Raw genomic sequence first — 201987 nt, 5'->3', positions numbered from 1 at the left:
CGTCACCCTCGACGCCCGCCGCCGCGACAGCGCCAAAAGCGCCCTCATCACCCTCGTCGAACACGCCCTCCTCGCCCGACTCCGGTGACCGCGGGCGCCGAGCCTGCGGGAAGCGCGCGAGCACCTGTGGCCCGTCGGACTCCACGCGGAGTCCGACGGGCCACGGGCGTTCCCGGGAGCGGCTACTCGGTGGGCTCCAGGCCCGCCCTGACCAGGCCGTAGGTGTACGCGTCCTCCAGCGCCAGCCAGGAGGCGGCGATCACGTTGTCGGCCACACCCACCGTCGACCAGGTGGTGGTGCCGTCGGTGGACTCGATCAGCACCCGGGTCTTGGACCCGGTGCCGTGCTGCCCCTCCAGGATGCGGACCTTGTAGTCCACCAGCTCGAAGCCGGCCAGCGGCGGGTAGATGCCCTCCAGGGCCGCGCGCAGCGCCTGGTCCAGCGCGTCGACCGGGCCGTTGCCCTCGCCGGTGGCGATCCGGCGCTCGCCCTTGGCCCACAGCTTGACGGTGGCCTCGTTGCCCGCGAAGCCCTTCGGGCCCTGCTCGCTGATGGTCCGCCAGGACTCCAGGGTGTAGAAGCGGTCCCGGCTGCCGCGCACCTCGTCGCGCAGCAGCAGCTCGAAGGAGGCGTCGGCGGACTCGTAGGTGTAGCCGAGGTTCTCCTGCTCCTTCACCTTGGCCACCACCCGGCCGGCCAGGTCCCGGTCGCTGGAGAGGTCGTAGCCGAGTTCCTTGCCCTTGAGCTCGACGGAGGCCCGGCCGGCCATGTCGGAGACCAGCATCCGCATGGTGTTGCCGACCCGCTCGGGGTCGATGTGCTGGTACAGGTCGGGGTCGACCTTGATCGCGGAGGCGTGCAGGCCCGCCTTGTGGGCGAAGGCCGAGAAGCCGACGTACGGCTGGTGGGTGGCGGGGGTCAGGTTGACCAGCTCGGCGATCGCGTGCGAGATCCGGGTCATCTCGGCCAGCCGGCCCGCGGGCAGCACCCGGCGGTCGTACTTGATCTCCAGCGCGCCGACCACCGGGAACAGGTTGGCGTTGCCGACCCGCTCGCCGTAGCCGTTGGCGGTGCACTGGACGTGGGTCGCGCCGGCGTCCACCGCGGCCAGGGTGTTGGCCACGGCGCAGCCGGTGTCGTCCTGGGCGTGGATGCCGAGCCTGGCACCCGTCCTGGCGAGCACGTCGGCGACGATCTCCCGGACGCCGCCCGGCAGCATCCCGCCGTTGGTGTCGCAGAGCACCACCACGTCCGCCCCGGCCTCGTGCGCGGCACGGACCACCGCCACGGCGTACTCGGGGTTCGCCCGGTACCCGTCGAAGAAGTGCTCGCAGTCGATGAACACCCGCCGCCCCTGGGCGCGCAGGAACGCGACGCTGTCCCTGACCATCTCCAGGTTCTCGTCCAGGGTGGTGCGCAGCGCCAGCTCCACGTGCCGGTCGTGCGCCTTGGCCACCAGGGTGATCACGGGCGCGCCGGAGGCGACCAGCGCGGCCAGCTGCGGGTCCTCCGCGGCCTTGCCGCCGGCCCTGCGGGTGGCGCCGAAGGCGACCAGCCGGGCGTGCTCCAGCTCCAGCTCGGCGGCGGCGCGGGCGAAGAACTCGGTGTCGCGCGGGTTGGCCCCGGGCCAGCCGCCCTCGATGAAGCCGACCCCGAACTCGTCCAGGTGCCGGGCGATGGCCAGCTTGTCCGCCACCGTCAGGTTGATGCCCTCCCGCTGTGCTCCGTCGCGCAGCGTGGTGTCGAAGACGTGGAAACTGTCGTCGGTACGGGTGACCTCGGTCATGACCCCTGGTTCTCCGTTTCGGGGAGGTTGGTACTGCTCTGCCGGATGTCGTCCCGGCTCCACTGTCCAGGATCCCGCGCGCGGTCCCGGTGTCCCCGGGCCCCTTGTGGGGGCCCTCGGCCGGTCCGGGGGAGGTGCTCGATGGGGCGGTGCCCAAAAAGCAAAAGACCCCTCGCGGGTGCGAGAGGTCTGCGCGCGGGTCTGGACGCTCGTGGTCGCTCCGCATCGGGTCCTGCGGGAGCGGTCACTGCGGACCGGCGCGCCTGCTGCTAATAATCATCGACAGCGTGGACACGCTCGCAGTCTGGCACAGCTTCCGGGATCCGGCCCGCCCCGTCTCGCGATGCGAAACGGGGCAGGCCGGGCGGGGTGCCGACTCAGACGATCTTGTGCAGCCAGCGGTGGGTGTCCGGGGTCTGGCCGCCCTGGATCGACAGCAGCGCCCGGCGCAGCTCCATGGTGACCGGGCCGGGCTCGCCGGCGCCGACGGTCCAGTCGGCGGCGGCGGACTTCACCGAGCCGACCGGGGTGATGACGGCGGCGGTGCCGCAGGCGAAGACCTCGGTGAGGGTGCCGTCGGCGTTGGCCTGCTGCCACTCGTCGGTGGAGATCCTCCGCTCCTCGACGGCGTAGCCGAGGTCGGAGGCGAGCTGGAGCAGCGAGTCACGGGTGATGCCGGGCAGCAGGGCGCCGGACAGCTCCGGGGTGACGATCCTGGCGTCCTTGCCCTCGCCGAAGACGAAGTACAGGTTCATCCCGCCCATCTCCTCGACCCACCGGTGCTCGGCGGCGTCGAGCCAGACCACCTGGTCGCAGCCCTTCTCGGCGGCCTGGGCCTGGGCGACCAGCGAGGCGGCGTAGTTGCCGGCGCACTTGGCGGCGCCGGTGCCGCCGGGCGCGGCCCGGACGTACTCCTTGGAGAGCCAGACCGAGACCGGCTTGATGCCGCCCTGGAAGTAGGCGCCGGCCGGCGAGGCGATGATCATGAACAGGTAGGAGTTCGCCGGGCGGACGCCCAGGCCGACCTCGGTGGCGAACATGAACGGGCGCAGGTAGAGGCTCTGCTCCGGCTCGTTCGGGACCCACTCCTGCTCCTGGCGGACCAGCAGCTCGACGGCCTCGACGAAGGTCTCCACCGGCAGCTCCGGCATCGCCAGGCGGCGGGCCGAGGCCTGGAAGCGGGCGGCGTTGGCCTCCGGACGGAAGGTGGCGATGGAGCCGTCGGCCTGGCGGTAGGCCTTCAGACCCTCGAAGATCGCCTGACCGTAGTGCAGGGTCATGTTCGCCGGGTCGATCTCCAGCGGCGCGTACGGCGCCAGCTGGGCGTCGTGCCAGCCCACGCCCTCGGTCCAGCGGATGGTGACCATGTGGTCGGTGAAGACCCGGCCGAAGCCGGGGTTGGCCAGCCGGGCCTCGCGCTCCGCTGCGGGCAGCGGGTGGGCGGAAGGCTTGAGGTCGAACGTGATGGGCGCCTGGGTGGCCGTGCTCATGGCTGTTTCCTTCACCGTGGGGTTGGTCCGGGCCGCCACCGCCTGCGGATACTTTCGGCAAAGATCACCGAAACGGACGCAGAACGGCACGGCCCACTGTCGATACTCGCATCCAGAGGGCCGTGCCGAACAGCTGCCCGCCCTGTTTCAGGGCGGCACGCTGCGGATATGCGGTCCGGCCCGCCGGGCCGGAACCTTGTCGGATCCGGCCCGCTAGCCGGAACCCCGCTCTCGGATCCGGCCCGCTAGCCGGAACCCCGCTCTCGGATCCGGCCCGCTAGCCGGAACCCCGCTCTCGGATCCGGCCCGCTAGCCGGATACTCGGGCGACGAGCGCGTCGCCGACCTGCGAGGTGCTGCGGGCGCCGGAGCGCTCGGTCAGGTCCGCGGCGACGGCGGCCTCGACCTTGGCGGCCTCGGCGGCGAAGCCGAGGTGCTCCAGCAGCATCGCGACCGACAGCACGGTGGCGGTCGGGTCGGCCTTGCCCTGGCCCGCGATGTCCGGCGCCGAACCGTGCACCGGCTCGAACATGGACGGGAACTCGCCGCTCGGGTTGATGTTGCCGCTCGCGGCCAGGCCGATCCCGCCGGTGACGGCGGCGGCCAGGTCGGTCAGGATGTCGCCGAAGAGGTTGTCGGTGACGATGACGTCGAACCGCTCCGGCTGGGTGACGAAGAAGATGGTCGCCGCGTCCACGTGCAGGTAGTCGGTGGTGACCTCGGGGAACTCCGCGCCGACCTCGGCGAAGATCCGCGTCCACAGGTGCCCGGCGTGCACCAGCACGTTGTTCTTGTGCACCAGGGTGAGCTTCTTGCGCGGCCGCGCCTGCGCCCGGCGGTAGGCGTCGCGCACCACGCGCTCGATGCCGTACGCGGTGTTCAGGCTGACCTCGGTGGCCACCTCCTGCGGCGTCCCGGTGCGCAGCGTGCCGCCGTTGCCGACGTACGGGCCCTCGGTGCCCTCGCGGACGACCACGAAGTCGATCTCCGGCTGACCGCCCAGCGGGGACTGCACGCCGGGGAAGAGCCGGCCGGGACGCAGGTTGATGTGGTGGTCGAAGGCGAACCGCAGCTTGAGCAGCAGCCCCCGCTCCAGCACGCCGGACGGCACGCTCGGGTCGCCGATGGCGCCCAGCAGGATCGCGTCGTGGGACTTCAGCTCCGCCAGCACGTCGTCCGGGAGGGTCTCGCCGGTCCGGTGGTAGCGCCGGGCCCCGAGGTCGTACTCGGTGGTCTCCAGCTTCACGTCGGAGGGAAGCGCGACACCCAGGACCTTGAGGCCTTCGGCCACGACTTCCTGGCCGATGCCGTCACCGGGAACAACTGCGAGACGAATGGTGCGAGACATGCTCGGACCCTACTCCGCCGTCCCAGGTACTGACACCACGCGTCCACGATCCGGACGTTCAGGTCAGGTCGATCTCGATGTCGAAGGGCTGATCGACCTTCAGTTGCTTGTGGTGGATCCCGGTCGGGACGTACCGCTTGGAGGCCGGTTCAAGCTCGAACGTGTAAACCACGGGACGGCCCTCGTTGCACTCGACGCGCCAGAAGTGGCGAATGCCGGCAGCCGCGTACTTACGCGGTTTGATCTCCCGGTCACGCTCGCGGGACTCCTCGGAGACCACCTCGACCGCCAGAAGAACGTGCTCGGCGGAGAAGCCCGTCTGGCGATAGCCGGTGTCGGAGTCCTCGTGGACCACCAGCAGATCGGGCTCCGGTCGATTCCGGCGGTCGAGCGTGACCGTCATCTCGGGCCGCACCTCCCAGCCCTCCGGAACCGCGGCCTCCAGCCCTCGCTCCAGCACTCGCTTCGCTCGCACGTGGAACTTTGTCTGTGGACTCACGAAGATCAGGCTCCCGTCGAGCAGTTCGGTGTGCGGCGGGAGATCAGGCAGCCGGTCGAGATCCTCTGCGGTGTAGCCACCAGCAGGAGGCCGAATCCAGTCGGGGTACGGCGCGATGCTCATGGTTCCTCCCATACGGGGATTCCGGCGGCCGTTCCAGGCTACTCGGCGAAACCGTCCCTGGAACCAGTCTTTCGAGGGAGCGCGCCGGGGACGGTGGGGCGCCCCCGGCGCGGCGGTCACGGCAGGTCGAGCACCTGGGCCCGCCGGCCGGCCGGGTTGAGGTGGTACAGCAGCAGGAGCCGCGTGGGGTCGCCCTCCGCCCGGCGCGCGGCGAGGACGGCGCCGGGGCCCGCCGGGGCCATCACGGCGGCCGGGCCGGTGAGGCCGGACCGCGCGGTGAGCGCCGGGTGCAGGACGTCCAGGGGGACGGACGGGCGGGTGCCGTCCAGCCCGATGGCGGAGAGGGCCTCGGCCACGTCCGGTGTGCCGCCCCCGGTGTAGCCGGTCCACACGCCGTAGTGGACGGTGCTGTGCCCGGGCGTGATGCCGGGCAGGGCGCTCAGCCGGACGGGCAGCAGCAGGACGTCGCTGTCCAGCAGCCCGGTGTCGGTGTCGCCCCGGCGGGCGTTGAGCGGCTGGACGTCGAGTTCGGCCCCGGTGCGGGCGTCCAGGGCGCGGGAGACCAGGACGTCGCCGCCGCGCTGCCGGTCGGCCTTGAGGATGACGTCGGTGCTGCCGTCGCCGTCGGTGTCCAGCGCCACCCGCACCCCGTACAGTCCCACCGGCGTCACCGCGGGCTCCCACAACTGCGCTCCCACGTACAGCAGTTCGGAGTCGACGGCGGCGCCCGCCGCGCGCAGGTCGGCGGACCGCTCGCCTGGGTGCTCGACGCAGGTCTCCTCCTCCGCCTGGTCCGTCCCCTCCCCCGCGTCCGCGGGCCGGATGCCCGCGCCCGGCCGGGCCGCCGCGCCGCTGCCGGCGGCCTGGCAGTCGGGCCGGCGGGGCCCCTCGCCGCCGAGCGCGAGGGCGCTGACCAGCCCGGACTGTTCGCCCGGCGCGGCGCGGCCGCCGAGGGCGACCAGGGTGCCGTCCCTGGCGGTGCGGACGGTGGCCGCCGCCGTGAGGTCGCCGGTCGGGCGCGGGGCGGCCAGCACCGGGATCCGCAGCTGCGGCGGCCCGTCGTCCCCGACCGGCGTGAGCAGCACCCGGCCGGAGAGTTCGCCCCGGTAGCTGCGGGCCCGGCCGCCCTGCACGGTGTCGATGGTCGGGTCGGGCACGCGCCCCAGCTCCCCCGGGACGGACAGCGTCACCCGCACCCGCGCGGTGCCGCCCGCCGGGACGTCCACCCGGGCCGGGGCCACCCGGTAGGAGGCGCCGGGCAGTTCGGTGGCCGCCGCGTACGAGGTGCGGTAGCCCAGCGGCGTTCCCGAGGTGTTGCGCACCTCGATCTCCCGGGTCGACGCGGTCGGCCCGCCCACCTCGACCGGTCCGAAGGAGACCCCGACGCCGCCCTCCACCGCGCCCTCCCCCGCCGCGTAGGCGACGGCGGGCGTGCGGACCGCCCGGTCCACCCGGACCCGTCCGGCCCCGGTGCGCTCGGGCCCGTAGACCGGCCCGCCGTGGTCGTCGTCGAGGTAGGTGTCCACGGTGGTGTTCATCAGCGCGGCCTTGACCTGCTCGACCGTCCAGTCCGGGTGCGCGGCGCGGACCAGCGCGGCGAGCCCGGCCACGTGCGGGGTGGCCATCGAGGTGCCGCTCTCGCGCTGGCCGCCGGAGCCGCTGCCGACCAGAGTGGACCAGATGCTCTCGCCGGGGGCCGCCAGGTCGGGCTTGACCACGCCGGGCACGCCGATGCCGCGCGAGGTGAAGTCGGTCAGGGTGTCGGCCCTGGCCGGCTGGTCCTGCGGGACGGAGCCGTGCAGCGTGTTGCCGGGCGCGGCGAGCCGCACCCGCACCGGCCCGGCGGCCGAGGCCTGCCGCAGCCGCTCGCCGTCGGCGCGCGCCAGCAGGACGGCCGGGACGCGGTCGTTGCCGGCGATCTCGGCGAGGTGGTCGGAGTCCGCGGCGTACAGCGCGCCGATCGCGCCCGCGTCGGCGGCGTGGTCGGCGCGCGGTCCGGAGTTGCAGGCCCGGTCGGCCTCCCGGGTGCGCCAGGTGAGCAGCGCGATCCGTCCGGCCAGCCGCCGTCTGTCGGCCTCGCTGAAGTCGGCGCAGCCGTCGGACTGGTCTGCGGGCAGGGCGAGTTCGCCGCTGACGTCGGCGGTGGACCAGCCCTGGTAGCGCTCGCTCCAGTGCGCCGGGACGACCCCGGCCTGCGCGGCGGGGGCGAGCACGGTGATGCCGTCCACGTCGGCGTGTCCGTGCACCGAGGCGGCGACGGTGATCGCCCGGGCGGCGGTGCCCGGGCTGCCGCCGATGCCGTACACGTCGCCGTCGTTGCCGGCCGCCGCGACCACGACGGTGCCCAGTTCGGCGAGCCGGTCGACGGCCAGGGCGTCGGTGTCGTCGGTGCTGCCGAAGCGGCTGCCGAGCGAGAGGTTGACGACGTCCAGCCGGTCGCTCAGGTCGCCGTCCCCGTTCGGGTCTGCGGCCAGGTCGAGCGCCTCGGTGACCCGGTCGGTGGAGCCGTCGCAGCCGAACACCCGGATCGCGTACAGCTGGGCGCCCGGGGCGGTGCCGGGGCCGATCCGGAAGGCGGCCGGGTCCAGCCCCGGCCCGTACGGACCGGTGTACGGCCGGCCGTCGGCGGTGACGCCGTACCCGGCCGCGGTGCCGGCCACGTGGGTGCCGTGCCCGTTGCGCACGCAGTCGATCGGGTTGTCGCTGGGGTGCGGCACCGGCTGGTGGTGCGGGGAGGCCGGATCGGGGTCGTAGTCGTCGCCGACCAGGTCCTTGCCGCCGACCACCTTGGCGTTGGGGAACAGCGCGGGCGGCGCCGGCCTGCCGCGCTCGACCGAGCGGAACGCCTCCTCGGTGCCCGGGCCGCCGAAGTCGGCGTGGGTGTAGTCGATGCCGCTGTCGACGATCCCGATCCGGGTGCCCCGGCCGGTCCCGGTGGCCGGGTCGCCGGCCCAGACCCGCGGGGCGCCGGTCAGCGGGACGGAGTGGGCGTTGTCGCGCCGCTTGGCGACGATCGGGTGGACGGCCAGGACGCCGGGCAGCGCCCGCAGCGCGGGCAGCCGGTCGGCGGGCGCGTCGACCGCGAGGCCGGTGAGCACGGTCCGGGTGCGGTAGAGCTCCCGGGCGGCGGGGGCCGCGCGGTGGACGGCCCCGGCGAGCCGGTCGAGCGCGTCCCCGGCCGAGGAGCGCTGGGCCGCGCCGGCCCGGGCGGCCTCCCGGTGGACGGCCTCCGGGGAGCGCTGGGCCCGCCGGGCCCCGTCGGCGGCGCGCCGCCAGGCCGGACCGGCCGCCTCGGTGGTGAGTTCGAGCAGGACGGAGGCCGTTCGGCCGGCCCCCGGAGGTCCGGCGGACGGTGGGCCCGCGGACGGTGGGCCCGCGGACGGTGGGCCGCCCGCCGCCGGGGTGGCGGCGAGGACGGCGCTCCCGGCCAGCAGGGCCAGGGTGAGGCCGATCCGGGCGGCGGGTCGGCGGACGGGTGGCAGACGCACTGGGCCCTCTCCCCCGGCAGGGGGACTGATCCGCACTCCGTGTCGCTGACGCCCGCCCGTGCGGACGTCGATCACCCCTCCCGGAGGCCCCAAATTAGGATGATCGCGCCGACGGGGACGAGCAACTTCCCTCGGATGGAACGGGGTTGCACTCTACTGGGTGACGGCCGGCCACCCCGTACGGCCCATTCGACCGATGAACGCCAGCGTCGCCCCGACGATGGGAGCCGGGCGCTCAGTGGCCGGTCACGCCGCCGTTGTCCCGACGGTCCAGCGAGCGCTGGAGGGCGGCGGCCGCGAAGGGGTTCCGCTCGGCGGCCCGGCGGCGGCGCGGGGCGCGGACGGCGGTGGCGGCGGGGGTGGACGTGGCGTGGCGGTCGGCGGCGGTCGGCGACATACCGGGCTCCTCGGAAGCGGCGCTGCGCGAGCAGCGCGAGGGGGAGGGAGGTGCCGCGCGCAGCGCCCCGGGACGGGCGCCGACGGGCGGCGGAGGGTACGCGCGGAGCAGGGATCGCCTGCTCGGAGGGCGCACGCGCACACGGGCCGCGAGCCCTGGCTACAGGGGCGGCACACCGTATGGCCCTTCCACGGTACGACCCCGTCCCGGCCGTGTCTGCACGAATACTTGGATTTCCTACTATCTGAGACGGGCGTCACCCGGGGGAACGCAGCGAGGCCCGGACCACCGTGCGAACGGTGGTCCGGGCCCCGGAGGAGCGTGCGAACTCAGCCCAGGTCGACCGAGCGCGCGAAGCGGGCGCCGATCTCGGCGGCGATGGCCGAGAGCACCTCCTGCGGGATCTCGGTGTCCACGGTGATGGAGGCCAGCGCGTCGCCGCCGTCGCGGGCGACCTGCATGCCGGCGATGTTGATGCCCGCGTCGCCGAGGTGGCGGCCGAGCACGCCGACCACACCGGGGCGGTCCTCGTACTTGAAGAAGGCCATGTGGTCGGTGAGCGCGACGTCCACGTCGAAGGCGTCCACGCCGACGATCTTCTGGGTCTGCTTGGGGCCGGCCAGCGTGCCGGAGATGGCGATCTCCCCGCCGCCCGAGAGCGTGCCGCGGACGGTGATCACGTTGCGGTGCTCGGCGCTCTCGCTGGAGGTGGTCAGACGGACCTCCACGCCGCGCTCCTGGGCGAACAGCGGGGCGTTGACGTAGGACACCGTCTCCGCCACGACGTCCTCGAACACGCCCTTCAGCGCGGACAGTTCGAGCACCTTCACGTCGTGCTGGGTGATCTCGCCGCGGACCTCGACGTCGAGGCGGACGGCCACCTCGCCGGCCAGCGCGGTGAAGATCCGGCCGAGCTTCTCGGCGAGCGGCAGGCCCGGGCGGACGTCCTCGGCGATCACGCCGCCCTGGACGTTCACCGCGTCCGGCACCAGCTCGCCGGCCAGCGCCAGGCGCACCGACCTGGCGACCGCGATGCCGGCCTTCTCCTGCGCCTCGTCGGTGGAGGCGCCCAGGTGCGGGGTGGCGACCACGTTGTCGAAGGCGAACAGCGGGGAGTCGGTGCACGGCTCCTTGGCGTACACGTCCAGGCCCGCGCCGGCCACCCGGCCCTCGCGCAGGGCGCTGGCGAGCGCCTCCTCGTCCACGATGCCGCCACGGGCGGCGTTCACGATGCGGACGGTCGGCTTGACCTTGTGCAGCGCCTCGTCGCCGATCAGGCCGATGGTCTCCGGGGTCTTCGGGAGGTGGACGGTGATGAAGTCCGAGACCTCCAGCAGCTCCTCCAGCGAGACCAGCTTGACGCCCATCTGCGCGGCGCGGGCGGCCTGGATGTAGGGGTCGTACGCGACGATCTTCATCCCGAACGCGGACATCCGCTGCGCGACCAGGACGCCGATCCGGCCGAGGCCGACCACGCCGAGGGTCTTCTCGCTCAGCTCGACGCCGGTGTACTTGTTGCGCTTCCACTCGCCCTGCTTGAGCGCGGCGTTGGCCGGCGCGATGTTGCGGGCGACGGAGACCAGCAGGCCGCAGGCCAGCTCGGCGGCGGTCACGATGTTGGAGGTCGGCGCGTTGACGACCATCACGCCGGCCTTGGTGGCGGCGGCGACGTCCACGTTGTCCAGGCCGACGCCGGCCCGGGCGACCACCTTGAGCTTGCGGGCGGCGGCCAGCGCCTCCGCGTCGACCTTGGTGGCGGAGCGGATCAGGATCGCGTCGACGTCGGCGATCGCGGTGAGCAGCTCGGTGCGGTCGGCGCCGTTGCAGTGGCGGATCTCGAAGTCGGGGCCGAGGGCGTCGACGGTGGCGGGCGAAAGCTCTTCGGCGATCAGTACGACGCCGGTCTTCGCAGTGGTCACAGTGCTCACGACAGTGGGTCCTTAACTGTCCGGTCCCCCCGGGCACGTAGGTGGCGTGGAGGGCGGGGGAAGGTGGCATGCCGCGTGAGTAGACGCACGACGCTGTGGGCCTGACGCGCACTCGGAGTGTATCGACGGGGTGGGTAGCGGGCTGCTCCCGTCCGGCGAAATCACCCGGACGAGAGCAGCCTACTTGTACAAGGACGTAACAAAACCGGGGCCGGGAAAACGGCCCGGAGGAGGTCAGGCGTTCTCGTTGACCCAGCTCATCAGCGAGCGCAGCTTCTTGCCGGTGGTCTCCAGCAGGTGGTCCTCGTCGGCCTTCTTGTACTCGTTGTACTTGGGCAGACCCGCCTTGTACTCGGCGATCCAGGTGTTGGCGAAGGTGCCGTCCTGGATCTCGGTGAGGACCTTCTTCATCTCGGCCTTGGTGGCGTCGGTGATGATCCGCGGGCCGGTGACGTAGTCGCCCCACTCGGCGGTCTCGGAGACCGACCAGCGCATCTTCTCCAGGCCGCCCTCGTACATCAGGTCGACGATGAGCTTCAGCTCGTGCAGGCACTCGAAGTAGGCGATCTCCGGCTGGTAGCCGGCCTCGACCAGGGTCTCGAACCCGGCCTTCACCAGGGCGGCGGTGCCACCGCAGAGGACGGCCTGCTCACCGAACAGGTCGGTCTCGGTCTCCTCGGTGAAGGTGGTCTTGATGACGCCGGCCTTGGTGGCGCCCAGGCCCTTGGCGTACGACAGCGCCAGGTCGAAGGCCTTGCCCGAGGCGTCCTGCTCGACCGCGACGATCGCGGGGACGCCGCGGCCCTCCTCGTACTGGCGGCGGACCAGGTGGCCCGGGCCCTTCGGGGCGACCATGCAGACGTCGACGTCCGCCGGGGGCTTGATGAAGCCGAAGCGGATGTTCAGGCCGTGACCGAAGAACAGGGCGTCGCCGGCCTTCAGGTGCGGGGCGATGTCGGCCTCGTAGACGTCGGCCTGGATCGGGTCCGGGACCAGGATCATGATGACGTCGGCCTCGGCCGCGGCCTCGGCCGGGGTGACGACGCGCAGGCCGGCCTCCTCCGCCTTGGCACGGGAGGTGGACTCGGGCTTCAGGCCGACCCGGACGTCGGCGCCGGAGTCGCGCAGCGACAGCGCGTGGGCGTGGCCCTGGCTGCCGTAGCCGATGACCGCGACCTTGCGGCCCTGGATGATGGACAGGTCGGCGTCGTCTTCGTAGAACAGCTCGGCCACGGGGGTACTTCTCCTTGCGTGATGGATGCCGGGTACGCGGTGTTCACCGTATGCGCACGCGACGTGGTGTGGGGTCTTTGCTTGAAAGGTGCCGCGCGCCCTTGAAAGGCGGTGGCGGGCGAGACGCGCGCTGTTTACGCGCTGCGGTCCAGGGCGCGCAGCGAGCGGTCCGTGATGGAACGCGCGCCGCGGCCGATGGCGACCAGGCCGGACTGGACCAACTCCTTGATGCCGTAAGGCTCCAGCATCCGGAGCATGGCCTCCAGCTTGTCCGAACTGCCGGTGGCCTCGATGGTCACCGCTTCCGGCGACACGTCGACGGTCTTGGCACGGAACAGCTGGACGATCTCGACGATCTGCGACCGGGTCTCGTTGTCGGCGCGGACCTTCACCAGGACCAGTTCCCGCTGGATCGCAGCGGACTGGTCGAGTTCGACGATCTTTATCACGTTCACGAGCTTGTTGAGCTGCTTGGTGACCTGTTCCAGCGGGAGGTCCTCGACGTTGACCACGATCGTCATCCGGGACACGTCCGGGTGCTCGGTCGAGCCGACGGCGAGGGAGTCGATGTTGAAGCCCCGACGGGAGAACAGCGCGGCGATGCGGGCGAGCGCGCCGGGCTTGTTCTCGACCAGGACGGAGAGGGTGTGCTTGGCCATGGGATTCCTCAGTCGCTCAGGAGGGGTCCGGCGTAGCCGGTCCCGAGAAGGGCGGTGGCGGGCGACGGGTGGGTAGCAGGGGGCGTCAGTCGAGGTCGTCGCCGAAGTCGGGGCGCACGCCCTTGGCGAACTGGATCTCGTCGTTGCTGGTGCCGGCCGCGACCATCGGCCAGACCATGGCGTCCTGGTGGACGATGAAGTCGATGACGACCGGGCGGTCGTTGATCTCCATCGCCTGCCGGATGACCGCGTCCAGGTCCTCGGGGCGCTCGCAGCGCAGGCCCACGCAGCCCATCGCCTCGGACAGCAGGACGAAGTCGGGGATCCTGGTGCCCTGGGCCGGCGGCTCGATGCCGTCGTGGCCGGGGCCGGAGTGCAGCACGGTGTTGGAGTAGCGCTGGTTGTAGAACAGCGTCTGCCACTGCCGGACCATGCCGAGCGAGCCGTTGTTGATGACCGCGACCTTGATCGGGATGTCGTTCAGGGCGCAGGTGGCCAGCTCCTGGTTGGTCATCTGGAAGCAGCCGTCGCCGTCGATCGCCCAGACCGCGCTCTCCGGGCGGCCGGCCTTGGCGCCCATCGCCGCGGGGACGGCGTAGCCCATCGTCCCGGCGCCGCCCGAGTTGAGCCAGGTGCCCGGCTTCTCGAAGCCGATGAACTGCGAGCTCCACATCTGGTGCTGGCCCACCCCGGCGGCGTAGATCGCCTCGGGGCCGACCAGCCGGCCGATCCGCTCGATGACCTGCTGCGGCGAGAGCTGCCCGTCCGGGGCCGGCTCGTAGCCGAGCGGGTAGGTCTTCTTCCACTCGTCGAGCCGCTCCCACCACTCGGTGTAGTCGCCCTTGTGGCCGGCGTCGAACTCGGCCTGGACGGCGACGATCAGGTCGGCGAGGACCTCCCGGGCGTCGCCGACGATCGGCACGTCCGCCGGGCGGTTCTTGCCGATCTCGGCCGGGTCGATGTCGGCGTGGACGACCTTGGCGTTGGGGGCGAAGCTGTCCAGCTTGCCGGTGACCCGGTCGTCGAAGCGGGCGCCGAGGGTGAACAGCAGGTCGGACTTCTGGAGCGCGGTGACGGCCGGGACGGAGCCGTGCATGCCCGGCATGCCCAGGTGCTGCGGGTGGCTGTCCGGGAAGGCGCCGAGCGCCATCAGGGTGGTGACCACGGGGGCGCCGGTCAGCTCGGCGAGGATCCGCAGCTCGGCCGTGGCCTGCGCCTTGATCACCCCGCCGCCGACGTACAGCACCGGGCGCTTGGCGCCGACCAGCAGCTTCGCGGCCTCGCGGATCTGCTTGGCGTGCGGCTTGGTCACCGGGCGGTAGCCGGGCAGCGCGGTCTCGACCGGCCAGCGGAAGGTGGTGGTGGCCTGGAGCGCGTCCTTGGCGATGTCGACCAGGACCGGGCCCGGGCGGCCGGTGGAGGCGATGTGGAAGGCCTCGGCGATCACCCGGGGGATCTCGGCCGGGTCGGTGACCAGGTAGTTGTGCTTGGTGATCGGCATCGTGATGCCGCAGATGTCCGCCTCCTGGAAGGCGTCGGTGCCGATCGCCTTGGAGGAGACCTGGCCGGTGATCGCGACGACCGGCACCGAGTCCATGTACGCGTCGGCGATCGGGGTGACCAGGTTGGTCGCGCCCGGGCCCGAGGTCGCCATGCAGACCCCGACCCGGCCGGTGGCCTGGGCGTAGCCGGTGGCGGCGTGACCGGCGCCCTGCTCGTGCCGGACCAGGATGTGGCGCACCTTGACGGAGTCCATCAGCGGGTCGTACGCGGGAAGGATGGCGCCGCCCGGGATGCCGAACACGGTGTCCGCGCCCACGGCCTCCAGGGAGCGGATGAGCGACTGGGCGCCGGTCATGGTCTCGACGACGTGCTGGGGAGCGGGAGCGTTCGCGGCCGGGTTGTCCCCGCGGCGGGGGGATGCGGCGTGCTCGGTCATCTGCCTGTCTCTTCTCGGGTTTTGCCGACTCGGTGCTGCGGGCCCCGGTGCTGCGAGGGAGGGGTCCCGGTCCGGGTCGATCGCCGGCTCTGCCTCGATCGTCCCGCTCTGGTCCGGTACGTCGGACGTGCTCGGGCGGCCGAGGCCAGGGGTCTTGCGGAGGTGGAACAGCGTCAGTGCAACAAAAAACCCCTCGTGCCCAAGGGCATGCGAGGGGTGGCGCGTCGGTCTGTCACGAGCAGGGCGTTCGAGCCCACTCAGCCGACGCGCCCGCCAAGTACGAGAATTCGGGTGCGCATGGCAACGACCTTCCTCCCGTGCGGGGCGGCATGTCAAGCAGGTGGGATGACCGTCTCGCCATGCGGACCGCCGGACGGGCCGGTGGCGGCACGGCGTTCGGGCAGGTCAGGACCGCCGTGGTGATGTGCGCCACGTCCCGGCGTGGCGTCCGTCCTGGCACCCGCCCGGCCACCCGCCCGGGTGTCGGCGGCGGCGGCCGGGTACGGGCGCCGGGCGGAGAGCGGGCCCGGCGGCGTGGGCAGCGGATAGCTCCGGCGGGCCAGCGCCCGGCGCAGCCGGGGCTCGTCCAGCGGCGGGGCGAAGGCCGAGCCCTGGGCCTGCCCGCAGCCCAGGTCCTGGAGCGCGGCGACCTGCCGGGGCAGGTCCACGCCCTCCGCGGCGGTGGCCATGCCGAGGTCGCGGCCGAGCCGCAGCGCGTGCCCGGCGAGGGTACGGCTGAGCGGGGACTCGCCGAGGTCCTGGACGAGCGTGCGGTCCAGCTTGAGCCCGTCCAGCGGCAGCCGGGCGAGCGCGCCGAGCGAACCGCCGCCGGCGCCGTACCCGGCCAGCCAGGTGGAGACGCCGAGGCCGCGCAGGGCGGAGAGCCGGCGGCCGAGTTCGTCGGCGAGCGAGTCCGGGCCCATCCTGGCCACCTCGATCACCAGCTCGTCGGCGGGCAGTCCGCTGTCGCGCAGCGCCGCGGCCACCGTCTCGTACAGGCCGGGCGAGCAGAGCCGTTCGACGGAGAGCCGGACGGCCACCGGGACGGGCTCCGGCGCGACGCGGCCCCTGCCCGGCAGGCCGCGCCGCTCGGCGGCCGCGGTGACCGCCTCCAGGACCAGCCAGCGGGAGAACCGGGTGGCCGCGTCGCCGTGCTCGGTCGAGCGCAGGAACTCGGCCGGGGTGAGCAGCAGGCCGCCCAGCGAGCGCCAGCGGGCCTGTGCCTCGACGCCGGTCACCGTGCCGCTGGAGAGGTCGACCACGGGCTGGTGGAGCAGCGTGAAGCCGCCCTCCCGGACGGCCAGCCGCAGCCGTTCCTCCAGCTCGGTGCGGCGCTCCAGGTCGGCCCGCATCGCGGGGGCGTAGAGCACCACCCGGCCCTTGCCCTCGGACTTGGCCCGGTACATCGCGAGGTCGGCGTTGCGCATCAGCTCGTCGGCGGCGGCTCTGGGGTCGGCGGCCGCGCCGCGCTCGGGGGTGCCGAAGGCGATGCCGATGCTGGCGGCGACACCGAGTTCGGCGCCGCCGATCCAGTACGGGTCGGAGAGCGCGAGCCGCAGCCGCTCGGCCAGCTCCTGGACCTGGAGGCGGCCCAGCGGGCCGCAGACCAGGGCGGCGAACTCGTCGCCGCCGAACCGGGCGACGGTGTCCCCGCAGCGGACGGCGTTCTGGAGCCTGCGGGCGGCCTGCACCAGCAGCTCGTCGCCGACCTGGTGCCCCGCGGTGTCGTTGACCGCCTTGAAGCCGTCCAGGTCGATGAAGAGCACGGCGATCCCGGCGCCCGTGTCGCCCAGCTGGCCACGGGCGCCGAGGGCGGCTCTCAGTCGCTGGGTGAACAGCGCCCGGTTGGGCAGGTCGGTGAGCGGGTCGTGGAAGGCGTTGTGCTGCAACTGGGCCTGGAGCATGACGCGTTCGGTGACGTCCCGGCTGTTGAGCAGCAGGCCGTCGCGGTGCCGGCTGATCGTGGACTCGACGTGCAGCCACTCCCCGGAGCCGGAGCTGATCCGGCACTCGACCCGGGTGGAGAGCTCGGCGTTGCCGGGGCCGCGGTGGGTGGTGAGCCGGACCCTGGCGACGTAGCGGCGGACCTCGGAGAGCACCCGGCCGACGTCCTCGGGGTGGACCAGGTCCAGCAGGTTGCCGCCGACCAGCTCCTCCGGGTCCCGCCCGTAGACGCCGAGCGCGGCCGGGGAGACGTACGAGAGCACGCCGTTGGCGCCGGCGATCATGATGACGTCGCTGGAGCCCTGCACCAGGGAGCGGAAGTGCGCCTCCTTGTGGGCGAGTTCCTGGGCCAGCGACAGGTTGTCGAGCAGCATCACGCCCTGCCGGAGGATCAGCGCCAGCCCGACGGTGCAGGCGGCGGCCGCCACCACCCGGTCCAACTCCCGCCCGCCGAGGGCGTTGTAGAGGATGCCGGCGGTACAGACCGCGGCGGCGGCGTACGGGGTGAGCGCGCTGAAGGTGGTGGCCACCCGGCGGCGCGGCAGGCCGCCGGCCGAGGGGTGCTCGCGCAGCGGGCGGCGCCGGCGCGGCGACCACGGCGCCCAGGCCAGCAGCAGACTGCCGGAGAACCAGCCGGCGTCCAGGAGTTCGCCCGAGTGGTAGCTGCTGCGCAGCTCAGGGGAGGTGAACAGGGCGTCGCAGGTGACGGTGACGGCGAGCGCCAGCATCGCGGTGTGCACCGCGGCCCGGTTGCCGTCCCGGCCCCCGAAACGCAGTCCCACCACCAGGCTGACCAGCAGGATGTCCAGCACCGGGTAGGCCAGGTTGAGGGCCAGCCGCAGCGGGGAGCCGTCCTCGCCGGCCGCGATCCGGCCGAGCGCCAGGCTCCAGCTCAGGGTGAACAGCGAGCCGGCGATCAGCCAGCCGTCGAGCAGCAGGCAGAGCCAGCCGGCCGCCGTGCGCGGGTGCTTGGCGAGCACCAGGACGCCGGTGATGGCGAGCGGGGCGAACAGCAGGAAGGCGTACTCGGCGAGCGAGTCCTTGGGCAGCGGGGTGCGTTCGACCAGCTCGTACCAGCCCCAGGTGCCGTTGCCGAAGGCCACCATGAACGAGGAGAGGCCGAACAGCAGCCAGGCAGGGCGGGCGTGCCCGGCGGCCGTGCAGCCGTACACCAGGCACGAAAGCGCGGCCGCCAGGGCCGCCGCGGCCAGGCCGAAGTCGCCCATGAAGACGGACAGTTGGTGCGATCCCCAGCCGGCCGCGGCGCCGCTGGCGTAGGCCAGGCAGAGCACGCCCAGGACGAGGCCGGGCAGCGTGCGGCTCTCCCGGAACAGCCACAGCGGGCAGCGACGGGCCGGCGCGGGCACGTCGGCGGCGGACGTGTCGGTGTGCGGTGCGTCCGGCCGTCCGGTTCCGGGCAGCACCGTTTCGGTGGAGCTCACTCGGCCTCTCCCCCTCCGGCCCGGGGCCTCGCGCCCCGGCCACGGGCCACCGGCCGCGCACCTCTCGGCCGTGCGCGGTGGCCTGGCGCCCCGTCAGGGCGGTGGCCCAGGGGGTGGGCGGCCTTCCGACCGCCACACCGTACCGATGCTCCCAAAATGGACCCTACACCAATTCCGTCACTCAATGACACGCACACTCAACTTAGAGTAATGGCGAAAGGGTGGGGAAATGCCCCTGATTCCTACGGATAGGCCCGGTTGGCGGCGGCGCGCGGGCGGGGGCTCACGCGGCGCGCACGGGAGCATGAGGCGGCGCCCGAACACCGGTTCCAGGACGGACGAACGGCGGTGCCGGGCAGGCGCGACGACGATGCGGAGCGACGGTGCCGGGCAGGCGAAACGGCGGGCCCGGACCGGTCGAAGCCGGTCCGGGCCCGTGGCGGGGCGTGTCTCAGCGGCCGGAGGGGGCCAGGTCGTCCGGGAACAGCCGCAGCCGGTGCGCCAGCGCGGCCGCCTCGCCCCGGCCGCCGACGGCGAGCTTGCCGAGGATGTTGGAGACGTGCACGCTCGCGGTCTTCGGAGAGATGTACAGTTCCCCGGCGATCTGCCGGTTGGTCCAGCCGCGCGCGAGCAGCCGGAGCACGTCGCGCTCACGGGGAGTGAGGTTGAAGGAGTCCCCGGCGCTCTGGACCGGTACCGCGGCGGCCGTCCGCCCGGCCGGGGCGAGGCTCAGCCCGGCCCGTTCGGCCAGGGCGGCGATCTGCCCGCCGAGCAGCCGGTCGTCCCGGACGGCCGCCAGTTCGGCCGCCTCGCGCAGCAGTTCGGCGCCGGCCTCGCGCCGCCCGGCCTGCACCGCGGCCTCACCGGCCCGCAGCAGGGCGAGCGCGAGCGGGTACGGCAGGCCGGTCGGCCGCAGTGTCTCGACCGCGGCGGCCCAGCCCTCCGGGGTGTCCGCACCCTCGGCGCGCGCCAGTTCGGCCTCCAGCAGCCGGGCCCAGCCGTGGTGCAGCGGCGCCCTCGGCCGCAGTTCGGCGGCGGCCGCGGCGATCGCCGCCAGCGCCCCCGCCCGGCCCGCCTCGGCCTGCGGCAGGCCCCGGCTGTCCGCCTCCACCGCGGCGGCCTCGGCCAGCAGCGGGTAGACGTCGGACTCGTTGCCGCTGCGCCCCTCCTCGGCGAGCGCGGCGAGCAGCTCGGCCCTGGCCTCCAGCGGCCGGCCGCCGAGCGCCGCGAGCCGCACCGCCAGCCGGCTGATCGGCACGCTGTGCTGGACCTGGCCGACCCGGTTGGCCGCCCTGGCCTGCGCCAGCATGGTCGCCGCGACGGGCAGGTCGCCCTTCAGCAGGGCGAGTTCGCCGCGCATCCGGTCCAGGAACTCGGCGTGGGTGCCGGTCAGGCTGGTCAGCTCGCAGGCGGCGAGCACCTCGGCGGCCTCCCCCACCCGCCCGAGGTCGGTCAGCGCCTCGACCAGGTTGCCGGTCAGGATGGTGCCGATGTTGCGCAGCAGGCCCTTGCCGTCGGCGAAGTCCAGGCCCTCCCTGCTCAGGGCGACGGCCTCCTCTGACCGGCCCAGCCCGCGCTGCATGCTGGCCAGGTTGTTGATGCCGCGCAGCAGCAGGTCGGGCACGCCCAGCAGGCGGGCCCGCTCGACCGCGCCGGCGAGTTCGGCCAGCCCGCCCTCGGCGTCGCCCTGCAACTCGTAGCGCAGGCTGCCGAGGGTCATCCTGGCGTGCACCTCGACCGAGTGGGCGCCGACCTCCTGGGCGGTCCTGATCGCCCGCTCGGCCAGCCCGACGTGCTCGGGGCCCGGCTTCTTGAGCATGGCGGACCCGGCGCCGAGGGCGAACACCTCGGCCTGCACGGCGGACGGCGCCAGGTGCTCCACCAGCCGGTGCGCGTGGGCGATCTCCTCGTCGTCCCCGGAGCGGCGCAGACTGCCCAGCATCCGGGCCCGGTTGATCCGGAACCAGGCCGCCCGCACCGGGTGTTCGGCTTCGTCGACCAGCCGGATGCCGCGCTTGGCCAGGCTCAGGCCGCGCTCGCGGTCGCCGCTGCGCCGGGCCGCGACCACCGCCTCGGCCAGCACGTCGACCAGCTGGATCCGGCCGCGGTCCTCGTCCGCGCCACTGTGGTCGCAGGAGCCCGGCGGGTAGGTCTCGGCCCAGTCGTACGGGCGCAGGGTGTGCGCCAGCACCTCCTCGGAGACCAGGTCCCACAGCTCCAGGGCCCGTTCCAGCATGCCGAGTTGCTCGGCGAAGGCGTTGCGGCGGCGGGCCGCGCGGGCGGCGTCCAGGGCGGTCGGCAGGGCGCGGGCCGGATCGTGCGCGTGGTACCAGTAGTTGGCCAGCCTGGCGGGCAGCGCGTCACCGGGGACGAGCTGCGGCTGGGCCTCCACGGCGAGTGCGAACTTGCGGTTGATCCGGTGCCGTTCGCCGGGCAGCAGGTCGTCCGAGACCGCCTCGCGGACCAGCGCGTGCCGGAACCGGTAGCCCTCGCCCTCACTGTCCGGGCGCAGGATGTTGGCGCCGACGGCCACCCGCAGGGCCTCGATCAGCGCCTCCTCGTCGTCGTCCAGGACGGCGGCCAGCAGGGCGTGCTCGACGTGCGAGCCGCCCTCGGCGGCGATCCGCACCACCCGCTGGGCGTCCTCGGCCAGGCCCTCGACCCGTACCAGCAGGATGTCCCGCAGCGAGTCGGTCAGCCCGGCGCCGCAGCCGTCCTCGAAGGCGGTGGCCAGCTCCTCGACGAAGAACGGGTTCCCCTCCGAGCGGCGGTGGATGCGGTCCACCAGCTGGCGGTCGGGGGCGGTGGTGCCGAGGATGCCGGCCAGCTGGGCCGCGACCTCGCGACGGTCGAACCGGGCGAGCTCCAGTCGCTGGACGGTGCGCAGCCGCTCCAGCTCGGCCAGGAAGGGGCGCAGCGGGTGCCGGCGGTGCAGGTCGTCGGTGCGGTAGGTGGCGACCAGCAGCACCCGGGAGCGGTGCAGGGTGCGCACCAGGAAGGCGAGCAGCTCGCGGGTGGAACGGTCGGACCAGTGCAGGTCCTCGACGGCGAGGACGAGGGTACGGTCCGCGCCGAGCCGTTCGAACAGCCTCGCGGTGTGCTCGAACAGCCGGGCCCGGCTGTACTCGTCGTTGGGTTCGCCGTCCACCTCGCCGAACTCGGAGAGCAGCAGGGCGAGATGACCCTCGCTGCCGGCCGCGGCGGCCTCCAGTTCGGCGCCCAGCGAGCGGTGCAGCCTGCGCAGCGCGGTGGCCAGCGGCGCGTACGGGAGCCCCTCGGCGCCGACCTCCAGGCAGCCGCCGAGCGAGGTGACCGCGCCCCGGGCGGCGGCGCGCTCCAGGAACTCCTCCAGCAACCGGGTCTTGCCGACGCCCGCCTCGCCGCCGATCAGGACGGCCTGCGGGCTGCCGGTGCCCGCGCGGCGCAGCGCGTCGGTCAGCTCGGTGATCTCGTTGCCACGGCCGACGAAGACGGGGCTGACCGATGTGTGCTGCATGGAGGCGAGCATGCCATAGCCGGTGGGGACCGGCCGAGGGGTTATCTCCCAGCGCGAACGGGGTGCGGGGCCCGAACGCCCGGAGGGGGAGACGCTCACTCGCAGCGTCTCCCCCTCCGGGACTCCGTCGGCACCGTCCGGATGCCGGACCGTCAGCATTCGGGCTGACGCACGGGGCGCCGCTGGAAGCGGGTGGCCACCGGACGCTGCCGCAGCCGGCTCGCCTCCTTGGCCTCGCGCACCAGGCGCTCGTGCTCGGCGCGGGCCACGAGCTCGTGGGCCTGTTGCTGGAAGGTCTGGTACTCGATCATCTCTGCTCCCCCTGCGGGTCTCACTGCGTTTCGCCGTCCTGCTGACGAGTAAGAGCTTCCTCCGCCAGTGGGGGGTGCCGCATCGGGAGCGTGCCGCATCTTCCGGGGCCCGGAGGCCTTAGATCGGGGGCAGATCGGGCGCGGGAGAAGGTTTAAGGCCCGACCTCACCCCATTACAGAGGTGAGACCGGGCCTTAGGCCTTACTTAGAGGGCCTTAGATGGCTTAGATGCCTTAGGAAGACAGGGTTGACAGCCTGAGGAGCATCTCAGTCGGAGGCGCCCAGCTTTCCGGGCTGTGCCTACTGTCCTTCCACGGCAAGCCGCTCCGGGCTGTGCCTACTGTCCTTCCACGGCAAGCCGCTCCAGGCTGTGCCTACTGTCCTTCCACGGCAAGCCGCTCCAGGCTGTGCCTACTGTCCTTCCACGGCAAGCCGCTCCAGGATCAGATCCTTCACCCGGGCCGCGTCGGCCTGGCCGCGGGTGGCCTTCATGACCGCGCCGACCAGCGCGCCCACCGCGGCGACCTTGCCGTCGCGGATCTTGGCGGCGATCGCCTCGTTCTCGGCGATGGCCTGGTCGACGGCGGCGCCCAGCGCGGAGTCGTCCGAGACCACGGCCAGGCCGCGCTTCCCGACGATCTCGTCCGGCTCGCCCTCGCCGGCCAGCACGCCCTCGATGACCTGGCGGGCCAGCTTGTCGTTCAGCTTGCCCTCGGCGACCAGCGCGGCGACCCGGGCGACCTGCGCCGGGGTGATCGGCTGCTCGCTCAGCTCGGTGCCGGTCTCGTTGGCGCGGCGGGCCAGCTCGCCCATCCACCACTTGCGGGCCTGGTCGGCGGGGGCGCCGGCCGCGATGGTCTCCTGGATCGACTCCACCGCACCGGCGTTGAGCACCGACTGCATGTCCTTGTCGGACAGGCCCCACTCGGCCTGGAGCCGGGCGCGGCGCACCCGCGGCAGCTCGGGCAGGGCGGCGCGCAGCTCCTCGACCCACTCCCGGGCGGGGGCCACCGGCACCAGGTCCGGCTCGGGGAAGTAGCGGTAGTCCTCGGCGTTGTCCTTGATCCGGCCCGAGGTGGTGCTGCCGTCCTCCTCGTGGAAGTGACGGGTCTCCTGGATGATCGTGCCGCCGTCGGTGAGCACCGTGGCGTGCCGCTGGATCTCGAACCGGGCGGCCCGCTCCACGCTGCGCAGCGAGTTGACGTTCTTGGTCTCCGAGCGGGTGCCGAAGGTCTCGGTGCCGTTCGGGCGCAGCGACAGGTTGACGTCGCAGCGCATCTGGCCCTTGTCCATCCGGGCCTCGGAGACGCCCAGCGCCTTGATCAGCTCGCGCAGTTCGGCGACGTACGCCTTGGCGACCTCGGGGGCGCGCTCGCCAGCCCCCTCGATCGGCTTGGTGACGATCTCGATCAGCGGGATGCCGGCCCGGTTGTAGTCGAGCAGCGAGTGGGTGGCGCCGTGGATGCGGCCGGTGGCCCCGCCGACGTGGCTGGACTTGCCGGTGTCCTCCTCCATGTGGGCGCGCTCGATCTCCACCCGGAAGGTCGTGCCGTCCTCCAGCTGCACGTCGAGGTAGCCGTTGAAGGCGATCGGCTCGTCGTACTGCGAGGTCTGGAAGTTCTTGGGCATGTCCGGGTAGAAGTAGTTCTTCCGCGCGAACCGGCACCACTCGGCGATCTCGCAGTTCAGCGCGAGGCCGATCTTGACGGCCGACTCCACGCCGGTCGCGTTGACCACCGGCAGCGAGCCCGGCAGGCCCAGACAGGTCGGGCAGGTCTGGCTGTTCGGCTCGGCGCCCAGCTCGGTCGAGCAGCCGCAGAACATCTTGGTCTTGGTACCCAGCTCGACGTGGACCTCAAGGCCCATCACCGGGTCGTAGGAGGCCAGTGCGTCGTCGTAGGACACCAGATTCATGGTGCTCACAGGAATCCCTTCGTCTTCAGTGCGTCTTCGGTGTCCACACGCCATCGTTGGTACGACGGCAGCTGGGAGAGAAGCTCAAGGCCGATGTGTTTGGGCGGACGTCCTTGTTCTTCCCCGTGGGCACGGCGGGCCCGGGCCGTCAGCCCGGGCCCGCCACGGCTGCTAGCCCAGCAGCACGTCGTCGGAGCCCAGGTGACGCAGCTCGCGCACCAGCAGGGCGGTGCCGGTGACCAGCGCGGCCGCGCCGACCAGCGCGTTGACCAGCTTGAGGGTGTCGCTCTCCGCGCGGGCCTTGCGGACGTCCTTGGCGATGGAGATCGCGCCGAACGCGCTGGTGCCGATGGACAGCCACAGGCCGGGCTTCGAGTGCTTCCACCCCTTGAGCGAAGCGGACTGGGACTTCGCCTTCTCGATCTTGCTCACAGTGCCGGTGCCTCCTCCAGCAGGGTGTGCCCCCACTTGTCGTTGAGTGCGGCCTCGACGGCGCCGCCCACGCGGTACAGGCGGTCGTCCGCCATCGCGGGTGCGATGATCTGGAGGCCGACCGGGAGATTGTCCTCCGGGGCCAGGCCGACCGGCAGCGACATGGCCGCGTTGCCCGCCAGGTTCGACGGAATCGTGCACAGGTCTGCCAGGTACATCGCCATCGGGTCGTCGGCGCGCTCGCCGATCGGGAAGGCGGTGGTCGGCGTGGTCGGCGAGACCAGCACGTCCACGCCCGCGAAGGCGGCGTCGAAGTCGCGCGAGATGAGCGTGCGGACCTTCTGGGCCGAGCCGTAGTAGGCGTCGTAGTAGCCCGAGGACAGGGCGTAGGTGCCCAGGATGATGCGGCGCTTCACCTCGGGGCCGAAGCCGGCCTCGCGGGTCAGGGCGGTGACCTCCTCGGCCGAGCGGGTGCCGTCGTCGCCGACCCGCAGGCCGTAGCGCATGGCGTCGAAGCGGGCCAGGTTGGAGGAGCACTCGCTGGGCGCGATCAGGTAGTACGCCGGCAGCGCCAGGGTGAAGGACGGGCAGGAGACCTCGACGACCTCGGCGCCCAGCTCGCGCAGCAGCTCCACCGACTCGTCGAAGCGCTGCATCACGCCGGCCTGGTAGCCCTCGCCGGCGAACTCCTTGACGACGCCGATCCGCATGCCGCGGACGTCGCGCATCCTCGCGGCCTCGACCACGGCCGGGACGGGCGCGTCGATCGAGGTGGAGTCCAGCGGGTCGTGCCCGGCGATGGCCTCGTGCAGCAGCGCCGCGTCCAGCACGGTGCGGGCGCACGGGCCGCCCTGGTCGAGCGAGGACGAGAACGCCACCAGGCCGTAGCGGGACACCGAGCCGTAGGTCGGCTTGACGCCGACGGTGCCGGTGACGGCGCCGGGCTGGCGGATCGAGCCGCCGGTGTCGGTGCCGATCGCCAGCGGGGCCTCGAAGGCGGCCAGCGCGGCGGCCGAACCGCCGCCGGAGCCGCCGGGGATGCGGGACAGGTCCCACGGGTTGCCGGTCACGCCGTACGCGGAGTTCTCGGTGGAGGAGCCCATCGCGAACTCGTCCATGTTGGTCTTGCCGAGGATGACCACGCCGGCGTCCTTGAGACGGCCGGTCAGCGTGGCGTCGTACGGCGGGATCCAGCCTTCGAGCATCTTCGAGCCGCAGGTGGTCGGGATGCCCTTGGTGGTGAAGACGTCCTTGAGCGCGAGCGGGACGCCGGCCAGAGGGCCCAGCTCCTCGCCCTTGGCGCGCTTCTCGTCGACGGCCCTGGCCGCGGCCAGCGCGCCCTCGGTGTCGACGTGCAGGAAGGCGTTGACCTTCTTGTCGACCGCGTCGATGCGGTCCAGGTGGGCCTGCGCGACCTCGACGGCGGACACCTCGCCCTTGGCGATGGCACCCGCGGTCTCGGCAGCCGTCCACTTGATGATCGGCGTGGGGATCAGCTCGGTCATTTCGGTCAGTCCTCCCCGAGAATCTGCGGCACACGGAATCGCTGCTCCTCGGCGGCGGGGGCGCCGGACAGCGCCTGCTCCGGGGTGAGCGACGGCCGTACCTCGTCCGCGCGCATGACGTTGGTCAGCGGCAGCGGGTGGGAGGTCGGCGGGACGTCCTGTCCGGCGACCTCGGAAACGCGGGCGACCGCGCCGATGATCACGTCGAGCTGCTCGGCGAAGTGGTCCAGCTCTTCGGGCTTCAGCTCAAGACGCGACAGCCGGGCGAGGTGGGCGACCTCCTCGCGCGTGATGCCAGGCATGCAGCGATCCTCAGGGTGAGTTCTGGTGAGGCCCGGCGGTGCCTTGCGGACGGTGCCGGGCCCGGGTCGGAGCAGCCGGGTTCGACGCTCCGTCCTCGTGGTCTTTGGACCCCATCCTATGGGGCCGGGACCGGCCACCGGCCAACGCGTGAACCGAGGCGCCCGTCACCGCCCCGTCACCACCCCGTCACCGCCCCGGCGCGACGTCCTGCGGGTGCCCCCGGCCGCGCCGTCCGCCGGGTTCCGCCGCGGCCTGGTGCAGCCGCGGTCTGGTGCTACTGCGGCCTGGTGCGGGCCCAGCCCTGCGGATTGATCTCCATGTGGGCGGCCTGCGCCACCTGGGCCACCGGCGCCACCGGCGGCAGCGTGGGCGGGATGACCGGCGGCCGGCACGGCGGGAGCGTCGGCGGCAGCACCGGCAGCACCGGCGGCCTGACGGGCTGGGCGATCGGCCTGGTGCCCTGGGCCGGCTGGAAGCCGGCGTGCAGCTGGGGCGGTACGCCGAGCCGCTCCACCGGCGGGGCGCCGGTGCGGTGCACCCGCAGCCAGGCGGTGGCCTGCTCGGCCGGCAGCGCCGCCGACACCAGCCAGCCCTGGACGGCGTCCACGCCCATGCAGTGCAGCCGCTCCCAGGTCTCGTCGTCCTCGACGCCCTCGGCGACCACGGTCAGGCCCAGCGAGTGGGCGAGCTCCACCGAGCAGCGGACCACCGCCGCGTCGTGGTCGTCGGCGACCATCCGGGAGACGAAGGAGCGGTCGATCTTCAGCTCGCCGACCGGCAGGCTGCGCAGCCGCACCAGCGAGGAGTGCCCGGTGCCGAAGTCGTCCAGGGACATCCCGACGCCGTAGCCGCGCAGTTCGGCCAGGGTGTCGGCGGCCCGCCGGGAGTCGTCCAGCAGCAGCCGCTCGGTGATCTCCAGCTGGAGCGCGTGGGCGGGCACCTGGTGGCGCACGAGGTGCCCGGCCACCCGCTGGGCGAAGCCGGGGTTGAGCACGTCGCGCGGCGAGACGTTGACCGCGACCTGCACCTGGAGGCCCTGTTCGCGCCAGTACGCGAGCTGGCCGACGGCCGCCTCCAGCACGTAGTCGGTGAGCCGGGGCATCAGGCCGCTGGACTCGGCGAGCCCGACGAACTCGTCCGGCGAGACCTTCCCCTGCCCTGGCCGCTCCCAGCGCAGCAGCGCCTCCAGGCCGACCACCCGGCCGTCGAAGGCCACCTTCGGCTGGTAGTGCAGCTGCACCTCGCCGGCCTCCAGCGCCCGGCGCAGGTCCCCCAGCAGACCGATCCGGTACGGGGTGTCGGCGTCCTGGGTCTCGTCGTACTGGGCCACGCCGCTGCATCCGCGCTGGGCGTGGCCCATCGCGACGTCGGCCCGGCGCAGCAGCGACTCGGCGTCCTGGGCGTGCTGCGGGTAGACGCAGACGCCGCCGCTGGCCTCCAGGACGAGCAGCAGTCCGTCCAGCCGGATCGGGGCGGCGAGTTCGGCGATCAGCGCCTTGGCGACCCGTTCCAGGCTGTCCGGGCAGTTGATGCCGGGCAGCAGGACGGCGAACTCGTCGCCGCCCATCCTGGCCACCATCGGACGGCCGCGGCGGTAGTGCCTGGGCAGGCCGGCGAAGACGTCGTCGATGGACTCCCGGGTGGCGCTGCCGGCCGGACCGCCGGAGCGCAGTGCCCGGTGCAGCCGGCGGGCGATGTGAACCAGCAGCCGGTCGCCGGCCGTATGACCGAGTGTGTCGTTGAGCGACCGGAAGCGGTCGAGATCGAGCAGGATGAGACCGACGCTGTAGCCCTGTTCACACTCCGCGATCGCCTCCTGGGCGGCCAGCAGCAGGGCCTGACGGTTGGGCAGGTCCGTCAGGGGATCGGTCAGCTGGTCGCGGGCGCGGTCCCGGGCGATCCGCCAGGCCGCCACCAGCACCGCCAGGGGCACGGCGAACAGCGGCAGCAACTCGGGTTCGTACCGGTAGACCAGGACGGCCAGCGGGATGAGCGGCGCGGCTCCGGCCAGCAGCACGCCGAGCAGCAGGACCGCCCCCGCCACCCCCTGCGGCGGGCGTGTGGGCGCACCGCCGGTCGTACGATCCATAAGCCCTGTCCTCCGTCGGGCCCGCCCCGTCAGGCCGCCTTACGGTGAGGCACCGTGCCGGTACCGACAGCTGCCGGGCATGGAGCGACCCCGCGGAACACCGGCCCAGCCGGTGCCCCCACCCCTGCTGACACTCTGTTGCGCTCCAGGGTATGCCGGGGTCCACCCGGTGGGCAGACTTTCGGACAACCGGAAACGCGCCACCGCGCCCGGGTGTCGCACAGTGACACAATGCCCGCTTTCACAGGGCGGCACCCGATGACGCTGCATCAGGACGATAACAACACCGATCCGGTCACCGGCCGCCCGGGTCAGTCCTCGACGGGCTCCTTCTTCGCCTCCTCCGCCCCCTCCGGCTCCGGAAGTCCCAGGTGGGCACGGGCGGCGGCCGGCCCGTCGGCGAGCAGCACGGCGAACCCGGCGTCGTCCAGGACCGGCAGGCCGAGCTGAACGGCCTTGTCATACTTGGACCCTGGATTGTCACCGGCGACCACAAAATCGGTCTTCTTCGAAACCGAACCGGTCACCTTCGCTCCGCGCGAGGTCAGCGCCTCCTTGGCGCCGTCCCGGGTGTGGCCGGCCAGGGTGCCGGTCACCACGACGGTCAGGCCCTCCAGCGGACGGTCCGCCTCCTCCTCGTCCGCGAACTCCTCGGTGAAGCGGACGCCGGCGGTGCGCCACTTCTCCAGGATGTCGCGGTGCCACTCCTCCTGGTACCACTCGACCACGGACCGGGCGATGATCGGCCCGACCCCCTCGACGGCGGCCAGCTCCTCCTCGGTGGCCGAGAAGATCCGGTCCAGGTCTCGGAACTCCCGGGCCAGCTCCTGCGCGGCGACCGGCCCCACGTGCCGGATCGAGAGCCCGTTGAGGAAGCGCCAGAGCGGACGCTCCTTGACCTTCTCCAGGTTCTCCAGCAGGAGACCGGCCGTCTTCTTGGGCTCGCCCTTCTGGTTGGCGAAGAAGGTGGCCTTCTTCTCCTTGCCGGTCCGGTCGTCCAGCTTCGGCATGCCCGTCTTCTGGTCGCGCACCAGCACCTGGATCGGCAGCAGCTGCTCCATGGTCAGCCCGAAGATGTCGCCCTCGTCCTTCACCGGCGCCTCGGCCGGCTCCAGCGGCTGGGTCAGCGCGGTGGCCGCGACGTAGCCGAGGCCGTCGATGTCCAGCGAGGAGCGGCCGCCCAGGAAGGCGATCCGCTCCCGGATCTGGGCCGGGCAGAACTGGGCGTTGGGGCATCGCAGATCGATGTCGCCCTCGGACATCGGACGCAGCTCGGCCCCGCACTCGTGGCAGTGCGAGGGCATCACGAACTCCTGCTCGGTGCCGTCCCGCAGGTCCTCCACCGGCCCGAGGATCTCCGGGATCACGTCACCGGCCTTGCGCAGCACGATCGTGTCGCCGAGCAGCACGCCCTTCGCCTTGACGATCTCCTGGTTGTGCAGCGTCGCGTACTGCACCATCGAACCGGCGACCTTGACCGGCTCGGCCAGCACCGCGAACGGGGTCGCCCGGCCGGTGCGCCCGATGCCGACCCGGATCTGCGCCAGCCTGCCGGTGACCTCCTCCGGCGGGTACTTCCAGGCGATCGCCCAGCGCGGGGACTTGGAGGTGGATCCGAGCCGGCCCTGGAGGGCGATCTCGTCCACCTTGACCACGACGCCGTCGATCTCGTGCTCGACCGAGTGCCGCTGCTCGCCGAACTGCCGGATGAACTCCCGCACCTCGTCGAGGGTCCCGACCACCCTGTTGTGCCGGGCGGTCGGCAGGCCCCACGCGCGCAGCAGGTCGTAGGCGTGCGACTGGCAGTCGATCTCGAACCCCGTCCGGGCGCCGATGCCGTGCACCACCATGTGCAGCGGACGGGAGGCGGTGACGTGCGGGTCCTTCTGGCGCAGCGAACCGGCGGCGGCGTTGCGGGGGTTGGCGAACAGCTTGAGGAGGGCCTGCGGGCGCTTGCCCTCCTCGGCGCGCGCCTCGTTCTCCGCCCTGCGGCGCTCGTTCTCGGCCGCGAGCGAGGCGTTCAGCTCCTCGAAGGCCTCGGTCGGGAGGAACACCTCACCGCGGATCTCCACCAGCTCGGGGATGTCCTCGCCCTTGAGGCGGTGCGGGATCTCCTTGATGGTGCGGACGTTGGCGGTGATGTCCTCGCCGACCCGGCCGGTGCCCCGGGTCGCGGCGAGCACCAGCTCGCCGCGCTCGTAGGTGAGGTTGACGGCCAGGCCGTCCACCTTGAGCTCGCACAGGTAGTGGTAGTCGATGCCGTCCAGCTCGCGGGCGACCCGCTCGGCCCAGGCGGCGAGTTCCTCGTCGTCCATCGCGTTGTCGAGGCTGAGCAGCCGCTCCCGGTGCTCGACCTTGGTGAAGCCCTCCGCGACGTCGCCGCCGACCTTCTGCGTCGGCGAGTCCGGGGTGACCAGGGCCGGGTGCTCGGCCTCGATCACCTCCAGCTCCCGCATCAGGGCGTCGAACTCGGCGTCGCTGACGATCGGGGCGTCCTGCTCGTAGTACCGGGCGCGGTGGTCGGTGATCTCCTGTGCCAGCTCGGCGTGCCGCCTGCGCACCTCCGCCGGGACGTCCTCCCAGCCCTCGACAGCCGTCACCGCAAGCCCTCCTACGTTCTCATTCCGGGTTGTCCACCAGGCTCTGTGCCGCCCGCGACGCGAGCGACAGCGCCTTGCGCGCGTACGCCGGGGAGGCCCCGGACAGCCCGCAGGTCGGCGTCACCAGCACGCGGCGGCCCAGCAGCTCCGGGGCGAACCCGAGCCTGCGCCACAGGGTCCTGACACCCTGGACACTACCGGCAGGGTCGGACACTGCCTGGTCAGTGGCGGGAACGACACCAGCGAGGATCGCCGTGCCCGCCTCCACGGCCTCGCCCAGGTCGTCGTCCTGGCGCTCGGTGAGGAGGGAGAAGTCGAGGGAGATCCCGGCGACTCCGGCGCGGCGCAGCAGCGGGACCGGGACGTCCGGGGCACAGCTGTGCACCACCACGGGCACGTCGAGGCTCCGGATCACCTCCCGCAGCACCTCCTCGGCGACCTGCCGGTCGACGGCGCGCAGCCGCTGGAAGCCGCTGGCGGTCTTCACCGACCCGGACAGGACGGCGGGCAGCGAGGGCTCGTCCAGCTGGAGGACGAGCTGCGCGCCCGGCACCCGCCCGCGGACGTCCGCGAGGTGGCGGCGCAAGCCCTCGGTGAGCGAGCCCGCGATGTCGCGGCAGGCCCCGTGGTCGGACAGCGCCTTCTCGCCGTGCTTCAGCTCGACGTTCGCCGCCAGCGTCCAGGGGCCGACGGCCTGGAGCTTGAGCGCGCCCTGGTAGCCCTGGGTGAACTCCTCCAGCGCGTCCAGGTCCTCGCCGAGCCAGGAGTGGGCCCGCCGGGTGTCCCGGCCGGGAAGGTCGGCGAACCGCCAGCCGCTGGGCTCGGTCTGCGCGAACAGCTCGACCAGGAGGCCGGCGCCGCGCCCGATCATGTCGGCGCCGGGCCCGCGCGCGGGCAGCTCGGGCAGGAACGGCAGGTGCTCCAGCGCGCCGGTGGCGGTCTTGGCCGCCTCCCGGGCGTCGGTGCCGGGCAGCGAGCCGACGCCGGTGGCGGCGCCGCGCAGGTCGGGGAAGGGATGTGGGGTGCTCACCCGCCCGAGCCTACTCAGCCGGGCGGGGCCCGCTCACGCCGACGGCCCCGGTACCGGGCGCGGGGCTCGGTACCGGGGCCGTTCGTTCGCCGGCGGGATCAGTACGCCTGGTAGCCGGACAGGTCGACGATCAGGTGCAGCGGAGCGCCGCTCGCGTTGTAGAACGAGACCTTGCCGTCCTTGATCGGGACGACCACCTGGTTGGGGATGGTCTCGCCGGGCAGGAAGTTCAGGTTCGAGGCGTTCGGCGCCGCGCCGCCGTGCGGATACACGGTGAGGTGGCCCTCGGTGCCCGGCTCGGTGACCGTCACGTTGAGGGTCAGCGCCGTGGCGCCGGGGACCTCGAACGGGACGTCCAGCGTGCCCCACGCCGGGACGGTGCCCGCGGGGCGGGTGCCCGACTCCCAGTAGGTGTCCTGGCGGGTGTCGAGGACCCGGTACGGACCGGCCGGGCGGTAGCTGAGCTTGCCGTCGGTGGCGTAGTAGCCGGCGAGGTCGGCGATCACGTGCACGGTGCCGCCGGAGGCGTTGTGGAACGACACCTTGCCGTCCTTCACCGGCACCGTCACCAGGTTCGGGATCGTCCGCCCCGCCGTCCAGTTGAGGTTGGAGGCGCTCGGCAGCGCGTCACCGTGCGGGTAGACGGTGAGGTGGCCCTCCTGCTTCGGGTCGGTCACCGTCACGTTCATCGTCACCGCGGTGACACCGGACGCCGGGACGCCCGCGGCACCGCTCACCGGGAGGTCGACGGTGCCCCAGGCGGGCACGGCCTGGGCGGCCGGGACGCCGATCGGCGCGCGGGTGTCCAGCAGCCGGGTCGGGCCCTGGGGGTGGAACAGCGAACCCTTGGGGCTGAAGTAGCCCTCCAGGTCGGCGATCACGTGGGTGGTGCCGCCGGAGGCGTTGTAGAACGACACCTTGCCGTCCTTCACCGGCACCGTCACCAGGTTCGGAATCGTCCGCCCGGCGGTCCAGTTGAGGTTGGAGGCGGTCGGTGCCTCGTCACCGTGCGGGTACACGGTGAGGTGCCCGTCCTGCTGCGGGTCGGTCACCGTCACGTTCAGCGTCACGGCCGTCACGCCCTCCGCCGGAACGCCGGCGACGCCCGTCACCGGGAGGTCGACGGTGCCGAACGCCGGGACGGCCCGCGCCGTCGGCACGCCGATCGGCGCGCGGGTGTCCAGCAGCCGGGTCGGACCGGCCGGGGTGAACGCGCTGCCGGTGTCGAGGTCCTCGTAGGCGCCGCGGTCGCGGATGCCGCTGCCGGTACCGGTGTTGGCGATCGTCGGGTTGTCGACCGGGGCCCAGGCGCCGCGGTCGGACGGCAGCATGCCGGGGGCGTTCTCGTCGGCCGAGTCGATCCGGTGGTCGACGGGCGCGTCCGGGCCCTTCTGCACCCAGGTCGAGGCGACGAAGTCGTGCGTCCCCTGGCCGGTGGCCCCGGTGAACGCGGCCTGGGTGGTGTACGGCGTGCCGGCCCACTTGTAGGCCGCGGCACCGCTGCTCGGGTCGATCAGGTTGTAGTCGGCCTTGGTGCCCGCGACGGCGTTCGCCCCGACGGTGATCCCGGTGGCGGTGGCCGGGTCGGCGCAGGCCGAGTTCTGGTTCTTCGCGGTGTTCACCACGTTGTTCTCGACCACGGCGCCGGTCGAGGTGCCGTCCAGCACGATCCCGGCGAAGCAGGAGGAGGTGACACTGTTGCTCACCACGACGGTGTTCGGGGCGTCCTTGACCAGGATGCCGGTCATCTCCGGCACGTAGTTGGCCTGGACCTGGTTGGTGGTCACCACCGTGCCGGTGGAGCCGCCGTCCACGGTGATCGCCGGACCCTGCACGTAGCCGAAAGCGCCGCGGCCGAAGAGGACCTTGTCCGAACCGTTGGTGATCCGGATGCCGTTGCCGCCCGAGACGTCGATGTTGTCGAACGACACGTCGTGGGCGCCGTCGACCAGCACCGTCGGCTTCTGGAAGGCGGAGTTGACGATGAGGTTCTCGAAGCGGAGGTAGCCGGCGCCCTTGACCACGAGGCCGTTGACCGGCTTGTTCCAGTCGCCGATCCTCGCGCCGCCGCCCGGGGAGAACTCCTCCTTCCTGGCACGGAAGGTGATCGGCGCCTCGGCCGTGCCCGACCGGGTGAAGGTCAGGTTCTCGGCGTAGACGCCGTCGGCGATCTCGACCGTCTGTCCCGGCTGGACGACGGCCGCCGCAGCGCCGATCGTGCAGAACGGCGCCGGCTGGGCGCCGCTGCCGCTGTCGGTGCAGTTCGCACCCGCGGCGTTGTTGACGTGGAGCGTGCCGCCCGCCGCGGCCGCGACACCCGCGCCGACGGCCGGCAGGCCGACCGCCCCGAGCAGCGTCGCACCGACAGCGAGAGCTGTGCGGAATCTGGAAATGGGAGCCCCCTGGCACTCTGAAGCGCCGATGGCGCTTTCTGCCCCTCCTGTGTCCGAAAGTGATCGACTGGAGGGCGGAGCGGATCATTCCACAACCGAATGGGCTGCGACAACGTCTTTCCGCAGGTCAACGGACCGCATGCGAACGGCCCCCGGGTCCGAGCGCGGGGCTCGGACACGGGGGCCGGTTGCCATGGGAGCCGGGCCGGGCGGGACCACGACCCCGCGGCGAACGCGTGGGAAGTCGGCCGGGCCGACGTCCCGTGCGGCGCGCTACCGTCCGGGGCGGACGGTGATGTCGGTGATCTCCGCGTCCCGGGAGGCGTCGAGGGCGGCGAGGACGGCCTTGGCGACGGACTCGGGCTCGATCCAGCGGTCCGCGTCGTACTCCTTGCCCTCCTGCTGGTGCACCTTGACCTGCATCGCGGTGGCGGTCCGGCCGGGGTAGACCGAGGTGACCCGGACCCCGTTGGCGTGCTCCTCGACGCGCAGCGAGTCGGCGAGCGCCTTGAGGCCGTGCTTGCTGGCCGCGTACGCCGACCACTCGGCGTCGGCGCGCAGGCCGGCACCGGAGTTGACGAAGACGACGTGCCCCTTGGCGAGCCGCAGGGACGGCAGCAGCAGCCGGGTCAGCTCGGCGGGGGCGACGAGGTTGACGTTGAGCGTCTCCTGCCAGGCCTTGGGCGTCAGGTCGCCGACCGGGCCGAGCTCGACCACGCCCGCGACGTGCAGCAGCGAGTCCAGCCGGACGGGCAGCTGCTGGTGGCCGAAGGCCCAGGACAGCTTGCCCGGGTCGCCGAGGTCGCCGGCCAGCGTCTTCGCCCCGGGGAAGCGCTCGCGCAGCTCGGCGGCCCGACGGGCGTCGCGGGCCAGCAGCCAGAGCTCTTCCCCGCGCTCGGCGAGCTTCTCGGTGAGGACGGCGCCGATGCCGGAGCCGGCGCCGGTGATCAGATGTGCAGCCATGGTTCCGATCCTCTCAGGCCTTGAGCTGGGCGAACACCTCGGCGGGCGTCTGCGCGAAGGTGATCAGCTCGGCGAGCGGGCGGGGCAGGAAGCCCTCGGCGTCCATCCGCTCCATCTGGGTCCGCAGGCCCGAGTAGAAGCCCTCGGTGTCCAGCACGACCACCGGCTTGTCGAACATCCCGTGCTTCTTGAGCTCCAGCACCTCGGTGACCTCGTCCAGGGTGCCCAGCCCGCCGACCAGGACGACGATCGCGTCCGCCCGCGAGGCCAGCTCCCGCTTGCGCTCCGGGAGGTCGGCCGTCCAGACGAGTTCGTCGGCGCCGACGTACGCCTTGTGCCTCAGCATCTCGACCATCACACCGACCAGTCGGCCGCCGGCCGCCTTCACCTCGTCCGCGAGGAGCCCCATCAGCCCGGCGTTCGAGCCGCCCCACACCAGGGTGTGCCCGCCCTCCCCCAGGAGCCGGGCGAACTCCGCGGCGGGGGCGGAGTAGCGGTCGTCGAGCGAGTACGCGGAGCAGAAGACAGAGATGTTCATAATGTCGTCTGGTCTATCACGCGCCCGGCCACCCGCTCACCGGAATTGCCCCGGGCGGGCTCCTGGGACGGATCGCCGGACGCCGGCCAGTGCTTCGGCGGGCCCGCGAACGTCCTGCCGCTCAGGCGGTGACGGCCGGACGCTCCGTGCTCGCGATGGTCGCCGAACCGACGACGCGGGTGCCGTCGTACACCACCACGGCCTGGCCGGGGGCGATGCCCCGCACCGGGGTGTCGAGCCGCACCCGCAGCTCGCCCTCGACCACCGAGGCGTGCACCGGCACCTCCTCGCCGTGGGCCCGCAGCTGGGCCGTGTAGCGGCCGTCGGCCAGCGGCTCGGTGCCGCACCAGCGCGGGCGGATGGCGGTCAGCCCGGTGACGTCCAGGCCCTCGACCGGGCCGACGGTCACGGTGTTGTTCACCGGGGAGATGTCCAGCACGTACCGCGGCTTCCCGTCGGCCGCCGGGCGGCCGATCCGCAGGCCCTTGCGCTGGCCGATGGTGAAGCCGTACGCGCCGTCGTGCTCGCCGAGCTTGGTGCCGTCGGCGTCGAGGATGTCGCCGGTCGCGGTGCCGAGGTGCTTGGCCAGGAAGCCCTGGGTGTCGCCGTCGGCGATGAAGCAGATGTCGTGGCTGTCGGGCTTCTTGGCGACGGCCAGGCCGCGGCGCTCGGCCTCCGCCCGGATCTCCTCCTTGGTGGTGTCACCGAGCGGGAAGAGCGAGTGGGCGAGCTGGTCCGCGTCCAGCACACCGAGCACGTACGACTGGTCCTTCGCCGCGTCGACCGCCCGGTGCAACTGGCGGTCCCCGGACGGCAGGTCGACGATCCGGGCGTAGTGGCCGGTGCAGACGGCGTCGAAGCCCAGCGCGACCGCCTTGTCCAGCAGCGCCGCGAACTTGATCTTCTCGTTGCAGCGCAGGCAGGGGTTGGGCGTGCGCCCGGCCGCGTACTCGGCGACGAAGTCGTCGATCACGTCCTCGCGGAAGCGCTCGGCGAGGTCCCAGACGTAGAAGGGGATGCCGATCACGTCGGCCGCGCGCCACGCGTCCCGGGAGTCCTCGATCGTGCAGCAGCCGCGCGCGCCGGTCCGGAAGGACTGCGGGTTGGCCGACAGCGCCAGGTGGACGCCGGTCACCTCGTGCCCCGCCTCGACGGCGCGGGCGGCGGCGACGGCGGAGTCGACTCCGCCGGACATCGCCGCGAGCACGCGCAGACGGCCGGTGGACGGAGTGGTCGGGGCACCCGGGAAGTCAGTCATGGTGGGTACAAGCCTACGGGGCCGCCGGACATGCCCACCCACGCGAGGGACTACCGGCGCACGGAGGCCAGTCCCGCGTTCCTGGCCCGCTCGACGACCGGCCCGATGGCCTTCGCCAGCTCCGTGACGTCCTCCCGCACCGAGGTGTGCCCGAGCGAGAACCGCAGCGAGGCGCGCGCCAGCAGCGGGTCGACGCCCATCGCGAGCAGCACGTGGCTGGGCTGCGGCACCCCCGCGGAGCAGGCCGAACCCGTCGAGCACTCGATGCCCTGGGCGTCCAGCAGCATCAGCAGCGCGTCGCCCTCGCACCCGGGGAAGGAGAAGTGCGCGTTGGCGGGCAGCCGGCCCTCGGCCGCCGGGTCGCCGTTGTACACCGCGTCCGGGACGGCGGCCAGGACGGAGGCCACCAGCTCGTCCCGCAGCGTGCCCAGCGTGACGGCGTGCTCGGCCCGGCGCTCCACCGCGAGCGCCGCGGCGGCCGCGAAGCCGGCCGCACCGGGGGCGTCGAGGGTGCCGGAGCGCACGTCGCGCTCCTGCCCGCCGCCGTGCAGCAGCGGTACGGGCGCGGCACCCCGGGAGAGCAGCAGCGCGCCGATGCCGAACGGGCCGCCGATCTTGTGCCCGGTGACGGTGAGCGCGGTGAGGCCGGATTCCGCGAAGGAGACCTGGACCTGGCCGAGGGCCTGCACCGCGTCGGCGTGCACGGGGATGCCGTACTCGGCGGCCACCGCGGTCAGTTCGTGCACCGGCTGGACGGTGCCGACCTCGTTGTTGGCCCACATCACGGTGACCAGCGCGACCGACGCCGGATCGCGCTCGATCGCCGCGCGCAGCTCCGCGGGGTGCACCCGGCCCAGCGGGTCCACCGGCAGGTACTCGACCTCGGCGCCCTCGTGCTCGGAGAGCCAGTGCACCGCGTCCAGCACCGCGTGGTGCTCGACCGGGCTGCACAGCACCCTGGTCCTGGCCGGGTCGGCGTCCCTGCGGGCCCAGTACAGGCCCTTGACCGCCAGGTTGTCGGATTCGGTGCCGCCGCCGGTGAGCACGATCTCGCTCGGACGGGCACCCAGGGAATCGGCGAGCGACTCCCGGGACTCCTCGACCACCCGGCGGGCCCGTCGGCCGGCCGCGTGCAGGGCCGAGGCGTTGCCGACCACCCCCAGGTGCGCCGTCATCGCGGCGATCGCCTCGGGCAGCATCGGCGTGGTCGCCGCATGGTCCAGGTATGGCATAACCATCCGATTGTAGAGCGCGGCGCCGGGCACTCCTCCAGGGCTGCGCACTGATCCGGCCACCTGCCGCCCGCACCGGCCCGGCGCACCGCTGCCGCCCGTCCGACGCGTCACGGTGCCCTCCCGGTGCACCACGGCCGGACGGCCGCGTCCGGCACTGGTTTGTACCACTGAGCCACCCAGCGGTTAGCCTGACGCCACCAGTCAGCCGGATCCACGGGAAAACGCCATGTCGCAGTCGGTCGACCGCGCGCTGACCCTGCTCGACGCACTCGGCGACGCGCCGCTCTCGCTGGAGCAGGCCGCCAGCAGCCTCGGGGTGCACAAGTCCACCGCCCTGCGGCTGCTGCGCACCCTGGAGGAGCACGGCTTCGCCCGCCGCCAGCCCGACCTGCGCTACCGGATCGGCGGCCGGGTGCTCTCGCTGGCCCACCGCGCGCTGGAGGACTTCGACGTCCGGCAGGTCGCCGCGCCGTACCTGGCCGCGCTCAACGCCCGCTGCGGCTACACCGTCCGGCTCGCCGTGCTGCACGACGGCGAGGTGCTCTACCTGGACGAGGTGGCCGGTCCCGCGGGAGCCGAACCGTCCCGGATCGGCCGCCGGGCCCCGGTGACGGGTACGGCGGTCGGCCGGGTGCTGCTCGCCGGGCTGCCCGCGGACGGCGCCCTCACCGAGGAGCTGTCGGACCAGCTGTCGGACGAGCTGGCGGCGGTGCGCCGCCGGGGCTGGGCGGCGGAGTCCGCCGAGCACCGGGAGCCGGTGACCTGCGTGGCCGCGCCGGTGGCGGGCAGCGGCGGACGGGCGGTGGCGGCCTGCGCGCTGAGCGCCCCGGCCGGCCTGGTGCCGCCGGCCGAGCTGGCCCGGATGGTGCCGGAACTGCTCTGCACCGCCGAGGCGATCTCGCTCGCGTACGGCGGCTCGCCTACTCCTCGCTGGTGCGAGAACCGTTGCGGTGCCAGGCCCGCGGCGCGCGCCAGCCGTACTTCAGCGCGAGCATCCGCAGCACGAACGCGGTGAGCGCGGCGGCGGTGCCGGTCACACCGGTGAGCCGGTCGACCGCGATCAGCAGCGCGACCATGGTGGCGCCGACCAGGGCCGGGACGGCGTAGATCTCCCGGTCCCAGCGCAGCAGCGAGGGGATCTCCCCGGCCAGCACGTCGCGGATCACACCACCGCCGGCCGCGGTGACCATGCCGAGCGCGATCGCGGCGACCGCGCCGAGCCCGAAGTCGTGCGCCTTGGCGGTGCCGGTGACGCAGAACAGCCCGAGCCCGAGCGCGTCCAGGGTCTGCACCGCCCGGTTGATCCGCTCGACCTCCGGATGCAGGAAGAACACCACCAGCGCGGCACCCAGCGGGGTCACGAAGTACCCGAGGTTGGTGAACGCGGCGACCGGCGTCGCGCCGATCACCAGGTCGCGCATCACCCCGCCGCCGAGCGCGGTGACCTCCGCCAGCACACAGATCCCGAAGATGTCCATGTTCTTGCGGACGGCGAGCAGACCCCCGGAGAGGGCGAAGACGAAGATGCCGACGAGGTCCAGCGACTGCTGCACGTCGGTCGGGAAGAGCTGGGATGTCACCGTCCATGTGTACCCGATGCGCAGACTTGTCCGGTGAACGGTCACGGTCGGGATACGGACGTCCGTCTTGGGCCCGAACGGACAATCCCCCCCGGTGCGGCCGAACGTATTCCGCTAGCCTCCGCCCTGTGAAGCTCGTGAAGCCCAGGCCGACACCGAGGTCGACGCCGATGCCCAAGCCCCCCTCCTCCGCCAGGCTCGGCTGGCTGGACGCCCTACGCGGCATCGCCGCCCTCGCCGTCGCCATGCACCACTTCGGGCTGCTCGACAAGATCCCGCACGGGGCGAAGGTGCCGCAGTACCTGGACCTCGGATTCTTCGGCGTGATGCTGTTCTTCCTGGTCAGCGGGTACATCATCCCGGCCTCGCTGGAACGGCGCGGCGATGTGCGGGCGTTCTGGGCCGGCCGGTTCTTCCGCATCTACCCCGCGGTGATCGTCGCGGTGGTGGTGAGCCTGCTGGTGCTGCCGCGCAGCAACCAGATCATCCAGGGCTGGAGCTTCGACCACCCCGCCCTGTCGCTCGGCGCCAACGGCCTGCTGCTCCAGGACCTGCTCGGGGTGCCCGGCACACTCGGCGTGATGTGGTCGCTCGCCTACGAGATGGTGTTCTACTACTTCGTCTCGGCCCTCTTCGTGCGGGGCTGGCACCGGCACAGCGCGCCGATCACGATCGGCTTCGCGTCCGTCGCCCTGGTGCTCGGCGCCTGGCTGCCGGTCAGCGCCCTCTCGGTGGACCTGACGGCGACCAGGCACCTGGTGGCCGCCACCGGGATCGTGGTGCTGATGGCGCTGGCCTGCATCGCCACCGCCCGCCCCGACCTGGTCCGCTGGGGCGCGACGCTGCTCGGCGGCCTGGGCCTGGCCCTGGCCGTACTCAACACCCGCACCACCGGCTTCGAGACCATGCTGATCTTCGCGACCATGTTCGCCGGCACGGTGCTGTACCGGCTGGAGCACGGCCAGATCGACAAGGTCCCGGCCCTGCTCTGCTGCGCCTTCGTCGTGGTGGCCGGCGTCTCGGTCGGCTACCTGTACAACCGCGACACCGCGCTGTGGCACACCTGGACGCCCTCGTGGCAGTCCTTCTCGTACGCCTACCTGGCCGCCTGGGCGCTGTTCGGGGGCGCCATGCTGCTGCGCCACCGCCGCTTCCCGCGCTGGCTCAGCGGGCTCGGCACGATCAGCTTCTCGGTCTACCTGCTGCACGGCCCGCTGATGTACTTCATCGGGTGGAAGCTCCAGAGCTACCCGCCGATCGTCGGCCACAAGGGGCAGGCCGTCCTCACCGCCGGCTACCTCGCGGCACTCGTCGTGTTCGGCTACCTCTCGTACCGGCTGGTCGAGATCCCGTTCCAGAACCTCGGCCGCAAGGCGGTCAAGGCACTGAACCGCCGCTTCCCGGCCGCCCCACTGCACACCGGACCGGCCGCCGAGCAGGCCCCGGGCCCGCGTGAGCCGGAGCGTGAGCCGGAGCCGGCCGCCGGCGCCTGACACCCGGACACGGAAGAGGCCGCCCGCCCCGGAATCCCGGGGTGGGCGGCCTCTCTCGTACGAGCCCCGGCGGTCAGGACGCGGCAGCGCCGGCCGGCGCGTTTTCCGGACTGCGTCAGTCGTTCCCCTCGCTCCGCTCGGGACTGCGCTAGTCGTTCCCCTCGCTCCGCTCGGGGAAGTGACAAGCCACCTGGTGCCCCGACTCCAGCGCCACCAGCGGCGGCTCCTGGCTCGCGCACACGTCCTGCGCCTTCCAGCACCGGGTGCGGAAGCGGCAGCCGCTGGGCGGGTTGATCGGCGAGGGGACGTCGCCCTTGAGCAGGATGCGCTCGCGGCCCCCGCTGTGGCGCCGGCGCGGGTCGGGGACGGGCACCGCGGACATCAGCGCGTTGGTGTACGGGTGCATCGGGCTGCGGTAGAGCGCGTCCCGGTCGGCGATCTCCACGATCTTGCCGAGGTACATCACCGCGACCCGGTCCGAGACGTGCCGGACCACCGAGAGGTCGTGCGCGATGATCAGGTAGGTCAGCCCGAGTTCCCGCTGGAGGTCGTCCAGCAGGTTGACCACCTGCGCCTGGATCGAGACGTCCAGCGCGGAGACCGGCTCGTCCGCGACGATCATCTTCGGCTTGAGCGCGAGCGCGCGGGCGATGCCGATGCGCTGGCGCTGGCCGCCGGAGAACTCGTGCGGGTAGCGGTTGTAGTGCTCGGGGCTGAGTCCGCACAGTTCCAGCAGTTCCTGGACGGCCTTCTTGAGGCCGCCCGCGGGCACCGCGTTCTGGAGCCTGAACGGCGCGCCGACGATGGTGCCGACGGTGTGCCGGGGGTTCAGCGAGGAGTACGGGTCCTGGAAGATCATCTGGATGTCGCGGCGCAGCGGCCGCATCGCCCCGACGCTCAGGTGGGTGATGTCGGTGCCCTCGAACTCGATGGCCCCGCCGGTGGGTTCGTCGAGCCGGGTGACCAGTCGGCCCATGGTCGACTTGCCGCAGCCGGACTCGCCCACGACGCCCAGCGTCTCGCCGGCGTTGACCGTGAAGTCGATGCCGTCGACGGCCCGCACCGCGCTGGTCTGGCGGCGCAGCAGCCCGCTGCGGATCGGGAAGTGCCGGGTCAGGCCGGTCACCTTCAGCAGCGGTTCGCGGCCGGGGGCGGGTGCCGGCGACGGGGTCCCGGTCGTCTGAGTGTCCGTCATCGGTTCTCTCCAGAAAGGTGGTACGAGGCCGGGCTCACAGCCGGGGCGCGATCTCTTCGGCGAAGATGCGGTGCCGTTCGCCGGCCGCCAGGTGGCAGGCCGCGAAGTGCCCGGGCGCGGCCTCGGCCAGCACCGGGACCTCGCCCGTGGAGCGCCCCTCGGTGAGGGCGGCGTACGGGCAGCGCGGGTGGAAGGCGCAGCCGGACGGCACGTTGATCAGGCTGGGCGGGGTGCCCCTGACCGGCACCAGCCGGTCCTGGAGTTCCCGGTCCAGTCGCGGCATCGAGCCCAGCAGGCCCCAGGTGTACGGGTGTTCGGGCGCGTCGAAGAGGGTCTCGGCCGGTCCGCGCTCGATGCACTTGCCGCCGTACATGACCAGGATGTCGTCGGCCAGCTCGGCGACCACCCCGAGGTCGTGGGTGATGATGATGACGGCGGAGCCGAACTCCTGCTGGAGGTCGCGGATGAGGTCCAGGATCTGCGCCTGGACGGTGACGTCCAGGGCGGTGGTGGGCTCGTCGGCGATCAGCAGCGAGGGGTCGTTGACCAGCGCCATGGCGATCATCGCGCGCTGGCGCATGCCGCCGGAGAACTGGTGCGGGAAGTCGTCCACGCGGCGGTCGGGCTGCGGGATGCCGACCCGGTCGAGCATCTCGACCGCCCTGGCCCTGGCCTGCTTCTTGGAGGCCTGGGGGTGGTGCACCCGGTACGCCTCGACGATCTGCTGCCCCACCGTGTAGTACGGGTGCATCGCGGTCAGCGGGTCCTGGAAGATCATCGCCAGTTCCCGGCCGCGCAGCCGGCGCACCCGGTCCGGGCCGGCCGCGATCAGGTCCTCGCCGTTCAGCCGGATCTCGCCGCTGATCCGGGCCCGCTTGGAGCGGTGCAGGCCCATGATGCCCAGCGAGGTGACGGACTTGCCGGAGCCGGACTCGCCGACGATGCCGAGGGTGCGTCCCTTGTGCAGGTCGAAGCTGACCCCGTCCACCGAGCGGACCAGGCCGTCGTCGGTGTCGAAGTGGATCCGCAGGTCCCGGACCGAGAGGAAGGGGTCGCCGGGCGGGGTCTGCGCGGCGTCCGCCGTGGTCTTCTTGAGCTCGGTCACGAGAGCCTCACGCGGGGGTCGACGAGGGCGTACAGGAGGTCGACCACGAGGTTGCAGGCGACGATGAAGAAGGCGGCGAGCAGGGTGACGCCGAGGATCTTGGGCAGGTCGTTGTCGGAGATCGCCTGGACGGCGAACTGGCCGACGCCCTGGAGCGAGAAGACCTGCTCGGTGATCAGCGCGCCGCCGAGCAGCAGCCCGAGGTCCATGCCGAAGATGGTGACGATCGGGGTGAGCGCGGCGCGCAGCCCGTGCCGGGTGACGACCTTGCTCTCGGCCAGGCCCTTGGCCCGGGCGGTGCGGATGTAGTCCTCGCTCATGGTCTCCAGCATTCCGGCGCGGGTGAGCCGGGCGTAGAGCGCGGAGTAGAGGAAGGCCAGCGAGATCCAGGGCAGGATCAGGTTGCGGGCCCACATCAGCGGGTTCTCGGTGAAGTCGACGTAGTGCAGGTTGTCCAGGATCGGCCACTCGTAGCTGAACACCGTGAGCAGCAGCGCGCCGGTGAAGAAGACCGGCAGCGAGACGCCGGCGAGCGCGACGCCCATGGAGAGCCGGTCGAAGATCGAGCGCGGCTTGAGGGCGGAGACGACGCCGGTGGCGACGCCGGAGACCAGCCAGAGCACGGCCGCGCCGGCGGCGAGCGACATGGTGGTCGGGATGCGCTTGGTCAGCTCGGGCCAGACCTCCAGGTGGTTCTTGAAGGAGTAGCCGAAGCAGGGCACGTGGCAGGTGGCCGGTTCGGGCCCGAAGTTGTACTCGGCGCCGCTGACCAGTCCCTTGAGGAAGTTCCAGTACTGGGAGTACAGCGGCTGGTCGAGGCCGAGGTTCTTCTTGACCGCGGCGATCGCGTCGGGTGAGGGGTTCTTCCCGATGTACTGGGCGGCCAGTTGGTCGGCCGTCTCTCCGGCGAGGCGCGGGAGCAGGAAGAAGATCGCGAAGGTGACAGCGCTGACGACCAGCAGCAGTATCGCCGCCGCGATGATCCTGCGGATGATGTAGGCAAACACAGTTGGGCGGCTCCGGCGGCCCGCCGCCGTCCGGGGTCTACCGGACGGCGGCGGGCGCCGCTGCCTTCACCTGCCTTCAGGGATGCGGAGCCAGGCTCTTACTTGGTGGTGCCGATGTTCAGGTAGTCGTACTCACCCGAGAACGCCGAGGTGGAGACCATGTTGGTGGCGTTGTCCGGGCGGTACAGGAAGACCTTGAAGTAGGTCAGCGGGACGTAGACCGCCTGGTCCATGACCTTCTTGTCGATCTCGCTGTAGATCTTCTCGCGGGCCGTCTTGTCCGGGTTGATCGCGGCGTCGTCGATCAGCTTGTTGACCGCCGGGTCGTCCAGCTGGGCGAGGTTGTTGTTGCCGGACGGCTTGATCGTGCGGCCGTCGACGATCTGCTGGAGGAAGCCGTAGCCGGTCGGCCAGTCGGCGCCCCACTGCATCATCATCAGGCCGATGTTGTGCTCGGCGGCGAACTGCGGCGAGCCGGCGCTGTCCTGGAGGTACTTGCCCTGCGGGTACTGCTGGATCTCGGCGTTGATGCCGACCTTCTTCAGCGCGGCCTGGATCGAGGTGGCCGCGGCGACCTCGGTGGCGCGCTCGGTGCGGGCCGAGAGGACGGTGTTGATGCCGCCCTCCTTGCCGCAGGCCTTCAGGGCCTGCTTGGCCTTGGCCTCGTCGCCCTTGTTGTCCTTGGTCTCGTACGTGTTGAAGTCCTGGTGGCCCGCGATGTCCGGCGGGAGCACCGTGTTGGCGATCTGGCCGCGGATCGGGCCGCCGACCGCGGTCTGCACCGAGACCTTGTCGATCGCGTACTGGACGGCCTTGCGGCACTCGACGTTGTCGAACGGCGCGAGCTTGGAGTTGATCGCCATGTAGACCAGGCGGCCGCCGTAGGCGTTGTCGGTGCTGGCCTTCAGCTTCGGGTTCTGCAGGATCTGCGCCTGGGTCTGCGGGTCGACGCCGCCGCCCACCAGGTCGACCTGGGCGTTGCCGGCCAGCAGGTCCTTGTCGATGGTGGCCTGGTCGATGTTGAACTTGAGCAGGAGCTTGTCCGCGAGCTGCTTGCGGATCGGGTCGGTGCTCGGGTCCCAGTTGGTGTTCGGCACCAGGACGGCCTGCTTGCCGTCCTCGTAGGACTCGAACTTGTAGGAGCCCGAGGACGCGATGTGCTTCACGTACTCCGAGCCGCTGTCCTTGGCCTGCGGGACCGGCGCGGTCTGCGGGGCGCTGACCAGGTAGTCGAAGTCGGCGAAGGGGTGCTTCAGGTGGAAGACGACCGTGGTCTCGTCGGGCGTCTCGATCGAGTTGAGGCCGCCCTCCTTGTCCTTGTACGGGCCGGCGTACGGCGTGGCGTTGTCCACCAGCAGGTCGTGGAAGTAGACCGGGCCGTTGGAGTTCACGTCCAGCGCGTAGTTCGAGCGCTCGACGGCGTACTTGACGTCCTTCGAGCTGATCGGGGTGCCGTCGTCGTACTTCAGGCCCTTGCGCAGCTTGTACGTCCAGGTCAGGCCGTCGGCGCTGGGCTGGCCCATCGACTCGGCGAGGTCGGGGACGAGCTTGTTGCCCTCCTCGCCCGGCGCCGGGTTGAAGGTGGTCAGCGGACGGGCGTACAGGCGCGAGAAGTTGTAGATGTACGCGTAGTACGTGTTGCCCGGGTCGAGCGAGTCCGGGGTGCCCTTCATCTCGAAGGTCACCGTCCCGCCCTTCTTGTCCGAGGCGTTGACGACGCCCTTGGTGGCGGCGTTGGCGCCGGAGCCGCCCGCGGCGTCACCGGAGGCCGAGGAGGACCCTCCGCTCTTCGACGAACTGGTGCAGCCGGTCACGACCAGGACCACGGCAGCGGCCGCGGCGGTCAGGGCGACGGTACGGGACCTACGCATGGGTGAGATCAACCCCTAGAGGATGTGGAGGCGATGGAGGGAGCTTTGACGTCAGGTCATGTGACGTGCAGTCAGCATGACGCCGGATCAGGGAGCCGTGAAGTCAGTTGTTCTTGGGGTCGAGGGCGTCGCGCAGCCCGTCGCCGAGCAGGTTGAAGGCGAGCACGGTGACGAAGATCGCCAGGCCGGGGACCACCATGTACTGGGGGTCCACCTGGTAGTACCGGATCGCGTCCTGGAGCATCCCGCCCCAGGAGGCCTGCGGCGGCTGGATGCCGACTCCGAGGAAGCTCAGCCCGGCCTCGAAGAGGATGTTGGTCGGGATCAGCAGGGTCGAGTAGACCAGGATCGGACCGACCAGGTTGGGCAGCAGTTCCTTGAACAGGATGAACGGGCCGCGCGCCCCCAGGCTGCGGGCCGCGTGGACGAACTCCCGTTCGCGCAGCGACAGCGTCTGGCCGCGCACGATCCGGCCCATGTAGGGCCAGTTGAAGAAGCCGATCACGAAGATCAGCACCAGCATGTGCAGCGGAAGGCCGTGCAGGCCGAACGCCCCGCCCTGGAGCGAGGTCGAGATCGCGATCGCGAAGAGCAGCAGCGGGAACGCGAGGAAGACGTCCATCACCCGGCTGATCAGGGTGTCCACCCAGCCGCCGTAGTAGCCGGCCATGATGCCGAGCACGGTGCCGATGGTGTTGGAGAGCAGGGTCGCGCCGAAGGCGACCAGCAGGGAGACCCAGGAACCCTCGATGACGCGGGTGAGCAGGTCACGGCCCTGGAGCGGGTCGACGCCGAGCGGGTGGTCCCAGCTCATGCCACCCCAGTCGCCGAGCGGCAGACCGCCGAGGTCGGCGTCCAGCAGGTCCTGGTTGAGGGCGTCCGGGTTGAGCCCGAACAGCGACTCGATCGGCTTGGCCAGCACGGCGAGCGCGATCAGGAGGATCACCACGACACCGCCGGCGACGGCGGCCTTGTCCCGCTTGAAGCGGGTCCAGGCGATCTGGCCGAGGGAGCGGCCCTCGATCTTCTTGGCCGGGCTCGTGGCGGAGGAGGTCTCCGGATCGTTCCCGGCGGTGGTCACGGATGCGGTCATGGTCAGTTGGTCCCCTCGCCGACGGTGGCCGGCCCCACGGGTGCCGGTCGCCGGCTTCGGCGGTGCGGCTGCGGACGTGCGGAGGTGCTTGGCAGGAGCGGGTGTTGACGGCAGTGCGTCGTGCACAGGCACTGCCACCACGCGGGATGGGCGTCGCGCGGACTGGCTGTCGGCGTCCGCGCTCACCTTTGTGGGGTTCCAGTACACGCGGTGCGTTGCGCAGAACTCTCTGCCATCCGAACTGGCTTGCGCCAGCCCTGACAACCGACAGATGCCCAACTGTGATCTGCGTACATGCACCTCCCCGATCTTCGGCATATACCTCTTCACATGGCTGTAACTGCCATGTCAAGATGATCGGGTCACACTTCCGGAAATTCGTCCGGAAAGCATCGAAGCCGACTTGACGGACAATCAAGTCGGCTTCGGGGAATGGGTTTTGGGAATCAGCGCCCGGGGTATCCGGGCCACGGCCGCTGCGGGTGCTGCGGTGACTGCTGCTGCCAGCCCTGCGCCGGCGGCTGGGTGCCGTAGCCGTAACCGGGCACCGACTGCCCGGGGTAGGGCGGCGGGGGCACCGGCGGGTACGGGCCGGTCGGCGGGCGTCCCGCCTCCCGGTCGAAGAACGGCCGCGCGTTGGCGCGCATCCACAGCGCCACCGGGTCGTACTCGTCCGACATCGCCACCGTGGACACCGCGAGCCCCTCCGGGGCCACCGCGATCGCGCGCTGCATCAGCGCCCGCACCGCCTCCACCGCCGGCGGCGAACTCTCGTACAGGTCCAGGCCGATGGCCAGGTACGGCTCCCCCACCGCGGGCTGCACCCAGGCCCGGCGCAGCGCCCGTACCGCTCGCACCTCGCCGGCCTGCCGCTCCAGCAGCGCGAAGAAGGGCTGGGCGTTCAGCTGCGGCTCGCTGAGCTTCAACGGCCCGGCCGGCAGCCGGTCCAGGCCCGCGGCGACGCGTCTGAGGTCCGCCCAGGGCACCCCGACGCCACCGCCGGGCGCGTGCGGGTTGAGCCACAGACCCCAGCGGGTGCGGTACAGCGAGGCGGCGATCTCCCGGCCGGAGATGACCTCGTGGGCCCGCGCCCAGCCGGAGGAGGTCAGCTGCTCGGGCGAGGTGACGGCCGGCGCGTAGCCGTGGCCGCTGATCTCCATGTTCCCGTACTGCGCGTCCGGGCTGCCCGGGGTGCCGTGCCACAGCAGCATCCAGACCTTGCCGTCCGCCAGGGCGTGCAGCAGCCGCTCGTACGCGTCGTAGCGCTCCGGCGCGACGTCGCGCAGGGCGCGCTCCAGCGCGCCCGGGTCAGCTCCCGGGTGCCCGGCCGGTGCCTGGCCCCAGGGCCCCGGCACACCGCCCGCTCCCGCTCCCGCACTCATGCGCCCACCTCGCCGCGCCTCTTTCCCTCAACCCGCCGGCCCGTCGGCCGTCTGCACGCACCCTATGGCGCGGCACCGGCCACCGCCACGGCGACGTGCCTTGATCCGGACCCCGCTCACACCCGCGCGTAGAAAGGCATCACCCGGGTGAGCAGCCACTCGACCACCGGGTCGTCGGCGAGGTCGAGCAGTACGAGGTGGACGCCGCCGGGCAGCGGCGCGGTTCCCAGCGCTCGGCCGAGCGCGTCGTTCACCGCGGCCGGATCGGCCGGCGCCGCCGGGTCCAGCTGGACGCCCACGAACATCACGGTCGGCTCGCCCTCGACGCTGGCCAGCGCCCTGCGCGCGGTCAACACTCCGGGCAGGGCCGACAGTTCGCCGCGGCAGGCGGCCAGGAAGTGCTCCGGGTCCTCGCCCGGCACCGGCTCGCGCAGCGCCACCCGCCCGCCGGTCGGCTCCGCGGCGTCGCCGGCGGCCTCCCAGCGGTCCTCGCGCGGACCGCGGCGCAGCTCGGCGACCCCCTGCGGCGGCACCGGGATGCCCACCGCCGCGTCCGGGTTCACCGCGATGCCCAGGCCCAGCGGCAGCCCGCGGGCGAACTCCCACACCGGCGCGATCGCGAAGGCCATTCCCGGCGCCTGCTGGAGGAACACCTCCTGCGAGGAGAACACCGGCACGTACGGGTCGCCGCCCAGCTCGACGGTCGGCAGGTCCAGCGACTGCCCCTGCGGGTCGGCCCCGGCCGGCAGCGGCACCCACACCTGGCTGCGGGCCAGCACCTCGATCACCCGGGGCGTCGCGCCCGGGTCGCCCAGGGCCGCGGTCAGCACCTGCTCCAGCTCGTTGGCCGGCCAGGAGCCGCCCGACGGCGCCTCCTCCGGTCCGCCCCACCCCTGCTGCTGCTCCACCGGGTACCCCATGCGCCGCCGATTCCGCCCTCTGCCGGTCGGCCGCCCTCTGCTGCGCCGACGCGCAGCAGTCTAGGGCCCCCGGCCCGATCGCCTTGGGGCTCGTGTTCGGTACCGGGTGATGTGACCGGGTCCCCTCTCCCCTCGTCGTCCCGGACGTGCCATGATGTGCGCGTCCGACGGCATGCGCCGCGGGCCCCCACAACTCCATACCGGCCGCTCGAACCCGCGCGGGAGAGCCCGGAGTGCCGATCAGGCACAGCCGGCGCCGAAGGAGCAAGTCCTCCCCGGAATCTCTCAGGCACCCCTACCGCACGGGTTAGGCACATCTGGAAAGCGGCGCCCGGCCCTGTCGTGCGCCCACCCACGGTGCAAGCCGCCATGCTGTCCCCCAAGCTGGAACCAGCCCGACGCTGGAACGGCTGCGGGCAGGTGGGCGGTGAAGCTCTCAGGTTCGACGACAGATGGGGAGACCCACGCCGCCGCATGCCCGCGCGCGGGGTCGGCCCCCGAGCGGGTCCGTTCCGGCGCGCGCACCCCTGAGTGCCCCGACCGAGGAGTTCCTGGCCATGTCGTCCCCCCGCCTGACCGCGCTCGACACGCTGCACCGCGCCCTCGGCGCGACCATGACCGACTTCGCCGGCTGGGACATGCCGCTGCGCTACGGCAGCGAGCGCGAGGAGCACCTCGCCGTCCGCACCAAGGCCGGCCTGTTCGACCTCTCGCACATGGGCGAGATCACCGTCACCGGCCCGCAGGCCGGCGAGATGCTGGACCACGCGCTGGTCGGCTTCGTCTCCGCGCTGGGTGTGCTGCGCGCCCGCTACACCATGATCTGTGCCGAGGACGGCGGCATCCTGGACGACCTGATCGTCTACCGCCTGCGCGAGGACGCCTTCCTGGTGGTCGCCAACGCCTCCAACGCCCAGCTGGTCCTCGACGAGCTGATCGCCCGTGCCAAGGGCTTCGACGCCGTCGTCACCGACGACCGCGACACCTACGCGCTGATCGCCGTCCAGGGCCCCGAGGCCACCGGCATCCTGGCGGAGACCACCGACGCCGACCTGCCCGGCCTGAAGTACTACGCGATCCTCCCGGCCCTGGTGGCCGGCCGCGAGGTGCTGCTCGCCCGCACCGGCTACACCGGCGAGGACGGCTTCGAGATCTTCTGCCACCCGGTCGACGCCGAGCCGGTCTGGCAGGCGCTGACCGCCGCCGGCGAGGGCCGCGGCCTGGTCCCGTGCGGCCTGTCCTGCCGCGACACGCTGCGCCTGGAGGCCGGCATGCCGCTGTACGGGCACGAGCTGTCCACCGACCTCACCCCGTTCGACGCCGGTCTGGGCCGGGTCGTGCGCTTCGACAAGACCACCAACGAGGGCGCCTTCGTCGGCCGCAAGGCGCTGGAGCAGGCCGCCGCCGCGGCCGAGACCAACCCGCCGAAGGTGCTGGTCGGCCTGGTGTCCGAGGGCAAGCGGGTGCCGCGCGCCGAGTACACCGTGGTCTCCACCGAGGGCGAGCCGATCGGCCGGATCACCTCGGGCGCGCCGTCCCCGACCCTGGGGCAGCCGATCGCGATGGCCTACGTCGACGCCGCCCACGCCACCCCCGGCAGCACCGTCGCGGTGGACGTGCGCGGCAAGCACGAGCCGGTCCAGGTCGTGGCGCTGCCGTTCTACAAGCGCGCCCGCTGAGGCCCTCGGGCCCGTTTTCCCCCCGTACCCGCACGTCGCAGCCGTCCGAGTGACGGCCCGCTTCGCCGTGCCCGCTTCCCATCCTGGAGAATGACGCCATGAGCAACCCCCAGCACCTGCAGTACACCAAGGAGCACGAGTGGCTGACCGCCGCGGACGCGGACGGTGTCTCGACCATCGGCATCACCGAGCACGCCGCCACCGCCCTCGGTGACATCGTCTACGTGCAGCTGCCCGAGGTCGGCTCCACCGTGACCGCCGGTGAGACCTGCGGCGAGCTGGAGTCCACCAAGTCGGTCAGCGACCTGTTCTCCCCGGTGACCGGCGAGGTCACCGAGATCAACGAGGACGTCGTCGCCGACCCGGCCGCCGTGAACGCCGACCCGTTCGGGGCCGCCTGGCTGTTCAAGGTGCGCGTCGAGGCCACCGACGCGCTGCTCGGCTCGGACGAGTACGACGCGCTCATCAACCCCCAGGGCTGAGCCCCCTGACAGGGGCGGTCGCGCGGCGGCCGCCCCGCCCGGCCCCTTTCCCTCCTCCTCCCGGGAAGACCACCACCATGACGGTTCTGAACCAGTCCCTGCACGCCCTCGACCCGGAGATCGCCGCCGCGGTCGACGCCGAGCTGCACCGCCAGCAGACCACCCTGGAGATGATCGCCTCCGAGAACTTCGCCCCGGTGGCGGTCATGGAGGCCCAGGGCTCGGTGCTCACCAACAAGTACGCGGAGGGCTACCCCGGCCGCCGCTACTACGGTGGCTGCGAGCACGTCGACGTGGTCGAGCAGATCGCGATCGACCGCATCAAGGCCCTGTTCGGCGCCGAGCACGCCAACGTCCAGCCGCACTCCGGCGCGCAGGCCAACGCCGCCGCGATGTTCGCGCTGATCCAGCCGGGCGACACCATCCTGGGCCTGTCCCTGGCCCACGGCGGTCACCTGACCCACGGCATGAAGATCAACTTCTCCGGCAAGCTCTACAACGTGGCCGCGTACCACGTGGACGAGAAGACCGGCCAGGTCGACATGGCCGAGGTCGAGCGCCTCGCCAAGGAGCACCAGCCGAAGCTGATCATCGCCGGCTGGTCCGCCTACCCGCGCCAGCTGGACTTCGCCGCGTTCCGCCGGGTCGCCGACGAGGTCGGCGCGCTGCTCATGGTGGACATGGCGCACTTCGCCGGCCTGGTGGCCGCCGGGCTGCACCCCAACCCGGTGCCCTACGCGGACGTGGTCACCACCACCACCCACAAGACCCTGGGCGGCCCGCGCGGCGGCGTCATCCTGTCCAAGGCCGAGTACGCCAAGAAGATCAACTCCGCGGTCTTCCCCGGCCAGCAGGGCGGCCCGCTGGAGCACGTCATCGCCGGCAAGGCCGTCGCCTTCAAGGTCGCGGCCTCGGAGGAGTTCAAGGAGCGCCAGCAGCGCACCCTGGACGGCGCCCGCATCCTCGCCGAGCGCCTGCTCCAGGCCGACGTGGCCGAGGCCGGCGCGTCCGTGCTGTCCGGCGGCACCGACGTCCACCTGGTCCTGGTCGACCTGCGCAACAGCGAGCTCGACGGCCAGCAGGCCGAGGACCGGCTGCACGAGGTCGGCATCACCGTCAACCGCAACGCCATCCCGAACGACCCGCGTCCGCCGATGGTCACCTCCGGCCTGCGCATCGGCACCCCGGCGCTGGCCACCCGCGGCTTCCAGGCCGAGGACTTCCGCGAGGTCGCCGACATCATCGCCGAGGCGCTCAAGCCCGCCTTCGACGAGACCGTCGCCGACGCGCTGAAGGCCCGGGTCACCGCCCTCGCCGCGAAGTACCCGCTGTACCCGAACCTCTGATCACTCCGGTGACCGTTCGGGAGGGGTGATCGGCCTCACCCCGCCGGCGTACCTCGGACCCCGGGGCACCGCGCACACTGGACAGTGCGTGCGGTGCCCCGTCCCGTGTCCGCCTCCCCTGCCTGCAAGTCCTTCCACGAGACCAGACAAGGACGTCCCCCGTGGCCATCAGCGTCTTCGACCTCTTCTCCATCGGCATCGGCCCGTCGAGCTCCCACACCGTGGGTCCGATGCGTGCCGCCCGGATGTTCGCCCGCCGACTGCGCTCCGAAGGCCTGCTGGACGGGGTGACGGCCGTCCGCGCCGAGCTGTACGGCTCGCTCGGCGCCACCGGCCACGGCCACGGCACCCCGAAGGCCGTCCTGCTGGGCCTGGAGGGCAACTCGCCCCGTACCGTCGACGTCGACCGGGCCGACAAGGACGTCGAGCGGATCACCGCCGAGAAGCGGCTCAGCCTGCTCGGCGAGCACACCATCGACTTCGACCCGGACAGCCAGCTGGTCCTGCACCGCCGCCGCTCGCTTCCGTACCACGCCAACGGCATGACCCTGTGGGCGTACGCGGCGGACGGCTCGGCCCTGCTGGAGAAGACCTACTACTCGGTCGGCGGCGGCTTCGTGGTGGACGAGGACGCGATCGGCGCGGACCGGGTCAAGCCCGACGACACCGCGCTGAAGTACCCCTTCCGCACCGGTGACGAGCTGCTGCGGCTCAGCCGGGAGACCGGGCTGTCGATCTCCGGCCTGATGCTGGAGAACGAGAAGGCCTGGCGCAGCGAGGAGGAGATCCGCACCGGGCTGCTGGAGATCTGGTCCGTGATGCAGGAGTGCGTGCGGGCCGGCATGACCCGCGAGGGCATCCTGCCGGGCGGCCTCAAGGTCCGCCGCCGGGCGGCGGCCGCGGCCCGGGCGCTGCGCGCCGAGGGGATCGGCCCCGCCAACGCGATGGAGTGGGTGACGCTCTACGCGATGGCGGTCAACGAGGAGAACGCCTCCGGCCGCCGGGTGGTCACCGCGCCGACCAACGGCGCCGCCGGGATCATCCCGGCCACCCTGCACTACTACCTGAACTTCATCCCGGGCGCCGACGACGACGGCATCGTCCGCTTCCTGCTCGCGGCCGGCGCCATCGGCATGCTGTTCAAGGAGAACGCCTCCATCTCCGGCGCCGAGGTCGGCTGCCAGGGCGAGGTCGGCTCCGCCTGCTCGATGGCCGCGGGCGGCCTCGCCGAGGTCCTCGGCGGCAGCCCCGAGCAGGTCGAGAACGCCGCCGAGATCGGCATCGAGCACAACCTCGGCCTCACCTGCGACCCGGTCGGCGGCCTGGTCCAGATCCCCTGCATCGAGCGCAACGGCATGGCCTCGGTGAAGGCCGTCACCGCGGCCCGGATGGCGCTGCGCGGCGACGGGCGGCACCACGTCTCGCTGGACAAGGCGATCAAGACGATGAAGGAGACCGGGGCCGACATGAAGATCAAGTACAAGGAGACCTCGCGCGGCGGCCTCGCCGTGAACGTCATCGAGTGCTGATCGCCTGATCCGGGTGCCGACCGCCTGATCGAGCGCGGACCTCCTGACGGCCGGACGGCCCCCGGGCGGAGTTCCCCTCCGCCCGGGGGCCGTCGCGTTGCCCCGGATCCTCCCCGGGCGCTCCCCGGATCACCGCGCCGTGCCCGCCTCCGCGGGTGCGGCGGCCTTCGCCGGCTCCAGGGGCTCCTCCCGCCGCGGGCGGGCCAGGCAGGCCACCGCGGTGGCCACGGCCGCCAGCAGCACACCGCCGGCCACCGCCCCGTGCAGGCCCGCCGTCACCGCCGTGCCGACGGCCTCCCGGACGGTGCCGGGCAGCCCGGTCAGGGCGGCCGGGGTCAGGCCGCCACCGCCGGTGAGCCGGGCCGCCTCGTCGGAGCCCAGCCGGGCGGCGAGCGAACCGGTGAGCCGGGCCGTGTAGACCGCGCCGAGGGCGGCCATGCCGAGCGAGCCGCCGATGCCGCGCAGCAGGGTGACCACGCCCATCGCGGCGCCCATGTCCCGGGGCGGGACGGCGCCCATCGAGGTCAGCATGGTGCTCTGCAGCACCAGGCCGAGGCCGACCCCGGCGACGGTGGTGAGGGCGGAGGCGAGGGCGGTCGGGGTGTCGGCGCGCAGGAGCAGCAGCAGCGCGGAGCCGGCCAGGGCCAGCCCCCCGCCCAGCAGCGGGTAGCGCCGCTCGCCGCCCGGCCGGCCCATCAGCCGGGCCGTCACCAGCTGGGCGCCCAGCATGCCGAGCATCAGCGGCAGCAGGAGCAGGCCGCCGGCGGTGGGCGAGGCGCCCCGGGCCAGCTGGAGGTACTGCGGCAGGTAGCCGACCAGGGCGATCATCAGCGCGCCGGCCAGGAAGCCGAGCACCTGGGCGACGGTGAAGTCGCGGTTGCGGAACAGCGCGGGCGGGATCAGCGGCCCGGGGGCGCGCAGCTCGGTCCGGGCGAACCAGCCGAGCGCGGCCACCGCCACCGCCGCCGTCCCGAGGATCCACGGGGAGGTCCAGGCGTACGCGGTGCCGCCCCAGCTGCCCACCAGGGTCAGCGCGGTGATGCCGGTAGTCAGCAGGGCGACCCCGGCCCAGTCGAAGGGCGCCCGCACCCGTTCCGTCCGCAGCCGCACCCCCGTGCCGACCGCGAGCAGTGCCAGCAGGCCCACCGGCACGTTGACGTAGAACGCCCAGCGCCAGCTGAGCCGGTCGGTGAGGAGGCCGCCGAGCAGCGGCCCGCCGATGATGGCGATCGGCATCAGCACGCCGATCACCGACTGCACCCGCCCCCGGTCGGACGCGGGGACGAGCACCCCGATCACCGAGAGGGCGCCGACCATCAGCCCGCCCGCGCCGACCCCCTGCACCGCCCGGAAGGCGATCAACTCCCCCATGTCCTGGGCCAGTCCGGACAGCATCGAGCCGGCCAGGAAGAGCACCACCGCCCACTGGTAGGCGCCCTTGCGCCCGTACAGGTCGCCGAGCCGGCCCCAGAGCGGGGTGGCGGCGGCGGAGGTCAGCAGGTAGGCGGTGACCGCCCAGGAGAGGTGCTCCAGTCCGCCGAGGTCCCCGACGACGGTCGGCAGCGCGGTGCCGATGATCTGCCCGTCGAGGGCCGCCAGGAAGATGCCGAGCATCAGGCCGATCACGCCGAGCAGCGGCGGCCTGGGCCTGTCCTCGACCGGCTCCGCGGCCATGTGCGTTCCCCCTCCGTCCCCCTCCACCGGGCTCAGGCCGCGAACGGGCGGGCCTGCCGGGCGTCCCGCAGCGCCCGGGCCCACCAGGTGAGCTGGTCGAGCATGGTCTTCGCGGCGGCGTCCGCGGCCGGGTCGGTCGCCCTTCCGTCGGCGTCGAAGCACTGCGCGGCGCCGTGGAAGCTGACCGTGTTGCGGATCGTGGCGGCGTTCAGCTCGGCCATCACCACCCGGAGCTGCTCGACCGCCCGCAGGCCCCCGGACAGGCCGCCGTACGAGACGAAGCCGACCGGCTTGCCGTGCCACTGCCGGTTGTGCCAGTCGATGGCGTTCTTGAGCGGGGCCGGGAAGCTGTGGTTGTACTCGGGCGTGACGATCACGAAGGCGTCGGCCGCCTCCAGCCGGGGCGACACGGCGGCCAGCAACTCGGCGTCGCCCGGCGGCAGTTCACCGCCGAAGGACGGGAAGGTGGTGGGCAGCGGGGTCTCCACCAGGTCGATCCGGTCGGCGGTCAGACCGCCGTGGGCTTCGAGGTGGCCGAGCAGCCAGTCGGTGACGACCGGGCCGAAGCGGCCCTCGCGGGTGCTGCCGACGAGGACGGCGACCTTCAGGCCCTGCTCCGCGCTCTGCTCCGCGCTCTGCTCCGCGGGCTTCTGCTCCGTGGACATGGGGATCCCCCTCCGGGATGACTGCTGTGTACGGCGTATCCGTCGTGGATACAACGTACACAGCGACGCGTACGCCGTCCACTGCCGATACGCCGTACACCGTGAGTGCTACGGTGAGAGCGTCCCCGGCCGGAAGGAGCCCGCCCGATGCCCGCCCAGCAGGCCCCCAGTGGCGCCAGCGACAAACCCCAGGTCTCGCTCTGGGAGCGCCTGGAGCGCCCGGCCCCCGCGCCGCGCACCACCCTGACCCCGCACCGGATCGCCGAGGCCGCGGTCGCCATCGCCGACGCCGAGGGCCTGGACGCCGTCACCATGCGCCGGCTGGCCACCGCCCTCGGCGTCGCCCCGATGGCCGCCTACCGGTACGTCTCCGGCAAGGACGAACTCATCGAGCTGATGGTCGACTTCGTGTACGGCCAACTCCCGCTGGACGCCCCCGCGGAGGGCTGGCGGGACGCCATGCGCGCCCTGGCCGTCCACCTGCGCGCCATGCACCTGGCCCACCCGTGGACCGTCCGGGCGGCCACCCCGTTCGCACTCAGCCCCCACCAGCTCGCCGTCCCCGAGCGCGCCTTCGCCGCCCTGGCGGGCCACGGCCTGGACGCCGACACCACGATGGCGGTGTTCCGCACCGTCACCGGCTACGTCCACGGCTCGGTCACCGCCGAGGTCACCCTGGACGCCCTGCGCCGCGAGCGCGGCTGGTCCGACGGCGACCAGACCAGGGCCGGCCTCGCCCCCCGGATGAGCTGGCTGATGGGCACCGGCCGCTACCCCGGCTACCAGCGCTACCTCCAGGAGGCCACCCGCAAGGACGACCCCGACTGGCAGTTCGAGACCGGCCTCGACTGCGTCCTGGCCGGCATCGCCGCCCACTTCGGCCTCTGACCGGCCCGGCCCAACGCGGCCTTCGCGGCCGACGGGGCGCTCTACATCTCCCCCGACATGGTCATCGAGCACCCGAGCGGCTGTTACAGCGCTCCCGTCTACCCGCTCGTCCCGCGGAACCAGAGCGATGGGTACGCCCTCGTGTACGACGGCCGGAACTGCACCGGCCACGTGATCGCGGTGGTCCCTCCCGGTGAGCAGACGACCCAGGAGTTCGGCTCCAGCGTCTTCGTCAAGTAGCCGCAGCAGCGAGCCAACCGATCACCCCCGCACGGGACGTCGGCCCGGCCGACGTCCCGTGCGGGCTGTGCGACTACCGCTTTCCGGGGAGGGCGAGGAAAGCCAATCCCCCGGCCAGGACGGCGAGTCCGCACCAGGAGACGGCGGGCAGGCGCTCGCCGAGGGCGGCCACGCCGAGGACCGCCGCGACGGCGGGCTCGGCGAGGGTCAGCGTGGTGGCCGTCTGGGCGGTGGTGTGCCGCAGGCCTCGGCCGAACAGCCAGTACGCGAGGAAGGTGGTGATCACCGCGAGGTGCAGGACGACTCCCGCCCCGCGCGCCGAGGCCAGCCACCCCAGGTCACCGGCGAGCAGCACCGGCAGGACGATCAGCGCACCGCCGCCGAACATCGCCCCCATCACCCCGCCCGAGGGGTGCCCGTGCGAGATCAGCCGTCCGCCGATCAGCGAGTACACGGCGTACGAGAGCCCGGAGAGCGCCGCCAGCAGCACGCCCAGCGGGTCCACCGCCCCACCGCCACCGGCGAGTTCGGGGCCCAGCACCAGGAGCACGCAGCCGAGCACGGCGAGCGCCGTGGCCCCGGCCCACCGCCCGCCGGGCCGCCCCTGCCGGGCGAGCCACCCGAGCAGCCCGGTGAACACCGGCGCGCTGCCGAGCGCGATCACGGTGGCCACCGCCACCCCGGTCCGGCTCACCGCCGGGTAGAAGGTCAGCGGGTACCCGGCCACCGCGACCGCGCCGGCCGCGAGCAGCCACCGCTCGCGCGGCCCGCAGGCCCGGGGCAGCGCCGGGGCCGATCGGTCGGTGAGGAACAGCAGCAGCCCGCCGAGCACCAGCCCTGCGGCCCCGATCCCGGCCGCCGGGGCGCCCCCGGGCGCCAGCGAACTGGCCGTCCCGGTGGTGCCCCAGAGCACGGCGGCGATCAGGATCGGCACCGCGCCGCCGCGCGGACGGGCGCGCCGGGGAGTCGCGGACAGGGAGCGGGCAGGTGAGGACAAACGATTCGGCACAGTCGTGAACTTCCGTCGTCGAAGACCGTCAGAGGGGGTTTCGAGAACGGGCGCACGCCATCAGCCCTCGGCGGCCCTCATCGGGCCGAGCCGGGGTCGCAGGGGATCAAGCCACCGGAGCGCGCGCCCGATCAGGCGCTGAGCGGTGGCAGCACGACGTGCCAGTACAGGTTCACGGGTCGATGGTACCGACTGGCCGGCGTGAGAAGTCGGCCGGTCCGACTTCTCACGCGGCCACCCCGGAGCGGTAGTCGGGGCACAGGCGCCCCACCGGTCTCCGGGGCGTTGTCCAGCCCCGCCCGGGGGCGCGTTGTCTCTCGCGCACAACGACTGGTGGCCCGATGAGCGGCTTCCGGTCGTAGCGGATCGTCCATTGGTCCCTACGCTGAGTGTCGGCCCATCGGCTCACCGAAAGGACCCGCTCATGCGCCGCTCCCGTCTCGTGCTGCCCCTGGCCCTGACCACCGTGGTCGCCTCCGCCCTGGTCGCCGCCGACGTCGTGCGCGACGGGCCGATCCCGTCCGTCAGCCTGCCGGTGCTCCGTGACCCGCAGGCCCAGCAGCTGCTCCACCACATGACGGACCCGGTGCAGGACTGGGTGGAGTCCGGGGACCCGGCGGCGGCCGGCTACGCCGGGACCGTGATCGACGCGTCGAACCAGCACGCCGACATCTACTGGAAGGGCGAGGCCCCGGCCAGGGTCAGGGCCCTGCTCGACGCGAACGCCGGCCCCGGCTACACCGTCGACGTCCACCGGAGCCCGCACTCCCGCGCGGAGATGCGCGCCGCGATCGACCGGTTCACCGCCGCCGTCGCCCGCGACGCGTGGACGTCGATCGGCCCGCAGGAGGACGGCGCCGCCATCACGATCACGTACGCGCAGGCGAAGGCGGCGCGGCTGACCGGCGGCGACACGACCCAGCAGGCGTACTCCTCACGGGCCGCCGAGATCGCCGGAATGCCGGTGACGGCCGGCGTAGAGGGAACGCCGGTGGCGCTGTCCGGCAGCCGGCACTCCGACGGCGCGCCGTACTACGCGGGCGCCGAGGTGAACACCGCGAAGGCGTCGTTCTGCTCGACGGCGTTCAGCGGCTGGAAGGGCGGCGCGAAGGTGGTGCTGACCGCCGCGCACTGCGGCGGCGGCCGGTACTACAACGGCACCGGCAGCTACATCGGCGACCTGTCCGCGACCGGCGACGGCCTGGACGTCGGCACGATCGCGGTCAACGGCAACGGCGGCGGCCGGTTCTACGACGGCCCCTGGTCGGACGGCGGCGGCTCGTCCCGGCACACCTACGGGATCGGGCGGAACAACGTCGGGGACCTCGTCTGCCTCAGCGGCGCCCAGTCGGGGTGGAAGTGCGACGTGCAGATCAAGAGGGTCGACGTGGAGACGACGAACGACGCGGGCACGAAGATCAAGCCGGTGGACGTCGTGGAGTCGAAGGGCGGCGACCGGCGGGCGATCGCCGCGAAGGGCGACAGCGGCGGCCCGGCCGTGGCGAACCCGTCCGGCGCGAACGGCGACATGGAGGCCCGCGGCGTGATCGTGGCCGCCCGGTCCGAGGTCGGCTGCCCGGCCGGTTCGACGGCGCACACGACGACCTGCTACTCGCAGGTGATGTACGTGCCGATGACCCCGGTGGTGAACAAGCTGGGCTTCTCGCTCTCCTGACCAGGGCCGGCGGACGGGCCGGCCTCGTGCTCACCCCCTGACTCAGCCGGTTGCTCCGCCCCGACGCGCAGCCGACCGCCGGTGCGAGAAGTCGGCCGGGCCGACTTCTCGCGCGGCGTCAGTCGGTCTTGCGGACGGGGCCGAGGCGGGGCCGGCCGCTCATGACGCCCGCGAGGCCGCGCCTTCGCCGGCTCGGCTGCGGGCGGTGGCGCGGCCGTCCACACCGTTCGGCCGGAGGATCCGGGACCAGTCACCGCGCGCCCGGGTTCAGGCCTCCGATCGGCCAGCGCGGGCCGGTGTCCTGGTCGCCCTGCCACGCCCACTGGGAGTCGGAGGTGACGGTGACGCCGTAGTCGTAGAGTTCGGGGCGGCCGAGTTCCTCCCACTGGGACCAGGCGGCCACCAGTTCGTCGCCGATGCGGCGCGGACCGCCCTGCGACAACGAGGGCCCGCCATCCCCGTCCTGACGGATCTCGGCCCACGAACGGTCTCCGTCGTGGACCACGGTGGCCGGCCCGCCCTCGCTCCGGTCGGTGAACAGCACGGCGTCCGGGACGGCGACGCGCAGCGCGAACCTGAGGTGCCAGTCCTCCAGGCCCGCCGGGTCGCGGTCCAGCGGCCGGCAGGCCTCGGGTTCGGCGCCGCCACGCACCTGCGCGTACGCGGCGGGCCCACTGCTCGGCTGGGCCGGACCGTGCCGGTCGCCCATGAACTGGGCCAGGCCGTGGACCCAGCCGTGCGCCGCGCCGTCGTCGGCGACGGTGAGGGCGACGTATCCGAGTCGTCCCCAGGGGTAGACGATCCGTCCACCCGGGCGCACCGCCTCCACCCAGGACCACGGGACGATCTCGACGGCGTAGGTGGCGTGGAGCCGGTCGACCCGGCCGCCACCGGGCAACCCGCCGCCGGTGCCGTCGCCCGCCCCCGCCTCGACGTCGAGTCCGGCGTCCGCGAGCCTGGCCCGGGCGAACGCGGCCAGGTGCTCGTCCACCTCGGTGGTGACCACCAGGCCAGGCCCGGCCCGCCAGGCGGCCAGCGCCGCTGACCAGCCCTGGCCGGTGCCGACGTCCCACACCCGGTGCCCCGGCTCCACCCTGAGGCTGTCCAGCATGTCCGACACCACGGAGGGCGCGGACAGCGACGACGACGGGAGGCCGCCGGTGAGCTGGGTGACGGCCGGCGCGTCGACGCCGGAGTACAGCTCGGCGGCCCACCCGCCCGGGTCGTCCTCCCGGTCGACCGGCACGTAGGCCCAACCGTCCCACCTCCACAACCGGTCCGGCGCGAACCGGTCGCGCGGCAGCGCGCCGAAGGCCTCGCGCAGCCACGGCGAGTCCTCCGGCCACGCCCCGCGCCGCTCCATCTCCACGTGCAGGCCTGCCCGGTACCCGGTCAGGCTCCCGTCGTCGCTCGGCATCACTTCTTGTGCTTGCCGTCGCTCGGCGGCGGCGGGGTGACCTTCCCATCGGCGTTGTTCGGCGGGGGAGTCCCCTGGCTCGGGTCCTGCGGCGGCTTCGAGTGTTCTCCCATGCTGCCCCTCCTGATGATGAGACGGACACAACCGGTTGCCATCCTGGCGCCGCACCGCATCCGAGTCGACCGGCGTGCGGAAGCGGGCCGGGGGCGCATGCGCGAGAAGTCTGCGGGGTCGACTTCTCGCGCAGGTCGCAGGTGAGCCCTGCGATTCGGTGGTGGCAGGATGCGGGGATGTCGACGAATCGGCCGTGGGCGGGACTTCACGGCGACCTGCTGGCGGCGAAGGCATCGGTGTACGACCCGAGCGGCTTCAGCTGCTCACAGCCCGTGCCCGAACCGGAGAGTGCCGAGTACGTGGCTCACGGGTTCACGCTCGACCGGCTCTCGGTGCGGTTCCGCGTGGCCAAGACGACTCCGACGAAGGCCGGCCAGTTCGTCACCTTCTGGCTGCGGTCCGACGAGGGGCCGATCCGGCCCTTCGACACGAGCGACGGGGTCGACCTCTTCGTCGTCAGCAGTCGCGACGGCGACCGCGTCGGCCAGTTCGTGTTCCCGCGGGACGTGCTGTGCGAGCGCGGCATCGTGTCCCGGAACCGCACCGGCGGGAAGCGGGCGTTCCGCGTCTACCCGCCCTGGGTGACCACCACCAGTCGCCAGGCCCGCGGCACCCAGGCGTGGCAGGTGGAGTACTTCCTGCACCTCGGAGAGGGCGGGCCGGTCGACCTCGCGCGGGCCCGGGCCCTCTACCACCCGTAGGCCCGGGTTCACCGTCAGGCCCACGTGACCGCCCCACCCGGCGGGGCCCGGCGCGAGAAGTCGGCGGGGTCGACTTCTCGCGCACGGGGTGGGGCGGCGGTGTGGGGCGGCGGGGCGGGGTCAGTCGTGGGGGTTGGCCGGGGTGGGGAGGGCGAGTTCGCACCAGACGGTCTTGCCGACGTAGCCCTCGCCCCGGAGGTGGGCGCCCCAGGAGGTGGCGAGGGCGGCGACGAGTTCGAGGCCCCGGCCGGACTCGTCGTCGGGGGTGGTGCGGCGGATCCTCGGGAGGTCGGTGTTCCCGTCGGACACCTCGATGCGGAGAAGGGAGTCGGTGGGGAGGACGACGCGCACGCCGATCATCCGGTCACGCTGGGAGCGGGCGTGACGGCAGGCGTTGGTGACGAGTTCGCTGAGGAGGATCAGGCCGGTCTCGGCGGAGTCGATCGGCACCTCCCACTCGAAGACCTGCCGGATGAAGCGGACGCGGGCGCGGCCGGCGCTGCGGGGGAGGCGGGGGAACATCCACTCGACGAGGTCGACGGGCTGAGTGAGCATCAGAGTCCTTGGGGGGGGTGTACGGGGGCTTCACTCGTGAGGGCTGAGTTCGGCCATTTCACCCTTCAAGGGTCGACAGCCGGGCATAGCCTCAGCAGTAACGCCATTTGTACAGCGAGAGCTTGAACCGCCCTGCGACCAGGGCAGGGAGGGGCGCAAGGCCGTGAGCCTGCCGAAGGAAAACCCGATGTCGTGGAAGTACTGCGGCGATCAGCTCAAGCGGTGGCGCACCCTCGCGGGCGTGACCCGGGAGCAGTTGGCCACGGAATCCCACTACGACATCGAGAGCGTGCGGTCGATGGAGGCGGGGAGGAGAAGGCCGTCGCTCAAGTTGCTTCAGGCGGCCGACGAACTGTGCGACGCGAAGGGCCTACTGGTGGGGGCGACCAACTTCCTGGCACCGGAGAAGTTCGCGTCCTATTCGAGGGGCTATGCGGACGCCGAGGTCGAGGCCATCGCGATCCACTCATACGAAGCCTTGTTCATCCCCGGGCTGCTTCAGACCGAGGAGTACGCCAGAGAGCTGATCAGCCACTCGTACCCGCCGCTGGACGACGAGACCGTCGAGGCTCGGGTGGCCAGTCGCATGGAGAGGCAGGAGAAGCTGCGTCGCTCGCCCACCGTGTTCTTCGGTTTCGTCATCTACGAGGCCGCGTTCCGAGCGCTCGTCGGCAGTGAAGGCGTCATGAAGCGGCAGCTGGAACGCCTACTTGAGGTCGGCGAACTGCGGAACGTCACCATCCAGGTGCTGCCGGTCGACCGGGTGGCCCATGTCGCATTGGAGGGACCAATGGTGATCCTGGAGACGCCAGAGCACGATCAACTCGGCTACGTGGAAGGGCAGTACGCGGGATTCCTGTCCGCCGACATCGAGAAGGTGAGCATCCTCGTGCAACGCCATGGCATGATCCGCTCGCAGGCCCTCAGTATTGAGGAGTCGGAGGCACTCATCAGAACAATGGTGGAGCAGCTATGAAGTGGTTCAAGTCCAGCTACAGCGACACCCAGGGCGGCAACTGCGTCGAGGTCGCCGCCTCCTGGACCAAGTCCAGCTACAGCAACCACGAAGGTGACGAGTGCGTCGAGGTCGCCTCCTCCGCCTCCACCGTCCACGTCCGCGACTCTAAGGACAAGGCCGGCCCGACCCTCGCCTTCTCCCCCGAGGCCTGGTCGACCTTCGTCTCCTTCGCCTCCGAAGCTCAAGTGCCACGGGCCGAGTGACCCTTTAACGGAATGGGCGGGTAAGAACCTTCCAACCACCCCCGCGCGCAGCACATATGACTTATCGTCACGACTACACCACAGCCGGTTCCCCCGTGTAGCGTGCGCACCAACGAAACAACCCCCGACCGGTGCTCCAACACCGAACGGGGGTCTGACCGGCACGATCGAAACGGACCTCGATCCTGTGGCTACCCACGACAATACCGCCATGGCCGCGCCCGGATACGGCAAGCAGTCCGCCCCGGAGCAACTCCCCCGCTCCGCCACAGACTTCGCCCACCTCCCGGCCCGCGAGGCCTACCTCGCCTCGCTCATCGACCACCTCCCCGACGGCGCCGCCATGGACGTCAAGACCCTCGCCGTCCTCCAGCCCCACTACGGGCAGATGGCCTGCCGCACCGCCCTCACCAGGCTCTCCACCGCAGGCCACCTGCGCCGCGTCCGCGAACGCCTCAGCTCCACCGACTGCCGCTGGGTGTTCCACACCTACTTCTCCCGCACCCCCCGCCCCGACGCCTGGTGGGCCGGCTTCCTCGCCACCGGCGAGGCGTCAACGCCGGCCGCCCCCGATCCCCCCGACGTGCGAACGCGCAACCGCACCTCCCCCGTCTCGGCCGCCTACGCCGCCCTCGCCGGCCTCGGCCTCGCCGACCCCCGCCTCGCCCTCTCCGCCGCCGACTGCGCCGCGCTCGAACCGCTCGCCGCCGAGTGGCTGGCCCGGGGCACCACCCCGGCCCTCTTCACCGCCGCCCTCACCGCGGGCCTGCCCCGGGACGGCGTCCACAGCCCGGCGGCCTTCACCCGCCGCCGCCTGATCGACAAGCTGCCCCCGGAACGCCCGCAGCCCCAGCAGCAGCCACAGCCCGCCCGCATCCTCGAATGCACGGCCTGCCGCACCCCCTGCCGCCCCCACGCCCTCCTCGGCGGCCTCTGCCGCACCTGCCACGGCGGCACCCCCACGGACCCGCCGCCCCACCGCCCCGACCGCCTCTCCCCCACCGCCGTCCACGCCCACGCCGCCCGCGCCCGGGGCGCGCTGAGCCGCGACGCGTCACGGACGGGCGCCGGACGAACGTGACCGGGGGCCCGCGAAGGTCCGCACCGCCTCCATGCCGACACCCGGCACTCCCACTGCGTGACCATTCGGCGAGCACAGGGTGAGCAGCGCCATCGCGATCATGAATATTCACAGGCAATGGCGTTAACCTATGCAAATTCCAAAGGTGAACTAGGTAACACGCCTTGCATTCGAAGTCATCTGGTTTGCCCACATGCTGAGATCCATGCGATAGTCAAGGCAGCCCAACGGCGGGCGACACCGCACGCCGCCCTGGGCCGATGACTTCGGCGGGCCCGACCTGGCACTGCCGACGCCCATCGCGCGGCACGCACCCCCTTGGCCGGCGCGATGACTTGCAGGGGCCCCCATCCGCCGGACCACGGCGAATCCGGGGGCCCCGCGTGTTTCCCGGACCCTGCGTGTTTCCCGGGGCCCCGCCGCCCGGGAGCCCTCAGCCCCGCTCGCGCACCTTCAGCTCGAACCAGACGCCCTTGCCCCGCGGCAGCAGGTTCGCGCCCCAGCGGTCGGCGAGGTCGTCGACGATCCTCAGCCCCCGCCCGCGCTCGTTCACCGGCCTGGCCTCGGCGAGGATCATGCAGGGCAGGGCCCGGGAGGAGTCGCGGACCTCGATCCGCAGCCAGCCGGGCTTGCGGCTCACGTGCAGGCCGATGGTGCGCCCGGCCGCGTGCCGCACCGCGTTGGCCACCAGCTCGCCGGTGAGCAGTTCGCCGACCTCCAGGTGCTGGTGGAGCTCCCAGGACTCCAGGACGGAGAGCACCAGCCGGCGGGCCACCGGGCCCGACTCCGGCCGGGACGGCAGCCGCACCTCGTTCGGCGCGGACTGGTCGCAGAGTCTGCCGGAGTACATCTCCTCCAGTTCCTCGGAGGTGAGCCGCTCCAGCGCCGGGAGCCCTTCCCGTACATCGAGGAAGGACACCTCGGCGGCCACCGCACCGGCCCCGGATACCGACGACTGATCTGCTTCGCCCCAACCCGCCATGCGGACCATCATTGCGGAACGCAAGCGGCCGCGTACGGACAATGAGCAAACGATCTCTCCGCGTCGGCATATGCCGGAAGCAAGAAGGGGCCGACCGGGCCGACTTTCGTCAATCCCGGTTGACCCCACCGCCCGTCAGCCGCCGGCTACCAGGTGCTCCACGGCACGTTCCAGCCGCTCAGTCCGTTCGCCGGGTCGAGCGTCTCCTTCTTCGTCGAGTTCTTCACCACCATGACGTCCCCGACCAGCGAGCCGTCGTAGAACCTGCCCATCGTGGTGGCGTCCCCACCGCCCTTGACGTCCTTCAGGCCCACGCAGCCGTGGCTGACGTTGTCCTCACCGAAGGCGTCGCTCCAGTAGTTGCCGTGCACGTACGTCCCGGACTCGGTGAGCCGCATCGAGTGCGGCACCTGGAGGTCGTACGGCGAACCGGTCATCCCCGGCATCGTGCTGGACTGCATCCGCACCACGCCCTCCTTGGACATGACCACCATCGTGCCGTTCCAGGTGGGGTGTTCCGGCGAGCCCGAGGTGATGTCGATCTCGTTCGTCTGTTCACCCTGTACGACCGTCATCTTGTGCGCCGCGGCGTCAACCGTCGAAATCTGGGACCGCCCGATCGTGAAGGGCTCGTCCCGGTCCCCGCCGTACACCCCCGGGGCGATCTCGACGCTCTTGAGCCGGTAGTGCACGACCACCTTCGTCCCGGGCTTCCAGTACTGCTCCGGGCGGAAGTCCAGCCGCCGGTCGTCGAACCAGTGGCCCTTCACCACGGTGCCGTTGTCGGTCTCGAAGGTGATGCCCCTGGCGACCTCCGCCCGGTTCCCGACGTCCTTGCTGAAGTTCACCGAGACGATCATGCCGACGCCGTACGTGGCGCCGTTGTCCACGTTGTCGGCGGCCTTGGCGAGCGCCGTCGGGGTCAGCGTGGTGAAGCTGCTGTCCGCCGTGGCGACCGCGCCGGCGGCGTCCGCGGCCATCGCGCTGACCTGGTAGGCGGTGCCCACCTCCAGGCCGGCCGACGGCGTCCAGCTGAGGCCGTCGGCGGCGATGGTGCCGGGGACCTCCTTGCCCGTCCGGTCGCTCACCTTGACGGTGGTGAGCCGGCCCCCGCTCGCGCCCACCTTGAGCGCGTTCGGCGCCACGTCCACCGAACCGGCCGCGGGCTCGATGCTCACCGCCGCCGTGGAGACCTTCGGCACCGAACTCGTGGGCGCCGCCGCGGGCTTGGCGGTGGCCGCCGCACCCGCCCCGAGGTCCGCCCTGACCGCGCTGCCGCCCCCGCCGTTCCCGCCGCCCCCGCCACAGGCGGCCGTCAGCACCATCGCCCCGCCGACCAGGCCGGCCGCCACCACTGTGCGTATCGATCTCAACGCCGATTCCCTTCCTCAGAAAACCCGAGAAACTCCCCGTGGACCCGACGGACCCGAGCGGTACACGCACCCGGCCACCGGAAAGGTTGCGCCATGACCGGGGTTCGCCGCCCCGGAAACCGCGGCGGCCCGACCCCAACGGGTGAGGACCGGGCCGCACGACGGAAGAATCACCGGAGGCCCCGGAGCACCCGGGCCGGCCTCCGGACAGGGCCTACCAGCCGGCCCAGTCCACGTTCCAGCCGCCGAGCCCGTTGGAGGGCGAGACGGTCTTCTCCTTGGTGTTCACGACCTTGATGACGTCACCGACCATCGAGTCGTTGAAGAACTTGCCCGCGACGGAGGAGTCGCTGCCGCCCTTCAGGTCCTGCATCGACACGCAGCCGTGGCTCGCGTTCGTCTTGCCGAACGGGCTGGCCCAGTAGTTGCCGTGCACGAAGGTGCCGGAGGTGGTCAGCCGCATCGCGTGCGGGACGTCCTTGATGTCGTACTCGCCGCCGAGACCGACGGTCTGCGAGTTCATCCGGGTGACCTTCTCCTTGGACATGACGACCATCGTCCCGCCCCAGGACGGCGTCGCGTCCGCGCCCAGGGTGACCGGCACGGTGGTGCTCTGCCCGGCCCGTTCGACCGTCATCTGGTGCGACTTGGCATCCGCGGTGGAGATCATCGAGCGGCCGATGGTGAACGGCTCGTCCTTGTCCACGTCGCCGTAGACGCCAGGGGAGACCTCGACGTTCTTCAGCCGGTACTTGACCGTCACCTTGGTGTCCGGCGCCCAGTACTGCTCAGGACGGAAGTCCACCCGCTTGTCACTGAACCAGTGGCCCTTGACCACCGTGCCGTTGCTGGTCTCGAAGGTGATGCCGTTGGCGACCGCTTCCTTGTTCTTGACCGGCTTGTTGAACTCCACCGAGACGATCATCCCGACGCCGTAGGTGGCGTTGTCGCTGATGTTGTCGTTGGTGGAGACCTTCTTCTCCGGCGTCAGCGTGGTGAACGAGGTGGTGGACGCGGCCACCAGGCCCTCGCCGTCCTTGGCCTGCGCGTTCACCTTGTACGCCATGCCGACCGCGAGCGCCCCCGCGGGCTTCCAGCCGGCACCGTCCGGGGTGATCGCCCCCTCGACGGGCTTGCCGTTCTTGTCCGTCACCTCGACCGTGGTGAGCTTGCCGTTGGCGACGGACACCTGGAGCCCGTTCGGCGCGACGTCCTGGGCACCGTCCTTCGGCTCCACGGCGAGCACCGCGGCCGAGGGCTTCGGCGTCGACGACCCGCCGCCGTCCCCCGCGGCCGGCGCCGACGCCGCGTTGCCGCCGGCACCCCCGGACCCCCCTGCGTCGCTGCCCTTGTCATCGCCGCACGCGGCGGTGAGCAGCAGGACCCCACCCATGACCAGCGCCATCGCACCCCTGCGCCCGTAGCGGTTGCTGGTGCGTATCGCGGCCCCGGCCGTCTTACCCGTCTTCACGGTTTCTCCCCTCCCGGTATTCACTCACTTGACGCGTTGAGTGCCCCCATGAGTTGCACCGCCCGCCGATCTTTCCGGGCGGGCCCGGACGCGCCGGAGCAGGATAGCCAAGCCATCCGGGTGAATCCTGGGAGGAGTCCCGTGGAGCGGGCGTGAAAACGCTGTGAAGACGGGTCAAACGGGGTGAAAGGCCCCTACGGTCGGCGCAGGGCGCTCCCGGCCAGCCACTGCTCCCACGGCACGTTCCAGCCGTTGAGCCCGTTCTGCGGCGGCACGAAGTCCCCGGACGAGGCCCGCACGTCCAGCACGTCCCCCGGGATGGTGTGCTCGAACAGCCAGCCCGCCGGGGAGTCCTTGCTCGCCCCGCCCTTGGCGTCGGCCAGCCCGATGCAGCCGTGGCTGGTGTTGGCCGAGCCGAACACCCCCGGGGCCGCCCAGTAGTTGCCGTGCACGAAGGTGCCGGAGGTGGTCAGCCGCATCGCGTGCGGGACGTCCTTGATGTCGTACTCGTCGCCCATGCCGACGGTCTGCGAGTTCATCCGGGTCACCGGGTACTTCTCCGACACCACCATCACCCCCCGGTAGGTGGAGTGGCCGCGGCTGCCGCCGGAGACCTTGAGCACCCGGACCACCTTGCCGCCCTGCCCCGCCCGGACGGTCAGGGTGTGCGCGTCCAGGTCGACGGTGGAGACCTGCGCCCGCCCGACGGTGAAGTGCAGGTCCCTGCTCTGGGTGCCGAACTCCCCCGGCGCGCCCTGGACGTCCTTGAGCCGCAGCGCCACCGTCACCCTGGTGCCGGCCGCCCAGTACTGCTCGGGGCGGAAGTCCAGCCGCTGGTTGCCGAACCAGTGCGCGGCCACCGGCACCGGCGGGTCGGCGGTGACCTGGACGGCCTTCTCCACCGCCGCCCGGTCCGCGATCGGACGGCTGAAGCGCAGCGAGACCGGCATCCCGACGCCGACCGTCGACCCGTCCTCCGGGGTGAAGAACGCCACGAAGGTGTGCGCCGGAGTCATCGTCGTGAACTCCGAGTGCTGGGCGGCCTTCTGCCCCTGATCGTCCTCGGCGACGGAGTCCAGCGTGAACGCGGTGGCGAGCGGCAGCGGCCCGTCCGGCACCCACGCGCCGCCGTCCGCGCTGATCGTGCCGGGCACCTCACCGCCCTTGGTGTCGGCCAGCCGCACGGACACCAGCCGCCCCTGCGCGACGGCCACCCGGACCGCCCCGGCCGGCTGCACGTCCTGCGCGCGGTCGGCCGGCTGCGCCGTCACCACCGCGCGGGAGGGGGCCGGCGGGGCGCTGTGCCCACCCGGCGTCGCCGCGTCTCCGGCGGACGCCCCCGGAGAGGCGCCACCACCACACCCCGTGAGAACGGCCAGGCAGCAGCCCACCGCCGCCGCACCCCGAGCCCACACCCATCCTCGGCGCCGCATCCCGGGGCCTCCCACTGTTCACGTCCGACACCCGGGACAACGAGGAGCACCGGCACGGGACACGCCGATCCCCGGGAATCCCACCCGCCATCCGCCGGTAAGCCCCCGTTCAACGGCTTCCGCCCTCCCCAATCCGGGAAAGAAAAGCTGAACGGGGCCCAGGACACCCCGCCCAGGGAGGTACGGCCATGGCGTCAGGGCAGAAGCTGGAAGCCGGGGTACGACCGGACACCCCTCCGTGGCCCGGCAGCTGGCAACCGCTCGGCGCCCGCTACCGGACCGCCCACACCACCCACCGGAGCCCCCCGGGGCCGCCGGGCCGACCGGGGCCCCCGGGCACCAACTTCGCGCTCTGGGCCGCCGGCGCCGAGGCCGTCGACCTGTGCCTCTTCGACGAGGACGGCCGGGAGAGCCGCCACCGCCTCACCGAACAGGACTTCCACGTCTGGCACGGCTTCCTCCCCGGCGTCCGCCCCGGCACCCGCTACGGCTTCCGCGTCCACGGCCGCTGGGACCCGTGGACGGGCGCCCGCTGGAACCCCGCGAAGCTGCTGCTCGACCCGTACGCCCGTGCCATCGACGGCTGTTACGCCTCCCACGACGCCGCCTGCTCCGCCGTCCGCAACTGGCCCGAGGCGGACGTCGCCGACACCGTCAGGGACAACCGCGACTCCGCCCCGTACGTCCCCAGGTCCGTGGTCGTCCACGACGACGACGACTGGTACGACGACCACCGCCCGAAGACCCCCTGGGCCGAGACGGTCCTCTACGAGCTGCACGTGCGCGGCTTCACCATGCGCCACCCCGACATCCCCCCGCCCCTGCGCGGCACCTACGCCGGCCTCGCCCACCCCGCCGCCGTCGCCCACCTCACCCGCCTCGGCGTGACCGCCGTCGAACTGCTGCCGGTCCACCAGCACGCCAGCGAGGACCACCTGCAGGCCCGCGGCCTGGTCAACTACTGGGGCTACAACACGATCGGCTACTTCGCCCCGCACGCCGGCTACTCCGCCTCCGGCTCCCGCGGCGGCCAGGTCGGCGAGTTCAAGCGGATGGTCCGCGCCCTGCACGCCGCCGGGATCGAGGTGATCCTCGACGTGGTGTTCAACCACACCGCCGAGGGCGGCGAACTGGGCCCGGCGCTCTCCCTGCGCGGCATCGACAACGCCGCCTACTACCGCCTCCCGCCGAACCGCCCGCGCGGCTACGCCGACTACACCGGCTGCGGCAACACCCTGGACACCCGCCGCCCCCAGGTGATCCGGCTGATCACCGACTCGCTGCGGTACTGGGTCGCCGAGATGGGCGTGGACGGCTTCCGCTTCGACCTGGCCGCCGCCCTGGCCCGCGGCGGCCCGCACGGCGGCGACGCCGTGGACCCGGACCACCCCTTCCTCGCCGCCGTCGCCCAGGACCCGCTGCTCAGCCGGGTGAAGCTGATCGCCGAGCCCTGGGACGTCGGCCCCGGCGGCTACCAGGTCGGCGGCTTCCCCCCGCTGTGGGCCGAGTGGAACGACAAGTACCGCGACACCGTACGGGACTTCTGGCGCGGCGCCCGCCCCGACGTGCGCGAGCTCGGCTACCGCCTCTCCGGCTCCTCCGACCTCTACCAGCGGGCCGGCCGCCGCCCGTACGCCTCGGTCAACTACGTGACGGCGCACGACGGTTTCACCCTGCGCGACCTGGTCTCCTACGACCACAAGCACAACGGGGCCAACGGCGAGGACAACCGGGACGGCACCGACGACAACCGCTCCTGGAACCACGGCGCCGAGGGCGAGACCGCCGACCCCGAGGTCACCGCGCTGCGGCTGCGCCAACTGCGCAACCTGACGGCCACCCTGCTGCTCTCCGCCGGCGTCCCGATGCTCACCGCCGGGGACGAGCTGGGCCGCACCCAGGGCGGCAACAACAACGCCTACTGCCAGGACAACGAGGTCGGCTGGCTGGACTGGTCGCTGCTGGCGGAGCCCGGCTGGCAGGAACTGTGCGCGCTCACGGCCCGGCTGGTCCGGCTCCGCCGGGCCCACCCGGTGCTGCGGCAGCGGGCGTTCTTCTCCGGCCGGGCCGCCACCCCGGGCGGCCAGCCCGACCTCGCCTGGTTCACCCCGCTGGGCCGGGAGATGACCGAGGCCGACTGGTTCGCGCCGACCGCCTGCCTCGGCATGCTGCTCTCGGGCACCGCGATGTCCGAACGGGACGGGGCCGGGCGGCCGCTGAGCGACGACAGCTTCCTGCTGCTGCTCAACGCGGGCCCGGACCCGGTGGTGTTCACCCTGCCCGGCGAGCCCTGGGCCGCGCCGGAGGCCCCGTACGAGACCGTGATCGACACGGCCGGCCAGGGGCCGGACCCTGGCCCGGATCCTGGCCGGCCGCACGGCACCGTCGTCCTGGGCGGGCGCTCGCTGCGACTGCTGCGCGCGCCCGCCCCCGCCGCCTGACCGCCGGACCGCCGGACGGAAAGACGCGCCTAGCTGCCGGCGTGCCCGACCTCGACGTTCTCCAGCACCCCGATCGCGTCCGGCACCAGCACCGCCGCCGAGTAGTAGGTGCTGACCAGGTACGAGGCGATCGCCTTCTCGTCGATCCCCATGAACCGGACGTTCAGGCCCGGCTCGACCTCGTCCGGGATGCCGATCTGGGTGAGACCCACCACGCCCTGGTTGTCCTCGCCGACACGCATCGCGATGAAGGAGGTGGTCTGCTGGCCGGACACCGGGATCTTGTTGCACGGGAAGATCGGCACCCCGCGCCAGGTCGGCCGGTGCTTGCCGAGGACGTCGGCGGTGGGCAGGTAGAGGCCGGCCCGGTTGCACTCCCGCTCGAAGGCCGCGATCGCCCGCGGGTGGGCGAACAGGTAGTCGGTGTCACGCCGCAGGCTCAGCAGCTCGTCCAGGTCGTCCGGGGTGGGCGCCCCGGTGCGGGTCTGGATCCGCTGGTCGAAGTCGGCGTTGCTGAGCAGCCCGAACTCCGGGTTGTTGATGATCTCGTGCTCCTGCCGCTCCCGCAGCGCCTCGATGGTCAGCCGCAGCTGCTCCTCGGTCTGGTTCATCGGCTTGTTGTAGAGGTCCGCGACCCGGGAGTGCACCTTGAGGACGGTCTGCGCGACGCTCAGCTCGTACTCGCGCGGCTTCAGCTCGTAGTCCACGAAGGCGCCGGGCAGCTCGTACTCGCCCTGGTGGCCGGCCGAGAGGTCGATCTCCGCCTCGCCGTGCTCGTTCTGCGCCTGCGCGGCGTCGGCGGCGAAGCCCAGCAGCTGCTCGCGCAGCGACTCGGAGCGACCGATCAGCTCCTGGAGCACCCCCCAGGACAGCGCCATCACGACGCCGGAGGTGCTCGCCTTCACGGTGTACGGCCAGTTGCCGCCGCCCTCGGTGATCGACTCGTCGCCGATCGAGTCACCGTCCGCGAGGCCGCCGAGCACGGTCTGCTCGCCGTACTTGCCGGTGCCGATCCGGTCCACCTTGCCGTGCGCGACCAGGAACACCTCCTCGATCGGCGCACCCTCCTGCACCAGCACGTCACCCGGCGCGAAGTCCCGCTGCACGAACCGGCGGGCCAGCTCGGCCAGCACCTCCTCGTCCTCGAAACCGCGCAGCGCCGGCACCTCGGCCAGCGAGGGGGCGATCACCGTCACCGCGGAGCCGGTCTTGGCGAAACTGACCCGGCCGCGCCCGGGGGCGAAGCTCAGCCGCCGGTTGACCCGGTAGGTGCCCGCGCTGACCTGCACCCAGGGCAGCATCTTCAACAGCCAGCGGGAGGTGATCTCCTGCATCTGCGGCTTGGACTTGGTCGTCGTCGCGAGGTTCCGGGCCGCGGTCGTGCTGAGGCTGAGCTGGGCCCGTACCTGCACCACTGCTGAGCCGGGTCCGGGGGTGGGCTCGGTTTCGACCGTCATCTGTGCACTCCTGTTCACTCGTGTATCAGTGGGCATCCGTCAGGAGATGTAATCGGCCGATCAGCAGGCGCTCGCAAGAGGCGCGCGGCGCACTCGTCCCCGCACGAACGGCGGCACGCGCCCCCTGTCGCACGCCCGTCTCGCCCGTTCGAGTGGCCGGTTCTCGCCGCGCACCATCGACAGGAGCGAAAAACCGGATGAGAAGTGACGGGATCTCTGCCTACTCTCACCGCGATGGCCGAGAACAGGCAGGACCCCGAGAACCCGACCCCGGGAAGCCCCCCAGCCGACGACACCCGCGGAACCGACACCGCCGGAGCCACCGGAACCGGCGGGCCCGGGAGAGCCGGCGGGCCCGGGCCGCGGCACTCCGCGGTCCGCTCGCTGCTGCGCCTGTGGCCGTACGCCCGCGCCGTCCGCGGCCGGCTGACCGTCTCGGTGACGGCCGCCTCCCTGGGCATGCTGAGCACGCTCGCCGTCCCGGTGGTCCTCGGCCTGATCGTGGACGGCCCGCTCGCCGAGCACGACCTGGCCGGCCTCTGGCCGCTCGCCGGCCTGCTGCTCCTCCTGGGCCTGGTCGAGTCCGCGCTGTTCTACACCCGCCGGGTGGTGCTGGCCCGCCCGCTGTCCGGACTGGAGACGGCGATGCGCGGGGACCTCTTCGCCAAGCTCCAGCGGCTCCCGGTCTCCTTCCACGACCGCTGGGGCTCCGGCCAGCTGCTCTCCAGGGCCACCGCGGACATGTACACCATGCGGCTGTTCCTGGCCTTCCCGCTGGTCTTCCTGATCGTCAACTCGGTGATGTTCCTGGCCGGCACCGTGGTGATGTTCACCCAGGACTGGCGGCTCGCCCTGATCACCCTGGTCCCGGTCGTCCCGCTGTTCGTGCTCACCCGGCGGTTCGAGGCCGGCTACTCCGGCGCCTCCCGGCTCGCCCAGGACCAGAACGGCGACCTCGCCACCGTGGTCGAGGAGTCCGTGCTCGGCATCCGCGTCCTCAAGGCCTTCGGCCGGCACCGCTCGATGGCCGAGCGCTTCCGCGCCCAGTCCCAGGAGCTGCGCCGCACCGAACTGCGCAAGGCGCACCTGCTCGCCAACCTCTGGGCGGTCGTCGTCGGCCTGCCGGAGATCGCGCTCGCCTTCGCCCTCGCCGTCGGCGCCTACCTGGTGGCCCACGACGAGCTGAGCGCCGGCGCCCTGGTCGCCTTCCTCTCCACCGCGCTCGCGCTGCGCTGGCCGGTCGAGTCGCTCGGCTGGCTGCTCGCCTACGCCAACGAGGCCGCCACCGCCACCGACCGCTTCTTCGAGGTGCTGGACGAACCGGAGACCCCGGACGCCGGCACCGCCACCGGCCTCGCCGCCCCGGACGGCATCCGCTTCACCGGCGTCCGGTTCCGCTACCCCGACGCCCCCGAGGACAGCCCCGACCTGCTGGACGGCATCGACCTGCACATCCGCAGCGGCGAGACGATGGCCCTGGTCGGCACCACCGGCAGCGGCAAGACCACGCTCACCGCGCTGCTCCCCCGGCTGTACGAGGCCACCGCCGGCGCCATCACGCTGGACGGCCGGGACATCCGCGAGCTGCCCAGGCAGCGGCTGCGCGAACTCGTCGCGGTCGCCTTCGAGGAGCCCACCCTGTTCTCCGCCACCGTCCGGGAGAACGTCCTGATGGGCGCCCCCGGCGCGGGCGACGCACAGCTGCGCACCGCCCTCGCCACCGCCCAGGCGGGCTTCGTCGAGAAGCTCCCGCAGGGCCACGACACCGAGGTCGGCGAGCAGGGCCTGAGCCTGTCCGGCGGCCAGCGCCAGCGCCTCGCGCTGGCCCGCGCGGTGGTCGGCGACCCGGCCTTCCTGGTGCTGGACGACCCGCTCTCCGCCCTGGACGTGCACACCGAGGCACTGGTCGAACGGGCGCTGCGCGAGGTCCTCGGCACCACCACCGCCCTGGTCGTCGCCCACCGCCCCAGCACCGTGCTGCTCGCCGACCGGGTCGCGGTGCTGGCGGACGGCCGGATCACGGCCGTCGGCACCCACCAGGAGCTGCTGCGCGACTGCGCGCACTACCGGGAACTGATGTCGGGCGAGGCCGCCCCGGTCCCCGAGGGCCCCCTCACGTCGAAAGCAGGGCTCGCATGACGACCACCGCCGAACCCACCAGGGCCGGGGCCGCCGAACCGGTCGAGGAGGAGCTGCCCGCCCCGCCGGCCGACGAGGAGGACATACCCGTCCCGCCCGGCGCGCCCCGGGCACTGCTGCGCTCACTGCTCGGCCCGCACCGGGCCAGGATCACCGTCGCGATGGTGGTGATCCTGGTCCAGCAGGCCGCCCTCCAGTCCGGCCCGCTGCTGGTCGCGGTGGCGATGGACCGCGGCATCCCGGCGCTGCGCGACGACGACGCGGGGCCGCTGGTCGCCGTGGTCGCGGCCTACCTGTTCTTCGCGCTGCTCAGCCCGGTGCTCCAGTGGGTGTTCATCAAGATCAGCGCCCGGGTCAACCAGGACATCGTGCTGGAGCTGCGCGGCCGGATCTTCCGCCACGCCCAGCGGCTCAGCCTGGACTTCCACGAGCGCTACACCTCGGGCCGGATCATCTCCCGCGCCACCAGCGACATCGACGCGCTGCGCGAGCTGCTCTCCGAGGGCCTCCAGGAGCTGCTGACCGTCCTCCTGTCGGTCTGCTACATCTCGCTGCTGCTGGTGGTGCTGGACTGGCAGCTCGGCCTGGTCTCGCTGGCGGCCTTCCTGCCGCTGGCCCTGATCGCCCACTCCTTCCGGACCCGCTCGCGCCGGGTCTACCGGCGCTCGCGCACCTCGGCCGCCTCGCTGATCGTCCGCTTCACCGAGACCATGAACGGCATCCGCCCGGTGCAGGCCTTCCGCCGCGAGAAGGCCAACGACGCCGCCTTCGCCGTGGTCAACGGACAGTCCGCCACCGCGACCGCGGACGGCCTGCTGGAGATCGCCCGCTACGTCGGACTCTCCCGTGCCACCGCCAACCTGTGGACCACCGGCGTGGTGGTGCTCGGCGCCTACCTGGTCGTGGACGACGCGCTCGAACTGGGCGTGCTCACCGCCTTCGCGCTCTACCTGCGCCGGCTCTTCGACCCGATCGACCAGCTGGCGATGTTCCTGAACAGCTACCAGTCGGCCGCCGCCGCCCTGGAGAAGATCTCCGGCCTGCTCGCCCACGAGCCGACGGTCGCCGAGCCGGCCGAGCCCGCCGAGCTGCCCGGGGCCACCGGGAAGGGCCGCGAGGTCTCCTTCGAGGGCACCCGCTTCACCTACCGCACCGGCAAGGAGGTGCTGCCGCCCTTCGACCTGCTGATCCCCGCCGGTCAGACGGTGGCGGTGGTCGGCGCGACGGGCGCCGGCAAGTCGACGGTCGCCAAGCTGCTGGCCCGCTTCTACGACCCGAGCGACGGCCGGATCCGGCTGGACGGCGTGGACCTGCGCGAACTCGCCACGCCCGACCTGCGGCGCGGCGTGGTGATGGTGACCCAGGAGTCCTTCCTGTTCTCCGGCACCGTCGCCGAGAACATCGCGCTCGGCCGCCCGGACGCCACCCGCGAGGAGGTCGAGCAGGCCGCCCGGGACATCGGCGCGTACGAGTTCGTCGCCGCCCTGCCCAACGGCTTCGACACCGACGTGCGCAAGCGCGGCGGCCGGATCTCGGCCGGCCAGCGCCAGCTGGTGGCCTTCGCCCGCGCCCTGCTCGCCGACCCCGCGGTGCTGATCCTGGACGAGGCGACCAGCTCGCTGGACGTCCCCGGGGAGCAGGCCGTCCAGCGGGCCATGCGCACCGTCCTGGCCGGGCGGACGGCCGTGATCATCGCCCACCGGCTCTCCACCGTGGAGATCGCCGACCGGGTCCTGGTGATGGACCGGGGCCGGATCGTGGAGGATGGCTCCCCACAGGAGCTGATCAGCGGCTCCGGCCGCTTCGCCGCCCTCCACCGGGCCTGGCGGGACAGCCTGGTCTAGGACCAGGCCGTCCCCGGCCCCACGAATGTGCCCGGCCGGGTGCGCCGTCACGCACCCGGCCGGGCCACCCCACTTCCCGAGGGACGGAACGGGAACGGCCGCGCGCACGGTTCACGGCCGCCCCGGACGGCCGCCCACGCCGGCGGCCGTCCGGGGGTCAGCGCAGCAGCCCGGCGTCCATCCCGGCCGACTCGGCGGGCAGGGCGACCAGCCCCAGCTCGGCCGGCGAGGCCAGCCGGGGGTGTGCGGGCAGCACCCGGACGGTGTAGCCGAACGGTCCCGTCCGGCACAGCTCCAGCGAGCCCTCGTAGCGGGTGCGGCCGTCCAGGTCGGGCCCGCCGACCGGCTTGAGGGCGAGCAGGCAGGCGTCCGAGATGCGGTCCCGCTCGTCGACCCGGCCGGAGACCGCCTGCACCTCGACGTCGGCCGGCTCCAGCGTCCCGAGCCCGACCTGCACCCGCAGCGCCAGCGAGCTGCCCAGCTCCTGCGCGTCGGCCGGGCAGTCCGCCTCGACGTGCTCCACCCGGACGGCCGGCCACGCCTCCCTGACCTTCGCCTTCCACACCGCCAGCTCGCGCGCGCTGCGGCCCTGCCGGTCCGCCAGCTCCCGCTGGGCCTGCGCCGCCGGCGCGTACAGCCGTTCGACGTACTCCCGGACCATCCGCCCGGCCAGCACCTTGGGCCCGAGGGTCACCAGGGTGTGCCGGACCATGGCGATCCACTGCTGCGGCAGCCCGTCCCCGTCCCGGTCGTAGAACCGGGCGGCGACCTGGTTCTCGATCAGGTCGTAGAGCGCGGCCGCCTCGATGTCGTCGCGCCGCTCGGCCTCGCCGCTGTCCGGGTCGAGCACCCCGCCGCTCTCGTCGGCGGTGGGGATCGCCCAGCCGTTGCGGCCGTCGTACCACTCGTCCCACCAGCCGTCCAGGACGGACAGGTTGAGGCAGCCGTTGAGCGCGGCCTTCATCCCCGAGGTGCCGCAGGCCTCCAGCGGGCGCAGCGGGTTGTTCAGCCAGACGTCGCAGCCCGGGTAGAGGCGCTGGGCCATCGCCATGTCGTAGTCGGGCAGGAAGACGATCCGGTGCCGCACCGCCGGATCGTCGGCGAAGGCGACCATCTGCTGGATCAGCCGCTTGCCGCCGTCGTCGGCCGGGTGGGCCTTGCCGGCGACCACGACCTGCACCGGCCTGGTGGGGTGCAGCAGCAGGGCGCGCAGCCGCTCGGCGTCGCGCAGCATCAGGGTGAGCCGCTTGTACGAGGGCACCCGGCGGGCGAAGCCGATGGTCAGCACGTCGGGGTCGAGCACCGAGGAGACCCAGCCGAGTTCGGCCTCGCCGGCCCCGCGCCGGCGCCAGGAGGCGTACAGCCGGCGCCTGGCCTCCTCCACCAGCTGCGCCCGCAGACTTCGCCGCAGCTCCCAGACCTCGGTGTTGCCGATCAGCTCCAGGCCGGTCCAGCGCCGGGTCTCCCCGGTGGTCATCGCCTCCTCGGCGCGCTCGGCGCCGATCTCGGCGGCGCCGAGCCTGACCACCGCCGGGTCGATCCAGGTGGCGGCGTGCACCCCGTTGGTGACCGAGGTGATCGGTACCTCGGCCGGGTCGAAGCCGGGCCACAGGCCGTTGAACATCGAGCGGCTGACCTCGCCGTGCAGGGTGGAGACCCCGTTGGCGCGCTGGGCCAGCCGCAGGCCCATGGCGGCCATGTTGAAGAGCTTCGGGTCCCCGTCGGGCCAGCTCTCGGCGCCGAGCGCGAGCACCTGGTCGACCGGCACACCGGGCAGCGCGGCGTCGCCGCCGAAGTGGCGGGCGACCAGCTCGCGGTCGAACCGGTCGATGCCGGCCGGGACGGGGGTGTGGGTGGTGAAGAGGGTGCCGGCCCGCACGGCCTCCAGCGCGGCGGCGAAGTCGAGGCCCGCCGGGGCCTCGGCGACCAGCTCCCGGATGCGTTCCACGCCGAGGAAGCCGGCGTGGCCCTCGTTGGTGTGGAAGACGTCGGGGGCGGGGTGCCCGGTGAGCCGGCAGTGGGCGCGCACCGCCCGGACGCCGCCGATGCCGAGCAGCATCTCCTGGAGCAGCCGGTGCTCGCTGCCGCCGCCGTACAGCCGGTCGGTGACGTCCCGCTCGGCCGGCGAGTTGGCCTCGATGTCGGAGTCGAGCAGCAGCAGCGGGACCCGCCCGACCTGGGCCTTCCAGATGTGGGCGGCCAGGGTGCGGCCGCCGGGCAGGGCGAGGTCGATCCGGCTGGGGGTGCCGTCGGCCTCCCGGAGCAGGCTGACCGCGAGTTCGTCCGGATCGAGCAGCGGATAGCGCTCCTGTTGCCAGCCGTCCCGGCTCAGGGACTGGCGGAAGTAGCCGTGCCGGTAGAACAGGCCGACGCCGATGACCGGCACCCCGAGGTCGCTGGCGGCCTTGAGGTGGTCGCCGGCCAGGATGCCGAGTCCGCCGGAGTACTGGGGCAGCGCGGCGGCGATGCCGTACTCGGGTGAGAAGTAGGCGATCGCGGCGGGCAGCGGGGCGGCGTCGGCCGCCTGACGGGTCTGGTACCAGCGCGGGCCGGTCAGGTACTCGCGCAGGTCCTCGGCGAGGTCGCCGAGTCTGCGCAGGAAGCGCCGGTCGGTGGCGAGCGCGGCGAGCCGGGTGGCCGGGACCTCCCCGAGCAGCCGCACCGGGTCCTCGCCGGTCGCGGCCCAGACCTCGGGGTCCACGGACCGGAACAGGTCCCTGGTCTCGGGGTGCCAGGACCAGCGCAGGTTGAGGGCCAGCTCGTGCAACGGCTGGAGTTGTTCGGGCAGGACGGTGCGGACGGTGAATCTGCGGATTGCCTTCACGGCGTGAAGCGTAGCCTCGGCGATCGGTCCGACAGAGCGTCAAGTGGACTATTGGGCATCCGTTCGGCCTATTGATGAGATCGCATTCGGCGCATTGGTCTGCACGGGGGGCGCGCGCGGCGCACATTTCCGGGGCCTGCGCTACCAATACGTGAACTCTTCGGTACGGGTCCATTTCCGATGGCTCATCCACTCGGGAGAAGACCCGAAACTACTGTCGTACCGCTGCAAAAACCCCGCCTCCGGTGCGAGGATGGCCGAAGGTCGTTCGATGCTGTGGGCAGTGCGACGACGGGTGGCGTCCCCCTCGAAGCAGCACGTCCGAATCCTTTTCGCGTTGACCGTTCCCGTCCTTCTTGGCCCATTCGGCGCTCACCGCGCACGGACGCGTGTCCTCGCGCCCGGTCCGCTCGTTCACGGGTGGACCGGGTCGCCCAAGACGCGTGCCCCGCGGAGGCGTGCGCCGGGACGCACACGGGCTCCGGGGCGCCCCGCCGCCGGCTCGGCGGGCGCCGGGCAGGTTGCCGGGAACAGCGGCGCGGGCAGGCTCCGGTCGCACGTCCTCCCCACCCAGCAGTCTTCCCGGTACTCCCCCGGCCTCGGCCCGCGGGGAGCTGCCGCCGATCTCGGGCAGGAGCTTGGCATGCACGGCGACACGCGGGACCAGTCCACACCGGTGGCCGACACCCTCGACGCAGCGGTCGCGGAATCCGCCGGACGGATGGATTCTGACACTCGGACAGATCCGGCGATGCCGGCGCCGAGGGCGTCCGGGGCGGTCGGTGGCGGATCCTCCGAAGCCCGGCCCTCCACGGCCGGGCCCTCCCCGGCGGACCGACACCCAGGGGCCGAGGAGGACAGCACCGCGGCACCCCGCAGGCGCACCACCACGCGCCGCACCACGGCCACCGCGTCGGCCACCACCCCGAAGGGCGGCGCCGGGGCCGATCCGGCGCCGCGCCGGACGTCCGCCGCCAAGGCCTCCGCGGGAGAAACCCCCACGGGGAGGGCAGCCGCGGGGAAGACCGCGGGCAGGTCCTCCACCAAGGCCGCCGGCAGGACCCCCGCCAAACCCCCCGCCAAGGCCACCGCCAAGCCCTCCGCCCGCAAGACGACAGAGAGCGACACCGTGATCGGCCGCATCCCCGTCCTGGACGTCAGTCCCCTCGTCGACGCCGGCCGCCGCCCGGCCAAGGCCGTCGTCGGCGAGACCTTCCCGGTCACCGCGACCGTCTTCCGCGAGGGCCACGACGCCGTCAACGCCAACGTGGTGCTGCGCGACCCGCGCGGCCGCAGCGGCCCGTGGACGCCGATGCGCGAGCTGGCCGAGGGCACCGACCGCTGGGGCGCGCACGTGACCCCGACCGCTCCCGGCCGCTGGTCGTACCTGGTGGAGGCGTGGAGCGACCCGGTCGCCACCTGGCGCAAGGCCGCCGCGGTGAAGCTGCCCGCCGGGATCGACACCGCGCTGGTCCTGGAGGAGGGCGCCCGGCTGCTGGAGCAGGCCGCGGCCGGGGTGCCCAAGAAGGAGGGCCGCGCCGACGTCCTGGCCGCCGCCGACGCGCTGCGCGACCCGTCGCTGCCGCCGCTGTCCCGGCTGGCCGCCGCGGTCGCCCCCGAAGTGCTCGACGTGCTGGCCCGCCACCCGCTGCGCGAGCTGCTCAGCGCCTCCCGCCCGCTGCCGCTCCAGGTGGACCGCGAGCGCGCGCTGTTCGGCTCCTGGTACGAGTTCTTCCCCCGTTCGGAGGGCGCGGTGGTGGACCCGGCCGGCGTCGAGCCGCCGCGCCACGGCACCCTGCGCACCGCCGCCGAGCGGCTGCCGGCCGTCGCCGCGATGGGCTTCGACGTGGTCTACCTGCCGCCGGTCCACCCGATCGGCCGAGCCTTCCGCAAGGGCCCGGACAACACCCTGACGGCCGGTCCGCACGACGTCGGCTCGCCCTGGGCGATCGGCTCCCCCGAGGGCGGCCACGACGCGCTCCACCCGGACCTCGGCACCATCGAGGACTTCGACCACTTCGTCGCCGAGGCGCAGGCGCTGCACCTGGAGGTGGCGCTGGACTTCGCACTCCAGTGCTCCCCCGACCACCCGTGGGTGAACAAGCATCCGGAATGGTTCAACCACCGCGCGGACGGCACCATCGCGTACGCCGAGAATCCGCCGAAGAAGTACCAGGACATCTATCCGGTCAACTTCGACCAGGACATGGACGGAATCGTCAAGGAAAGCATCCGGATCCTCCGCTTCTGGATGTCGCACGGCGTCCGGATCTTCCGGGTCGACAACCCCCACACCAAACCGGTGGTGTTCTGGGAGAAGGTGCTCGCCGACGTCGCCCGCACCGACCCGGACGTCGTGTTCCTGGCCGAGGCCTTCACCCGCCCGGCGATGATGCACACCCTGGCGAAGATCGGTTTCCACCAGTCGTACACGTACTTCACCTGGCGCACCACCAAGCAGGAACTCACCGAGTACCTCACCGAACTCAGCGGTGACGCCGCCGCCTACATGCGGCCCAACTTCTTCGCCAACACCCCGGACATCCTGCACGCGTACCTCCAGCACGGCGGCCGCGCCGCCTTCGCGGTCCGCGCGGTGCTCGCCGCCACCCTCTCCCCCAGCTACGGCGTCTACGCCGGCTACGAGCTGTACGAGAACGAGCCGGCCCACCCGGGCTCCGAGGAGTACCTGCACTCGGAGAAGTACGAACTGCGCCCGCGCGACTGGAGCCGCACCGACACCCTGGCCCCGCTGCTGACCGTGCTGAACCGGCTGCGCCGCCGCCACCCCGCCCTCCGGCAGCTGCGCGACCTGCGCTTCCACCCCACCGACAACGACCAGGTGCTCGCCTACTCCAAGACCGCGACCACCCCCGAGGGCCTCACCGACCAGGTCATCACCGTGGTGAACCTCGACCCGCACCACGTCCAGGAGGCCACCGTCACGCTCGCCCTCCCCGGGCACGACACGGACGGCCCCTACGCGGTGCACGACGAGCTCACCGGCGCCGTCTACACCTGGGGCCGGCACAACTACGTCCGGCTCGATCCCTCAGCCGAGCCGGCTCACCTCCTCACGGTTCGGAGGAACCCAGCGTGACAGTGAACGAGCCCGTCCCCGACACCTTCCCCGAGACCTCGAAGAAGAAGCTCGACCCCGAGTGGTTCAAGCGTGCGGTCTTCTACGAGGTGCTGGTGCGGTCCTTCCAGGACAGCAACGGCGACGGGGTCGGGGACCTCAAGGGGCTCACGGCCAAGCTCGACTACCTCCAGTGGCTCGGGGTCGACTGCCTCTGGCTCCCGCCGTTCTTCGCCTCGCCGCTGCGCGACGGCGGGTACGACGTGTCCGACTACACCTCGGTGCTGCCGGAGTTCGGCGACCTCGCCGACTTCATGGAGTTCGTCGACGCCGCGCACGCCCGCGGCATGCGCATCGTCATCGACTTCGTCATGAACCACACCAGCGACCAGCACCCGTGGTTCCAGGCCTCCCGGTCGGACCCGGACGGGCCGTACGGCGACTTCTACATGTGGGCCGACGACGACAAGCAGTACCCGGACGCCCGGATCATCTTCGTCGACACCGAGACGTCCAACTGGACCTACGACCCGGTCCGCAAGCAGTACTACTGGCACCGCTTCTTCTCGCACCAGCCGGACCTCAACTACGACAACCCCCGGGTCCAGGCCGAGATGATCGCCGGGCTGCGGTTCTGGCTCGACCTCGGCATCGACGGCTTCCGGCTGGACGCGGTGCCGTACCTGTTCGCCCGCGAGGGCACCAACTGCGAGAACCTGCCGGAGACCCACGAGTTCCTCCAGCGGGTCCGCAAGGAGATCGACGCCAACTACCCGGACACGGTGCTGCTCGCCGAGGCCAACCAGTGGCCGGAGGACGTCGTCGACTACTTCGGCGACTTCGCCTCCGGCGGCGACGAGTGCCACATGGCGTTCCACTTCCCGGTGATGCCCCGGATCTTCATGGCGGTGCGCCGGGAGTCCCGCTACCCGGTGTCGGAGATCCTCGCCAAGACCCCGCAGATCCCGGGCGGCTGCCAGTGGGGGATCTTCCTGCGCAACCACGACGAGCTGACCCTGGAGATGGTCACCGACGAGGAGCGCGACTACATGTACGCGGAGTACGCCAAGGACCCCCGGATGCGCGCCAACGTGGGCATCCGCCGCCGGCTCGCCCCGCTGCTGGAGAACGACCGCAACCAGATCGAGCTGTTCACCGCCCTGCTGCTCTCCCTGCCCGGCTCGCCGGTCCTCTACTACGGGGACGAGATCGGCATGGGCGACAACATCTGGCTCGGCGACCGGGACGGCGTGCGCACCCCGATGCAGTGGACCCCGGACCGCAACGCGGGTTTCTCGTCCGCCGACCCGGGCAGGCTCAGTCTGCCGCCCATCATGGACCCGGTGTACGGCTACCAGGTGACCAACGTCGAGGCGCAGCAGAGCAGTTCGAGTTCACTGCTGCACTGGACCCGTCGCATGATCGAGATCCGCAAGCTCAATCCGGCGTTCGGCCTCGGCAGCTACGCCGAACTGCCCTCCAGCAATCCCGCCGTGCTGGCCTTCGTGCGCGAGCACGAGGGGGACCTGGTCATGTGCGTGAACAACTTCTCGCGGTTCGCGCAGCCGACCGAGCTGGACCTCCGGCAGTACGGCGGACGGTACCCGGTCGAGCTGATCGGCGGGGTGCGCTTCCCGTCGATCGGCGAGTGGCCCTACCTGCTCACCCTGGCCGGGCACGGCTTCTACTGGTTCCAGCTCCGGCAGCCACCGCGCCTGAGCGGGACCAGGCGGTCGAAGTAACGATCCGCCGCACCCGGAACACCAGCGTGAACAGCAGCACCAGACCCTCCGGGGGCGCGAGTTGAACCCCCGCGCCCCCGGAGTTCTCTGCACCACCGCGTACGGAGAACAGCCCAACGGCCACCCACACGAAGGCGTGACACCCGAGCCGTGTGCTCGCGTGCCGCGACCGCCGCGCCGCCGCAATCCGGAAGACTGACGGACCCGGCCACGACCCGTCGGGCAGTCCGCGCGCGCTTCCGGGGAAAGGGAGTCATGTCCGAAACCTCCCGTTCTCAAGCCCACCTCCAGGACGACGCCCCCACCGGTTCCGCCGCACCGGCGGGCACCCGGGCCACCGGGTCCAGGAGAACCGCCCTGGGGGTCAGCGAACTCGTCCAGGCGGCCCTGCCACTGATCGCCGCGTGGCTGCCCAGCCAGCGCTGGTACGCGGGGAAGGGGAGGCCCATCACCGGCCTCACCCCGGTGGTCGGCACCCCCCTCCAGGTCGGCGACCCGGCCCTGCTGCACCTGCTGCTGCGGGTCGAGCACGCCACCACGGCCGGCGCCCCGCACGGCGACATCTACCAGCTGCTGCTCGGCATCCGCTCGGCCGGACTCGGGGACATCGGGCCCGGCGCCGTGCTCGGCCGGCTCAGCCAGGGCCCGTACGACGGCGCGACCCTCTACGACGCGGTGCACGACCCCGAGCTCACCGGGCGACTGCTGGAACACCTGGCCACCGGTGACCGCTTCGGCGCCCTGTCCTTCCGCCGCACCCCGGGCTCCGGACTGCCCGCCAACCTCCCCGGCCGCGCCTCCACCGCCGAGCAGTCCAACAGCTCGGTCATCTACGGCACCTCGTACATCCTCAAGCTGTTCCGCCGCATCCACCCCGGCACCAACCCCGACCTCGAACTCTCGCTCGCGCTCTCCCGGGCCGGATCCACCCGCATCCCCCGGGTCGCCGCCTGGTTCGAGAGCCGGATGGAGCGCGCCGAGCCCGCCACCCTCGGGCTGCTGCAGCGCTACCTGCCGGACGCCGAGGACGGCTGGGAACTCGCCCTCGACCAGGTCGGCCGGCTCAAGGGCGACCGCTCCCCCGGCAACTTCGCCATCGAGGCGCACCGGCTCGGCCGGGCCACCGCCGAGGTGCACCGGGTGCTGGCCCGCTCGATGCCGGTGGCCAGACTCGACCGCACCCAGACCGGACGGCTGGCCGGCGCGATGGCCGACCGGCTGGACAGCGCCGTCGCCGCCGTCCCCGGGCTGCTGCGCTTCCGGGCCGCACTGCGCGCCGCCTTCCAGCAGCTCGCCGACGCCCACCCGGACGGCCTGCCGGTCCAGCGCATCCACGGCGACCTGCACCTCGGACAGGCGATGCGGACCCCGCACGGCTGGGTGCTGCTGGACTTCGAGGGCGAGCCGGCCAAGTCGGTCAACGAGCGCCGCGAACCGCAGCCTGCCCTGCGCGACATCGCCGCGATGCTGCGCTCCTTCGACTACGCGGCCGCCCACCTGCTGGCCGGCGGCCCGGTCGATCCGGAGCTGGCCCACCTGGCCGCCGCCTGGGCCCAGCGCAACCGCACCGCCTTCTGCGCCGGCTACACCGCGGGAGGCGGTGCCGACCCGGCGGCCTCGCCGGAGCTGATGCGGGCGCTGGAGATCGACAAGGCGGTGTACGAGGTGGTGTACGAGGCCCGGCACCGGCCGAGCTGGCTGCCGATCCCGCTGGCCGCGATCAGCCGGCTGGCCCTGCCCGTCTGACCCCGCCCGTCCGACCCCGCCCGTCCGACCCTGCCCGTCCGACAACGCCCGCCTGACAAGACCCGCCCCGCTTCCTGTCCCGCCCGCAGGAGTTCGCCCACCCCGCCGCAGGAGGACCCCGCCGTGACGCCGATCGACCCGACCGGCCGCCCCACCCCCAGCCCCGTACCGGCCACCTTCCTGGCCGGGCCGCTCCCCGCCGAAGGGGGGCGCGCCGGCCAGGAGCGCGAGGCGCGCCGGACGACCGAGGAGGGAGGGAACGCCGACCCCGGGGCGGAACCCCCCGAGCCGCTCCCGCCCGCGCAGCTCCCGCCCGCGGCCGCGGACCCCGGGGGAGCCGGACGCCCGGCCCCCACCGGGGCACTGCGGCTGCCCGAGGCACCGCTGCCGCCGGCCGAGGTCGACCGGCTGGTGGGCGGACAGCACCACGACCCGCACGCACTGCTCGGCGCGCACCCGGTGCACGGCGGCACCGCGATCCGGGTGCTGCGCCCCCTCGCCGAGCGGGTGGTCGTCGAGACCTCCCAGGGGCCGGCCGAACTCACCCACCAGCAGGGCGGGTTGTTCACCGGCCTGGTGGCCGGCGGCGAACCGCCGGAGTACACCCTGCTGGTGACGTACCCGGGCAGCGAGCCGCTGCGCCAGCACGACGGCTACCGCACCCCGCCCACGCTGGGCGAACTGGACCTGCACCTGATCTCCGAGGGCCGCCACGAGCAGCTGTGGCGGGCACTCGGCGCGCACGTGCGCACCGTCGACGGGGTGCCCGGCACCGCCTTCGCGGTCTGGGCGCCGAACGCCGCCGGGGTCAGGCTGATCGGGGACTTCAACCACTGGGACGGCACCGGGCACCCGATGCGCTCGCTCGGCTCGTCCGGGATCTGGGAGCTGTTCGTCCCCGAGCTGGCCGAGGGCGCCACCTACAAGTACGAGGTGCACACCCGGGAGGGCTGGGTGCTGGACAAGGCCGACCCGCTGGCCAGGGCCGCCCAGTGCCCGCCCGGCACCGCCTCGGTGGTCACCTCCTCCTGCTACGCGTGGCAGGACGGCGAGTGGATGGCCCGCCGGGCCCGCGCCACCCACCACAGGGCGCCGATGTCGGTGTACGAGCTGCACCTGCCCTCCTGGCGCCCCGAGCTCACCACCTACCGCGCCATCGCCGAGGAACTGCCGCGCTACCTCCAGGAGTTGAACTTCACCCACGTGGAGCTCATGCCGGTGATGGAGCACCCCTTCGGCGGCTCCTGGGGCTACCAGGTGTCCGGCTACTACGCCCCCACCGCCCGGCTCGGCGGCCCCGACGACTTCCGGTACCTGGTGGACACCCTGCACCGGCACGGCATCGGCGTGATCGTCGACTGGGTGCCCGCCCACTTCCCCAAGGACGACTTCGCGCTCGCCCGCTTCGACGGCGAGCCGCTGTACGAGCCGGCCGACCCGCTGCGCGCCGAGCACCCGGACTGGGGGACGCTGGAGTTCGACTACGGCCGCAAGGAGGTGCGCAACTTCCTGGTCGCCAACGCGGTCTACTGGTGCGAGGAGTTCCACGTCGACGGCCTGCGGGTGGACGCCGTCGCCTCGATGCTCTACCTCGACTACTCCCGCGAGGGCGGCGACTGGACGCCCAACCGGTTCGGCGGCCGGGAGAACCTGGACGCGGCCGCCTTCCTCCAGGAGATGAACGCCACCGTCTACCGGCGCTGCCCCGGCGTGGTGACCGTCGCCGAGGAGTCCACCGCCTGGGACGGGGTCACCCGCCCCACCGACGCCGGCGGCCTCGGCTTCGGCCTGAAGTGGAACATGGGCTGGATGCACGACTCGCTGGTCTACATGTCCAAGGAGCCGGTGCACCGCAAGTACCACCACAACGAGATCACCTTCTCGATGGTGTACGCCTACTCGGAGAACTACGTCCTGCCGATCTCGCACGACGAGGTGGTGCACGGCAAGCGGTCCCTGGTCTCCAAGATGCCCGGCGACTGGTGGCAGCAGCGCGCCAACCAGCGCGCCTACCTCGGCTTCATGTGGTCCCACCCGGGCAAGCAACTGCTCTTCATGGGGCAGGAGTTCGCCCAGGGCGCGGAGTGGGACCACGAGCAGGGCCCGCAGTGGTGGGTGCTCGACGAGCAGTGGCCCGCCCACCGGGAGCACCTCGGGGTGCGCCGGCTGGTCCGCGACCTCAACCGCCGCTACCTCGACACCCCGGCGCTGTGGGAGCTGGACACCGTCCCCGAGGGCTTCCGCTGGCTCGACGGCGGCGCCGCCGAGGACAACCTGCTCTCCTTCGTCCGGTACGCGGCCGACGGCTCGCCGCTGGTCGCGGTCTGCAACTTCTCGCCGGTCGTCCGGCACGGCCACCGGGTCGGCCTGCCCCGGCTGGCGGGCCGCGAACAGCTGTGGGAGGAGGCGCTGAACACCGACGCCGAGGAGTACGGCGGCAGCGGCGTCGGCAACTCCCACCCGGTCAAGGCCGAGCCGGTCGCGTGGGACGACCAGCCGCGCTCCGCCGAACTGGTGCTCCCCCCGCTCGCCACCGTCTGGCTCCGCCCGGCGCGCTGAGGAACCGGGTGCCCGCCCGCCCCTCCGGGCGGGCACCCGGGCGGGACCTCCGGCCCCTTGCCCGAACCTCGCCGTTCTGCTCGCGGACGGCCGTTCGGGGTGCGAAGGTATGGTCGATATGACCACTTTCCGAGACGACGGGACGGAGACACCCACGTGGCGCGCAGCGTGTACGTGACCGGTATCGACCGGGGGGACGGCCGCCAGGCGGTCGAACTCGGGGTCATGGAACTGCTCACCCGCCAGGTGGACCGGGTCGGGGTGTTCCGCCCGCTGGTGCACGCCGCCGCACCCGGGCAGCCGGGCTCCGACCACGTCGTCGAGCTGCTGCGCGGCCGCTACCGGCTCGACCTGCCGAGCGCCGGGCTGTACGGCCTCACCTACGAGGAGGCCGCCGCGCTCCAGGCCGCCCGGGGGCAGGACGAACTGGTCTCCGTCCTGGTCGACCGCTTCCACGCGCTGGAGCGGCGCTGTCAGGCGGTGCTGGTGCTCGGAACCGACTTCGCCGACACCGGCATCCCGGACGAACTCGCCTTCAACGCCCGCCTGGCGAACGAGTTCGGCGCCGCCGTGCTGCCGGTGGTCGGCGGGCACGGCGAGGACGCCGAGACGGTGATCGCCGAGGTCCGCAACGCGCACCGGGCGTACACCGACCTCGGCTGCGAGACCCTGGCGATGATCGCCAACCGGGTCGCCCCCGGCGGCAAGCAGCGGATCCAGCGCACCCTCACCGAGAAGCTGCCGATCCCCGCCTACGTCATCCCCGACGAGCCGGCGCTGGCCGCGCCCACCGTCGCGCAACTGGTCGAGGCGACCGGCGCCGAGGTGCTGCTCGGGGACGCCGCCGGCCTCGCCAGGGACGTGCGCGGCTACGTCTTCGGCGGCGCCATGCTGCCCACCTTCCTCGACGCGCTGACCGAGGGCGCCCTGGTCGTCACCCCCGGGGACCGCGCCGACCTGGTGATCGGCTCGCTGGCCGCGCACGCCGCCGGCGCCCCGCCGATCGCCGGCGTGCTGCTGACGCTCGGCCAGCACCCCGGCCCCAACGTGATGGCCCTGGCCGCCCGGCTCGCCCCCGGCACCCCGGTCGCGGTCGTCCCCGGGGGCAGCTGGCCGACCGCCGCCCATCTGACCCACCTGGAGGGCAAGCTCACCTCGGCCAGCCCCCGGAAGGCCGAGATCGCCCTCGGCCTGTTCGAACTGCACGTCGACACCGCCGAGTTGACCAACCTGATCGAGGTCGGCCGGTCCGAGCGGGTCACCCCGATGATGTTCGAGCACGAGCTGCTGGAACGCGCCAGGGCCGGGCGCCGGCACGTCGTCCTGCCCGAGGGCACCGAGGAGCGGGTGCTGCGCGCCGCCGAGATCCTGCTGCGCCGCAACATCTGCGACCTCACCCTGCTCGGCGAGCCGGACGCGGTGCGCCGCACCGCCGCCGCCCACGGCATCGAGCTGCCGCAGGTGGGGGCGCCGCCCGGCCTCGGGGCCGGGGAGGAGCCGGACGGCGACCGGGCCCGGGTCCGGATCGTCGACCCGGCCACCAGCCCGCTGCGCCGCCAGTTCGCCGAGCTGTACGCGAAGCTGCGCGCCCACAAGGGGATGACCGTCGAACTGGCCCTGGACGTGGTCACCGACGTCTCCTACTTCGGCACCCTGATGGTCCAGGAGGGCATCGCGGACGGCATGGTCTCCGGCGCGGTGCACTCCACCGCCGCCACCATCCGGCCCGCCTTCGAGGTGGTCAAGACCTCGCCGGACGCCTCGATCGTCTCCTCGGTCTTCTTCATGTGCCTGGCCGACAAGGTGCTGGTGTACGGCGACTGCGCGGTCAACCCCGACCCGGACGCCCAGCAGCTGGCCGACATCGCCATCCAGTCCGCCGCCACCGCCGCCCAGTTCGGGGTGGAGCCGCGGGTCGCGATGCTCTCGTACTCGACCGGCACCTCAGGCTCCGGCGCGGACGTCGACAAGGTGCGCAAGGCCACCGAACTGGTCCGCGAGCTGCGGCCCGACATCCTGGTCGAGGGCCCGATCCAGTACGACGCGGCGGTGGACGCCCACGTCGCGGCCACCAAGCTGCCGGGCTCCCCGGTGGCCGGGCGGGCCACCGTGCTGATCTTCCCCGACCTCAACACCGGCAACAACACCTACAAGGCGGTCCAGCGCTCGGCCGGCGCCGTCGCCGTCGGCCCGGTGCTCCAGGGGCTGCGCAAGCCCGTCAACGACCTCTCGCGCGGCGCGCTGGTGCAGGACATCGTCAACACCGTCGCGATCACCGCCATCCAGTCCCAGGACCGCAAGGAGCCCACGGCATGAGCGATGGCACCCGCGTTCTCGTGCTGAACGCCGGCTCCTCGTCGGTGAAGTACCAGCTGATCGACATGCTGGACGGGGCCAGGCTCGCCGCCGGGCTGGTCGAGCGGATCGGCGAGACCGGCGGGCGCCTGGTGCACACCCCGCGCACCGGCGAACCGCGCGAGACCGTCCGGGTCTTCCCGGACCACGCCGCCGCGCTCAGGGCCGTCGCCGCGGAGCTGTCCGCCGACGGCCTCGGGCTGGACTCCCCCGAGCTGGCCGCGATCGGCCACCGGGTGGTGCACGGCGGCCTGCGGTTCACCGAGCCGACCGTGATCACCGACGACGTGCTCAAGGAGATCCGCCGGCTGATCCCGGTCGCGCCGCTGCACAACCCGGCCAACATCACCGGCATCGAGGTGGCCCGCGCGCTGCGCCCCGACCTCCCCCAGGTGGCCGTCTTCGACACCGCCTTCCACGCCTCGATGCCCGAGTACTCGGCCCGGTACGCGATCGACAAGGCCGTCGCCGACCGGCACCGGGTGCGCCGCTACGGCTTCCACGGCACCTCGCACCAGTACGTCTCGCGGGCCACCGCCAGGCTGCTCGGCAAGGACCCGGCCGAGGTCAACGTGATCGTGCTGCACCTGGGCAACGGCGCCTCCGCCTCGGCGGTCAGCGGCGGGCGCTGCGTGGACACCTCGATGGGCCTGACCCCGCTGGAGGGCCTGGTCATGGGCACCCGTTCGGGCGACATCGACGCCGGCGTGGTGTTCCACCTGCACCGGGTCGGCGGGCTGTCCGTGGACGAGATCGACGACCTGCTCAACCGCCGCAGCGGCCTGCGCGGGCTGTGCGGCGAGAACGACATGCGCGAGATCATGCGCCGGGCGGACGAGGGAGACGAGGACGCGAAGCTGGCCTTCGACGCGTACGTCCACCGGCTGCGCAAGTACATCGGCGGCTACTACGCGGTGCTGGGCCGGGTGGACGCGATCGCGTTCACCGCGGGCGTCGGGGAGAACGCGGCGCCGGTGCGCGCGGCGGCCACCGCGGGACTGGAGGAACTGGGCATCGCCGTCGACCCGGAGCTGAACTCGGTGCGGTCCGGCGAGGCCCGGATCATCTCGCCCGGGTACGGCCGGGTGGCGGTCGCCGTGGTGCCCACCGACGAGGAGCTGGAGATCGCCCGACAGTCCTTCGCACTGGTGCACGAGGAAGGCCGGGAGTCCGAGGACTGACACGGAAACGTCTCACTCCCCGGAACCATTCGTCGGCGATTCCTCCTGGTGTGCGCCGAATGCACCTATAACACGAACGGATAGACTGATCCATATGCGCCGAGCGAAAATTGTCTGCACCCTGGGTCCGGCGACGGACTCCTACGAACAGCTGAAGGCCATCGTCGAGGCGGGCATGAACGTCGCCCGACTGAACATGAGCCACGGCAACCACGCGGACCACGAGGAGCGGTACCGCAAGGTCCGCCAGGTCTCGGAGGACACCGGCAAGGCCATCGGCGTCCTGGCCGACCTCCAGGGTCCGAAGATCCGTCTGGCGACCTTCGCCAACGGCCCGGTGACCGTCGACAACGGCGACGAGTTCACCATCACCACCGAGGACGTCCCCGGTGACCAGCACATCTGCGGCACCACCTACAAGGGCCTGCCCGGCGACGTGAAGCCCGGCGACCCGGTCCTGATCAACGACGGCGTCATCGCCCTGGAGGTCGTCAGCGTCGACGGCCCGCGGGTGAAGACCGTGGTGATCGAGGGTGGCGTGCTCTCGAACAACAAGGGCATCAACCTGCCCGGCGCGGCCGTGAACGTGCCCGCCCTGTCCGAGAAGGACAAGGACGACCTGCGCTTCGCGCTGCGCCTGGGCGTCGACATGGTCGCCCTGTCCTTCGTCCGCAACGCGGACGACGTCAAGGACGTCCACGAGGTCATGGACGAGGTCGGCATCCGGGTGCCGGTCATCGCCAAGATCGAGAAGCCGCAGGCCGTCGAGGCCATGGAGGAGATCGTCCTCGCCTTCGACGCCATCATGGTCGCCCGCGGCGACCTGGCCGTCGAGTACCCGCTGGAGCGGGTGCCGCTCGTCCAGAAGCAGCTGGTCACCCTGGCCCGCCGCAACGCCAAGCCGGTCATCGTCGCCACCCAGATGATGGAGTCGATGATCCACGCCTCGCGCCCGACCCGCGCCGAGGTCTCCGACGTCGCCAACGCCATCCTGGACGGCGCCGACGCGGTGATGCTCTCCGCCGAGTCGAGCGTCGGCAAGTACCCGATCGAGACCGTCCGCACCATGAGCCGGATCTGCGAGAAGGCCGAGGAGGAGCTGCTCTCCCAGGGCCTCCAGCCGCTCAACCCGGGCCGCAAGCCGCGCACCCAGGGCGGCTCCGTCGCCCGTGCGGCGTGCGAGCTGGGCGACTTCCTGGACGGCAAGGCGCTGGTCGCCTTCACCAAGTCCGGTGACACCGCCCGCCGGCTGTCCCGCTACCGCTCGCCGATCCCGGTGATCGCCTTCACCCCGGACACCGCCACCCGCAACCAGCTCTCGCTGAGCTGGGGCGTCGAGGCCTACGTGACCGAGCAGGTGGCCACCACCGACGCGATGGTCGCGCAGGTCGACCGGGAGCTGCTGCGGCTGGGCCGGCTCGGCGAGGGCGAGACCGTCATCGTCACCGCCGGTGTCCCGGTCGGCATCCCCGGCACCACCAACATGGTGCAGGTGCACCACCTGGGCACCCAGGGCGAGTGAGCGCCCGTCGGTCCTGAACGCCCGTGGGGCGGTCCTCCCGAGGGAGGGCCGCCCCACGGGCGTGACGGCGTCCGCTACGCGTCGCTGTAGGGGGCGTCGTCGTTGAACAGGCGCATCCCCGGGATGTGCAGGGTGCCGCCGAACTGACCGGCCTGCTTGACCGTGACGCCGGTCAGCTCCAGGTCCAGCGGGATCGGGATGGCGCCGATCAGGTCGTACAGCCAGCGCGGCAGGGTGTCCGGGGTGAGGGTGATCTCGCCCAGGTCGATCGGGATCGGCAGGCCGAGCACCTTGGAGAGGTGGCCGGACAGCCGCTCCACGTACATGGTGACCGGGCCCTTGCGCATGGTCGAGGTCGAGCCGGGGGCGCCCTGGACGTGGAAGGTGACGCCGTTGCCCTCCAGGGTCGACATGTCGAGGTTCTCGATGTCCACGCTGTCGACCACGAACTTCAGGACGCGCTTGCTGCCGGTCGGCGTCCGCACGTCGTAGACGCCGTGGAAGGCCGCGCCGTGCAGGCCGAGCCGGCTGGTCTTCAGGGTCCAGTTCTGCTCGGGGACGACGTGGCCGGGGGCGGCCGCGCCGGCGGTCAGGCCCCGGGTGTCCACGTCGCAGTCGGGGTTCTCGGTGGGCGTGGCCGACGGGGAGCCGGAGGCACTCGCGGTGGGCGCCGCCGTGGCACCGGAGGACGGGGTCGCGGAGGACGTCGGCCCGGCACTCGCCCGGCCGCTCGGAGTGGCGGTGGGCGAGGGCTCGTCGGTGGCGGGCCCGGTCGCCGGCGGCGCGGTCTGCCGGGTGGCGTCGGCCTGGGCCTGCGACGGGGCGGACTGCGCCGGGGTGCCCGTGCGCGGGGCCGGAGCGGCCTGGCCGCCGGGCGCCGCGGGGGTGGTGGGCGCCGCGGGGGTGGTCGCCGGGACGGGGGTGGTGACCGGGGCGCCGCTCGGAGTCGGGCTCGGCGAGCCCTTCGGGTCGAACAGTCCGCCCAGGCCGCCGACGAGGTCGTCGATCAGCCCGGCCTGGGTCGCCGTGCCGGTGCCGCCGCCCTGGTGGACCGCGTTCACCGTGGCCGCGCCCCCGGTGGCCGACGGATCGACCGGCGGGGTGGGCTGCCGGGCGTGCTCGGTGGCCGGCGCCTGGGTCGGGGCCTGCGTGGGAGCCTGGGTCGGTACCTGGGTCGGTATCGAACCCGGGCCGGTCGAGGGACCGGCGGAGGGCGCGGTGGTCGGGGCCTGGCTCGGCGCGCCGGAGGGTCCGGGCGGCGGCTCGGGCAGCTCGCTCCTGGGCACCGGCGTCTCGATCGGCGCGACGTCCGGCACCGTGGCCGGCGCGGTGCCGCAGGGCTTGCCCGCCGCGGACTCGGCGACCGCCGGGTTGGGCGTGTAGGCCGCGGCCATCAGCAGCGCGGTCGGCACCGCCGCCATCGCCAGCGCGCGGCCTCTCAGCCGGATCCGTACGGGCGTGCGCGGGGCCGCGTGCCGGCCGGAGCGCTGCGCGGGAACGGTCGTACCGTCGGCTTGCTCGGCCGGCCCGGTCACCGCGCCTCCTCCTGGTCCACGGCTCCGGTCTGCTTCGGGACGGCCGCTCCGGCGGCTTCGGTGGCTTCGGAAGCGCCGCCGGTGGCAGCGGGTCCGGCGGCCTGCGGCCCACCCTGGGCGGGCAGTTCGGCGGTGGGCGCCTCGGCGGCTCCCGCCGCGACGGCCCCGGCAGGTCCGGCGGCCGGCCCGGCGGCGACGCTCTGCGCCACGGCGTTCCCGGCCGCGCCGCCCCCGGCGTCCCCGGCCCGGTGCCGACGCCCGGCCTTCGCCGCCGGCTCGGTCTCCGGCACCGGGGCCCAGGAGACCATCAGCCCGCCGCCGATCAGGCCCGGCAGCAGTGCCAGGCCGAAGCCCGCGAGGTTGGAGACCGGGATCGAGACCAGCGTCAGCAGGATGGTCGCGATGCCCGCGAAGACGCGCACCGCGGGCTGGAACCAGGCGGTCAGCCCGAGGATGATCATCAGGACCCCGATGATCATCGATCCGGCACCGGCCGTGGTGGACATCGCGATGGTCAGACCACCGAACGACAGGTGGGCGTAAGGGAAGTAGAGGATCGGGACGCCGGCGATCATGGCCAGCAGTCCGCCCCAGAAGGGCCTGGTGCGGCGGAATTCACGGAAGTGCCGCCAGAGCCACCCGACGGGGTTCTGCCGGCGGGGCCGCGTCTCGACCGTTGCGCTGGACATGGTGCAACTCCTCGACGTCGCTACGAGGGAAGAACAATGGGGGATGGGCCGGGGGCGGTGGAAGACCGCCCCCGGCCCCGTGCCGTCACTCGGGCACGCCGGTCCGGCGCACCGTCAGGCGAGGCTCAGAAGCACTCGTTGCCCTTGCCGTCACCGCTCTTGAGGGAGAGGTTCAGGCCGTTCAGCACGAACGTGCCGGCCGAGGTGGCCCGCGCGGTCTGCTGGACGCCGCTCAGGTCGGCGACCTTGGCGGACTGGGCGAACCCGGTCGCACCGGTCGGCAGGCCGGCGCCGCCGCCGCCCTTGGTGACGCCCGCGTGCGGGGTCCAGCCCTGGGTGGCCGTGCCCGAGAGGGTGGAGGCGTCCTGACCGATGTTGATGTCGGTGAAGGTCGCGTCCGCGTTCAGCTGCTCCAGGTCGATCAGCAGGTTCGTGGCCTCGACCGGCTTGTCCTTGTCCGTACCGGCGTGCAGCTGCAGGGTGATCTTGCCCATGCCGAACGCGGTCAGGTCCGTCACCACCGACTGGCACAGGTTGGTGATGGTGGCGTGGTCGAAGGCCGAGACCGCGACCGGGTGCGGCTTGCCGTTCGCCTCGATGTCGATCGAGCCGAACTGGGCGAAGTTGGTGCCGTGCAACGTGTCGGTGCTGACCTTGAACTGCTGGCCGGAAATGCTGAACGAGGCGGCGAGCGCGCTGTTGGCGATCGAGACGCCGACCATCGCGGTGGCCGCGACGCTCGGCACCATCACCAGTGCGAAGCGCTTCCAGCGGGTCTTGCCGTAGGCCTTGGACATGCGAGTCCTCCTTCTAGGACGTACATCTCCGGCTCCCCGGCGGCGCGTCCCGCGCCGGTGGGGGCCTGGGATGGGAGAGAGCTACGTCCTCGGTAGCGGAGAGCGCCTTGGGCGTCGTCGGACGCGGGAACGGCCCGCGTGCGGCGGACCTCCCGTCCCGGCACCGGACGTCCTTGCGGGACGACGGGCAGGACCGACGACATCGGCGATCACCCCCGAGCGACAACCAGCGACCGCGCAGGGCCGCGCGGCCGGTCGAAGGACAGGAACCGCCGTGGGACCGCGGATACCCCCCTGCCCTCCCTCCCGTCGGCCTGGGGCCGACGGATCACCCGGTGGGGATCCCGCGCTCCGCGTGCCGACCTGTGGCCGGAGGGTGTGGAGCCCGGGACCGGGCGTGGCCGATCGTGCTTGAATCCCGGGCGAAGCACAAGAGGTGCCTTACTGACGGGTAATGCAACATCAGGCGACGTTGATCATGGAATCCGCGCCGCCCGCACCGTGCGTGACCCTCTGGAGAAACCGTGATGGCGAAATCCGCCGGAAACACCAGCGAAACACCCGCGGGTGGTCACACATGGTGACCACCCGCGGGTGAAATCAAGATTTGGTAAACCTCTGTCCAGTTGACCGGATTGTCGCCAAATCACCAGGCGACACCGCAGGTCATCCGAGGTGCCAGCCGGCGGGCCCGAACGGGGCCCGAACCGGGCGCGGGGCCGGGCACAAGGCGAGGCACCGCCCAACGGCTCAGAACAGCACGCGCGCCAGTGCCGTACGGGCCGCGACGACCCGCGGGTCCTCCGGGCCGATCACCTCGAACAGCTCCAGCAGGCGCAGCCGGGCGGTGTCCCGGTCCTCGCCGGCCGTCCGCCCGACGGTGGCGACCAGGCGCCCGAAGGCGTCCTCGACGTGACCGCCGACCAGGTCCAGGTCAGCCGCCTGGAGCTGGATCCCGACGTCCTTCGGGTCGGCCGCGGCCGCCGCCCGGACGGCCTGGAGGTCCAGGCCCTCGATCCGCTGGAGCAGTTCGGCCTGGGCCAGGCCCAGCCTGGCCTCGGTGTTGCCCGGCTCCTCGGCCAGCACGTTCCGGTAGGCCTGGATGGCGCCGGCCAGGTCGCCGGCGTCCAGCGCGTCGTGCGCGGCGGCCAGCGCCGGGTCCTCGGGGTACTGCGGGGCGACGGCCTGGGCCTCGCCCGGAGCGGCCGCACCGCCGGCCACACCGAAGCGCTGCTCGGCGACCAGGATCAGCTGGTCCAGGATCTTGCGGATGTTCGCGGCACTCTCCGCGCCCTGGAACAGCGGCACCAGCTGACCGGCCACCACGGCCATCACGGCCGGGATGCCCTGGATGCCGAACTGCTGGGAGAGCTGCGGGTTGGCGTCCACGTCGATCTTGGCGAGCACGAAGCGGCCGGCGTACTCCTCGACCAGCCCCTCCAGGACCGGGCTCAGCTGCTTGCAGGGCCCGCACCACTCGGCCCAGAAGTCGATGACGACCGGCACCTCGGTGGAGCGCTGGACGACCTCGGTCTCGAAGGTGTCCTCGGTGACGTCGATGACGAGCTGGTACGCGGACTGGGCGGGGGCGACTCCGGCCGACTCGGCGGCGGCCGCCTGACGGGCCCGCTCGGCCCGGGCCTGCTCGGCCTTCTGGGCGGCTTCGCCGGCCGCCTTCACTGCGGCGAGGTCGACCGCACCGCGCAGGGCGGCACTGTTGAGACGCGAATTCCGTGGCTGCATGGCACCATCCTCCCCCGTCGGCGCTGCCGGCGGGCACCAACCCCGGGAAAGTCGCACCGTACGGGCCGCGCGACGCGGATTCCCGGGCGCCGCGCCCCTCCCCCGGTAGCCTGAACCGTTCGGCGCGGATCCCCACCCGCGCCCGCGCCGCCCCGTCCCACGGGATGCGGCGCCTGGTTGACACTGCTTTCGCTACGAGTCGTAGCGTAACTGGAGGCGGTGCCCCGCCCGCAAGCCCCACCGGCGGTCCGGGGACGTGACCTGCCCCACTTTCCCGTGACGCCCGGCTCCCCGAATCGGCGAACAGTCGCTACCGTTACCAGCCCCGCCCAAGTTACTTACCAGTAGAGCGCAAGGAGGCCCGGTGCCGGCCGCCCAGCCCCCAGCGATCCCGGGGTCCGCGGAGCCCGCGGAAAGCACGGAGCCCGCAGAGAGCACGGAGAGCACGGACCAGGCGCGGCCCGACCCGGCCACCGCGGCCCGGTCCCCGGTCCTGGCCCCGGAGCCCGCGGGCGCCGTCCGGGCCAAGGGCCGCCCGCGCAGCGCCGCCGCCGACCGCGCGATCCTCGACGCCACCCGCGAGACCCTGGCCGAACTCGGCTGGGGCGGGCTGACCATGGGCCACGTGGCGAGCCGCGCCGGGGTCGCCAAGACCACCCTCTACCGCCGCTGGCCGTCCAAGAACGAACTCGTGGTGGACGCCGTCGCCAGCCTCTTCGACGAGCTGGAGATGCCCGACCTGGGCAGCCTGCGGGCCGACATCGAGGCCGTGGTGGCCCAGTTCGCCGACCTGCTGGCCCGCCCGGAGACCCAGGCCGCGCTGCTCGCGCTGTTCGCCGAGGGCACCCGCGACCGGCAACTGCGCCGCCGGATCCGCGAGGCCATCGTGGACCCGCAGAAGCGGCTGGTCCGCCAGGGCCGGACGGCCGCCCAGGCGCGCGGCGAGCTGGCCGCGGACACCGACCCCGACGCGGCCCGCGAGGAGGTCGACATCATCTTCGACACCATCGCGGGCACCGTCGAGCACCGCGTCCTGGTCAGCGGCGAGCCGATCACCGCCGAGTGGACCCGCCGCTTCACCGACCTGCTGCTCGGCCCGCTCACCGCCGGCTGAGCACACGACGAGGAGCCGCCGCACGGACTCCCGCACGGCGGCTCCTCGTCGGCCACGGCCTCAGAACATCGCGTTCTCCTGGTACGTCCCCCACTCCTGCCGCAGCGCGTTGCAGATCTCGCCCAGCGTCGCCTCGGCCCGCACCGCGTCCAGCATCGGCGGGATCATCGACTCGCCCGAGCGCGCCGCCGCCAGCATGGCGTCCAGCCCGGCCCGGACGGCCGCCTCGTCCCTGGCCCCCTTGCGCTCCTTCAGCGCCCGGACCTGCTCGCGCTCGACCTCGTGGCTGACCCGCAGGATCTCCAGCTCCGGGGTGACGCTGCGCGGGTGGCAGTTGACGCCGACCACGCGCTTGTCGCCCTTCTCCACCGACTGCTGGTACTGGAAGGCCGCCTCGGCGATCTCCCCGGTGAACCAGCCCTCCTCGATGCCGCGCAGGATGCCGGAGGTGATCGGGCCGATCTCGTGGTCCTCGCTGCCCTTGTCCAGGATGCGTCGGAAGATCGCCTCGGCCTGCTGCTCGATCCGGTCGGTCAGCGCCTCGACGTACCAGGAACCGCCCAGCGGGTCGGCCACGTTGGCGACGCCGGTCTCCTCCATCAGCACCTGCTGGGTGCGCAGGGCGATCTCGGCGGCCTGCTCGGAGGGCAGCGCCAGGGTCTCGTCCAGGGCGTTGGTGTGCAGCGAGTTGGTGCCGCCGAGCACCGCGGCCAGCGCCTCGACGGCGGTGCGGACCACGTTGTTGTATGGCTGCTGCGCGGTCAGCGAGACGCCCGCGGTCTGGGTGTGGAAGCGCAGCCACTGCGCCTTGTCGGTCTTGGCGCCGAAGCGGTCGCGCATCCAGCGGGCCCAGATCCGGCGGGCGGCGCGGAACTTGGCGATCTCCTCGAAGAAGTCCAGGTGCGCGTCGAAGAAGAAGGACAGGCCGGGCGCGAAGACGTCCACGTCCAGGCCGCGGGACAGGCCCAGCTCGACGTAGCCGAAGCCGTCCGCGAGGGTGTACGCCAGCTCCTGCGCGGCCGTCGCCCCGGCCTCGCGGATGTGGTAGCCGGAGACGGACAGCGGCTTGTACGCCGGGATGCCCTGGGCGCAGTACGCCATCAGGTCGCCGATCAGGCGCAGGTGCGGCTCGGGCGCGAAGAGCCACTCCTTCTGGGCGATGTACTCCTTGAAGATGTCCGTCTGGAGGGTGCCGTTGAGCACCGCCGGGTCGACGCCCTGGCGCTCGGCGGCCACCAGGTACATGCAGAAGACCGGGACGGCCGGGCCGCTGATCGTCATCGAGGTGGTGACCTCGCCGAGCGGGATGCCGGCGAACAGCACCTCCATGTCGGCGGCCGAGTCGATGGCCACGCCGCAGTGGCCGACCTCGCCGAGCGACTTGGGGTCGTCCGAGTCGTAGCCCATCAGGGTGGGCATGTCGAAGGCGACCGAGAGGCCGCCGCCGCCCGCGTCCAGGATCATCCGGTAGCGCTCGTTGGTCTGCCGGGCGTTGCCGAAGCCGGCGAACTGCCGGATGGTCCAGGTGCGGCCCCGGTAGCCGGTCGGGTGCAGACCGCGGGTGTACGGGTACTCGCCCGGCCAGCCGATCCGCTCGAATCCCTCGTAGGCCTGCCCGGCGGGCGGGCCGTAGACCGGCTCGACCTCGTCGCCGGAGAGGGTGGTGAAGTCCGCGTCACGCGTGCGGGCCCTGTCGTACCGCTGCTGCCAGCGCTGCCGGCCGCGCTCGATCTCCTCGGCGTCCATGACCCCGAACTCCGCTCCGTACGGCCGCCACGGAGACGGGCGGCAGCTAGTAGGACGTCCTAACAATTTACTCGGACGTCCTACTACTTGTCGACGGATGACGCCCCCCGATCGGGACGGCGGAGGGCCCCTCCCCCGGGCAACGGGGAAGGGGCCCTCCGGAAAGACGTGCGGTCCGGCTCAGACGGCGGCCGGCCGGCGCTCGCCGGTGCCCGCCGCGAGCTTCTCGGCGGCCTCGCCGGCCACCTTGCGCTCGAAGACGAAGGAGAGGAACGGGATGCAGCCCGCGGCCAGGGTGAGCACCAGCCGGCCCATCGGCCACTTCAGCTTCTGCCCGAGCATGAAGGTCACCACGAAGTACCCGATGTAGAGGTAGCCGTGCAGCATCGCGACGTAGGTGGTGACGTCCTTGGCGGCGTCGAAGCCGTACTTCGCCACCATGAAGCCGCAGAACACCAGCAGTGCCACGCCGGTCGCGACGGCCAGGGCCCGGTACCAGCCCAGCAGGGGGGTCGCCTTCATGATCTTCCTCGCCTCGCTCGGCATTCTCGGCCGGTGCGCCCCGGATCCGCGCACCGCTCACACGAGGGTAGCCGCCTTCACACCGTCTCCTTCGCAGCCCCCTCGGCCGGCTCGGCGAAGTCGCCGGCCGCGACCCGCAGCGGCCTGAGCAGTTCGAACACCTGGCGGCACTGCTCGGCGTCGTACTCCTCCAGCCCGAACTCCATCGCCATCAGCTTCCGGGTGGCCTCCTCGACCACCTCGCGGCCGCGCCCGGTGATCGCGGCCAGCACGCCGCGGCCGTCCAGCGGGTTGGGGCGGCGGGCGACCAGGCCGGCCCGCTCCAGGCGGTCGACGGTGTTGGTGACGCTGGTCGGGTGGACCATGAGCCGCTCGCCGATCTTGGAGAGCGAGAGCTCGCCGGTGCGGCTGAAGGTCAGCAGCACCAGCGCCTCGTAGCGGGCGAAGGTCAGCCCGTACGGCTTGAGCACCGCGTCCACCCGGGACAGCAGGATCTGGTGGGCGCGCATGACCGAGGTGATCGCCGCCATCGAGGGGACTCCGCCCCAACGGCGGGTCCACAGCTCGTCGGCACGGGCGATCGGATCGAAGTCGAGAGCGAGGGGCTTGGCCACCCCCTTACCGTACCGGCGGAAGGGACGTGTGCTACCAGCCGTCCTGATGGTGGACAAGCGCGACACGTGGCGGGAACCCGCCAACCGGACGGCCAGGTCCATACCAGGACATTGCGCCGGTGTGAACGCCCACCAACGGGCGCCCGGTGCCCCGTGGTTGGCCCCGGATCGGGCCGGCGCCGCACCAGCAGGCCTCGGTTCGGGCGGCAACCCGCCGCACGGGCGGGCGATTCGCCCCTTTTGTCCGGTCGTTCACATTCCCCCGCTTTGGCGGGACTTGGCCAATCAATGAGCGAGACCTGTCATTTGACGTGCTTGATTGTCATGCTTTCGACCAACCCCGTACGGCAGCCACCGCCCCCACCCACCGGTGGCGAAGCCGTTCCGACCGCACGGGGAGCAGCACGTCAGCGCCCGTTCCGCCCCTCAGGTGCCGTCCCCGGCGCCCGGAACGCGGTGCGACCGCGTCCGCTCGCGGTTTCCCGGAAGGACTCGTTCGTGAAGCGAAAGCTCGCCGCAGTCGCCGTACTCTCCGCCACCACCCTGCTCACCGGTGTCGTCCAGGTCAGCACCGTTGCCGTCGCGGACCCCGCCCCGCACGCCAGGGACGGCCGGCAGCGCGCCGACCTGATAGCCCTGGCCGACGGCCAGGCCGGCAGGGTGGCGCAGACCCTGGCCCTCGGCGGCCAGGAGCGACTGGTCGCCAAGGACGCCGTGGTGGACGCCGACGGCACCCGCCACCTGCGCTACGAGCGCACCTTCGCCGGCCTCCCGGTTCTGGGCGGGGACCTGGTGGTGCACCAGAAGGCGGACGGCTCGACCGCCTCCGTGGACAAGGCCACCGGCGCGACCATCGCCCTGCCGAACCTCACCCCGCGGATCCCCGCCGACCAGGCCGCCGCCCAGGCGACCGGCGCCGTGCAGTCCACCGTGGGCATCGCCGCCGACGAGGACGAGTCCCCGCTGACCGAGGTGCGCCAGACCGGCGCCGCGAAGCTGGTGGTCTGGGCCTCCGACGGCAACCCGCGGCTGGCCTACCGCACCACCGTCGAGGGCCTGCGCGCCGACGGCACCCCGAGCAGCCAACTGCTGGTCACCGACGCCGCCACCGGCCGGGTGCTCTCCACCCACGAGCAGGTGCAGACCGCCGCCGGCACCGGCAAGGGCGTCTTCGTCGGCAGCGTCCCGCTGACCACCACCCAGAGCGGCTCGGCCTTCCAGCTGAAGGACGCCTCCCGCGGCGGCCAGTCCACCAGCGACCTCAAGGGCAAGACCTCGGGCAACGGCACCCTGTACACCGACGCGGACAACGCCTGGGGCGACGGCACCGTCTCCAACGGCCAGTCGGCCGCCGTGGACGCCCAGTTCGGCGCCGCCGCCACCTGGGACTTCTACAAGAACACCTTCGGCCGCAGCGGCATCAAGAACGACGGCGTCGGCGCCACCAGCCGGGTCCACTACGGCCGCAACTACGTCAACGCCTTCTGGAACGACAGCTGCTTCTGCATGACGTACGGCGACGGCGCGAGCAACACCCACCCGCTGACCGCGCTGGACGTGGCCGGCCACGAGATGAGCCACGGCGTCACCTCCGCCACCGCGAACCTCAACTACTCCGGCGAGTCCGGCGGCCTCAACGAGGCCACCTCGGACATCTTCGGCACGATGGTCGAGTGGTCCGCCAACCTGGCCGCCGACAAGCCGGACTACCTGATCGGCGAGCAGATCAACATCAACGGTGACGGCAAGCCGCTGCGCTACATGGACCAGCCGTCCAAGGACGGGCGCTCGGCCGACTACTGGTCGTCCTCGGTCGGCAACCTGGACGTCCACTACTCCTCCGGCGTCGCCAACCACTTCTTCTACCTGCTCGCCGAGGGCAGCGGCGCCAAGACCGTCAACGGCGTCGCGTACAACAGCCCGACCTCCAACGGCTCGGCCCTCGCCGGCATCGGCCGGGACAAGGCCGCCGCGGTCTGGTACCGCGCGCTGACCACCTACTTCACCTCCACCACCAACTACGCGGCGGCCCGCACCGGCACCCTGAAGGCCGCCGCCGACCTCTACGGCGCGAGCAGCGCCGAGTACGCGGCCGTCGCCGCGACCTGGGCCGCCGTCAACGTCGGCTGACGTACCCGGACAGCACACCCGGCGCCCGGGGCCTCCGGCGGGAGGACCCGGGCGTCCGCCGTCGCCGGCGGCTGTCAAGGCCGTCCGGCTGGCGGAGTCCCGCCAGCCGCGACGAACCCGGCGAAACCGGTCACCGGGCGGCAACCGAACCATCAGTTACCGGAGTTGGCGATTCTCCGCCAATCCCCGGAGGCGGCCTGTCCATCCCTGCCAACAATTGTCATGCTTCTGACCAAGTCCCGTCCGACCCTCCGCCGCCCCACCCAATTCCGACGGAGTGTCAGGAACCGCACGGGACCGGCACGTCCGCGCCCTACCGCCCCCAAGGTGCCAACCCCGGCGCCCCGGTACGCGGCGCACCCGCACGCACCTCGCGGGTCTCGTGGAAGGAACCCCCGCACGTGAAGCGAAAGCTGACTGTCGGAGCCGTACTCTCCGCCACCGCCCTGCTCGCCGGCGTCATCCAGATCGCCGCCGTCCCCGCCCAGGCCGCCGCCCCCTCGCCGGCGCAGCAGCAGTCCGCGCTGCTCGCGCTGGCCTCCGGGCAGAGCGCCCCGGTCGCCCAGGCCCTCGCCCTCGGCGGCCAGGAGAAGCTGGTGCCCAAGGACGTGGTGGTGGACCGGGACGGCACCCGTCACCTGCGGTACGACCGGACCTACGCGGGCCTCCCGGTGCTCGGCGGCGACCTGGTCGTCCACCAGAAGGCCGACGGCTCGGTGAAGTCCGTCGACCGGGCCTTCGCCGGACAGCTCTCGGTGCCGAGCCTGACCCCGGGCCTCGCCGCGCCCCAGGCCGCCGAGGCGGCCACCGCCGCGGTGCGGGCGACCGTCGGCATCGCCGCCGACGCGGACGAGGCCGCGCTCAGCCGGGTCGACGGCGCCGGCGCGCCCGAGCTGGTCCTCTGGGCCGCCGACGGCACCCCGCGACTGGCCCACCGCACGGTGGTCGAGGGCCAGCGCGCGGACGGCACCCCGAGCCGCCAGGAGGTGGTCACCGACGCCGCCACCGGCCAGGTGCTCGCCACCGACGAGCAGGTGCAGACCGCGACCGGCACCGGCAAGGGCGTCAACGTCGGCACCGTCACGCTGACCACCACCCAGAGCGGCAGCTCCTACCAGCTGAAGGACGCCTCCCGGGGCAACCAGTCCACCACCGACCTCAAGGGCGGCACCTCGGGCAGCGGCACGCTGTTCGCCAACACCACCAACAGCTTCGGCAACGGCCTGGCCTCCAACCGCGAATCCGCCGGCGTGGACGCCCAGTTCGGCGCGGCGGCCACCTGGGACTACTACAAGAACACCTTCGGCCGCAACGGCATCAAGAACAACGGCGTCGGCGCCTCCAGCCGGGTGCACTACAGCACCAACTACGTCAACGCGTTCTGGGACGACTCCTGCTTCTGCATGACGTACGGCGACGGCTCCGGCAACTCCCGCCCGCTGACCGCCATCGACGTCTCCGGCCACGAGATGAGCCACGGCGTCACCTCCGCCACCGCGAACCTCAACTACTCCGGCGAGTCCGGCGGCCTCAACGAGGCCACCTCGGACATCTTCGGCACCCTGGTCGAGTGGTCCGCCAACCTGCCGGCCGACCCGCCGGACTACCTGATCGGCGAGAAGCTCAACATCAACAACAACGGCACCCCGCTGCGCTACATGGACAAGCCGTCCAAGGACGGGGCCTCGGCCGACTACTGGTCCTCCACCGTCGGCAACAAGGACGTCCACTACTCCTCGGGCGTCGCCAACCACTTCTTCTTCCTGCTCGCCGAGGGCAGCGGGTCGAAGGTCATCAACGGGGTCAGCTACAACAGCCCGACCTCCAACGGCTCGACGATCACCGGCATCGGCCGGACCAAGGCGGCCGCGATCTGGTACCGCGCGCTGACCGTCTACATGACCTCCACCACCAACTACAAGGCCGCCCGCACCGCGACCCTGAAGGCCGCCACCGACCTGTACGGCGCGAGCAGCACCGAGTACAACACGGTCGCGGCCGCCTGGAGCGCGGTCAGCGTCAACTAGCGGTACCCGTCGACCGGGCGCCGGACGCCGGCCCGCCCGGCCCGAGCCACTCCCGGTAAGAAACGGCGACAGGCTGCCGCGGCCCTTTGGGAGAGGAGGCCGTGGCAGCCTGTCGACCGTCCACGCGGAAGCCGGGGATCAGGCGGTGGCGGGCTTGAGCTCGCCCCGCTCCTCCTTGGCCAGCATCCGCTCGGCGAAGAAGCCGCCGGTGGGCAGCACCGCGAGCACGAACATCAGGACGCCGCGCTTGGCGTCCCACTTCTGCGTCTGCCAGGCCTGGATCCAGAAGACCACGTACAGGATGAACAGCACGCCGTGGACCATGCCCATCACCGGGACGGCGTCGAACGAGGTGGTCCGCTTCAGCACCGAGCAGATCAGCAGCAGGATGAAGGAGACCCCTTCGGGGCCGGAGACCAGGCGCAGGCGGTGGACGGCGCTGCTGTTCACGATGGGTTCCTCAATACGTGGGGTCGGAGGCGCGGGCGAGCTTGTGAAGCGACTCACAAGCCTTCGGCCCATTATCGCCGAGCACACGCCCAGGCCCCCGGCCGGGGGTGGCCGCCGTGCCCGATCTCACAGCGCCCGCCGGCCGTGTCACAGCTGTGTGCCGGAACGCCGCCGGGCGGGACCGCCCGCCCCCGGGAGCCCCTATCCTGCTGCCCGCGCGCCCACCGATCCGGGCGCCGACGCATCGCACACGGGGGTAGTCACCGCATGTTCACACGCGACTGGGACCGCAGGACCTGCGCCAAACGCGGCCACGTCACCTACGCGCCGACCGAGCCCGGGCTGGCCTCCCGGCTGCACGCCTCGACCGCCCTCGGCGACGCCTGGCGCTGCCTGCGCTGCGGCGACTTCGCGCTGGGCGCCCCGCACGGCTCCGGCCCCGCCGACGAGGCCCCGCTGGTGCCCCGCGGCAAGGCGCTGCGGGACCTGTTCATCCTGCGCTTCCTGGCCGTCGAGCGGGTGCTGCGCGGGCTGCTGATCATCCTGGTCGCCTGGGCCGTGTGGAAGTTCTCCAACAGCCAGGACGCGGTGCACCGGGTCTTCGACGAGAACCTCACCGTCTTCAGGCCGGTCACCGACCACTTCCACTGGGACCTCGAACACGCGCCGATCGTCGAGACGATCCGCAAGACCTTCGAGTTCAGGAAGAGCACCCTGCTGATCGTCGCGGGCGCGCTGCTCGTCTACGCGGCGATCGAGATCGTCGAGGCGGTCGGCCTCTGGCTGAACAAGCGCTGGGCCGAGTACCTGACGGTGGTCGCCACCGCGGCCTTCCTCCCGCTGGAGGGCTACGAGTTGAGCCACCACGTCAGCGCGCTGAAGATCTGCACCCTGGCGCTGAACATCGCGGCGGTTCTCTGGATCATGCTCTCCAAGCGCCTGTTCGGGCTGCGCGGCGGCGTGGCCGCCTTCGAGGCGGAGCGCCACTCGGCCTCGCTGCTGGAGGTCGAACAGGCGGCCGGGGCCGTTCCGGGCCCCGGACAGGGGGCGCGCGCCCGGACCTGACCGGCGCGTTTGTCGCAGCCCGGTACCAGTTGGCCCGCGCACTCTCCCCGTACCGCCTCCACAGCGGCTAGATTGCGGCCGTGGCACAGTTCAGACTCCAGGGATCACGCGTGCTCGCCGTCGAGCTGGGCGGGGACGGCGTCAAGGCGCGACACGGTTCGATGGTCGCCTACACCGGGCAGATGGCCTTCAAGAAACTGACCGGCGGCGGGGACGGCCTGCGCGGCATGGTCACCCGACGACTGACCGGCGAGAAGATGACGGTCATGGAGGTGAAGGGACAGGGCACCTGCTACTTCGCCGACAAGGCCACCGAGATCAGCCTCGTCCGGCTGAACGGCGAGACGCTGTACGTCGAGTCGGACAACCTGCTCTGCACCGAGTCCGGCCTGCACACCGGCACCAGCTTCACCGGGCTGAACGGCATGTCCTCCGGCAACGGCCTGTTCACCACCAAGGTGGAGGGGCACGGCTGGGCGGCCCTCACCTCCAACGGCCCCGCGGTCATCCTGCGGGTCGACAAGAGCATGCCGCTGCGGGTGGACCCGGGCGCGTACGTGGCGCACACCGGCACCCTGCACCGCAGCCTGAAGTCGGGCGCGGGCTGGACCACGGTGATGGGCGAGGGCGGCGGCGAGGCCGTCCAGATCGAGTTCACCGGGGAAGGTCTGGTGTACGTGCAGCCCTCCGAGAAGATCACCATCGGGGGTGACGTCTGATGGGCTTCACGAAGATCAACGGCAAGATGGTCGAGGCCCAGGTGCTGCCCGGGCAGCGGCTGTTCAGCCAGCGCGGCGCGATGCTCGCCTACAGCGGCGAGGTCCGCTTCACGCCGAACATCACCGGCGGCCAGGGCGGCGTGATGTCGATGATCGGCCGCCGGGTGGCCAACGAGGACACCCCTCTGATGACCGTCGAGGGCCAGGGCCGGGTGATGTTCGGCCATGGCGGCCACCACGTCCACGTGATCGACCTGTTCGGCGACACCCTGTACGTCGAGGCGGACCGGCTGCTCGCCTTCGAGGGCACCCTGCGGCAGTCCACCATGTTCATGGGCTCGCAGGGCGGGGTGATGGGCATGGTCCGCGGCCAGGTCACCGGGCAGGGGCTGTTCACCACCAAGCTGGAGGGCCAGGGGTCGGTCGCGGTGATGGCCCACGGCGGCGTCTTCGAACTGCCCATCGTCCCCGGCCAGTCGGTGCACGTCGACCCGCAGGCGTACGTGGCGCACCGCGGCGACGTGCGCAACAAGCTGTCCACCGCGCTCGGCTGGCGCGACATGATCGGCCGCGGCTCGGGCGAGGCGTTCCAGCTGGAGCTGTCCGGACAGGGCGCGGTGTACGTCCAGGCGAGCGAGGAGAAGCTCTGATGTCCTACCCGCCGCAGCCCCCGTACGGCTCGCCGCACGACCAGCAGACCCAGCCCGGCTTCGCGGTCCCGCCGCCCCCGCCGAACCACGGCCCGCAGCAGGGCTATCCGCCGCCGCCCGGCGGGTACCCGCAGCAGGGCTACCCACCACCACCGCCGCCCGCCCACCAGCCCCAGCAACAGCCGTACGCCCAGGAGCAGTTCGGCGGCCCGGTGGCCCCGCTGCCGAGCGGCCACGGCGGCACCGGGCCGGTGGTGTGGGACGTCCACAGCCTGCCGGCCGGCGACAACGTCAACCCGTACGCCTTCTCGGTCGAGCTGAACGGCTCGTACTTCCTCCAGAAGGGCAAGATGGTCGCCTACTACGGCGACATCACCTTCAAGGGCGTCGGCGCCGGGGCGCTCGACCGGATGCTCGGGCAGCACTTCAACTCGCCGATGCACGCGTCGGACTGGGTGGTCGCCGAGGGCCGCGGCAAACTGCTGCTGGCCGACCGGGCGTACGACCTCAACTCGTACGACCTGGAGGACGGCAACCTGACCGTCCGCTCCGGCAACCTGCTGGCCTTCGACCCGACGCTGCGGCTCAAGCAGTCGATCATCCCCGGCTTCCTGACCCTGCTCGGCACCGGCCGCTTCGTCGCCGCCTCCAACGGCCCCGTGCACTTCGTCGAGCCGCCGCTGCGGGTGGACCCGCAGGCGCTGGTCGGCTGGGCGGACTGCCCGGCGCCGTGCCACCACTACGACCACGACTACATGCACGGGCTGATCGGCGGCCTGCGGCGGCTGACCGGCCTCGGCGGCGCCTCCGGCGAGGAGCACCAGTTCGAGTTCATCGGCGCCGGCCAGGTGCTGTTGCAGTCGAGCGAGAAGCTGCTGGCGGAGCGCTCGGTCGGACAGGTCGACGCGGAGGCGGGAGTGCCGGTCGGCGGGGTGCCGAACCAGCCGGCGACCCACGCCGGAGGGAATCCGAACGTACCGGGCCTCGGTAACCTGGGCGACCTCGGACGACGTTTCGGCCTGTAAACTCGTACAAGATTGAACTAAATCGGCTATGCTGGACGTCATGGAATCGCACACGATCGACACTGCGGCCACCCCTCCGTCGCAGCCCGAGGAGGAGACTCCCTGGCTGACCGCCAGGGAGCAGCGGATGTGGCGCGCCCATCTGGAGGTCGCCAAGCTGCTGGAGTACCAGCTCAGCCGTGAACTCCAGCCGCACAACCTGGCGATCAACGACTACGAGATCCTGGTCGTGCTCTCCGAGGCCCAGGACCGCCGGCTGCGGATGACCGACCTCGCGACCGCGACCCTCCAGTCGAAGAGCCGCCTCTCGCACCAGATCACCCGCATGGAGAACGCCGGTCTGGTGCTCCGCCAGGAATGCCCCGGCGACCGCCGGGGCCTCTACGCCCACCTCACCGAGCACGGCTGGGAGACCATGCAGCGGGTCGCCCCCGACCACGTGCGCAGCGTCCGGGCGCACTTCATCGACCGCTTCACCGAGGAACAGCTCGACGCCATGTACGAGGCCCTCGCCCCGATCGCGGAACACCTGCGCGGCCTCCGCGGCCGGCCGTAGGGCCCGGCAGCCCAGCGCGGTTCCCCGCCGCCCCGCCGCGACCGTGATCGCGGCGGGGCGGCGGGGGTACCGCTCAGCTCCTGGTCAGGCCCGCGACCAGTTCGTCGGCCGCGCCGTACGGGTCCAGCGCGCCCCCGGCCACCCGCTCGGCCAGCACGGCCAGGTGCCGGTCCCCGCGCAGGTCGCCGATCCGGGCGCGCAGTTCGGCCAGCGCGATCGCCTCGATCTCCTCGGCGGCCCTGCGGCGGCGCCGCGCGGCCAGCTCGCCGTGCTCCTCCAGCCAGGCGCGGTGCTTCTCCAGCGCCTCGACCACCTCGTCCACGCCCTCGCCGCGCGCCGCGACGGTCTTGACGATCGGCGGGCGCCAGTCCCCCGCCTCCCTGGCCTCGCCGAGGCCCAGCATGTGGTTGAGCTCCCTGGCGGTGGCGTCGGCGCCGTCCCGGTCGGCCTTGTTGACCACGAAGACGTCACCGATCTCCAGGATCCCGGCCTTGGCGGCCTGGATGCCGTCGCCCATCCCGGGGGCCAGCAGCACCACGGTGGTGTCGGCCTGGGCGGCGACCTCCACCTCGGACTGGCCCACCCCGACGGTCTCGACCAGGATCACCTCGCAGCCGGCCGCGTCCAGCACCCGCAGCGCCTGCGGCGCCGCCCAGGAGAGCCCGCCGAGGTGGCCGCGGGTGGCCATCGAGCGGATGAACACCTCGGGGTCGGTGGCGTGGTCCTGCATCCGGACCCGGTCGCCCAGCAGCGCGCCGCCGGAGAACGGCGAGGACGGGTCGACGGCCAGCACCCCGACCCGCTTGCCGAGCCGCCGGTAGGCGGAGACCAGCGCCGAGGTGGAGGTGGACTTGCCGACCCCGGGCGAGCCGGTCAGGCCCACCGTGTACGCCCGCCCGGTGTACGGCGCGAGCGCGGCCATCGCCTCCCGAAGCTGCGGAGCGGCGTTCTCGACCAGCGTGATCAGCCGGGCGACCGCCCGCGGCCGGCCCTCCCGGGCCTGCTCGACCAGCGTGGCGACATCGATCATCAGGAGCTCCTAGCGCAGATGCCGAAAGGGGCCGCGGACCGCTGGTCGCGGTCCGCGGCCCTGGAGGCCGGATCGGCCGGTCAGACCTTCGGGACGCGCACGATCAGCGCGTCGCCCTGGCCGCCGCCGCCGCACAGCGCGGCCGCGCCGACCCCGCCGCCGCGGCGCTGGAGCTCCAGCGCCAGGGTCAGCACCACGCGGGCGCCGGACATCCCGATCGGGTGGCCGAGCGCGATGGCACCGCCGTTGACGTTGACGATGTCGGAGGAGACGCCCAGGTCCTTCATCGACTGGTGGGCGACGGCCGCGAACGCCTCGTTGATCTCGATCAGGTCGAGGTCGGCGACCTCCAGGCCCTCCTTGGCCAGCGCGTGCCTGATCGCGTTGGACGGCTGCGACTGGAGCGAGTTGTCCGGTCCTGCCACGTTGCCGTGGGCGCCGATCTCGGCGAGCCAGGTCAGCCCCAGTTCCTCGGCCTTGGCCTTGCTCATCACGACCACGGCGGCGGCGCCGTCGGAGATCTGCGAGGAGGTGCCGGCGGTGATCGTGCCGTCCTTGGTGAAGGCCGGGCGCAGCCTGGCCAGGCCCTCCACGGTGGTGTCGGCGCGGATGCCCTCGTCCTGGCTGAACAGCACCGGCTCGCCCTTGCGCTGCGGGACGGCGACCGGGGCGATCTCGGCGTCGAAGACGCCGTCGGCCTGCGCCTTGGCCGCCCGCTGGTGGGAGGCGGCGGCGATCTCGTCCTGCGCCTCGCGCGGGATGCCCAGGCGGGTGTTGTGCTTCTCGGTGGACTCGCCCATCGGGATGTTCTCGTAGGCGTCGGTGAGGCCGTCGTACGCCATCGCGTCGAGCATCTCGATCGCGCCGTACTTGAAGCCCTCGCGGGACTTCGGCAGCAGGTGCGGGGCGTTGGTCATCGACTCCTGGCCGCCGGCGACCACGATGTCGAACTCGCCGGCCCTGATCAGCTGGTCGGCGAGCGCGATGGCGTCGAGGCCGGAGAGGCAGACCTTGTTGATCGTCAGCGCCGGGACGCTCATCGGGATGCCGGCCTTGACGGCGGCCTGGCGGGCCGGGATCTGGCCGGCGCCGGCCTGGAGCACCTGGCCCATGATCACGTACTGGACCTGGTCGCCGGTGACACCGGCCCGCTCCAGGGCCGCCCTGATCGCGACGCCGCCGAGGTCGGCGCCCGAGAAGCCCTTCAGGGAGCCGAGCAGGCGGCCCATCGGGGTCCGCGCACCGGCAACGATCACAGAGGTGGTGTTGGTCATGGGACGGGCCCCTTCGCACGTCGTGGCCAGGTGAGAATGCGCTCAATGTACTGACCTGTTACCCGCCCGTCACCGGAGCGACGGTGTGATCGAGCGCACTGGCACCATCCAGTCAACACCGTGCCGACCCGGTCCGGGTGAACCGCCGGCCGTGTGAGCAGGCTCGCACGCCGGGTACTGGCGTCCGTCGCGGGCCATGCGCTGCACTTGGTGCACCTTCTCCCCACCACCCGGAGGTCACCGTGCTGACCCGCATCGACCACATCGGCATCGCCTGCCGAGACCTCGACAAGACGGTCGAGTTCTACCGCGCCACGTACGGTTTCGAGGTCTTCCACTCCGAGGTCAACGAGGAGCAGGGCGTCCGCGAGGCCATGCTGAGGATCAACGGCACCGACGACGGCGCAGCCTCCTACCTCCAGCTGCTGGAGCCCATCAGGACCGACTCCCCGGTGGGCAAGTGGCTGGAGAAGAACGGCGAGGGCGTGCACCACATCGCCTTCGGCACCGCGGACGTGGACGGCGACTCCGAGGCCATCAGGGACAAGGGCGTCCGGGTCCTCTACGACCAGCCGCGCGCCGGCTCGATGGGGTCGCGGATCACCTTCCTGCACCCCAAGGACTGCGGCGGCGTGCTGACCGAGCTGGTCACCTCCGCGCAGCAGGCCCAGGACGGGCACTGACCGGTGCCAGGACCGCCCCGGGGCGTGCGGCGCCCCGGGCGGCAACCGACGCCCCGTCGGTCATGACCCGTCAGTAACCTGGCCGGAAGAGCCGGAAAACCCCCCTGCGGCCATTCCCCCGCGGTGCGCTCCCACTACAATGCCCAGGTGCGCGAAGGCTCCGGGGGACGGAGGCGACGGGCACGGCCGATGACAGGCCCGTCCGCCCTCCGGTGGTGGGCCCGTCGCAAGGGGAGTCCATTACGCGGGCACGGCTGAACAGTCGCAAGACGGATCTGTCACCATTCTCCACAAGGCAAGAGTTCGCCCAGGAGTCCACTCGGACGGGGGAGCGCGGAAAAACTCCCGCGATCCCGCGCCCCGGACTCCGACGACCGCGGCGGGCGGCCCCTGATTGGCGGGGAGCCGTCCACCGGCCGCGGATGCAAGGACCAGTCGGACCGGCCCCCGGAAAACGGGAGCCCGGCACCGGCCGGGTCGAGGACGCGACCAGGAGATGGATGGGACCGCGGAGTGCGGGGCAACGACCGCTACGAGGTTGACGATCACCTCTCCCAGTTCGAGGCCGAGATGGGTCGGACTCGGAAGGAGCGGGACAAGGCAGTCGAGCATGCCGAGGACCTCGCCTACCAGGTGGAGGTGCTCCGGGCGAAGCTGCACGAGTCCCGCCGCATGCTCGCCCAGCCGCGCGCCTTCGACGCCGTTTCCGGCCAGGCCGAGCAGATGCTCCGCACCGCCGAGATGCAGGCCCAGCAGCTGCGCGCCGACGCCGAGCGCCAGCTGCGCGACTCCCAGGCCGCCACCCAGCGGATCATGGCCGAGGCCGCCGAGCGCACCTCCCGGCTGGAGGCCGAGCTCACCGCCCGCCGCCGCCAGCTCGAGGACGAGCTCGCCGAGCTGCGCCGCTCCGCGGAGCAGCACGTCAACGGCTGGGCCGAGCAGACCAGGGCCGGCTCCGAGCAGGAGGCCCAGCGGCTGCTCCAGGAGGCCCGCGCCGAGTCCGAGCGGATGGTCGCCGCCGCCCGTGCGGAGGCCGTCGCCCTCGCCGACCAGGCCCGCGCCAGGACCGCCGCCGACGTGGACGCCGCCCGCGGTGAAGCCCAGGCCGCCGCCGAGGCCGCCCTCCACCGGGCCCAGACCGATGCCGAGCGCCTGCTGCGCGCCGCCTCCGAGCAGGCCCAGCAGGCCGGTGCCCAGGCCGCCGCCGACGTGGACGCCGCGCGCGGCGAGGCCCAGCAGCAGCTCGCCGCCGCGCACGCCGCCGCCGAGGGCCAGCTGGCCGCCGCGCAGGCCGAGATCGGCCGGCTCACGTCGCAGGCCTCCGCCGAACAGGCCAGGGCCGAACAGCAGCTCTCCGCCGCCAAGGCCGAGATAGAGAGGCTGCGCGCCGAGGCCATCGCCGAGGCGGAGCGCACCCGCCACGAGGCCACCGAGCTGCGCAACCAGGCCGAGCAGGCCGCCGAACAGCTCCAGGCCGACGCCGAGGCCGCCGCCGAGCGCAAGGTCGCCGACGGCGAGGCCGCCAACGAGCAGCGCTCGCAGACCGCCAGGGCCGAGGTGGCCCGGATGGTCGCCCAGGCCACCAAGGAGGCCGAGGCGATCCGCGCCGAGGCCGAGGCCGTCCGGACCGAAGCCACCACCAAGCAGGCCGAGGCCGACGCCGCCAGGGCCGCCGCGGCCGAGGAGAGCGAGCGGCTGCGGGCCACCGCCGCGTCGGTCGCCACCGAGCTGAAGTCCGAGGCCGAGGCGGCGATCGCCGAACTGCGCGCCCAGGCCGAGCGGGACGTCGCCGAGCTGCGGGCACAGGCCGAGGCCGACGCCCTGCGGCTGCGCGGCGAGGCCGAGGAGGCGGGCCGGGCGGCCGGCGCCAAGGACGCCACCGTCCACCTCGCCAAGGCCGCCAAGACCGCCGAGGAGGTGCTCGGCCGGGCCGACCGGGACGCCGAGACGGCGCGCGGCGAGGCCGCCGCCGAGGCCGAGCGGATCCGTGCCGAGGCCGCCGCGGAGGCGCAGCGGCTGCGCGAGCAGGCCCAGGCCGCCGTCGAGCAGGCCCAGAACGCCGCCCTGGACGACGCCGCCGCGATCCGCGAGCGGATCGAGCAGATGCAGGACGAGGCGGCCCGGCTGCGGGCCGAGGCCGAGGAGCTGCGCGCCCAGGCCGCCGCCGAGGCCGACCGGGTGCGCGGCGAGGCCCGCCGCCAGGCCGTGGCCCAGATCGAGGAGTCGGCGAAGAACGCCGAGGAGCTGCTCACCAAGGCCAAGGCCGACGCGGACGACCTGCGCGCGGGCGCGGCAGCGGAGGTCGAGCGGCTGCGCGAGCACGCCCAGGAGCAGGCGGCCGAGACCCAGGGACGGGCCGAGCAGACCCTGACCCGGGCCCGCGCCGAGGCCGGGAAGATCACCGGGACCGCCGAACAGCAGGGCCAGGACGCGCTCGCCTCCGCCAAGGCCGCGGCCGCCGAGAACCGGGCCGCCGCCGAGCGTGAGACCGCCGAACTCCGGCGCGAGGCAGCCGAGTTCGACCAGCGGGTGCGCGCCGAGGCGACCGCCGCCGCGGAGGCCCTGAGCACCGAGGCGCAGGCCGGGGCGAACTCCGTCAGGGACGCCGCGGTGGCCGACGCCGAGCGCGTGCGCACCGAGGCCGACACCGAGGCCGCCCGCACCAGGGCCGAGGCCGACGCGGCCGCGAACGCGCTGCGCGAGGAGAGCCGGCGCGAGCGCGAGGAGGCCGCCGACGGGCTGCGCCGCGAGCGCGAGGAGACCGCCGAGCAACTGACCACCGCCACGGCCGCCCGCGAGCAGGCCGAGCAGGCCGCCGAACAGCTCCGGGCCGAGGCCGAGCACGCCGCCGCCGAGCTGCGGGCCCTCGCCCAGCGCGAGACCACCCGGCAGCGGGAGACCGCGGAGGCCTACGCCGACCGCCTCCGCACCGAGGCCGAGCAGCACGCCGCCGACCTCACCGAGCGCACCGCGGCCGAGACGGCCGAGGTCCGCGAGGCCGCCGCCAAGCACAGCGCCGAGGTCCGCGAAGCCGCCGACAAGCACGCCGAAGAGGTCTGCGAGGCGGCCGACGCCTACGCCGCGGAGCAGCACACCACCGCGGACGCCTACGCCGCGCAGACCAGGGCCGAGGCCGAGCAGCACGCCGCCGACCTCACCGAGCGCACCGCGGCCGAGACGGCCGAGGTCCGCGAGGCCGCCGCCAAGCACAGCGCCGAGGTCCGCGAGGCCGCCGCCAAGCACAGCGCCGAGGTCCGCGAGGCCGCCGACCGGCACAGCGCCGAGGTCCGCGAAGCCGCCGACGCGTACGCCACCGAGCAGCACACCGCCGCCGACGCCTACGCCGCCGAGACCAGGGCCGAGGCCGACCGGCACAGCGCCGACGTCCGCGAAGCCGCCGACGCCTACGCCGGCGACGTCCACGAGCAGGCCGACGCCTACGCCGCCGAGCAGCGCACCGCCGCCGACGAGGTGCTGGAGCGGTCCCGGGCCACCGCCGAGCAGTACCGGACCGAGGCCGCCAAGGACGCCAAGGCGACCCGCGAGAAGGCCGCCGCCGAACTGGCCCTGGCCAACGAGCAGGCCGAGACCGTCCGGGCCGAGGCCGGCCGCGCGCTGTCCGAGGCCCGCGCCGCCGCCGACGGCATCCGCACCGAGGCCGCCGCCGAGCTGGAGCAGGCCAAGGCCGACCGCGCCGAGCTGATCGCCGCCGCCAAGGCCGAGGGTGCCGAGCTGGTGGCCACGGCCGAGGAGGAGGCCGCCGAGGTCCGCCAGTCGGTCGCCGGCATGCACGAGGCCGGCGCCGAGCAGATCGCCGCGCTCAGGGCCGCCGCCGAACAGGAGGTCGCCGAGGTCCGCGAGGCCGCCGAGCAGGACGCCACCGAGCTGCGCGCCCTCGCCGAGCGCGAGACCACCGAGCAGCGCGAGTCCGCCGACGCGTACGCCTCCGAGCTGCGCGCCCTGGTCGAGCGCGAGAGCGCCGAGCTGCGCGAGCTCACCGACCGCGAGACGGCCGACCTGCGCGCCCGCGCCGAGGCCGAGACCACCGCCCTGCGCGAGCAGACCGAGCTGGAGCTGGCCGCCGAGCTGGAGGCCGCCGAGAACGAGCTCGGCCGTCTGCGTGCCGAGGCCCACGCCTACGACGAGCAGCTGCGCGCGGACGCCGAGGCCGAGCTGCGCGCCGCCCAGGAGGCCGCCGAGCAGCTGCGCGCCGACGCCGGGGCACAGGCCGCCCGTACGGTGGCCGAGGCCGAGGCCAGGGGCGCCCGCGCCGTCGCCGACGCCGAGGAGCTGGCCGCCGGTCTGCGCGCCGAGGCCGAGGAGTACGCCCTCGCCACCCGCACCCTGGCCGACGACTACGACTCCGCCACCCACGCCCGCGCCGACGCCTTCGACGCGGAGACCAGGGAGGCCGCCGAGCAGTTCGACAAGTCCACCCGCGCGCGGGCCAAGTCCGTTCTGGAGAAGGCCTTCGCGGACGCCGAGGCGCTCGGCGAGGACGCCCAGACCACCGCGCTGGCCACCACCGCCGCCGCCGAGGAGCAGGCGGACGCGATGGTCGCCGCCGCCCGCAAGGAGGCCGGCCGGCTGGTCGCCGCCGGCGAGGCGGCCGGTCAGGCCGAGGTCGAGAAGGGCCGCTCCGACGCGGACGCCCTGCTCGCCGAGGCCCGCCGGGACGCGACCGCGATCCGCGAGCGCGCCGAGGAGCTGCGCGAGCGCACCGACGCCGAGGTGGAGGCGCTGCACGAGCGCGCCCGCAAGGAGAACGCGGCGGCCATGAAGTCGGCCGGCGAGCGGGTGGACGCGCTGGTGACGGCCGCTCAGGAGCAGCTGACCGAGGCCGAGGAGCAGGCGGTGGCCACCGTCGCCGAGGCCGAGGACCGGGCGGCGACCCTGGTCGCCGCGGCCGAGGACCGGGCCGCCGAGCTGACCTCGGAGGCGTCCGCGGAGGCCAGCAAGGTCCGGATCTCCGCCGTCCGCAAGGCCGAGGGCCTGCTGAAGGAGGCGGAGACCAAGCTCGCCGACTCCACCGGCCGCGCCGAGGCGCTGATCGTCAAGGCCGAGGCCAGGTTCCGGTCGTCCGAGACCGAGGCCGAGGAGCGGCTGGAGCAGGCGTCCACCGAGGCGGAGAAGCGGCTGCGGGACGCCGACGAGGCCGCGGACGAGCAGATCGAGCTGGCGAAGGCGGAGGCCGAGCGGCTGCTCGCCGAGGCCAAGGCCGAGGCGAAGCGGGTCACCGACGAGGGCCGGCGCGAGCTGGACGAACTGGTGCGCCGCCGCAAGGACATCAACACCGAGATCTCCAGGGTCCAGGACGTGCTGTCCGCCCTGGAGGCGTTCGAGGCGCCGTCACCGGTCGCCCAGGCCAACGGGGGAAGCAGCACCAAGAAGGACGGGGGCGCCAAGGCCGGTGCCGGAGTTGGCTCCCCCCGGTCGGGTGGCAATCGCTCCAAGAGCTCACCACCCGATTGAGCGGACATTGGCGGCCATTGTCCGTGAGAGGACGGCGTATCGCCGTCGACACTCCGGTACCGTGTCAGGATTCCCTCAACCACCTCAGCGGTTTGACGACAGGAAGCCCAGAACCCCATGAGCGACAGTCACTCCCCTCACGGCTTCGACCTGGTGCGCCGTGGGTACGAGCGCGCCCAGGTCGACGAGCGGATCACCAAGCTGGTGGCCGACCGTGACAGTGCCTTGACCCGGATCAGCGCGCTGGAGAAGCGCATCGAGGAGCTCCACCTGGAGACCCAGACCGCCCAGGCGGCCGTGGTCGAGCAGGAGCCCTCCTACGCCGGCCTCGGCGCCCGGGTCGAGAAGATCCTGCGACTCGCCGAGGAGGAGGCCAAGGACCTGCGCGACGAGGCGCACCGCGCCGCCGAGCAGCACCGCGAGCTCGCCGAGGCCGCCGCCCAGCAGGTCCGCACCGAGGCCGAGAACTACGCCAAGGACCGCAAGGCCAAGGCGGAGGACGAGGGGCTGCGGATCGTCGACAAGTCGAAGAGCGACGCCGCCCAGCTGCGCGCCGAGGCCAACAAGGACGCCCAGAACAAGCGCGAGGAGGCGGACGCCCTCTTCGAGGACACCCGCACCAAGGCCGCCCAGGCCGCGCTGGAGTTCGAGACCAACCTGGCCAAGCGCCGCGAGCAGTCCGAGCGCGACCTGGCGGCCCGTCAGGCCAAGGCGGAGAAGCGCCTGGCCGAGATCGAGCACCGGGCCGAGCAGCTGCGCCTGGAGGCCGAGAAGCTGCGCACCGACGCCGAGCGCCGCGCCCGCCAGACCGTCGAGACGGCCCAGCGCCAGTCCGAGGACATCGTGGCCGACGCCAACGCCAAGGCGGACCGCATCCGCAGCGAATCCGAGCGCGAGCTGGCGGCGCTCACCAACCGCCGCGACAGCATCAACGCCCAGCTGACCAACGTCCGCGAGATGCTGGCGACGCTGACCGGCGCGGCCGTGGCCGCCGCCTCGCTGCCGAACGACGACACGATGGGCGTGCCCGCCCAGCAGTCGCGCTGACGCACCGGACCCGGTGGCACCGCAGGCCCTCACCCGCCAGGGTGAGGGCCTGCCGGCTTTCGCGCCGTCATCACCTCGGGCACTTCCCGGCCGGACGCACGGCTACCTCGGGTACGCCCCGTCCGGCCGCTGGTAACCGCTGCTGAGCTGGTTGCCCTCGTCGTCCGAGACGGTGCCGAACCAGGAGGTGCACCAGACCGACACCGAGTCGGGCCAGTACTGCACCTCGAAGGGGTGCCCGAGCCCGTAGTCGCCGTACGAGGTGACGATGAAGGTCTCCCCGGGGCGCATCCAGTAGTCCTCGCCGAGCGGTTCCAGGGTCAGTTCGACCAGCGCCTCGCTCCGGTTGGTCACGGGCATCCGGCCGGTCACCTCCAGCGCGGAGAAGTCCCAGGCCGCCGCGTCCTGGCTCTCCTGGCTCATCCGGCGGCCACCCGGGCGAGCAGGGTGCGCACGGCGGCGTCGAAGGCCTCGGGCGCCTCCAGGGCGCTCAGGTGGCCCACCCCGGGGACGACGGTCAGCTCGGCGTCCGGACTGGCCCGCACCATCAGCTCGGCCTCCTCCGGCGCCACCAGGGCGTCCCGGGCGCCCGCCACGACCGCGACCGGCACCCGCAGGGCGGCCAGCACGTCCAAGGCGTCCGGGCGGGCCGCCATGGCCCGCTGGGCCCAGGCGACGGCGGCCGGCGGCGCGGCGGCGACCATCGCCCGCACCCGCTCCACCAGCTGCTGCGAGTCCGGCCCGAGCTGCCCGGCCGCGACCTGCTCGTCCAGCAGCAGCCGGACGCTGTCCCGCGCGGTGACGGCGGCGGCGATCCGTTCCCGGTTGGCCCGCACCGCGTCGGTGTCGGCGGTGGCCCGGGTGTTGGCCAGCAGCAGGCCGGACAGCCGGCCGGGGTGGCGGCGGGCGAAGGCCAGCGCCACGTAGCCGCCCATGGACAGCCCGCCGACCACCGCGCGTTCGATCCCGGCCGCGTCCAGCAGCAGGGCGAGGTCGTCCGCGACCAGGTCCAGCGAGGGCTCGTCGGCGCCCAGCCCGGTACCGCCGAACCCCCGCTGGTCGGGGGCGAGCACACGCGCTTCGTCTCCGGTCATACCGGGCAGCGCGTCCAGTTGGGACGACCACATCGAGGCGTTCAGCGGGAAGGCGTGCAGCAGCACGAGTGGTGTTCCGGTACCGCTCTCGCGGACCGACACTGCGGAGGGACTCTGGGTCATGTGCCCAACCTATTGCGGCTCGACCGGGCGGCCCACTCGGCAGGTTCACCCGACGGGCCCGTACACCCGCTTTGTCCTAGCCTGACAGGGAGTAAGGGAGCGCGAATGATCGAGTTGCACGACCTGACAAAACGTTACGGCAAGACGCTCGCGGTGGACCGGCTCAGCTTCCAGGTGCCCCGGGGCCAGGTGACCGGCTTCCTCGGCCCCAACGGCGCCGGCAAGTCCACCACCATGCGCATGATCCTCGACCTCGACCGGCCGACCGCCGGCCGGGTCACCATCGACGGCAAGCACTACGGTCAGCTGAGCGAGCCGCTCAAGTACATCGGCGCGCTGCTGGAGGCCAAGGCCGTCCACCCCGGCCGCACCGCCCGCGACCACCTGCTCTGGCTCGCCCAGAGCAACCGCGTCCCGGAGCGCCGGGTGGACGAGGTGCTCGCCCTGGTCGGCCTCACCCCGGTGGCCCGCAAGCGGGCCCGGGGCTTCTCGCTCGGCATGGGCCAGCGCCTGGGCATCGCCTCCGCCCTGCTCGGCGACCCGGAGATCGTCATGTTCGACGAACCGGTCAACGGCCTGGACCCGGAGGGCATCCTCTGGGTCCGCAACCTGATGAAGCGCCTCGCCGCCGAGGGCCGGACGGTCTTCGTCTCCTCCCACCTGATGAGCGAGATGGCCCTCACCGCCGACCACCTGGTGGTCATCGGCCGGGGCAGGCTGCTCGCCGACCTGTCGATGCCGGAGTTCATCCGGCGCAACTCCCGCTCCGCCGTCCGGCTGCGCGGCCCGGAGCCGGAGCGGCTGCTCGACGTGCTGGCCGGAGCCGGCCTGCCGCACGAACCGGGCCCGGACGGCTCCTACGAGGTGGTGAACGGGGACATCGCGCGGCTCGGCGAGCTGTTCGCCGGGCACGGCGTGGTGCTGCACGAGCTCAGCCCGCAGCAGGCCTCGCTGGAGGAGGCCTTCATGCAGATGACGGCCGACTCGGTGGAGTACCACGCGGGCGAGCGCCCGGGCCGGGACGCGGCCGGCGCGCCCACCGAGTGGGGCGCCGGCTGGAAGGCGGACGGCACCCGGCCGGCCACCACCGAACGGCAGGAGGAGAACTGAGATGACGTCCTTCCCGGCGATCCTGCGCTCCGAGTGGACGAAGATCCGCACCGTCCGCTCCACGCTCTGGACGCTCGCGCTGACCTTCGTCGTCACGGTCGGCATCGGCGCGCTGCTGTCCCTGCTCACCAACAACAACTTCGCCGAGTTCAGGCAGCACGACACGAACCCGTTCGACGCCACCGGCACCGCCTTCTCCGGCATCGTGCTCGGCGAACTGGCGATCATCGTCTTCGGCGTGCTGGCGATCGGCAACGAGTACAGCAGCGGAATGATCCGGCTCACCCTGGCCGCCGTCCCGCAGCGCGCCACCCTGCTCGCCGGCAAGACGGTGGTACTCGGCGCCCTCGCCCTCGCGGTCTCGGTGGTGACGGCCTTCGTCACCTTCTTCGCCGGACAGGCGCTGCTCGGCTCGCACTCCACCACGATCGGCGAGCCCAACGTGCTGCGGGCGGTGTTCGGGGCCGCGCTGTACCTGACGATGCTCTGCCTGTTCTCGGCGGGCGTCACCACGATGCTGCACAACCAGACGCTCGCGCTCGGCGTGCTGGTGCCGTTCTTCTTCCTGCTCTCGCCGATCCTCTCGGCGGTGCCGAAGGTCAAGACCCTGGCCCACTACTTCCCCGACTACGCGGGCTCCCGGATGACGCTGGTGTACGAGCAGCACGGCCAGCCGTACGGGCCCTGGGCCGGCTTCCTGATCTGCCTCGCCTGGACGGCGGCGGCGCTGGTCGGCGGCGCGCTGGTGCTCAAGAGGCGCGACGCCTGACGGATCCGCGCGACCGGACTCAGTAGCGCGGCGCGCCGCGGCCCCGCAGCACGTTGGAGGCCCGGCGCTCCCGCGCTCCCCAGCAGGCGCGGTGCCAGTGCCGCCGGTCGTCCACCCCGGCGCCGTGCATCGGCCAGGCCACCACGTGGCCCATGCCCGGCGGGATCTCCTGGTCGCAGCCCGGGCAGCGGTAGTGCCGTCCCGCCGTCCCGGCGACGGTCTGGACCACCCAGTCGTCGCCCTGGTAGCTCTCGGTGCGGCGCAGCGAACCGCCGAACGGGGTGGCGGCCGGTGCGGCGCTCTCCTCGGGGGCGGCGCTCTTGATCCGGTTGCGGCGCGGCGACACGGCGGACTCCCTCTCCTGCTGGGCTCTGGATCGTTCCAGCCTACGGCCGGCCGGGCTCCCGCACGGCCACTACCACGGCCTTGTCCGGCACTTCGGCGTTTTTGCCGAGATCCACCCGATCATCGGGGAAATCCGGGGTTCCGCGTGCCATTGGCACATGACATCGGATACCCAGAGGGGGAACAGGCGGGGCCCGCAGACCCTGCGCGCACCCGAGGAGGCCCCAGGATGAGCAAGACCAGCGCCCGTGCCGAGAACCGCCGGCCCGTCGGGGCCGGGGTGCCCTCCCCCGGCCCGACGCTGAGCGCCCCGACGCTGAGCGCCCCGACGCTGAGTGCCGTCCCCCCGGTGACGGCCGTCGCGGGCGAGCCGCTGCCCGCGGTCCAGCGGGCGGGCGCGCTGCCACCGGCCACCGGGCCGCTGCGGGTCGGACTGTTCCTGCTGTCCGCGCAGTTCCCCGGGCAGAGCCACGGCGAGGCGCTGGAGCGCACCGTCCGGTCCGCCGTCGAGGCCGAACGGGCGGGCCTGGACAGCGTCTGGCTGGCGGAGCACCACTTCGTGCCGTACGGGGTCTGCCCGGACGCCGCCACGCTCGCCGGGATGCTGCTCGGCCGCACCCGCAGGATCGGCGTCGGCACGGCGGTGAGCGTGCTCTCCACCCGTCACCCGGTGGCACTCGGCGAGCAGGCGGCGCTGCTGCACCTCACCTCGGGCGGACGGTTCACGCTCGGGGTGGGCCGCGGCGGGCCGTGGATCGACCTGGACGTGTTCGGCGGCGGCGTGGACGCCTTCGAGAAGGGCTTCCCGGAGCGGCTGGACCTGCTGCTGCGCTGGCTGCGCGGCTCCCGGGTCGGCGCGGACGGCCCCCAGTTCGCCTTCCCCGAGGTCCCGGTGGTGCCGCGGGCCACCGAGCCCGTGCGGCGGCCCCAGCTGAGCAGCTGGCTGGGCCTCGGCGGGCGGTCAGGCCCGGTGCGCTTCCCGCGCCAGCGCCGGGAGGACGAGGGCCTCGGCGAGGAACTCACCACCGCCGGGCGGCCGGTGGCCGGTCCGCCGGTGGTGGTCGCCTGCACCTCGCCGGGCGGGGTGCGGCTGGCCGCCGAGCGGGGCCTGCCGATGCTGCTCGGCATGCACTCGGGGGACGACGACAAGCTGCGGATGCTGGAGCTGTACCGGACCGCCTGGCTGGCCGCGGGGCGCGGCGAGGAACAGCTGCGCCGGGTCGGCCGCCGGCACGTCGCGGCCGGGGTGGCCCAGGTCGACGACCGGGCCGCGGCCGCCCGGTCCACGCTGCTGAACGCGATGCCCGGCTGGTTCGAGTACGGGCTCGGCGCCCACCGCACCGTGGACGGCCGCGAGCGCAAGATGCGCGACCCGCGCCAGTACACCGAGCTGCTCTGCGACCTGCACGCGGTGGGCACCCCGCGGCAGTGCGCCGACCGGCTGCTGGCCACCGCCGAGCGCACCGGCATCCGCCGCTTCGCCCTGCTCGCCGAGGGCAGCGGCGAGAACGAGGCGACCCTGCACAACATCGCCCGGCTCGGCTCGGAGGTGCTGCCGCAGCTGGGCTGAACCCGCGGGCCCGGGCCGCCGCCCCTCCCCCCGCACCGGGGGACGGGGGCGGCCGGCACCACGGCCGGGGTACGACGGGGGTCAGCAGTCCCGCAGTTCCTCGGACTGGTTGAGCAGCTGCTCCCGGACGGAGGTGAAGCGGCCGTACCGCGCCTCGTTGGTGTCCGACGGCAGGAACACCGCCACTCGGTGGCAGTTCTGGAACGCCAGCCGGACGCCGAAGTGGCGCTGGAGGGCGCCCCGGATGGCGTCGCTGGCGAGGGCACGCAGCAGCTGGCCACGGGCCTGCTCGCTGGGCGGCGGTACCTGGTTGTCGGCGAAGTCGGTGCCGTCGACCTTCGCCTGGGCGACCAGCGAGCTGATCAGGTCCCAGGCGTACGGCAGCGAGACGCGGACGCAGTCGACGAATTCCCGCTCGTCGACCTCGCCCCGCTGGGCCTTCTCCAGCAGGGCCGGTGAGACGTCGAGCGACATGGATTCTCCTCTCGCGGTCCACCCGCGCGGCGCCCGGGTGGTCGTGCGTAGGTCAAGCTCACAGTGAGGGTGGTGGATGCGCACGGGGGCGTCCGGAACACCGAGGGACAGGGGTTTCCGGCACCTTCGCGACAGCGGCGGCACCACGGGACGTGACGCCCTGGATACCGAACGCACTCAGGACAGCGTGGCAGTCAACGACGCGGCAGGCCGGTCATTCCTGTGGATTGCTTCGGAAATATGTTGCGGTGCACCGGATTGGCCGGATCCTGTCGGACCGTTCATCTGAAGTCTCCGTCCCCGTTGACAGCGATCCCGCGAGCATGCCGTCACACACCGTAGCGACCTGAAGGTGGGGGCGCCAGACCTCGGCGGGAGGCAGTCGGGACCGCGGGACCTCCATGTTGGCCGGGTTCGCGCTTTCTTCACCCTGCCGTCGCGGAATCGCATCAACTGGCCCCGGTGGGCTAGCGTGGTCGACCGTGCGTCTCGTAATTGCCCGCTGCTCAGTCGACTATGCCGGTCGGCTCTCCGCCCATCTGCCCTCCGCCACCAGGCTGATCCTGGTCAAGGCCGACGGCAGCGTCAGCATCCACGCCGACGACCGTGCCTACAAGCCGCTGAACTGGATGTCCCCGCCGTGCGTCCTCAGGGAGGCCGACGGGGTCTGGACGGTGGAGAACAAGGCCGGCGAGAAGCTCATCATCACGCTGGAGGAGGTGCTGCACGACTCGTCCCACGAGCTCGGGGTCGATCCCGGTCTGATCAAGGACGGCGTGGAGGCCCACCTCCAGGAGCTGCTCGCGGACCGGATGGAGGTGCTCGGGTCCGGCTGGTCGCTGATCCGCCGCGAGTACCCGACCGCGATCGGCCCGGTCGACATCCTCTGCCGCGACTCGGACGGCGCCACGGTGGCCGTCGAGATCAAGCGCCGCGGCGAGATCGACGGCGTCGAACAGCTCACCCGCTACCTCGAACTCCTCAACCGGGACCCCCTGCTGGCCCCGGTCAAGGGCGTCTTCGCCGCGCAGGAGATCAAGCCGCAGGCCCGCGTGCTGGCCACCGACCGCGGCATCGGCTGCGTGGTGCTGGACTACGACGAGCTGCGCGGCATCGACGACGACAAGCTCAAGCTGTTCTGACCGCTCAGGGCGGCGTCACCGGGGCGGTCGGGCTGGCCGAACCGCTCGGGGTCGTCGGCGACCCGGACGGTGAGGCGGTCGGGTCGGGCGACGCGGTCGTCGGGGTGTGGCTCGGCTCCGTCGGCTTCGTGGGCTGACCGGTCTGCGGCGGCGGGGACTGCCCCGGCTGCGTCGGGACCGGCGGCTGCGGCTGGCCCGGTGCGGGCGGCTGCGACTGCGGGGGCTGCGAGGCCGGCGACCCGGACGCGCCGGGCGAGGAACTCGGCTTCCTCGTCGGCGAGGCGCTCGGCGAGTGCGAGGCGCTGCCGCTCGTGGACGGGACCGGGCTGGTCGCCTGCCCGGCCGGGCTGCCGGGATCGGTGGCGGCCGGGGCCGGGGAGCCGCTGCCCGAGGACTGCGGGAACGGCGCGTCCTGGGTGCCGCCGCCGTCCAGCCGGCCGTTGCCCGGGTCCTTCCCCTTGACCTCCTCCGGCCCGCTGAAGCTCATCGCCACCGCCGTGCCGAGCACCCCCAGGGTCAGCACGGCCGTGCAGACCACGGCCACCCGCCGCCGTCTGCTGGACTTCAGGCGGGCCGGCACCCGGGCCGCGATCTTGCGGATCACCGGCGCCCGGCCGGATGCCGCCACGGCGGGCGCGGCGGCCGGCAGCTGCCGGCCCTCGGCGCGCAGCAGGTCGAGCATCCGGCGGGCGGAGGCCGTCCCGCGCTGCTCCCCCGCCGAGGTCCGCAGGGTGAGCGCGGTCTCCAGCTCGGCGATGGCCCGGGAGGGCTGCCGGAGGCAGATCGCGTGCACGCCCGCCTCGTGGTGGAACCAGGCCTGGTCGACCGGCGAACCGGTCCTGCGGGCCGCCTCCAGGCCGAGCTGGAGCACCCGCTCCCAGGCACCCCAGCGCAGCGACAGCGCGAGCGCGGGCGCCGCCGCCCTGGCGAGCCTGACCACCGCGTCGTGCCGCCCCGCGGCGCGGTCGGCGAGCAGCACGCCGACCACCACCTCCGCCTCGGCGGCGATCTGCTCCAGCGTCACCGAGCCGTGCCCGACCCACCAGGCGAAGTGCTGGGCGGCACCGTCGACGCAGCCGCGGGCCGGCCAGTGCGGGACGAGCAGTTCGAGCGCGCCCGCGGTCAGCCGGTGGTGCCCGCCGATGGACACCGCCAGCCCCGCGTCGGCGAGTTCGGCGAGGGCGGCCTCGCCCTGCCCGACGTCGATCAGGGCCGGCAGGTGCGGCGCGGTGGGGCACTCGCCGCCGAGCGCGACGGCGAGCCGCAGCACGGCCTGCGCGGGCTCGCTCAGCCCCTCGGCGAGCCGGACCGCGGGCGAGGCGGTCTCCGCCACCGAGGGCAGCGGGACGGTGCGGCGCAGCGCGTTCTCCCGGATCGCCGGGTCCGGGTCGTGGACGGGCTCGTCGAGCGCGCCGAAGACGCCCATCCGGTCGTCCTCGGCGGCGACCAGCGCGTCCACCGACACGTCCCGCTGGCGCAGCAGCGCGGCGGCCTGGACGAAGCGCAGCGGCAGTCCCTCGGACTCGAACCAGAGGTCCACCGCCCAGGCCTTCTCGTCGACGTCCAGCGGGCGCCCGGCCAGCCGGGCGGTGAGGGCGAGGCAGGCGGAGCGGGAGAGCCCGGCCACCAGGTGGTCCTGGAGCCGGGAGCCGGCGGGCAGCGGCGGGTCGTGCGGGGCCGCCGAGATCACGAAGGCGCAGCCGGGGGCGGCGGCGAGCAGTTCCTCCAGCTCGGCGCCGGAGGGTTCGGCGGCGTCGATCACCACGATCGCGCCGACCTCGGCGAGGTGGGCGGCCAGCTGTCCGGGGTCGGGGCGGTAGCCGGGGGCGTGATGGGTGGCCGCGAAGAGGTCCTGGAGCAGGTCGGGGACGGTCCTGCGGTGGCCGCAGAGCTGCACCACCCCGCCGGGGGAGAGGTCGGCGGCGGCTTCGGCGACGGCCGACAGCAGTGCGCTGCGGCCCGAGCCGGCCTGGCCGACCAGGCGTATCGAGCGGCCCTGGGAGAGCAGGCCGAGCAGCTCGGCGACGTCGGCCTCGCGGTCCAGCATCGGCAGGTCGGCGGGCCCGGCGCCGAGCGCGAGCGGGCCGACCGCGCGGCCGACACCGCCGACCGGACCGCGGGCGGGTTCGCTGCGTTCGATCCGGTGCGGACGCGGCCGCCACTCCTCGGGGCAGGGCCCGGCCTCGGAGCCGTCCGGAGCGCCGACGCCCACCAGCAGGCCGCCGGAGACCAGTTCGCCGCCGCGGGTGCGGGCGGCCTCCTGCCGGAACTCCCCGGATGGCTCTGCCACGTTCTGCTCCGCATCGTGCTCGGCCGGCGGCGCCCCGCGCCGCCCGGCTGACGTCCGGTCACGGCCTCGGCCGGGCTGGAGGCAGCCCCGGCGGCCGTCTTCTGACGGGCAGACTCTTGCACATCGGGAGCCGGCCGTGCAGAGCGGTCCGCTGCGGACGGCCGGCCGGGGGCGCTGACCAGGGACGTTGCGTGGTGGGGGCGAGGGGTGTGCGGGCGCGTGCGGCGGCGCGACGACGGGTTACAGCGCGACCCCGTGCGCCTCGGTGACCCCGTCGACGGCGAGGATGCGGTGCAGCTTGGTGGCCACCAGCAGCCGCTGGAGCTGGGCCGGGACGGAGCGCAGCACCAGCCGGCGGCCGATCCGGCCGGCCCTGCGGTGGGTGCCCATGATCACGCCGAGTCCGGTGGCGTCCCAGAACTCCAGCCGGGCGAGGTCGAGTACGAGGTCGCCGAGGCCGCCGTCCACCGCCTGGTGCAGCCGGGCCCGCGCGTCGGCGGCGGTGCGCACGTCGAGGCGGCCTTCGATGGCCAGCGCCGTGTGGTCGCCGGTGATGCGCATGCTCTCCTCCTTCGCCTGGACGGCCTGGTGCGGGGCGGGTCCGCCCCGGCCGTGCCGGGTGCGGGAGCGGGGGGTGTCGCCGGGCGGGCCGCAGCCCCACGTCCGGCCCCGGGCGGAATGCCGGGTTCCCTCATCTGACGGTGAACCGGCTCCGCAGGTTGCTGGTTCCGGCCAGATCTGAAGCAACTTCACCCGTCCGAGGGAATATACGCAGGTCGGCCCCACACCTACGCTCGATTACCGCCCAAATCACCCGTCTGCGGCACCGGCGTGAGGAAACTCACCCGCCCCGGTGGAGCGGGCCGTACGGTGCTCGGTCGCACGGCCCGCCGCGTCGTCAGCCCGGCCGGCTCACTTGCCTTCGTACGGGTAGAAGCCGCGGCCGCTCTTACGGCCCAGGTCACCGGCGGTGACCATGCGGGCCATGATCTCCGGCGCGGCGAACTTCTCGTCCTGGGTCTCGGTGTAGATGTTGCGGGCGGCGTGCAGCAGGATGTCCACGCCGGTCAGGTCGGCGGTCTGGAGCGGGCCCATCGCGTGGCCGAAACCGAGCCGGCAGGCGGTGTCGATGTCCTCGGCGGTGGCCACGCCCGACTCGTACAGCTTGGCGGCCTCGACGACCAGCGCGGTGATCAGGCGGGTGGTCACGAAGCCGGCCACGTCGCGGTTGACCACCACGACCTCCTTGCCGACGCCCTCGGCGTAGGCACGGGCGGTGGCCAGCGCCTCGTCACTGGTCTTGTAGCCGCGGACCAGCTCGACCAGCTTCATCATCGGGACCGGCGAGAAGAAGTGGACGCCGACGACCGACTCGGGGCGCCGGGTGGCGGCGGCGATCCGGGTGATCGGGATGGCCGAGGTGTTGGAGGCCAGCACGGCGCCGTCCTTGGCGAGCTTGTCGAGCTCGCGGAACACGCCCTCCTTGACCTCCAGCTGCTCGAACACGGCCTCGACCACGATGTCGGCCTCGGCGACGGCGCCCAGGTCGGTGGTGGTGGTGATCCGGCCCAGCGCGGCCTCGGCGTCCTCGGCGCTCAGCCTGCCCTTGGCGACGAACTTGTCGTAGGAGGCGCGGATGCCCGCGAGGCCCCGCTGGAGCGCCTCCTCGGTGACGTCCCGCAGCACCACCGGGTGGCCGGCCTGCGCGGACACCTGGGCGATGCCGGCGCCCATCAGGCCGGCACCGATCACGGCGATCTGCTTGCTGGACGCATTGCTCATGGCTGGGTCTCCCGATGCCGTCGCCGCCCCGCGGGCGGGCCCTGAAGGCGGCTCAGGGCAGGGATCACCGCCGCAGTAGAGCCGCATCGCTCAATTCTCCCGCCGCGCTCGCGCCCGGCAGTCGCTTCCGCGGAGCTCGCGCCCTCCTTCAGGTCGCTCGCTCCGCTCGCTTAAGCCGGGACTCTAATGCCGAATCCCCCCGTGCAATAGCAATCGGGAGTGTGATCTGCAACCGACCTGGTCAGGTGACCATGTGATCGGTCGACCAGCTCCTCAGATGGTCAGCCCGAGGTCCTGGGCCAGGATCGCCGCCTGGACCCGGCTGCGCAGCCGCAGCTTCGCCAGGATCCGGCTGACGTGCGTCTTGGTGGTGGCCTCCGCCATCTCCAGTCGGGCCGCGATCTCGACGTTGGACATCCCGGCCCCGAGGCAGGCCAGCACCTCCCGCTCCCGGCCGGTCAGCGCCCCCACCGCCGCCCTGGCCTCGGGCCCGACCGGCCGCTCCGGGCGGGCGAAGGTCCCGATCAGCCGCTTGGTCACCGAGGGCGCCAGCATGCCGTCCCCGCGCGCCACCGTACGGATGCCCTCGATCAGGGCGTCCGCCTCCAGGTCCTTGAGCAGGAACCCGGACGCGCCCGCCCGCAGCGCGCCGTAGACGTACTCGTCCAGGTCGAAGGTGGTCAGCACGAGCACCTGGCCGGCCCCGGCCGCGACCACCTCCCTGGTCGCCGAGACGCCGTCCAGCCGAGGCATCTGCACGTCCATCAGCACCACGTCGGGCCGCAGTTCCAGCGCGAGCCGGACGGCCTCCTCGCCGTCGGCGGCCTGCCCGACCACCTCCAACTCCGGTTCGGCGCGCAGGATCATCACCAGCGCCGCCCGGACCGCCGCCTGGTCCTCCGCCACCAGCACCCGGATCGTCATGCCCGCCCCCCGCTCTCCTGGGCGCGCGGCAGCACCGCGCGCACCCTCCAGTACCCGTCCTCGGGCCCGGCCTCGAAGCTGCCGCCGAGCAGCCCGGCCCGCTCCGCCATGCCCACCAGGCCGGCCCGGGCGCCGGGCAGGCCACGGCCGGGCCCGCCCCGGTACGGACTGTCGACGGCGATCCGCAGTTCCTCGGGCGCGAACTCCAGCCGCAGGCTGACCAGTCCGGGCCCGGCGTGCTTGAGCGCGTTGGTCAGCGACTCCTGGACGATCCGGTACGCGGCCAGCCCGACCGGCACCGGCACCTCACCGCGCTCGCCGCGCTCGTCCAGCTCGAACTCCAGCCCGACGTCCTGCCCGGCCGCCCTGGCCTTCGCCAGCAGGGAGTCCACCGCGGCCAGGTCGGGCGCCGCGTAGGACTCGTCCGCCTCGCCCCCGCCGCTGTCCCGGAGCAGTCCGATCATGCGACGCATTTCGGCCAATCCCTGGACGCTGTTCTCCCGGATCACCGCCAGCACCTCCACCAGCGGATCGTCGGCGGCCAGCCGCCGCCGTCTGGCCACCGCCTGCGCACCGGTGGCGTGGATCGCGATCGCCGACAGGTGGTTGGCCACCACGTCGTGCAACTCCCTTGCCATCCTCGCCCGTTCGGCGCCGATCGCCTCGCGCCGGTCCAGCTCCGAGAGCAACGCGGTCTGCTCCGCCCGCAACCGCTCGGTCTCCGCCTCCTGCCGGTGCTTGCGCACCACGTCGCCGGTCCACACCGGCCCCAGGAAGACCAGCGAACTGACCACCGCGATCAGCAGCCCGTCGGAGGTGCCGCCGTACATCGCCGCCAGTACGGAGAGCGACAGCACCGTGGCCCCGCCGCTCAGGTGCAGCACCCGGGACACCCGCGGCGTGCCGTAGATCACCGCCGCGTACAACAGGTCGGTGTACATGATCAACGTCGCCATCAGGCTGCCGGCGAACAGGCTCGCCGCGAAGGCCAGCCCGCCGACCGACACCGCCAGCACCGGCCTGGTCCGCCGGACCAGCTCCAGCCCCGCCATCACCAGCAGCGGCGGCAGCACCGCCCACAGCGGCATGTCGTCGGCCCGGTCGTACACCTTGAAGACGATCAGCACCGTGCCGCCGAGCAGCCCGGCGAGAGCGATCAGCCGGTCCTGCCGGCGCGGGGAGAGAGCGGGGAACGGGAAGGCCACGTTCCCATCTCACCATCCCCGGCGTCCCGCCCGGCTCCGGTCCGCGGAGGAGCCCGCTACATCGAAAGATGCAGCACCGGACGGCACCGGACGACGACGACACCGGCGCGCCCGCGCACGAGCATGGAAGCACCACCGAATCGCCCGGGAGCAGAACGTGATCGTCACTCTCATCGTCGCGGCCGAGGTCTCCTTCTGGATCCTGCTCGGCCTCGGACTCGCCACCCGCTACCTGCTGCGGTGGCGCCGCGCCAGCACCGCGCTGCTGGTCGGCCTGCCCGTGGTGGACCTCACCCTCTACGCACTCACCGTCCTCGACCTGCGCGGCGGCGCCACCGCGAGCTGGACCCACGCCCTGGCCGCGAGCTACGCGGGCTTCTCGATCGGCTACGGCCCCTCGCTGGTCCGCTGGGCCGACCGGCACTTCCTGTACCGCTTCGCCGGCGGCCCCAAGCCGCTGCCCTCGCCGAAGTACGGGCCCGAGCGGACCAGGTACGAGTGGCAGATCGCCGGCCGGACCGTCGTGTCGGCCGCCGTCACCCTGGCCCTGATCACCCTGCTCGTGCCGCTCTCCGCCGGCTCCGCGCACTTCGGCACCTTCACCCAGTGGTACCTCAAGCTGGGCATCGCGGCCGCGGTCAACGTGATCGTGGCCGGCTGCTACTCGCTCTGGCCCAAGGAGGCGCCGGCCGGCGTGCCGGTCGAGAACGGCCGGGTGGTCACCGGGAAGACCCTGGTCGGCACCGGCGCCCACGCCCCGGCCGACCGGCCCTGAGGCCTCGCGGCCCGTCCCCGGACGTCCCCGCCCCGCGGGGGCCGGGGGCGTGCCCTTCGGCGGGCTCTAGCGGTTCTCCCCCGGGACCCAGAGCACGTCGCCGCGCTCCTTGTTGGCCACCCGGGCCAGGATGAACAGCAGGTCGGAGAGCCGGTTCAGGTACTTCGCGGTGAGCGGGTTGACGCTGTCACCGTGCTCCGCGATGGCCGCCCAGGTCGAACGCTCGGCGCGCCGCACCACCGTGCAGGCGAGGTGCAGGTGGGCCGCACCGGGCGTGCCCCCCGGCAGGATGAAGCTGCGCAGCTTCTCCACCCGCTCCAGGTACTCGTCGCAGTCCGCCTCCAGCCGGTCGACGTAGGACTGGAGCACCCGCAGCGGCGGGTACTTCGGGTCCTCGACCACCGGGGTGGACAGGTCGGCGCCGACGTCGAACAGGTCGTTCTGGACCCGGACGAGCACCGCCGAGACGTCCTCCGCCAGCTCCCCCACGGCCAGGGCCACCCCGATCGCCGCGTTCGCCTCGTTGGCGTCGGCGTACGCGATCAGCCTCGGGTCGGTCTTGGTGGTCCGGCTCATGTCGCCGAGCGCGGTGGTGCCGTCGTCGCCGGTACGGGTGTAGATGCGCGTCAGATTGACCATGCGGCCAGACTAACCGCCGGGTTAGGCCGCGTTAACCCCGAGCCGGGCAGCCGACCGTACGGCTACGCGACGTTGACCTCCCCCAGCCTCCGGCCGGGAGGTGCCCCCAACCCGAGAGTCTCGTCGCTACGCGACGTTGACTCTCTGCCCCGGCGGGGCGGCTTCCAGCCAGGCCAGGAAGCCGGTCAGCGCGTCCTCGCTCATCGCCAGCTCCAGCGGCACCCCGTTGTGCAGGCAGCGCAGCACCACCGAGCCGGACAGCAGCGCCAGCTCCTCCTGGCCCTCCGGGTAGCGCCGGCCGAGCACCTCGATCTCGCGGCGCGGCAGCAGCCGGCGCGGCCGCGGGGCGTAGGAGAAGACCCGGAACCACTCGATCGAGTCGCCGCTGTAGCGGCCGATACCAAAAACCCACCCCTTGCCGTCGGTCGGAGGGACCGGGGCCGAGGTGGGTTTGCCGTTCTCGTCGAGGTCGGGCTGCGTCGAGGCGTCGGCGGGCATTTTGAGCCGGTAACTGCAATCGAAGGTGCCGCCGACCCTCTGGATCAGGCGGCGCCGGACGGCGAAGGCCATCAACCCGATCACTCCCAGGGCCACGACCGCCGCACACACCACAAGCGCGAGGACCATGCTCACCCACCTCCTCGCTACCCGCGTTCCCCGTAGCGGTCGTATCAAGCGACCGCCCTGACCTACCAACTACGACGACAGTCCCGGGGTCACGCTCACGCGTCCCCGGGACCGTCGGTAGACCCCGCTAAGCCGGGATCCGGCGCACTCAGACGTGGGCCTTGAGGCCGCGCGCCGCGAACAGACGGACCTCGGCGCGCCGCTCGGCGTGCTCGTCCAGGCCCGACTTGGCGTTCTCCAGCGCGCGCTCGGCACGGGCGACGTCGATCTCGTCCGCCAGCTCGGCGATCTCCGCGAGCAGAGACAGCTTGTTGTCGGCGAAGGAGATGAAGCCGCCGTGCACAGCGGCGATCACGGTGCCGCCGTCCGCCGTGCGGATGGTGACGGGACCGGTCTCCAGCACACTCAGCACCGGGGTGTGGCCCGGCATGATGCCGGTGTCACCGGAGGCCGTACGGGCGACGACGATGGTGGCCGCACCGGACCACACCTTGCGGTCGGCTGCGACCAGCTCGACGTGCAGCTCAGCCAACGTGGGCTCCTAGGCTCATGCAACCCCCGATTACTCGGGAGTTTCGGTAAGAATAACGGCCCCGCGCCTCCGGCATGAAACCGGCGGCACGGATTTGACCGGAATCACAGCCGATGCGCCGTGAGGGGCGGTCCCCAGGCTCGGGGGCCACCCCTCACGTCACGCACAGCTGCTACCGGCCGCGATTACTTCTTCGCCAGCTCGGCGGCGTTCTTCTCGAGGTCCTCGATGCCACCGCACATGAAGAAGGCCTGCTCCGGGACGGAGTCGTACTTGCCGTCCGCGATCGAGTTGAAGGCCTCGATGGTCTCCGACAGCGGGACGGTCGAGCCCTCGACACCGGTGAACTGCTTCGCCACGTAGGTGTTCTGCGAGAGGAAGCGCTCGATGCGACGGGCACGGTGCACCGTGACCTTGTCCTCTTCGGACAGCTCGTCGATACCGAGGATCGCGATGATGTCCTGGAGGTCCTTGTACTTCTGCAGGATCCCCTTGATACGGATGGCCGTCTCGTAGTGGTTCGCCGCGATGTACCGCGGGTCGAGGATGCGGGACGTGGAGTCCAGCGGGTCGACGGCCGGGTAGATGCCCTTCTCCGAGATCGGCCGCGACAGAACGGTCGTCGCGTCCAGGTGGGCGAAGGTGGTGGCCGGGGCCGGGTCGGTCAGGTCGTCCGCGGGGACGTAGATCGCCTGCATCGAGGTGATCGAGTGACCGCGGGTCGAGGTGATGCGCTCCTGGAGGAGGCCCATCTCGTCGGCCAGGTTCGGCTGGTAGCCCACCGCGGAGGGCATGCGGCCGAGCAGGGTCGACACCTCGGAACCGGCCTGGGTGAACCGGAAGATGTTGTCGATGAAGAGGAGCACGTCCTGCTTCTCGACGTCACGGAAGTACTCCGCCATGGTCAGCGCGGACAGCGCGACGCGCAGACGGGTGCCCGGCGGCTCGTCCATCTGGCCGAAGACCAGCGCGGTCTTGTCCAGAACGCCCGAGTCGACCATCTCGTCGATGAGGTCGTTGCCCTCACGGGTGCGCTCGCCGACGCCGGCGAACACCGACACACCACCGAAGTTCTCGGCGACGCGGTAGATCATCTCCTGGATCAGAACGGTCTTGCCGACACCGGCACCACCGAACAGACCGATCTTGCCACCGGTGACGTACGGGGTGAGCAGGTCGATGACCTTGATGCCCGTCTCGAACATCTCGGTCTTGGACTCGAGGTCCTTGAACTCCGGGGCCTTGCGGTGGATCGGCCAGCGGACCTCCACCTGCGACTCGAACTCGTCCTTGTCGACGTTCAGCACGTCACCGAGGGCGTTGAACACCTTGCCCTTGGTGATCTGGCCGACCGGGACGGAGATCGCGGCACCGGTGTCGGAGACCTGCGAACCGCGGACCAGGCCGTCGGTCGGCTGCATCGAGATGCCGCGGACCATGCCGTCGCCGAGGTGCTGGGCGACCTCGAGGGTCAGGGTCTTCCTGCCCGTGCCGTCGGGGTTGTCCACCTCGACGTGCAGGGCGTTGTACATCTCCGGAATCGCGTCGACGGGGAACTCCACGTCGACGACCGGGCCGATGACCCGCGCGACGCGGCCCGTCGCCGTGGTCGGCTCAACAGTGGTGGTCATACTCATTCGCTCCCGCGGCTAGCGTCGGCCAGCGCGTTGGCGCCACCGACGATCTCGCTGATTTCCTGGGTGATCTCGGCCTGACGGGCCGAGTTGGCAAGCCGCGTGAGCGACTTGATGAGCTCGCCGGCGTTGTCCGTCGCGCTCTTCATCGCGCGACGGCGGGCGGCGTGCTCGGAAGCGGCCGACTGCAGCATCGCGTTGTAGATCCGGCTCTCGACGTACCGCGGCAGCAGCGCGTCCAGGACGCCCTCCGCCGACGGCTCGAAGTCGTACAGCGGGAAGATCTCCGACTTGGCCGGCGTCTGGTCGCTGAGCTGGACCTCGTCCAGCTTCAGCGGCAGCAGCCGCGCGTCCACCGCGTTCTGCGTCAGCATCGACACGAACTCGGTCGAGACCAGGTGGAGCTCGTCCACGCCGCCCGTCTCGGCCGTGAAGGCCTCGATCAGGTCGGCCGCCACGGTCTTCGCGTCACCGTAGGTCGGCTTGTCCGAGAATCCCGTCCACGAGCCCGCGATCGTGAGACCGCGGAACGTGTAGTACGAGACGCCCTTGCGGCCGACGATGTACGTCACCACGTCCTTGCCCTCGGCCTTCAGGCGCTCGGTGAGCCCCTGGGCGGCCTTGATGGCGTTGGTCGAGTAGCCGCCCGCCAGGCCGCGGTCCGCCGTGATCAGCAGGACCGCGGCGCGCTTGGCGTCCGGGTTCTCGGTGGTGAGCGGGTGCTTGGCGTTGGACCGGGTGGCCACCGCCGTCACCGCCCGGGTGAGCTCATCGGCGTACGGAGTGGAGGCGGCCACCGCGCGCTGCGCCTTGACGATGCGCGACGCGGAGATCATCTCCATCGCCTTGGTGATCTTCTTCGTCGCGGTGACAGAGCGGATCCGGCGCTTGTAGACCCGAAGCTGTGCTCCCATGGGTCGTTACGTCCTTTCCCTCGCTACCGGACTCAGGCCTGCTCGGAGAGCAGCTTGCCGTCAGCGGTCTGGTAACCCTGCTTGAACGCCTCGATCGCGGTGGTCAGCGCGTCGACGGTGCCCTCGGCCAGCAGACCGGTCTCGACGATGCCGGCCAGCAGGTCCTTGTGCTGCAGGCGGACGTGGTCCAGGAACTCGCGCTCGAAGCGGCGGATCTCGGCGACCGGGACGTCGTCCAGCTTGCCGTTGGTGCCGGCCCAGATGGAGACGACCTGCTCCTCGACCGGGAACGGCTGGTACTGGCCCTGCTTCAGCAGCTCGACCATGCGCGCACCGCGCTCCAGCTGGGCCTTGGAGGCCGCGTCCAGGTCGGAACCGAAGGCGGCGAAGGCCTCCAGCTCACGGTACTGGGCGAGGTCCAGACGCAGACGGCCGGCGACCGAGCGCATGGCCTTGATCTGGGCGGAGCCACCGACGCGGGAGACCGAGATACCGACGTTCACGGCCGGGCGGATGCCGGCGTTGAACAGGTCGGACTCCAGGAAGCACTGGCCGTCGGTGATGGAGATGACGTTGGTCGGGATGTACGCCGAGACGTCGTTGGCCTTGGTCTCGATGATCGGCAGACCGGTCATCGAGCCGCCGCCCAGAGCGTCGTTCAGCTTGGCGCAGCGCTCCAGCAGGCGGGAGTGCAGGTAGAAGACGTCACCCGGGTAGGCCTCGCGGCCCGGCGGGCGGCGCAGCAGCAGGGAGACGGAGCGGTAGGCCTCGGCCTGCTTCGACAGGTCGTCGAAGATGATCAGGACGTGCTTGCCGTCGTACATCCACTCCTGGCCGATGGCCGAACCGGTGTACGGGGCGAGGTACTTGAAGCCGGCCGGGTCGGAGGCGGGAGCAGCCACGATGGTGGTGTACTCCAGCGCGCCGGCCTCCTCCAGGGCGCCACGGACGGACGCGATGGTGGAGCCCTTCTGGCCCACGGCGACGTAGATGCAGCGGACCTGCTTCTCCGGGTCGCCCGAGCGCCAGTTGTCACGCTGGTTGATGATCGTGTCGACGGCCACCGCGGTCTTGCCGGTCTGGCGGTCACCGATGATCAGCTGGCGCTGGCCGCGGCCGATCGGGGTCATCGCGTCGATGGCCTTGATGCCGGTCTGCAGCGGCTGCTTGACCGACTTGCGGGCCATGACGCCGGGGGCCTGCAGCTCCAGGGCGCGGCGACCGGTGGCGGCGATGTCGCCCAGGCCGTCGATCGGGTTGCCCAGCGGGTCCACGACGCGGCCGAGGTAGCCGTCGCCGACCGGAACCGAGAGGACCTCGCCGGTGCGGCGCACGGTCTGGCCCTCTTCGATACCGCCGAACTCACCGAGGACGACGACACCGATCTCGCGGGTGTCGAGGTTCAGCGCGAGGCCGAGCGTGCCGTCCTCGAACCGCAGCAGCTCGTTCGCCATGACCGAGGGCAGGCCCTCGACATGCGCGATGCCGTCCGCCGCGTCAGTGACCTTGCCGACCTCTTCCACAGAAGCGGCGTCCGGCTGGTACGACTGGACAAAGTCGGCCAGCGCGTCCCGGATCTCCTCCGGACGGATCGTAAGCTCCGCCATCAGGCTTCCCTGCTCTCCTAGTTTGCGATCCTCGGCCCGCCATTGAGGGCCGCAAGTATTCGACTCTCGGCCGGGTCTTCCGAACCGGCCGTACGATGTGCCGGCTCCTTGGGGAGCCGGTTTCCCGACCGAGGGTCGGATGTGCTGCTTCGGTGCTCAGCCTTCGAGCGACTGGCGAGCGCCCTCGAGGCGGCTCGACACGGTGCCGTTGATGATCTCGTCGCCGATCTGCACCCGAACACCGCCCACGACCTGAGGGTCGACGTCGATGTTCAGGTGGACCTGGCGGCCGTACATCCGGCCCAGAGCACCGGACAGGCGCTCCTTCTGGGTGTCCGACAGCGGCACCGCGGTGGTGACCAGGGCCACCACGCGGTCGCGGCGTGCGGCGGCGAGCTTGGAGTAGGACTCCAGGCCCTGCTCCAGGCTACGGCCACGCGGCGCGTTCACGACGGCGGTGACCAGCCGGACGGTACCGGCGTTGGCGCGGCCGCCGAGCAGCTTCGCGATCAGCGCGGCCTTCGCGGCGGTGCCGGCCTTCGGCTCGGTCAGCGCGGCCCGCAGCTCGTGCGAACCGCTCACCACCCGGCCGAACCGGAAGAGCTCGTCCTCGACGTCGTCCAGGGAACCGGCCTTGTCCGCGGCGACGATCTCGGCGTACGCGGCGAGCTCCTCGGTCGCGTCCACCAGGTCGCGCGAGCCCGACCAGCGGGAGCGGACCAGGCCGGAGACCAGGTCGACCGTCGCGCCGGTGACCTGGCCGGTCAGCAGCGAGGCGACCAACTGGGCCTTGTCCTCGCCCGACCGGGACGGGTCGGTCAGGACTCGGCGCAGCGACACCTCACGGTCCAGCACGGCCGTGACGGCGGTGAGCTCCTCGGCGAGCTTGGCCACGTCCACCGAGGTGGAGTCGGTCAGGCTCTCCAGGTTCTGCCGGCCGGCGGCGAAGGCCTCACGGCTGGCGCCGATCACTTGGCCGCACCCTGAGCAACGGCGGCCTTGGCCTCCAGCTCGTCCAGGAAGCGGTCGATGACGCCGCTCTGCCGGGTGTGGTCCTCCAGGGACTCACCCACGATGCGGGACGCCAGCTGGGTGGCCAGCGAGCCCACGTCCTGACGCAGGGCGGCAGTGGCCTGCTTCTTGTCCGCCTCGATCTGGGCGTGACCGGCGGCGACGATGGCCTCGCGCTGGCGCTGGCCCTCCTCGCGCATCTCGGCGAGCTGGGCGGCACCCTGCTCGCGAGCCTGCTCGACGATGCGGGCAGCCTCGTGGCGCGCCTCGGCGAGCTCGGCGCGGTACTGCTCAAGCAGGGCCTGGGCCTCCGCCTGAGCGGTCTCGGCGCGCTCCATCCCGCCCTCGATCGCGTCCCGGCGCTCCGACAGCACCTTCTCGATGCTGGGGAGGAGCTTCTTGCCGAGCAGACCGAAGACGATGAAGAAGCAGAGCAGGCCGATGATGATCTCGGGCCACGCGGGGAGGAGAGGGTTCATCTTCTCCTCGGACGCGAGCTGGACGATCGCCATGCTCATATCTGGACCTTCCTCAGAAAGGGTCTACGGCGGGATTACTTGTTGCCGAAGACGAACGGCATGACGATGCCGATGAGGGCGAGCGCCTCGGTCAGCGCGAAGCCGATGAACATGTTGGAACGGATGAGACCGGCAGCCTCGGGCTGACGGGCCATCGCCTGGACACCGTTGCCGAAGATCAGACCGACACCGATGCCGGGGCCGATGGCGGCGAGGCCGTAGCCCAGGGAGGCGACGGAACCGTAGACAGTGCCCTCAGCGAGGATGCTCATTGACGTTGTCCTTTGCAGGGTGGTGAACCGGTGGTGATTGGCCACCGGGCGATCCGGGAGGTGGTTCTGGGCGGGGCCTGGGCCCCGGGGCTCAGTGCGCCTCTTCGAGGGCACCGGCGATGTAGCTGCTGGCCAGCATCACGAAGATGTAGGCCTGCAGGAACTGGACCAGCAGCTCGAAGGCGGTCAGCGCGATGGTCACCACGAAGGAGACCGAGCCGTAGAGCGCGCCCAGGGTCGGGCTGAGCAGGTACCAGGAGGCGATGGAGAACATCACGATCAGCAGGTGGCCGGCGAACATGTTCGCGAAGGCTCGGACCGCGAGCGTGAAGGGGCGCACGAGGACGTTCGAGAAGAACTCGATCGGCACCAGGATGAACATGACCCAGCCCGGGATGCCCGACGGCCAGCAGAGGTTCTTCAGACCGCCGACGAAGCCGTGCTTCTTGAAGGTCAGCGTCATGTAGGTGAGCCAGACGATCGCCGCGAGGCCCGCCGGGAACGCGATCGCCGCCATCACCGGGAACTGGGCGAACGGGATGATCGACATGATGTTCATCAACCAGATGAAGAAGAACATCGAGACGAGCATCGGGACGTACTTCTCGCCCTTCTTGCCGATCGTCTCCAGCACGATGGAGCGCTTGACGAAGTCGTACCCGATCTCGCCGACCAGCTGGAGCTTGCCGGGGACCAGGCGCGGCTTGGCGAAGGCGGCCCAGAAGAAGCCGACCACCAGGAACGCGACGATGAACGACAGCAGCATCGGCTTGTTGAACTCGACGCTGCCGATCGAGAAGATCGGCTTGAACTGGAACTCGTTCAGGCCAGGGGCCGGGAAGCCGCAGCCAGCGTCCCCGAAGTGGCAACTGCCTGAGGCGAGGGACGTGAGTTCAGCACTCACCACGGACTCCTTCGTCGTGACGCATGGATACGGCAACCTCGGTGTGTCGGCGTGGCCTGCGGCCACGGAGCGGCACTGGAACTTGATGGGTTTCTCGCCGACCCCGCGCGCCGGTGCACTGCACCACAGCGGGATCATCGAAGACTGCCCGGATCAGGGGGGCGATCGGTCCGCTCTGCGGACAGACCAGGCCTCTTCCCGTACTCCGTTGTTGCGACGGACGATAGCAGCCCGTCAGTGCGGCATAAACACCGCCCCCCTCGTTGGGGGGACAGTCGGGCCTCGTCACTGTTGACGCCCCTTGTCGGAGGGCTTGTCGCCCTTCTTTTCGGAGGCGTCGGGGTCGACGTAGAAGGTCTTGGCCTTGAGTGCACCACGCACCTGGAAGCCCGTCCAGACCAGGGCGCAGCCGAGCAGCGTGAAGGCGAACGCCTGCCGGTTGAAGAGCTCGGTGTCCTGGAAGACCGCGAGCACGATGCCGACCAGCAGGATCTGCGTGGTGTACACCAGCAGCGCCGCGGCCATCATGATCTGCGGGTTCGACCTGGTCAGCCGGTCGAGCGCGACCTGGCCGAAGCTGAAGAAGGCCATCACGAGCAGTGCGCCGAACAGGGCGCCGAGCAGCCCCTTCCCGCCGGCGACTGCGAAGGAGATCGCCATGGCGATGATCCCGGCGACCGCAGTGGGAATCGCGGCGCCTCGGAGGATCCGGGCGTCGGTGGACGGCATGTCGGCAGCTCCGGCGGCATGTCGATGTGGCGGGGGGACGGGCACAGCGGTGGCGGGTGACGCCGGACCGAGGCATCGCCGCGGGCCGCCCGCAGGAACGGCGGGCCCGGTGAGGGAGACCGACAGGGACGGAAGTCATCCACCTGTCAGGTCTTTCGGCGTGTTCTCGATACTCGTGAACGGTATCACAAACTATTTGATGAGAGCTTTACCATGAATGTGTGGCACCTGTCACACCATAGGCGCAGCGGCTCCGCCATTCGGGTGAAGCGATCCGACTCGCCGCCAACTTCCTTGTCAGCGACGCCCGGTGGCCTTGTGGTGCTGGTCGGCCGCGGTGGAGCCGGTGCCGGAGCCCCGGCCGGCTTCACCCAGGAGTTGCTTGTCCTTCGCCGACAGTTCGGCCATCGGAGCGGTCTGCCGGCGGCGGTAGCGCGGGGGGACGAAGGACTGCACCGCCCGCGGGGCGCGCGGGCGGAACCGCGGGGTGAGCAGCACCACCAGGCCGACCAGGCAGAGCCCGGCGAGCGTCAGGACGACGGTGCGGCCGGTGTTGGTCACCGAGAAGGCCACCGAGCCGAAGGCGATCAGCGCGGCCCAGAAGTACATGATCAGTACGGCGCGGCTGTGCGAGTGCCCGACCTGGAGCAGCCGGTGGTGCAGGTGGCGCTTGTCCGCGGCGAACGGGGACTGGCCGGCCCAGGTGCGGCGCACCACGGCGAGCAACAGGTCGGCCAGCGGCAGCGCGATGACCGTCAGCGGCAGCAGCAGCGGGATGTAGATCGGCACCAGGGTGTGCACGGTGGCGGTCTGCGAACCGGTCTCGCTGCTGATCAGGTCCGGGTCGACCCGGCCGGTGATGGAGATCGCGGCGACGGCCAGCATGAGGCCGAGCATCATCGATCCCGAGTCGCCCATGAAGATCCGCGCGGGGTGCATGTTGTGCGCCAGGAAGCCCAGGCACATGCCGATCAGCAGCACGCTGAACAGCACCGCGGGGGCCGCGTCGGAGATCGTGTAGCCGTACCAGAGCCGGTAGCTGTACAGGAAGAAGGCCATCGCGGCGATGCAGACCATGCCGCCGGCCAGGCCGTCCAGGCCGTCGATGAAGTTCACCGCGTTGACCATGACGACGACCAGGACGACCGAGATGACCATGCCCTGGGTCGGGCTCACCGCGACCGGGCCGACGCCGGGCACCGGGAGGGTGATCACCGTGACGCCCTGCCAGACCATCACACCGGCGGCGATCATCTGGCCGCCGAGCTTGACCAGCGCGTCCACGCCCCACTTGTCGTCGAGCACCCCGAGCAGGAACATGATCCCGGCGCCGGACAGCAGCGCGCGGATGTCGGTGCCCTGCGAGAACACCTTGCTCAGGTTGTCGAGCTGCGAGGCGACCAGGATGCCCGCGCACAGTCCGCCGAACATCGCGATGCCGCCGAGCCGCGGCGTCGGTTCGCGGTGCACGTCACGGGCGCGCACCGGCGGCATGGCGCCGGCCGCGATGGCGAACTTCCGGACCGGGCCGGTCAGCAGGTAGGTGACGGCGGCCGTGCAGAACAGCACCAGCAGATACTCACGCACCACTGGCCTCCTGCATCGCTGTCGAACCGGGGGGTACCGAAGGTACTCCCCTGCCTTCCCGGGTTTCGAGGTGCGTCGCCACGGCACACACCTTATTGAGTCGGACGCCGGGACCGTGCATCGCGGTTCGCCCTCCCGGGTAGGGGATCCGGATACCCGCGGACGATCTCCGTCAGGCCCGGTCGGCGAAGGCCAGCGCCAGCTCCCGCACCCGCGCCGCGGCCGGGGCCTGCGCACCCCCGGCGAGCACCCGCGCGATCAGCCCGGCGATCTCGGCCAGCTCGGACTCCCCCATCCCCTGGCTGGTCACCGTGCCCGTGCCCAGCCGGATGCCGGAGGCCTCGGCGGCCGGCGCCGGGTCGTACGGCAGCGCGCACTTGCCGAGCAGCAGTCCGGCCGCCGCGCAGCGCCGTTCGGCCTCGGCGCCGGTCACGCCGAGCGGGCTCACGTCGGCGGTCACCAGATGGGTGTCGGTACCGCCCGTCAGAGGGCGCGTGCCGGCCTCCGCGAGCCCCTCGGCGAGCGCCCGTGCCCCGGACACCGTCCGCTGCGCGTACGCCCGGTAGCCGGGCGTGGAGGCCTCCGCGAGGGCCACCGCCTTGCCGGCCACCTCGTTCATCGCCGCGCCGCCCTGGCTGAACGGGAACACCGCCCGGTCGATCCGCTCGGCCAGCTCGGCGGTGCACAGCAGCAGGCCGCCGCGCGGACCGCGCAGCAGCTTGTGGGTGGCCGCCACGGTGACGTCCGCGTACGGCACCGGGGAGGGCGCCACCCCGGCCGCGATCAGCCCGGTGGTCTGCGCGGCGGAGGCGATCAGATAGGCGTCCACCTCGTCGGCGATCTCCCGGAACGCCGCCCAGTCCGGGTGGCGGGGGTGCGAGATGGAGCCGGCCACGATGGCCTTGGGGCGGTGCCGCCGGGCCAGCTCGCGCACCTGGTCGAGGTCGATCAGCCCGTCGTCCTCGCGCACGCCGTAGCCGGTGAAGTCGAACCAGCGGCCGGAGAAGTTGGCGCGCGAGCCGCAGCTGAGGTGGCCGCCGTGCTCCAGCGACATCGCCAGCACCCCGTCGCCGGGCTTCAGCAGCGCCGCGTACGCCGCCAGCATCGCCGAAGTCGCCGACCGGGGCTGGACGTTGGCGTGCGGAGCGGCGAACAGCTCACGGGCCCGGTCGATCGCCAGCAGCTCGGCGGCGTCCGCCAGCGCGCAGCCGGTGTGGTGCCGGCGGCCCGGGTAGCCCTCGGCGTACTTGTCGATCAGCGGGCCGGTGAGCGCCGCCAGGACGGCGGGGGTGGTCAGGTTCTCCCCCGCCAGCAGCTGGATCGTTTCGGCGCGACGCTCGGCCTCCGCGGCCAGCAGGTCGGCCAGCTGCGGATCGGCCCGGTGCAGCACTTCGGACACCCGGGGGCGCCCTGTCGTCGTGGTCGGGCCGGACGCGGCATCGGTGACGGTCATGGCGGGGCTCCCGGGCGCTGCGGGGGACTGTGCCACCCAGCGTAGGACCGCCGCCGCCGCCCGGCCCGCCGAGCTGCGGCCGTCCGGCCCCTTCGGCGCCGGACCCGCCGCCGACCGGGTCAGCGCGGCGCGGGCACGCCCGTGAGCGCGGTGACCACCGGGTCGACCGCGTGGAATATCTCCTCGCCGCAGTTGCGGAACATGCCGATCGGCGCCCCGTACGGGTCGTCCACCTCGTCCGACTCCGGAGTGGCGGCCAGCAGCCAGCCGCGCAGCGCGGCGGCGGCCCTGACCAGCGCGCGGGCCCGCTCGGTGACGTCGGCGCCGCGCCTGGGGTCCGGCAGGGTGCCCGGGTCTATCGTCCGCACCAGCCGGGTGAACTCCTTCAGCGTGAAGGTGCGCAGTCCCGCCTCGTGGCCCATCGAGATCACCTGGGCGCGGTGGTCCAGCGTCGCGGTGAGCACCAGGTCGGCCTCGACCACGTGCTCGTCCAGCAGCTCGCGGCCGGTGAAGCCGCCGCTGTCGGCGCCGTACTCGTCGAGCACGGTCACGGCGTGGTCCTCCATCGGGGCGCCCACGTGGCCCCAGGTGCCGGCGCTCTCGACCAGGATCCGCCCGGCCACCCTGGGGCTCAGCCGGGTGTCCAGCTCACGCCGGGTCAGCCGCTCGGCGATCGGCGAGCGGCAGATGTTGCCGGTGCAGACGAACAGGATCCGGAAGTGGTCCAGCGGCCTGGGGCCCACGCTCAGGTACGGCGCTATGCCCGGCCCTGCGTGCAGCGAGACGGTCGGCGTCAACTGCCGGCCTCCAGGTCTGGGACGACCTCCCTCAGCTGCTCGACGCTGATCGCGCCGGCCCGCAGCAGGACCGGGACCTTGCCGGTGACGTCCACGATCGACGAGATGGCGGCGTCCTCGGCCGCCCCGCCGTCCAGGTAGACCGAGACCGCGTCGCCCAGCTGGGCCTGCGCCTCGTCACAGGTCAGCGGGGACGAACCGCCGATCCGGTTGGCGCTGGAGACGGCCATCGGGCCGGTGGCGTTCAGCAGCTCGATGGCGACCGGGTGCAGCGGCATCCGGACCGCGACGGTGCCGCGGGTGTCGCCGAGGTCCCAGCGCAGCGAGGGCTGGTGCCTGGCGACCAGGGTGAGACCGCCGGGCCAGAAGGCGTCGACCAGCTCCCAGGCCTGCTCGGAGAAGTCGGTGACCAGGCCGTGCAGGGTGGTCGGCGAGCCGACCAGCACCGGCGAGGGCGTGTTGCGACTGCGGCCGCGGGCGGCCATCAGCTCGCCGACGGCCTCCGGGGAGAAGGCGTCCGCGCCGACCCCGTAGAGGGTGTCGGTGGGCAGCACGACGAGTTCGCCGCGGCGGATGGCCGAGGCGGCCTCCCGCAGCCCGGTGGCGCGGTCCCCGGCATCGGCACAGTCGTAACGGCGGCTCATCGGTGCGGTCCCCTTCCGGAGTGGCTCATGACGGTTACAGCACGGCCTTGCGCGCAGTCGTACTGCGCTTGAGCTTCACGACCCGACCCTCCGGGCGGTCGTACTGCGCTACATGCTTCACGACCCGACCCTCCGGGCGGTCGTACTGCGCTACATGCTTCACGACCCGACCCTCCGGGCGGTCGTGAAGCGAGGCCGGTTGTTCAGGTCACGGTGGTCGGCGGTGTCCGTCCAGCCGTGTTCCTCGTTGAAGATCCACGGCACCTGGCCGCCCTGCTGGTCGGCGTGCTCGATCACCACCGCGCCGCCCGGGCGCAGCAGCCGGGCGGCCACCCGCTCGATGCCGCGGATGGTGTCCAGGCCGTCCTCGCCGGAGAACAGCGACATCTGCGGGTCGTGGTCGCGGGCCTCCGGGGCGACGTACTCCCACTCGGTGAGCGGGATGTACGGCGGGTTGGAGATGACCAGGTCGAAGCGGCCGTCCCAGGAGCGGTCGTCCTCGAAGGCCTTGGTGGCGTCACCGGCGTGCAGGGTGACCCGGGCGCGGTCCTGGCTGGCCTCGATGTTGCGCCGGGTGTACTCCAGCGCGCCCTCGTCGAGTTCGAAGGCGTGCACGGTGGAGCGCGGCAGCTCCTGGGCCAGGGCGAGGGCGATCGCGCCGGAGCCGGAGCACAGGTCCACCACCAGCGGCTCGGCCACGTCCATGTCGCGCACCGCGTCTATCGCCCACTCGACGACCGTCTCGGTCTCCGGCCGGGGCACGAACACCCCGGGGCCGACCTCCAGTTCGAGGTAGCGGAAGAACGCGCGCCCGGTGATGTGCTGGAGCGGCTCGCGCGCTTCCCGGCGCGAGACCGCCTCCCAGTAGCGGGCGTCGAAGTCGGCGTCCTTCACCGTGTGCAGCTGGCTGCGCTTGACCCGGTGGACGTAGGCGGCGAGCTCCTCCGCGTCGAAGCGCGGCGACGGCACGCCGGCCGCGGCCAACCGCTGGGTGGCCTGGGCCACCTCGGCGAGCAGCAGGTTCATCCGTACGACCTCTTGTTTCTGCGCTCCGGCTCCGGGCGGAAACGCGGGCTGGGGCGCGCCGGTCTCAGTTCTCTTGGGCCGCGGCGGCGAGCTTGGCCGCCGCGTCCTTGTCGACGCAGGACTGGATCACCGCGTTCAGTTCGCCGTCCAGGACCTGGTCCAGGTTGTACGACTTGAATCCGGTGCGGTGGTCCGAGATGCGGTTCTCGGGGTAGTTGTACGTCCGGATCCGCTCGGAGCGGTCCACCGTACGGACCTGGCTGCGGCGCGCGTCCGAGGCCTCCCGCTCGGCCTCCTCCTGCGCGGCGGCCAGCAGCCGCGACCGCAGGATGCGCATCGCCTGCTCCTTGTTCTGGAGCTGGCTCTTCTCGTTCTGGCAGGACGCCACGATACCGGTCGGCAGGTGGGTGATCCGGACCGCGGAGTCGGTGGTGTTGACCGACTGGCCGCCGGGGCCGGAGGAGCGGTAGACGTCGATCCGCAGGTCGTTGGCGACGATCTCGACCTCGACCTCCTCCGCCTCGGGGGTGACCAGCACGCCCGCCGCGGAGGTGTGGATGCGGCCCTGCGACTCGGTGGCGGGGACGCGCTGCACGCGGTGCACGCCGCCCTCGTACTTCAGCCGGGCCCAGACGCCCTGGCCGGGCTCGGTGCTGCCCTTGGTCTTCACGGCCACCGAGACGTCCTTGTAACCGCCGAGGTCGGACTCGTTGGCGTCGATGAGCTCGGTCTTCCAGCCGACCCGCTCCGCGTAGCGCAGGTACATCCGGAGCAGGTCGCCGGCGAACAGCGCGGACTCCTCGCCGCCCTCGCCCGCCTTGATCTCCAGGATGACGTCCTTGTCGTCGTTCGGGTCGCGCGGCACCAGCAGCAGCCGCAGCTCCTCGGTGTACTCGTCCCTGCGCGCCTCGGAGTCCTTCACCTCGGCGATGAACTCCGGCTCCTCGGCGGCGAGTTCGCGGGCCGCCTCGATGTCCTCGCCGGCCTGCCGCCACTGCCGGTAGACCCGGGTGATCGGGGTCAGCTCGGCGTACCGCTTGGCCAGCCTGCGGGCGTTGGCCTGGTCGGCGTGGACGGACGGGTCGGCCAGCCTCTTCTCGAGGTCGGCGTGCTCGACGAGGAGCTCTTCGACTGCCTCGAACATGGGGTGGCCTTCTTCCCGGGGAATCGGTACGTGTGGGGGTGGTTCGGTACGGGCGGAAACGCGGAACGCGCGGGGGGACGCGAACGGCGCCGGCCCCCTGGCACCCCCGACGACGAGTACGGGGGCACCGGGAACCGGCGCCGAGCGAGCGCTAGGCCTTCGCGCTGTGCTGCTTGCCGAAGCGGGCCTCGAAGCGGGCCACGCGGCCACCGGTGTCGAGGATCTTCTGCTTGCCGGTGTAGAACGGGTGGCACTGCGAGCAGACCTCGGCACGGATCTCGCCGGACTTCTCCGTCGAGCGGGTCGTGAACTCGGCGCCGCAGGTGCAGGTCACACGGGTGACCACGTACTCGGGGTGAACGTTGGACTTCAAGGGGATCTCCTAGGGTTCTGGAGGGCACCGGGTCGGCGGCTGGAGCGCCGCACGTGAACCGGGACCGACGGACCAGTCTGCCAGGACCGGCCGCTTCTTCCCAAACCGGGGGTCACTCCGGGATATTCCGGGCGCCGCTCAGCGCGCCGTGCCGGCCTTCGCGGTGGCCTTCCCCGTGCTCCTCGCACCCGTCGACGGGGCGGCCGTCGGAGCGGCCGTGGGGGCCGCCTGGGCGGGGTTCTCCGGCTGCGCGGAGACGACCGCCTGCGGGAACGGCCGGTCGGCCCTGAGCGCCGCCCAGACCTGGTCGGCCTGCGGCTGCTGCTGGACCACCCGGTTCGGGTCGCTGGGGGCGGTCTCCACCGGCAGGGTGACCATGCTCAGCTGGTCCGGGCCGATGCCCTTGAGTTCCTGGGCGAGCCCCACCAGCGAGTTCACCGAGCCGAGCGCGGAGTCGGTGGTGATGCTCCTGGTCGCGGTGTCGCCGATCGACCACAGCTTCACCGGGTTGGTGAACAGCCCGGTCCCCCCGGCCTGCGCCAGCAGGGACTTCACCATCTGCTTCTGGAGTTCGATCCGGCCGAGGTCGCTGCCGTCGCCGACGCCGTGCCTGGTGCGCACGAAGGCCAGTGCCTGCTTCCCGTCCAGGTGGTGCTCACCGGCCGGCAGGTCGAGCCCGCTGTCCTTGTCGTGGATGGCCACCGTGGTGTTCACGGTGACCCCGCCTATCGCGTCGACGACCCGGGCGAAGCCGGCGAAGTCGATCTGGAGGTAGTGGTCCATCCGCAGTCCGGTGAGCTGCTCGGTGGTCTTGACCGCGCAGGCCGCGCCGCCGGCCTCGAAGGCGCTGTTGTACATCGCGCGCTTGGCCGCCGGCACCGCCCCGCCCTTCGCGTCGGTGCAGTCGGGGCGGGCGACCAGGGTGTCGCGCGGTATCGAGACGATCTGGGCGCGGGAGTGGTCCTGGCTGACGTGCAGCACCATCGCGGTGTCCGAGCGGGCGGTGTCGCCGGTGTCCCCGCCGGCCACCGAGCCGTTGTCGCCGGCCCGCGAGTCGGAGCCCAGCACCAGGATGTTGAAGGACCCGTCGGTGGCGGCCGGAGGCCTGGCGTCGCCGAGCCGGCCGTCGATGTCGACGCTCCTGATGTTGTCGTTCAACCGCACGTACGCGTAGACGGCCGCACCGGCGCCGAGGACGACGAGCGCGACGAACGCGCAGGCGGCCGTCCGCAGGACCTTGCGGCGGCGACTCGGGACCCTCTTGTGCTCGGCCATACGGTCCAGAGTAAATCGGACAACATGATCCAAAGGCCTCAACGTGTCCCAACTCTGGAACAACCCGGGCACGGACGCACGGAACCCCGGACCGCTCGCGCGATCCGGGGTTCCGTGCTTCGACAGCCGTCCGGCTACCGTCAGTCGCCGGAGCCGGGGGTGGTCTTGGCGATCTGCATCAGGAACTCGGCGTTGCTCTTGGTCTGCTTCATCTTGTCCAGGAGCAGCTCGATCGCCTGCTGCGAGTCGAGCGCGTGCAGCACCCGGCGCAGCTTCCAGACGATGGCCAACTCCTCACTGCCGAGCAGGATCTCCTCCTTGCGGGTGCTGGAGGCGTCCACGTCGACGGCCGGGAAGATGCGCTTGTCCGAGAGCTTCCGGTCGAGCTTGAGCTCCATGTTGCCGGTGCCCTTGAACTCCTCGAAGATCACCTCGTCCATGCGCGAGCCGGTCTCGACCAGCGCGGTGGCCAGGATGGTCAGCGAGCCGCCGTTCTCGATGTTGCGCGCGGCACCGAAGAACTTCTTCGGCGGGTACAGCGCGGTCGAGTCGACACCACCGGACAGGATGCGGCCGGAGGCCGGCGCCGCCAGGTTGTAGGCGCGGCCCAGGCGGGTGATCGAGTCCAGCAGGATGACCACGTCGTGGCCCAGCTCCACCAGGCGCTTGGCGCGCTCGATGGCCAGCTCGGCGACGGTGGTGTGGTCCTCGGCCGGGCGGTCGAAGGTCGAGGAGATGACCTCGCCCTTCACCGACCGCTGCATGTCGGTGACCTCTTCCGGACGCTCGTCGACCAGGACGACCATCAGGTGGCACTCGGGGTTGTTGTGGGTGATCGCGTTGGCGACCGCCTGGAGCACCATGGTCTTGCCGGTCTTCGGCGGCGCGACGATCAGACCGCGCTGGCCCTTGCCGATCGGCGACACCAGGTCGATGATCCGGGTGGTCAGCACGCCCGGGTCGGTCTCCAGGCGCAGCCGGTCCTGCGGGTACAGCGGGGTGAGCTTGTTGAACTCGGGGCGGCCGCGGCCGCTCTCCGGGTCCATGCCGTTGACGGAGTCCAGCCGCACCATGGCGTTGAACTTCTCGCGGCGCTCGCCGTCGCGCGGCTGGCGCACCGCGCCGGTGATGGCGTCACCCTTGCGCAGGCCGTTCTTGCGGACCTGGGCGAGCGAGACGTAGACGTCGTTCTGCCCCGGCAGGTAGCCGGAGGTGCGCACGAACGCGTAGTTGTCGAGGATGTCGAGGATGCCCGCGACCGGGATCAGGACGTCGTCCTCGCCGATCGGCGTCTCGACGGGGCCGGCCTCGAAACCGTCGCGCCCGCGGCGGCCACGGCGGTCGCGGTAGCGCCCGCGCCGGCCACGGCGGCCGTCGCCGAACTCGTCGTCCTCGTAACCGCCCTGCGGGGCCGGCTGCTGCTGGGCCGGCTGGGCCTGGCGACTCTGCTGGTCGGCCTGGCCGCCCTGCTGCTGGCCACCCTGGCGCTCGGTGCGCTCAGTGCGGTCGCGGCGGCTGCGGCGGTCGCGACGCGACTCGCGCCCGTCGGCGTCCTGGGCCTCGCCGCCCTCCTGGCGCTCGGTGCGCTCGGTACGGTCGGTGCGCTCGCCGCGGTCGCGGCGCTCACGGCGGTCGCGACGGCTCTCCCGGCTGTCCTCGCGGCCCTCGAAGCCGCGGGTCTCGGCCGGGCGGGCCTCGGCCTGCTTCGGCTCGGCGACCGCGACGGTGGCGGCCTCGGCCTCGCCGGCCGGAGCGGTGGGGGCGCCGGCGGCCGCGGTGGCGCGGCGGCGGGTGCGCTCGGCACGGGCGGGGGCGGCGGTCTCCGCGGCGGCCTGGACCGGGATCTCGATCTGGGCCTGCGACTCGGCGGCGGCCGCGGCCTCGGCCTCCGCCTTGGCGGCGGCGGCCTTGGTGCGGCGGGCCGGCTTCTCGGCCGGGGCCTCGGCGTCCGCCTTGGCGGCGGCACGCTTGGCGGCCGGGGCGGTGCCACCGGCGGCGAGCAGCGGGTCCCCGCCGCTCTTCTCCTTGATGGTCTCGATCAGCTGGCTCTTGCGCATGCGTCCGGTACCGGTGATGCCAAGGTCCGCGGCGAGCTTCTGGAGCTCGGCCAGGACCATGCCGTCCAGGCCGGCGGCGGCACTGCGGCGGCGCCGCGCCGGAGCAGCGGGGGCGGCCGCGTCCGACGCTTCGGCGTCCGGGCGCGCGCCCATCAGATCGGTGGAGTCGCTCACTAAGGGTCCTTCCCTGGAGCGGACGTCGGCCTGTCTGGCTCGGCGACCGGTTGTGCTGTCCTGACCAACGCTCGACTGCGTCGGTCCGAGGCGGTGATCCCTCGAATGGCGGGAGCCCGTCGAGGGAGAGCTACGTACGAGGTGCGGTGCGTGAAGCACGGTGGTGCTGAGTGGCGCGTGGGCCGGTCGTGTGTCGACCTCCCCTGGGGGCGTAACCCCCACGCTTCCTGCGAATCCCGGGCCCCCGTCGCGTGACGGTGGCCCGCGCTCCGCCCGTCCTGGCCTCTAGGTGGGAGGCCGCGGGTGGGAGTCAGGTGCCGTCACGGCTTCGGGATGCGGCCGCATGTGCGCAGGCAGGCTGCGTACGCGCTGCGGTGGGCTCCCGGAGAATCGTCGCCCCGTGCATCGCCGGGACTCCACTGCCGTGGAGCGCGGGGATCGGGACGCGGTGCACCTAGCCCCGGAGGGCACCTGGTGCAGCAATGAGGTTAACACTACCGACCCCCTGAGACATTCCCCAGCCTTGCGCTTGCCAATCGTGTCCGTCGGGGCCGGCTCGGCAGGGTGCCTGCGCCGGGCCCCGGACGGGCCGTTCGCGCTGCTCAGACGTCCAGTGGGAGCACGACGGCCCCGGCCCGGTCGACGTCCAGGCGGTGCGCGGCGAACGCCGGGTCACCGCCGTGGCCGTGGTGCCCGGCGAAGGAGAGCACCCCGTCGGCGCCCGCCTCGTCGGTGAGCGCCAGCACGGTCGGACCGGCCCCGGAGATGACCGCGGGGACGCCCTCGGCGCGCAGTGCGCCGACCAGCGCGGCGCTGTCCGGCATCGCGGAGGCGCGGTAGTCCTGGTGCAGCCGGTCCTCGGTGGCGGTGAGGAGCAGTTCCGGGCGCCTGGTCAGCGCCTCCACCAGCAGCGCGGAGCGGCCGGCGTTGACGGCGGCGTCGGCCAGCGGGACGGTCTTCGGCAGCAGTCCGCGCGCGGTCTCGGTGAGCACCTCGCCGGCCGGCACGAACACCACCGGGACGACCTGCTCGGACGGCTCCAGCGCGACCGCCCTGGCCGACTCCTCGTCGGTCCAGGCGATGGTGAAGTTGCCGCGCAGGCAGGCCGCGACGTTGTCCGGGTGGCCCTCCAGCTCGGAGGCGAGGGCCAGCAGCGCGTCGTCGTCCAGCGCGGACGGTCCGCCGATCGTCACCGCCCTGGCGGCCACGATGCCGGCGCAGATGGCGGCCGAGGAGGAGCCGAGGCCGCGGCCGTGCGGTATCCGGTTGGCACAGACGATTTCGAGGCCCCGCGGCTGGCCCCCGAGCCGGTCGAAGGCGGCGCGCATCGCGCGGACCAGCAGGTGGCGCTCGTCGCGCGGCAGCGTCTCGGCGCCCTCACCGGCGATGTCGACGGAGAGGCCGGAGTCGGCGACCCGGACGACCACGTCGTCGTACAGGCCCAGCGCGAGCCCGAAGGCGTCGAAGCCGGGGCCGAGGTTGGCGCTGGTCGCGGGAACCCTGACCCGGACGGCGGCGGCACGGAACGCGGGACCGGCCATGCGGTGGACTCTCCTGGGGAAATCGGGCGGCGCGGAGCGCGTCGTCGGTGCGAGGGTGGGGAACGGACCGCGGCCCCTCCGGGGCGGGCGGTCGCGACGGTCGGCGCGGCCCGGACCCGCCGGGCCCGGGGCATGTGCCACACGGCCGAAGCCAGAGTATCGAAGAGAGGTTCCCGAGCGGTACACCCCGTGGGCCTTCGATCCGGTGTGTTGCGGTTCTGGCCGGAATGCGCACCGGGGACGGGCGGCGGTGCGCGGCTCGGTTGACACGGAAGCGGTCAGCGGAGAACTTCGGCGGGCCGGCCCCCGAAGGGGTCGGCCCGCCGGGTGTCACGGCCCGTCAGTCGAGCAGCCCGAGGCTCCGGGCGGCCGTCTCCGGGTCGATCGGGACGACCTGCGGCTGCGGCGCGCCGGCCACCGCCCAGTCCGGGTCCTTGAGGCCGTTGCCGGTCACGGTGCAGACGATCCGCTGGCCGGGGTCGACCAGGCCGGCCTCCGCCTTGGCCAGCAGGCCGGCCACCGAGGCGGCCGAGGCGGGCTCCACGAAGACGCCCTCCTGCGAGGCCAACAGCCGGTAGGCGGACAGGATCTGACGGTCCGTCACCTTGTCGATGAGGCCGCCGGACTCGTCCCGCGCGGCGAGCGCGAAGTCCCAGGAGGCCGGGTTGCCGATCCGGATCGCGGTGGCGATGGTCTGCGGCTTGAGCACCGGCGCGCCGTCCACGATCGGGGCCGAGCCGGAGGCCTGGAAGCCCCACATCCGCGGGGTGCGGGTCGACATGGCAGGGAGGGTGCGGCGCGAAGCGCCCCCGTCAAGGGTGGCGGCGGGCGACGGGTGGGCGTACTCGCGGTAGCCCTTCCAGTACGCGGTGATGTTGCCCGCGTTGCCGACCGGCAGGACGTGGATGTCGGGGGCGTCGCCGAGCATGTCGACGATCTCGAAGGCCGCGGTCTTCTGGCCCTCGATCCGCACCGGGTTCACCGAGTTGACCAGCGCCACCGGGTACTTCTCGGACAGTTCGCGTGCGAGCGTCAGGCAGTCGTCGAAGTTCCCGTCGACCTGGAGGATCCTGGCGCCGTGCACCAGCGCCTGGCCCATCTTGCCGAGGGCGATCTTGCCCTGCGGGACGAGCACCGCGGAGACCATCCCGGCCCGCACCGCGTACGCGGCGGCGGAGGCCGAGGTGTTGCCGGTGGACGCGCAGATGACCGCCTGCGCGCCCTCCTCCTTGGCCTTGGAGATGGCCATCGTCATCCCGCGGTCCTTGAAGGAGCCGGTCGGGTTGGCGCCCTCGACCTTGAGGTAGACCTCGCAGCCGGTGCGCTCGGAGAGCACCTGGGCGGGGACCAGGGGCGTGCCGCCCTCCAACAGGGTGACCACCGGGGTGGCCGCGGTGACCGGCAGGCGGTCCCGGTACTCCTCGATCAGGCCGCGCCACTGGTGGGTGTGCGCGCCTCGGACGACGTTCTCGGCAACGGCGTTCATGGCTGGTTCCTTATTCCCCTTCGACCCGCATGATGCTGGCCACGTCCCGCACGCTGTCCAGCGCGCGGAGCTTGTCGACCGTCGCCGACAGCGCGGCGTCGGTGGCACGGTGGGTGACCACGACGAGCGAGGCGTCGCCGTCGCGGCCCTGCTGGCGCACGGTGTCGATGGAGACGCCGTGCTCGGCGAAGACGGACGCCACCTGGGCGAGCACGCCCGCGCGGTCGTCCACGTCCAGGCTGACGTGGTAGCGGGTGACCACCTCGTCCATCGGCTTGGCCGGCAGCCTGGTGTACACCGAGTCACCGGGACCGGTGGCGCCGGCCAGCTTGTTGCGGCAGACCGCGACCAGGTCGCCGAGCACCGCGGAGGCGGTCGGCGAGCCGCCCGCGCCGGGGCCGTAGAACATCAGCCGGCCGGCCGCCTCGGCCTCCACGAACACCGCGTTGTACGCCTCGCGGACCGAGGCCAGCGGGTGCGAGAGCGGGATCATCGCCGGGTGGACGCGCGCGGTGACGGACTCGCCGTCGGCGGCCCGCTCGCAGATCGCGAGCAGCTTGACCACGCAGCCCATCTCCTTGGCGGAGGCGATGTCGGCCGCGGTCACCTCGGTGAGGCCCTCGCGGTAGACGTCCGCCGCGGTGACCTTGGTGTGGAAGGCGATGCCGGCCAGGATCGCGGCCTTGGCGGCGGCGTCGAAGCCCTCGACGTCGGCCGTCGGGTCGGCCTCGGCGTAGCCCAGCGCGGTGGCCTCCTCCAGCGCCTCCGAGTAGCCGGCGCCGGTGGTGTCCATCTTGTCGAGGATGAAGTTGGTGGTGCCGTTGACGATGCCCAGCACCCGGTTGACCTTGTCGCCCGCGAGGGACTCGCGCAGCGGGCGCAGCAGCGGGATCGCGCCCGCCACCGCGGCCTCGTAGTACAGGTCCACGCCGGCCTCGGCGGCCGCGGCGTGCAGTTCGGTGCCGTCCTTGGCGAGCAGCGCCTTGTTGGCGCTGACCACCGAGGCGCCCTGCGCGAAGGCGGACAGGATCAGCGACCTGGACGGCTCGATGCCGCCCACCACCTCGACCACCACGTCGATGTCACCCCGGTTGACCAGGGCCTCGGCGTCGGTGGTGATCAGGTGCTCGGGGACGCCGGGGCGGGTCCGCCCGGCCCGGCGCACCGCGATCCCGGCGAGCTCGACCGGAGCACCGATGCGAGCGGCGAGGTCGTCGGCCGTCGTCGTCATGATGCGCGCCACCTCGGAGCCCACCACACCACAACCCAGCAACGCCACCTTCAGCGGGCGCGTACGCATCATCCGACTCCGCTCTGCATTCTTCGTGCTTCGGTAATTTCCGGCGGGTTTTCCGTGGCCGCCGGAAACTTCGGTCCGTACCAGTCTCCGGGACTTTCCGTACGGATCTACGGTCGTTCCATGATCTGAGACAAGGATTTCGTCATCCGATATCCAGACGCAGGAGATCCTCCTCCGTCTCGCGCCGGACGATCACCCGCGCCGCACCGTCCTTGACGGCGAGCACGGGAGGCTTCAGGGCGTGGTTGTAGTTGCTCGCCATCGAGCGGCAGTAGGCGCCCGTGGCGGGTACCGCGACCAGGTCGCCCGGGGCCAGGTCGGCCGGCAGGAAGGCGTCCCGGACGACGATGTCGCCGGACTCGCAGTGCTTGCCGACCACCCGCACCAGCATCGGCTCCGCCTCGCTGGTGCGCGATACCAGGGCCACCGAGTACTCGGCGTCGTAGAGCGCGGTGCGGATGTTGTCGGACATCCCGCCGTCCACGCTGACGTAGGTGCGCAGGCCCTCCAGCGGCTTGACGGTGCCGACCTCGTACAGCGTGAACGCGGTCGGGCCGACGATCGCCCGGCCCGGCTCCACGCTCAGCCGGGGCGCCTTCAGCCGCACGGCGGCGCACTCGCGGCGGACGATGTCGGCCAGCGCGGCCGCGATCTCGGCCGGCTCGCGCGGGTCGTCCTCGCTGGTGTACGCGATGCCGAGGCCGCCGCCGAGGTCGATCTCGGGCAGCTCGACGCCGTGCTCGTCGCGGATCCCGGCCAGCAGGCCGACCACCCGGCGGGCGGCCACCTCGAAGCCCGCCATGTCGAAGATCTGCGAGCCGATGTGCGAGTGGATGCCGCGCAGCTCCAGGCTGTCGTGGCCGAGCACCCGGCGCACCGCCTCGGCGGCCGCGCCGCCGGTGAGCGAGAGGCCGAACTTCTGGTCCTCGTGCGCGGTGGCGATGAACTCGTGGGTGTGCGCCTCGACGCCGACGGTGACCCGGACCAGCACCTGCTGGCGCACGCCCTGGCGGGCGGCGATCGCGGCGAGCCGCTCGATCTCCTCGTACGAGTCGACCACGATGTGCCCGACGCCGGTCTTCACCGCGTGCTCGAGCTCGTCCACCGACTTGTTGTTGCCGTGCAGCGCGATCCGCCGCGGCGGCATCCCGCCGGCCAGCGCGACCGCCAGCTCGCCCGGGCTGCACACGTCGACGTTGAGGCCCTCCTCGTGCAGCCAGCGCACGACGGCCTTGGAGAGGAACGCCTTGCCGGCGTAGTAGACGTCCGCCTCGGTGCCGAAGGCGTCCCGCCAGGCGCGCGCCCTGGCCCGGAAGTCGTCCTCGTCCAGCACGTAGGCCGGGGTGCCGAACTCGGCGGCCAGCCGCTTGACGTCGATGCCGCCGACGGTGGCCACGCCCTCGGCGTTCCGGGCGACGGTGCGCGCCCAGACCTTGGGGTCGAGCGCGTTCAGGTCGGCGGGCGGGGCCTGGTAGTGGCCCTCGGGCAGGACGTCGCCGTGACGGGGTCCTGCGGGGTGTGCGGAACGACTCATGCTCGTAAGTCCTTCGAGACCTATGGCGAGGGGCGGCGACGGTCCCCGTTGACCGTCAGCCGCCCCCCGCAGTGCACGTGGGGGTGGTGCCTACATCCGCTCGGGCGCCGTCACGCCCAGGAGCGTGAGCCCGTTGGCGAGCACGGTGCGCGTCGCCTCGACCAGCCAGAGGCGGGCCCGGTGCGTGTCGGTGAGTTCCTCGTCGCCCTTGGGCAGGAACATGCAGTTCTCGTACAGGCGGTGGTACTTGCCCGCGAGCTTCTCCAGGTACACGGCGACCCGGTGCGGCTCGCGCAGCTCGCCGGCCGCGGCCAGCACCCGCGGGAACTCCGCGAGGTGGCCGAGCACGTCGGACTCCCACTCGGTGGCGAGCAGTTCGGGCCTGAACTGCTCGGCCGGGCCCTTGTCCACGCCCAGCTCGACGGCCTTGCGCGCCACCCCGCACATCCGGGTGTGCGCGTACTGGACGTAGAAGACCGGGTTCTCGTTGGTCTGGCTGGTCAGCAGGTTGATGTCCAGCGTGATCGTCGAGTCCGTGGAGGAGCGCGCCAGGGTGTAGCGGGCGGCGTCGACGCCGATCCACTCGACCACGTCGTCGATCGTGATGATGTTGCCGGCCCGCTTGGACATGCGGACCTCTTCGCCGTCGCGAAGCATCTTCACGAACTGGCCGATCTTCACCTCGATGTTGTGGTTCATGTCGTCGCCCGCGCAGGCCGCGATGGCCTTGAGGCGGTTGACGTAGCCGTGGTGGTCGGCGCCCAGCATGTAGAGCGCGACCTCGGCGCCGCGGTCCCGCTTGGACAGGTAGTACGCGGCGTCGGCGGCGAAGTAGGTCTTGTCGCCGTCGGCCTTGATCAGGACGCGGTCCTTGTCGTCACCGAAGTCGGTGGTGCGCAGGAAGACCGCGCCGTCCCGCTCGAAGACGTGGCCCTGCTCGCGCAGCCGGTCGATGGCCTTCTCGACCGCGCCGGAGTCGTGCAGCGTCCGCTCCGAGAACCACACGTCGAAGTGGGTGCCGAACTCGTCCATCGAGCGCTTGATCTCGGCCACCATGAGCTTCAGGCCCTCGGCGCGGAAGACGTCGAGCTGCTCGGCCTCGGGCAGGTCGAGCACGCCGGGAACCGCCTCGGTGAGCGCCTTGGCGATGTCGACGATGTACTCGCCGACGTACCCGCCCTCGGGCACCTCGCGGCCGTTCGCGGCGGCCTGGAGGGAGGCGGCGAACTTGGTGATCTGCACGCCGGCGTCGTTGAGGTAGTACTCGGTGGTGACGTCGGCGCCGGAGGCCCGCAGCACGCGCGCCAGCGAGTCGCCGACGGCGGCCCAGCGGACGCCGCCGATGTGGATCGGGCCGGTCGGGTTGGCGGAGACGAACTCCAGGTTGATCTTCAGGCCCTTGAGGGCCTCGTTGCGGCCGTACGCCTCGCCCGCCTCGACGACGGCGCGCGCCAGCGCACCGGCGGTGGCGGTGTCCAGGGTGATGTTCAGGAAGCCGGGACCGGCGATGTCGACCTTGGTGACGCCGGTGATCCCTCGCAGACGCTCGGCCAGCACCTCGGCAACGGCTCGCGGCGGCTTGCCGGCCGCCTTGGCGAGCTGGAGGGCCACGTTGGTCGCGTAGTCGCCGTGGTCCCTGTTCTTGGGCCGCTCGACCGTCACGTGCTCGGGCACGGCGACGGCCAGCTCGCCCGCCTCGACGGCGGAGCTCACTGCGGCCTGGATTGCCTGGGAAAGGTCTGCGGGGGTCACGACGCCAAGCGTAGGCGAGACGGGGTGCCCGCCCGCCACCCGGTTTACCGGTCGAGACGCCCGGGCGCCGTCGTTGCGGGGGTCTCAGCCGTGATCGGTACGCCGTGTTCGCTCAGGGCGAACTCCGTCGGGCGGTCCCCCGGCCTCTTCGGCGGACGGTCCGACGGGCCCGCCCGCCGCGAGGCGCCGGACCAGGGCCACCAGGTCGGCCGGGTCGAAGGGCTTGCCGAGGTAGCCGTCCACCCCGACCGTCTCCCCCAGGTCGAGGTCCGCCGGGGTGCAGGCGCTCACGATCGCGATCGGCAGCCGGCTGGTGTCCGGGGTCGCCCGCAGCCGGGCCGCCGTCCGCAGGCCGTCCAGCCGCGGCATCATCACGTCCAGCGTCACCACGTCGGGCTGCACCCGGCGGATGACCTCCAGGCACTCGGCACCGTCGGCGGCGGTCACCACCTCGAAGCCCTCGAGCTCCAGGTTGACCCTGATCAGCTGGCGGATCACCTCGCTGTCGTCCACCACGAGGACCCGCCCGGACACTCCCGACACCTCACCGAGGGTATCGGCGGCCCCGCCGCCCCGTCCGGCCTTTGGACACTTCCGCTCCCCGCTCCCCCGCCCGGCCGGCGGCCGGGGCCCGGCCCGGACGATCTTCCCGGAACCCGTGCACGGACCATGGCCGAAGCCTGATACTGTTCTCACGTCGGAAGCGCGAGCGGCCGACAGGCCAGTAGGCCCCCGTAGCTCAGGGGATAGAGCACCGCCCTCCGGAGGCGGGTGCGTAGGTTCGAATCCTACCGGGGGCACTTCGCGGGAAGTGCAACAGAGGCCCAGATCAGTGGAGTTGATCCACGGATCTGGGCCTTCGTCATGTCCGGGGCCCGGCGGGGCGGGATCCCGCCCCGGGCTCAGGAGGCGGCCGCCTCGGCCTGGGCGTACAGGTCCGCGATGGTGTGGTCGAAGTAGGCGCTGTACGAGATGTCCTCGGTGTCGCCGCCCTGCTGGTAGCCGCCGATCGCGCCGATCACGTCGCCGGTCGCGGTGTTGATCCACGGACCGCCGCTGGTGCCGGCCGGGTAGGCCGGGCACTGGACGACCCGCTGGTAGGCGCTCTGCTGCCCGGTGGTGTTGGTGCACAGGACGGGCGTCTCGGAGTTGCCCGGGTAGCCGTAGAGCCGGACGGTCGCGTCGAACGGCTCGTCGGCGCCCAGCCGGTTGCCGCCGACCACGTCCTCGACCTCGCGGCCGTTGCTGGGGGCCGTCTCCAGGATCGCGAAGTCCTCGTCCACCTCGCCCTTCTGGGACCAGCCGGCGGTGGTGTGGATCGCGGTCACCCGCCAGGTGCCGTACGGGGCGGAGCCGTCGCGGTAGCCGGGGGCGAAGGTGACGCCGTCGGTGCTGCTGAGGCAGTGCGCGGCGGTCAGCAGCAGGTTGCCGGTGGCGCTGTGCAGCACGCTGGCGGTGCAGAAGTGGTCGCCGGCCGCCACCGCGCCGCTGAACAGGGCGCCGACCGTCCCGGTCTCGCGGTCGTCGGCCGGGGCCGGTCCCGTGGTGCCGAGGGCGGCGCCGTGGGTGGCGGGCGTCGCCGTCGCCGGGTCGGCCGGACCGGCGGTCGGGCTCGGGCTCGGGCTCGGGGGCGCGGTCGCGGTGGGGGTGGGGGCCGCGGCGGGGGTGGCGGCGGCGGGTGCCGCCGGTCCGGTGGCCGGGGCGGGCGCGGCGACGGTGCGGGTGCTGCGGGCGGCCTTCCCCGCGGTCGTCGTGTCGGACAGGTCCAGTCCGTTCGTCCCGGTCAGGACGGCGGCGACCGCGACGGCGGACAGCGCGGTGAACAGGGACGGTGCCAGCAGTCCGCGGCGGCGGGACCTCTGGCGGCGGTGCTTGCCCATGCCTGTTTCTCCTGCCGGGGCGATCGGGGGGCGGCGTTCGGCCACGACTATGCCGCCTCAGCCTGGAAAGGGTGTGACCGGCGCCTTGGAGCTCGATGAGAAACCGGCATCCGGCCGCCCCCGGCGTCACCGGTCGGCGGGCACCGCTTCCCGGTGGCGGTACGGGCGAAAGCCCCGGCCACGGTACCGGCCGTCGTCGGGCGGCACGGCGGCGCCTCCCTGGTCCCCGGCCGGTGGCCAGGAGTCGGGCAGGCGCCGGAGGTTGACCGCGAGGCCTCGCCTCACGTCCTCAGTCGCCCGGTGGCCGCTCCGGCCCCGCGTCGGCCCGGACCTCGGCGACGGCCTCGACGTTCGCCCTGACGTCGGCCCGGGCGACGGCCCGCGGGCTCGGCCGCCCGTCCACCGCCCGCGCCCCGGACGCCGCTTCCGTCCCGACCGGGACGGCGGTGGCCGTGGCGGGCGCCGGCCGGTGGTCGATCATCAGCACCGCGACCAGCGCGGCCACCAGCAGGACGCCCATCGCCACCCAGGTCGCGACGACGTAGCCGTGCACCGCACCCTGGGCCCGCACCGCGGGATCGGAGGCGATCCGGGTGGCCAGGAAGCTCGCCGTGGCGCTCGCCGCGACCGTGTTCAGCAGCGCGGTGCCGACCGAACCGCCCACCTGCTGGGCCGAGTTGATGGTGGCCGAGGCCGCGCCGGCCTCGTTCGGGGCGACCCCGAGGGTGGCCAGGCTCATCGCCGGCATGAACACCAGGCCCATGCCGAAGCCGATCAGCAGCTCGGCGGGCAGCACCATGCCAGCCCACGGGCTGTCCACCCGCATCTGGGTCAGCCAGGCCATGCCGCCCGCGGCGAGCAGCAGCCCGGGGCCGATCAGGTTCCTGGACGGCACCCTGGTCATCATCCGGGCCGCGAGGCCCGTCGAACTCAGCACGATGGCGGCCGTCATCGGCAGGAAGGACAGCCCGGACACGATCGGCGAGAAGTGCTTGATGGCCTGGAGGTAGTAGGTCAGGAACAGGAACAGGCCGAACATGCCGACCATCGCCAGGCCCACCGACAGGGCGCCGCCGCCGCGGTTGCGGTCGGCGACGATGTGCATCGGCAGCAGCGGGTGCGCGGTGCGGCGTTCGACCAGGACGAACAGCCCGAGCAGTGCCACGCCCACGACCAGCGGGCCGACCACCAGGCCGTCGCCCCAGCCCCGGGTCACGGCCTCGGAGGTGCCGTAGACGATCGCCAGCAGGCCGCCGCAGCCGAGCAGCGCCCCGGGCAGGTCCAGCCGCATCCGGCGGCCCTTCTCGACGTGGTCGCGCCGCAGCACGGTGAACGCCGCGAAGGCGGTGACGGCGGCGATCGGCACGTTGACGAACAGGCACCAGCGCCAGTCCAGGTACTCGGTCAGCAGACCGCCGGCGATGAAGCCGATCGCGGAGCCGCCGCCGGCGATGGCACCGAAGATGCCGAAGGCCGTACTGCGTTCCCTGGGATCGGAGAAGGTGGTGGAGAGCAGCCCCAGCGCGGAGGGGGCGAGCAGGGCGCCGAACGCGCCCTGGAGGGCACGGGCGCCGAAGAGCATGGCCGGGCCGACCGCCGCGCCGCCGAGGGCGGAGGCGAGGGCGAAGCCCAGCAGGCCGACGGTGAAGACGCGCTTGCGGCCGAAGAGGTCGCCCACGCGCCCGCCGAGCAGCAGCAGGCCGCCGAAGGCGAGCGTGTAGGCGGTGATCACCCACTGCCGGTCGGCGTCCGAGATGCCCAGGTCCCGCTGGGCGGACGGCAGTGCGATGTTCACGATGGTGATGTCGAGCACGATCATGAGCTGGGCGGTGGCGATGACCGCCAGCGCCCACCAGCGGCGACGGTCCGTGGTCCCATGACCGGTTGCGGGTTGCGCAGACACGGTTCGAGCCTTCCGGAGTGGTGACGGAGAGGTCACGCAGTCGCCTTCCAGCCAAACCCCGCTCCGGACGAATGGCAAGGAAAAACCTCACCAAATCGGACTTGTGGGACAAAAGAACCAGGCCTCCGGGACTCGGGACCGAGTCCCGGAGGCCTGGTTCCGCGGCCTCGGGTCAGAGCGCCGAGAGCTCCGCGACCAGGTCGTCCAGCCCCAGCGAGCCCTGCGAGAGCGCCGCCATGTGCCAGGCCTTGAGGTCGAACTCCTCGCCGCGCGCCTCGTGCGCCGCCTTCGCCGCCGCCCGGCCGCGCAGCCAGGCGCGCTCGCCGAGCTTGTAGCCGATCGCCTGGCCCGGCAGGCCCAGGTAGCGGACCAGCTCGCTGTCCAGGAAGTCGGCGGACAGGCCGCAGTACAGGCCGAAGAACTCCCGGGCGTACTCGGGGCTGACCGGCTCGCCCGGCCGGTACGGGGAGTCCGCCGGGAAGTCCAGGCCGACGTGCATGCCGATGTCGACGATGACCCGCAGCGCCCGCATCATCTGGGCGTTGAGGTAGCCGAGCCGGTGGCCCGGGTCGGTGAGGTAGCCGAGCTCGTCCATCAGGCGCTCGGCGTACAGCGCCCAGCCCTCCAGGTTGGCGCTCACCCCGCCGAGGCTCACCTGGTAGGTGGAGAGCCGGTCGGCGACGTAGTTCCACTGCGCGAGCTGGAGGTGGTGGCCGGGCACGCCCTCGTGGTACCAGGTGGAGACCAGGTCCCAGACCGGGAAGCGGTCCCGGCCGAGCAGCGGCAGCCAGGTCCGCCCGGGGCGGCTGAAGTCCAGCGAGGGCGCGGTGTAGTACGGTGCGGCGGCGCTGCCCGCCGGGGCGATCCTCGACTCGACCCGGGTGACCGGCTCGGCCAGGTCGAAGTGGGTGCCCTGGAGGTCCCGGACGGCCTGGTCCATCAGGCCCTGGAGGTACTCCCTGGCCGCCTCGGCGCCCTCGATGGCCGGGCCGTCGGACTCCAGCCACCGCATCGCCGCCAGCGGTCCCGCGCCCGGCAGGACCTTCTCGGCCTCGGCCTCCATCTGCGCCAGCAGGTCGTGGAACTCGCTCCAGGCCCAGGCGTAGGCCTCGTCCAGGTCCAGGTCGGCACCGGTCCAGTAGCGCACCCAGCGGGCGTAGCGCTCCCGGCCCGCGGTGTCCGGGGCGCCGGCCACGGCCGGGCCGTACACGTCGCGCAGCCAGTCGCGCAGTTCGGCCAGCGCCGCGTCGGCGGCCGCCGCGTGCTTCGACAGCTCGGCGCGCAGGCCCTCCGGAGCGCCCTGCGCGAACTGCCCGAACCAGGCACCGGGCGCGCCCTCGGCGGACGCGTCCTCGCCCAGCCACTCGGCGAACTGCCCGAGCACCGTGGCCACCTGGCGCGGGCCGGACAGCAGCCCGCGCTCGACGCCCCCGGCCAGCGTCTGCCGGTACTGCTCGAACGCCACCGGGACCCTCGCCAGCCGGCGGCCGACCACCTGCCACTCGGCCTCGGTGTCGGTGCCCATCAGGGTGAAGGACTCCCGCAGGTCGTGCACCGGGGAGCCGAGGTTGCGCAGCGAGCGGAAGTGCTCCCCCGCCGCGTGGACGGCGAGTTCGGCGCTCAGCCGCTCGCGCAGCAGCCGGGCGCAGCGGCGCTCCGCCTCGTCCTCGGCGACGCCGGCCCGCTCGGCCTCGTCGAGCTTCGCCAGGGTGCGGCGGGCCAGGTCGGCCAGTGCTTCCGAGCCGGCCGGGGAAAGGTCGGGAAGTCGGTCGTCATCGAGGTTGAGGCCGAGGTACACCGCGGTCAGCGGGTCGAGTTCGGCCAGTTCGCGGACGTGGTCGTCGGCAATGCGGCGAGGGGTGGCGCCGTCGGCGGTGATCAGTTCTTCACGCATTCGGACATCATTTCGCGGTCCGGCGGCTTTGCAACCCCTTTGCCACCGGCCCCGCCTGCGAAAATCCGTTCGGCGCGACAGGATCCGATCCGTCCGACGCCCATTACGCTGGCCGCCATGGACGCCCGCCCCGCCCCGGCAGCCGGTCAGCCGCCCGCCCCGGCCGTAATCGAGCCGCGCCCGCGCCGCAGCGGCTACCGGCGGCTGCCGGTCCAGCAACGGCGCGAGCAGCTGATCGCGGTCGCCCTGGAGCTGTTCGCCGCCAGGCCGCCCGAGGAGGTGAGCCTCGACGACGTCGCCGAGGCCGCCGAGGCCTCCCGCCCGCTGGTCTACCGCTACTTCGCGGGCGGCAAGCAGCAGTTGTACGAGGCCGCGCTGCGCTCCGCGGCGGACGAGTTGACCAGCCGCTTCGCGGTGCCGGTGACCGGGACGCCGTCCGAGCAGCTGTCGGCGGTGCTGGACGGCTACTTCGCGTTCGTGGCCGAGCACGACGCGGGCTACTCGGCGCTGCTGCGCGGCGGTTCGGTGGTGGAGACCGCCCGCACCTCGGCGATCGTGGACGACGTCCGGCGGGCGGCGCTGCGGCGGACGCTGCGCCACCTGGGCGTGCGGGAGGCCGGGCCGCGGCTGACGCTGCTGGTGCGCTCGTGGATCGCGGTGGTCGAGGGCGCGTCGCTGAGCTGGCTGGACGAGGGACGCACGCTGCCGGTGGCGGAGCTGCGCGACTGGCTGGTGGACCAGTTCACCGCGATGGCGGCGGCGACGGCGCTGCACGATCCGCAGACGGCCCGGGTGCTCACGGGGCTGCTCGCGCTGGAGGGGCCGCAGGCCGATCGGGCCGAGCGACTGCGCGCGGTGCTCGGGCAGGAGTGAGGGCGGGCGCGAGGGCGGGCGCGAGGGCGGGCATGGCGACGGGTGCGAGCGCCGGGGTGCGGGCGTGCGGGCCTGAGGCTTCCGACGACCCCCGTGCCAGGGGCCGGGGCGGCGGGCCAGGCCGTCCCGGTCGGCGGAATCCGCCCGGTGCCCGCTCCGGCCGCGGCTCGGCGGCCCGCACGCCCGGGGCGGACCGCCGGAGCGCCGGGGCGGACCGGCCTCAGCCCTGCGCGCCGCCGCCGAGCAGCACCCCCAGGACCGGGGCGAGGGCCCGCGCCCGGCCCGGACCGAGCCGGGCGACCTCCCGCTGCCAGTGCGCGAGGTCGCGCCGCACGTCCGCCCTGGCCTCCGGGGTGGCGCCCGGCACCCGGGCCAGCTCGTCCAGCAGGGCGACGGCGGCGCCCGGGCTGCCGTCCCCGGCCAGCCAGAGGGCCAGGTCGTGGCAGGTGCGCAGGGTGCGCGGGTCGTCCGGGCCGCAGATCCGGGCGAAGTCGGGGACGAGCCCGGTGAGGATCTGCACCGCCTCCGCCGCCTCGCCGGCCTCGCCGTACCGCCACGCCTGGTCGGCCCGCCGCCGCAGCTGCTCCGGGCTGGGGTCGCCCGGGAGCCACATCCCCTCCTCGATGCCGCGCAGCCGCTCCAGCACCTCGCCGGCGGAGGCCGGCCGCTGCTCGGGCCGCTTGGCGAGCAGCCCGGCGATCAGCTCGGCGAGCGCCGGGTCCTTGCTGCGCACCCGGGGCGGGACCTCCTCCAGGTGCTTGTACATGTACTCGGCGGCCGAGGAGGCGTGGAACGGGCGCGTGCCGGTGGAGACCTGGTGGAGCATGATGCCGAGCGCGTAGAGGTCGGTCCTGCCGTCCACCGCGCCGCCGGACCAGCACTCGGGCGCCAGGTACGGGACGGTGCCGACCACGTTGCCGGTGGAGGTGAGCCGGACGGTCTGGGTGACCAGCCGGGCGATGCCGAAGTCCAGGACCCTGGCCCGCTCGCCGTCCTCCTCGATCATCACGTTCTCGGGCTTGATGTCCCGGTGGACGACCCCCGAGCGGTGCGCGGCGTCCAGCGCCTTGCACACGTGCCGCATCCAGCGCAGCGCCTTCCGGTGGTCCGGCAGGCCGTCCTTGAGCACCTCGGACAGCGCCCGGCCGGGAACCAGCTCCATCACCAGGTACGGGATCCTCACCTGGCCGGTCTCGATCCACCCGTAGTCGTACACGGTGACGATGTGCGGGTCGCTGAGGCCGCCGGCCGTCTGGGCCTCGCGGACGAACCGGCCGACCGCCTCCCGGTCGGTGGCGTGCTCGGCGAGCAGCACCTTGATCGCCACCTGCCGGTGCATGACCGGGTCGGTCGCCCGCCAGACCACGCCGAAGCCGCCCCTGCCCAGTTCCTGCTCCAGCCGGAAGCGACCGCCGAGCACCTCGCCCTTCTCCATGCCCTTCCCCCAACTCGACCGCACCCGCTCGGCGTTCGCCGGCGGAGGGGTCACCCTAGTCCCGGCTGGAGGCGAACGGGTGAACGAGCCGGGGCCGGCCCGGCCCGATGCCGTCACGGCTTGGGCTTGGGCAGCCCCTGCGGGTTGATCTCGGAGCTCTGCACGGCCTCGTTCTCCAGGCCCCAGCGCTTGAGCACCTGCCCGTACGTGCCGTTCCTGATCAGCTCGTCGAGCGCCCCGTTCAGCGCCTTGACCAGCCCGTTGTCCTTCTTCGTGGTCGCCGCGATCTTGCCGAGGACGTCCGCGCCGCCGCCCGAGTAGGTGCCGACGACCTCGGTCTCGCCGGTCTGCACGGCGTGGAAGGCCAGGCTCGGGTTGGGGCCGGTGAAGACCTCGATCCGGCCGGAGGAGAGCGCCAGGTAGTACTCGGTGCTCTGGTGGTACTTGATGTCGATCGGCTTGAGGCCGTTCCGCACGTTCTCCTCGCTCCAGGAGATCAGCAGCTTCTCCTGGTTGGTGCCGGTGGAGACGCCGACCACCTTGCCCGCGAGGTCCTTGGGGCCGGTGACCTTGAGGCCGCTGCCCTTCTTCGCCTCGAAGCCGAGGACGTCCAGCCGGTAGGTGGCGAAGTCGTACTTCTCCTTGCGGGCCTCGGTGACGGTGATGTTGGACAGGCCGACGTCGTACTTGCCGCTGTCCAGGCCGACGAAGATGTTCTCCCAGGAGACCGGGTTGAACTCGACCTTGAGGCCGAGCACGTTGCCGACCAGCGAGGCGATGTCCGGTTCGACGCCGATGATGGTCCTGTCGTCGTTGGCGTAGAAGTCCAGCGGCGGGGTGGTGCCGATGGAGTCGACCACGGTCAGCGTCCCCTTCCGTCTGATCTCCTCCGGGACGAGCGCCGCGATCGCGTCCACTTTCGGCGTGGTGACCCGGTTCTGGTTCGGCGAGAGGTTCACCGCCGTGCCGTCCGGTGCGGTGGTGCCCTTGGCCGCGGCGAGCTCCGTCCCCCCGGCCGAGCCGCTGCCGCAGCCGGCCAGGACGAGGGCGGCGGCGAGGGCGCCGGCGGCGGCCACGAGGGCGCGACGGGGTAGGGACATGGCGTGACTCCTGTTCGGTGAAGGGGACTTGACGGGATTGCGGGGGCTGCGCGGGTCAGAGGACCTTGGCCAGGAAGGCCCGGGTGCGCTCGTGCCGCGGCCGGTCCAGGACCTCGGCGGGCGGGCCCTGTTCGACCACCACGCCGCCGTCCATGAACACCACGCTGTCGGCGACCTCCCGGGCGAAGCCGATCTCGTGGGTGACCACGATCATCGTGGTGCCGCTGCGGGCCAGGTCCTTGATGACGTCCAGCACCTCGCCGACCAGCTCGGGGTCGAGCGCCGAGGTGGGCTCGTCGAACAGCAGCACCTTCGGCTCCAGCGCCAGCGCCCGGGCGATCGCCACCCGCTGCTGCTGCCCGCCGGACAGCTGCCGGGGGTAGGCGGCGGCCTTGTCGGCCAGTCCGACCCGCTCCAGCAGCGCCAGCGCCGTCGCCCTGGCCTCGGCCCTGGGGCGGCGCAGCGCGGCGACCGGCGCCTCGACCAGGTTCTCCAGCACGGTGAGGTGCGGGAACAGGTTGAAGTTCTGGAACACGAAGCCGATGCCGGTGCGCTGGCGCAGCACCTCGCGCTCCTTGAGCTCGTACAGCCGGTCGCCGGAGCGCCGGTAGCCGATCAGCTCGCCGTCGATGGCGACGTGGCCGCGGTCCAGCTTCTCCAGGTGGTTGATGGCGCGCAGCAGGGTGGACTTGCCGGAGCCGGACGGGCCGAGCACCACGGTCACCGATCCGGCCGGGACGTCCAGGTCGACGCCGCGCAGCACCTCCAGCCGGCCGAAGCTCTTGTGCAGGCCGCGGACCTGCACCATCGGTGTGGCCTGCGCCGGGTCGGCCGGGGTCGGTTCCGGCTTGGTCAGGGTGGTCACGGCTGTCCTCCGGAGGTACGGGCGGCGGCGGGACGGGTGCGGTCGGGCAGGCTCCGGGCGAACGCCAGGACGCGCTGCCACGGGGTGGGCGGCGGGGTGCGCCGGGCGCCGCGGGCGAAGTGGCGCTCCACGTAGTACTGGCCGATCGAGAGCGCGGTGGTCAGCAGCACGTACCAGACGGTGGCGACCATCAGCAGCGGCACCACCCGGCCGGTCCGGCCGTAGACGACCTGGGCCTGGTAGAAGAGTTCGCCGATGGCCATCACGTAGACCACCGAGGTGCCCTTGAGCAGCGAGATCACCTCGTTGGCGGCGGCCGGCAGGATGCCGCGCATGGCCTGCGGCAGCACGATCCGCCAGCCCTGCCGCCAGGGCGGGATGCCGAGCGCGGCGGCGGCCTCCCGCTGGCCGGCGTCCACCGCGATGACACCGCCGCGGATGATCTCGGCGGCGAACGCGGCCTGGTGCAGCCCGAGGCCGAGCACCGCCGCGCCGACCGCGCTGAGCACTCCGACGGTCTCGAACTCGCCGAAGGTCGGGCCGAACGGGATGCCGAACCCGAACCGCTTGTACAGGTAGGAGAGGTTGAACCAGAACACCAGCTGGACGATCAGCGGGATCGAGCGGAACACCCACACGTAGGCCCAGGCGATGGACCGCAGGATCACGCTGCGGGACAGCCGCATCGCGGCCACCACGGTGCCCAGCAGGAAGCCCAGCAGGGTGCCGTAGGCGGTGAGTTCGAGGGTGCGCCCGATCGCCCGCAGGATGGTGTCGGCGGTGAAGTAGAGCCGGAAGGTGGCCCAGTCCCAGCCCGGGTTGGTGGCCAGGCCGTGGGCGAACTGGGCGAGGACGACCAGCGCGGCGATCCCGGCGGCCCAGCGCCAGGGGTGCCGGGCGGGGACGGTCCGCAGGCCGTCCAGTTCGTCGAGGTCGGACGCGGCCGGGGCCGGCCGGCGGACCGGGGCCGCCGGGGTCTCGGTGGTGACGGTCATCGGGGGTCTCCTCGGGCGGGCCGGCGCTCGGTGTGCCGGCGCTCAGGTGTGCTCGGGCGGGCTGATCTGCGACTCCTTGATCGCCGATTCGGCGACCCCGTACTTGCGCAGGATCCGCTCGTACGTCCCGTCCTTGATCAGCTGGTTGACCGCCGCCTGGAGCGCCGGGGCCAGCTTCGAGCCCTTCTTCAGGGCGAAGCCGACGTCGAGGCGGTGGAACTCGCCCAGGAAGCGGGTCCCCGAGGCCTCCTGCGCGGCCTGGTGGCGCAGGCCGTTGATGGTGGACATCTCGATGTCCACCCGGCCCTGCTGGAGGCTGGTCAGCACGGCGCCGCTCTCGCTGAACGCCTTGACCTCGTACGGCTTCTTCCCGGCGTCGGCGCAGATGTTCTTCCGGCTGTTCAGGGTGGTCTCGAAGGTGGTGCCGGCACCGGTGCCGACGGTCAGCCCGCACAGCTGGAGCAGGTCGGTGACCGGCTGGATCGCGGTGTTGTCCCGCTTCACGGCGAAGCCCTGGCCGTCGTCGATGTAGGTGACGAAGTCGACGGTCTTCAGCCGGGCCGTGGTGACCCCGAAGTTGCCGGTGCCGATGTCGAACTTCCCGCTGTCCAGGGCGGGCAGGATGGTCTCGAAGGCGGCCGCATCCCGCTGCACGGTCAGACCGAGCAGCTTGGCGACCGCGTCGCCGAAGTCCACGTCGATCCCGGCGGGCTTCTTGCTCGCCTGGTCGGCGTAGAACGCGCTGGGCGGCGCGCCGAAGGACGAGCCGAACTTCAGCGTGCCGGCCTTGCGGACCTCCTCGGGCAGCAGCGCGGCGGCGGCCTCCGACTTCGCCAGCCCGGCGACGACGTCCTCGGTGGCGGTGGCGGCGGGACCGCCCGCCCCCGCCGCGCCCGCGATCTTCGGGTCCGAGCCACAGGCGGCCAGGGCCAGGACCGGCAGCAGGGCGGTGGCCGCGAGCAGGCGGCGGCGGACGGTGGTGGTTCTCACGGGGCGGGGCCTTTCAGGAGGTCGGGGCCGAAGCGGTCAACTGCGGCTCGGAGAAGGGTGGTTGCCGCTCCGGCAGCCACCCCTGCGGCAGCCGCTTCTCGAAGGCGAGCGGGCCGATGGTCAGGGGATCGGCCGAGACGTCGAACAGCGGGGTGTAGCCGGCCGCCAGGTAGAGGTTCCTGGCCTCGGGCTGCCGCGGCCCGGTGGTGAGGTAGATCCGGGTGTAGCCGGCCGCGGCCGCCGTCCGCTCCAGTTCGGCCAGCACCCTGCGGGCCAGGCCCCGGCGGCGGTGCGCGGAGTGCGTCCACATCCGCTTCACCTCGGCGGTGTGCTCGTCGTAGCGCTTGTACGCGCCGCCGGCCACCGGTTCGCCGTCCTCCAGCAGGAGCAGCAGCACCCCGTGCGGCTCGGCGAAGGCCTCGCCCGGGTAGCGGGTCATCTCCTGGTGCGCCTCGGGGCCGTACCGGGTGACGTACTCGTGGGTGAGCTCGCGCAGCAGCGGCTCGACCAGCGGATCGTCGATGGCGACCCGGCGGAACCCGGCCGCGGGGCCGGCCGCTGCGCTCACGCCTGCACCGCGATCAGCTGGTGGCGGTCGCGCTCGGCCTGCTCGGCCCTGGCGGCCTCGGCGGCCCTGGCTGCCTCGGCGGCCTTGGCGGCGTCCCGCTTGGCGACCTCCTCGCGGACGATCGGGATGACGTACCGGCCGAAGTCGATCGCGTCGTCCAGCAGGTGGTAGCCGCGCGCGGAGAGGATGTCCACGCCGAGGTCGTGGTAGTCGAGCAGCGCCTCGGCGACCGTCTCCGGGGTGCCGACCAGCGCGTTGGAGTTGCCCGCCCCGCCGGTGGCCGCGGCGGTCGGGGTCCACAGCGCGCGGTCGTAGCGCTCGCCGGCCTCGGCGATCTCGATCAGCCGCCTGGACCCGGCGTTCTCCGGGGTCGTTCCCGGCCGGTCGGCGCCCCGGCGGGCCCGGATCGCGGCCACCGTCCGGTGCGCCTTCTCCCAGGCCAGCTCCTCGGTCGGCGCGATGATCGGCCGGAACGCCACCTGGATCCGCGGCGTCTCGCTGCGCCCGGCGGCCCGGGCCGCCTCCCTCACCCGCTCGATCTGCTCGGCGGTGCGGGCCAGCGGCTCGCCCCAGAGGCAGTAGATGTCCGCCTCGGCGCCGCCGGCCGCGTAGGCCGCGTCCGAGGAGCCGCCGAAGGAGACCGCGGGGCGCGGCTGCTGGACGGGGAAGACGTCCGAGACGAAGTCCTCGAAGCGGTAGTGCGGGCCCTCGTGGTCGAAGGGCTCGTGGCTGGTCCAGGCCTTCTTCACGATGCCGATGTACTCGCGGGTGCGCTCGTAGCGCTGGTCCTTGGTCAGGAAGTCGCCCTCGCGCCGCTGCTCGTGGTCGTTGCCGCCGGTGATGAAGTGCACGGTCAGCCGGCCGTCGCTGATCCGGTCGAGCGTCGCGAAGGTCTTGGCGGCGAAGGTCGGGTAGGAGACGTTCGGCCGGTGCGCCAGCAGGATCTGCAGCCGGTCGAGGTGCGAGGCGAGGAAGGCCGCCCCGGCCGCCGGCTCCGGGGCGCCGGCGGCGTACGCGAAGAGCACCCGGTCCCAGCCGTGGTCCTCGTGCGCCCGGGCCAGCCGCAGGGTGTAGTCGCGGTCGAAGGCGGCGGTGGTGCGGGCGGTGGTCTCCGAACCGTCGCCGGTGGCGGCGATGCCGAGGAATTCGACGGGCATGGCGGAACCTTTCGGGTGGGCGGAAGTCCGGCGGGCTGCGGGTGGGCAGGACCGGAACCGGCCGCGGCGGGGCGGCCGTCGAGCACGTGACGGTGACGGTGACGGAAGGGTGGCCGAGCGGGGAGGGAAGTCGCGGAATGCCGGAGTGCGGTGCGGACTTCGCGGCGGCGGAGCGTGCCTGACGTACCGTCAGATGGGGACGACGGATTCCGGCCCGCGACGGGGCGATCCGAGGGAGGATCCCCCGAGGCGGTCAGCGCCGGGCGGGATCAGGAGGCCGGACGGGCGGCTCGCTGCCGGGTCAGCCGCGACACGCCGCGGACCACACCCGACCGAAGTCGATGTGGTCGCGGGTGACCAGGGGCTGCTCGGCGTACATGGGCTCAAGTTGAACAGCCGCCCGAGCCGTCCGTCAACCGTCCATCATTGCCGCACTGTTGCGATCTCCTGTCACTTTTCCGACGGCCGTCGAACGACCGCTTCCGGCCCCGCGACCACCCTTGACAGCCGTCGATCGCGCATGCGTACGATCACGGAGGAGTGCAGTGCAACCGGGCCGGCCGCGTTGAGGGACGCGGGCCGGCCGCCCAGGCCGTCCGTACGTGACCACCGCCGTACCCGCCCGCCGCCCGCACTCCCGCCACGCCAGGAGCCCGATCCATGGCCACCCCGCAGGACGTCCTGCCCGCCCCCTCCGCACACGACCACCCCGCCGCGCCGCCCGCCGCCGAGGCCCGGATCGTCGCCCGCCGCAAGCCCGGCCAGTGGGCCGCCGCCGCCGTCGCCCTGCTGCTCGCCGCGATGGCGGTCAACTCGGTGATCCGCAACCGGGCCTTCCAGTGGAGCGTGGTGGCCGACTGGTTCACCGCCCGCTCCGTGCTCGACGGGCTCACCCTGACCCTCTGGCTGACCGCCGTCACCCTCGCCCTCGGCTTCGTGCTCGGCACCCTCCTCGCCACCATGCGGCTGTCCACCAATCCGGTGCTGCGCACGCTGAGCTGGGGCTACATCTGGGTGTTCCGCTCCACCCCGCCGCTGGTCCAGCTGCTGTTCTTCTTCAACATCGGCGCGCTCTACCCGACCCTCGGCCTGGGCATCCCGTTCGGCCCCGAGTTCGTCACCGTCAAGACCGTCAACCTGATGGGCCCCACCCTGACCGCCGTCATCGGGCTCACCCTGCTGGAGACCGCGTACGCCGCCGAGGTGATCCGCGGCGGCATCCTCTCCGTGGACCGCGGCCAGCTGGAGGCGGCCGCGGCGCTCGGGATCGGCCGGTGGCGGGTGCTGCGCCGGATCGTGGTGCCGCAGGCGATGCGGGCGATCGTGCCGACCGCGGGGAACATGCTGATCGGCGCGCTCAAGGGCACCAGCATCGTCAGCGTGCTGGCCGTCTCCGACCTGCTCTACTCGGTACAGCTGGTCTACCTCCAGTCGTACCAGGTCATCCCGATGCTGATGGTCGCCACCATCTGGTACCTGGTGGTCACCACCCTGCTGTCCATCGGCCAGTACTACGTGGAGCGGCACTTCGCCAAGGGCGCCACCCGCGAGGGACTGCCGCCCACCCCGCTCCAGCGGGCCCGCGCGGCCCTCACCAAGGTGGTGCGGGCATGACGGACCTGGTCATCGTCGGCGCCGGCCCGCGCGCCACCGGACTGCTGGAGCGGATCGCCGCCAACGCCGCCGAACTCCTGCCCGCCGACCGGCCGTTGGCGATCCACCTGGTCGACCCGCACCCGCCGGGCGCGGGCCGGATCTGGCGCCACGACCAGTCCCCGCTGCTGCGGATGAACTCGATGGCCGAGGACGTCACGATGTTCACCGACGAGCGCTCCACCCTCGAAGGGCCGGTCCGCCCCGGCCCCTCGCTCGCCGAATGGGCCGTCCGGCAACAGGAGTTCGCGCCCTACCTGGAGGTCGCCGACCCGGCCGTCCGGGCCGAGCTGCGCACCCTCGCGCCCACCGACTTCCCCACCCGCCGGGCCCAGAGCGCCTACCTGGACTGGGTGTTCCGACGCGCCGTCGCCGACCTGCCGGCGCACATCGAGGTCACCGTCCACCGCGACACCGTCCGGCGGATCGACGGCCCGGCCGACGGCCCGCAGACCGTCCACCTCACCGACCGGACCCTCACCGCCGACCACGTCGTGCTCGCCCTCGGCCACCTCGACTCCACTCCGCACCCGCGCTTCGCCGCCGACGCCGAGTTCGCCGCCCGGCACGGCCGCTTCCACCTGCCGCCCGCCTACTCCGCCGACGTCGCCGCCGAGCTGGCGGGCCTCGCCCCCGGCGAGCAGGTGGTGCTGCGCGGCCTCGGCCTCGCCTCGGTGGACCTGGTCGCCCTGCTCACCGAGGGCCGTGGCGGGCGCTTCGAACCCACCGGGGACGGGGCCGCGCTGCGCTACCTGCCCTCCGGCCGCGAACCGGCGCTGCACCTCGGCTCCCGGCGCGGCGTCCCGTACCACTCCAAGACCGGCTACCCCCTCCAGGGGCCGCGCGCCCCGCTCCCCCGGTACTTCGACGCGGCCGCCGTGGACGCCGTGCTCGCCACCGGCGGACCGCTCGAACTGCGCCGCGACTTCTGGCCGTTGATGGCCAAGGAGGTCGGCTTCGGCTACTACCACGAGCTGTTCCACGCCCACCCCGAGCGGACCGCCCTGCCCTGGCCCGAGTTCCTGGCCGGGTACGACCGGCACGGCTGGTACTCCCCCGAACTCGCCGCCCTGGTCGCCGAGGCCGTCCCCGACCCGGCCGACCGGATCGACTTCGAGCGGCTCGACCGCCCGCTGGCCGGGCTCGAACTCGGCTCCGACGAGGAACTCCAGGCGTACCTGCGGGAGTACGTCACCGCCGACGCCGACCGCCGCGCCGACCCCGCGCACAGCGCCGACCTCGGCGCCTTCCTCGCCCTGCTCTCGCTGTTCGGCCAGCTCCCCCGGCTGACGGCCGGCGGCCGGCTCACCGCCCGCTCGGTCGCCGAGGAGGTGGACGCGTGGTTCTTCGGCTACTTCAGCTACCTCGCCTCGGGCCCGCCCGGCTTCCGGCTGCGCCAGCTGCTCGCCCTCTCCGAGGCCGGGGTGGTGCGCTTCCTCGGCGCCGACGTCCGGATCGAACGGGACGAGGCGAGCGGCACCTGGCGGGCCTCCGGCAGCACCGTGCCCGGCCACCACGTCACCGCGACCGCCCTGGTCGAGGCGTACCTGCCCAAGCACGCGCTGGGCCGCACCCTCGACCCGGTGCTGCGCGAGCTGCACCGCACCGGACGGATCGTCGAGGAGGTGGTCACCGACCCGGACTACACCCACCGCTCCGGCCTGGTCACCATCGCCCCCGCCGACAGCCGGCTGCTCGACCCCGCCCTCGGCGGCGCCCCGCACCCGCGCCGCACCGCCCTCGGCCCGCACACCAGCCTGCGCGCGGCGGCCGCCTTCGCCCGCCCGCGCACCGACTCCCCGGGATTCCGGCAGAACGACGCGGCCGCCCGCGCGCTGCTCCGGGCGCTGGCCGCGCTCCCGGCGCCGGTCCTGGCGGCGTGAGCGGCCGCGAGGGCGGGTGCGGGGCGGGCCACCGGGCTGCCGACGATCGTCCCGGTGGTGGTCAGCCCGCCCGCGCCGGTGTCCAGCTGGGCGATGCCGAAGTCCAGCACCTTGAGGTGCCCGGCATCACCTTGAGGTGCCCGGCATCGGTGATCATCACGTTGTCCGGCTTGATGTCCCGGTGCACCATGCCCGCGTCGTGCGCGGCCGCCAGGGCGCTGCTGGTCTCCCGGCCCCAGCGCAGGCCGAGCGCGGGCTCGGGCGCCCCCGCCCGCAGCACCTCGGTCAGGGTGCGGCCGGTGAGCAGCTCCATCACCAGGTAGGTGACCTGCCGGTCGCCCACCTCGCACTGGCCGAGGTCGTGCACCGTGACGATGTGCGGGTGCGAGAGGTTGCCGGCCGCGCCCGCCTCCCGGACGAACCGCAGCGCCGCCTTCGCCCGGTCACCGTCGTGGTGCCCGATGACCTTGACCGCGACCGGCCGCCCCATCCGGGTGTCCCTGGCCCGCCACACCACCCCGAAACCGCCCTGGCCGAGCTTCTCCTCCAGCTCGTACCGGCCGTCGAGGACGTCACCGACTCGCACGTGCCCCTCCTCCCCCTCCCCGTCCTGACGCCCAGACTCTACCGACGGCCCTCCCCTCCGCACGGAGCCGGTGGAAGGATGGACCCGAGCCCCGCGCCGGTGCGGCGGCTCGGACCAGCAGAGCCCGAGGAGCGCAGTCATGGCCAAGCAGGCCCCGCAGAGCGACCCGGCGCAGGACTCCCCCGAGGTGTCGGCGCCCCAGCACGCGGCCGCCGGGCTGCCCGCCGTCGGCCACAGCCTGCGGATGGCCGCCGAGCAGATGGGCGCCCGCCGCACCCTGGCCACCCTGCGCAAGGTCAACCAGCCGGACGGCTTCGACTGCCCCGGCTGCGCCTGGCCCGAGCCGGACCGGACGCACACCGCCGAGTTCTGCGAGAACGGCGCCAAGGCCGTCGCCGAGGAGGCCACCGAGCGCCGGATACGCGCCGAGTTCTTCGCCGCCCACCCGGTCGCGGACCTCGCCGGACGCTCCGGCTACTGGCTCGGCCAGCAGGGCAGGCTCACCCGGCCGATGCTGCTCGACGAGGGCGCCACCCACTACACGCCGGTCTCCTGGGACGACGCCTTCGCGCTGATCGCCGAGGAGCTGAAAGCCCTGGACACCCCGGACGGCGCCGCCTTCTACACCTCGGGCCGGACCAGCAACGAGGCCGCCTTCGCGTACCAGCTGTTCGCCCGCCGGCTCGGCACCAACAACCTGCCGGACTGCTCCAACATGTGCCACGAGTCCTCCGGTTCGGCGCTCACCGAGACGCTCGGCATCGGCAAGGGCAGCGTCGGCCTCAAGGACCTCTACCAGGCCGACCTGATCATCGTGGCCGGCCAGAACCCCGGCACCAACCACCCGCGGATGCTCTCCGCGCTGGAGCGCGCCAAACGGGCCGGCGCCACCGTCGTCAGCGTCAACCCGCTGCCGGAGGCCGGCCTGGAGCGGTTCAAGAACCCCCAGCACGCCCGCGGCCTGGTCGGCCACGGCACCAAGCTGACCGACCTCTTCCTCCAGATCCGCCTCGGCGGCGACCTCGCGCTGTTCCGCGCGCTCAACCGGATCGTCCTGGAGCGGGACGGCGTGGACCGCGCGTTCGTCGCCGAACACTGCCACGGCTTCGAGGAGTTCGAGGCCCAGGCGCTGACGACCGACCGGGCGGAGGTGCTCGCCGCGACCGGCCTCCCCTGGGAGCGGATCGAGGAGCTCGGCCGGCTGGTGCTGAGGTCCGAGAAGATCATCGTCTGCTGGGCGATGGGCCTCACCCAGCACAAGCACGCCGTCCCGACCATCCGCGAGGTGGTCAACTTCCTGCTGCTGCGCGGCAACGTGGGCCGCCCCGGCGCCGGGGTCTGCCCGGTGCGCGGGCACAGCAACGTCCAGGGCGACCGGACGATGGGCATCTTCGAGCGGCCGGCCCCCGCCTTCCTGGACGCGCTGGGCGGGGAGTTCGGCTTCGAGCCGCCGCGCGAGCACGGACTCGACTCGGTGGACACCATCCGCGCGATGCGCGACGGCCGGATCGGGGTGTTCTTCGCGATGGGCGGCAACTTCGTCGCGGCCACCCCGGACACCGAGGTCACCGAGGCCGCGATGCGCCGCTGCCGGCTGACCGTCCACGTCTCCACCAAGCTCAACCGTTCGCACGTGGTCACCGGCGCCCGCGCGCTGATCCTGCCCACCCTGGGCCGCACCGACCGGGACGTCACCGGGCGCGGCGCCCAGTTCGTCAGCGTCGAGGACTCGATGGGCCAGGTGCACGCCTCGCGCGGCGGCCTGCGTCCGCCCGCGCCCGGTCTGCTCTCCGAGACCGCAATCGTCTGCCGCCTCGCCCGCGCCGTGCTCGGCCCGCGGGACACCGTGCCGTGGGAGGACTTCGCCACCGACTACGACACCCTGCGGGACCGGATCGCCCGCGTCGTGCCGGGCTTCGAGGACTACAACGAGAAGGTCCGCCGCCCCGGCGGCTTCACCCTGCCGCACGGCCCCCGGGACTCCCGCACCTTCCCGACCGCGACCGGCAGGGCCAACTTCTCGGTCAACCCGCTGACCGCCCCCGAGGTCCCGCCGGGCCGGCTGCTGCTCCAGACCCTGCGCTCGCACGACCAGTACAACACCACGATCTACGGCCTCGACGACCGCTACCGCGGCATCAAGGGCGGCCGCCGGGTGGTCCTGGTCAACCCCGCCGACGCCGACGAGCTCGGGCTCACCGACGGCGGGTACGTCGACCTGGTCGGCGAGTGGAGCGACGGCGTGGAGCGCCGCGCCCCGCACTTCCGCGTCGTCCACTACCCCGTCGCCCGCGGCGGCGCGGCGGCCTACTACCCCGAGACCAACGTCCTGGTGCCGCTCGACTCCACCGCCGACATCAGCAACACCCCCACCTCCAAGGCCGTCGTCATCCGCTTCGCCCCCGACAGCGGCGCCTGACCCGGCGGCCGGAACGGCGCGGAGGCCGCCCCGCGTCCGGTGACGTGGGGCGGCCTCCGCGCGACCGCGTCAGTGGGTCGGCGTGCCCAGCGGCAGCGTCGCCGTGGCGCTGCCCTGCGCCGTGGCGCTCGCCGAGCCGGTGCCGGTCGGGCTCCCCGTCCCGGTGCCGGTCGGGGTGCCGGTCGGCGTCCCGGTCCCGGTCGGGGTGGGCGTCCCCGGGGTGTCGGTCGGGGTCGGGGCCGGAGTGTTCGGCGTCCCGGTCGGGGTCGGCGTGGGCGTCCCGGTCTCCGACGGCGTGCCGGGGTTCGACGGCGTCCCCGGGTCGGTCGGCGTACCCGTGCCGCCCGGCGTGCTCGGCGTACCGGTCCCGCCCGGCGTCTCCGGCACCACCGGCGGCGTCACCGCGCCGCCCGCGGCCGGCGGGGTCGGCACCTGGCCGGCCGGGCTCGGCGCTATCGGCGTGACGGAGTCCCAGCCCGACGGGAGGTCGGGCACCTTCCACGCGCCGCCGGCGTCGTCCGCCGCGCCGGACGGGTCGGGCCGGACGGCTCCGAGGATCGGCATCGAGCCGATCGGCGAGATCTTGATGAACGCCCCGGGCCGCGGCGCCTGCACGACCAGCCCGCCGCCGATGTACATCCCGACGTGCGAGGCGTCCTGGAAGTAGATCACCAGGTCGCCGGGCCGCAGCTGGTCGAGCGCCACGTGCGGCAGCTGTGCCCACTGCTCCTGGCTGGTGCGCGGAATCGGCCGGCCCGCGTGCAGCCAGGCCTGCGAGGTGAGGCCCGAGCAGTCGTAGGAGTCCGGTCCGGTGCCGCCCCACAGGTACGGCTTGCCCAGCTGCGCCAGCGCGAAGGCTATGGCCGCGCGCCCCTGCAAGGAGGGCGTGCGCTCCCCCTTGCCGAGCGCCCCCGAGGCGAGGAACGCGAGCTGCGCCTCGTCCGCCCTGGCCTTCTCCAGCTGCTCCAGCTCGGTCCGCTGGGCGCCGGTCAGCGAGGCGACCGCCTGCTCGACCGCGGCGAGGTCGGCGGCCGCCTTGGCCTTGGCCGAGTCCTGCTGGGCGACCAGCGTCCGGGAGGTGTTCAGCGCCTCCTCGGTCTGCTTCCGCAGCCCGTCCAGCGCGTCCCGGTCGCTCTTCAGCTTGTCCAGGAACTCCGACTGCGAGCGGCTGGCCGAGGCGAGCAGCTCGGCGATGACGACCGCCTCGTACGGGTCCTTGGAGAGCAGCAGCTCGGCGTACGCGGACGTGGCCCCGTTGCGGTACTGCGCGGCGGCGAGCTGCGAGGCGATGTCGGTGCCGGCGTCGACCTGCTTCTGCTGGCGGTCGGACCGGCCCTGGAGGTCGGTGAGCGAGGTCTGCTGCTCCGCCACCTTGGCGACGGCGCCGTTGTACTGCTCGGTGGCGGCCTCGGCGCTCTGGTAGAGGGCGTGCAGCTGGTCGAGCATCGGGCCGAGGGTGGCCTTGGCGGCGGCGAGCGGGTCCGCGCCGGCGGCGGTCTGGCCGGTCCCCGGGTCGGGCGCGGCCCAGGCTGCCCGGGCGCCCACGGGCAGCGCGAGCGCGGCGGCCGCGAGGACGGCTCCGCAGCGCAGTGCCGCCCGGACCCAGGGCCGTACGCGTGCCGTCTCCGCTCTCTGCCCCGCCCCGCCCATGGCCTGGTCCTCCCCGCCGCACACTGCCCCTGTCCCGGCTTCCCGGATCCCGCAGATCCTCCCACGGGTCACTCGCCGGAAACAGGGCGCGCGCGGACCGGGAGGTTAATTCTCGATGGACCTGTGAGACAGCTCTCAGCAAATCCGGTCGAACCGGCATGTTCTTCGCTAATGTCCAGTTCAGCGCGCCCTGGGTCACTCCGATGAAAGGCACTGGTCACCGCGAGTCAACCATCGGAACCATGATTCCCGATCCAGTTCACCTTCCGTTTACCAAGCAGACCTACGGTCGCGACGTCATCAACGTCCGTGCGACAACTAAGACGATTGTTTGGGTATGGAACACATCTCGTTCCTGGTGGCCGTTGTGATCATCACGGCGCTCGCCTTCGACTTCACAAACGGGTTCCACGACACCGCCAACGCGGCCGCCACCGCGATCGCGACCGGGGCCCTTCGTCCGAAGGTCGCGGTCACCATCGCGGCCCTGCTCAACTTCGCGGGCGCGTTCCTGTCCGTGAAGGTCGCCACCACCATCTCCGGCGGCATCGTCAACGAGAAGGCCGGAGTCCATCCCGAGATCATCTTCGCCGCCCTGGCCGGCGCGATCCTCTGGAACCTGCTGACCTGGCTGCGCGGCCTGCCGTCCAGTTCCTCGCACGCCCTGTACGGCGGCCTGATCGGCGCCACCGTCGTCGGCGTCGGCATGAACGGCGTCAACTTCGACACCGTGATCACCAAGATCCTCATCCCCGCGGTCGCCTCGCCGTTCGTCGCCGGACTGGCCTCCTGGGGTGCCACCAAGCTGGCCTACGCGATCACCCGCAAGGGCGACACCGCGACCACCGAGAAGGGCTTCAAGACCGGCCAGATCTTCTCCTCCTCGCTGATCTCGCTCGCGCACGGCACCAACGACGCCCAGAAGACGATGGGCATCATCACCCTCACCCTGGTCTCGGTCGGCGCCCTGCCGCACGGCGCGCTGCCCCCCGTCTGGGTGATCGTCTCGGCCGGCGCCGCGATCGCGCTCGGCACCTACATGGGCGGCTGGCGGATCATCCGCTCGATGGGCAAGGGCCTGGCGGACATCCGCCCCCCGCAGGGCTTCGCCTCCGAGTCGGCCGCCGCGACCGTCATCCTGACCTCCTCACACATGGGCTTCGGCCTCTCCACCACCCAGGTCTGCTCCGGCGGCATCATGGGCGCCGGCCTCGGCGGCCCGAAGGGCGAGCTGCGCTGGAGCCTGGTCCGCCGCATGGTCTACACCTGGGGCCTGACCCTGCCGGCCGCCGCCGTGGTGTCCGGCGGCGCGGCCCTGCTGGCCGAGCAGGGCAACTGGGGCATCGCCCTGGTCGGCGCCGTGCTGGTGGCCGGCTCGGCCGCGATGTGGCTGATCTCCCGCCGCCAGCCGGTCGGCGCGGACAACGTCAACGACGTCACCCCGGTCGAGGTCGCACCGGTCGAGGTCGCACCGACCGGTACGGCGAACGCCCCCACCCCCGCCTCGACCACGGTCGCGGCCTGAGCGCCGCAGGCTGAGGAGCACTCACCATGCACATCAAGTGGAACGCCCTGGCCCAGACCGCCGGGATCAGCTTCGGCGTCACCGTCGCCGTGGTCGCCGTCTTCGCGCTCGGCATCCTGGCGCTGTCCCGCCGCGAGGCCGCGGCGGGTGCCGCCGGTGAGGACGGCGGCACCGCGGCCGCGGGCGGCGGCAGGCTCGCCCTGGCCGGCGCGTACGTCTGCTTCGCGCTGTGCGGCGCGGTCGTCCTCTACGGACTGTCGCTGATCGCCGGCAGGTAGCCACCGCACGCAGGACGACGGGCCGGGGAGTGTGTCCGCACTCCCCGGCCCGTTCGCGTATCCCGGCTGCCGTGGGTCCCCGGCCGGTCAGTCCCCGGCCGGTCAGCCCTCCGTGGCGGTCTTCAGCGCCGTCTCCCGGATGAACAGCACCGTGACGAAGGCCAGCGCCGCGAACGGGGCGGCCCACAGGAAGATGGTGCCGACGCCGTGGCCGAAGGCGTCCGTCACCAGCGGCACGATCGGGGCCGGCAGCTTGGCCAGGTCCGGGATGCCGCCGCCGGACGCCGCGGCCGACGCCGGAATGTGCGCCGCGGCCAGGTTCTCGGCCAGGTAGTGGCCGACCTTGTTCGACATCAGCGCGCCGAGCGCGGAGACGCCCATCGCGCCGCCCATGGTGCGGAAGAAGGTGACCACCGAGCTGGCCGCGCCGAGCTCGTGCCTGGGCACCGTGTTCTGCACCGCGAGCACCAGGTTCTGGCTGGTCAGGCCGAGCCCGACGCCGGTGATCGCCATGTAGACGGAGAGCAGCACGTAGCTGGTGTCGGCCCTGGCGGTGCCGAGCAGGCCGAAGCCGACCGCGAGCAGCGCGGTGCCGGAGACCAGGTAGGCCTTCCACTTGCCGTACTTGGTGATCAGCCGCCCGGCCACCGCGGAGGAGACCGCCAGGCCGAGGATCATCGGCAGGGTCATCAGGCCGGCCATGGTCGGGGACTTGGCGCGGGCCAGCTGGAAGTACTGGCTGAGGAAGGTGGTCGCGCCGTACATCCCGACGCCGACCAGCACGCTGGCGAGCGCGGCCAGGGTGACGGTGCGGTACTTGAACAGGCTCGGCGGGATGATCGGCTCGGCGGCGCGGCGCTCGATCACGACGGCCAGGGCGCCCAGCAGCACCCCGCCGCCGACCATGGCCGCGGTCTGCCAGGACAGCCAGGCGTAGTTCTTGCCGGCCAGGGTGATCCAGATCATCAGCAGGCTGACCGAGGCGGTGATGACCACCGCGCCCAGGTAGTCGATCTTCGCCTTGCGCTTGACCACCGGCAGCTTGAGGGTGCGCTGCACCACCAGGATCGCGACCACCGCGAACGGGATGCCCACGTAGAAGCACCAGCGCCAGCCCAGCCAGGCGGTGTCCACGATGACGCCGCCGATCAGCGGGCCGCCGATGGTGGCGAGCGCGAAGACCGCGCCGAAGTAGCCGCTGTACCGGCCGCGTTCGCGCGCCGGGACCATCGCGGCCAGGCAGATCTGGCCGAGCGCCACGACACCGCCGGCGCCGATGCCCTGGAGCGCGCGACAGGCGATCAGCTCGCCGGTGTTCTGCGAGAGGCCGGCCAGCGCCGAGGTGCCGATGTAGATCAGCAGGGCGATCTGGAGCAGCAGCTTCTTGCTGACGAGGTCGGAGAGCTTGCCCCAGATCGGGGTGGAGGCGGTGAGGGTGAGCAGCGACGCGGTGATCACCCAGGTGTACGCGGACTGGCCGCCGTGCAGGTCGGCCAGGATGTGCGGCAGGGCGTTGGAGACGACGGTCGAGGAGAGCACGGCCACGAAGAGGCCGAGCAGCAGGCCGGAGAGCGCCTCCATCACCTGTCGGTGCGTCATCTGTTGACTGTCGGTCGCGGCGGCGGTTCCGCTCGCGGCCTCGGTGGTCACGGTCATCTGGGTCCTTCGGCGGGGCGCGCGGGATACGCGGATCATGAAAGTTCGTTGCCGTAAGCAACCATAAGCTGAATGGTTGAGTTAGGCAACTTTCTTCAAGGGGAAGTAAAGACCGCACCCACGGGCCGCGGTCGCCTCGCCGGCGACCTCCCGGTCACTCGGCCGCCGGCTCCTCCAGGACGTCGTTGAAGCGGTGCAGCAGCTCCGCGAAGCGGGCCACGTCCTCCGGCGACCAGCCGCCCATCACCTCGCGCACCCGCCGCAACCGGACGCCCCGCGCGGCCAGGTAGCGCCGCCGCCCGTCCTCGGTGAGCGACACCAGCGCGGCCCTGCGGTCCAGCGGGTCCGTCTCCCTGGCGACCAGGCCCAGCTCCTCCAGCGTCCGGACCTGCCGGCTCACCGTCGCCTTGCCGATCGCGAAGTGCACGCCGACGTCGGTCACCCGCACCGGCCCCGCCTGCTCGATGTAGGCGAGCAGGCTGTACGCCATGCCCTCCAGCCCCGGGTGCACCCGCCGTGAGAGTTCCGCCACTCTGGCCCGGCCCCGCCGGAACATCAGCGCGACCTCGCGCTCCACCGCCACCAGGGCTTCTTCGTCACTCACCGCGCCAGTATCGCGCAGCGGCGCCGAGCCCGGTGCGGCGCGGGAGGTGCGACAAGCCAACTAGTTCATGGTATGAAGTATCGGTTCTGGAAGTACCGTTTTTCCCCATTACGCAAGGAGATGTGGATGGCAGCCCCGGGGCAGGGTTTCGTCGCCGAACTGAAGGGCGCGGTCACCCCGCGCGCGGCACTGCTCGTGTTCGGCGTGCTGCTGCTCCAGCTCGGCTTCATCACCTCCTACATCGGGGCGCTGCACAAGCCCGCCCCGCAGAACCTCTCCATCGCGGTGGTCGCCCCGCCGCAGGTCGCCCCCAAGCTGGTCGGCGCGCTGGAGGCGGTGCCGAACGACGCCGTCCGGGCCAGCACCGCGCCGGACGCCGAGACGGCGACCCAGCTGATCAAGGACCAGAAGCTCTACGCCGCGCTGGTCGTGGACCCGGCCTCCACCCAGGACACCCTGCTGGTCGGCAACGCCCGCGGCACCGCCGCCGCCAAGGCCGCCGAGAGCATCACCACCGCGATCGACCAGAGCCAGGGCCGGACCGTCAAGGTCCAGGACGTGGTGCCGCTCGCCAAGGGCGACAACAACGGCCTCTCCGCGTTCTACCTGGTCATCGGCTGGTGCGTCGGCGGCTACCTGGTCGCCTCGATCCTGGGCATCAGCGCGGGCTCCAAGCCGGCCAACACCCACCGTCTGCTGATCCGCCTCGGCGTCCTCGCGGTCTACTCGATCGGAGCCGGCCTGCTCGGCACGGTGATCGCCGGACCGGTGCTGGACGCGCTGCCCGGCTCGGTCCTCGGCCTCAGCGCCATCGGCGCCCTGGTGGTGTTCACCGTCGGCGCCTTCACCATGGCGCTCCAGTGCCTGTTCGACATCCTCGGCATCGGCGTCGCGGTGCTGATCTTCGTGGTGCTCGGCAACCCGAGCGCGGGCGGGGTCTACCCGGCGCCGATGACGCCGCCGTTCTGGCGGGCCATCGGCTCGTGGATCCCCAACGGCGCCGGCACCACCGCCACCAAGTCGATCGCCTACTTCGGCTCCACCAACCTGGGGCTGCCGATCCTGGTCATGGTGGTCTGGGCACTGGTCGGCATCGGCATCGCCCTGCTGGCCGTGCTGCGGCGCGGGCGTTCCGAGGGTGACGCGCCGGCCGCCGTCGAGGCCTGAGCCGCCCCGTACCCGACTCCGCCGAGCCCCCGGCCACCGCGGCCGGGGGCTCGGCGCGTCCGGGGTGTGCCTGTGCGGCCCGTCCGGGCCCGTCCCGGGCGTCCGAGGGCCCGTCCCCCGGCCGTCCCGCCGTCCCGCCCTCAAACCGTCAGGCAGTCAGGCAGTCAGGCCGTCACGCCGCCGTGAACGGCCCCGGCTCGGCGACGACGGCCCGGACGACCCGCACCGCCGCACCCAGCAGCGGGCCCCGGCGGCCCAGCCGGGAAACGGTCAGCCGGTCGTCGGACCACGGCCGCACCGTCACCCTGGCGGCCAGCTCGGCCCGCATCGCGGGCAGCAGCCAGGGCGCCAGCCTGGCGTAGCCGCCGCCCAGCACCACCTCCGCCGGGTCCAGCAGGTTCACCGCGCCGGCGGCCGCGGTGCCGAGCGCCGTGCCGGCCCCGGCCAGTGCCGCCCTGGCCGCCGCGTTCCCGGCCCCGGCGCGGTCGGCGAGCAGCTTCACCCAGTCGCCCCGGGCGCCGGCCAGACCGGCCGCCCGCAGCACCGCCGCCTCGCCCGCGTACTGCTCCAGGCAGCCGGCCGCCCCGCAGGCGCAGCGGGGCCCTCCGGGGTGGACCGGCACGTGGCCGAACTCGCCGGCGAAGCCGCCCGCCCCGCGCAGCAGCCGGCCGCCGACCACGATCGCCGCGCCGACCCCGGCCTCGGCGGAGACGTACAGGAAGTCCTCCGGGCCCGCGCCCAGCCAGCGCTCGGCCAGGCCGCCGAGGTTGGCCTCGTTGTCCGCCTCGATCGGCAGCCCGGCCAGGCCGCCCCCGGCCGCCCGCAGCGCCGGGCGCAGTCCCGCGGCCAGCGGGACGTCCTGCCAGCCCAGGTTCGCGGCCCGCCGGAGCACTCCGTCGGTGCCGCCGACCAGCCCGGGCACGGCCAGGGTGAGCCCGGCCGGGCTCAGCCCCGCCTCGGTGACGGCCCCGCTCAGCAGGTGGGCGAGGTCCGCCATGACGGCGGCGGGCTCGCGGTCGTGGTTGGAGACCTCCCGGCGCCGCCAGGCGCGGACCTCCCCGCGCAGGTCGACCACGCAGGCGCCCAGGTGCCGCACCCCGATCTCGGCGCCGAGGCCGCAGGGCCCGGCCGGGTTGAGGCCGAGCGCGGTGCCCGGGCGGCCGACCTTGCCGCTGGGCGTGGCGGGGCCCTCCTCGACCACCAGGCCCGCGGTGATCAGCTGTTCGGCGAGGGAGGAGACGGCGGCCCTGGTCAGCCCCGTCCCGGCGGCCACCTCGGCGCGCGAGCGCGGGCCGCTCGCGATCATCCCGAGCACCAGGGCCAGGTTGGCCCGGCGCATCCCCTGCTGGCTGGCGGGCCCGGTCCGGACCGCGTCCGGCTCGCGCATGAGGCTCACCCCGTCCCCTTCACGGCACGTCCCGTGGCAGCTCGGGTGCCGCGTGACCGGGCTCCTGGGGCACCGCCGCCGCCAGGGCGGGCCCGGCGAGCGGGACGAAGACCCACCGCCGCATCGCCCAGTAGCGGAACAGCATCGCCACGAAGGTGCCGACGACCATCCCGCTGAGGAAGTCGGCGACCTCCTGCCGGAAGGGGCTGGTGTACGGCTCGCGCAGGTCCAGCAGGTAGCGCGAGGCCACCAGCGGAAGGTCGTTGACGGCGATCGCCACCGCGCTGACCAGGACGAACATCAGCACCTCGCGCGGCCGGCCGTCGGCCCGGAAGGCCCAGCGGCGGTTCAGCACGTACGAGACGACGGTGCCGATCACGGTCGCGATGGTCAGGGCGACCACCGGTTTGCCCGCCAGCACGGTGAGCTTGAGCTCGAAGTCGATCACCGTGGTGAGCGCGAAGCAGCCGCTCCCGACCAGCAGGAACTTCACCAGCCGGCGGTGCCGCACCAGGAAGGGGCGCAGCCGGTCGGGCACCCGGGCCAGGGCGCGCTGCGTGGGGGACGGCATCTCCGCAGTCTCGCACGCGGGGATGCCGTCGGCCCTCCAGATCGCCGGTGGTGCCCTGGCCGCCCATCCGGCGCCCAGGGCACCGGTCGGACGGCCGGGGCACCGGTCAGGCGGCCACCAGCACCGCGGCCGTGGCCGGCTCCAGGGCCAGCTCCAGCACCTCCCGCACGTCCGCCACCGGGTGGACGGTGAACCGCTCCAGCACCTCGGCCGGGACGTCGTCCAGGTCGGCCTCGTTGCGCTTGGGGATGACCACCGTGGTGATCCCGGCCCGGTCCGCGGCGAGCAGCTTCTGCTTCACCCCGCCGATCGGCAGCACCCGCCCGGTCAGCGACACCTCGCCCGTCATCGCCACGTCGGTGCGCACCTTGCGGCCGGAGAGCAGCGAGGCCAGCGCCGTGGTCATGGTGATGCCGGCGCTCGGCCCGTCCTTGGGGACGGCCCCGGCCGGGACGTGCAGGTGCACGCCGCGGTCGCGCAGCGAGGTGACCGGCAGCTCCAGCTCGGCGCCGCGCGAGCGCAGGTAGGAGAGCGCGATGTGCGCGGACTCCTTCATCACGTCGCCCAGTTGCCCGGTGAGGGTCAGCCCGCTGCCGCCGGTCTCGGCGTCGGCCAGCGAGGCCTCGATGTAGAGCACGTCGCCGCCGGCGCCGGTCACCGCGAGGCCGGTGGCCACGCCCGGGACGGCGGTGCGGCGCTCGGCCGGCTCCTGGGCGGACTCCGGCACGTGGTGCGGCCGGCCGATCAGGGCGCGCAGGTCCTCCGCGCCGACCGCGGCGGGCAGTTCGCGCTCGCCCAGCTCGGCCTGGGCGGCGATCTTGCGCAGCACCCGGGCGATCGAGCGCTCCAGGTTCCGGACGCCCGCCTCGCGGGTGTACTCCCCCGCGAGCCGGCGCAGCGCCTCCTCGTCGACGCCGACCTGCCCGGCGTCGAGGCCGGCCTTCTCCAGCTGGCGCGGGAGCAGGTGGTCGCGGGCGATGACGACCTTCTCGTCCTCGGTGTAGCCGTCCAGCCGGACCAGCTCCATCCGGTCGAGCAGCGGCTCGGGGATGGCCTCCAGCACGTTGGCGGTGGCGAGGAAGACGACGTCGGAGAGGTCGAGTTCGACCTCCAGGTAGTGGTCCCTGAAGGTGTGGTTCTGTGCCGGGTCCAGCACCTCCAGCAGGGCGGCGGCCGGGTCGCCCCGGTAGTCGGAGCCGACCTTGTCGATCTCGTCCAGCAGGACGACCGGGTTCATCGAGCCGGCCTCCTTGATCGCCCGGACCAGCCGGCCCGGCAGCGCGCCGACGTAGGTGCGCCGGTGGCCGCGGATCTCCGCCTCGTCCCGGACGCCGCCGAGCGAGACCCGGACGAACTCGCGGCCCATGGCACGGGCCACCGACTCGCCGAGCGAGGTCTTGCCGACGCCGGGCGGGCCGACCAGGGCGAGCACCGCGCCTCCCCGGCGGCCGCCGACCGCCCCGAGCCCCTGGTCCGAGCGGCGCTTGCGGACGGCCAGGTACTCGACGATCCGCTCCTTCACGTCGGTCAGGCCGGCGTGGTCGGCGTCCAGCACCGCGCGGGCGCCGGCGATGTCGTAGGCGTCCTCGGTGCGCTCGTTCCAGGGCAGCTCCAGGACGGTGTCCAGCCAGGTGCGGATCCAGGAGCCCTCGGGCGACTGGTCGGAGGCGCGCTCCAGCTTGTCGACCTCCTTGAGCGCCGCCTCGCGGACGCCCGCGGGGAGGTCGGCGGCCTCGACCCGGGCGCGGTAGTCGCCCTCCTCGTCGGCCGGTTCGCCGTTCAGCTCGGCCAGTTCCTTGCGGACGGCCTCCAGCTGACGGCGGAGCAGGAACTCCTTCTGCTGCTTGGCCACGCCCTCCTCGACGTCCTTGCGGATGGTGTCGTTGACCTCCTCCTCGGCGAGGTGGTCGCGCAGCAGGGCCAGCGCGTACTCCAGGCGGGCGACCTGGTCGGCCTCCAGCAGCACCCTGAGCTTCTGCTCGGGGGTGACGAAGGGGGCGTAGCCGATGTTGTCGGCGAGCTCGCCGACGCCCTCGATCCGGTCCACCCGGTCGACCACCTGCCAGGCGCCGCGCCTGCGCAGCCACTGGGTGGACAGCGCCTTGTACTCCTTGACCAGTTCGGCGGCCCGCCCGGCCACCGGTGTCCCGGCCGAGGACTCCTCGAAGGGCGTGGTCTCCACCCAGAGGGCGGCGCCGGGGCCTGTGGTGCCGACGCCGATCCTGACCCGGCGCACGGCCCGCACCAACGCGGCGGGCTCGCCGTCGGCCAGCCGGCCGACCTGCTCCACGGTGGCCAGCGTGCCGGCCGCCGCGTACGAGCCGTCCATCCGCGGGACCAGCAGGACCTGCGGCTTGCCGGAGCCGGTGGCCGCCGCGCGGGCGGCCTCGACCGCGGCGCGCACCTCGGAGTCCTTCAGGTCCAGCGGGACGACCATGCCCGGCAGGACGACCTCGTCGTCCAGCGGCAGTACGGGCAGGGTGAGCGGTGTGGACGTCGATGCCATGATCTCTCCCCGGTCAGTGAAGTTGAGTCGACCTGACTAAGGCTTCGCGGGCGCCGGATGTTCCCGGCGTCCAGTTCGCTGTGAGCGAACACGATTCGGCACGGGAAGCACCGCTTCCGGCTCCGTCAAAAGAGCACCGAAAGCACCGACCGCGCCTTAAGGGAGCCTGAAGTGAACGCTCCGGCCCCGGGGAGGCCCCGCCCGGGCGGCGGCGTCAACGCGCCGGCCGCACCCGCGCGGAAGCACCGCCGGCCGCGGGGGCGGCCGCCGTCACGGCGGCCGGACGCGGCCGGGGCGGACGCCGCTCGATCCGGCGCAGCCAGCGCCACAGCGCGACCCCGGTGAGCACCGCGGCCGGGTGCCCCACTCCGGTGATCACGTCCTTGTCGGTGGCGATCTGCTCGGCGATCATCAGCCCGGCGCCGCCCAGCGCGAGCAGCCGCCCGCGCCAGGAGAGCAGCCCGGCCAGCGCGCCCAGGCAGGCGAGCACGCCGTAGCTGACCCCGATGTCCAGGTAGTCCATCGCCTCGGGCGCCATCCGCCCGGTCTCCACCGCGGTGATCACCACCCCCTGGGAGAGCAGCGTCGCCGCGACGTGCCCGGCGGCGAACACCGCCGCCGCCCGGGCCGGCCCGACCCTGCGTTCCAGCGGCGCGAGGGTGACGGCGAATCCCCACAGGTACGGCATCCACACCTCGCCGGCCACCCAGAATCCGCTCAGCACGAGCGCACGCAAAGGATGCTGGAGGAGGTTGTGCCCGTCCGAACTGGAGGCCTCCTGCAACCGCTGCACGAGTTCCGGATCGGCGAGCCTGGCGAAGGTCGTGGTGGCTCCCACGACGGCGAGATATCCGAGCGTGAAGGGCGTCCGCCGGGGTGTCGGCATCCGTTCCAGCAGCCACTCCACGACACCGGCGCGCAGGCCGAGACGGAGCATTCCGTACGGCGCTCCCATGGTCCCGAACCCGTCGGCACCCCGCCCCGGACCAGCCATGCCGCCTCCGCTCCACGCCGCAGCCACCGACTCCCGCCAGGTGTCCAACGTACCGGCCCGCACTGCGGATTCCGCCCGGTCGGGTGTCGTCGCGGTCACCGTACGTCGAGGTTCTGAGAGGCACCTGGGAAAAGCCCGTGAAGACCGCCGCCGCGGCGGGCCGCCGGATTCCCGGCATTGGTCCAGACCTTCTCTCCATTAACGCGACAGCAGGGCCTCTGACCGGCGACTTGGCGTCAACTGGAGTGCATACGTACCGTTACGCGGTGAAAATTCGCCGGGTAAGGTATCGGCCCGTGCCCACTCGTGCAGTGGGTCCGAGGGCGGCCCGACAGCCGGCCCACGGGCCGGAAACGTCCGGTCCACCTGCCGGGAAGCATCCACTGTCCGTACGCTGCGAAGTGCGCGGGAGACATGGGCGGCCGACCATCCGTCCTCGGCTCCCGATCGCGCGGCGGGACGGCGGACCCGGCACAGTCCACGACGGAACAAGACTACGAGCGGAGCCCGCCATCCCCACAGATGGCCGGCCCGCAGCCCTGGGGGCGGTGGCGTGACCGTGACAGAGATTCAGCAGGACAACCACAACACCGGTGGCACTGTGAGCAGCCAGCGCAGAGTCCTGGTGGTGGAGGACGAGCCCACGATCGCCGAGTCGATCGCCGCCCGGCTGGGCGCCGAGGGATTCAAGGTCGCCGTGGCCCACGACGGCCCCGGCGCGGTCGACGGCTTCCACACCTGGCAGCCGGACCTGGTGGTCCTCGACATCATGCTGCCCGGCTTCGACGGCCTCGAAGTGTGCCGCCGGATCCAGGCCCAGCGCCCGGTGCCGGTGCTGATGCTGACCGCCCGCGACGACGAGACGGACCTGCTGGTCGGCCTCGGCGTCGGCGCGGACGACTACATGACCAAGCCGTTCTCGATGCGCGAACTGGCCGCCCGCGTCAACGTCCTGCTGCGCCGCGTCGAGCGCGCCCAGCAGGCCGCCCGCACACCGGCCCTGGGCAGCCTGCGCTTCGGCGAGCTGGAGATCGACCACGTGCAGCGCCGGGTCCGGCTGGCCTCGGGCGACGTCCACCTGACGCCGACCGAGTTCGACCTGCTCGCCTGCCTGGCCGCCCAGCCGCGCGCGGTGCTCACCCGTGAGCAGCTGCTGGCCGAGGTCTGGGACTGGACCGACGCCTCCGGCACCCGCACCGTGGACAGCCACGTCAAGGCACTGCGCCGGAAGATCGGCGCCAGCTGGATCCGCACCGTCCACGGCGTCGGCTACGCGCTGGAGGCTCCGCTCTCCTGACGGCGCCGCACGGACGACGGGCCGCCGGGGGGCCCGTGTCCGGGACGACGCCGCGCCACCACGCGGGGACTACAGGGACCAATGACCTTTCCACAGCAACGCAACGGGGAATCCGACGGCGCGCGGCCGCAGAACCTGGCCGCCCGCGCCGCCCACCGGGTCTGGGCCGACGTCCGGCCGCTCGACCCGGTCCGCTCGATCAAGGGCAAGCTCGCCCTGCTCGTGATCGTCTCCGTGTTCCTGGCCACCGGGATGGTGGTCGTGGCGATCCGGTCCGAGACCCAGATCCGGATCATCATGGTCTTCTCCATGATCGCCTCGCTGCTCTTCATGCAGTTCCTCGCGCACGGACTGGCCTCCCCGCTGCGCGAGATGACGGCCGCCGCCCGCGCGATGGCCTCCGGCGACTACAGCCGCCGGGTCGAGGTGAACTCCCGCGACGAGATCGGCGAACTGGCCGCCGCCTTCAACGCGATGGCCGCCGACCTCCAGGCCGCCGACCGGCACCGCCGCGAGCTGGTCGCCAACGTCTCGCACGAGCTGCGCACGCCGATCGCCGCGCTGCGCGCCGTCCTGGAGAACGTGGTGGACGGGGTCGTCCAGCCCAATCCGGCGACCCTGGGGGCGGCGCTGGAGCAGACCGAGCGGCTCGGCCGCCTGGTCACCCACCTGCTCGACCTCTCCAAGATCGACGACGGCGTGGTCGCCCTGGACGCCCGCACCTTCGAGGTGCGCGAGTTCCTGGACGGCGTGCTGCGCGGGGTGACCGTGGACGGCGCGACGGCCGGCGGTGCCTTCTCCCGGCGCGGGGACGTCCGGCTGGCCCTGGAGGTCAGCCCGACCGGCCTGACCGGCGTGGCGGACCCGGAGCGGCTCCACCAGGTGGTCGCCAACCTGGTCGACAACGCCTGCAAGCACTCCCCGCCTGGCGGCACCGTGACGGTACGGGCGAGGCCCGATGACGGGGAGGGCGGCCTGCTGCTGGAGGTCGAGGACGAGGGCCCCGGCATCCCGCCGGCCGACCGCACCCGGGTCTTCGAGCGGTTCAGCCGCAGCGGCACGGCGACCGCCGCGGGACCGGGTGCGGACGGCGGCACCGGGCTGGGCCTCGCCATCGCCCGCTGGGCCGTGGACCTGCACGGCGGGCGGATCGCGGTGGCCGAGTCCCCGCGCGGCTGCCGGATCGAGGTCAGACTGCCCGGGCGGCGCCAGGGCGACGGCCGGGACATTTGTCACAGATCCGACACAGAGGCCTACGAAGATCACTAGAAATTCAGGCCGGTTTTTTGTCCGGTTTGGTCCAGGTATAGGCTCTGTTCAGGGCTGATCGGTTCCCCGCAGATACGGCTTTCTAACGCACTTTTTCAGCCAAAGTGCAGGTCAGCACTGTGATCTGGGCGACGCCTGGGCCCCGGGGACTGCGCGATCACTGGTCAGGGGCGTAGCCTTAATCCCCGCTGTCCAAACATCCCAAAAGGAAGCGGAAGAGGGCGGTTGCCGCCGTGTCGCCACAGTCCCCTGAAACCCCCAACAGCTCGGCAAGCTCCACTGGCTTCGGCCCCAATGAGTGGCTCGTCGACGAGATCTACCAGCAGTACCTCCAGGACCCGAACTCGGTCGACCGAGCCTGGTGGGACTTTTTCGCCGACTACAAGCCCGGTACCGAGGTGACCCCAGTGACCCAGGCCGCGACCCAGGCCGGCCCCACGCCGACCCCTGCCGCTGCCCCCGCGCCCGCCGCTGCTGCTCCGGCCGCGCCCGCCGCCCCGGCGGCTCCGGCCGCCCAGGCCCCGGCCGCCGCTCCGGCTCCGCTCGCCGCCGCGCCCGCCGCGCCCCCGGCCCCGAAGGCCGCCGCCCCGGCGCCGGCCGCGCCCGCCGCGGCTGCCGGCCCCGAGCTGGTCCAGCTGCGCGGCCCGGCGAAGGCCGTCGCCACCAACATGGACGCCTCGCTGGAGGTGCCGACCGCGACCTCGGTCCGCGCCGTGCCGGCGAAGCTGTTGATCGACAACCGCATCGTCATCAACAACCACCTCCAGCGCGCCCGCGGCGGCAAGGTCTCCTTCACCCACCTGATCGGCTACGCCCTGGTCCAGGCCATCAAGGCCGCCCCGGGCATGAACTACAGCTACAAGGTGGAGGACGGCAAGGCCTTCCTGGTCAAGCCGGAGCACGTCAACCTCGGCCTGGCCATCGACCTGGTCAAGCCGAACGGCGACCGCCAGCTGGTCGTCGCGGCCATCAAGAAGGCCGAGACGCTCGACTTCTTCGGCTTCTGGCAGGCCTACGAGGACATCGTCCGCCGGGCCCGCGCCAACAAGCTGACCATGGACGACTTCACCGGCGTCACGGTCTCGCTGACCAACCCCGGCGGCATCGGCACCGTGCACTCCGTGCCGCGCCTGATGCAGAACCAGGGCACCATCGTCGGCGTCGGCGCCATGGAGTACCCGGCCGAGTTCCAGGGCTCCGCCCCGGAGACCCTGTCCCGCCTGGGCGTCTCCAAGATCATGACGCTGACCTCGACCTACGACCACCGCGTCATCCAGGGCGCGGCGTCCGGCGAGTTCCTGCGCGAGATCCACCGTCTGCTGCTCGGCGAGAACGGCTTCTACGACGAGATCTTCGAGTCGCTGCGGATCCCGTACGAGCCGGTCCGCTGGGCCACCGACGTCGCCACCACCCACGACGACGAGGTCAACAAGACCGCGCGCGTCATGGAGCTGATCCACTCCTACCGGGTCCGCGGTCACCTGATGGCCGACACCGACCCGCTGGAGTACAAGCAGCGCAAGCACCCCGACCTCGACGTCACCACCCACGGCCTCACCCTGTGGGACCTGGAGCGCGAGTTCGCGGTCGGCGGCTTCGGCGGCCAGAAGATGATGAAGCTCCGCGACATCCTCGGCCTGCTGCGCAACACCTACTGCCGCACCGTCGGCATCGAGTACATGCACATCCAGGACCCGAAGCAGCGCAAGTGGCTGCAGGAGCGCCTGGAGAAGCCGTACTCGAAGCCCGAGCGCGAGGAGCAGCTGCGGATCCTGCGCCGGCTGAACTCGGCCGAGGCCTTCGAGACGTTCCTGCAGACCAAGTACGTCGGGCAGAAGCGCTTCTCGCTGGAGGGCGGTGAGTCGCTGATCGCGCTGCTGGACGCGACCATCGACGCCGCCGCCGAGCACCGCATCGACGAGGCCGTCATCGGCATGGCCCACCGCGGCCGGCTGAACGTGCTGGCCAACATCGTCGGCAAGCCGTACGGCAAGATCTTCGGCGAGTTCGAGGGCAACCTCGACCCGAAGTCGATGCACGGCTCCGGCGACGTCAAGTACCACCTGGGCGCCGAGGGCACCTTCACCGGCCTGGACGGCGAGACCATCAAGGTCTCGCTCGCCGCGAACCCCTCCCACCTGGAGGCCGTGGACCCGGTCGTCGAGGGCATCGCCCGCGCCAAGCAGGACATCCTGGACCAGGGCGGCACCACCTTCCCGGTGCTGCCGATCCAGATCCACGGCGACGCGGCCTTCGCCGGCCAGGGCGTCGTCGCGGAGACCCTGAACATGTCGCAGCTGCGCGGCTACCGCACCGGCGGCACCGTGCACGTCGTGGTGAACAACCAGGTCGGCTTCACCGCCGCCCCGGCGTCCTCGCGCTCCTCGATGTACTGCACCGACGTGGCCCGCATGATCGAGGCCCCGATCTTCCACGTGAACGGCGACG

General features: G+C 72.6%; 158 protein-coding genes, 1 tRNA gene, 1 pseudogene and 1 riboswitch (1 of these 161 only partly in view). Of the genes and pseudogenes, 53 read left to right on the top strand and 107 right to left on the bottom strand.

Annotated elements, in window-relative coordinates:
* A pseudogene (locus ACIQOW_RS13775) lies at window positions 1-88 on the top strand (ATP-binding protein); the annotation flags it as partial.
* 94 nt (window positions 89-182) lie between these two features.
* Here ACIQOW_RS13775 and cimA read toward each other — a convergent pair.
* The 21 genes from cimA to ACIQOW_RS13670 all read right to left on the bottom strand — a co-directional run bounded on the left by cimA (window position 183) and on the right by ACIQOW_RS13670 (window position 33980).
* Window positions 183-1787, bottom strand: coding sequence for a citramalate synthase (cimA, locus tag ACIQOW_RS13770; RefSeq protein WP_401083721.1), 1605 nt, complete (start codon window positions 1785-1787; stop codon window positions 183-185).
* Between the two features lie 377 nt (window positions 1788-2164).
* Complete coding sequence (locus tag ACIQOW_RS13765) at window positions 2165-3277, bottom strand: branched-chain amino acid aminotransferase (RefSeq protein ID WP_188297101.1); 1113 nt, start codon at window positions 3275-3277, stop codon at window positions 2165-2167.
* A gap of 309 nt (window positions 3278-3586) precedes the next feature.
* The gene (locus tag ACIQOW_RS13760) at window positions 3587-4624 is read right to left on the bottom strand and encodes a 3-isopropylmalate dehydrogenase (protein ID WP_401083719.1); all 1038 of its coding nucleotides are present in this window, start codon (window positions 4622-4624) and stop codon (window positions 3587-3589) included.
* 58 nt (window positions 4625-4682) lie between these two features.
* The gene (locus tag ACIQOW_RS13755) at window positions 4683-5246 is read right to left on the bottom strand and encodes a Uma2 family endonuclease (RefSeq protein ID WP_401083717.1); all 564 of its coding nucleotides are present in this window, start codon (window positions 5244-5246) and stop codon (window positions 4683-4685) included.
* A gap of 116 nt (window positions 5247-5362) precedes the next feature.
* Window positions 5363-8734: a S8 family serine peptidase gene (locus ACIQOW_RS13750; protein WP_401083715.1), complete on the bottom strand. Its 3372-nt coding sequence runs from the start codon at window positions 8732-8734 to the stop codon at window positions 5363-5365.
* 235 nt (window positions 8735-8969) lie between these two features.
* Complete coding sequence (locus tag ACIQOW_RS13745) at window positions 8970-9131, bottom strand: hypothetical protein (protein ID WP_401083713.1); 162 nt, start codon at window positions 9129-9131, stop codon at window positions 8970-8972.
* A gap of 329 nt (window positions 9132-9460) precedes the next feature.
* Complete coding sequence (serA, locus tag ACIQOW_RS13740; RefSeq protein WP_188296767.1) at window positions 9461-11050, bottom strand: phosphoglycerate dehydrogenase; 1590 nt, start codon at window positions 11048-11050, stop codon at window positions 9461-9463.
* Window positions 11051-11293: 243 nt separating this feature from the next.
* Window positions 11294-12292, bottom strand: a complete 999-nt coding sequence (ilvC, locus tag ACIQOW_RS13735) for a ketol-acid reductoisomerase (protein ID WP_188296764.1) — start codon at window positions 12290-12292, stop codon at window positions 11294-11296.
* 134 nt (window positions 12293-12426) lie between these two features.
* Window positions 12427-12951 (bottom strand): acetolactate synthase small subunit, encoded by a 525-nt coding sequence (gene ilvN, locus ACIQOW_RS13730; protein ID WP_188296763.1) that lies wholly within the window; start codon window positions 12949-12951, stop codon window positions 12427-12429.
* 85 nt (window positions 12952-13036) lie between these two features.
* Window positions 13037-14890 carry an acetolactate synthase large subunit gene (locus tag ACIQOW_RS13725; protein ID WP_188296762.1) on the bottom strand — a complete coding sequence of 618 codons (1854 nt, stop codon included), beginning with the start codon at window positions 14888-14890 and terminating at the stop codon, window positions 13037-13039.
* 332 nt (window positions 14891-15222) lie between these two features.
* Window positions 15223-18174 carry a putative bifunctional diguanylate cyclase/phosphodiesterase gene (locus tag ACIQOW_RS13720; RefSeq protein ID WP_401083767.1) on the bottom strand — a complete coding sequence of 984 codons (2952 nt, stop codon included), beginning with the start codon at window positions 18172-18174 and terminating at the stop codon, window positions 15223-15225.
* A gap of 553 nt (window positions 18175-18727) precedes the next feature.
* Complete coding sequence (locus ACIQOW_RS13715; RefSeq protein ID WP_401083711.1) at window positions 18728-21772, bottom strand: AAA family ATPase; 3045 nt, start codon at window positions 21770-21772, stop codon at window positions 18728-18730.
* A 152-nt stretch (window positions 21773-21924) separates the two neighbouring features.
* Window positions 21925-22083 (bottom strand): hypothetical protein, encoded by a 159-nt coding sequence (locus ACIQOW_RS13710; protein WP_188298359.1) that lies wholly within the window; start codon window positions 22081-22083, stop codon window positions 21925-21927.
* A 411-nt stretch (window positions 22084-22494) separates the two neighbouring features.
* Window positions 22495-23997, bottom strand: a complete 1503-nt coding sequence (gene gatB, locus ACIQOW_RS13705) for an Asp-tRNA(Asn)/Glu-tRNA(Gln) amidotransferase subunit GatB (RefSeq protein ID WP_401083766.1) — start codon at window positions 23995-23997, stop codon at window positions 22495-22497.
* A gap of 171 nt (window positions 23998-24168) precedes the next feature.
* A complete protein-coding gene (locus ACIQOW_RS13700; protein WP_401083709.1) occupies window positions 24169-24429 on the bottom strand; it encodes a hypothetical protein in 261 nt (86 codons plus the stop codon).
* The gene (gene gatA / locus ACIQOW_RS13695) at window positions 24426-25934 is read right to left on the bottom strand and encodes an Asp-tRNA(Asn)/Glu-tRNA(Gln) amidotransferase subunit GatA (RefSeq protein ID WP_188298354.1); all 1509 of its coding nucleotides are present in this window, start codon (window positions 25932-25934) and stop codon (window positions 24426-24428) included. The genes ACIQOW_RS13700 and gatA overlap by 4 nt, the downstream gene beginning before the upstream one ends.
* Before the next feature lie 5 nt (window positions 25935-25939).
* On the bottom strand, window positions 25940-26236 hold the full coding sequence (gene gatC, locus ACIQOW_RS13690; RefSeq protein WP_030057414.1) for an Asp-tRNA(Asn)/Glu-tRNA(Gln) amidotransferase subunit GatC: 297 nt from the start codon (window positions 26234-26236) through the stop codon (window positions 25940-25942).
* A 275-nt stretch (window positions 26237-26511) separates the two neighbouring features.
* Complete coding sequence (locus ACIQOW_RS13685; protein WP_401083707.1) at window positions 26512-28326, bottom strand: putative bifunctional diguanylate cyclase/phosphodiesterase; 1815 nt, start codon at window positions 28324-28326, stop codon at window positions 26512-26514.
* Between the two features lie 311 nt (window positions 28327-28637).
* Entirely contained in the window at window positions 28638-30926 is a 2289-nt protein-coding gene (gene ligA, locus ACIQOW_RS13680; RefSeq protein WP_401083705.1) for an NAD-dependent DNA ligase LigA, read from the bottom strand.
* 19 nt (window positions 30927-30945) lie between these two features.
* Window positions 30946-31956, bottom strand: a complete 1011-nt coding sequence (locus tag ACIQOW_RS13675) for a methionine synthase (protein WP_401083703.1) — start codon at window positions 31954-31956, stop codon at window positions 30946-30948.
* A gap of 98 nt (window positions 31957-32054) precedes the next feature.
* Window positions 32055-33980 carry a right-handed parallel beta-helix repeat-containing protein gene (locus ACIQOW_RS13670; protein WP_401083701.1) on the bottom strand — a complete coding sequence of 642 codons (1926 nt, stop codon included), beginning with the start codon at window positions 33978-33980 and terminating at the stop codon, window positions 32055-32057.
* A gap of 7 nt (window positions 33981-33987) precedes the next feature.
* Here ACIQOW_RS13670 and ACIQOW_RS13665 point away from each other — a divergent pair, with 7 nt between their 5' ends.
* Window positions 33988-34113, top strand: coding sequence for a hypothetical protein (locus tag ACIQOW_RS13665; RefSeq protein WP_401083699.1), 126 nt, complete (start codon window positions 33988-33990; stop codon window positions 34111-34113).
* Window positions 34114-34622: 509 nt separating this feature from the next.
* Here ACIQOW_RS13665 and ACIQOW_RS13660 read toward each other — a convergent pair.
* The 4 genes from ACIQOW_RS13660 to ACIQOW_RS13645 form a co-directional block, all read right to left on the bottom strand.
* A complete protein-coding gene (locus tag ACIQOW_RS13660) occupies window positions 34623-35312 on the bottom strand; it encodes an SDR family oxidoreductase (RefSeq protein ID WP_401083697.1) in 690 nt (229 codons plus the stop codon).
* A 13-nt stretch (window positions 35313-35325) separates the two neighbouring features.
* Window positions 35326-35850, bottom strand: a complete 525-nt coding sequence (locus tag ACIQOW_RS13655; protein ID WP_401083695.1) for a TIGR00730 family Rossman fold protein — start codon at window positions 35848-35850, stop codon at window positions 35326-35328.
* Between the two features lie 121 nt (window positions 35851-35971).
* Window positions 35972-37108, bottom strand: coding sequence for a tRNA 2-thiouridine(34) synthase MnmA (gene mnmA / locus ACIQOW_RS13650; protein ID WP_401083693.1), 1137 nt, complete (start codon window positions 37106-37108; stop codon window positions 35972-35974).
* A gap of 50 nt (window positions 37109-37158) precedes the next feature.
* Window positions 37159-38340 carry a cysteine desulfurase family protein gene (locus ACIQOW_RS13645; RefSeq protein ID WP_401083691.1) on the bottom strand — a complete coding sequence of 394 codons (1182 nt, stop codon included), beginning with the start codon at window positions 38338-38340 and terminating at the stop codon, window positions 37159-37161.
* A 229-nt stretch (window positions 38341-38569) separates the two neighbouring features.
* Here ACIQOW_RS13645 and ACIQOW_RS13640 point away from each other — a divergent pair, with 229 nt between their 5' ends.
* Window positions 38570-39358, top strand: a complete 789-nt coding sequence (locus ACIQOW_RS13640; protein WP_401083689.1) for an IclR family transcriptional regulator — start codon at window positions 38570-38572, stop codon at window positions 39356-39358.
* Here the strand turns inward: ACIQOW_RS13640 and ACIQOW_RS13635 are convergent.
* Window positions 39264-39923, bottom strand: a complete 660-nt coding sequence (locus ACIQOW_RS13635) for a trimeric intracellular cation channel family protein (RefSeq protein WP_188298343.1) — start codon at window positions 39921-39923, stop codon at window positions 39264-39266. The genes ACIQOW_RS13640 and ACIQOW_RS13635 overlap by 95 nt on opposite strands.
* A 170-nt stretch (window positions 39924-40093) precedes the next feature.
* Between ACIQOW_RS13635 and ACIQOW_RS13630 the strand changes: the two genes are divergently transcribed.
* On the top strand, window positions 40094-41416 hold the full coding sequence (locus ACIQOW_RS13630) for an acyltransferase family protein (RefSeq protein ID WP_401083687.1): 1323 nt from the start codon (window positions 40094-40096) through the stop codon (window positions 41414-41416).
* A gap of 148 nt (window positions 41417-41564) precedes the next feature.
* Here the strand turns inward: ACIQOW_RS13630 and ACIQOW_RS13625 are convergent, their stop codons facing one another.
* From ACIQOW_RS13625 to ACIQOW_RS13595, 7 genes are all read right to left on the bottom strand, one after another.
* Window positions 41565-42611, bottom strand: a complete 1047-nt coding sequence (locus ACIQOW_RS13625) for an ABC transporter ATP-binding protein (protein ID WP_401083685.1) — start codon at window positions 42609-42611, stop codon at window positions 41565-41567.
* Between the two features lie 34 nt (window positions 42612-42645).
* On the bottom strand, window positions 42646-43716 hold the full coding sequence (locus tag ACIQOW_RS13620) for an ABC transporter ATP-binding protein (protein WP_401083683.1): 1071 nt from the start codon (window positions 43714-43716) through the stop codon (window positions 42646-42648).
* Complete coding sequence (locus ACIQOW_RS13615) at window positions 43713-44723, bottom strand: ABC transporter permease (protein ID WP_401083681.1); 1011 nt, start codon at window positions 44721-44723, stop codon at window positions 43713-43715. Before ACIQOW_RS13615 ends, ACIQOW_RS13620 begins: the two co-directional genes overlap by 4 nt.
* 98 nt (window positions 44724-44821) lie before the next feature.
* Entirely contained in the window at window positions 44822-46594 is a 1773-nt protein-coding gene (locus tag ACIQOW_RS13610) for an ABC transporter substrate-binding protein (RefSeq protein ID WP_401083679.1), read from the bottom strand.
* Between the two features lie 103 nt (window positions 46595-46697).
* A complete protein-coding gene (locus ACIQOW_RS13605) occupies window positions 46698-47687 on the bottom strand; it encodes an ABC transporter permease (RefSeq protein WP_188298332.1) in 990 nt (329 codons plus the stop codon).
* Between the two features lie 446 nt (window positions 47688-48133).
* Window positions 48134-49069 carry an enhanced serine sensitivity protein SseB C-terminal domain-containing protein gene (locus ACIQOW_RS13600; protein ID WP_401083676.1) on the bottom strand — a complete coding sequence of 312 codons (936 nt, stop codon included), beginning with the start codon at window positions 49067-49069 and terminating at the stop codon, window positions 48134-48136.
* A 116-nt stretch (window positions 49070-49185) separates the two neighbouring features.
* Window positions 49186-49989 carry an enhanced serine sensitivity protein SseB C-terminal domain-containing protein gene (locus ACIQOW_RS13595; protein WP_401083674.1) on the bottom strand — a complete coding sequence of 268 codons (804 nt, stop codon included), beginning with the start codon at window positions 49987-49989 and terminating at the stop codon, window positions 49186-49188.
* Between the two features lie 209 nt (window positions 49990-50198).
* Window positions 50199-50300: riboswitch (glycine riboswitch) on the top strand.
* Window positions 50301-50546: 246 nt separating this feature from the next.
* On the opposite strand from ACIQOW_RS13595, the gene gcvT reads away from it, so the two are divergent.
* The 4 genes from gcvT (at window position 50547) to ACIQOW_RS13575 (ending at window position 55025) form a co-directional block, all read left to right on the top strand.
* Complete coding sequence (gene gcvT, locus ACIQOW_RS13590; protein WP_401083672.1) at window positions 50547-51668, top strand: glycine cleavage system aminomethyltransferase GcvT; 1122 nt, start codon at window positions 50547-50549, stop codon at window positions 51666-51668.
* 98 nt (window positions 51669-51766) lie between these two features.
* The gene (gene gcvH, locus ACIQOW_RS13585) at window positions 51767-52150 is read left to right on the top strand and encodes a glycine cleavage system protein GcvH (RefSeq protein WP_401083670.1); all 384 of its coding nucleotides are present in this window, start codon (window positions 51767-51769) and stop codon (window positions 52148-52150) included.
* 77 nt (window positions 52151-52227) lie between these two features.
* Window positions 52228-53496, top strand: a complete 1269-nt coding sequence (gene glyA / locus ACIQOW_RS13580) for a serine hydroxymethyltransferase (protein WP_401083669.1) — start codon at window positions 52228-52230, stop codon at window positions 53494-53496.
* A 161-nt stretch (window positions 53497-53657) separates the two neighbouring features.
* On the top strand, window positions 53658-55025 hold the full coding sequence (locus ACIQOW_RS13575) for an L-serine ammonia-lyase (protein ID WP_401083667.1): 1368 nt from the start codon (window positions 53658-53660) through the stop codon (window positions 55023-55025).
* A gap of 129 nt (window positions 55026-55154) precedes the next feature.
* On the opposite strand, the gene ACIQOW_RS13570 is transcribed toward ACIQOW_RS13575, so the two are convergent.
* Window positions 55155-56699, bottom strand: coding sequence for an MFS transporter (locus ACIQOW_RS13570; protein ID WP_401083665.1), 1545 nt, complete (start codon window positions 56697-56699; stop codon window positions 55155-55157).
* 32 nt (window positions 56700-56731) lie between these two features.
* Window positions 56732-57364, bottom strand: a complete 633-nt coding sequence (locus ACIQOW_RS13565) for an NADPH-dependent FMN reductase (RefSeq protein ID WP_401083663.1) — start codon at window positions 57362-57364, stop codon at window positions 56732-56734.
* 147 nt (window positions 57365-57511) lie between these two features.
* On the opposite strand from ACIQOW_RS13565, the gene ACIQOW_RS13560 reads away from it, so the two are divergent.
* A complete protein-coding gene (locus ACIQOW_RS13560; protein ID WP_401083661.1) occupies window positions 57512-58252 on the top strand; it encodes a TetR/AcrR family transcriptional regulator in 741 nt (246 codons plus the stop codon).
* Between the two features lie 57 nt (window positions 58253-58309).
* The gene (locus ACIQOW_RS13555; RefSeq protein ID WP_401083659.1) at window positions 58310-58492 is read left to right on the top strand and encodes a hypothetical protein; all 183 of its coding nucleotides are present in this window, start codon (window positions 58310-58312) and stop codon (window positions 58490-58492) included.
* 73 nt (window positions 58493-58565) lie between these two features.
* Here ACIQOW_RS13555 and ACIQOW_RS13550 read toward each other — a convergent pair whose 3' ends face one another.
* Complete coding sequence (locus ACIQOW_RS13550; RefSeq protein ID WP_401083657.1) at window positions 58566-59501, bottom strand: DMT family transporter; 936 nt, start codon at window positions 59499-59501, stop codon at window positions 58566-58568.
* A 424-nt stretch (window positions 59502-59925) separates the two neighbouring features.
* Here ACIQOW_RS13550 and ACIQOW_RS13545 point away from each other — a divergent pair, with 424 nt between their 5' ends.
* Window positions 59926-61176, top strand: a complete 1251-nt coding sequence (locus ACIQOW_RS13545) for a hypothetical protein (RefSeq protein WP_401083655.1) — start codon at window positions 59926-59928, stop codon at window positions 61174-61176.
* Window positions 61177-61426: 250 nt separating this feature from the next.
* Here ACIQOW_RS13545 and ACIQOW_RS13540 read toward each other — a convergent pair whose 3' ends face one another.
* Window positions 61427-62593, bottom strand: a complete 1167-nt coding sequence (locus ACIQOW_RS13540) for a protein-L-isoaspartate O-methyltransferase (protein ID WP_401083653.1) — start codon at window positions 62591-62593, stop codon at window positions 61427-61429.
* 290 nt (window positions 62594-62883) lie between these two features.
* Between ACIQOW_RS13540 and ACIQOW_RS13535 the strand changes: the two genes are divergently transcribed.
* A complete protein-coding gene (locus ACIQOW_RS13535) occupies window positions 62884-63408 on the top strand; it encodes a MepB family protein (protein ID WP_401083652.1) in 525 nt (174 codons plus the stop codon).
* A 120-nt stretch (window positions 63409-63528) separates the two neighbouring features.
* Here the strand turns inward: ACIQOW_RS13535 and ACIQOW_RS13530 are convergent, their stop codons facing one another.
* Window positions 63529-63963 carry an ATP-binding protein gene (locus ACIQOW_RS13530; RefSeq protein WP_401083650.1) on the bottom strand — a complete coding sequence of 145 codons (435 nt, stop codon included), beginning with the start codon at window positions 63961-63963 and terminating at the stop codon, window positions 63529-63531.
* A gap of 163 nt (window positions 63964-64126) precedes the next feature.
* Here ACIQOW_RS13530 and ACIQOW_RS13525 point away from each other — a divergent pair, with 163 nt between their 5' ends.
* The 3 genes from ACIQOW_RS13525 (at window position 64127) to ACIQOW_RS13515 (ending at window position 66265) form a co-directional block, all read left to right on the top strand.
* Complete coding sequence (locus tag ACIQOW_RS13525; RefSeq protein WP_401083648.1) at window positions 64127-64939, top strand: helix-turn-helix domain-containing protein; 813 nt, start codon at window positions 64127-64129, stop codon at window positions 64937-64939.
* Complete coding sequence (locus ACIQOW_RS13520) at window positions 64936-65184, top strand: DUF397 domain-containing protein (protein ID WP_401083646.1); 249 nt, start codon at window positions 64936-64938, stop codon at window positions 65182-65184. Before ACIQOW_RS13525 ends, ACIQOW_RS13520 begins: the two co-directional genes overlap by 4 nt.
* Before the next feature lie 211 nt (window positions 65185-65395).
* Complete coding sequence (locus ACIQOW_RS13515; protein ID WP_401083644.1) at window positions 65396-66265, top strand: hypothetical protein; 870 nt, start codon at window positions 65396-65398, stop codon at window positions 66263-66265.
* Window positions 66266-66698: 433 nt separating this feature from the next.
* Here ACIQOW_RS13515 and ACIQOW_RS13510 read toward each other — a convergent pair whose 3' ends face one another.
* The 4 genes from ACIQOW_RS13510 to ACIQOW_RS13495 all read right to left on the bottom strand — a co-directional run bounded on the left by ACIQOW_RS13510 (window position 66699) and on the right by ACIQOW_RS13495 (window position 71362).
* Window positions 66699-67247 (bottom strand): ATP-binding protein, encoded by a 549-nt coding sequence (locus ACIQOW_RS13510; RefSeq protein ID WP_401083642.1) that lies wholly within the window; start codon window positions 67245-67247, stop codon window positions 66699-66701.
* Window positions 67248-67393: 146 nt separating this feature from the next.
* Complete coding sequence (locus tag ACIQOW_RS13505) at window positions 67394-68620, bottom strand: Ig-like domain-containing protein (protein ID WP_401083640.1); 1227 nt, start codon at window positions 68618-68620, stop codon at window positions 67394-67396.
* 214 nt (window positions 68621-68834) lie between these two features.
* Window positions 68835-70091 (bottom strand): Ig-like domain-containing protein, encoded by a 1257-nt coding sequence (locus tag ACIQOW_RS13500; RefSeq protein ID WP_401083639.1) that lies wholly within the window; start codon window positions 70089-70091, stop codon window positions 68835-68837.
* A 194-nt stretch (window positions 70092-70285) separates the two neighbouring features.
* The gene (locus ACIQOW_RS13495) at window positions 70286-71362 is read right to left on the bottom strand and encodes an Ig-like domain-containing protein (protein ID WP_401083637.1); all 1077 of its coding nucleotides are present in this window, start codon (window positions 71360-71362) and stop codon (window positions 70286-70288) included.
* 350 nt (window positions 71363-71712) lie between these two features.
* On the opposite strand from ACIQOW_RS13495, the gene glgX reads away from it, so the two are divergent.
* The gene (gene glgX / locus ACIQOW_RS13490; RefSeq protein ID WP_401083635.1) at window positions 71713-73965 is read left to right on the top strand and encodes a glycogen debranching protein GlgX; all 2253 of its coding nucleotides are present in this window, start codon (window positions 71713-71715) and stop codon (window positions 73963-73965) included.
* Between the two features lie 29 nt (window positions 73966-73994).
* On the opposite strand, the gene ACIQOW_RS13485 is transcribed toward glgX, so the two are convergent.
* On the bottom strand, window positions 73995-75422 hold the full coding sequence (locus ACIQOW_RS13485) for a family 2B encapsulin nanocompartment shell protein (RefSeq protein ID WP_401083633.1): 1428 nt from the start codon (window positions 75420-75422) through the stop codon (window positions 73995-73997).
* A gap of 234 nt (window positions 75423-75656) precedes the next feature.
* On the opposite strand from ACIQOW_RS13485, the gene ACIQOW_RS13480 reads away from it, so the two are divergent.
* Together ACIQOW_RS13480 and ACIQOW_RS13475 are read left to right on the top strand one after the other, a co-directional pair.
* The gene (locus tag ACIQOW_RS13480; RefSeq protein WP_401083631.1) at window positions 75657-77561 is read left to right on the top strand and encodes an ABC transporter ATP-binding protein; all 1905 of its coding nucleotides are present in this window, start codon (window positions 75657-75659) and stop codon (window positions 77559-77561) included.
* Complete coding sequence (locus ACIQOW_RS13475; RefSeq protein WP_401083629.1) at window positions 77558-79405, top strand: ABC transporter ATP-binding protein; 1848 nt, start codon at window positions 77558-77560, stop codon at window positions 79403-79405. The genes ACIQOW_RS13480 and ACIQOW_RS13475 overlap by 4 nt, the downstream gene beginning before the upstream one ends.
* A 157-nt stretch (window positions 79406-79562) precedes the next feature.
* Here the strand turns inward: ACIQOW_RS13475 and glgP are convergent, their stop codons facing one another.
* The gene (gene glgP / locus ACIQOW_RS13470; protein WP_401083627.1) at window positions 79563-82229 is read right to left on the bottom strand and encodes an alpha-glucan family phosphorylase; all 2667 of its coding nucleotides are present in this window, start codon (window positions 82227-82229) and stop codon (window positions 79563-79565) included.
* 1129 nt (window positions 82230-83358) lie between these two features.
* Here glgP and ACIQOW_RS13465 point away from each other — a divergent pair.
* The 7 genes from ACIQOW_RS13465 to pyk all read left to right on the top strand — a co-directional run bounded on the left by ACIQOW_RS13465 (window position 83359) and on the right by pyk (window position 96413).
* Window positions 83359-85329: an alpha-1,4-glucan--maltose-1-phosphate maltosyltransferase gene (locus ACIQOW_RS13465; RefSeq protein WP_401083764.1), complete on the top strand. Its 1971-nt coding sequence runs from the start codon at window positions 83359-83361 to the stop codon at window positions 85327-85329.
* Window positions 85326-87050, top strand: a complete 1725-nt coding sequence (treS, locus tag ACIQOW_RS13460) for a maltose alpha-D-glucosyltransferase (protein ID WP_401083625.1) — start codon at window positions 85326-85328, stop codon at window positions 87048-87050. The genes ACIQOW_RS13465 and treS overlap by 4 nt, the downstream gene beginning before the upstream one ends.
* 255 nt (window positions 87051-87305) lie before the next feature.
* Window positions 87306-88796 carry a maltokinase N-terminal cap-like domain-containing protein gene (locus ACIQOW_RS13455; RefSeq protein ID WP_188298304.1) on the top strand — a complete coding sequence of 497 codons (1491 nt, stop codon included), beginning with the start codon at window positions 87306-87308 and terminating at the stop codon, window positions 88794-88796.
* 123 nt (window positions 88797-88919) lie between these two features.
* A complete protein-coding gene (glgB, locus tag ACIQOW_RS13450; RefSeq protein ID WP_401083622.1) occupies window positions 88920-91355 on the top strand; it encodes a 1,4-alpha-glucan branching enzyme in 2436 nt (811 codons plus the stop codon).
* Window positions 91356-91511: 156 nt separating this feature from the next.
* Entirely contained in the window at window positions 91512-93671 is a 2160-nt protein-coding gene (gene pta / locus ACIQOW_RS13445) for a phosphate acetyltransferase (RefSeq protein ID WP_401083620.1), read from the top strand.
* On the top strand, window positions 93668-94891 hold the full coding sequence (locus ACIQOW_RS13440) for an acetate kinase (RefSeq protein WP_401083618.1): 1224 nt from the start codon (window positions 93668-93670) through the stop codon (window positions 94889-94891). Before pta ends, ACIQOW_RS13440 begins: the two co-directional genes overlap by 4 nt.
* 94 nt (window positions 94892-94985) lie before the next feature.
* On the top strand, window positions 94986-96413 hold the full coding sequence (gene pyk / locus ACIQOW_RS13435; protein ID WP_401083616.1) for a pyruvate kinase: 1428 nt from the start codon (window positions 94986-94988) through the stop codon (window positions 96411-96413).
* 74 nt (window positions 96414-96487) lie between these two features.
* On the opposite strand, the gene ACIQOW_RS13430 is transcribed toward pyk, so the two are convergent.
* Window positions 96488-97021, bottom strand: coding sequence for a hypothetical protein (locus tag ACIQOW_RS13430; protein WP_401083614.1), 534 nt, complete (start codon window positions 97019-97021; stop codon window positions 96488-96490).
* Here ACIQOW_RS13430 and ACIQOW_RS13425 point away from each other — a divergent pair.
* Window positions 97014-97796, top strand: a complete 783-nt coding sequence (locus ACIQOW_RS13425) for a hypothetical protein (RefSeq protein ID WP_401083612.1) — start codon at window positions 97014-97016, stop codon at window positions 97794-97796. The genes ACIQOW_RS13430 and ACIQOW_RS13425 overlap by 8 nt on opposite strands.
* A gap of 148 nt (window positions 97797-97944) precedes the next feature.
* Here ACIQOW_RS13425 and ACIQOW_RS13420 read toward each other — a convergent pair whose 3' ends face one another.
* The 3 genes from ACIQOW_RS13420 to ACIQOW_RS13410 form a co-directional block, all read right to left on the bottom strand.
* Window positions 97945-98637: a DUF6114 domain-containing protein gene (locus ACIQOW_RS13420; RefSeq protein WP_401083610.1), complete on the bottom strand. Its 693-nt coding sequence runs from the start codon at window positions 98635-98637 to the stop codon at window positions 97945-97947.
* 125 nt (window positions 98638-98762) lie between these two features.
* Window positions 98763-99434 carry a DUF6230 family protein gene (locus ACIQOW_RS13415; protein ID WP_401083608.1) on the bottom strand — a complete coding sequence of 224 codons (672 nt, stop codon included), beginning with the start codon at window positions 99432-99434 and terminating at the stop codon, window positions 98763-98765.
* 750 nt (window positions 99435-100184) lie between these two features.
* Window positions 100185-101177, bottom strand: a complete 993-nt coding sequence (locus ACIQOW_RS13410) for a tetratricopeptide repeat protein (protein WP_401083606.1) — start codon at window positions 101175-101177, stop codon at window positions 100185-100187.
* A gap of 493 nt (window positions 101178-101670) precedes the next feature.
* On the opposite strand from ACIQOW_RS13410, the gene ACIQOW_RS13405 reads away from it, so the two are divergent.
* A complete protein-coding gene (locus ACIQOW_RS13405) occupies window positions 101671-102291 on the top strand; it encodes a TetR/AcrR family transcriptional regulator (RefSeq protein WP_401083762.1) in 621 nt (206 codons plus the stop codon).
* 60 nt (window positions 102292-102351) lie between these two features.
* Here the strand turns inward: ACIQOW_RS13405 and ACIQOW_RS13400 are convergent, their stop codons facing one another.
* The 3 genes from ACIQOW_RS13400 to ACIQOW_RS13390 all read right to left on the bottom strand — a co-directional run bounded on the left by ACIQOW_RS13400 (window position 102352) and on the right by ACIQOW_RS13390 (window position 105173).
* Window positions 102352-104037: a methylmalonyl-CoA mutase gene (locus ACIQOW_RS13400; protein ID WP_401083604.1), complete on the bottom strand. Its 1686-nt coding sequence runs from the start codon at window positions 104035-104037 to the stop codon at window positions 102352-102354.
* Between the two features lie 180 nt (window positions 104038-104217).
* The gene (locus ACIQOW_RS13395) at window positions 104218-104559 is read right to left on the bottom strand and encodes a DUF3817 domain-containing protein (protein WP_401083602.1); all 342 of its coding nucleotides are present in this window, start codon (window positions 104557-104559) and stop codon (window positions 104218-104220) included.
* Window positions 104560-104636: 77 nt separating this feature from the next.
* Window positions 104637-105173: a MarR family winged helix-turn-helix transcriptional regulator gene (locus ACIQOW_RS13390; protein WP_401083600.1), complete on the bottom strand. Its 537-nt coding sequence runs from the start codon at window positions 105171-105173 to the stop codon at window positions 104637-104639.
* Window positions 105174-105671: 498 nt separating this feature from the next.
* Here ACIQOW_RS13390 and ACIQOW_RS13385 point away from each other — a divergent pair, with 498 nt between their 5' ends.
* Together ACIQOW_RS13385 and ACIQOW_RS13380 are read left to right on the top strand one after the other, a co-directional pair.
* Window positions 105672-107303, top strand: a complete 1632-nt coding sequence (locus ACIQOW_RS13385; protein WP_401083598.1) for a M4 family metallopeptidase — start codon at window positions 105672-105674, stop codon at window positions 107301-107303.
* A 401-nt stretch (window positions 107304-107704) separates the two neighbouring features.
* Entirely contained in the window at window positions 107705-109330 is a 1626-nt protein-coding gene (locus ACIQOW_RS13380) for a M4 family metallopeptidase (RefSeq protein ID WP_401083597.1), read from the top strand.
* Between the two features lie 138 nt (window positions 109331-109468).
* On the opposite strand, the gene ACIQOW_RS13375 is transcribed toward ACIQOW_RS13380, so the two are convergent.
* A complete protein-coding gene (locus tag ACIQOW_RS13375; RefSeq protein ID WP_401083595.1) occupies window positions 109469-109780 on the bottom strand; it encodes a DUF3817 domain-containing protein in 312 nt (103 codons plus the stop codon).
* Window positions 109781-110047: 267 nt separating this feature from the next.
* Here ACIQOW_RS13375 and ACIQOW_RS13370 point away from each other — a divergent pair, with 267 nt between their 5' ends.
* The 5 genes from ACIQOW_RS13370 (at window position 110048) to ACIQOW_RS13350 (ending at window position 113795) form a co-directional block, all read left to right on the top strand.
* Window positions 110048-110845 carry a DUF2127 domain-containing protein gene (locus ACIQOW_RS13370; protein ID WP_401083593.1) on the top strand — a complete coding sequence of 266 codons (798 nt, stop codon included), beginning with the start codon at window positions 110048-110050 and terminating at the stop codon, window positions 110843-110845.
* Between the two features lie 80 nt (window positions 110846-110925).
* Window positions 110926-111564, top strand: a complete 639-nt coding sequence (locus ACIQOW_RS13365) for an AIM24 family protein (protein WP_401083592.1) — start codon at window positions 110926-110928, stop codon at window positions 111562-111564.
* Complete coding sequence (locus ACIQOW_RS13360; protein ID WP_188295818.1) at window positions 111564-112214, top strand: AIM24 family protein; 651 nt, start codon at window positions 111564-111566, stop codon at window positions 112212-112214. Before ACIQOW_RS13365 ends, ACIQOW_RS13360 begins: the two co-directional genes overlap by 1 nt.
* 212 nt (window positions 112215-112426) lie before the next feature.
* On the top strand, window positions 112427-113239 hold the full coding sequence (locus ACIQOW_RS13355) for an AIM24 family protein (RefSeq protein ID WP_401083760.1): 813 nt from the start codon (window positions 112427-112429) through the stop codon (window positions 113237-113239).
* 40 nt (window positions 113240-113279) lie between these two features.
* Window positions 113280-113795 (top strand): MarR family winged helix-turn-helix transcriptional regulator, encoded by a 516-nt coding sequence (locus tag ACIQOW_RS13350; protein ID WP_188295819.1) that lies wholly within the window; start codon window positions 113280-113282, stop codon window positions 113793-113795.
* Between the two features lie 73 nt (window positions 113796-113868).
* On the opposite strand, the gene meaB is transcribed toward ACIQOW_RS13350, so the two are convergent.
* Both meaB and ACIQOW_RS13340 read right to left on the bottom strand, forming a co-directional pair.
* Window positions 113869-114825 carry a methylmalonyl Co-A mutase-associated GTPase MeaB gene (gene meaB, locus ACIQOW_RS13345; RefSeq protein ID WP_401083589.1) on the bottom strand — a complete coding sequence of 319 codons (957 nt, stop codon included), beginning with the start codon at window positions 114823-114825 and terminating at the stop codon, window positions 113869-113871.
* Window positions 114826-114905: 80 nt separating this feature from the next.
* Window positions 114906-116099, bottom strand: coding sequence for an acetyl-CoA C-acetyltransferase (locus ACIQOW_RS13340; protein ID WP_401083587.1), 1194 nt, complete (start codon window positions 116097-116099; stop codon window positions 114906-114908).
* Between the two features lie 242 nt (window positions 116100-116341).
* On the opposite strand from ACIQOW_RS13340, the gene mce reads away from it, so the two are divergent.
* From mce to ACIQOW_RS13325, 3 genes are all read left to right on the top strand, one after another.
* Complete coding sequence (gene mce, locus ACIQOW_RS13335) at window positions 116342-116782, top strand: methylmalonyl-CoA epimerase (RefSeq protein WP_401083585.1); 441 nt, start codon at window positions 116342-116344, stop codon at window positions 116780-116782.
* Window positions 116783-117295: 513 nt separating this feature from the next.
* Window positions 117296-122254 carry a hypothetical protein gene (locus tag ACIQOW_RS13330; protein WP_401083583.1) on the top strand — a complete coding sequence of 1653 codons (4959 nt, stop codon included), beginning with the start codon at window positions 117296-117298 and terminating at the stop codon, window positions 122252-122254.
* A gap of 117 nt (window positions 122255-122371) precedes the next feature.
* Window positions 122372-123301, top strand: a complete 930-nt coding sequence (locus tag ACIQOW_RS13325) for a cellulose-binding protein (protein WP_188295142.1) — start codon at window positions 122372-122374, stop codon at window positions 123299-123301.
* A 102-nt stretch (window positions 123302-123403) separates the two neighbouring features.
* Here the strand turns inward: ACIQOW_RS13325 and ACIQOW_RS13320 are convergent, their stop codons facing one another.
* Window positions 123404-123724, bottom strand: a complete 321-nt coding sequence (locus tag ACIQOW_RS13320; RefSeq protein ID WP_188295141.1) for a hypothetical protein — start codon at window positions 123722-123724, stop codon at window positions 123404-123406.
* Window positions 123721-124518, bottom strand: coding sequence for an alpha/beta fold hydrolase (locus ACIQOW_RS13315; RefSeq protein WP_401083580.1), 798 nt, complete (start codon window positions 124516-124518; stop codon window positions 123721-123723). Before ACIQOW_RS13315 ends, ACIQOW_RS13320 begins: the two co-directional genes overlap by 4 nt.
* Window positions 124519-124623: 105 nt before the next feature.
* Here ACIQOW_RS13315 and ACIQOW_RS13310 point away from each other — a divergent pair, with 105 nt between their 5' ends.
* Both ACIQOW_RS13310 and ACIQOW_RS13305 read left to right on the top strand, forming a co-directional pair.
* Window positions 124624-125628 (top strand): ABC transporter ATP-binding protein, encoded by a 1005-nt coding sequence (locus tag ACIQOW_RS13310; RefSeq protein ID WP_401083578.1) that lies wholly within the window; start codon window positions 124624-124626, stop codon window positions 125626-125628.
* Window position 125629: 1 nt separating this feature from the next.
* Window positions 125630-126397: an ABC transporter permease subunit gene (locus ACIQOW_RS13305; RefSeq protein WP_401083576.1), complete on the top strand. Its 768-nt coding sequence runs from the start codon at window positions 125630-125632 to the stop codon at window positions 126395-126397.
* Window positions 126398-126416: 19 nt separating this feature from the next.
* On the opposite strand, the gene ACIQOW_RS13300 is transcribed toward ACIQOW_RS13305, so the two are convergent.
* The gene (locus tag ACIQOW_RS13300) at window positions 126417-126743 is read right to left on the bottom strand and encodes an ATP/GTP-binding protein (RefSeq protein WP_401083574.1); all 327 of its coding nucleotides are present in this window, start codon (window positions 126741-126743) and stop codon (window positions 126417-126419) included.
* A 420-nt stretch (window positions 126744-127163) separates the two neighbouring features.
* Between ACIQOW_RS13300 and ACIQOW_RS13295 the strand changes: the two genes are divergently transcribed.
* Window positions 127164-128312: an LLM class flavin-dependent oxidoreductase gene (locus ACIQOW_RS13295; RefSeq protein ID WP_401083758.1), complete on the top strand. Its 1149-nt coding sequence runs from the start codon at window positions 127164-127166 to the stop codon at window positions 128310-128312.
* An 81-nt stretch (window positions 128313-128393) separates the two neighbouring features.
* Here the strand turns inward: ACIQOW_RS13295 and ACIQOW_RS13290 are convergent, their stop codons facing one another.
* A complete protein-coding gene (locus ACIQOW_RS13290) occupies window positions 128394-128786 on the bottom strand; it encodes an SCO5389 family protein (protein ID WP_188295136.1) in 393 nt (130 codons plus the stop codon).
* A 482-nt stretch (window positions 128787-129268) separates the two neighbouring features.
* Here ACIQOW_RS13290 and nucS point away from each other — a divergent pair, with 482 nt between their 5' ends.
* On the top strand, window positions 129269-129928 hold the full coding sequence (gene nucS, locus ACIQOW_RS13285; protein ID WP_188295135.1) for an endonuclease NucS: 660 nt from the start codon (window positions 129269-129271) through the stop codon (window positions 129926-129928).
* Window positions 129929-129932: 4 nt separating this feature from the next.
* On the opposite strand, the gene ACIQOW_RS13280 is transcribed toward nucS, so the two are convergent.
* The 5 genes from ACIQOW_RS13280 to ACIQOW_RS13260 form a co-directional block, all read right to left on the bottom strand.
* A complete protein-coding gene (locus tag ACIQOW_RS13280) occupies window positions 129933-132218 on the bottom strand; it encodes an ATP-binding protein (RefSeq protein ID WP_401083571.1) in 2286 nt (761 codons plus the stop codon).
* A 240-nt stretch (window positions 132219-132458) separates the two neighbouring features.
* On the bottom strand, window positions 132459-132779 hold the full coding sequence (locus ACIQOW_RS13275; RefSeq protein ID WP_401083570.1) for an STAS domain-containing protein: 321 nt from the start codon (window positions 132777-132779) through the stop codon (window positions 132459-132461).
* A 351-nt stretch (window positions 132780-133130) separates the two neighbouring features.
* Window positions 133131-134000, bottom strand: a complete 870-nt coding sequence (locus ACIQOW_RS13270; protein WP_401083568.1) for a 3-hydroxyacyl-CoA dehydrogenase family protein — start codon at window positions 133998-134000, stop codon at window positions 133131-133133.
* 273 nt (window positions 134001-134273) lie between these two features.
* Window positions 134274-134924, bottom strand: a complete 651-nt coding sequence (locus tag ACIQOW_RS13265; RefSeq protein ID WP_401083566.1) for a response regulator — start codon at window positions 134922-134924, stop codon at window positions 134274-134276.
* Entirely contained in the window at window positions 134921-136129 is a 1209-nt protein-coding gene (locus ACIQOW_RS13260; protein ID WP_401083564.1) for a sensor histidine kinase, read from the bottom strand. The genes ACIQOW_RS13265 and ACIQOW_RS13260 overlap by 4 nt, the downstream gene beginning before the upstream one ends.
* Before the next feature lie 157 nt (window positions 136130-136286).
* Between ACIQOW_RS13260 and ACIQOW_RS13255 the strand changes: the two genes are divergently transcribed.
* Window positions 136287-136904 (top strand): hypothetical protein, encoded by a 618-nt coding sequence (locus tag ACIQOW_RS13255; RefSeq protein WP_401083562.1) that lies wholly within the window; start codon window positions 136287-136289, stop codon window positions 136902-136904.
* Between the two features lie 66 nt (window positions 136905-136970).
* On the opposite strand, the gene ACIQOW_RS13250 is transcribed toward ACIQOW_RS13255, so the two are convergent.
* The 26 genes from ACIQOW_RS13250 to ACIQOW_RS13125 all read right to left on the bottom strand — a co-directional run bounded on the left by ACIQOW_RS13250 (window position 136971) and on the right by ACIQOW_RS13125 (window position 164968).
* Window positions 136971-137543, bottom strand: coding sequence for a cob(I)yrinic acid a,c-diamide adenosyltransferase (locus tag ACIQOW_RS13250; protein WP_401083561.1), 573 nt, complete (start codon window positions 137541-137543; stop codon window positions 136971-136973).
* Between the two features lie 126 nt (window positions 137544-137669).
* Window positions 137670-138170, bottom strand: a complete 501-nt coding sequence (locus ACIQOW_RS13245; protein ID WP_401083559.1) for a DUF2550 domain-containing protein — start codon at window positions 138168-138170, stop codon at window positions 137670-137672.
* A 148-nt stretch (window positions 138171-138318) separates the two neighbouring features.
* On the bottom strand, window positions 138319-138702 hold the full coding sequence (locus ACIQOW_RS13240) for a F0F1 ATP synthase subunit epsilon (protein ID WP_188297751.1): 384 nt from the start codon (window positions 138700-138702) through the stop codon (window positions 138319-138321).
* Between the two features lie 185 nt (window positions 138703-138887).
* Complete coding sequence (gene atpD / locus ACIQOW_RS13235; protein ID WP_401083557.1) at window positions 138888-140333, bottom strand: F0F1 ATP synthase subunit beta; 1446 nt, start codon at window positions 140331-140333, stop codon at window positions 138888-138890.
* A 2-nt stretch (window positions 140334-140335) separates the two neighbouring features.
* Window positions 140336-141250 (bottom strand): F0F1 ATP synthase subunit gamma, encoded by a 915-nt coding sequence (locus ACIQOW_RS13230; protein WP_401083555.1) that lies wholly within the window; start codon window positions 141248-141250, stop codon window positions 140336-140338.
* A gap of 32 nt (window positions 141251-141282) precedes the next feature.
* Window positions 141283-142857, bottom strand: a complete 1575-nt coding sequence (atpA, locus tag ACIQOW_RS13225) for a F0F1 ATP synthase subunit alpha (protein ID WP_401083553.1) — start codon at window positions 142855-142857, stop codon at window positions 141283-141285.
* 156 nt (window positions 142858-143013) lie between these two features.
* The gene (locus tag ACIQOW_RS13220; RefSeq protein ID WP_401083551.1) at window positions 143014-143829 is read right to left on the bottom strand and encodes a F0F1 ATP synthase subunit delta; all 816 of its coding nucleotides are present in this window, start codon (window positions 143827-143829) and stop codon (window positions 143014-143016) included.
* Entirely contained in the window at window positions 143826-144380 is a 555-nt protein-coding gene (locus ACIQOW_RS13215; protein ID WP_401083756.1) for a F0F1 ATP synthase subunit B, read from the bottom strand. Before ACIQOW_RS13215 ends, ACIQOW_RS13220 begins: the two co-directional genes overlap by 4 nt.
* 41 nt (window positions 144381-144421) lie before the next feature.
* A complete protein-coding gene (gene atpE / locus ACIQOW_RS13210; RefSeq protein ID WP_031074289.1) occupies window positions 144422-144658 on the bottom strand; it encodes an ATP synthase F0 subunit C in 237 nt (78 codons plus the stop codon).
* Between the two features lie 91 nt (window positions 144659-144749).
* Window positions 144750-145562: a F0F1 ATP synthase subunit A gene (atpB, locus tag ACIQOW_RS13205; protein ID WP_317620169.1), complete on the bottom strand. Its 813-nt coding sequence runs from the start codon at window positions 145560-145562 to the stop codon at window positions 144750-144752.
* Between the two features lie 285 nt (window positions 145563-145847).
* Complete coding sequence (locus tag ACIQOW_RS13200; RefSeq protein WP_188297744.1) at window positions 145848-146291, bottom strand: hypothetical protein; 444 nt, start codon at window positions 146289-146291, stop codon at window positions 145848-145850.
* Between the two features lie 297 nt (window positions 146292-146588).
* On the bottom strand, window positions 146589-147878 hold the full coding sequence (locus tag ACIQOW_RS13195) for an MraY family glycosyltransferase (RefSeq protein WP_401083549.1): 1290 nt from the start codon (window positions 147876-147878) through the stop codon (window positions 146589-146591).
* A 172-nt stretch (window positions 147879-148050) separates the two neighbouring features.
* Window positions 148051-149331: a serine hydroxymethyltransferase gene (gene glyA, locus ACIQOW_RS13190; protein ID WP_401083547.1), complete on the bottom strand. Its 1281-nt coding sequence runs from the start codon at window positions 149329-149331 to the stop codon at window positions 148051-148053.
* Between the two features lie 119 nt (window positions 149332-149450).
* Window positions 149451-150092, bottom strand: coding sequence for a protein-tyrosine-phosphatase (locus ACIQOW_RS13185; RefSeq protein WP_401083754.1), 642 nt, complete (start codon window positions 150090-150092; stop codon window positions 149451-149453).
* Between the two features lie 32 nt (window positions 150093-150124).
* Window positions 150125-150772 (bottom strand): L-threonylcarbamoyladenylate synthase, encoded by a 648-nt coding sequence (locus tag ACIQOW_RS13180; protein WP_401083545.1) that lies wholly within the window; start codon window positions 150770-150772, stop codon window positions 150125-150127.
* Between the two features lie 159 nt (window positions 150773-150931).
* Window positions 150932-151798 carry a peptide chain release factor N(5)-glutamine methyltransferase gene (prmC, locus tag ACIQOW_RS13175; RefSeq protein ID WP_401083543.1) on the bottom strand — a complete coding sequence of 289 codons (867 nt, stop codon included), beginning with the start codon at window positions 151796-151798 and terminating at the stop codon, window positions 150932-150934.
* Between the two features lie 64 nt (window positions 151799-151862).
* Complete coding sequence (prfA, locus tag ACIQOW_RS13170) at window positions 151863-152942, bottom strand: peptide chain release factor 1 (protein ID WP_188297739.1); 1080 nt, start codon at window positions 152940-152942, stop codon at window positions 151863-151865.
* Between the two features lie 151 nt (window positions 152943-153093).
* Window positions 153094-153315 (bottom strand): 50S ribosomal protein L31, encoded by a 222-nt coding sequence (rpmE, locus tag ACIQOW_RS13165; RefSeq protein ID WP_380229858.1) that lies wholly within the window; start codon window positions 153313-153315, stop codon window positions 153094-153096.
* 138 nt (window positions 153316-153453) lie between these two features.
* Window positions 153454-154590, bottom strand: coding sequence for an LCP family protein (locus ACIQOW_RS13160; RefSeq protein WP_401083540.1), 1137 nt, complete (start codon window positions 154588-154590; stop codon window positions 153454-153456).
* A gap of 140 nt (window positions 154591-154730) precedes the next feature.
* A complete protein-coding gene (gene rho, locus ACIQOW_RS13155; RefSeq protein ID WP_401083538.1) occupies window positions 154731-156821 on the bottom strand; it encodes a transcription termination factor Rho in 2091 nt (696 codons plus the stop codon).
* A gap of 602 nt (window positions 156822-157423) precedes the next feature.
* Window positions 157424-158362, bottom strand: a complete 939-nt coding sequence (gene thrB, locus ACIQOW_RS13150; RefSeq protein ID WP_401083536.1) for a homoserine kinase — start codon at window positions 158360-158362, stop codon at window positions 157424-157426.
* A gap of 340 nt (window positions 158363-158702) precedes the next feature.
* Window positions 158703-159848 carry a threonine synthase gene (gene thrC / locus ACIQOW_RS13145; protein ID WP_401083534.1) on the bottom strand — a complete coding sequence of 382 codons (1146 nt, stop codon included), beginning with the start codon at window positions 159846-159848 and terminating at the stop codon, window positions 158703-158705.
* 10 nt (window positions 159849-159858) lie between these two features.
* A complete protein-coding gene (locus tag ACIQOW_RS13140) occupies window positions 159859-161151 on the bottom strand; it encodes a homoserine dehydrogenase (protein WP_188297497.1) in 1293 nt (430 codons plus the stop codon).
* Between the two features lie 139 nt (window positions 161152-161290).
* Window positions 161291-162682 (bottom strand): diaminopimelate decarboxylase, encoded by a 1392-nt coding sequence (lysA, locus tag ACIQOW_RS13135; protein WP_401083532.1) that lies wholly within the window; start codon window positions 162680-162682, stop codon window positions 161291-161293.
* 90 nt (window positions 162683-162772) lie between these two features.
* Entirely contained in the window at window positions 162773-164434 is a 1662-nt protein-coding gene (argS, locus tag ACIQOW_RS13130; RefSeq protein ID WP_401083530.1) for an arginine--tRNA ligase, read from the bottom strand.
* A gap of 84 nt (window positions 164435-164518) precedes the next feature.
* Window positions 164519-164968, bottom strand: a complete 450-nt coding sequence (locus ACIQOW_RS13125) for a PleD family two-component system response regulator (RefSeq protein WP_401083752.1) — start codon at window positions 164966-164968, stop codon at window positions 164519-164521.
* A 194-nt stretch (window positions 164969-165162) separates the two neighbouring features.
* Here ACIQOW_RS13125 and ACIQOW_RS13120 point away from each other — a divergent pair.
* A tRNA-Arg gene (locus ACIQOW_RS13120) sits at window positions 165163-165234 on the top strand.
* A 102-nt stretch (window positions 165235-165336) separates the two neighbouring features.
* Here ACIQOW_RS13120 and ACIQOW_RS13115 read toward each other — a convergent pair.
* The 3 genes from ACIQOW_RS13115 to ACIQOW_RS13105 all read right to left on the bottom strand — a co-directional run bounded on the left by ACIQOW_RS13115 (window position 165337) and on the right by ACIQOW_RS13105 (window position 170111).
* Window positions 165337-166314 carry a trypsin-like serine peptidase gene (locus ACIQOW_RS13115; RefSeq protein WP_401083528.1) on the bottom strand — a complete coding sequence of 326 codons (978 nt, stop codon included), beginning with the start codon at window positions 166312-166314 and terminating at the stop codon, window positions 165337-165339.
* 289 nt (window positions 166315-166603) lie between these two features.
* Complete coding sequence (locus ACIQOW_RS13110) at window positions 166604-168217, bottom strand: MFS transporter (protein ID WP_401083526.1); 1614 nt, start codon at window positions 168215-168217, stop codon at window positions 166604-166606.
* A 172-nt stretch (window positions 168218-168389) separates the two neighbouring features.
* The gene (locus tag ACIQOW_RS13105; RefSeq protein WP_401083524.1) at window positions 168390-170111 is read right to left on the bottom strand and encodes a DUF885 domain-containing protein; all 1722 of its coding nucleotides are present in this window, start codon (window positions 170109-170111) and stop codon (window positions 168390-168392) included.
* 117 nt (window positions 170112-170228) lie between these two features.
* Here ACIQOW_RS13105 and ACIQOW_RS13100 point away from each other — a divergent pair, with 117 nt between their 5' ends.
* Window positions 170229-170984, top strand: a complete 756-nt coding sequence (locus ACIQOW_RS13100) for a TetR/AcrR family transcriptional regulator (protein ID WP_401083522.1) — start codon at window positions 170229-170231, stop codon at window positions 170982-170984.
* A 220-nt stretch (window positions 170985-171204) separates the two neighbouring features.
* Here the strand turns inward: ACIQOW_RS13100 and ACIQOW_RS13095 are convergent, their stop codons facing one another.
* Genes ACIQOW_RS13095 through ACIQOW_RS13065 form a run of 7 tightly spaced genes read right to left on the bottom strand, consistent with a single transcriptional unit; the run spans window position 171205 to window position 178094 of the window.
* The gene (locus ACIQOW_RS13095) at window positions 171205-172473 is read right to left on the bottom strand and encodes a protein kinase (protein WP_401083520.1); all 1269 of its coding nucleotides are present in this window, start codon (window positions 172471-172473) and stop codon (window positions 171205-171207) included.
* 59 nt (window positions 172474-172532) lie between these two features.
* Window positions 172533-173519 carry an ABC transporter substrate-binding protein gene (locus tag ACIQOW_RS13090; RefSeq protein ID WP_401083518.1) on the bottom strand — a complete coding sequence of 329 codons (987 nt, stop codon included), beginning with the start codon at window positions 173517-173519 and terminating at the stop codon, window positions 172533-172535.
* Window positions 173520-173574: 55 nt separating this feature from the next.
* The gene (locus ACIQOW_RS13085) at window positions 173575-174327 is read right to left on the bottom strand and encodes an amino acid ABC transporter ATP-binding protein (RefSeq protein WP_188296175.1); all 753 of its coding nucleotides are present in this window, start codon (window positions 174325-174327) and stop codon (window positions 173575-173577) included.
* Between the two features lie 53 nt (window positions 174328-174380).
* Complete coding sequence (locus tag ACIQOW_RS13080) at window positions 174381-175379, bottom strand: amino acid ABC transporter permease (protein WP_401083516.1); 999 nt, start codon at window positions 175377-175379, stop codon at window positions 174381-174383.
* Between the two features lie 42 nt (window positions 175380-175421).
* A complete protein-coding gene (locus ACIQOW_RS13075; RefSeq protein ID WP_401083514.1) occupies window positions 175422-176369 on the bottom strand; it encodes an ABC transporter substrate-binding protein in 948 nt (315 codons plus the stop codon).
* Window positions 176370-176382: 13 nt separating this feature from the next.
* On the bottom strand, window positions 176383-176937 hold the full coding sequence (locus ACIQOW_RS13070) for a GNAT family N-acetyltransferase (protein ID WP_401083512.1): 555 nt from the start codon (window positions 176935-176937) through the stop codon (window positions 176383-176385).
* The gene (locus tag ACIQOW_RS13065) at window positions 176934-178094 is read right to left on the bottom strand and encodes an LLM class flavin-dependent oxidoreductase (protein WP_401083510.1); all 1161 of its coding nucleotides are present in this window, start codon (window positions 178092-178094) and stop codon (window positions 176934-176936) included. Before ACIQOW_RS13065 ends, ACIQOW_RS13070 begins: the two co-directional genes overlap by 4 nt.
* Before the next feature lie 660 nt (window positions 178095-178754).
* Here ACIQOW_RS13065 and ACIQOW_RS13060 point away from each other — a divergent pair.
* On the top strand, window positions 178755-179708 hold the full coding sequence (locus tag ACIQOW_RS13060; RefSeq protein WP_401083508.1) for an amino acid ABC transporter permease: 954 nt from the start codon (window positions 178755-178757) through the stop codon (window positions 179706-179708).
* Window positions 179705-181630 (top strand): FAD/NAD(P)-binding protein, encoded by a 1926-nt coding sequence (locus ACIQOW_RS13055; protein WP_401083506.1) that lies wholly within the window; start codon window positions 179705-179707, stop codon window positions 181628-181630. The genes ACIQOW_RS13060 and ACIQOW_RS13055 overlap by 4 nt, the downstream gene beginning before the upstream one ends.
* Window positions 181631-181691: 61 nt before the next feature.
* On the opposite strand, the gene ACIQOW_RS13050 is transcribed toward ACIQOW_RS13055, so the two are convergent.
* Window positions 181692-182216 carry a serine/threonine-protein kinase gene (locus ACIQOW_RS13050; RefSeq protein ID WP_401083504.1) on the bottom strand — a complete coding sequence of 175 codons (525 nt, stop codon included), beginning with the start codon at window positions 182214-182216 and terminating at the stop codon, window positions 181692-181694.
* Between the two features lie 139 nt (window positions 182217-182355).
* Here ACIQOW_RS13050 and ACIQOW_RS13045 point away from each other — a divergent pair, with 139 nt between their 5' ends.
* On the top strand, window positions 182356-184635 hold the full coding sequence (locus tag ACIQOW_RS13045; RefSeq protein WP_401083502.1) for an FdhF/YdeP family oxidoreductase: 2280 nt from the start codon (window positions 182356-182358) through the stop codon (window positions 184633-184635).
* 69 nt (window positions 184636-184704) lie between these two features.
* On the opposite strand, the gene ACIQOW_RS13040 is transcribed toward ACIQOW_RS13045, so the two are convergent.
* The gene (locus tag ACIQOW_RS13040; RefSeq protein ID WP_401083500.1) at window positions 184705-186285 is read right to left on the bottom strand and encodes an NlpC/P60 family protein; all 1581 of its coding nucleotides are present in this window, start codon (window positions 186283-186285) and stop codon (window positions 184705-184707) included.
* 337 nt (window positions 186286-186622) lie between these two features.
* Between ACIQOW_RS13040 and ACIQOW_RS13035 the strand changes: the two genes are divergently transcribed.
* Together ACIQOW_RS13035 and ACIQOW_RS13030 are read left to right on the top strand one after the other, a co-directional pair.
* The gene (locus ACIQOW_RS13035) at window positions 186623-187810 is read left to right on the top strand and encodes an anion permease (RefSeq protein WP_401083498.1); all 1188 of its coding nucleotides are present in this window, start codon (window positions 186623-186625) and stop codon (window positions 187808-187810) included.
* Between the two features lie 26 nt (window positions 187811-187836).
* Window positions 187837-188088 carry a hypothetical protein gene (locus tag ACIQOW_RS13030; protein ID WP_401083496.1) on the top strand — a complete coding sequence of 84 codons (252 nt, stop codon included), beginning with the start codon at window positions 187837-187839 and terminating at the stop codon, window positions 188086-188088.
* A gap of 102 nt (window positions 188089-188190) precedes the next feature.
* On the opposite strand, the gene ACIQOW_RS13025 is transcribed toward ACIQOW_RS13030, so the two are convergent.
* Window positions 188191-189744 (bottom strand): MDR family MFS transporter, encoded by a 1554-nt coding sequence (locus ACIQOW_RS13025; protein WP_401083494.1) that lies wholly within the window; start codon window positions 189742-189744, stop codon window positions 188191-188193.
* A gap of 154 nt (window positions 189745-189898) precedes the next feature.
* Window positions 189899-190348, bottom strand: a complete 450-nt coding sequence (locus ACIQOW_RS13020) for a MarR family winged helix-turn-helix transcriptional regulator (RefSeq protein ID WP_401083492.1) — start codon at window positions 190346-190348, stop codon at window positions 189899-189901.
* Between the two features lie 126 nt (window positions 190349-190474).
* On the opposite strand from ACIQOW_RS13020, the gene ACIQOW_RS13015 reads away from it, so the two are divergent.
* Window positions 190475-191515: an ABC transporter permease gene (locus ACIQOW_RS13015; RefSeq protein WP_401083490.1), complete on the top strand. Its 1041-nt coding sequence runs from the start codon at window positions 190475-190477 to the stop codon at window positions 191513-191515.
* Window positions 191516-191687: 172 nt separating this feature from the next.
* Here ACIQOW_RS13015 and ACIQOW_RS13010 read toward each other — a convergent pair whose 3' ends face one another.
* The 4 genes from ACIQOW_RS13010 to ACIQOW_RS12995 all read right to left on the bottom strand — a co-directional run bounded on the left by ACIQOW_RS13010 (window position 191688) and on the right by ACIQOW_RS12995 (window position 196916).
* Window positions 191688-192902, bottom strand: a complete 1215-nt coding sequence (locus ACIQOW_RS13010) for an ROK family protein (RefSeq protein WP_401083750.1) — start codon at window positions 192900-192902, stop codon at window positions 191688-191690.
* Window positions 192903-192921: 19 nt separating this feature from the next.
* Entirely contained in the window at window positions 192922-193473 is a 552-nt protein-coding gene (locus ACIQOW_RS13005; protein WP_401083488.1) for a GtrA family protein, read from the bottom strand.
* A 106-nt stretch (window positions 193474-193579) separates the two neighbouring features.
* Complete coding sequence (gene lon, locus ACIQOW_RS13000; protein ID WP_401083486.1) at window positions 193580-195979, bottom strand: endopeptidase La; 2400 nt, start codon at window positions 195977-195979, stop codon at window positions 193580-193582.
* Window positions 195980-196193: 214 nt separating this feature from the next.
* The gene (locus ACIQOW_RS12995) at window positions 196194-196916 is read right to left on the bottom strand and encodes a rhomboid-like protein (RefSeq protein WP_401083484.1); all 723 of its coding nucleotides are present in this window, start codon (window positions 196914-196916) and stop codon (window positions 196194-196196) included.
* A 616-nt stretch (window positions 196917-197532) separates the two neighbouring features.
* Between ACIQOW_RS12995 and ACIQOW_RS12990 the strand changes: the two genes are divergently transcribed.
* The 3 genes from ACIQOW_RS12990 to ACIQOW_RS12980 all read left to right on the top strand — a co-directional run.
* Window positions 197533-198270 carry a response regulator transcription factor gene (locus ACIQOW_RS12990; RefSeq protein ID WP_030057574.1) on the top strand — a complete coding sequence of 246 codons (738 nt, stop codon included), beginning with the start codon at window positions 197533-197535 and terminating at the stop codon, window positions 198268-198270.
* Between the two features lie 81 nt (window positions 198271-198351).
* On the top strand, window positions 198352-199539 hold the full coding sequence (locus ACIQOW_RS12985; protein ID WP_401083482.1) for a sensor histidine kinase: 1188 nt from the start codon (window positions 198352-198354) through the stop codon (window positions 199537-199539).
* A gap of 233 nt (window positions 199540-199772) precedes the next feature.
* Window positions 199773-201987, top strand: partial view of a multifunctional oxoglutarate decarboxylase/oxoglutarate dehydrogenase thiamine pyrophosphate-binding subunit/dihydrolipoyllysine-residue succinyltransferase subunit gene (locus ACIQOW_RS12980; protein ID WP_401083480.1) — the 5' portion only. It continues 1532 nt past the right edge of the window; the window shows 2215 of its 3747 coding nt (coding positions 1-2215); it begins with the start codon at window positions 199773-199775; the stop codon falls past the right edge of the window.

The sequence above is a fragment of the Kitasatospora sp. NPDC091335 genome, from assembly GCF_044757205.1.
GTDB lineage: Bacteria > Actinomycetota > Actinomycetes > Streptomycetales > Streptomycetaceae > Kitasatospora.
Note: the sequence above shows the minus strand (reverse complement) of the source record. Positions and strands in the feature narration are given on the sequence as shown.

What these genes read in the sequence shown, in the direction of transcription:
- cimA (WP_401083721.1), bottom strand. Translation starts at nt 1,787, where the DNA reads ATGACCGAGGTCACCCGTACCGACGACAGTTTCCACGTCTTCGACACC.
- ACIQOW_RS13765 (WP_188297101.1), bottom strand. Translation starts at nt 3,277, where the DNA reads ATGAGCACGGCCACCCAGGCGCCCATCACGTTCGACCTCAAGCCTTCC.
- ACIQOW_RS13760 (WP_401083719.1), bottom strand. Translation starts at nt 4,624, where the DNA reads ATGTCTCGCACCATTCGTCTCGCAGTTGTTCCCGGTGACGGCATCGGC.
- ACIQOW_RS13755 (WP_401083717.1), bottom strand. Translation starts at nt 5,246, where the DNA reads ATGAGCATCGCGCCGTACCCCGACTGGATTCGGCCTCCTGCTGGTGGC.
- ACIQOW_RS13745 (WP_401083713.1), bottom strand. Translation starts at nt 9,131, where the DNA reads ATGTCGCCGACCGCCGCCGACCGCCACGCCACGTCCACCCCCGCCGCC.
- ilvN (WP_188296763.1), bottom strand. Translation starts at nt 12,951, where the DNA reads ATGGCCAAGCACACCCTCTCCGTCCTGGTCGAGAACAAGCCCGGCGCG.
- ACIQOW_RS13725 (WP_188296762.1), bottom strand. Translation starts at nt 14,890, where the DNA reads ATGACCGAGCACGCCGCATCCCCCCGCCGCGGGGACAACCCGGCCGCG.
- ACIQOW_RS13715 (WP_401083711.1), bottom strand. Translation starts at nt 21,772, where the DNA reads ATGCAGCACACATCGGTCAGCCCCGTCTTCGTCGGCCGTGGCAACGAG.
- ACIQOW_RS13710 (WP_188298359.1), bottom strand. Translation starts at nt 22,083, where the DNA reads ATGATCGAGTACCAGACCTTCCAGCAACAGGCCCACGAGCTCGTGGCC.
- gatB (WP_401083766.1), bottom strand. Translation starts at nt 23,997, where the DNA reads ATGAATCTGGTGTCCTACGACGACGCACTGGCCTCCTACGACCCGGTG.
- gatA (WP_188298354.1), bottom strand. Translation starts at nt 25,934, where the DNA reads ATGACCGAGCTGATCCCCACGCCGATCATCAAGTGGACGGCTGCCGAG.
- gatC (WP_030057414.1), bottom strand. Translation starts at nt 26,236, where the DNA reads ATGCCTGGCATCACGCGCGAGGAGGTCGCCCACCTCGCCCGGCTGTCG.
- ACIQOW_RS13685 (WP_401083707.1), bottom strand. Translation starts at nt 28,326, where the DNA reads ATGGATCGTACGACCGGCGGTGCGCCCACACGCCCGCCGCAGGGGGTG.
- ACIQOW_RS13660 (WP_401083697.1), bottom strand. Translation starts at nt 35,312, where the DNA reads ATGGCTGCACATCTGATCACCGGCGCCGGCTCCGGCATCGGCGCCGTC.
- ACIQOW_RS13655 (WP_401083695.1), bottom strand. Translation starts at nt 35,850, where the DNA reads ATGAACATCTCTGTCTTCTGCTCCGCGTACTCGCTCGACGACCGCTAC.
- mnmA (WP_401083693.1), bottom strand. Translation starts at nt 37,108, where the DNA reads ATGACTGACTTCCCGGGTGCCCCGACCACTCCGTCCACCGGCCGTCTG.
- ACIQOW_RS13645 (WP_401083691.1), bottom strand. Translation starts at nt 38,340, where the DNA reads ATGCCATACCTGGACCATGCGGCGACCACGCCGATGCTGCCCGAGGCG.
- ACIQOW_RS13640 (WP_401083689.1), top strand. Translation starts at nt 38,570, where the DNA reads ATGTCGCAGTCGGTCGACCGCGCGCTGACCCTGCTCGACGCACTCGGC.
- ACIQOW_RS13630 (WP_401083687.1), top strand. Translation starts at nt 40,094, where the DNA reads ATGCCCAAGCCCCCCTCCTCCGCCAGGCTCGGCTGGCTGGACGCCCTA.
- ACIQOW_RS13625 (WP_401083685.1), bottom strand. Translation starts at nt 42,611, where the DNA reads ATGACGGACACTCAGACGACCGGGACCCCGTCGCCGGCACCCGCCCCC.
- ACIQOW_RS13610 (WP_401083679.1), bottom strand. Translation starts at nt 46,594, where the DNA reads ATGCGTAGGTCCCGTACCGTCGCCCTGACCGCCGCGGCCGCTGCCGTG.
- ACIQOW_RS13605 (WP_188298332.1), bottom strand. Translation starts at nt 47,687, where the DNA reads ATGACCGCATCCGTGACCACCGCCGGGAACGATCCGGAGACCTCCTCC.
- ACIQOW_RS13600 (WP_401083676.1), bottom strand. Translation starts at nt 49,069, where the DNA reads ATGAGTGCGGGAGCGGGAGCGGGCGGTGTGCCGGGGCCCTGGGGCCAG.
- ACIQOW_RS13595 (WP_401083674.1), bottom strand. Translation starts at nt 49,989, where the DNA reads ATGGGGTACCCGGTGGAGCAGCAGCAGGGGTGGGGCGGACCGGAGGAG.
- gcvT (WP_401083672.1), top strand. Translation starts at nt 50,547, where the DNA reads ATGTCGTCCCCCCGCCTGACCGCGCTCGACACGCTGCACCGCGCCCTC.
- gcvH (WP_401083670.1), top strand. Translation starts at nt 51,767, where the DNA reads ATGAGCAACCCCCAGCACCTGCAGTACACCAAGGAGCACGAGTGGCTG.
- glyA (WP_401083669.1), top strand. Translation starts at nt 52,228, where the DNA reads ATGACGGTTCTGAACCAGTCCCTGCACGCCCTCGACCCGGAGATCGCC.
- ACIQOW_RS13570 (WP_401083665.1), bottom strand. Translation starts at nt 56,699, where the DNA reads ATGGCCGCGGAGCCGGTCGAGGACAGGCCCAGGCCGCCGCTGCTCGGC.
- ACIQOW_RS13565 (WP_401083663.1), bottom strand. Translation starts at nt 57,364, where the DNA reads ATGTCCACGGAGCAGAAGCCCGCGGAGCAGAGCGCGGAGCAGAGCGCG.
- ACIQOW_RS13560 (WP_401083661.1), top strand. Translation starts at nt 57,512, where the DNA reads ATGCCCGCCCAGCAGGCCCCCAGTGGCGCCAGCGACAAACCCCAGGTC.
- ACIQOW_RS13555 (WP_401083659.1), top strand. Translation starts at nt 58,310, where the DNA reads ATGGTCATCGAGCACCCGAGCGGCTGTTACAGCGCTCCCGTCTACCCG.
- ACIQOW_RS13545 (WP_401083655.1), top strand. Translation starts at nt 59,926, where the DNA reads ATGCGCCGCTCCCGTCTCGTGCTGCCCCTGGCCCTGACCACCGTGGTC.
- ACIQOW_RS13540 (WP_401083653.1), bottom strand. Translation starts at nt 62,593, where the DNA reads ATGCCGAGCGACGACGGGAGCCTGACCGGGTACCGGGCAGGCCTGCAC.
- ACIQOW_RS13535 (WP_401083652.1), top strand. Translation starts at nt 62,884, where the DNA reads ATGTCGACGAATCGGCCGTGGGCGGGACTTCACGGCGACCTGCTGGCG.
- ACIQOW_RS13530 (WP_401083650.1), bottom strand. Translation starts at nt 63,963, where the DNA reads ATGCTCACTCAGCCCGTCGACCTCGTCGAGTGGATGTTCCCCCGCCTC.
- ACIQOW_RS13520 (WP_401083646.1), top strand. Translation starts at nt 64,936, where the DNA reads ATGAAGTGGTTCAAGTCCAGCTACAGCGACACCCAGGGCGGCAACTGC.
- ACIQOW_RS13515 (WP_401083644.1), top strand. Translation starts at nt 65,396, where the DNA reads ATGGCCGCGCCCGGATACGGCAAGCAGTCCGCCCCGGAGCAACTCCCC.
- ACIQOW_RS13510 (WP_401083642.1), bottom strand. Translation starts at nt 67,247, where the DNA reads ATGGCGGGTTGGGGCGAAGCAGATCAGTCGTCGGTATCCGGGGCCGGT.
- glgX (WP_401083635.1), top strand. Translation starts at nt 71,713, where the DNA reads ATGGCGTCAGGGCAGAAGCTGGAAGCCGGGGTACGACCGGACACCCCT.
- ACIQOW_RS13485 (WP_401083633.1), bottom strand. Translation starts at nt 75,422, where the DNA reads ATGACGGTCGAAACCGAGCCCACCCCCGGACCCGGCTCAGCAGTGGTG.
- ACIQOW_RS13480 (WP_401083631.1), top strand. Translation starts at nt 75,657, where the DNA reads ATGGCCGAGAACAGGCAGGACCCCGAGAACCCGACCCCGGGAAGCCCC.
- ACIQOW_RS13475 (WP_401083629.1), top strand. Translation starts at nt 77,558, where the DNA reads ATGACGACCACCGCCGAACCCACCAGGGCCGGGGCCGCCGAACCGGTC.
- ACIQOW_RS13455 (WP_188298304.1), top strand. Translation starts at nt 87,306, where the DNA reads ATGTCCGAAACCTCCCGTTCTCAAGCCCACCTCCAGGACGACGCCCCC.
- ACIQOW_RS13440 (WP_401083618.1), top strand. Translation starts at nt 93,668, where the DNA reads ATGAGCGATGGCACCCGCGTTCTCGTGCTGAACGCCGGCTCCTCGTCG.
- pyk (WP_401083616.1), top strand. Translation starts at nt 94,986, where the DNA reads ATGCGCCGAGCGAAAATTGTCTGCACCCTGGGTCCGGCGACGGACTCC.
- ACIQOW_RS13420 (WP_401083610.1), bottom strand. Translation starts at nt 98,637, where the DNA reads ATGTCCAGCGCAACGGTCGAGACGCGGCCCCGCCGGCAGAACCCCGTC.
- ACIQOW_RS13415 (WP_401083608.1), bottom strand. Translation starts at nt 99,434, where the DNA reads ATGTCCAAGGCCTACGGCAAGACCCGCTGGAAGCGCTTCGCACTGGTG.
- ACIQOW_RS13410 (WP_401083606.1), bottom strand. Translation starts at nt 101,177, where the DNA reads ATGCAGCCACGGAATTCGCGTCTCAACAGTGCCGCCCTGCGCGGTGCG.
- ACIQOW_RS13400 (WP_401083604.1), bottom strand. Translation starts at nt 104,037, where the DNA reads ATGGACGCCGAGGAGATCGAGCGCGGCCGGCAGCGCTGGCAGCAGCGG.
- ACIQOW_RS13395 (WP_401083602.1), bottom strand. Translation starts at nt 104,559, where the DNA reads ATGAAGGCGACCCCCCTGCTGGGCTGGTACCGGGCCCTGGCCGTCGCG.
- ACIQOW_RS13370 (WP_401083593.1), top strand. Translation starts at nt 110,048, where the DNA reads ATGTTCACACGCGACTGGGACCGCAGGACCTGCGCCAAACGCGGCCAC.
- ACIQOW_RS13360 (WP_188295818.1), top strand. Translation starts at nt 111,564, where the DNA reads ATGGGCTTCACGAAGATCAACGGCAAGATGGTCGAGGCCCAGGTGCTG.
- ACIQOW_RS13350 (WP_188295819.1), top strand. Translation starts at nt 113,280, where the DNA reads ATGGAATCGCACACGATCGACACTGCGGCCACCCCTCCGTCGCAGCCC.
- meaB (WP_401083589.1), bottom strand. Translation starts at nt 114,825, where the DNA reads ATGATCGATGTCGCCACGCTGGTCGAGCAGGCCCGGGAGGGCCGGCCG.
- ACIQOW_RS13340 (WP_401083587.1), bottom strand. Translation starts at nt 116,099, where the DNA reads ATGACCAACACCACCTCTGTGATCGTTGCCGGTGCGCGGACCCCGATG.
- ACIQOW_RS13325 (WP_188295142.1), top strand. Translation starts at nt 122,372, where the DNA reads ATGAGCGACAGTCACTCCCCTCACGGCTTCGACCTGGTGCGCCGTGGG.
- ACIQOW_RS13320 (WP_188295141.1), bottom strand. Translation starts at nt 123,724, where the DNA reads ATGAGCCAGGAGAGCCAGGACGCGGCGGCCTGGGACTTCTCCGCGCTG.
- ACIQOW_RS13315 (WP_401083580.1), bottom strand. Translation starts at nt 124,518, where the DNA reads ATGACCCAGAGTCCCTCCGCAGTGTCGGTCCGCGAGAGCGGTACCGGA.
- ACIQOW_RS13310 (WP_401083578.1), top strand. Translation starts at nt 124,624, where the DNA reads ATGATCGAGTTGCACGACCTGACAAAACGTTACGGCAAGACGCTCGCG.
- ACIQOW_RS13305 (WP_401083576.1), top strand. Translation starts at nt 125,630, where the DNA reads ATGACGTCCTTCCCGGCGATCCTGCGCTCCGAGTGGACGAAGATCCGC.
- ACIQOW_RS13290 (WP_188295136.1), bottom strand. Translation starts at nt 128,786, where the DNA reads ATGTCGCTCGACGTCTCACCGGCCCTGCTGGAGAAGGCCCAGCGGGGC.
- ACIQOW_RS13275 (WP_401083570.1), bottom strand. Translation starts at nt 132,779, where the DNA reads ATGCGCATCACCGGCGACCACACGGCGCTGGCCATCGAAGGCCGCCTC.
- ACIQOW_RS13270 (WP_401083568.1), bottom strand. Translation starts at nt 134,000, where the DNA reads ATGAGCAATGCGTCCAGCAAGCAGATCGCCGTGATCGGTGCCGGCCTG.
- ACIQOW_RS13265 (WP_401083566.1), bottom strand. Translation starts at nt 134,924, where the DNA reads ATGACGATCCGGGTGCTGGTGGCGGAGGACCAGGCGGCGGTCCGGGCG.
- ACIQOW_RS13250 (WP_401083561.1), bottom strand. Translation starts at nt 137,543, where the DNA reads ATGGTCAATCTGACGCGCATCTACACCCGTACCGGCGACGACGGCACC.
- ACIQOW_RS13245 (WP_401083559.1), bottom strand. Translation starts at nt 138,170, where the DNA reads ATGGTCCTCGCGCTTGTGGTGTGTGCGGCGGTCGTGGCCCTGGGAGTG.
- atpD (WP_401083557.1), bottom strand. Translation starts at nt 140,333, where the DNA reads ATGACCACCACTGTTGAGCCGACCACGGCGACGGGCCGCGTCGCGCGG.
- ACIQOW_RS13230 (WP_401083555.1), bottom strand. Translation starts at nt 141,250, where the DNA reads ATGGGAGCACAGCTTCGGGTCTACAAGCGCCGGATCCGCTCTGTCACC.
- atpA (WP_401083553.1), bottom strand. Translation starts at nt 142,857, where the DNA reads ATGGCGGAGCTTACGATCCGTCCGGAGGAGATCCGGGACGCGCTGGCC.
- ACIQOW_RS13215 (WP_401083756.1), bottom strand. Translation starts at nt 144,380, where the DNA reads ATGGCGATCGTCCAGCTCGCGTCCGAGGAGAAGATGAACCCTCTCCTC.
- atpE (WP_031074289.1), bottom strand. Translation starts at nt 144,658, where the DNA reads ATGAGCATCCTCGCTGAGGGCACTGTCTACGGTTCCGTCGCCTCCCTG.
- ACIQOW_RS13200 (WP_188297744.1), bottom strand. Translation starts at nt 146,291, where the DNA reads ATGCCGTCCACCGACGCCCGGATCCTCCGAGGCGCCGCGATTCCCACT.
- glyA (WP_401083547.1), bottom strand. Translation starts at nt 149,331, where the DNA reads ATGACCGTCACCGATGCCGCGTCCGGCCCGACCACGACGACAGGGCGC.
- ACIQOW_RS13180 (WP_401083545.1), bottom strand. Translation starts at nt 150,772, where the DNA reads ATGAGCCGCCGTTACGACTGTGCCGATGCCGGGGACCGCGCCACCGGG.
- prmC (WP_401083543.1), bottom strand. Translation starts at nt 151,798, where the DNA reads ATGAACCTGCTGCTCGCCGAGGTGGCCCAGGCCACCCAGCGGTTGGCC.
- prfA (WP_188297739.1), bottom strand. Translation starts at nt 152,942, where the DNA reads ATGTTCGAGGCAGTCGAAGAGCTCCTCGTCGAGCACGCCGACCTCGAG.
- ACIQOW_RS13160 (WP_401083540.1), bottom strand. Translation starts at nt 154,590, where the DNA reads ATGGCCGAGCACAAGAGGGTCCCGAGTCGCCGCCGCAAGGTCCTGCGG.
- thrB (WP_401083536.1), bottom strand. Translation starts at nt 158,362, where the DNA reads ATGGCCGGTCCCGCGTTCCGTGCCGCCGCCGTCCGGGTCAGGGTTCCC.
- thrC (WP_401083534.1), bottom strand. Translation starts at nt 159,848, where the DNA reads ATGAACGCCGTTGCCGAGAACGTCGTCCGAGGCGCGCACACCCACCAG.
- ACIQOW_RS13140 (WP_188297497.1), bottom strand. Translation starts at nt 161,151, where the DNA reads ATGATGCGTACGCGCCCGCTGAAGGTGGCGTTGCTGGGTTGTGGTGTG.
- lysA (WP_401083532.1), bottom strand. Translation starts at nt 162,682, where the DNA reads ATGAGTCGTTCCGCACACCCCGCAGGACCCCGTCACGGCGACGTCCTG.
- ACIQOW_RS13115 (WP_401083528.1), bottom strand. Translation starts at nt 166,314, where the DNA reads ATGGGCAAGCACCGCCGCCAGAGGTCCCGCCGCCGCGGACTGCTGGCA.
- ACIQOW_RS13105 (WP_401083524.1), bottom strand. Translation starts at nt 170,111, where the DNA reads ATGCGTGAAGAACTGATCACCGCCGACGGCGCCACCCCTCGCCGCATT.
- ACIQOW_RS13100 (WP_401083522.1), top strand. Translation starts at nt 170,229, where the DNA reads ATGGACGCCCGCCCCGCCCCGGCAGCCGGTCAGCCGCCCGCCCCGGCC.
- ACIQOW_RS13090 (WP_401083518.1), bottom strand. Translation starts at nt 173,519, where the DNA reads ATGTCCCTACCCCGTCGCGCCCTCGTGGCCGCCGCCGGCGCCCTCGCC.
- ACIQOW_RS13085 (WP_188296175.1), bottom strand. Translation starts at nt 174,327, where the DNA reads ATGGTGCAGGTCCGCGGCCTGCACAAGAGCTTCGGCCGGCTGGAGGTG.
- ACIQOW_RS13080 (WP_401083516.1), bottom strand. Translation starts at nt 175,379, where the DNA reads ATGACCGTCACCACCGAGACCCCGGCGGCCCCGGTCCGCCGGCCGGCC.
- ACIQOW_RS13065 (WP_401083510.1), bottom strand. Translation starts at nt 178,094, where the DNA reads ATGCCCGTCGAATTCCTCGGCATCGCCGCCACCGGCGACGGTTCGGAG.
- ACIQOW_RS13060 (WP_401083508.1), top strand. Translation starts at nt 178,755, where the DNA reads ATGGCCACCCCGCAGGACGTCCTGCCCGCCCCCTCCGCACACGACCAC.
- ACIQOW_RS13055 (WP_401083506.1), top strand. Translation starts at nt 179,705, where the DNA reads ATGACGGACCTGGTCATCGTCGGCGCCGGCCCGCGCGCCACCGGACTG.
- ACIQOW_RS13045 (WP_401083502.1), top strand. Translation starts at nt 182,356, where the DNA reads ATGGCCAAGCAGGCCCCGCAGAGCGACCCGGCGCAGGACTCCCCCGAG.
- ACIQOW_RS13040 (WP_401083500.1), bottom strand. Translation starts at nt 186,285, where the DNA reads ATGGGCGGGGCGGGGCAGAGAGCGGAGACGGCACGCGTACGGCCCTGG.
- ACIQOW_RS13035 (WP_401083498.1), top strand. Translation starts at nt 186,623, where the DNA reads ATGGAACACATCTCGTTCCTGGTGGCCGTTGTGATCATCACGGCGCTC.
- ACIQOW_RS13030 (WP_401083496.1), top strand. Translation starts at nt 187,837, where the DNA reads ATGCACATCAAGTGGAACGCCCTGGCCCAGACCGCCGGGATCAGCTTC.
- ACIQOW_RS13025 (WP_401083494.1), bottom strand. Translation starts at nt 189,744, where the DNA reads ATGACCGTGACCACCGAGGCCGCGAGCGGAACCGCCGCCGCGACCGAC.
- ACIQOW_RS13015 (WP_401083490.1), top strand. Translation starts at nt 190,475, where the DNA reads ATGGCAGCCCCGGGGCAGGGTTTCGTCGCCGAACTGAAGGGCGCGGTC.
- ACIQOW_RS13010 (WP_401083750.1), bottom strand. Translation starts at nt 192,902, where the DNA reads ATGCGCGAGCCGGACGCGGTCCGGACCGGGCCCGCCAGCCAGCAGGGG.
- ACIQOW_RS13005 (WP_401083488.1), bottom strand. Translation starts at nt 193,473, where the DNA reads ATGCCGTCCCCCACGCAGCGCGCCCTGGCCCGGGTGCCCGACCGGCTG.
- lon (WP_401083486.1), bottom strand. Translation starts at nt 195,979, where the DNA reads ATGGCATCGACGTCCACACCGCTCACCCTGCCCGTACTGCCGCTGGAC.
- ACIQOW_RS12995 (WP_401083484.1), bottom strand. Translation starts at nt 196,916, where the DNA reads ATGCTCCGTCTCGGCCTGCGCGCCGGTGTCGTGGAGTGGCTGCTGGAA.
- ACIQOW_RS12985 (WP_401083482.1), top strand. Translation starts at nt 198,352, where the DNA reads ATGACCTTTCCACAGCAACGCAACGGGGAATCCGACGGCGCGCGGCCG.